Annotated in this window: 216 protein-coding genes and 4 pseudogenes (1 of these 220 cut by a window edge); 119 read left to right on the forward strand and 101 right to left on the reverse strand. The window is 71.5% G+C overall.

Annotated elements, in window-relative coordinates:
• Positions 1-322: 322 nt before the first annotated feature.
• Positions 323-703, forward strand: a complete 381-nt coding sequence (locus ABZT47_RS08500; RefSeq protein ID WP_354838710.1) for an Rv3654c family TadE-like protein — start codon at positions 323-325, stop codon at positions 701-703.
• 144 nt (positions 704-847) lie between these two features.
• Here ABZT47_RS08500 and ABZT47_RS08505 read toward each other — a convergent pair whose 3' ends face one another.
• Positions 848-3190, reverse strand: a complete 2343-nt coding sequence (locus ABZT47_RS08505) for a DEAD/DEAH box helicase (protein WP_354837683.1) — start codon at positions 3188-3190, stop codon at positions 848-850.
• A gap of 155 nt (positions 3191-3345) precedes the next feature.
• On the opposite strand from ABZT47_RS08505, the gene ABZT47_RS08510 reads away from it, so the two are divergent.
• From ABZT47_RS08510 to ABZT47_RS08525, 4 genes are all read left to right on the forward strand, one after another.
• On the forward strand, positions 3346-3696 hold the full coding sequence (locus tag ABZT47_RS08510; RefSeq protein WP_114029683.1) for an STAS domain-containing protein: 351 nt from the start codon (positions 3346-3348) through the stop codon (positions 3694-3696).
• Positions 3697-3698: 2 nt separating this feature from the next.
• Complete coding sequence (locus ABZT47_RS08515; protein ID WP_354837686.1) at positions 3699-4169, forward strand: ATP-binding protein; 471 nt, start codon at positions 3699-3701, stop codon at positions 4167-4169.
• A 998-nt stretch (positions 4170-5167) separates the two neighbouring features.
• Entirely contained in the window at positions 5168-7504 is a 2337-nt protein-coding gene (locus ABZT47_RS08520) for a sodium-translocating pyrophosphatase (protein WP_354837688.1), read from the forward strand.
• A gap of 135 nt (positions 7505-7639) precedes the next feature.
• Complete coding sequence (locus tag ABZT47_RS08525) at positions 7640-8122, forward strand: histidine phosphatase family protein (protein ID WP_354837690.1); 483 nt, start codon at positions 7640-7642, stop codon at positions 8120-8122.
• Between the two features lie 160 nt (positions 8123-8282).
• Here ABZT47_RS08525 and serB read toward each other — a convergent pair whose 3' ends face one another.
• Complete coding sequence (serB, locus tag ABZT47_RS08530; RefSeq protein ID WP_354837692.1) at positions 8283-9509, reverse strand: phosphoserine phosphatase SerB; 1227 nt, start codon at positions 9507-9509, stop codon at positions 8283-8285.
• 106 nt (positions 9510-9615) lie between these two features.
• Between serB and ABZT47_RS08535 the strand changes: the two genes are divergently transcribed.
• Complete coding sequence (locus ABZT47_RS08535) at positions 9616-10704, forward strand: GNAT family N-acyltransferase (protein ID WP_354837694.1); 1089 nt, start codon at positions 9616-9618, stop codon at positions 10702-10704.
• Positions 10701-11579, forward strand: coding sequence for a lysophospholipid acyltransferase family protein (locus ABZT47_RS08540; RefSeq protein WP_354837696.1), 879 nt, complete (start codon positions 10701-10703; stop codon positions 11577-11579). Before ABZT47_RS08535 ends, ABZT47_RS08540 begins: the two co-directional genes overlap by 4 nt.
• A 119-nt stretch (positions 11580-11698) precedes the next feature.
• Here ABZT47_RS08540 and ABZT47_RS08545 read toward each other — a convergent pair whose 3' ends face one another.
• The 3 genes from ABZT47_RS08545 to ABZT47_RS08555 form a co-directional block, all read right to left on the reverse strand.
• Positions 11699-12283 carry a hypothetical protein gene (locus ABZT47_RS08545; RefSeq protein WP_354837698.1) on the reverse strand — a complete coding sequence of 195 codons (585 nt, stop codon included), beginning with the start codon at positions 12281-12283 and terminating at the stop codon, positions 11699-11701.
• 523 nt (positions 12284-12806) lie between these two features.
• Entirely contained in the window at positions 12807-13883 is a 1077-nt protein-coding gene (locus tag ABZT47_RS08550) for an S-adenosylmethionine:tRNA ribosyltransferase-isomerase (protein WP_354837699.1), read from the reverse strand.
• Complete coding sequence (locus tag ABZT47_RS08555) at positions 13880-14608, reverse strand: SDR family NAD(P)-dependent oxidoreductase (protein ID WP_354837701.1); 729 nt, start codon at positions 14606-14608, stop codon at positions 13880-13882. The genes ABZT47_RS08550 and ABZT47_RS08555 overlap by 4 nt, the downstream gene beginning before the upstream one ends.
• Positions 14609-14733: 125 nt before the next feature.
• Here ABZT47_RS08555 and ABZT47_RS08560 point away from each other — a divergent pair, with 125 nt between their 5' ends.
• On the forward strand, positions 14734-15891 hold the full coding sequence (locus tag ABZT47_RS08560; RefSeq protein WP_354837703.1) for a GAF domain-containing sensor histidine kinase: 1158 nt from the start codon (positions 14734-14736) through the stop codon (positions 15889-15891).
• Between the two features lie 61 nt (positions 15892-15952).
• Complete coding sequence (locus ABZT47_RS08565; protein ID WP_354837705.1) at positions 15953-16594, forward strand: response regulator transcription factor; 642 nt, start codon at positions 15953-15955, stop codon at positions 16592-16594.
• 49 nt (positions 16595-16643) lie between these two features.
• Here ABZT47_RS08565 and ABZT47_RS08570 read toward each other — a convergent pair whose 3' ends face one another.
• Positions 16644-17390 carry a hypothetical protein gene (locus ABZT47_RS08570; RefSeq protein ID WP_354837707.1) on the reverse strand — a complete coding sequence of 249 codons (747 nt, stop codon included), beginning with the start codon at positions 17388-17390 and terminating at the stop codon, positions 16644-16646.
• Positions 17391-17523: 133 nt separating this feature from the next.
• Between ABZT47_RS08570 and ABZT47_RS08575 the strand changes: the two genes are divergently transcribed.
• The 4 genes from ABZT47_RS08575 (at position 17524) to ABZT47_RS08590 (ending at position 20762) form a co-directional block, all read left to right on the forward strand.
• Positions 17524-18318 (forward strand): ABC transporter ATP-binding protein, encoded by a 795-nt coding sequence (locus tag ABZT47_RS08575; RefSeq protein WP_354837709.1) that lies wholly within the window; start codon positions 17524-17526, stop codon positions 18316-18318.
• A 243-nt stretch (positions 18319-18561) separates the two neighbouring features.
• Positions 18562-19506, forward strand: a complete 945-nt coding sequence (locus ABZT47_RS08580; RefSeq protein WP_354837711.1) for an SPFH domain-containing protein — start codon at positions 18562-18564, stop codon at positions 19504-19506.
• 242 nt (positions 19507-19748) lie between these two features.
• The gene (locus tag ABZT47_RS08585; protein ID WP_354837713.1) at positions 19749-20504 is read left to right on the forward strand and encodes a sulfite exporter TauE/SafE family protein; all 756 of its coding nucleotides are present in this window, start codon (positions 19749-19751) and stop codon (positions 20502-20504) included.
• A 30-nt stretch (positions 20505-20534) separates the two neighbouring features.
• Positions 20535-20762 carry a hypothetical protein gene (locus ABZT47_RS08590; RefSeq protein WP_354837715.1) on the forward strand — a complete coding sequence of 76 codons (228 nt, stop codon included), beginning with the start codon at positions 20535-20537 and terminating at the stop codon, positions 20760-20762.
• Between the two features lie 24 nt (positions 20763-20786).
• On the opposite strand, the gene ABZT47_RS08595 is transcribed toward ABZT47_RS08590, so the two are convergent.
• From ABZT47_RS08595 to ABZT47_RS08610, 4 genes are all read right to left on the reverse strand, one after another.
• Positions 20787-21731 carry a Rieske (2Fe-2S) protein gene (locus tag ABZT47_RS08595; protein WP_354837717.1) on the reverse strand — a complete coding sequence of 315 codons (945 nt, stop codon included), beginning with the start codon at positions 21729-21731 and terminating at the stop codon, positions 20787-20789.
• Positions 21732-21798: 67 nt separating this feature from the next.
• The gene (locus ABZT47_RS08600) at positions 21799-22410 is read right to left on the reverse strand and encodes an HD domain-containing protein (protein WP_354837719.1); all 612 of its coding nucleotides are present in this window, start codon (positions 22408-22410) and stop codon (positions 21799-21801) included.
• Between the two features lie 61 nt (positions 22411-22471).
• On the reverse strand, positions 22472-24715 hold the full coding sequence (locus ABZT47_RS08605) for a molybdopterin-dependent oxidoreductase (RefSeq protein ID WP_354837721.1): 2244 nt from the start codon (positions 24713-24715) through the stop codon (positions 22472-22474).
• A gap of 62 nt (positions 24716-24777) precedes the next feature.
• Positions 24778-25197, reverse strand: coding sequence for a Fur family transcriptional regulator (locus ABZT47_RS08610; RefSeq protein WP_354837723.1), 420 nt, complete (start codon positions 25195-25197; stop codon positions 24778-24780).
• A gap of 216 nt (positions 25198-25413) precedes the next feature.
• Between ABZT47_RS08610 and ABZT47_RS08615 the strand changes: the two genes are divergently transcribed.
• The 3 genes from ABZT47_RS08615 (at position 25414) to ABZT47_RS08625 (ending at position 28162) form a co-directional block, all read left to right on the forward strand.
• Complete coding sequence (locus ABZT47_RS08615; protein ID WP_354838713.1) at positions 25414-26490, forward strand: CapA family protein; 1077 nt, start codon at positions 25414-25416, stop codon at positions 26488-26490.
• Between the two features lie 69 nt (positions 26491-26559).
• Positions 26560-27441 (forward strand): SDR family NAD(P)-dependent oxidoreductase, encoded by an 882-nt coding sequence (locus tag ABZT47_RS08620; protein ID WP_354837725.1) that lies wholly within the window; start codon positions 26560-26562, stop codon positions 27439-27441.
• A 31-nt stretch (positions 27442-27472) separates the two neighbouring features.
• The gene (locus ABZT47_RS08625; RefSeq protein WP_354837727.1) at positions 27473-28162 is read left to right on the forward strand and encodes a TetR/AcrR family transcriptional regulator; all 690 of its coding nucleotides are present in this window, start codon (positions 27473-27475) and stop codon (positions 28160-28162) included.
• Here the strand turns inward: ABZT47_RS08625 and ABZT47_RS08630 are convergent.
• On the reverse strand, positions 28159-28431 hold the full coding sequence (locus ABZT47_RS08630) for a hypothetical protein (RefSeq protein ID WP_354837729.1): 273 nt from the start codon (positions 28429-28431) through the stop codon (positions 28159-28161). The genes ABZT47_RS08625 and ABZT47_RS08630 overlap by 4 nt on opposite strands.
• 159 nt (positions 28432-28590) lie before the next feature.
• On the opposite strand from ABZT47_RS08630, the gene ABZT47_RS08635 reads away from it, so the two are divergent.
• Positions 28591-29130 carry a tetratricopeptide repeat protein gene (locus ABZT47_RS08635; protein ID WP_354837731.1) on the forward strand — a complete coding sequence of 180 codons (540 nt, stop codon included), beginning with the start codon at positions 28591-28593 and terminating at the stop codon, positions 29128-29130.
• Positions 29131-29330: 200 nt separating this feature from the next.
• Here ABZT47_RS08635 and ABZT47_RS08640 read toward each other — a convergent pair whose 3' ends face one another.
• The 8 genes from ABZT47_RS08640 to ABZT47_RS08675 form a co-directional block, all read right to left on the reverse strand.
• Positions 29331-29930 carry a hypothetical protein gene (locus ABZT47_RS08640; RefSeq protein ID WP_354837733.1) on the reverse strand — a complete coding sequence of 200 codons (600 nt, stop codon included), beginning with the start codon at positions 29928-29930 and terminating at the stop codon, positions 29331-29333.
• 98 nt (positions 29931-30028) lie between these two features.
• The gene (clpB, locus tag ABZT47_RS08645) at positions 30029-32608 is read right to left on the reverse strand and encodes an ATP-dependent chaperone ClpB (protein ID WP_354837735.1); all 2580 of its coding nucleotides are present in this window, start codon (positions 32606-32608) and stop codon (positions 30029-30031) included.
• Between the two features lie 225 nt (positions 32609-32833).
• Entirely contained in the window at positions 32834-33181 is a 348-nt protein-coding gene (locus ABZT47_RS08650) for a helix-turn-helix transcriptional regulator (protein ID WP_354837737.1), read from the reverse strand.
• 21 nt (positions 33182-33202) lie between these two features.
• On the reverse strand, positions 33203-34384 hold the full coding sequence (gene dnaJ / locus ABZT47_RS08655) for a molecular chaperone DnaJ (RefSeq protein WP_354837739.1): 1182 nt from the start codon (positions 34382-34384) through the stop codon (positions 33203-33205).
• Between the two features lie 35 nt (positions 34385-34419).
• A complete protein-coding gene (grpE, locus tag ABZT47_RS08660; RefSeq protein WP_354837741.1) occupies positions 34420-35070 on the reverse strand; it encodes a nucleotide exchange factor GrpE in 651 nt (216 codons plus the stop codon).
• On the reverse strand, positions 35067-36944 hold the full coding sequence (gene dnaK, locus ABZT47_RS08665) for a molecular chaperone DnaK (RefSeq protein WP_354837743.1): 1878 nt from the start codon (positions 36942-36944) through the stop codon (positions 35067-35069). Before dnaK ends, grpE begins: the two co-directional genes overlap by 4 nt.
• 198 nt (positions 36945-37142) lie before the next feature.
• Entirely contained in the window at positions 37143-37604 is a 462-nt protein-coding gene (locus ABZT47_RS08670; RefSeq protein ID WP_354837745.1) for a hypothetical protein, read from the reverse strand.
• A gap of 153 nt (positions 37605-37757) precedes the next feature.
• Positions 37758-39326, reverse strand: coding sequence for an alpha/beta hydrolase (locus ABZT47_RS08675; protein WP_354837747.1), 1569 nt, complete (start codon positions 39324-39326; stop codon positions 37758-37760).
• Between the two features lie 219 nt (positions 39327-39545).
• Here ABZT47_RS08675 and ABZT47_RS08680 point away from each other — a divergent pair, with 219 nt between their 5' ends.
• On the forward strand, positions 39546-40472 hold the full coding sequence (locus ABZT47_RS08680) for a proline dehydrogenase family protein (RefSeq protein WP_354837749.1): 927 nt from the start codon (positions 39546-39548) through the stop codon (positions 40470-40472).
• Positions 40473-40512: 40 nt separating this feature from the next.
• The gene (gene proC, locus ABZT47_RS08685; protein ID WP_354837751.1) at positions 40513-41307 is read left to right on the forward strand and encodes a pyrroline-5-carboxylate reductase; all 795 of its coding nucleotides are present in this window, start codon (positions 40513-40515) and stop codon (positions 41305-41307) included.
• A gap of 126 nt (positions 41308-41433) precedes the next feature.
• On the opposite strand, the gene ABZT47_RS08690 is transcribed toward proC, so the two are convergent.
• Positions 41434-41655: an EF-hand domain-containing protein gene (locus ABZT47_RS08690; protein ID WP_354837753.1), complete on the reverse strand. Its 222-nt coding sequence runs from the start codon at positions 41653-41655 to the stop codon at positions 41434-41436.
• A gap of 189 nt (positions 41656-41844) precedes the next feature.
• Here ABZT47_RS08690 and ABZT47_RS08695 point away from each other — a divergent pair, with 189 nt between their 5' ends.
• From ABZT47_RS08695 to ABZT47_RS08750, 12 genes are all read left to right on the forward strand, one after another.
• Complete coding sequence (locus tag ABZT47_RS08695; protein ID WP_354837755.1) at positions 41845-43074, forward strand: MFS transporter; 1230 nt, start codon at positions 41845-41847, stop codon at positions 43072-43074.
• 197 nt (positions 43075-43271) lie between these two features.
• A complete protein-coding gene (locus tag ABZT47_RS08700; protein ID WP_354837757.1) occupies positions 43272-44687 on the forward strand; it encodes an HlyD family efflux transporter periplasmic adaptor subunit in 1416 nt (471 codons plus the stop codon).
• Positions 44684-45544 carry an ABC transporter ATP-binding protein gene (locus tag ABZT47_RS08705; protein WP_354837759.1) on the forward strand — a complete coding sequence of 287 codons (861 nt, stop codon included), beginning with the start codon at positions 44684-44686 and terminating at the stop codon, positions 45542-45544. Before ABZT47_RS08700 ends, ABZT47_RS08705 begins: the two co-directional genes overlap by 4 nt.
• Entirely contained in the window at positions 45541-46725 is a 1185-nt protein-coding gene (locus tag ABZT47_RS08710; RefSeq protein WP_354837762.1) for an ABC transporter permease, read from the forward strand. Before ABZT47_RS08705 ends, ABZT47_RS08710 begins: the two co-directional genes overlap by 4 nt.
• Before the next feature lie 58 nt (positions 46726-46783).
• A complete protein-coding gene (locus tag ABZT47_RS08715) occupies positions 46784-47947 on the forward strand; it encodes an acetoin utilization protein AcuC (RefSeq protein ID WP_354837764.1) in 1164 nt (387 codons plus the stop codon).
• Between the two features lie 271 nt (positions 47948-48218).
• Positions 48219-49016 carry a phosphatase gene (locus ABZT47_RS08720; protein WP_354837766.1) on the forward strand — a complete coding sequence of 266 codons (798 nt, stop codon included), beginning with the start codon at positions 48219-48221 and terminating at the stop codon, positions 49014-49016.
• 321 nt (positions 49017-49337) lie between these two features.
• Positions 49338-49541, forward strand: coding sequence for a helix-turn-helix domain-containing protein (locus tag ABZT47_RS08725; protein WP_030456159.1), 204 nt, complete (start codon positions 49338-49340; stop codon positions 49539-49541).
• Between the two features lie 336 nt (positions 49542-49877).
• Complete coding sequence (locus ABZT47_RS08730; protein ID WP_018654693.1) at positions 49878-49976, forward strand: AURKAIP1/COX24 domain-containing protein; 99 nt, start codon at positions 49878-49880, stop codon at positions 49974-49976.
• A gap of 112 nt (positions 49977-50088) precedes the next feature.
• Complete coding sequence (locus ABZT47_RS08735) at positions 50089-51129, forward strand: NAD-dependent epimerase/dehydratase family protein (RefSeq protein WP_354837773.1); 1041 nt, start codon at positions 50089-50091, stop codon at positions 51127-51129.
• 62 nt (positions 51130-51191) lie between these two features.
• Positions 51192-52079 carry a lysophospholipid acyltransferase family protein gene (locus tag ABZT47_RS08740; RefSeq protein WP_354838716.1) on the forward strand — a complete coding sequence of 296 codons (888 nt, stop codon included), beginning with the start codon at positions 51192-51194 and terminating at the stop codon, positions 52077-52079.
• Positions 52080-52174: 95 nt separating this feature from the next.
• On the forward strand, positions 52175-52408 hold the full coding sequence (locus ABZT47_RS08745; protein ID WP_354837775.1) for a hypothetical protein: 234 nt from the start codon (positions 52175-52177) through the stop codon (positions 52406-52408).
• Positions 52405-52734, forward strand: a complete 330-nt coding sequence (locus ABZT47_RS08750; RefSeq protein WP_354837777.1) for a hypothetical protein — start codon at positions 52405-52407, stop codon at positions 52732-52734. Before ABZT47_RS08745 ends, ABZT47_RS08750 begins: the two co-directional genes overlap by 4 nt.
• Positions 52735-52795: 61 nt before the next feature.
• Here ABZT47_RS08750 and ABZT47_RS08755 read toward each other — a convergent pair whose 3' ends face one another.
• Positions 52796-53635, reverse strand: a complete 840-nt coding sequence (locus tag ABZT47_RS08755) for an oxidoreductase (RefSeq protein WP_354837779.1) — start codon at positions 53633-53635, stop codon at positions 52796-52798.
• A 140-nt stretch (positions 53636-53775) separates the two neighbouring features.
• Here ABZT47_RS08755 and ABZT47_RS08760 point away from each other — a divergent pair, with 140 nt between their 5' ends.
• Positions 53776-54321, forward strand: coding sequence for a helix-turn-helix domain-containing protein (locus ABZT47_RS08760; RefSeq protein WP_354837781.1), 546 nt, complete (start codon positions 53776-53778; stop codon positions 54319-54321).
• Positions 54322-54432: 111 nt separating this feature from the next.
• On the opposite strand, the gene thyX is transcribed toward ABZT47_RS08760, so the two are convergent.
• The 4 genes from thyX to ABZT47_RS08780 form a co-directional block, all read right to left on the reverse strand.
• On the reverse strand, positions 54433-55218 hold the full coding sequence (gene thyX, locus ABZT47_RS08765; protein WP_354837783.1) for an FAD-dependent thymidylate synthase: 786 nt from the start codon (positions 55216-55218) through the stop codon (positions 54433-54435).
• An 84-nt stretch (positions 55219-55302) separates the two neighbouring features.
• Positions 55303-56169 carry an HAD-IB family hydrolase gene (locus tag ABZT47_RS08770; RefSeq protein ID WP_354837785.1) on the reverse strand — a complete coding sequence of 289 codons (867 nt, stop codon included), beginning with the start codon at positions 56167-56169 and terminating at the stop codon, positions 55303-55305.
• A gap of 131 nt (positions 56170-56300) precedes the next feature.
• Complete coding sequence (locus ABZT47_RS08775) at positions 56301-56894, reverse strand: DUF5667 domain-containing protein (RefSeq protein ID WP_354837787.1); 594 nt, start codon at positions 56892-56894, stop codon at positions 56301-56303.
• Between the two features lie 216 nt (positions 56895-57110).
• On the reverse strand, positions 57111-57710 hold the full coding sequence (locus tag ABZT47_RS08780; protein WP_354837789.1) for a sigma-70 family RNA polymerase sigma factor: 600 nt from the start codon (positions 57708-57710) through the stop codon (positions 57111-57113).
• 230 nt (positions 57711-57940) lie between these two features.
• Here ABZT47_RS08780 and ABZT47_RS08785 point away from each other — a divergent pair, with 230 nt between their 5' ends.
• Entirely contained in the window at positions 57941-59590 is a 1650-nt protein-coding gene (locus ABZT47_RS08785; protein WP_354837791.1) for a hypothetical protein, read from the forward strand.
• Between the two features lie 20 nt (positions 59591-59610).
• Here the strand turns inward: ABZT47_RS08785 and ABZT47_RS08790 are convergent, their stop codons facing one another.
• Positions 59611-59859: a glutaredoxin family protein gene (locus ABZT47_RS08790; protein WP_354837793.1), complete on the reverse strand. Its 249-nt coding sequence runs from the start codon at positions 59857-59859 to the stop codon at positions 59611-59613.
• Between the two features lie 231 nt (positions 59860-60090).
• On the opposite strand from ABZT47_RS08790, the gene ABZT47_RS08795 reads away from it, so the two are divergent.
• The 13 genes from ABZT47_RS08795 (at position 60091) to ccsB (ending at position 74062) form a co-directional block, all read left to right on the forward strand.
• Complete coding sequence (locus ABZT47_RS08795; protein WP_354837795.1) at positions 60091-60798, forward strand: redox-sensing transcriptional repressor Rex; 708 nt, start codon at positions 60091-60093, stop codon at positions 60796-60798.
• The gene (locus ABZT47_RS08800) at positions 60795-62153 is read left to right on the forward strand and encodes a glutamyl-tRNA reductase (RefSeq protein WP_354837797.1); all 1359 of its coding nucleotides are present in this window, start codon (positions 60795-60797) and stop codon (positions 62151-62153) included. The genes ABZT47_RS08795 and ABZT47_RS08800 overlap by 4 nt, the downstream gene beginning before the upstream one ends.
• Positions 62150-63079: a hydroxymethylbilane synthase gene (hemC, locus tag ABZT47_RS08805; protein WP_354837799.1), complete on the forward strand. Its 930-nt coding sequence runs from the start codon at positions 62150-62152 to the stop codon at positions 63077-63079. Before ABZT47_RS08800 ends, hemC begins: the two co-directional genes overlap by 4 nt.
• Positions 63080-63198: 119 nt before the next feature.
• Entirely contained in the window at positions 63199-64731 is a 1533-nt protein-coding gene (locus ABZT47_RS08810; RefSeq protein ID WP_354838719.1) for a uroporphyrinogen-III synthase, read from the forward strand.
• A gap of 94 nt (positions 64732-64825) precedes the next feature.
• Positions 64826-65815 (forward strand): porphobilinogen synthase, encoded by a 990-nt coding sequence (hemB, locus tag ABZT47_RS08815; RefSeq protein WP_354837801.1) that lies wholly within the window; start codon positions 64826-64828, stop codon positions 65813-65815.
• 84 nt (positions 65816-65899) lie between these two features.
• Positions 65900-66553 carry a bifunctional DNA primase/polymerase gene (locus ABZT47_RS08820; protein ID WP_354837803.1) on the forward strand — a complete coding sequence of 218 codons (654 nt, stop codon included), beginning with the start codon at positions 65900-65902 and terminating at the stop codon, positions 66551-66553.
• A gap of 76 nt (positions 66554-66629) precedes the next feature.
• Positions 66630-67931, forward strand: coding sequence for a glutamate-1-semialdehyde 2,1-aminomutase (gene hemL, locus ABZT47_RS08825; RefSeq protein WP_354837805.1), 1302 nt, complete (start codon positions 66630-66632; stop codon positions 67929-67931).
• Between the two features lie 166 nt (positions 67932-68097).
• Positions 68098-69081, forward strand: coding sequence for a LysR family transcriptional regulator (locus ABZT47_RS08830; RefSeq protein ID WP_354837807.1), 984 nt, complete (start codon positions 68098-68100; stop codon positions 69079-69081).
• Positions 69082-69232: 151 nt separating this feature from the next.
• Positions 69233-69874, forward strand: a complete 642-nt coding sequence (locus tag ABZT47_RS08835) for a histidine phosphatase family protein (RefSeq protein WP_354837809.1) — start codon at positions 69233-69235, stop codon at positions 69872-69874.
• Between the two features lie 99 nt (positions 69875-69973).
• Positions 69974-70576, forward strand: coding sequence for a TlpA disulfide reductase family protein (locus tag ABZT47_RS08840; protein ID WP_354837810.1), 603 nt, complete (start codon positions 69974-69976; stop codon positions 70574-70576).
• 63 nt (positions 70577-70639) lie between these two features.
• Positions 70640-71347 carry a cytochrome c biogenesis protein CcdA gene (locus ABZT47_RS08845; protein ID WP_354838722.1) on the forward strand — a complete coding sequence of 236 codons (708 nt, stop codon included), beginning with the start codon at positions 70640-70642 and terminating at the stop codon, positions 71345-71347.
• Positions 71347-73035, forward strand: a complete 1689-nt coding sequence (locus tag ABZT47_RS08850; RefSeq protein ID WP_354837812.1) for a cytochrome c biogenesis protein ResB — start codon at positions 71347-71349, stop codon at positions 73033-73035. Before ABZT47_RS08845 ends, ABZT47_RS08850 begins: the two co-directional genes overlap by 1 nt.
• Positions 73025-74062, forward strand: coding sequence for a c-type cytochrome biogenesis protein CcsB (gene ccsB, locus ABZT47_RS08855; protein WP_354837814.1), 1038 nt, complete (start codon positions 73025-73027; stop codon positions 74060-74062). Before ABZT47_RS08850 ends, ccsB begins: the two co-directional genes overlap by 11 nt.
• Positions 74063-74194: 132 nt before the next feature.
• Here the strand turns inward: ccsB and ABZT47_RS08860 are convergent, their stop codons facing one another.
• The gene (locus tag ABZT47_RS08860; RefSeq protein WP_354837816.1) at positions 74195-74500 is read right to left on the reverse strand and encodes a PLDc N-terminal domain-containing protein; all 306 of its coding nucleotides are present in this window, start codon (positions 74498-74500) and stop codon (positions 74195-74197) included.
• 188 nt (positions 74501-74688) lie between these two features.
• Here ABZT47_RS08860 and ABZT47_RS08865 point away from each other — a divergent pair, with 188 nt between their 5' ends.
• A complete protein-coding gene (locus ABZT47_RS08865) occupies positions 74689-75687 on the forward strand; it encodes a hypothetical protein (protein ID WP_354837818.1) in 999 nt (332 codons plus the stop codon).
• 10 nt (positions 75688-75697) lie between these two features.
• Positions 75698-75946, forward strand: coding sequence for a hypothetical protein (locus tag ABZT47_RS08870; protein ID WP_354837820.1), 249 nt, complete (start codon positions 75698-75700; stop codon positions 75944-75946).
• Positions 75947-76235: 289 nt separating this feature from the next.
• Here the strand turns inward: ABZT47_RS08870 and ABZT47_RS08875 are convergent, their stop codons facing one another.
• Entirely contained in the window at positions 76236-76475 is a 240-nt protein-coding gene (locus ABZT47_RS08875; protein ID WP_189165217.1) for a BldC family transcriptional regulator, read from the reverse strand.
• A 293-nt stretch (positions 76476-76768) separates the two neighbouring features.
• Here ABZT47_RS08875 and ABZT47_RS08880 point away from each other — a divergent pair, with 293 nt between their 5' ends.
• Positions 76769-76969, forward strand: a complete 201-nt coding sequence (locus tag ABZT47_RS08880; RefSeq protein ID WP_354837822.1) for a DUF4229 domain-containing protein — start codon at positions 76769-76771, stop codon at positions 76967-76969.
• On the opposite strand, the gene ABZT47_RS08885 is transcribed toward ABZT47_RS08880, so the two are convergent.
• A complete protein-coding gene (locus tag ABZT47_RS08885; RefSeq protein WP_354837824.1) occupies positions 76966-78249 on the reverse strand; it encodes a delta-60 repeat domain-containing protein in 1284 nt (427 codons plus the stop codon). The two genes, ABZT47_RS08880 and ABZT47_RS08885, sit on opposite strands and share 4 nt — an antisense overlap.
• A gap of 78 nt (positions 78250-78327) precedes the next feature.
• Here ABZT47_RS08885 and ABZT47_RS08890 point away from each other — a divergent pair, with 78 nt between their 5' ends.
• The 17 genes from ABZT47_RS08890 to ABZT47_RS08970 all read left to right on the forward strand — a co-directional run bounded on the left by ABZT47_RS08890 (position 78328) and on the right by ABZT47_RS08970 (position 97039).
• Complete coding sequence (locus tag ABZT47_RS08890; protein WP_354837826.1) at positions 78328-79062, forward strand: demethylmenaquinone methyltransferase; 735 nt, start codon at positions 78328-78330, stop codon at positions 79060-79062.
• A gap of 127 nt (positions 79063-79189) precedes the next feature.
• Entirely contained in the window at positions 79190-80464 is a 1275-nt protein-coding gene (locus tag ABZT47_RS08895; protein ID WP_354837828.1) for a geranylgeranyl reductase family protein, read from the forward strand.
• 92 nt (positions 80465-80556) lie between these two features.
• On the forward strand, positions 80557-80916 hold the full coding sequence (locus tag ABZT47_RS08900; protein ID WP_036325316.1) for an NADH-quinone oxidoreductase subunit A: 360 nt from the start codon (positions 80557-80559) through the stop codon (positions 80914-80916).
• Between the two features lie 39 nt (positions 80917-80955).
• Entirely contained in the window at positions 80956-81507 is a 552-nt protein-coding gene (locus ABZT47_RS08905) for an NADH-quinone oxidoreductase subunit B family protein (protein WP_354837830.1), read from the forward strand.
• A complete protein-coding gene (locus ABZT47_RS08910; RefSeq protein WP_354837832.1) occupies positions 81504-82181 on the forward strand; it encodes an NADH-quinone oxidoreductase subunit C in 678 nt (225 codons plus the stop codon). The genes ABZT47_RS08905 and ABZT47_RS08910 overlap by 4 nt, the downstream gene beginning before the upstream one ends.
• Positions 82178-83530 (forward strand): NADH-quinone oxidoreductase subunit D, encoded by a 1353-nt coding sequence (locus tag ABZT47_RS08915; RefSeq protein ID WP_354837834.1) that lies wholly within the window; start codon positions 82178-82180, stop codon positions 83528-83530. The genes ABZT47_RS08910 and ABZT47_RS08915 overlap by 4 nt, the downstream gene beginning before the upstream one ends.
• The gene (gene nuoE, locus ABZT47_RS08920) at positions 83527-84195 is read left to right on the forward strand and encodes an NADH-quinone oxidoreductase subunit NuoE (RefSeq protein WP_354837836.1); all 669 of its coding nucleotides are present in this window, start codon (positions 83527-83529) and stop codon (positions 84193-84195) included. The genes ABZT47_RS08915 and nuoE overlap by 4 nt, the downstream gene beginning before the upstream one ends.
• Entirely contained in the window at positions 84192-85481 is a 1290-nt protein-coding gene (gene nuoF, locus ABZT47_RS08925; protein WP_354837838.1) for an NADH-quinone oxidoreductase subunit NuoF, read from the forward strand. The genes nuoE and nuoF overlap by 4 nt, the downstream gene beginning before the upstream one ends.
• Positions 85478-87907, forward strand: a complete 2430-nt coding sequence (locus tag ABZT47_RS08930) for an NADH-quinone oxidoreductase subunit G (RefSeq protein ID WP_354837840.1) — start codon at positions 85478-85480, stop codon at positions 87905-87907. Before nuoF ends, ABZT47_RS08930 begins: the two co-directional genes overlap by 4 nt.
• 82 nt (positions 87908-87989) lie before the next feature.
• Positions 87990-89348, forward strand: coding sequence for an NADH-quinone oxidoreductase subunit NuoH (gene nuoH / locus ABZT47_RS08935; protein ID WP_354837842.1), 1359 nt, complete (start codon positions 87990-87992; stop codon positions 89346-89348).
• Positions 89335-89850 (forward strand): NADH-quinone oxidoreductase subunit NuoI, encoded by a 516-nt coding sequence (gene nuoI / locus ABZT47_RS08940; protein WP_354837844.1) that lies wholly within the window; start codon positions 89335-89337, stop codon positions 89848-89850. The genes nuoH and nuoI overlap by 14 nt, the downstream gene beginning before the upstream one ends.
• Positions 89843-90733 (forward strand): NADH-quinone oxidoreductase subunit J, encoded by an 891-nt coding sequence (locus ABZT47_RS08945; RefSeq protein ID WP_354837846.1) that lies wholly within the window; start codon positions 89843-89845, stop codon positions 90731-90733. Before nuoI ends, ABZT47_RS08945 begins: the two co-directional genes overlap by 8 nt.
• Entirely contained in the window at positions 90730-91026 is a 297-nt protein-coding gene (gene nuoK / locus ABZT47_RS08950; protein WP_354837848.1) for an NADH-quinone oxidoreductase subunit NuoK, read from the forward strand. The genes ABZT47_RS08945 and nuoK overlap by 4 nt, the downstream gene beginning before the upstream one ends.
• Positions 91027-91035: 9 nt before the next feature.
• Entirely contained in the window at positions 91036-92946 is a 1911-nt protein-coding gene (nuoL, locus tag ABZT47_RS08955; protein WP_354837850.1) for an NADH-quinone oxidoreductase subunit L, read from the forward strand.
• On the forward strand, positions 92946-94475 hold the full coding sequence (locus ABZT47_RS08960; protein WP_354837852.1) for an NADH-quinone oxidoreductase subunit M: 1530 nt from the start codon (positions 92946-92948) through the stop codon (positions 94473-94475). The genes nuoL and ABZT47_RS08960 overlap by 1 nt, the downstream gene beginning before the upstream one ends.
• A complete protein-coding gene (gene nuoN, locus ABZT47_RS08965) occupies positions 94472-96031 on the forward strand; it encodes an NADH-quinone oxidoreductase subunit NuoN (RefSeq protein WP_354837854.1) in 1560 nt (519 codons plus the stop codon). The genes ABZT47_RS08960 and nuoN overlap by 4 nt, the downstream gene beginning before the upstream one ends.
• A gap of 12 nt (positions 96032-96043) precedes the next feature.
• Positions 96044-97039: a polyprenyl synthetase family protein gene (locus ABZT47_RS08970; RefSeq protein WP_354837856.1), complete on the forward strand. Its 996-nt coding sequence runs from the start codon at positions 96044-96046 to the stop codon at positions 97037-97039.
• 304 nt (positions 97040-97343) lie between these two features.
• Here ABZT47_RS08970 and ABZT47_RS08975 read toward each other — a convergent pair whose 3' ends face one another.
• Both ABZT47_RS08975 and rarD read right to left on the reverse strand, forming a co-directional pair.
• Entirely contained in the window at positions 97344-98198 is an 855-nt protein-coding gene (locus tag ABZT47_RS08975; protein WP_354837858.1) for an LLM class flavin-dependent oxidoreductase, read from the reverse strand.
• Between the two features lie 303 nt (positions 98199-98501).
• The gene (gene rarD, locus ABZT47_RS08980; protein WP_354837859.1) at positions 98502-99419 is read right to left on the reverse strand and encodes an EamA family transporter RarD; all 918 of its coding nucleotides are present in this window, start codon (positions 99417-99419) and stop codon (positions 98502-98504) included.
• 139 nt (positions 99420-99558) lie between these two features.
• On the opposite strand from rarD, the gene msrA reads away from it, so the two are divergent.
• Entirely contained in the window at positions 99559-100221 is a 663-nt protein-coding gene (gene msrA, locus ABZT47_RS08985; RefSeq protein WP_354837860.1) for a peptide-methionine (S)-S-oxide reductase MsrA, read from the forward strand.
• A 246-nt stretch (positions 100222-100467) separates the two neighbouring features.
• Here the strand turns inward: msrA and ABZT47_RS08990 are convergent, their stop codons facing one another.
• Entirely contained in the window at positions 100468-100725 is a 258-nt protein-coding gene (locus ABZT47_RS08990) for a heavy-metal-associated domain-containing protein (protein WP_354837861.1), read from the reverse strand.
• Positions 100722-101201: a nuclear transport factor 2 family protein gene (locus ABZT47_RS08995; RefSeq protein ID WP_354837863.1), complete on the reverse strand. Its 480-nt coding sequence runs from the start codon at positions 101199-101201 to the stop codon at positions 100722-100724. The genes ABZT47_RS08990 and ABZT47_RS08995 overlap by 4 nt, the downstream gene beginning before the upstream one ends.
• Before the next feature lie 86 nt (positions 101202-101287).
• Here ABZT47_RS08995 and ABZT47_RS09000 point away from each other — a divergent pair, with 86 nt between their 5' ends.
• On the forward strand, positions 101288-101875 hold the full coding sequence (locus ABZT47_RS09000) for a TetR/AcrR family transcriptional regulator (protein ID WP_354837865.1): 588 nt from the start codon (positions 101288-101290) through the stop codon (positions 101873-101875).
• A 341-nt stretch (positions 101876-102216) separates the two neighbouring features.
• On the opposite strand, the gene ABZT47_RS09005 is transcribed toward ABZT47_RS09000, so the two are convergent.
• The 3 genes from ABZT47_RS09005 to ABZT47_RS09015 all read right to left on the reverse strand — a co-directional run bounded on the left by ABZT47_RS09005 (position 102217) and on the right by ABZT47_RS09015 (position 104763).
• On the reverse strand, positions 102217-102396 hold the full coding sequence (locus ABZT47_RS09005) for a hypothetical protein (RefSeq protein ID WP_354837867.1): 180 nt from the start codon (positions 102394-102396) through the stop codon (positions 102217-102219).
• A 146-nt stretch (positions 102397-102542) separates the two neighbouring features.
• Positions 102543-103811 (reverse strand): ATP-binding protein, encoded by a 1269-nt coding sequence (locus ABZT47_RS09010; RefSeq protein WP_354837869.1) that lies wholly within the window; start codon positions 103809-103811, stop codon positions 102543-102545.
• A 286-nt stretch (positions 103812-104097) separates the two neighbouring features.
• Positions 104098-104763, reverse strand: coding sequence for a TetR/AcrR family transcriptional regulator (locus ABZT47_RS09015; protein ID WP_354837871.1), 666 nt, complete (start codon positions 104761-104763; stop codon positions 104098-104100).
• Positions 104764-104868: 105 nt separating this feature from the next.
• On the opposite strand from ABZT47_RS09015, the gene ABZT47_RS09020 reads away from it, so the two are divergent.
• Positions 104869-105816: an SDR family NAD(P)-dependent oxidoreductase gene (locus ABZT47_RS09020; RefSeq protein ID WP_354837873.1), complete on the forward strand. Its 948-nt coding sequence runs from the start codon at positions 104869-104871 to the stop codon at positions 105814-105816.
• Here ABZT47_RS09020 and ABZT47_RS09025 read toward each other — a convergent pair.
• Complete coding sequence (locus tag ABZT47_RS09025) at positions 105768-106133, reverse strand: VOC family protein (protein WP_354837875.1); 366 nt, start codon at positions 106131-106133, stop codon at positions 105768-105770. The two genes, ABZT47_RS09020 and ABZT47_RS09025, sit on opposite strands and share 49 nt — an antisense overlap.
• Positions 106134-106536: 403 nt before the next feature.
• Between ABZT47_RS09025 and ABZT47_RS09030 the strand changes: the two genes are divergently transcribed.
• Together ABZT47_RS09030 and ABZT47_RS09035 are read left to right on the forward strand one after the other, a co-directional pair.
• The gene (locus ABZT47_RS09030; RefSeq protein WP_354837877.1) at positions 106537-107457 is read left to right on the forward strand and encodes a Fic family protein; all 921 of its coding nucleotides are present in this window, start codon (positions 106537-106539) and stop codon (positions 107455-107457) included.
• Between the two features lie 402 nt (positions 107458-107859).
• Positions 107860-108664 (forward strand): annotated as a pseudogene (locus ABZT47_RS09035) (IS5 family transposase).
• Between the two features lie 733 nt (positions 108665-109397).
• Here ABZT47_RS09035 and ABZT47_RS09040 read toward each other — a convergent pair.
• Complete coding sequence (locus tag ABZT47_RS09040) at positions 109398-109796, reverse strand: recombinase family protein (RefSeq protein WP_354837879.1); 399 nt, start codon at positions 109794-109796, stop codon at positions 109398-109400.
• A 1021-nt stretch (positions 109797-110817) separates the two neighbouring features.
• Here ABZT47_RS09040 and ABZT47_RS09045 point away from each other — a divergent pair.
• Positions 110818-111630, forward strand: a complete 813-nt coding sequence (locus tag ABZT47_RS09045) for a DUF1206 domain-containing protein (RefSeq protein ID WP_354837881.1) — start codon at positions 110818-110820, stop codon at positions 111628-111630.
• A 38-nt stretch (positions 111631-111668) separates the two neighbouring features.
• Here the strand turns inward: ABZT47_RS09045 and ABZT47_RS09050 are convergent, their stop codons facing one another.
• Entirely contained in the window at positions 111669-112334 is a 666-nt protein-coding gene (locus ABZT47_RS09050) for a response regulator transcription factor (protein WP_354837883.1), read from the reverse strand.
• Positions 112335-112362: 28 nt separating this feature from the next.
• A complete protein-coding gene (locus ABZT47_RS09055) occupies positions 112363-113715 on the reverse strand; it encodes a histidine kinase (RefSeq protein ID WP_354837885.1) in 1353 nt (450 codons plus the stop codon).
• Between the two features lie 233 nt (positions 113716-113948).
• Here ABZT47_RS09055 and ABZT47_RS09060 point away from each other — a divergent pair, with 233 nt between their 5' ends.
• Positions 113949-115043, forward strand: a complete 1095-nt coding sequence (locus tag ABZT47_RS09060; protein ID WP_354837887.1) for a hypothetical protein — start codon at positions 113949-113951, stop codon at positions 115041-115043.
• 120 nt (positions 115044-115163) lie between these two features.
• Here ABZT47_RS09060 and ABZT47_RS09065 read toward each other — a convergent pair whose 3' ends face one another.
• Positions 115164-115916, reverse strand: a complete 753-nt coding sequence (locus ABZT47_RS09065) for an MBL fold metallo-hydrolase (protein WP_354837889.1) — start codon at positions 115914-115916, stop codon at positions 115164-115166.
• Positions 115917-115944: 28 nt separating this feature from the next.
• Here ABZT47_RS09065 and ABZT47_RS09070 point away from each other — a divergent pair, with 28 nt between their 5' ends.
• Complete coding sequence (locus ABZT47_RS09070; RefSeq protein WP_354837891.1) at positions 115945-116370, forward strand: MerR family transcriptional regulator; 426 nt, start codon at positions 115945-115947, stop codon at positions 116368-116370.
• Between the two features lie 265 nt (positions 116371-116635).
• On the opposite strand, the gene ABZT47_RS09075 is transcribed toward ABZT47_RS09070, so the two are convergent.
• The 4 genes from ABZT47_RS09075 to ABZT47_RS09090 all read right to left on the reverse strand — a co-directional run bounded on the left by ABZT47_RS09075 (position 116636) and on the right by ABZT47_RS09090 (position 120838).
• On the reverse strand, positions 116636-117457 hold the full coding sequence (locus ABZT47_RS09075; RefSeq protein WP_354837893.1) for a 5'-nucleotidase: 822 nt from the start codon (positions 117455-117457) through the stop codon (positions 116636-116638).
• Positions 117458-117853: 396 nt separating this feature from the next.
• Positions 117854-118750, reverse strand: coding sequence for a prolipoprotein diacylglyceryl transferase (lgt, locus tag ABZT47_RS09080; RefSeq protein WP_354837895.1), 897 nt, complete (start codon positions 118748-118750; stop codon positions 117854-117856).
• 243 nt (positions 118751-118993) lie between these two features.
• The gene (locus tag ABZT47_RS09085) at positions 118994-119560 is read right to left on the reverse strand and encodes a hypothetical protein (RefSeq protein WP_354837897.1); all 567 of its coding nucleotides are present in this window, start codon (positions 119558-119560) and stop codon (positions 118994-118996) included.
• Positions 119561-119992: 432 nt separating this feature from the next.
• On the reverse strand, positions 119993-120838 hold the full coding sequence (locus ABZT47_RS09090; RefSeq protein ID WP_354837899.1) for a helix-turn-helix domain-containing protein: 846 nt from the start codon (positions 120836-120838) through the stop codon (positions 119993-119995).
• A gap of 160 nt (positions 120839-120998) precedes the next feature.
• Between ABZT47_RS09090 and ABZT47_RS09095 the strand changes: the two genes are divergently transcribed.
• On the forward strand, positions 120999-122009 hold the full coding sequence (locus ABZT47_RS09095; RefSeq protein WP_354837901.1) for an alcohol dehydrogenase catalytic domain-containing protein: 1011 nt from the start codon (positions 120999-121001) through the stop codon (positions 122007-122009).
• 36 nt (positions 122010-122045) lie between these two features.
• On the opposite strand, the gene ABZT47_RS09100 is transcribed toward ABZT47_RS09095, so the two are convergent.
• From ABZT47_RS09100 to ABZT47_RS09110, 3 genes are all read right to left on the reverse strand, one after another.
• On the reverse strand, positions 122046-122669 hold the full coding sequence (locus ABZT47_RS09100; protein ID WP_354837903.1) for a DJ-1/PfpI family protein: 624 nt from the start codon (positions 122667-122669) through the stop codon (positions 122046-122048).
• Positions 122670-122671: 2 nt separating this feature from the next.
• Positions 122672-123640 carry a GlxA family transcriptional regulator gene (locus ABZT47_RS09105; protein WP_354837905.1) on the reverse strand — a complete coding sequence of 323 codons (969 nt, stop codon included), beginning with the start codon at positions 123638-123640 and terminating at the stop codon, positions 122672-122674.
• A 192-nt stretch (positions 123641-123832) separates the two neighbouring features.
• The gene (locus ABZT47_RS09110; RefSeq protein WP_354837907.1) at positions 123833-124441 is read right to left on the reverse strand and encodes a TetR/AcrR family transcriptional regulator; all 609 of its coding nucleotides are present in this window, start codon (positions 124439-124441) and stop codon (positions 123833-123835) included.
• A 193-nt stretch (positions 124442-124634) separates the two neighbouring features.
• On the opposite strand from ABZT47_RS09110, the gene ABZT47_RS09115 reads away from it, so the two are divergent.
• A complete protein-coding gene (locus tag ABZT47_RS09115) occupies positions 124635-125387 on the forward strand; it encodes an SDR family oxidoreductase (RefSeq protein WP_354837909.1) in 753 nt (250 codons plus the stop codon).
• 221 nt (positions 125388-125608) lie between these two features.
• Here ABZT47_RS09115 and ABZT47_RS09120 read toward each other — a convergent pair.
• Positions 125609-126058 (reverse strand): annotated as a pseudogene (locus ABZT47_RS09120) (NAD(P)H-dependent oxidoreductase); the annotation flags it as partial.
• Between the two features lie 52 nt (positions 126059-126110).
• On the opposite strand from ABZT47_RS09120, the gene ABZT47_RS09125 reads away from it, so the two are divergent.
• On the forward strand, positions 126111-126944 hold the full coding sequence (locus ABZT47_RS09125; protein WP_354837911.1) for a helix-turn-helix transcriptional regulator: 834 nt from the start codon (positions 126111-126113) through the stop codon (positions 126942-126944).
• 53 nt (positions 126945-126997) lie between these two features.
• On the opposite strand, the gene ABZT47_RS09130 is transcribed toward ABZT47_RS09125, so the two are convergent.
• A complete protein-coding gene (locus ABZT47_RS09130; RefSeq protein WP_354837913.1) occupies positions 126998-127762 on the reverse strand; it encodes an SDR family NAD(P)-dependent oxidoreductase in 765 nt (254 codons plus the stop codon).
• A gap of 96 nt (positions 127763-127858) precedes the next feature.
• Here ABZT47_RS09130 and ABZT47_RS09135 point away from each other — a divergent pair, with 96 nt between their 5' ends.
• Positions 127859-128455 (forward strand): TetR/AcrR family transcriptional regulator, encoded by a 597-nt coding sequence (locus tag ABZT47_RS09135; RefSeq protein ID WP_354837915.1) that lies wholly within the window; start codon positions 127859-127861, stop codon positions 128453-128455.
• A gap of 35 nt (positions 128456-128490) precedes the next feature.
• On the opposite strand, the gene ABZT47_RS09140 is transcribed toward ABZT47_RS09135, so the two are convergent.
• Positions 128491-129384, reverse strand: coding sequence for a helix-turn-helix transcriptional regulator (locus ABZT47_RS09140; RefSeq protein WP_354837917.1), 894 nt, complete (start codon positions 129382-129384; stop codon positions 128491-128493).
• A 446-nt stretch (positions 129385-129830) separates the two neighbouring features.
• On the opposite strand from ABZT47_RS09140, the gene ABZT47_RS09145 reads away from it, so the two are divergent.
• The gene (locus ABZT47_RS09145) at positions 129831-130073 is read left to right on the forward strand and encodes a hypothetical protein (protein WP_354837919.1); all 243 of its coding nucleotides are present in this window, start codon (positions 129831-129833) and stop codon (positions 130071-130073) included.
• A gap of 261 nt (positions 130074-130334) precedes the next feature.
• Here ABZT47_RS09145 and ABZT47_RS09150 read toward each other — a convergent pair whose 3' ends face one another.
• The 3 genes from ABZT47_RS09150 to ABZT47_RS09160 form a co-directional block, all read right to left on the reverse strand.
• The gene (locus ABZT47_RS09150; protein WP_354837921.1) at positions 130335-131078 is read right to left on the reverse strand and encodes a class I SAM-dependent methyltransferase; all 744 of its coding nucleotides are present in this window, start codon (positions 131076-131078) and stop codon (positions 130335-130337) included.
• A gap of 213 nt (positions 131079-131291) precedes the next feature.
• A complete protein-coding gene (locus ABZT47_RS09155; RefSeq protein WP_354837923.1) occupies positions 131292-131594 on the reverse strand; it encodes a hypothetical protein in 303 nt (100 codons plus the stop codon).
• A 160-nt stretch (positions 131595-131754) separates the two neighbouring features.
• Positions 131755-132747, reverse strand: a complete 993-nt coding sequence (locus ABZT47_RS09160) for an NAD(P)-dependent alcohol dehydrogenase (protein ID WP_354837925.1) — start codon at positions 132745-132747, stop codon at positions 131755-131757.
• Positions 132748-132904: 157 nt separating this feature from the next.
• On the opposite strand from ABZT47_RS09160, the gene ABZT47_RS09165 reads away from it, so the two are divergent.
• Positions 132905-133702 carry a DUF2306 domain-containing protein gene (locus tag ABZT47_RS09165; RefSeq protein WP_354837927.1) on the forward strand — a complete coding sequence of 266 codons (798 nt, stop codon included), beginning with the start codon at positions 132905-132907 and terminating at the stop codon, positions 133700-133702.
• Here ABZT47_RS09165 and ABZT47_RS09170 read toward each other — a convergent pair.
• The 4 genes and pseudogenes from ABZT47_RS09170 to ABZT47_RS09185 all read right to left on the reverse strand — a co-directional run bounded on the left by ABZT47_RS09170 (position 133665) and on the right by ABZT47_RS09185 (position 136186).
• Positions 133665-134354, reverse strand: a complete 690-nt coding sequence (locus ABZT47_RS09170) for a response regulator transcription factor (protein ID WP_354837929.1) — start codon at positions 134352-134354, stop codon at positions 133665-133667. The genes ABZT47_RS09165 and ABZT47_RS09170 overlap by 38 nt on opposite strands.
• Positions 134351-135490, reverse strand: coding sequence for a sensor histidine kinase (locus ABZT47_RS09175; RefSeq protein ID WP_354837931.1), 1140 nt, complete (start codon positions 135488-135490; stop codon positions 134351-134353). Before ABZT47_RS09175 ends, ABZT47_RS09170 begins: the two co-directional genes overlap by 4 nt.
• Before the next feature lie 197 nt (positions 135491-135687).
• Positions 135688-135792, reverse strand: a pseudogene (locus tag ABZT47_RS09180) (DNA-binding response regulator); the annotation flags it as partial.
• Positions 135793-135823: 31 nt separating this feature from the next.
• Positions 135824-136186 (reverse strand): DUF1304 domain-containing protein, encoded by a 363-nt coding sequence (locus ABZT47_RS09185; protein WP_354837933.1) that lies wholly within the window; start codon positions 136184-136186, stop codon positions 135824-135826.
• A gap of 395 nt (positions 136187-136581) precedes the next feature.
• Here ABZT47_RS09185 and ABZT47_RS09190 point away from each other — a divergent pair, with 395 nt between their 5' ends.
• Positions 136582-138588 carry a glycosyl hydrolase family 28-related protein gene (locus ABZT47_RS09190; RefSeq protein WP_354837935.1) on the forward strand — a complete coding sequence of 669 codons (2007 nt, stop codon included), beginning with the start codon at positions 136582-136584 and terminating at the stop codon, positions 138586-138588.
• Between the two features lie 30 nt (positions 138589-138618).
• On the opposite strand, the gene ABZT47_RS09195 is transcribed toward ABZT47_RS09190, so the two are convergent.
• Together ABZT47_RS09195 and ABZT47_RS09200 are read right to left on the reverse strand one after the other, a co-directional pair.
• A complete protein-coding gene (locus ABZT47_RS09195) occupies positions 138619-140418 on the reverse strand; it encodes a glycoside hydrolase family 6 protein (RefSeq protein WP_354837937.1) in 1800 nt (599 codons plus the stop codon).
• Positions 140419-140870: 452 nt separating this feature from the next.
• Positions 140871-141491: a winged helix-turn-helix transcriptional regulator gene (locus ABZT47_RS09200; RefSeq protein ID WP_354837939.1), complete on the reverse strand. Its 621-nt coding sequence runs from the start codon at positions 141489-141491 to the stop codon at positions 140871-140873.
• Positions 141492-141582: 91 nt separating this feature from the next.
• Between ABZT47_RS09200 and ABZT47_RS09205 the strand changes: the two genes are divergently transcribed.
• Together ABZT47_RS09205 and ABZT47_RS09210 are read left to right on the forward strand one after the other, a co-directional pair.
• Positions 141583-142263, forward strand: a complete 681-nt coding sequence (locus tag ABZT47_RS09205) for an SDR family oxidoreductase (protein WP_354837941.1) — start codon at positions 141583-141585, stop codon at positions 142261-142263.
• Between the two features lie 282 nt (positions 142264-142545).
• Positions 142546-143616: a glycerophosphodiester phosphodiesterase family protein gene (locus tag ABZT47_RS09210; protein WP_354837943.1), complete on the forward strand. Its 1071-nt coding sequence runs from the start codon at positions 142546-142548 to the stop codon at positions 143614-143616.
• A 66-nt stretch (positions 143617-143682) separates the two neighbouring features.
• Here the strand turns inward: ABZT47_RS09210 and ABZT47_RS09215 are convergent, their stop codons facing one another.
• Together ABZT47_RS09215 and ABZT47_RS09220 are read right to left on the reverse strand one after the other, a co-directional pair.
• Positions 143683-144012 (reverse strand): hypothetical protein, encoded by a 330-nt coding sequence (locus ABZT47_RS09215; protein WP_354838759.1) that lies wholly within the window; start codon positions 144010-144012, stop codon positions 143683-143685.
• 11 nt (positions 144013-144023) lie between these two features.
• Positions 144024-144332 (reverse strand): annotated as a pseudogene (locus ABZT47_RS09220) (cellulose binding domain-containing protein); the annotation flags it as partial.
• A gap of 22 nt (positions 144333-144354) precedes the next feature.
• On the opposite strand from ABZT47_RS09220, the gene ABZT47_RS09225 reads away from it, so the two are divergent.
• Positions 144355-144654 carry a hypothetical protein gene (locus ABZT47_RS09225; RefSeq protein ID WP_354837945.1) on the forward strand — a complete coding sequence of 100 codons (300 nt, stop codon included), beginning with the start codon at positions 144355-144357 and terminating at the stop codon, positions 144652-144654.
• A 35-nt stretch (positions 144655-144689) separates the two neighbouring features.
• On the opposite strand, the gene ABZT47_RS09230 is transcribed toward ABZT47_RS09225, so the two are convergent.
• Positions 144690-145334 carry an NYN domain-containing protein gene (locus ABZT47_RS09230; RefSeq protein ID WP_354837947.1) on the reverse strand — a complete coding sequence of 215 codons (645 nt, stop codon included), beginning with the start codon at positions 145332-145334 and terminating at the stop codon, positions 144690-144692.
• 327 nt (positions 145335-145661) lie between these two features.
• On the opposite strand from ABZT47_RS09230, the gene ABZT47_RS09235 reads away from it, so the two are divergent.
• A complete protein-coding gene (locus ABZT47_RS09235) occupies positions 145662-146867 on the forward strand; it encodes an FAD-dependent monooxygenase (protein WP_354837949.1) in 1206 nt (401 codons plus the stop codon).
• A gap of 145 nt (positions 146868-147012) precedes the next feature.
• Here ABZT47_RS09235 and ABZT47_RS09240 read toward each other — a convergent pair whose 3' ends face one another.
• The gene (locus ABZT47_RS09240; RefSeq protein WP_354837951.1) at positions 147013-147966 is read right to left on the reverse strand and encodes an SDR family NAD(P)-dependent oxidoreductase; all 954 of its coding nucleotides are present in this window, start codon (positions 147964-147966) and stop codon (positions 147013-147015) included.
• Positions 147967-148194: 228 nt separating this feature from the next.
• Between ABZT47_RS09240 and ABZT47_RS09245 the strand changes: the two genes are divergently transcribed.
• Complete coding sequence (locus tag ABZT47_RS09245; RefSeq protein ID WP_354837953.1) at positions 148195-148773, forward strand: helix-turn-helix domain-containing protein; 579 nt, start codon at positions 148195-148197, stop codon at positions 148771-148773.
• Between the two features lie 81 nt (positions 148774-148854).
• On the opposite strand, the gene ABZT47_RS09250 is transcribed toward ABZT47_RS09245, so the two are convergent.
• Positions 148855-153081 carry a Pls/PosA family non-ribosomal peptide synthetase gene (locus ABZT47_RS09250; protein ID WP_354837955.1) on the reverse strand — a complete coding sequence of 1409 codons (4227 nt, stop codon included), beginning with the start codon at positions 153079-153081 and terminating at the stop codon, positions 148855-148857.
• Between the two features lie 45 nt (positions 153082-153126).
• Positions 153127-154509, reverse strand: coding sequence for a diaminobutyrate--2-oxoglutarate transaminase family protein (locus ABZT47_RS09255; RefSeq protein WP_354837957.1), 1383 nt, complete (start codon positions 154507-154509; stop codon positions 153127-153129).
• A gap of 535 nt (positions 154510-155044) precedes the next feature.
• Between ABZT47_RS09255 and ABZT47_RS09260 the strand changes: the two genes are divergently transcribed.
• Positions 155045-157375 (forward strand): LuxR C-terminal-related transcriptional regulator, encoded by a 2331-nt coding sequence (locus ABZT47_RS09260; protein ID WP_354837959.1) that lies wholly within the window; start codon positions 155045-155047, stop codon positions 157373-157375.
• Positions 157376-157630: 255 nt separating this feature from the next.
• On the opposite strand, the gene ABZT47_RS09265 is transcribed toward ABZT47_RS09260, so the two are convergent.
• Genes ABZT47_RS09265 through ABZT47_RS09275 form a run of 3 tightly spaced genes read right to left on the reverse strand, consistent with a single transcriptional unit; the run spans position 157631 to position 158476 of the window.
• Positions 157631-157795: a hypothetical protein gene (locus tag ABZT47_RS09265; protein WP_354837961.1), complete on the reverse strand. Its 165-nt coding sequence runs from the start codon at positions 157793-157795 to the stop codon at positions 157631-157633.
• On the reverse strand, positions 157788-158282 hold the full coding sequence (locus ABZT47_RS09270; RefSeq protein ID WP_354837963.1) for an ATP-binding protein: 495 nt from the start codon (positions 158280-158282) through the stop codon (positions 157788-157790). Before ABZT47_RS09270 ends, ABZT47_RS09265 begins: the two co-directional genes overlap by 8 nt.
• Positions 158279-158476, reverse strand: coding sequence for a DUF5999 family protein (locus tag ABZT47_RS09275; RefSeq protein ID WP_354837965.1), 198 nt, complete (start codon positions 158474-158476; stop codon positions 158279-158281). Before ABZT47_RS09275 ends, ABZT47_RS09270 begins: the two co-directional genes overlap by 4 nt.
• 318 nt (positions 158477-158794) lie before the next feature.
• Between ABZT47_RS09275 and ABZT47_RS09280 the strand changes: the two genes are divergently transcribed.
• Entirely contained in the window at positions 158795-159673 is an 879-nt protein-coding gene (locus ABZT47_RS09280; protein WP_354837967.1) for a chitosanase, read from the forward strand.
• A gap of 107 nt (positions 159674-159780) precedes the next feature.
• On the opposite strand, the gene ABZT47_RS09285 is transcribed toward ABZT47_RS09280, so the two are convergent.
• Both ABZT47_RS09285 and ABZT47_RS09290 read right to left on the reverse strand, forming a co-directional pair.
• Positions 159781-160149, reverse strand: coding sequence for a DUF742 domain-containing protein (locus tag ABZT47_RS09285; protein WP_354837969.1), 369 nt, complete (start codon positions 160147-160149; stop codon positions 159781-159783).
• Entirely contained in the window at positions 160146-162425 is a 2280-nt protein-coding gene (locus ABZT47_RS09290; protein WP_354837971.1) for a nitrate- and nitrite sensing domain-containing protein, read from the reverse strand. The genes ABZT47_RS09285 and ABZT47_RS09290 overlap by 4 nt, the downstream gene beginning before the upstream one ends.
• 218 nt (positions 162426-162643) lie before the next feature.
• Here ABZT47_RS09290 and ABZT47_RS09295 point away from each other — a divergent pair, with 218 nt between their 5' ends.
• The 3 genes from ABZT47_RS09295 to ABZT47_RS09305 all read left to right on the forward strand — a co-directional run bounded on the left by ABZT47_RS09295 (position 162644) and on the right by ABZT47_RS09305 (position 164636).
• Positions 162644-163591: an EamA family transporter gene (locus ABZT47_RS09295; protein WP_354837973.1), complete on the forward strand. Its 948-nt coding sequence runs from the start codon at positions 162644-162646 to the stop codon at positions 163589-163591.
• Positions 163588-164205: a GntR family transcriptional regulator gene (locus tag ABZT47_RS09300; protein ID WP_354837975.1), complete on the forward strand. Its 618-nt coding sequence runs from the start codon at positions 163588-163590 to the stop codon at positions 164203-164205. Before ABZT47_RS09295 ends, ABZT47_RS09300 begins: the two co-directional genes overlap by 4 nt.
• Positions 164206-164285: 80 nt before the next feature.
• Positions 164286-164636: a hypothetical protein gene (locus tag ABZT47_RS09305; RefSeq protein WP_354837977.1), complete on the forward strand. Its 351-nt coding sequence runs from the start codon at positions 164286-164288 to the stop codon at positions 164634-164636.
• Positions 164637-164710: 74 nt separating this feature from the next.
• Here ABZT47_RS09305 and ABZT47_RS09310 read toward each other — a convergent pair whose 3' ends face one another.
• Positions 164711-165487, reverse strand: coding sequence for a crotonase/enoyl-CoA hydratase family protein (locus ABZT47_RS09310; protein WP_354837979.1), 777 nt, complete (start codon positions 165485-165487; stop codon positions 164711-164713).
• A 255-nt stretch (positions 165488-165742) separates the two neighbouring features.
• On the opposite strand from ABZT47_RS09310, the gene ABZT47_RS09315 reads away from it, so the two are divergent.
• From ABZT47_RS09315 to ABZT47_RS09350, 8 genes are all read left to right on the forward strand, one after another.
• Complete coding sequence (locus ABZT47_RS09315; protein WP_354837981.1) at positions 165743-167209, forward strand: sugar transferase; 1467 nt, start codon at positions 165743-165745, stop codon at positions 167207-167209.
• Complete coding sequence (locus tag ABZT47_RS09320; protein WP_354837983.1) at positions 167209-168276, forward strand: glucose-1-phosphate thymidylyltransferase; 1068 nt, start codon at positions 167209-167211, stop codon at positions 168274-168276. The genes ABZT47_RS09315 and ABZT47_RS09320 overlap by 1 nt, the downstream gene beginning before the upstream one ends.
• Positions 168273-169241 carry a dTDP-glucose 4,6-dehydratase gene (gene rfbB, locus ABZT47_RS09325; protein ID WP_354837985.1) on the forward strand — a complete coding sequence of 323 codons (969 nt, stop codon included), beginning with the start codon at positions 168273-168275 and terminating at the stop codon, positions 169239-169241. The genes ABZT47_RS09320 and rfbB overlap by 4 nt, the downstream gene beginning before the upstream one ends.
• Positions 169214-170110, forward strand: a complete 897-nt coding sequence (gene rfbD, locus ABZT47_RS09330; protein ID WP_354837987.1) for a dTDP-4-dehydrorhamnose reductase — start codon at positions 169214-169216, stop codon at positions 170108-170110. Before rfbB ends, rfbD begins: the two co-directional genes overlap by 28 nt.
• 227 nt (positions 170111-170337) lie before the next feature.
• On the forward strand, positions 170338-171714 hold the full coding sequence (locus tag ABZT47_RS09335) for an MFS transporter (RefSeq protein ID WP_354837988.1): 1377 nt from the start codon (positions 170338-170340) through the stop codon (positions 171712-171714).
• On the forward strand, positions 171711-172655 hold the full coding sequence (locus ABZT47_RS09340) for a glycosyltransferase family 2 protein (RefSeq protein ID WP_354837989.1): 945 nt from the start codon (positions 171711-171713) through the stop codon (positions 172653-172655). The genes ABZT47_RS09335 and ABZT47_RS09340 overlap by 4 nt, the downstream gene beginning before the upstream one ends.
• 99 nt (positions 172656-172754) lie before the next feature.
• Entirely contained in the window at positions 172755-173936 is a 1182-nt protein-coding gene (locus ABZT47_RS09345; protein WP_354837991.1) for a hypothetical protein, read from the forward strand.
• The gene (locus ABZT47_RS09350; RefSeq protein ID WP_354837993.1) at positions 173933-174691 is read left to right on the forward strand and encodes a WecB/TagA/CpsF family glycosyltransferase; all 759 of its coding nucleotides are present in this window, start codon (positions 173933-173935) and stop codon (positions 174689-174691) included. The genes ABZT47_RS09345 and ABZT47_RS09350 overlap by 4 nt, the downstream gene beginning before the upstream one ends.
• Before the next feature lie 403 nt (positions 174692-175094).
• On the opposite strand, the gene ABZT47_RS09355 is transcribed toward ABZT47_RS09350, so the two are convergent.
• Positions 175095-176159 (reverse strand): glycosyltransferase, encoded by a 1065-nt coding sequence (locus tag ABZT47_RS09355; protein WP_354837995.1) that lies wholly within the window; start codon positions 176157-176159, stop codon positions 175095-175097.
• A 35-nt stretch (positions 176160-176194) separates the two neighbouring features.
• Between ABZT47_RS09355 and ABZT47_RS09360 the strand changes: the two genes are divergently transcribed.
• Together ABZT47_RS09360 and ABZT47_RS09365 are read left to right on the forward strand one after the other, a co-directional pair.
• Positions 176195-177046 carry an acyltransferase gene (locus ABZT47_RS09360; protein WP_354837997.1) on the forward strand — a complete coding sequence of 284 codons (852 nt, stop codon included), beginning with the start codon at positions 176195-176197 and terminating at the stop codon, positions 177044-177046.
• Positions 177043-178059 carry a hypothetical protein gene (locus tag ABZT47_RS09365; protein WP_354837999.1) on the forward strand — a complete coding sequence of 339 codons (1017 nt, stop codon included), beginning with the start codon at positions 177043-177045 and terminating at the stop codon, positions 178057-178059. The genes ABZT47_RS09360 and ABZT47_RS09365 overlap by 4 nt, the downstream gene beginning before the upstream one ends.
• 38 nt (positions 178060-178097) lie before the next feature.
• Here the strand turns inward: ABZT47_RS09365 and ABZT47_RS09370 are convergent, their stop codons facing one another.
• Together ABZT47_RS09370 and ABZT47_RS09375 are read right to left on the reverse strand one after the other, a co-directional pair.
• Positions 178098-179042, reverse strand: coding sequence for a hypothetical protein (locus ABZT47_RS09370; RefSeq protein WP_354838001.1), 945 nt, complete (start codon positions 179040-179042; stop codon positions 178098-178100).
• Positions 179043-179116: 74 nt separating this feature from the next.
• Positions 179117-179800, reverse strand: coding sequence for a hypothetical protein (locus ABZT47_RS09375; protein ID WP_354838003.1), 684 nt, complete (start codon positions 179798-179800; stop codon positions 179117-179119).
• A gap of 175 nt (positions 179801-179975) precedes the next feature.
• On the opposite strand from ABZT47_RS09375, the gene ABZT47_RS09380 reads away from it, so the two are divergent.
• Positions 179976-181151: a hypothetical protein gene (locus ABZT47_RS09380; protein WP_354838005.1), complete on the forward strand. Its 1176-nt coding sequence runs from the start codon at positions 179976-179978 to the stop codon at positions 181149-181151.
• Complete coding sequence (locus ABZT47_RS09385; RefSeq protein ID WP_354838007.1) at positions 181148-182512, forward strand: O-antigen ligase family protein; 1365 nt, start codon at positions 181148-181150, stop codon at positions 182510-182512. Before ABZT47_RS09380 ends, ABZT47_RS09385 begins: the two co-directional genes overlap by 4 nt.
• 5 nt (positions 182513-182517) lie before the next feature.
• On the opposite strand, the gene ABZT47_RS09390 is transcribed toward ABZT47_RS09385, so the two are convergent.
• The gene (locus tag ABZT47_RS09390; RefSeq protein ID WP_354838009.1) at positions 182518-182751 is read right to left on the reverse strand and encodes a hypothetical protein; all 234 of its coding nucleotides are present in this window, start codon (positions 182749-182751) and stop codon (positions 182518-182520) included.
• Between the two features lie 62 nt (positions 182752-182813).
• Positions 182814-183617: an alpha/beta hydrolase gene (locus ABZT47_RS09395; RefSeq protein WP_354838011.1), complete on the reverse strand. Its 804-nt coding sequence runs from the start codon at positions 183615-183617 to the stop codon at positions 182814-182816.
• A gap of 87 nt (positions 183618-183704) precedes the next feature.
• Here ABZT47_RS09395 and ABZT47_RS09400 point away from each other — a divergent pair, with 87 nt between their 5' ends.
• Positions 183705-184133 carry a helix-turn-helix domain-containing protein gene (locus ABZT47_RS09400; RefSeq protein ID WP_354838013.1) on the forward strand — a complete coding sequence of 143 codons (429 nt, stop codon included), beginning with the start codon at positions 183705-183707 and terminating at the stop codon, positions 184131-184133.
• A 173-nt stretch (positions 184134-184306) separates the two neighbouring features.
• Here the strand turns inward: ABZT47_RS09400 and ABZT47_RS09405 are convergent, their stop codons facing one another.
• Positions 184307-185290 carry a WYL domain-containing protein gene (locus tag ABZT47_RS09405; protein WP_354838015.1) on the reverse strand — a complete coding sequence of 328 codons (984 nt, stop codon included), beginning with the start codon at positions 185288-185290 and terminating at the stop codon, positions 184307-184309.
• Between the two features lie 45 nt (positions 185291-185335).
• Here ABZT47_RS09405 and ABZT47_RS09410 point away from each other — a divergent pair, with 45 nt between their 5' ends.
• From ABZT47_RS09410 to ABZT47_RS09425, 4 genes are all read left to right on the forward strand, one after another.
• Positions 185336-185809, forward strand: a complete 474-nt coding sequence (locus ABZT47_RS09410) for a hypothetical protein (protein WP_354838017.1) — start codon at positions 185336-185338, stop codon at positions 185807-185809.
• On the forward strand, positions 185806-186258 hold the full coding sequence (locus ABZT47_RS09415) for a hypothetical protein (protein WP_354838019.1): 453 nt from the start codon (positions 185806-185808) through the stop codon (positions 186256-186258). The genes ABZT47_RS09410 and ABZT47_RS09415 overlap by 4 nt, the downstream gene beginning before the upstream one ends.
• A 127-nt stretch (positions 186259-186385) precedes the next feature.
• Positions 186386-187129: a dienelactone hydrolase family protein gene (locus ABZT47_RS09420; RefSeq protein WP_354838021.1), complete on the forward strand. Its 744-nt coding sequence runs from the start codon at positions 186386-186388 to the stop codon at positions 187127-187129.
• A gap of 12 nt (positions 187130-187141) precedes the next feature.
• On the forward strand, positions 187142-187414 hold the full coding sequence (locus ABZT47_RS09425) for a DUF6295 family protein (protein ID WP_354838023.1): 273 nt from the start codon (positions 187142-187144) through the stop codon (positions 187412-187414).
• Positions 187415-187653: 239 nt separating this feature from the next.
• On the opposite strand, the gene ABZT47_RS09430 is transcribed toward ABZT47_RS09425, so the two are convergent.
• The 3 genes from ABZT47_RS09430 to ABZT47_RS09440 all read right to left on the reverse strand — a co-directional run bounded on the left by ABZT47_RS09430 (position 187654) and on the right by ABZT47_RS09440 (position 190756).
• A complete protein-coding gene (locus ABZT47_RS09430; RefSeq protein ID WP_354838025.1) occupies positions 187654-189273 on the reverse strand; it encodes a multicopper oxidase domain-containing protein in 1620 nt (539 codons plus the stop codon).
• The gene (locus tag ABZT47_RS09435; RefSeq protein ID WP_354838027.1) at positions 189266-189703 is read right to left on the reverse strand and encodes a hypothetical protein; all 438 of its coding nucleotides are present in this window, start codon (positions 189701-189703) and stop codon (positions 189266-189268) included. Before ABZT47_RS09435 ends, ABZT47_RS09430 begins: the two co-directional genes overlap by 8 nt.
• A gap of 144 nt (positions 189704-189847) precedes the next feature.
• Positions 189848-190756: a LysR substrate-binding domain-containing protein gene (locus ABZT47_RS09440; RefSeq protein ID WP_354838029.1), complete on the reverse strand. Its 909-nt coding sequence runs from the start codon at positions 190754-190756 to the stop codon at positions 189848-189850.
• A gap of 118 nt (positions 190757-190874) precedes the next feature.
• On the opposite strand from ABZT47_RS09440, the gene ABZT47_RS09445 reads away from it, so the two are divergent.
• Positions 190875-191321 (forward strand): nuclear transport factor 2 family protein, encoded by a 447-nt coding sequence (locus ABZT47_RS09445; protein ID WP_354838031.1) that lies wholly within the window; start codon positions 190875-190877, stop codon positions 191319-191321.
• Positions 191322-191434: 113 nt separating this feature from the next.
• Here ABZT47_RS09445 and ABZT47_RS09450 read toward each other — a convergent pair whose 3' ends face one another.
• A complete protein-coding gene (locus ABZT47_RS09450; protein ID WP_354838033.1) occupies positions 191435-191839 on the reverse strand; it encodes a VOC family protein in 405 nt (134 codons plus the stop codon).
• 108 nt (positions 191840-191947) lie between these two features.
• On the opposite strand from ABZT47_RS09450, the gene ABZT47_RS09455 reads away from it, so the two are divergent.
• Positions 191948-192340, forward strand: coding sequence for a VOC family protein (locus ABZT47_RS09455; RefSeq protein WP_354838035.1), 393 nt, complete (start codon positions 191948-191950; stop codon positions 192338-192340).
• 84 nt (positions 192341-192424) lie between these two features.
• On the opposite strand, the gene ABZT47_RS09460 is transcribed toward ABZT47_RS09455, so the two are convergent.
• The 10 genes from ABZT47_RS09460 to ABZT47_RS09505 form a co-directional block, all read right to left on the reverse strand.
• Positions 192425-193522 (reverse strand): DegT/DnrJ/EryC1/StrS family aminotransferase, encoded by a 1098-nt coding sequence (locus ABZT47_RS09460; RefSeq protein WP_354838037.1) that lies wholly within the window; start codon positions 193520-193522, stop codon positions 192425-192427.
• Complete coding sequence (locus ABZT47_RS09465) at positions 193519-194208, reverse strand: NeuD/PglB/VioB family sugar acetyltransferase (RefSeq protein WP_354838039.1); 690 nt, start codon at positions 194206-194208, stop codon at positions 193519-193521. Before ABZT47_RS09465 ends, ABZT47_RS09460 begins: the two co-directional genes overlap by 4 nt.
• A 70-nt stretch (positions 194209-194278) precedes the next feature.
• A complete protein-coding gene (locus tag ABZT47_RS09470; RefSeq protein WP_354838041.1) occupies positions 194279-195721 on the reverse strand; it encodes an oligosaccharide flippase family protein in 1443 nt (480 codons plus the stop codon).
• On the reverse strand, positions 195718-196929 hold the full coding sequence (locus tag ABZT47_RS09475; RefSeq protein WP_354838043.1) for a glycosyltransferase: 1212 nt from the start codon (positions 196927-196929) through the stop codon (positions 195718-195720). Before ABZT47_RS09475 ends, ABZT47_RS09470 begins: the two co-directional genes overlap by 4 nt.
• Before the next feature lie 115 nt (positions 196930-197044).
• Positions 197045-198166 carry a DegT/DnrJ/EryC1/StrS family aminotransferase gene (locus tag ABZT47_RS09480; RefSeq protein WP_354838045.1) on the reverse strand — a complete coding sequence of 374 codons (1122 nt, stop codon included), beginning with the start codon at positions 198164-198166 and terminating at the stop codon, positions 197045-197047.
• The gene (locus tag ABZT47_RS09485; RefSeq protein WP_354838047.1) at positions 198163-199323 is read right to left on the reverse strand and encodes a glycosyltransferase; all 1161 of its coding nucleotides are present in this window, start codon (positions 199321-199323) and stop codon (positions 198163-198165) included. The genes ABZT47_RS09480 and ABZT47_RS09485 overlap by 4 nt, the downstream gene beginning before the upstream one ends.
• The gene (locus tag ABZT47_RS09490; protein WP_354838049.1) at positions 199320-200303 is read right to left on the reverse strand and encodes an NAD-dependent epimerase/dehydratase family protein; all 984 of its coding nucleotides are present in this window, start codon (positions 200301-200303) and stop codon (positions 199320-199322) included. The genes ABZT47_RS09485 and ABZT47_RS09490 overlap by 4 nt, the downstream gene beginning before the upstream one ends.
• Positions 200300-201337: a Gfo/Idh/MocA family oxidoreductase gene (locus ABZT47_RS09495; RefSeq protein WP_354838051.1), complete on the reverse strand. Its 1038-nt coding sequence runs from the start codon at positions 201335-201337 to the stop codon at positions 200300-200302. The genes ABZT47_RS09490 and ABZT47_RS09495 overlap by 4 nt, the downstream gene beginning before the upstream one ends.
• Before the next feature lie 133 nt (positions 201338-201470).
• Positions 201471-205457, reverse strand: a complete 3987-nt coding sequence (locus ABZT47_RS09500; RefSeq protein ID WP_354838053.1) for a DUF4082 domain-containing protein — start codon at positions 205455-205457, stop codon at positions 201471-201473.
• Positions 205458-205697: 240 nt separating this feature from the next.
• The gene (locus ABZT47_RS09505; RefSeq protein ID WP_354838055.1) at positions 205698-206357 is read right to left on the reverse strand and encodes a class I SAM-dependent methyltransferase; all 660 of its coding nucleotides are present in this window, start codon (positions 206355-206357) and stop codon (positions 205698-205700) included.
• A gap of 173 nt (positions 206358-206530) precedes the next feature.
• Here ABZT47_RS09505 and rfbC point away from each other — a divergent pair, with 173 nt between their 5' ends.
• Positions 206531-207160 carry a dTDP-4-dehydrorhamnose 3,5-epimerase gene (rfbC, locus tag ABZT47_RS09510; RefSeq protein ID WP_354838057.1) on the forward strand — a complete coding sequence of 210 codons (630 nt, stop codon included), beginning with the start codon at positions 206531-206533 and terminating at the stop codon, positions 207158-207160.
• 314 nt (positions 207161-207474) lie between these two features.
• Positions 207475-209184, forward strand: a complete 1710-nt coding sequence (locus ABZT47_RS09515) for a DUF4082 domain-containing protein (RefSeq protein ID WP_354838059.1) — start codon at positions 207475-207477, stop codon at positions 209182-209184.
• Between the two features lie 84 nt (positions 209185-209268).
• Here the strand turns inward: ABZT47_RS09515 and ABZT47_RS09520 are convergent, their stop codons facing one another.
• From ABZT47_RS09520 to ABZT47_RS09535, 4 genes are all read right to left on the reverse strand, one after another.
• A complete protein-coding gene (locus ABZT47_RS09520) occupies positions 209269-210306 on the reverse strand; it encodes a 2-oxoacid:ferredoxin oxidoreductase subunit beta (protein ID WP_354838725.1) in 1038 nt (345 codons plus the stop codon).
• A 31-nt stretch (positions 210307-210337) separates the two neighbouring features.
• Positions 210338-212191 (reverse strand): 2-oxoacid:acceptor oxidoreductase subunit alpha, encoded by a 1854-nt coding sequence (locus tag ABZT47_RS09525; RefSeq protein ID WP_354838061.1) that lies wholly within the window; start codon positions 212189-212191, stop codon positions 210338-210340.
• Between the two features lie 258 nt (positions 212192-212449).
• On the reverse strand, positions 212450-212545 hold the full coding sequence (locus ABZT47_RS09530; protein ID WP_354838729.1) for a putative leader peptide: 96 nt from the start codon (positions 212543-212545) through the stop codon (positions 212450-212452).
• 42 nt (positions 212546-212587) lie between these two features.
• Positions 212588-214102 (reverse strand): polysaccharide deacetylase family protein, encoded by a 1515-nt coding sequence (locus ABZT47_RS09535; protein ID WP_354838063.1) that lies wholly within the window; start codon positions 214100-214102, stop codon positions 212588-212590.
• A gap of 244 nt (positions 214103-214346) precedes the next feature.
• Between ABZT47_RS09535 and ndhC the strand changes: the two genes are divergently transcribed.
• The 4 genes from ndhC (at position 214347) to ABZT47_RS09555 (ending at position 216969) form a co-directional block, all read left to right on the forward strand.
• Positions 214347-214718 carry an NADH-quinone oxidoreductase subunit A gene (ndhC, locus tag ABZT47_RS09540; protein WP_354838065.1) on the forward strand — a complete coding sequence of 124 codons (372 nt, stop codon included), beginning with the start codon at positions 214347-214349 and terminating at the stop codon, positions 214716-214718.
• A gap of 154 nt (positions 214719-214872) precedes the next feature.
• Positions 214873-215340, forward strand: coding sequence for an NADH-quinone oxidoreductase subunit B family protein (locus tag ABZT47_RS09545; protein ID WP_354838732.1), 468 nt, complete (start codon positions 214873-214875; stop codon positions 215338-215340).
• On the forward strand, positions 215337-216020 hold the full coding sequence (locus tag ABZT47_RS09550) for an NADH-quinone oxidoreductase subunit C (RefSeq protein WP_354838067.1): 684 nt from the start codon (positions 215337-215339) through the stop codon (positions 216018-216020). The genes ABZT47_RS09545 and ABZT47_RS09550 overlap by 4 nt, the downstream gene beginning before the upstream one ends.
• Positions 216013-216969: a complex I subunit 1 family protein gene (locus ABZT47_RS09555; RefSeq protein WP_354838069.1), complete on the forward strand. Its 957-nt coding sequence runs from the start codon at positions 216013-216015 to the stop codon at positions 216967-216969. The genes ABZT47_RS09550 and ABZT47_RS09555 overlap by 8 nt, the downstream gene beginning before the upstream one ends.
• A 141-nt stretch (positions 216970-217110) precedes the next feature.
• Here ABZT47_RS09555 and ABZT47_RS09560 read toward each other — a convergent pair whose 3' ends face one another.
• Both ABZT47_RS09560 and ABZT47_RS09565 read right to left on the reverse strand, forming a co-directional pair.
• Complete coding sequence (locus ABZT47_RS09560) at positions 217111-217857, reverse strand: SDR family oxidoreductase (protein WP_354838071.1); 747 nt, start codon at positions 217855-217857, stop codon at positions 217111-217113.
• A 75-nt stretch (positions 217858-217932) separates the two neighbouring features.
• Positions 217933-219132 carry an FAD-dependent monooxygenase gene (locus ABZT47_RS09565; protein ID WP_354838073.1) on the reverse strand — a complete coding sequence of 400 codons (1200 nt, stop codon included), beginning with the start codon at positions 219130-219132 and terminating at the stop codon, positions 217933-217935.
• Positions 219133-219303: 171 nt separating this feature from the next.
• Here ABZT47_RS09565 and ABZT47_RS09570 point away from each other — a divergent pair, with 171 nt between their 5' ends.
• Positions 219304-219903, forward strand: coding sequence for a TetR/AcrR family transcriptional regulator (locus ABZT47_RS09570; RefSeq protein ID WP_354838075.1), 600 nt, complete (start codon positions 219304-219306; stop codon positions 219901-219903).
• 76 nt (positions 219904-219979) lie between these two features.
• Here ABZT47_RS09570 and ABZT47_RS09575 read toward each other — a convergent pair whose 3' ends face one another.
• The 3 genes from ABZT47_RS09575 to ABZT47_RS09585 all read right to left on the reverse strand — a co-directional run bounded on the left by ABZT47_RS09575 (position 219980) and on the right by ABZT47_RS09585 (position 223832).
• A complete protein-coding gene (locus tag ABZT47_RS09575; protein WP_354838077.1) occupies positions 219980-220936 on the reverse strand; it encodes an MBL fold metallo-hydrolase in 957 nt (318 codons plus the stop codon).
• A gap of 89 nt (positions 220937-221025) precedes the next feature.
• Positions 221026-222708: a protein kinase gene (locus ABZT47_RS09580; protein WP_354838079.1), complete on the reverse strand. Its 1683-nt coding sequence runs from the start codon at positions 222706-222708 to the stop codon at positions 221026-221028.
• A 47-nt stretch (positions 222709-222755) separates the two neighbouring features.
• On the reverse strand, positions 222756-223832 hold the full coding sequence (locus ABZT47_RS09585) for a hypothetical protein (RefSeq protein WP_354838081.1): 1077 nt from the start codon (positions 223830-223832) through the stop codon (positions 222756-222758).
• 247 nt (positions 223833-224079) lie between these two features.
• Here ABZT47_RS09585 and ABZT47_RS09590 point away from each other — a divergent pair, with 247 nt between their 5' ends.
• Together ABZT47_RS09590 and ABZT47_RS09595 are read left to right on the forward strand one after the other, a co-directional pair.
• Positions 224080-225213 (forward strand): 4Fe-4S binding protein, encoded by a 1134-nt coding sequence (locus tag ABZT47_RS09590; RefSeq protein ID WP_354838083.1) that lies wholly within the window; start codon positions 224080-224082, stop codon positions 225211-225213.
• A protein-coding gene (locus ABZT47_RS09595; protein WP_354838085.1) for an NADH-quinone oxidoreductase subunit J crosses the window boundary here: on the forward strand, positions 225210-225650 show its 5' portion. The gene runs 99 nt beyond the window's last position; only the first 441 of its 540 coding nucleotides appear in the window; it begins with the start codon at positions 225210-225212; its stop codon lies off the right edge, out of view. Before ABZT47_RS09590 ends, ABZT47_RS09595 begins: the two co-directional genes overlap by 4 nt.

A 225650-nucleotide genomic window follows, 5' to 3' on the forward strand; every position in this document is an offset into this window, starting at 1 on the left:
GTACTGTTCCGGCGGTCGAGGAGCCGATGGAGGGGCCGTCGATGGGGGGTGACGGGCTGTTGGGGGCGGGCTGGGATCACCGAGGGAGGCTCTGGCTCGTGGCGGCTGGCCGAGGTCTGTTCCGGCGGTCGAGGAGCCGATGGAGGGGCCGTCGATGGGGGGTGACGGGCTGTTGGGGGCGGGCTGGGATCACCGAGGGAGGCTCTGGCTCATGGCGGCAGGTCGAGATCTGCTGAGGCGGGTCGAGGGGCTGATGGGGGGAGGCGTCTACGCGAGGGATGGGCCGTGGGGGCAGGTCGAAACGTCGATGGGGCGGGAGTCCATGGTGAGGACGTGGTCGGTCGTCGAGGCGGGGCGAAGGGTGGGGAGCGATCGGGGGGCGGGCACTGTTTGGGTCGTCGCGCTCATGACGTTGATCTGGTTCACCGCGGGCGCGTTGGTGCTGGTAGGGGTCGCGCGCACAGCCCGGCACCATGCTCAGTCGGCCGCCGATCTCAGCGCCCTGGCCGCGGCGCGCCAAGCGATGGCATCGCCGGAGACGGCGTGTCGGCACGCGCGCGATCTCGCCTCGGCCAACGATGCTTCGATCACGAAATGCCATGTTGAGGGAGCCGTGGTCGTCGTGCGGGTCGAGGTCCCATTGCGGCTCCCATGGTTCGGCGATCGCCACGCCTCCGCCGAAGCGCGCGCGGGTCCCAGGTGACCACTCGTACGAAGATCCGCGTCCGTGGACAGCCTCACAGCGGGGGTCATCGGTGGGACCGGAGAGCGAGTAGGTGAACTCCGTCAGGTGGGTGGTGGGGAGTTGGTGGCTTTCGTCGGGGTGGGGGCCGGGCTGGTGAATTCGTCAGGTGGGGGGTGAGGGGGTGGTGGGTTTGGTCAGGAGGGTGGTGAGGAGGCGGATGGCGCCTTGTTTGTCGAGGGGGTCGTTGCCGTTGCCGCATTTGGGGGACTGGATGCAGGACGGGCACCCGCGTTCGCACTCGCAGGAGGCGATGGCCTCGCGGGTGGCCGTGAGCCAGTCGAGGGCGCGGGCGTGGCCGCGCTCGGCGAAGCCGGCTCCGCCCTCGTGGCCGTCGTAGACGAAGACCGTGAGGAGGCCGGTGTCGGGGTGCAGTTCGGTGGAGACCCCGCCGATGTCCCAGCGGTCGCAGGTGGCGAACAGCGGAAGCAGGCCGATGGAGGCGTGCTCGGCTGCGTGCGCCGCGCCGCCGAGGTCGAGGCCCTCGGCGAGCAGCGGTGCCACGGCGGCGTCCGGGAGGGTCCACCACACGGCGCGGGTGCGCAGGGTGCGGGGCGGCAGGTCGAGGGGTTCCTCGCCGAGCACCTCGCCGGTCTTGACGCGGCGCTTGAGGAAGGACACGACCTGCCGGGTGACCTCCACCGTCCCGAAGTGCAGCTCGCCCGGCCCGAAGGCATGCGACCGCAGGGATTCCAGCACGGAGATGTCGGTGACGTCCCGGGCGAAGGTGGAGTAGTCAGGGTCGGACGCCGACACCAGGGCGACGCCCGCGTCCAGGTCGAGTTCCTCCACGAGGTAGGTGTCGCCCTGGTGGATGTGCACGGCGCCGGTGTGGACGGCGGTGTGGGCGGACGGCTCGTCGACGGTGCCGAGCAGCCGCCCCGTGGAGGACTCAACGACCTCGATCGGCGGCCCGCCGGAGCCCCGGATGTCGGCCAGGTTGGCGGCGCGCTCGCGGCGTGTCCAGAACCAGCCCTGGGGGCGGCGCCGGAGCATCCCGCGCTGGACGAGGTCGTCGAGCACCTCTTCCGTGGACGGGCCGAACACCGGCAGGTCCGCCTCGGTCAGCGGGATCTCGGCCGCCGCCGCGCACAGGTGCGGGCCCAGGACGTACGGGTTGTCCGGGTCGAGCACGATGGCCTCGACCGGCCGGCCGAACAGGGCCTGCGGATGGTGGACGAGGTAGGTGTCCAGCGGGTCGTCGCGCGCGATCAGCACGGCGAGGGCGTCCTGGCCGTCGCGGCCCGCGCGTCCGGCCTGCTGCCACAGGGAGGCGCGCGTGCCGGGCCATCCCGCGATGAGGACGGCGTCCAGTCCGGACACATCGATGCCCAGTTCCAGGGCGTTGGTCGTCGCCAGGCCGGTGATCTGGCCGGAGCGCAGCGCCCGTTCCAGAGCGCGCCTGTCCTCGGCGAGGTACCCGGCGCGATAGGCCGCCACCTTGGCGGGCAGCTCGGGCGAGATCTCCTCGAGGTTCTCCCGGGCGATCAGCGAGATCGTCTCGGCGGCGCGTCGCGACCGGACGAAAGCGAGGGTGCGCACGTCGTCGATGACCAGATCGGTGAGCAGGTCGGCGGCCTCGGCCGTCACCGTGCGCCGGACGGGGGCGCCTCCCTCGCCCCGCAGATCCGTCAGAGGCGGCTCCCACAGGGCGAAGGTCGTGGAACCCCGGGGAGAGGCGTCCGTGGTCACCTCGGCCATCTCAAGGCCCGTCAGGCGCATCGCGGCGGCGGCGGGGTCGCTGACCGTGGCGGAGACCAGCATGAATACCGGATGGGAGCCGTATTTTCCGCATATCCGGCGGAGGCGGCGCAAGATCTGGGCCACATGTGATCCGAAGACACCCCGGTACCCATGGCACTCGTCCACGACGACCAGCTTCAGCCGGCGCCAGAAGGACGACCACGCCGAGTGGTGGGGCAGCATCGACCGGTGGAGCATGTCGGGGTTGGTCAGCACGTAGTTCGCATGCTTGCGCACCCATTGACGCTCGTCGGGCGGAGTGTCCCCGTCGTAGGTGGCGGCGCGCACCTGGGCGAGCTTCAGATCGCGCACCGAACGCAACTGGTCGGCGGCCAGTGCCTTGGTCGGCGTCAGGTACAGGACCGAGCCTCCGGACAGGATCTCGGACACGGCCGGCACCAGGTAGGCCAAAGATTTTCCCGACGCGGTGCCTGTCGCGATGATCACGTTTTGGCCACGATGTACCAGCTCAGCGGCGGTGGCCTGGTGCTCCCAGAGACCCTCGACGCCGAGATTTCGAAGACGGCTGACAAGCAGCTCGTCGACCCAGGAAGGCCAGGTCGCCTTACCTGCCTGACGTGCGGCGACGTACTCTACGTGTGTGATGCGTTCACGGCGCGCGGGTACGCCGAGCAGACGAGCAAGGATCGGGTCCGCTCGCCGTGAGGGTGATGTAGTCGGAGTCACTGGTTTCCAGTTTGGCATCTTGGGGGAGAGTCGCCCGGAGTCGTGATTTCGTATAGACACGAAGGCGGGGCGTGGTTGAATGCCGCGCGTCAGGGTATTGCGCGCTGGGACTTGGGGTCCCAGCATGTCAGACCCCTCGTCGTGGACTCAGCAGGCAAGGCGCTGGAGGATCTGTGGATCTGAAGTTGGACCACCACACTGAAGACCGACTCACCATCGTGGAAGTCGAGGGTGAGATCGATGTCTATACCGCGCCGAGGCTGCGTGAGCTGCTGATCGACCTGGTCAACAAGGGCAACTTCCACCTTCTCGTCAACATGGAGAAGGTGGACTTCCTGGACTCCACGGGGCTCGGTGTCCTGGTCGGCGGGCTCAAGCGCGTTCGGGCGCACGACGGCTCCCTGGAGCTCGTCTGTACGCAGGAGCGCATCCTGAAGATCTTCCGGATCACCGGCCTGACCAAGGTCTTCGGGATTTACGCCTCGGTCGAAGAGGCCAAGGAAGCTCACGGCCGAGACAAGTAGTCATGGCCACCGTCGAGCTGACGTTCAGTGCTCTTCCGGCTCACGTGCGCACCGCGCGGCTGGTCGCAACGGCCATCGCGCGGCGCACCGGGGTTGCGGAGGACCTGCTGGACGAGGTGCGGCTCGCTGTGGGTGAGGCCTGCTCACGGGCAGTGGAGGCGCACCGCGTCCACTGCCCGGGCGAGCCCATCCGCATCGAGTTGTGCGACGACTCAGGGCGCTTCGAGGTCACCGTCACAGACTCGGCACCGAGCGACGATCTCGAACAGGCGTACAAGGACGAGGACGAGTTGCCGACGGCCGTCAACGGCACCGAGTTGGCCAGCCTGCTCCCCGCCGACACGCTGATGTCCGGGTTCGGCATCGCCGTCATCGCCGCGCTGGCCGATGACGTCGAGGTGTATCCGAGTGCCAAGGGGCTGCGGATCAGGATGAGCTGGCCCGCCACCGCCGCAGGGTTCGCCACCGCCTGAGAGTGGCCACGGGGGCTGTCTTCCAGCGGGGCCACGGGGTCGTCTTCTCGGTTGTTCCATCTCGTCGGGGTGACCCGGATCGACCTGGTCGATCGCGCTCGCCCCGGCCAGGCATGGTCCGGCCCACCGCCCGGGATCCGTCGATCCTTAGTGCAGGGATCGCGCCGGTCGGTTCCCGGTCGTGCGACCCGAGCCTGGCAGGCGTCGTCCCGACGCGTGGTCGCGCCGCGGGCGTCGTCCGCGCCCTGCTGACCTGGCCGTCCTGACCCTGTCCACCTCCGTAGAGGCGCCCTCTGCCCGGGCATCTTGGCAGAGCGGCGCCGCGCCACCGAGGTCGTCGTGCCGCGCCGGTCGTCGTGCCGCGCCGCGGCGGGCTGCCGCATGAGCGCGAGCCTTACGACGCGCCTCTGGTCAGAACCCTGCTGCGTCGTGGCCGGGCCGCTGTGGAGTGGCCGGCCCGGCGTCAGGGGAGCGGCGTCCTGAGGCCGGCAGAGGAGGACTGCCGACATCTTCGCGTGATCCGTCCTCGTGCCGTCAGCATCCGGCCGTCCTGGTGAGGGCCGAGGTCCGCTGAAGGCCGGGGTGGAGGGCGGTGCCGGCGGAGGGGTGTTCATGGTGGTGCGGGTGAGGGTGTTGGGGCGTCGCCGCACGTCAGCGCGGGTATACGGACATAATAATTAGGCAATGAACGTCTGTCCGTAACCCGGCCGTCGACCGATCTGACACACGGAAAACCGCGTTGTTACTGGGCAAAGCCCCGCACCTTACTGGACTGGGCCCTAATTGGCTGGTGGAAGAGGCTTCATATCTGGCCTGTGCCTGCGTAGACTCCCGGCACCGGCCAAGGTTTTGTCCCCGCAGATCAACGTCGCCCTGCGGGAAGGTCTGCGGACGTTACCGGAAGCGGCACTGCCAATCCAGCTCGGATGCGCGCCGCCCCCCGACTGACTCGCAGCGCGGTCTGGGCATGGACCTACCCGTCTGGCCGAGGAGGACGGATGTCTAGGCTCAATCTCGCCGCTGACGACGCCGCAGCGGTATCTCTTAGCGGTTCCCACCTCACAATCGTGATCGTGGTGGCCGCCGTGGCGCTGCTGGCGCTCGCCGTAGCGGGCGGTCTCGTCCGCGAGGTGCTCGCCGCAGGTCAAGGCACAGAGCGAATGCAGAACATCGCGCGAGCGGTCCAGGAAGGCGCCGCCGCGTATCTAACGCGACAGTTCAGAACGCTTGCACTTTTTGTGGTGCTCATCCCGTTCCTGCTGCTTCTCCTGCCCTCGGAGTCGACCAGCGTCGCCATCGGACGCTCCGTCTTCTTCGTGGTCGGTGCGGCATTCTCCGCGTTGACCGGCTTCATGGGTATGTGGCTGGCTGTGCGGGGCAATGTCCGTGTGGCGGCCGCCGCCCGCGAGGCGGGTGAGAAGCCCGCGATGCGCATCGCGTTCCGTACCGGTGGCGTGGCCGGCATGTTCACCGTCGGGCTCGGCCTGCTGGGCGCCGCGATCGTCGTGTTCATCTACAAGGGCGACGCTCCGAGCGTGCTCGAGGGCTTCGGATTCGGCGCGGCGCTCCTGGCGATGTTCATGCGTGTCGGCGGCGGCATCTTCACCAAGGCGGCCGACGTGGGCGCCGACCTGGTCGGCAAGGTCGAGCAGGGCATCCCCGAGGACGACCCGCGCAACGCCGCCACGATCGCCGACAACGTGGGCGACAACGTCGGCGACTGCGCCGGCATGGCGGCCGACCTGTTCGAGTCCTACGCGGTCATGCTGGTCGCGAGCCTCATCCTGGGCAAGGCGGCCTTCGGCACCGAGGGCCTGGTCTTCCCGCTCATCGTCCCGATGATCGGCGTGCTGACCGCGATCATCGGCATCTTCACCACCGCGCCCCGCAGCGGCGACCGCAACGGCATGGCGGCCATCAACCGCGGCTTCTTCATCTCGGCGGCGATCTCAGCCGTCCTGGTGGCCGTGGCCGCCTACCTCTACCTGCCCGGCTCGTTCTCCCAGCTCACCGACGTCAGCCCGGCGATCGCCGGGCTCAGCTCCGACCCGCGGCTGATCGCCATCGGCGCTGTCCTCATCGGCCTGGTGCTCGCCAGCGCCATCCAGGTGCTCACCGGCTACTTCACCGAGACCAACCGCCGCCCGGTCAGGGAGATCGGCGAGAGCTCGCTCACCGGCCCGGCCACGGTCATCCTGTCCGGCATCTCCGTCGGCCTTGAGTCGGCGGTCTACTCGGCGCTGCTCATCGGCGGCGCGGTGTACGGGGCGTTCCTGCTGGGCTTCGGCAACGTGACCGTGGCGCTGTTCGCGGTGGCCCTGGCCGGCACCGGCCTGCTCACCACCGTCGGCGTCATCGTGTCCATGGACACCTTCGGCCCGGTCTCCGACAACGCGCAGGGCATCGCCGAGATGTCCGGCGACGTCGAGGGCGAGGGCGCCCGCATCCTCACCTCCCTCGACGCGGTGGGCAACACCACCAAGGCGATCACCAAGGGCATCGCGATCGCGACGGCCGTGCTCGCGGCGACCGCGCTGTTCGGCTCGTTCCGCACCGCCGTCGAAAGCCAGCTCGCCGCGGCGAGCGCCGGGGTGAAGGACGCGCTGGGCTCCTTCAGCTCCTTCAGCCTCAGCGTCGACTCGCCGAACGTGCTCGTCGGCCTCATCATCGGCGCCGCGGTCGTGTTCCTGTTCTCCGGCCTGGCGATCAGCGCCGTGGGCCGCGCGGCGGGACGGGTCGTGTTCGAGGTGCGCGAGCAGTTCCGCACCAAGCCGGGCATCATGACCGGTGAAGAACTGCCCGACTACGGCCGCGTCGTGGACATCTGCACCCGCGACTCGCTGCGCGAGCTGGCCACGCCGGGCCTGCTGGCCGTCATGACGCCGATCGCGGTCGGCTTCGCCTTCGGGTACGCGCCCCTCGGCGCCTACCTCGCGGGCGCGATCGCCGCGGGCACGCTGATGGCGGTCTTCCTGGCCAACTCGGGCGGCGCCTGGGACAACGCCAAGAAGCTCGTCGAGGACGGCCACCACGGCGGCAAGGGGTCGCAGGCCCACGAGGCCACCATCATCGGCGACACCGTCGGCGACCCGTTCAAGGACACCGCCGGTCCGGCGATCAACCCGCTGATCAAGGTCATGAACCTCGTGGCCCTGCTCATCGCCCCGGCCGTCGTGACCTACGCCGACAACGCCGTCGTCCGCGTCGGCGTCACGCTGGTCGCGGTCGTGATCGTCGTCGGCGCGATCGTCGTCTCCAAGCGGCGCTCGACGAGCATCGCCCCCACGGGCGGCACCCCGGCCGAGAAGGTCGAGACCGAGAAGGTGTCGAGCTGACGACCAACGGCATCTAGTGCCGCACGGCGCGGCGCCGGCCTGAACGGCCGGCGCCCGCGGGCGGCCAGAGGTGAAAGTGCGGCTACCGTCCGAGGAGGGCGGTAGCCGTACGCGTGTAATGGGATAGTTGGGGGAGTGAACACGCTCATCGTGCTGAGACATGCCAAGGCCGCGCACGTGCCCGGGCTGGCCGACCGCGAGCGTCCCCTCACCGATCGCGGCGAGCGGGACGCCGAGCGGGCCGGTGAGACGCTCAGGCGGCTCGGGCTGAGTCCTGAGCTGGTGCTGTGCTCGCCGTCGATCCGCACCAGGCGCACCGCCGAACTGGCGCTGGCCGGCCTCGCCTCGGACGCCCCCGTCCACGTCGAGACCGAGATCTACGAGGCGTATCCGGACGAACTGCTGGAGCTGATCGGCCGTACGGACGGCGAGGTGTCCACCCTGCTGCTGGTGGGCCACAACCCGGGGGTTCACGAGCTGGTCCTGAACCTCTCGCTGACGCACGACGACGAGGGGTTCCCGCCGGGAGCGTTCGCGGTGCTGGAAACCGGCCCCTGGGCCGACCTGGGGCCCGGAGACGGCCGCGTGGTCGGCCGCTGGACCCCCAAGGGGCACTGAACGCCGCCAGCACGCCGTCCGCTCGAAGCCGGAGGCCGCCGAAGGCCCGCGAGGTGCCATGGGCGTGAGGCCGGGGACGGCCGCGCTAGGGCGCCGATGGGCGTGAGGCCGGGACGGCCGCGGCGGGGTGCCGCAGGCCCGCGAGCCGGGGCCGGGTCCGTCAGGTGGTGGGGGGAGTGGTGAGGCCGTCTTCGGCGTCGGCGGCCTCCACCTCCTCGCGGGAGATGCCGAGCAGGTACAAGATCGCGTCGAGGTACGGGACGTTCACCGCCGCGTCGGCGGCCTGCCGCAGGACCGGCTTGGCGTTGAACGCGATGCCCAGCCCCGCGGCCGCGATCATGTCGAGGTCGTTGGCGCCGTCGCCGATGGCCACGGTCTGGCTGATCGGGATGCGCGCCTGCTGGGCGAACCGCTCGAGGGCCCGCGCCTTGCCGGGACGGTCGACGATCTCGCCGATGACCCGCCCGGTGAGCTTGCCGTCCACGACCTCCAGGGTGTTGGCCGCGGAGTAGTCGATGCCCAGCTCGGTGACCAGCGAGTCGGTGATCTGGGTGAAGCCGCCGCTGACGATCGCGAAGCGGTAGTCCAGCCGCTTCAGGGTGCGCACCAGAGTGCGGGCGCCGGGGGTGAGGACGACCTCCTCGCGGACCCGTTCGAAGACCTCCTCCGGCAGGCCCTCCAGGAGGGCGACGCGTTCGCGCAGTGAGGCGGCGAAGTCGAGCTCACCTCGCATGGCCGCCGTCGTGATCTTCTCGACCTCGTCCATGCACCCGGCGTGCGCGGCCAGCAGTTCGATGACCTCGCCCTGGATGAGCGTGGAGTCGACGTCCATGACGATCAGCCGCTTGGCCCTGCGGTGCAGGCCGGAGCGCTGTACCGCGACGTCGACCTGCTGCAGCACGGCCTCGGCGGTCAGCGCGGTGCGCAGCGCGTCGGGGTCGGCCCCCGAGATCGCCAGCTCGATGCAGGTGACCGGCAGGTGCGCGAGCCGTTCGATGCGGTCGATGTTGGCGCCGGCGGCGGCGATGCGGCCCGCGATGCCCGCCAGGGCCGCCGGCTGCAGCGGGTTGCCCAGGACGGTGACGTGGAGGCGCCCGCGGCGGCGCTTCTCCTTCAGGTCGGTGCCGGTCGTGAGCTCGACCTCCATGCCGAGGTCTTCGGCGACGCGCTCGACGGCGGCCCACATGGCGCCCAGGGTGCCGCCGGTGCCGGTCGGCGGGCCGCCCGCGTAGGCGACCAGGACGCCCAGGATCAGCCGGCCGCGGATCACGACCTGCTCGACGTCGGCGACGGTGACGGGGAAGGAGGCCAGCACGGTGAACAACCGGGAGGTCACTCCGGGTCGGTCGGGGCCGGTCAGCGTGATCAAAAGCGTGCGCTGCTTCATCGCGGACAACGCTACCGACCGCTCAGAGTGCGCGTGCAAGCGGTTCACCATACGGACGGCAGATGGCCATGTCCCCATGTCTTCATGGGTGTGCACAGGAGGAGGCATGCCCATGACCGAGGTGCTCGCCAGTCAGGTCCGTGGCGGAAGCGTCGACGAACCCCTCGTCCGGTCCGATGCGCGGCCCAGTGCCGGGCCGGAGAAATCTCTCGTCCACCCCGGCGCGGCGCCTCCAGGCCCGCGCGCCGGTCAGGAGCAGCCGCTCCTCCACCCGCGTCCCGACCCGGGCTCGGAGCAGGCGAGCCCGCGGGCGCACCTGGAAGGTCCGAGTCCCAGGGCACACCTGGAGGGTTCGAGTGCCAGGGCACACCTGGAGGCGGCGGGCCCCCGTACGCGCCTGGAGGCGGCGAGCTCCCGTGCCCGGCTCGAGGCCGGGCGGATCGTCACAGAGGCCCCGCCCCGGCCGGGGCTCGGCCAGGGGACGCTGACCGACGCGCGCGGTCGCTACACCGTCGAACTGGCCAAGGACGCCGCCGACATGCGGGCGGCTCAGCGGCTGCGCTACGAGGTGTTCGCCGAGGAGATGGGCGCCCACCTCGACTCGCCGATCTCCGGCCTGGACGTGGACCGTCTGGACGCCTACTGCGACCATCTGCTGGTGCGCTCGGGCGACACGGTGGTCGGCACCTACCGCATGCTCGCGCCAGGACGGTCCGACCGGCTGTACTCCGAAGGAGAGTTCGACCTGTCGGCGCTGGCCGGCATCCGTGGCGGCATGGTCGAGGTGGGGCGCACCTGCGTCCACCCCGACCACCGCGGCGGAACGGTGATCGGCCTCATGTGGGCCGGCATCGCCCGGTACATGGTCGCCGGCGGCTACACGTGGCTGGGCGGCTGCTGTTCGGTGCCGCTGGACGACGGGGGCAGGGCGGCCGCGGGCGTGCTGGACGGCATCGGCCTCGGCCCGGAGCGGTACCGCGTGACGCCGCACGACCCCTGGACGGGCGAGGGCGTGGCCAGGCCCGACCGGTTCGTGGTGCCGCCGCTGCTGCGCGGCTATCTGCGGCTCGGGGCGTGGATCTGCGGGATGCCGGCCCACGATCCGATGTTCGGGACGGCCGACTTCTTCGTCCTGCTCTCGCTGGCCAACGTGGACACCCGCTACCTGCGGCACTTCCTCGGAGTGGCGGAATGAGCGGCGGCTGGCTGCCCGTGGCCCCGTGCACGGTGGATTCGTGCGTCGCGGCCCCGACGGAGCTCACCGGGCCGCTGCGGCGCGTGGCGCGCCTGGTGGGGGCGGTCGTGGTCGTGCTGGCCGGCCTTCCCTGCACGTGGGCCGCCCGCGCGCTCGGCGGGTCGCGGGCGGACGCGCTGGCGATGGCCTGGTCCCGTACCTTCCTGCGCGTCCTCGGGCTGCGGCTGGAGGTACGCCAGGGGTTCACCGTGCTGGGCGGCGCGGCGGTGCCGATGCGGGTGGTGGAGGAGGAGCCCGGGAGTGCGGGGGCGCTGCTCGTCGCCAACCACGTCTCCTGGCTGGACCCGCTCGTGGTGGCGGCGACGACCCCGTGCCTGGCGCTGGCCAAGAGCGAGATCGCGGCGTGGCCGTTGATCCGCTCGCTCGTGGCAGGGTCAGGTGCGATCTTCATTCACAGGGAGCGCCTGTCGACGTTGCCCGGAACCGTGCGGGCGATCGCGGACGCACTGCGCGCCGGCCGGTCCGTCGTGGCCTTCCCCGAGGGCACCACCTGGTGCGGCAGGGGCGGGGGGCCGTTCCGCCGCGCGGTCTTCCAGGCGGCGATCGACGCGGGCGCGCCGGTGCGGCCGATCACGCTGCGGTTCCGCGACCGCGCCGGTCATCTGGCGACCGGGCCGTCGTTCGTCGGCGAGGACACCTTGCTGGCCTCGTTGGTCAGGGTGGTGTCGGCCAAGGGGCTCGTCGTCGAGGTGACGAGGTTCCCGCTCATCCCGCACACGAGCGGGGTCGACAGACGCGCCCTCGCCGGCCTGGCTCATGCCACCGTGCTGGGCGACCACCTTCGCCACGACGAACACCTGGCCGTCGCCGCGTAGCCGTATCCGGGTCGCACCGCGCAGGGTCGCGCGCCGCGGTACGGCGCCGTGGCGCTCGTGGACGGGCACGCGGGCCGCGCCGCGCCGGGTCGGCGACCCGGCGCGGGCGGTGCGGGGGATCAGCCGACCTTGGTGGTGGCCTTCTTGGTGAAGTACCAGCTCTTGACGCCGATACGGTCGAGCTCGGCCCGGCTCAGGTCCTCGGCGCCGGTCGGGACGTCGAAGGAGTTGACGCCCAGCTTCGCGGTCACGTTGCCCTTGACGCTCTTCTTCAGCTTGACCTCGATGGTCAGCCAGTCGTGGTCGCCCTTCTCCAGCTCGTAGGGGGACCAGCACCAGAAGCCGTCGGGGTAGAAGTCGCACTCGGTGCCCTTGGGGCCGTCGAAGTACACCGTTCCAGTGCGGCCCTTGGGGAGGGTGCCGCCGAGGAAGTAGGCGTCGGCCACCCAGGGGCCCTTGTTGACCGCCTTGATGGAGTAGACGATCGTCCCGCCGCGCTTGATCTTCTTGGGGCCCTTCACCGTGACGGCGAAGGAGGAGTACGGCTCGGCGGCGCTGGTGCGCGCGGAGGTGTGGGCCGTGGCACCCGAGGCCGTGGTGGCGGACGCGGGGGCGGCGGAGGCCGGGGTGGCGGCGAGCAGCAGGGCGCCCGCGAGCGGGGCGGTCGCGAGCGCGGTCGCGATTTTGCCGAGGGGGTGGCGCATGCACGTCTCCAGAGTCGGGGAGAGGACGGGGACGCGCGGCGCCGTGGGACGGGCGCGCGGTCCCCGATGGACACGCGAACCGTCCCTGCGGGCATGCAGGGCATCCCCGCACGCGAAGGTGGGGATCAGGTCCCCTCGGACGGGAGGCCATCCCGTCGCGGAGCGGAGAGCACGGGTTCGCGGATAGATCAGTGGTTCTATCTTGATCGATTGCCGCGTTCCACTTATATCCGTCTTATTTCGATATGGTCACAAAGGGTGCCATTCACGTAGCTGGGCGCTCTGCGCTGTCCGCCGATGCGATGACGGGAAACCCCTGGTATCGCACACAGGAACACCAGGTATTGAGCACGAGAACATCGGTGCGGGGTGAGGAACGGCCGGCCGGACGAGGCGGAGACACCGGCACGCGGGTAGGTGACCTCCTGAGGCCGCAACGCCGGTTCGGCGCCGGAGGAGGCCGAGGCGCATGCCGTCATGGGCATGCGCCTCCTGCGGGGCCAGAGCGATCTCGCGCATCACCTCAGGGGAACCGACGCGGCGTGATCATGTGGAGATCGCCGAACTCATGCCATAGATAACCCTCGCGCAGTGCCTCCTCGTACGACCGGGCGAGCAGGTCTTCCCCGGCGATGGCCGACAGCATCAGCAGGTGACTGGATCTCGGTTCGTGCAGGCCGGTGATCAGGCCGTCCACCGCCCGCACCCCCGTGGCGGGCGTGACGATGTGCGAGGTCCACCCCTCGGCCGGGCGCACCCCGCCACCCCCCGCGGCCGCCGTCTCGAGTGCTCGCACCACGGTGGTGCCCACCGCGATGACGCGTCCCTCCGCCTGGCCGACCAGGCGGGCGGTCGAGGCCGGGACGGCGAAGCGCTCGGGGTAGGGCGGCTCGTCCTTCTCCGGCGAGGCGACGCCGGTGTGCAGGGTGATGGGAGCGATGACGACGCCCCGGCTGACCAGGGCGGTGACCAGATCGTGGCTGAACGGCCGCCCGGCGCTCGGCATCTCGGCGCTGCCGGGGCGCACCCCGAAGACCGTCTGGTAGTCCGACAGCGGCCAGTCGTGCCCGACGTAGGAGTAGCGGATCGGCACGCCGTGCGCCCCCAGGTAGGCGGGCACGTCGCGGTCCAGCGTCGCCCGCCACAGCCGGGGCGTCTCGCGCTCCAGCAGGCGAAGCGTGGCGCCGCCGGGCAGCGGCAGCCACTCGCCCGGCTCGCCCCCCGCGTACGGGGCGGTCGTGCCCCGTACGCGGCGCCGCAGTTCCACCAGCCACGAGCCGTCCTCGCGCTCGGTGGAGAAGTGGACGGCCAGCCGGTCGAGCCGCACGGCCGCGGGCAGCGTCGCGGAGTCGTTGACCACCAGCACGTCGCCGGGGTCGAGCAGGCCGGGCAGGTCGGTGAAGGAGTGATGGGTGATCGCCCCACCGCCGTTCTCGCCCACCGTACGTGTGGTCGATCCGCCGCCGTTCCTGCCGGTCGTACGGGTGGACGATCCGCCGTCCTTCTCGCTGACCATGAGGCGGACGGCGTCGCGGGCCACCCCCCGGGCCTCCGGCGGCTCGTGCGCCTCGCGCACCGGGGGGAGGTCGAAGGCGATCACCGGATCACCCGTCCGCTGCCCGGCCGCCGCTTGACCAGATCGACCAGGAACGGCGCGACGGCGGCCGGGTCGGCCGCCTGCGCGGCCTCCTCCTCGCCGAGGGCGTCCGCGAGCATGCGCGTGCGCATCTCGCCGGGGTCCACCCACCAGACGGCGATGTCCGGTTCCTCGACGGCGAGCACGCTGGACAGGTGGTCCAGTGCCGCCTTGCTCAGGCCGTACCCGCCCCACCCCTCGTAGGCGCCCACCGCCGCGTCGGAGGAGATGTTGACCACCGCGCCCCTGCGCTCGCGCAGCCCCCGCAAGGTGGCCTGGATCAGGGCGAGGGGCGCGACCACGTTGGCGGCCAGGGCGTCGGCGAGCGCGTCCAGAGGGTAGGCGGCCAGCGGGGGCAGCGGGACGGCCCCGAGTGTGCTCGCGTTGTTGACCAGCAGATCCAGGCCGCCCAGCTCGTGCGCCGCCTCCGCCAGGCGGGCCCGGTGGGCGGGGTCGGTCACGTCGCCCGCGAGCGCGGTGGCGCCGGTCTCCCGGGCGGCCTCGGCGAGGTCGGCGGCGCCGCGGGCGGTGATGACCAGGCGCCACCCCTCGGCGGCCAGGGCGCGGGCCAGGGCCAGTCCGAGCCCCCGCGAGGCCCCGGTGACCAGAGCGGTGCGCGCCGCGGCGGCGGAGTGGGGGGCGGTGGTGGTGGAGGGTGGGAGCGCTGGGGTTCGGGGGTCGTCTGCCATGAGGGCGACGTTAGGAAGCGGAGGGCGCGGCGGGCATCGGCCCGGGGACCGGTCCGCGCGCGGGCACATCGGCCTAGGACCATCGACCGAGCCGCGCGGCCCCCGCGTCCCCTTACAGTGTGGGCGTGACGACGGAACCGGTCATTTCCGGCGGCGGCGCAGGGGGCGAGCGGCGCGACGCCGTACTGCAGGCCGTCAGCTCGGCCGTGCTCGCCGTCACCCGGCACCTGTCGGTGCGCGAGGTGCTCCAGGTGATCGTGCGCTCCGCCCGTGAGCTGTTGAACGCCCGGTACGCCGCGCTCGGCGTGCCCGACGACGACGGTTCGTTCGCCGAGTTCGTCGCCGAGGGCGTCAGCGACAAGCAGTGGGAGGCCATCGGCCCGCTGCCGCGCCAGCACGGCATGCTGGCCGCGATGCTCCGCGAGGCCGAGCCGGTGCGCCTGCCCGACATCCGCGAGGATCCCCGGTTCGAGTGGTGGCCGAGCGCCCACCCGGTGCTCAAGGACTTCATCGGGGTGCCGATCCGCGACGGCGACCAGGTGCTCGGCATCATCTTCCTGTCCAACAAGCGCGCGCCGGGCGGGTTCGACCGGCAGGACGAGGAACTGCTCACGCTCTTCGCCGCGCACGCGGCGATCGCGCTCACCAACGCCCGCCTGTACGAGCGGGGCCGTGAGCTGACGGTGGTGGAGGAGCGCACCCGCATGGCGCACGAGCTGCACGACGCCGTGACCCAGAAGCTGTTCTCGCTGCGGCTCACCGCCCAGGCCGCGGCCTCGCTGGTCAGGGCCGATCCCGAGCGGGCGGCGGCCGAGCTGGACCGGGTGCAGCGGCTGGCCGGGGAGGCGCTCGCGGAGCTGCGGGCGGTGATCGTCGAGCTGCGGCCGGCCGATCTGGACCGCCACGGGCTGGCCGAGACGTTGCGCAAGCACGTGGCCGTGCTCGACCGGCTCCATCCGGTGCGGGTCGCCTTCGCCGCCGACGCGCTCGGCGACCTGCCGCCCGAGACCGAGGTGGCCGTGCTGCGCGTCGCCCAGGAGGCCCTGCACAACGCCCTCCAGCACGCGGAGGCCTCCCAGGTCGAGGTACGCCTGGAGTCCGACGGAACGCGCGTCAGGCTGGCCGTCAGGGACGACGGGCGTGGTCTGCCGGTCGGTTCGCCCCCCTCCCGGGGCCTTGGGCTGGCGTCGATGCGCGACCGGGCCGAGGCGGCCGGGGGGACGCTGACGCTGGAATCACACCCGGACGCCGGCACGACCGTCCGGCTGGAGCTGCCCACGTGAGCAGGGACGGCCGTCCGGCCGCGGCTGTTCGGGTAGGCCGGGACGGGGCGGGAGGACGGCGGTGATCCGCGTGCTCGTCGCCGACGACCATCCCGTCGTGCGCCAGGGCCTGCGCACCTTCCTCGACCTGCAGGAGGATCTGGAGGTCGTCGGGGAGGCCGCGGACGGAGCCGAGGCGGTGGCCATGGCCGGGGCGCTCGACCCCGACGTGGTGCTGCTCGACCTGAGGATGCCCGTGCTGGACGGGCTGGGCGCGCTGCGCGAGATGGCCGCCCTCGGACTCGGGGCACGGGTGATCGTGCTGACGTCGGTGAGCGACGGGCAGGACGTGGCGCCCGCGATGCGGTCGGGCGCCGCGGGATTCCTCTACAAGGACGTCGAGCCGGCGGCCCTCGCGCAGGCCGTCCGCTCGGTGCACGGCGGCCAGGTGGTGCTGGCGCCCGAGGCGGCCGAGGCCGTCCTCTCCCAGCCCCCGGGCGGCAAGGACCACGGCTCCGCCGCCGGGACGGTCGCGGTGCTGACCGACCGGGAACGGGAGGTGCTCGCGCTGATCGCCTCCGGCCGGTCCAACAGGGAGATCGCCCGGCATCTCGTCGTGGCCGAGAAGACCGTCAAGACCCATGTCTCGAACGTCCTCATGAAGCTCGGCGTGCAGGATCGCACGCAGGCGGCGCTCTACGCCGTGCGGCATGGCCTGGCGTGAACGTCACCGACGTGCGAGATCGCACTCAGGCGCCGCTCCGCGCCGCGCGTCATGGCCTGGCTTGAGCGTCCCTCTCGTGCCGGGCCTCGACGATGGCGTTGTGGGCGGCCACCCGGGCACGGCGCACGGCGCGGTCGAGGTCGCGCAGGGCCTGTCCGCGGACGGCGACCTGGCCGGCGGTGAGCCCGCGCTCGTCGGCGAGGCGCAGCACCGAGGCCAGCCGCGCCGTGAGCGCGGCCACCCGGTGGGCGCGGGCCGGGTATCCGGGGGCGAGGCCGTCGTCGGCGCCCCCGATCGACGGCTGGCCCCTGCCGGGCCCGTCGACCCCCGACAGCGCGTCGGTCGCCGAGCGCATGGCGGAGGTGAGGGCGTGCTCGGCCTCGGCCAGGCCGGGGACGTCCGGCGGGGTGGCCTCGGCCTCCAAGGCGGTCCACAGGACGCCGGAGTAGGAGGAGCCGCGGCGGTCGGGCGAGGGGACCAGGCCGAGGCAGCGGTCGCGCAGCACGGCGGTGGCGGCCTGCCCGGCCTCGACGGCGGCCATGGTGAAGGGGAGCGGCCCTGTGAGGCCGAGGGGGTCGCCCGCGACGGGCAACGACAGGCGCAGGGCGCTGACGCCCTCCGCGCGCAGGTCGGCGAGGAACCGGCGAAGGGGGACCTCGGTCACCACGCCGGAGACGACCTGCGGTCCCGCGGCGCGCTCGAGCCGGTCGACGGCCTCATCCAGACCGACATGTCCGGCAAGCCAGGCGTTGCCCCATGCGACCAAGGTGGCGGAGATCGGTGAATCGGGGTGCACCGATCCACGATATGCGCTGATGCTGCAATAGGTTTGGTCCGGAGGGACACTGGGCGGGGCGACCTGTCCGGTGAAGCCGGGGCGGTCCCGATCGAGGGGGCGCTCCGGACGATCATGTCAGGAGGTATCCGGGATGGGTGGTCAGGTGCTTCGGCTCCAGGACGTCGCCGTCCGCAGAGATGGCGCGGCCCTGCTGCGGGGCATCGACTGGACCGTCGAGGAGGACGAGCGCTGGGTGGTCATCGGCCCGAACGGCGCGGGGAAGACGACCCTGCTTCAGGTCGCGGCTTCCCTCCTCTATCCGAGCGAGGGGTCGGTCGAGATCCTGGGCGAGCGGCTGGGCCAGACCGACGTCTTCGACCTGCGCCCGCGCATCGGCCTGGCCAGCGCGGCCCTCGCCGAGCGGGTGCCCGGGGACGAGAAGGTCATCGACCTGGTGCTCACCGCGTCCTACGCCATTCTCGGGCGGTGGAACGAGGAGTACGACTCCGGGGACGTCACCCGCGCCGTCGAGCTCATCGACCAGCTCGGGTGCGCCCATCTGATCAGGAGGAAGTTCGGCACGCTGTCGGAGGGCGAGCGCAAGCGCGTGCAGATCGCCCGTGCTCTCATGCCCGACCCCGAATTGCTGCTGCTCGACGAGCCCGCCGCCGGGCTCGACCTCGGCGGCCGGGAGGACCTCGTGCGCCGGCTGTCGGCGCTGGCCTACGACGCCACCGCCCCGACGATGGTGCTGGTCACCCACCACGTCGAGGAGGTGCCGAGCGGGTTCACCCACGTCCTGCTGCTGCGGCACGGCTCGGTGGTGGCCCAGGGGCCCATCGAGTACGTCATGACCGCCGACAACCTCTCCCGCACCTTCGGCGTGCCGCTGAGCCTCGAGCGCAGCATGGACGGCCGCTGGTACGCCCGCGCCCTCCCGGGGTGATCGGCGAAGCGGCACACGACGGGCCCTCCTGCGGTGATCGGCGAAGCGGCACACGGCGGCCCTACCGGAGTGATCGACGAAGCGGCACAGAGCGGGCCCTTCCGGGCTGAGCGGCGAAAGCGGCGTACGACGGGCGATTTGTGATTGATACCGACCGCTCCGCGCGGTTCACGACCGCGTAAAGGGAAAACCAAATAGCATTCCGGCCGGGGCTCATCGGTTTCTTCGGGTCGGAGTTGGCTCATGACACAGCTCGTCGTCGCCATGATCGTGGTAGCCATCGCGGGGTTCGCGTTGTACCGCACCATCCGCATCGTCCCCCAGGCGCAGGCGTTCATCATCGAGCGGCTGGGGCGCTACCACCGCACCCTCACTCCGGGCCTGAACATCGTCGTGCCGTTCATCGACGGGGTGAAGACCATGGTGGACCTGCGGGAACAGGTGGTCTCCTTCCCCCCGCAGCCGGTGATCACCTCTGACAACCTCGTGGTGTCGATCGACACCGTCATCTACTTCCAGGTGACCGACCCCAAGGCCGCGACCTACGAGATCGCCAACTTCCTCACCGGCGTCGAGCAGCTCACCGTCACCACCTTGCGCAACGTCGTCGGCGGCATGGACCTCGAGCGCACGCTGACCTCCCGTGAGGAGATCAACTCCGAGCTGCGCGGGGTGCTGGACGAGGCCACCGGCAAGTGGGGCATCCGGGTGAACCGCGTGGAGCTCAAGGCCATCGACCCGCCCGCGTCCATCCAGGACTCGATGGAGAAGCAGATGCGGGCCGACCGCGACAAGCGCGCCTCCATCCTGTCCGCCGAGGGCCAGAAGCAGTCGGCGATCCTGACGGCCGAGGGCGAGCGCCAGGCCGCGGTGCTCAAGGCGCGCGGCGAGGCGGAGGCCGCCGTGCTGCGCGCCCAGGCCGACGCCGAGGCCCAGGCCATGCGGGCCAAGGGCCAGGCGGACGCTATCGCCATGGTGTTCCGCGCCATCCACGAGGGCAATCCCGACCAGCGGCTGCTCGCCTACCAGTACCTCCAGACGCTGCCCGAGATCGCCAAGGGCGACGCCAACAAGGTGTGGATCGTGCCGTCCGAGATGGGCAAGGCTCTGGAGGGCCTGGGCAGCCTGTTCGGCCCGGGCAGGGAGGCTCCGTCCGCCAACCGGAACTCGGCCCCCGAGCCCCACTGACCTCGCCGCCCGAGCCGCACTGACCGTCCTCGGCCCGAACCCCACTGACCTCGCCGCCCGAACCCCACTGACCTCGCCGGCCCAGGCGCGTCGACCTCGCCGGCCCTAGCGGCACTGACCGGCGTCGGCCCGCTCCGCGCCGGTGACGCGGCGCTCCGTCCGGGGCGGGCGGTGAGCGGCACGGCGCAGGGTGGGTACGGTTGCCGCCTAACATCGGGCGCAGCCGTACGAAAGGTGGGGTCTTGACTCCGTGGGAGGTCGTCGCGGTCCTGGTGGCCGGGGTCGCGGCGGGAGGCATCAACGCCGTCGTCGGGTCGGGTTCGCTGATCACCTTCCCGACGCTGCTGGCGCTGGGCTATCCGCCGATCGTCGCGAACGTGTCCAACAACGTCGGGCTGGTGGCCGGCGGCGTGACCGGCGTGCTCGGCTACCGGGACGAGCTCAGGGGGCAGCGGCAGCGGCTCCTGCGGCTCGGCGCGGCCTCGGTGCTCGGCTCGCTCGCCGGGGCGCTGCTGCTGCTCCAACTGCCCGCCAGGGCCTTCCAGGTGATCGTCCCCGTGCTCATCGCGCTGGCCTGCGTGCTCGTCGTGGTCCAGCCCAGGCTCAACGCCTGGCTGTCCCAGCGGCAGGGGACCCCGCACCCGCACGGAGGGCCGTGGCTGTGGCTGGGAGTGTTCGGCGCGGGCGTCTACGGCGGGTACTTCGGCGCCGCGCAGGGGGTGGTGCTGATCGGGCTGCTCGGCATCTTCCTGGAGGAGCACCTGCAACGGGTCAACGCGGCCAAGAACATGCTGTCGCTGCTGGTCAACTCCACGGCGGCCGTCGTGTTCGTTCTCATCGCCCCGGTCGACTGGTGGGCGGTGCTGCTGGTGTCGCTGGGCTCCATGCTCGGCGGTTTCCTCGGGGCCAGGGTCGGCCGCCGGCTGCCGGCCCGGGTGCTGCGCGCGGTGATCGTCTGCGTCGGGATCGTCGCGATTATCAAACTGGTGTACGGGTAGCCATTGCCATAAGTGGGTATTTACCTGGTCATGAAGGGTGACCGGGTCGAAATCGTCATAGACGCGGGAGGCAATCCGCGTACCTACGAGATCGTGGCGACGAAGGCCGGCAGACGCGTCGACGTCGCCACCCGCAGAGGGCTCGTGGAGGTCAGCGAGGTGACCAGGAGCGGCACCCCGGTGCGCACCGCCCGCTTCATGGCCAGCCGCATCCTCGCCCTCGTCGAGCACCCGGCCGCCGACGGCGAGAAGGACTGAGCCGGCCGCGCCGGCTCGCGCACCTCAGGTCAGCTCGCGCGGGCGCACCTGGACGACGCCGTCGCCCCGCACGTTGACCTCGAACGACGGCTGGGGCGCGGTCGCCGGGCCGTGTACGACCCCGCCGTCCTCCAGCCGGAACGTGCTGCCGTGCCACGGGCACACGACGCAGGGCTCGTCGCCGTCCATGACCAGCCGCCCCTGGTGGAGCGGCCCGGCGAGGTGCGAGCACCGGTCGGCCAGGACCGTGACGTTGGTCCCGTGGCGCAGCACGAACAGCTGGATGTAACCCAGACGGCGTGACACGGGGCGCCCGTCGGGCAGGTCCCACAGCCGGCACAGGTCGTGCCAGCCCAGCGGCACCAGATGGGTGGTCTGCTCGGCGTGGCTCGGGCCGGCCGCCATGCGGTAGGCCAGGTGCCCGCCGAGGTTGCCGCCGATGCCCGCGGCGCCGAGGCCGGCGAAGGCGAGCGCCCGCGCGGTGCGGTGCCGGCCCGACAGCCGCAGGATCAGCGACCCCGAGTACAGGCCGATGGCGGCCATGTTGACCAGCACGTGGACCAGGCCGACCCGCTGCTGCTCCAGGTGCAGCACCGACCAGTCGGTCAGCCCCGCGGCGGCGGCGGGGATCGCGGCGGCCAGGCCCGTGGCCAGCACGGCCTGCGAGGCGCGGGGGTCCACGTCGATGACGTCGAGCACCGCCGTGGCGGTGAAGCACCCCAGGCTGACGGTGGCCAGCGGAGGGTGGAGAGGATGGCCGGTGGGCACGCCGTGCAGGACGTCCCGCGCCGCGCTTCCCAGCGGCAGTCTGCGCCTGATCAGCTTGGCCAGCGGGACGACGACGCGATCGAGGGCCCGCATGTGCTCGATGCGATCGGTGACCCCCACCGGCAGGGACATCCGCGCCAGCCCCAGGGATCGCCGGAGCGTCCGGCCTCGCGAGTTGATGGACTTCGAAGTTTCCTCCACTTTCGCCCCCTCTCGCCCTTAGGGGGGACCTACCCCCCTTGAGCCGTGGAGAACACCGCGGAGGCGGCTACGCGCGGCCGGGGGCCAGGTGGCCCCGGGCGGCCGACAGCTCGATGATCTCTGTGGCGTAGTCGCCGAGGGCCGGCGAGCCCTCGCGGATGATCTCGACCTTCTCCATCACCTGGTCCACCGTGACGCCGTGGCGCACCCAGCTCCCGCCCTCGTTGTGGTGGTTGGCCATCATCGGGGCGAGCCGGTCGAGCGCCTTGGCGAAGCGCGCCTCCGGCGTGCTCCGGGCCTCGAACTCCTCCCACAGCGCGCGAAGGGTGGCGGTCTGGTCGGCCGGCAGCAACCCGAAGATGCGGTCGGCGGCGGCGCGCTCGGCCTTCTCCTGTACCTCGACCGCCGTCAGGTCGTAGATGAAGGTGTCGCCGGCGTCGATCTCGACGATGTCGTGCACGAGCAGCATGGCGGTGACCCGGCCGAGGTCGGCGCCGGGCGGCGCGTACTCGCCGAAGACCATGGCCAGCATTCCGAGGTACCACGAGTGCTCGGCGTCGTTCTCTCTGCGGGAGCCGTCCATCAAGGTGTTGCGGCGGAGCACGCGCTTCAGTTTGTCGATTTCCACGGCGAAACCGACCTGGGCCAGCAGACGTTCCTTATCGGGCACGGTGGTCACGCGCCACAGCCTATTACCGGGAGCGCCCCGATTCGGCCCGACCCGCGCCGCGCGCCGCGGCTCAGGCGGGCTCCAGAGTGACCGGCACCCCGTTGAACACCGCGTTCCCCGACAGCGGGTCGATGATCGACTCGTCGGTCAGGGCGTTGGCGCTCACGCCGGCGTTCTTGGCCGCGACCAGCTGCGAGGTTCCCGCGTGGCCCCAGCCGTGCGGCAGGCTCACCACCCCGCGCATGATCGTGTCGGTCGGCTCGAGCGGCACGGTGAGCTCGCCCGCCGCCGAGCGGACCACCGCCTGCCCGGACAGGCCCAGCTCGGCGGCGTCGTCCGGGTTGATCTGCAGGGTGCAGCGGTTGGTGCCGCCGACCAGCGGGGCGAGGTTGTGCATCCAGCTGTTGTTGGAGCGCAGGTGCCGCCGGCCGATGAGCACGAAACCCTCGGCCGGCCGGCCGAGCGCCTCGCGCAGCCGCGGGACGTCGGCCAGGATCGCCGGCGGGGCCAGCTCGACCGCGCCGGAGGCGGTGGCGAGGACGCCGGGCAGGCGCGGCGCCAGCGGCCCGAGGTCGATGCCGTGCGGGTGCCGCAGCAGCAGCTCCAGCGACAGGCCGGGCTCCCGCTCCCCGCCGCCTGCTTCGATCACGCCCCGCGCACCGTCCTCCTCGCCGTCGCCGAACGGCTCGCGGCCGCCCCAGTCGCCGTAGGGGCCCAGGCGCAGCATCGCGTCCAGGCGCAGCTCGGCGCCGGTGCCGCCGGTGAGCATGGCGCGCAGCTCGGCGGGGTCACGGCCCTCGACGGGCGAGCCCGCGGCCTCCACCGCCCTGCGGAGCGTCTGGTCCAGGATGAGCTCGTCCAGCGCCGCGGGATCGGCGTCCGCGCCCTGGCCCGCGGCGATCATGGCGAGCCGGGCGAGGATCTCCGCCTCGGAGGGCCGTCCCGGCTCAAGGGGCAGCACCGGCGGGGAGTAGCGCGCGTAGCCGCGCACGGCGAAGTTCAGCAGCAGGAAGTCGTAGTGCCCCGACTGCATGACCCGCGGCGGCGGCAGGATGACGTGGGCGTGGCGGGTCGTCTCGTTGAGGTAGGGGTCGACGCTGACCATGAAGTCCAGGCCGGCCAGCGCCCGGTCGAGCCGCGCCCCGTTCGGCGCCGACAGCACCGGGTTGCCCGCCACCGTGACCAGGGCGCGCACGCGGCCCTCGCCGGGCGTGTCGATCTCGTCGGCCAGCGTCGCCACCGGCAGCTCGCCGTTGGCCTCGGGCAGGCCCCGCACGCGGCTGTGCCAGCGGCCGGTCGCGTACGGCCGGCGGCGGCGCGGCCCCTCGGTCGCCGGGCGGGGGAACATGGCGCCCCCGGGCCGGTCGAGGTTGCCGGTCAGCACGTTCACCGCGTCCACCAGCCACTGGGCGAGCGTGCCGAACTCGACGGTGCACGTGCCGATGCGCCCGTACACGGCGGCGGCCGGCGCGGCGGCGAGCTCGCGCGCCAGCCGGACGATCACCTCCGCCGGCACGCCGCACGCGGTGGCGCACGCCTCGGGGGTGAAGGGCGCCATCGCGGCCTCGAACTCGGCGAGCCCGTTCACCGGGACGCCGACCTGCGCCAAGCCCTCGGCGAAGAGGGTGTGCGCGATGCCGGCCAGCAGGAACGCGTCGGCGCCCGGGCGGACGAACACGTGCTCGTCGGCGAGCGCGGCGGTGCGGGTGCGGCGCGGGTCGACGACCACCAGCCGGCCGCCGCGCCGGCGCAGGGCCTTGAGCCGGCCGGGGAAGTCGGGCGCGGTGCACAGCGAGCCGTTGGACTCCAGCGGGTTGGCGCCCAGCATGAGCAGGTATCCGGTGCGGTCCAGATCGGGTACGGGCACCGTCATCGGGTCGCCGAACATCAGCCCGGCGGAGACGTGCTTGGGCATCTGGTCGGCCGTGCTGGCCGAGTAGACCTGCCGGGTGCCGACGGCGCGGATCAGCGGGGCGGCGTACAGCGCCCCGGCCATGGTGTGGGCGTTGGGGTTGCCGAGGTAGACGGCCCGGGCGGGCCCGGGGACGGCGGCCAGGCCCTGCTCGACGGCCGCGAAGGCCTCCTGCCAGCTCGCCTCGCGCCACTCCGTGCCCGTGCGGATCAGCGGCCGGGTGAGGCGGTCGGGGTCCTCGTCCAGCCGGCCGAGGCTCGCGCCCTTCGGGCAGATGAAGCCTTTGCTGAAGGGGTCGGCGTGGTCGCCGCGCACCCCCGTCACGCGCTCGTCGTCGTCCAGTCCGATGGTGAGGCCGCACACGGCCTCGCACAGTGGGCAGGTGCGGTGTGCGGTGCGCACGATGGGCCTCCTGGGTTCGAGGGCTGAACCCATCATTGCCGTCCTCCGCCGCCGGGGGAAGGTCAGACGCCGCTCCGTGCGAGGCAGTCCGGACAGGCGCCCCAGTAGATGACGTCGGCCTCGTCGACGCGGAAGCCCGCGGCGTCGACGGGGTCCAGGCACGGGGCCTCGCCGGTGGCGCAGTCCACGTCGGTCACCGTGCCGCACATGCGGCAGACGAGGTGGTGGTGGTTGTCGCCGACCCTCGCCTCGTACCGCGCGGGGCTGCCCATGGGCTCGATCTTGTGCAGCAGCCCGGCGCCGTGGAGGGCGTGGAGTCCGTCGTAGATCGCCTGGAGGGAGACGTGGCCGACGCGCGCGCGCACCCGGCGGTAGATGGCGTCCACGTCGAGGTGGTCGCCCTCCCTGACGGTGTGCAGGATCGCGATGCGGGCCGCCGTCACCCGGAGCCCCGCATCGTGTAGCCGCTCGACATCCCCCACGACCTGCACCTTAAGCGGTAAACCTGAATCATTCAAGTAAAGGGACCTTCCCGCTAAGGCGATTTTCGATCGGCCACCCGGGGGGCGGTGTCCAGATCTGGGCGGAGGTGGCATGCTCTTGGAACGATGAGAACCGAGCCCATACACGGCACCCTGTCCGGTTTGCCAGAGATCTCCCCGCGGAGGGCGCGTGTCCGCCGTGCCGCCGCGCTGACCATGGCCGTGGCGATCGCGGCGGTGCCGGTCATGGCATGCTCGGCCGCCGAGTCGTCCTCGCCGCCGTCCAAGAGCACGGACGGCGCCTCATCCGCGCCCGGCGAAGCCACGGGCGACGCGACCGGGAAGCCGCAGGCCGGCGCCCATCGGCGGCCGTTCACCATCTCCTTCGGCGGCGACGTCCACTTCGAGGGCATGCTCCGCAACCGCCTGGCCAACCCCGGCACCGCCCTCGGCCCCATCGCGTCGGTCCTGCGCCGCGCCGACCTGGCGATGGTCAACCTGGAGACCGCCATCACCCAGGGCGGCACCCCGGCGCCGGGCAAGCAGTACACCTTCCGGGCCCCCGCGACGGCGCTCACCGCGCTCAAGGCCGCGGGCGTCGATGTGGCGTCCATGGCCAACAACCACGGCATGGACTACATGGAGGGCGGGCTGCGCGACTCCCTGGCCGCCATCCGCCGCGCCCGCTTCCCGATCGTCGGCATCGGCAAGAACGCCGCCGAGGCCTACCGGCCGTTCCGCAAGGTCGTGAACGGCAACCGGGTGGCGATCATCGGCGCGACCCAGGTGCTCGACAGCCAGTTCGTCCAGGCGTGGACGGCGACCCCGACCAAGGGCGGCCTGGCCTCGGCCAAGGACGAGGCCAGGCTCATCCAGGCCGTCCGGCAGGCGCGCCGCACCGCGGACACCGTCATCGTGCACCTGCACTGGGGGACCGAGCTGCAGAAGTGCCCGAACCAGGCGCAGCTCGCGCTGGCCCCCAAGCTGATCGCCGCCGGCGCCGACGTCATCGTGGGCGGCCACGCGCACATCCTGCTCGGCAGCGGCTACCTGCAGGGACGTTACGTCAACTACGGGATGGGCAACTTCGTCTTCTACAACTCCGGCCCGCAGACGGGAACGACCGGGGTGCTGACCCTCACCATCAACGGGCGCAAGGTGATCAAGGACGGGTGGACGCCGGCGCGGATCAGCGGGGGCGTCCCCGTCCCGCTGACCGGGGCCGCGCGCACCCAGGCCGTCGCCGGGTGGAAGTCCCTGCGAGGGTGCGCGGGGCTGGGCGCCACACCGTGATCCGCCGCGCCGCCCCCGGCCGATCTATATTCGGATGGACGGTCCGATGACGGTGCAGGGGGTGGGCGTATGCGGTTCCCCATCGGGACGCGACCGGCGGCCGTGCGCGAGCTGCGGCGCGCCCGGGCCGAGGGACGCGGGGCCTTCGACGGCCGGCTCGTGGTCGTGACCGGCGCCGGGAGCGGCATCGGCCGAGCCACCGCCCGCGCCTTCGCCGCCCACGGGGCGCAGGTCGTCTGCGCGGACATCGACCTCGCGGCCGTCCGCCGCACGGCGCTGGAGATCGGCCCGCCCGCCCACCCCTGGCGGGTGGACGTCGCCAGCGGCGAGGACATGGAGCGTTTCGCCTCGGCCGTGCGGGAGGAGCACGGCACGCCGGACATCGTGGTGAACAACGCGGGCATCGCCGTCGCCGGGTCCTTCCTGGACCACGAGGTGGCCGACTGGCGGCGCACCATCGACGTCAACCTGTGGGGCGTGGTCCACGGGTGCCGGCTGTTCGGCCGCCAGATGGTCGAGCGCGGACGCGGCGGCCACATCGTCAACGTCGCCTCGCTCGCCGCCTTCGCCCCCTCGCGCCTGCTGCCCGCCTACTCGACCTCCAAGGCGGCGGTGAAGATGCTGAGCGACTGCCTGCGCGCCGAGCTGGCCGGGAGGGGCATCGGCGTGAGCGTGATCTGCCCGGGGTTCACCTCCACGGCGATCGCCGCCAACGCGACCTACCGCGGCGGAGACCGCGCGTTCAGCGAACGGGCGCTGCTGCGGCGCGGCTACCCGCCCGAGCGGGTGGCGGCCCACATCCTGCGCGCCGTTCACCGCAACACGGCCGTGGTCCCGGTGAACGCCGAAGGCAAGATCGGTTATGCCATGTCGCGCATCTCCCCGGGCTTGATGCGGGGAATCGCCCGCCTTATGAATTCCGATTTGGGACGTCTGGCCGGGAAGGACTGACCGCGGCCCCTGAAAGGGGCAAGATGAAACGGTGTCAGCCCCGCCCAGCGACCGCTGCTCCCACGACGACCAGGCGCCGCTGCGCCGAAGACCCTCCCAGCGCCGCAGCGCGCGACGCGTCGAGCGCATGCTCGACGCCTGCGCCGAGTTGCTCGACGAGATCGGCTACGAGGCGCTGTCCACCACCCGCATCGCCGACCGGGCCGATGTGGCCATCGGTTCGATCTACCAGTTCTTCCCCGACAAGCGGGCGATCACCCAGGCGCTGACCCAGCGCAACGTGGAGCTCTTCATCGCCCGGGTCGGCCGGCGCTTCATGACCGAGGACTACACAGGCTGGTGGCACGCGGTGGACGCCATCATCGACGAGTACGTCGACATGAACAGGACCGTTCCTGGCTTCCGCTCACTGCGCTTCGGCGACGCGGTGGACCTCAACCTGTTGGACTCGGTGTCGGAGAACAACACCGTGATCGCCGGCCGGCTGCGGGGCCTGCTGCTCGCGGAGTTCGGCATGGCCGACAGCGAGGAGCTCGACCTGTGGCTGACCGTCGCGGTGGAGTCGGTGGGCGCGGTCCTCGCGCTGGCCTTCCGCCGCGACCCCGACGGCTGGCCCCCGCTCGTCGAGGAGGCCAAGCGGCTGATCCGCGGCTACCTGTCCACCCAGTTGCGCGCGCACGGCGAGGTCCCGGCCGGCCACGAGGGCTCGGCCGCCCGCTAACGGGCCACCGTGCCGGTCCGGCCGGGGGAGGCGGGGGCGCGCGAGGAGGACGTGGTGCCCGCGTCGCCGCTCCCGGCGTCGCACGGCGAGGAGAGCCTGCGGATCAGGTTGCGGGCGGCCTGCACCTCGGCGCGCGTGCGCACCAGTTCCTGGCGTTGCTGGTCGGCGGTCTCGAGGCGGGCGGTGGCGTACCCGAGGGTTCCGGGGACGACGGCGGCGCACAGGGCCGCGCAGGCGAGCGCGAAGGTGGTCTGCCAGGACGGGTCCATCGCAGCTCCTTCGAAAGAGCGGGTGACGTTCCAGGCGTGGCGAATATGCCCTCTCGCTCGCATGACACACGCACAGTAGTCAAACATGCGCAAATCAGGACGTAAGTAATGCCTGCCGTTGTCCACGCACGCTCGAGCGGCGCTCGGTAATCTCGTCTTGTGGCACATGTGACGCGTGAGCAGCTTGATCGACTTCTCGAGCAGGCACTCCTCGACGACGATCACGGGGCGCTGGCGGGGAGGCTCGACGATCTGGCGCGCGGATACGCGTCGGGAGAGGTGTCCCGTGCCGCGATCCTCGTGCTCGCCGCCGAGGAGTGGCGGCAGGCCGGCCAGCCGGCCAGGGCGCTCGAATGCTTCCAGCGGGCGCTGGACGACGGCGGCGAGGTGGGCGTCGACCCCAGGGCCGGCATCGCCGACACCCTGTTCGAGCTCGACCGCCCCGACGAGGCCCGCGAACTGGTCGACTCCATCAAGGCCGGCGGGCAGGTCGACCCGAGCACCGCGCTCAACGTCGCCGAGACCCTGCTGGCCTACGGCGATCCGCGCGCCGCCCACGAGTGGGCGACCGACGGCATCCTGGCCGGCGAGGGCCCCGCGGGCATCCGCGACGCGCTCCTTCGCACCCGCTATCGCATCCGCGTCGATCTCGGCCTGCCCGAGGACGACCTCGACGCCCTGCTCGACGTCTCCCGCTGACCGTCTCCGCCTGACGTCCCTCCGCTGACCGTCTTCCCCTGACCGTCTCCGGCCAGGCCGCGGCGTGAAGGCCGCGCGGGCCGTGACTCCCAGGCGCCACGGCCCGCGCGGTGCGGGTACATCCCTCACGGATGGCTCGCGGGTGAGCGCGCCGCCCGCCGCACGGGGGCGTCTTCGGGCGGCGCGAGCCGGCGTCCGGGTCAGCCGGCGCGCGACTCGTCGAGCGTGGTGTCGACGGTGAGCGTCCTGCCGAGCTCGACGTCCAGCCCGTGCGAGCTGTGCGCGGACACCCGGGCGGGAAGGAGCACCGGCTCGACGGGCATGAGCGGCTCAGGGGCGGTGGGCTCGTCGGCGGCGTACCCGCCGCGGCGCATGGGCAGGTCGCCCGGCCGCGGCAGCCCCGGAACCGAGGCCGCCCACCCGCGGATGGCCCGGTAGACCAGCGCGCTCCTGCCGAAGGGGGACCAGCCGGTGGCGCGGGCGATCGCGGGCAGGTCGTGCAGGCCGATCACCGCGGCGGTGCGGGACGGCAGGCCCCGGCTGCGGCCGATGTGCTCGAAGCCGATGATCAGGTCGTCCCGGTCGTGCCGGGCGGCGAGGGAGGAGACGGCCGCCTGCGGCACGGCCACGGCGTCCACGGCCTCGCATGCCGCGGACGTGGCGCCCTGCGAGCGCAGGACGGCCACGGCGCTCTCCTCGCAGGACGTGGCGGCCGAGGCGCTGCCCGTCCCCAGCAGGCCCGCGCCCGCCGCGACCGCGGCCACCGCGAGGATCCCCCGGATACTGATCGAACTGAGCATGAAGACTCCCTGACTACCTTTTCGTGCTTGGACGAGCACTCAACGTAGCCAGGGAGTCCCCCGCCGGGCGGGTCGTTGACCCGATGCTGGTGGATTCCTTACCGAGACGCCTGCACGGTCAGAGTGTCACCGGCGGCGTCCAGATCGACGATGACCTGGTCCCCGTCGTGGATCTCGCCGGACAGCAGGCTCTTGGCCAGCTTGTCGCCGATCGCCGACTGGACCAGCCGCCGCAGCGGCCGGGCGCCGTACAGCGGGTCGTACCCGGTGAGCGCCAGCCAGTCGCGGGCGGCCGGGGTGACGGTCAGCGTCAGCAGGCGGTCCGACAGACGGCGCGCCAGCCGGGCGACCTGCAGGTCGACGATCTGCGACAGCTCCTCCGAGCCGAGCGCGTCGAACAGGATCACATCGTCCAGCCGGTTGAGGAACTCCGGCTTGAACGAGCCCCGCACCGCCGCCATGACCTTGTCGCGCTTGGCCACGCCGTCGAGCGCCGGGTCGACCAGGTACTGCGAGCCGATGTTGGAGGTCAGGATCAGGATCGTGTTGCGGAAGTCGACCGTGCGTCCCTGGCCGTCGGTCAGCCGCCCGTCGTCGAGCACCTGGAGCAGGATGTCGAAGACCTCGGGGTGGGCCTTCTCGATCTCGTCCAGCAGCACCACCGTGTACGGCCGCCGCCGCACGGCCTCGGTGAGCTGGCCGCCCTCCTCGTAGCCGACGTACCCGGGCGGGGCGCCGACCAGGCGGGCGACGCTGTGCTTCTCGCCGTACTCGCTCATGTCGATGCGGGTCATGGCGCGCTCGTCGTCGAACAGGAACTCCGCCAGCGCCTTGGCCAGCTCGGTCTTGCCCACGCCGGTCGGGCCGAGGAACAGGAACGACCCGGTCGGCCGGTCGGGGTCGGCGACCCCGGCCCGCGCCCGGCGCACGGCGTCCGACACCGCCTGCACGGCCTCACGCTGGCCGACGAGCCTGCGCCCGAGCTCCTCCTCCATGCGCAGCAGCTTGGCGGTCTCGCCCTCCAGCAGGCGCCCGGCGGGGATGCCGGTCCAGGAGGAGATCACCTGCGCGATGTCGTCGGCGCCGACCTCCTCCTTGACCATCGCGTCCTCGGGCTGGGCCAGCACGCCGGCCTCCTCGACCTCCTTCTCCAGGCGCGGCACGTCGCCGTACATCAGCCGGGAGGCCGCCTCGAAGTCGCCGTCGCGCTGGGCGCGCTCGGCGGCCGAGCGGGCCTCGTCGAGCTGCTTCTTCAGCTCGCCGACCCGGTTGAGCCCGGCCTTCTCCTTCTGCCAGCGCACGACCAGGGCGTCGAGCTCCTCCTGGCGGTCGCCGAGCTCCTTGTGCAGCTTGTCCAGGCGCTGGGCGCTCGCCTCGTCGGTCTCCTTGGCGAGGGCCAGCTCCTCCATCTTCAGCCGGTCGACGGCGCGCTGAAGCTCGTCGATCTCCACCGGGCGCGAGTCGATCTCCATGCGCAGGCGGCTGGCGGCCTCGTCGACCAGGTCGATCGCCTTGTCGGGCAGGAAGCGGGCGGTGATGTAGCGGTCGGAGAGCGTGGCCGCGGCCACCAGGGCGCCGTCGGAGATCTGCACCTTGTGGTGGGCCTCGTAGCGGCCCTTGAGCCCGCGCAGGATCGCGATGGTGTCCTCGACCGACGGCTCGCCGACGAAGATCTGCTGGAAGCGGCGCTCCAGCGCCGGGTCCTTCTCGATGCGCTCCCGGTACTCGTCCAGGGTGGTCGCGCCGATCATGCGCAGCTCGCCCCTGGCCAGCATGGGCTTGAGCATGTTGCCGGCGTCCATCGCGCCCTCGGCCGCGCCCGCGCCGACCATCGTGTGCAGCTCGTCGATGAAGGTGACGACCTGGCCGTCGCTCTCCTTGATCTCGGTGAGGACGGCCTTGAGCCGCTCCTCGAACTCGCCCCGGAACTTGGCGCCCGCCACCATCGCGCCGAGGTCCAGGGACACCAGGCGCTTGCCGCGCAGGCTCTCGGGGACGTCTCCGGCGACGATGCGCTGCGCCAGCCCGTCCACGACGGCGGTCTTGCCGACGCCGGGCTCACCGATGAGCACCGGGTTGTTCTTGGTGCGGCGGCTGAGCACCTGCACGACGCGGCGGATCTCGTTGTCCCGGCCGATCACCGGGTCGAGCTTGCCCGCGCGGGCCAGCTCGGTGAGGTCGACGCCGTACTTCTCCAGCGCGCGGTAGGTGTCCTCGGGGCTCTCGCTGGTGACCCGGGCGTGCCCGCGGACCTTCTCGAAGGCCTCCAGCAGGGCGTTCGGCGTGGCGCCCTGCGCCTTGAGCAGCTCGGCGACGCGCCCGCCGTCGGCGGCCAGGCCGACCAGCAGGTGCTCGGTCGACACGTACTCGTCCTCGAGCTGCTTGGCACGGGCCGCGGCCGTGTTCAGCGCCACCAGGAGCTGGCGGGAGGACGACGGCGCGCTCACCGTCGAGCCCTGGGCCTTCGGGATCTGCTCCAGCTCCCGCTCGGCCTCGGTGCGCAGCCGCTTCCAGTCGGCCCCGACGGCCTCCAGCAGGTGGACGGCCGTGCCGTCGGTCTGGGAGAGCAGGGCGGTGAACAGATGGGCCGGAGCGACCTCCGGGTGGCCTTCGGCGGCGGCCCGCCGGACGGCGGCCGACAGGGCGTCCTGGCTCTTACGCGTGAGCTTGTAGTCCATGCCTACCTTGCCTTTCTCGCATGGCGGATCGCCCGGCGCTCGCCGGCCGCGGCGGTGCTGCCTCGCTCCGCGCGGTGCTGCGTCGCTTTGCGCAGTGCTGCGTCGCTTCGCTATATGTGCGCCACCGCCCGGGGCGCCGATACGGTGCCCGTGGGGTGGAGGAGATGTCGTCGCGCGGCCCGGGAGGGTGCTCACCGGGACCGCCGCGGCCGTGCGCTCTCCCGCTCACGCGGGAGGAAGCTGGTACTGGATCAGGGCGCGGATCATCGCCATCTCGCTCCTGAGACGGCCGAGCTCCTCGCGCATGCGGAGGTTCTCGGTCTCCAGGGCGAGGATGCGCTTGATGCCCGCGAGGTTGATGCCCTCCTCCTGGGACAGCCGCTGCACCTCGCGGAGCATCACGATGTCCCGGGTGGAGTACAGGCGGCCCCGCCCCGCCGTCCGGCCGGGACTGACCAGGCCGAGACGGTCGTACTGCCTGAGCGTCTGCGGGTGCAGCCCGGAAAGCTGAGCGGCCACCGAGATGACGTACACCGGAGTGTCGTCGGACAGGTCGAAGTAGTTGGCGTCCATCGGCGTCGCCTCCTTTCTGGGCTACTCGGTTCTCGCCTGTCTGAGCAGCTCGGCGCGGGGGTCCACGCCGTCGGAGACCGCGCGGAACTCCTCCAGCGCGTTTCTCTCCTTGTCGTCGAGGCGCTGGGGCACCACCACTTCGACAGTGGCCAGCAGATCACCCTTGGTGCCGTCCTTGCGGGTGACACCCCGGCCGCGCACGCGGAACGTGCGGCCGTTCGGGGTGCCCTCGGGGATGCGCAGGGTCACCGGCATGCCCTGGAGCACCGGCACCTTGATCTCGGCGCCGAGCGCCGCCTCGGCGAACGTCACCGGGACGGTGATGGTCAGGTTGTCCCCCGACCGGCCGAAGATGGCATGCGGTTTCACGTGAATCTGGACGTACAGATCGCCGGCCGGGCCGCCGTTCTCGCCGGGCGCGCCCTTGCCCTTGAGGCGGATGCGCTGGCCGTCGGCCACCCCGGCGGGGATGCGCGCCTGGAGGGTGCGGGTGCTCTTGCCGCGGCCGCTGCCCTCGCACACGGGGCAGGGGTCGTCGACCAGCAGGCCGCGGCCCTTGCAGTCGCGGCACGGCTCGGAGAAGGCGAAGTTGCCGAGGTTGCGGCTGGCGGCGCCGGTGCCCTCACAGGTCGGGCAGACCCGCGGGGTCGTGCCGGCCTTGGCGCCGGTGCCGGTGCAGGCCGGGCACGCCGAGGAGCTGGTGAGCCGCAGGGCCACCGTGGTGCCGTCCACGGACTCCATGAACGACAGGGTGACCTCGGACTCGATGTCCTGCCCGCGGCGGGGACGGCTCGTGGTGGTGGTGGAGGTGCGCCCGCCACGGTTGAACAGACCGCCGAACAGGTCGCCGATGCGCTCACCCGTGCCGCCGCCCTGCGCCGTGCCTCCGAAGAGGTCGCCGAACTCGAACGGGAACCCGCCGCCGCCGCGGGGGGCGCCGCCCCCCGCGTATCCGCCGAGACCGGACCCGAACAGCGTGCGCGCCTCGTCGTACTCCTTGCGGCGCTTGCTGTCGGACAGGACGTCGTAGGCCTCCGAGACCTGCTTGAACTTGGCCTCGGTCTCGGTGTTGCCCTGGTTGGCGTCCGGGTGGTACTTCCTGGCCAGTCTCCGGTACGCCTTCTTGATCTCTTCGGCGGTGGCGGTCTTCGACACACCAAGGACGGCGTAGTAGTCCTTCTCCAGGTAGTCCTTGGTGCTCATCTATCGCTTCCTTCGTGACCCAAAGGGATGATCGCTCAATTGTCCTCGGACTCGGCCGCCGCCGCGCCCGCTCCGTCCGTTTCGGAGGAGGTGCGCTCGGAGGACTCGGGCTCCTCCGGCTCGGCGACGGCCACCCTCGCCGGGCGCAGGACGCGCTCGCCGATGCGGTAGCCGGGCTGGAGGATCTCCACGCAGGTCGGCTCGGTGACCTCGGCCGAGTAGCTGTGCAGGAGCGCCTCGTGCACGGTCGGGTCGAACGGGTCGCCCTTGGCGCCGTAGGCCGAGAGCCCGAGCTTGCCGACGGCGCTCTCGAGCGCCTCGCTCACCTTGGCGAAGCCGCCGGTGAGCTCGCCGTGGTCGCGGGCCCTGCCGATGTCGTCGAGTACGGGCAGCATCTCGGTGAGCACGCTGGCCACCGCCTGCTCGCGGACCGTCACCCGGTCGCGCTCGACGCGCTTGCGGTAGTTGGAGTACTCGGCCTGGAGCCGCTGGAGGTCGGCCGTGCGCTCGGCGAGCTGCGCGGCCGCGCCCGCGTCCTGCGGGGCCGCCGCCTCGGGCGAGGCGGGGGAGGGCGTGTCGGCCGCCTTCCCCGCCCCCTGGCGCACCTCCCCCGTCTCGGGGTCGATGCGCCGGTTGTCGCGGATCACCAGGCCTTCGTGCTCGCTCCCAGAGTTCGGGGACGTCACGCGGCACCGCCCTCCCGCTTCGGCTCGTCGTCGACGATCTCGGCCTCGACGACGTCGTCGTCGGCCTTGGCGCCGCCGTCGGCGGCACCGGTGGCGCCGGCCCCGGGGGCCCCGCCCTCGGCGCCCTGCGACTGGGCGTAGATCGCCGAACCCATCTTCTGGCTGACGGTGGCGAGCTTCTCTGCGGCGGCGCGGATGGCGGCGGAGTCGCTGCCCTCCAGCGTCTTCTTCAGCTCGCTCAGCGCCTCCTCGACCTCGGTCTTGACCTCGGCCGGGACCTTCTCGTCGTTCTCGCGCAGGAACTTCTCGGTCTGGTAGGCCAGGCCGTCGGCGTTGTTGCGCGTCTCGGCGTCCTCGCGGCGCTTCTTGTCCTCCTCGGCGTAGGACTCGGCCTCGCGCATCATGCGCTCGATGTCGTCCTTCGGCAGCGCCGAGCCGCCGGTGATCGTCATCGACTGCTCCTTGCCGGTGCCGAGGTCCTTGGCGGAGACGTTGACGATGCCGTTGGCGTCGATGTCGAAGGTGACCTCGATCTGCGGGATGCCGCGCGGCGCCGGGGCGATGCCGGTCAGCTCGAAGGTGGCCAGCTTCTTGTTGTAGGCCGCGATCTCGCGCTCACCCTGGAAGACCTGGATCTGCACCGACGGCTGGTTGTCCTCGGCCGTGGTGAAGACCTCCGACCGCTTGGTCGGGATCGTGGTGTTCCGCTCGATGATCTTGGTGAAGATGCCGCCCTTGGTCTCGATGCCCAGGCTCAGCGGGGTCACGTCCAGCAGCAGGACGTCCTTGACCTCGCCCTTGAGCACGCCGGCCTGGAGCGCGGCGCCGATGGCGACGACCTCGTCGGGGTTGACGCCCTTGTTGGGCTCCTTGCCGCCGGTGAGCTCCTTGACCAGGTCGCTGACGGCGGGCATGCGGGTGGAGCCGCCGACGAGCACCACGTGGGCGATGTCGGAGACCTTGATGCCGGCGTCCTTGATGACCTGGTGGAACGGGCCCTTGCAGCGCTCGAGGAGGTCGGCGGTGATGCGCTGGAACTCCGAGCGGGTGAGCTTCTCCTCCAGGTGGAGGGGGCCCTCGGCCGAGGCGGTGATGTAGGGCAGGTTGATCGAGGTCTCGGTCTGCGACGACAGCTCGATCTTGGCCTTCTCGGCGGCCTCGCGCAGGCGCTGGAGCGCCATCTTGTCCTTGGACAGGTCGACGCCGTGGGCGTTCTTGAAGCGGGTCACCAGCTCGTCGACGACGCGCTGGTCCCAGTCGTCGCCGCCCAGGTGGTTGTCACCGCTGGTCGCCTTGACCTCGACGAAGCCGTGGCCGTCCTCCTGGCCGACGTCGAGCAGGGACACGTCGAAGGTGCCGCCGCCGAGGTCGAAGACCAGGATGGTCTGGTCCTTGTCCTTGTCGAGCCCGTACGCCAGAGCGGCGGAGGTGGGCTCGTTGATGATGCGCAGGACGTTGAGGCCCGCGATCGTGCCGGCCTCCTTGGTGGCCTGCCGCTGCGAGTCGTTGAAGTACGCGGGGACGGTGATCACCGCGTCGGTGATCTTCTCGCCGAGGTAGGCCTCGGCGTCCGTCTTGAGCTTCTGCAGGACGAAGGCGCTGATCTGCTGCGGGGAGAACTTCTTGCCGTCGATCTCGACGGACCAGTCGGAGCCCATCTCACGCTTGACCGAGCGGATGGTCCGGTCGACGTTGGTGACGGCCTGCCGCTTGGCCACCTCGCCGACGAGGACCTCTCCGTTCTTGGCGAAGGCCACGACCGACGGAGTCGTGCGCGAGCCCTGCGCGTTGGCGATGACGGTGGGCTCACCGCCCTCGAGGATCGAGACGACGGAGTTGGTCGTCCCAAGGTCGATACCTACCGCACGTGCCATGAGTACGTCCTTGTAGTCAAAGTTGAGTCCGTATGACTCAATCGTAATCCCGCTCGACCCGTTGTCAAGCGAGTTGAGTCTGCTGGGCTCAACCCTACGCGCCCCCTCACCTATTCCGCGCACACGGGGGCTCAGGAACGCGGACTTCTCGGACACGCTCCGGCCCGTCCCCGCCACTTCCAGGTCTCCTGGGAGTGATCAGCCCTTGGCGCCGTCGACGATCTCGCGGTGGCCGAGGGGCTTCTTCAGCTTGACGGTCGTGGATTTCTGGACCGCGATCTCGATGCACGCCGTGTTCTCGGCGCCGCGCGCCTGCCCCTCGTACAGGTTGATCGTCACGCTCTTCGCCGTCTCGCGCACGCCGACCCGGTCGAGCACCGAGCAGGGCTCCACGCCCGACCACCAGATCACGGTGAGCCGGCGTCCGTCCCGGGAGGGGCGCACCTTCTCCCAGCGGACCTTGCGCGGGTGCACCGTCGGTCCCTTGGGGCGCGTAGGGGAGGGCCCGGCCGCCGGGGCGGCCGGCGTGGTCACCTGCGCCGTGCCGGCCGGCGCCGACACGGCGTCGTCGGGGGACCCGCTCGCGCCGGTCGTGGGCGCCGGCGCGCCGCCGCACGCCGCCGCCAGGAACAGCCCCGCCGCCGCCAATGTGGTCCTCATCGTCCGCATACCCCTTCGACGTACTGGATCTCCCCGTGGTTCGGGCCGCGCATGCCCCCGTCTCGACGCGCACGTCGAGGCGGGACGCGAAAGGACCCCCGGCCTGGGTGGCCGGGGGTCCTTCCGTTGGGGGGCTTCTGTGGGGCCGGCGGGTCAGCGCTCGCCGGGGGCCCAGTCGTCGTCGGCGGAGGTCGGCGCGGACCGCAGGGTCGTGGCCGCCGCCGGCGGGACCGGGTCGGGGAACGGCGCGCAGTGCGCGTCGGGGCCGGGCAGGCTCGCCGGCAGCGTGCCGTCGGTCAGGTACGCCTTCCAGATGTCGTCGATGCAGGCGTTGCCCCGGCCGGTGAGGCCGTGGTTGCCGCCGCCGTCCATGACGACCAGGCGCGAGGACGGGAAGCGCTTGTGCATCTCGACGCCGCCCTGGTACGGGGTGGCGGCGTCCTTGGTGTCCTGGAAGAACAGGGCGTTCTTGATGGCGCGGCCGTCGATGCGCGCCGGGTGGCCGCCGCGCACGGGCCACGACTGGCACTGCGCGTTGTACCAGGCGTTGCCCCAGGTCAGGAACGGAGCGGTGCGGTAGGACTCCCACCAGTCGCGGTGCCAGGTGCCCCAGTCGCGCGGCCAGCGGGCGTCGCTGCACTCCACGGCCGAGTAGACGGCGAAGCCGTTGTCGTCGCCGCTGCTGTCGCCGTAGGTGCCGTACGCCGCCACCAGCGGGGCGGTGTCACCGGCCACGTACTTGGACAGGGCGTTGGCCAGCAGCGGCCAGCGGCTCTTGAGGTAGCCGCCCGCGAGGTAGGTGTCGTCGAGCTCGTCCGGGCCGACCCTGCCCTCGGCGGGGGTGGCCTTGAGCTTGGCGCGGGTGGCGTAGAACGCCTTCTCCACGTCGGCGCCGTTCGTGCCGAGGTGGTAGGTGGCGTCGTACTTGGCGATCCAGGCGAAGAAGTCCTTGGCGCGGGCCTCGAAGGCGTGGTTCTGGTCGATGTTGGCGTCGTACCAGACCCGCTCGGGGTTGACGATGCTGTCCAGCACCAGGCGGCGCACCTTGGACGGGAACAGGGTGGCGTAGGTGGCGCCCAGGTAGGTGCCGTAGGAGTAGCCGACGTAGCTGATCTGCTTCTGGCCGAGGGCCTTGCGGATCTCGTCCATGTCCTTGGCGGCGTCCACCGTGGTCATGTGCCTCAGCAGCTCGCCGTGGGCGGCGTCACAGGCCTTGGAGTAGCCCTGCATCCGCTTCACCCACGCGGCCTCCTCGGCGAAGGTGGAGGGGATGTAGTCGGGGCGCACCGGGTCGAAGAAGTGCGGGTCGCAGCTCAGCGCCGGCTCGCTGGCGCCGACGCCCCGCGGGTCGAAGCCGATCAGGTCGTACTGCGCGGCCAGGGCGGCGCCGAGGCGGGTCTGCATCACGACGGGGTAGGCCCGGCCGCTGCCGCCGGGACCGCCGGGGTTGAACAGGATCGCGCCCTGGTAGTGGGCGGTGTCGGTCGCCTTCTTGCGGGTGACGGCGATCTTGACGGTCCTGCTCCACGGGCGGGAGTAGTCGAGCGGCACGGCGACCGTGGCGCACTCGATGCCTTCGGGCAGGTCCGCGCACTGTGCCCACTGGGGGGCGGGAGTCGTGTGGTCGGGCGCCTGCTGCGTCCCGGCCGTCGCGGGAGACGCGATCAGCGCTCCGCTCAGACCCAGGCCGGCTGTGGCCAGCGCTATGAGGATCTTCTTCAACGATCTACCCCTTCGACGCCGGCGGCTCCATCGTTGGAACCGACTTATGGCACCTTCGGGTAGATCATGCGTATAAAACGGTTATAAGACGACGGCTGTTTTCAGTTGGTTGTCAAACCGCAACATGCGGTCGCCTCCGGTGATCGGCGCCTGAACCGCCGTAGGGTGGGGAGGTCTTCCCCCATCAGCCGTCCAGTCGTCGTGCCGGGAAGGGTGCCGATGGTTTTGCGCCAGGTTCTGCTTGCTGCCTCGGGCAGCGACCGCGTGGAGAGCGTCGTCAGGAACGCCGGGGTCGTCCGGGCGCTGACAGGCCGCTACGTGGCCGGGGACGGCCCCGAGGACGCCGCCTCGGTGGCGGCGGGGCTGGTCGCCGACGGCCTGCTGGTGACGCTGGACCATCTGGACGGGCGGGCGCGCGACTCCGGACGGGCCGCCCGCGCGGTCAAAGACCGGCTCACCCTGCTCGACGCGCTCGCCCGCCGCGGCGTCGCCAAGGGCGCCGACCTGTCGCTGCGGCTGTCGTCCCTCGGGCTCGGCCTCGACGACGACCTGGCACGCCGCAACGCCTCGCGGGTCTGCCAGGCCGCTCTCGACGTGGGCGCCACGGTGACGGTCGAGGCCGAGGAGCCGGCGATGGCGGAGGCCGCGCTGCGCGTCCACGCGGCGCTGTTCGACGAGCACCCCGCCACCGGCGTCACCGTCCTTTCGTCCCTGCGCCGCGCCGAGGAGCACTGCAGCGGGCTCGCCGCCGGCCGCGTCCGGCTCCGCCGGGGTCACGCCGACGGCCCCGTCGCCGTCACCCACCGCGACGCCGCCGCCGTCGACCGCTCGTACGTGCGCTGCCTGAAGGCCCTCATGGCCGGCGAGGGCCGGCCGGTGGTCGCCACCCACGACCGGCGGCTCATCGAGATCGCCTCGGCGCTCGCCGTGCTGAACGAGCGCGAGGGCGTCGAGTACGAGATGTCCTACGGCGTGCGGCCGGCCGAGCAGGCGCGGCTCGCCGCCCTCGGCACCCGCGTGCGCGTGCGCGTCCCCTACGGCGCCGACTGGTATCCGCACCTGGCCCGCCATCTGGCCCGCCGCCCGGCGAACCTCGCCCTGCTGGCCCGGTCCCTGGGACGGCAGCGACCGCGCGGGAGTCGGTAGGCTTCGAGCGTTCCCCGACTCCTACACGAGGTGCGCTGAGATGATCGCGATTCTCGGAACCGGCAAGATGGGCGAGGCCCTGCTGTCAGGGTTGCTGCGCGCCGGCGTCAAGCGGGACGAGATCGTGGCGACCGCCCGGCGCGAGGAGCGCGCCCAGGCGTTGCGCGAGCGCCACGGCGTGCGGGTCGTGTCCAACAGCGAGGCCGCCAAGATCGGCGAGACGCTGATCCTGGCGGTCAAGCCGCAGGACATGGCGGCCCTGCTCACCGAGATCGCCCCGCACGTCCCGGCCGGCAAGCTCGTGGTCACGGTGGCGGCCGGCATCACGACCTCCTTCGTCGAGTCGCGCCTCGGCGACGAGGTCCCGGTCGTGCGCGTGATGTCCAACACCCCCGTGCTGGTCGACGAGGCCATGAGCGTCATCTCGGCCGGCGCCCACGCCGCCGAGACGCACCTGCGGCACGCCGAGGACCTGCTGTCGCCGGTCGGCAAGGTGCTGCGCATCCCCGAGTCGCAGCAGGACGCCGCGACCGCGCTGTCCGGCAGCGGCCCGGCCTACTTCTTCTACCTGGTCGAGGCCATGGTGGACGCCGGCATCCTGCTCGGCATGCCCCGGGCGGCGGCGCTGGACATGGTCACCCAGTCGATCGTCGGCGCGGCGATCATGCTGCGCGACTCCGGGGAGCACCCGGTGATTCTGCGCGAGGCGGTCACCTCGCCCGGCGGCACCACCATCGCGGCCATCGCCGAACTCGAGCGCCACAGCGTCCGGGCGGCCTTCCTGGCGGCCATCGAGGCCGCCCGCGACCGCAGCCGCCAGCTCGCGGCCGGCTGACCCCGCCGCGGGCGCCTCGCGCCCCGCCGCCCGCGCGGGCCGCTCGTCCCGGGCCGGTCCTTTTCGGTTCGGCCGCTCACACGCCGGCCGCTCCGGCCCGGTCCTCTCCGGGGCGGATTTCCCGGGTCAGTCGTTCTCGGGGACCAGCCGGAGGAACTCCTCGAAGGAGATGCGGCCGTCGCCGTCGGCGTCCACCTCCCGCTCCAGCGCGCCCAGCGCCTCGGCGGGCAGGTGCGGGAAGTGCTGGAGGTACTCGGCGTCGGTGATGAACCCGTCGCCGTCGCTGTCGATGGACGCGAACCGCTCTTTGAGCCGGGCCCACCGGGGGTCCGCGGGTGTCGCCGTCAAGAGATCTGCCTCCGGGGCGAGAAGTTACCTGGTACGGCGAACACCCTAGTTCCGACATTCCGCCAATACGACTATGGACCACCCGCAAACCGTCGTGAGGCCCCACGGCGGGGGGCGGCGTAACCGTTAGGAAAGTTTGCTAATAGAGTGCCCGTGGCCGGTGGAAGGGGCGGCGGGCATGGGGGCACGATGACGGCGGCTGTGGACGGACGGCCCGCCGGGCCCGCGGTGTGGACGCGCGATTTCCGGCTGTTCTTCACCGCGAGGTCGGTCTCGATGCTGGGCACGGCCATGGTGCCGGTCGCGATGGCGCTCGGCGTCCTGCGGGCCGGGTACGGGGCGAGCGGCATCGGCTACACGCTGGCCGCCTCGACGGTGCCGATGGCCGCGCTGGTGCTGTTCGGCGGGGTCTTCGCCGACCGCTTCACCCCGCGCCGCATGATGGTCGGCGCCGACCTCGCGCGCCTTGTGTCCCAGACCGTCACGGCGGTGCTCTTCCTCACCGGCACCCCCGCGTTGTGGCAGCTCATGGCCATCTCGGCGGTCAACGGCATCGCCGCCGCCATGTTCCAGCCGGGACTGGCGAGCCTGGTGCCGCGCATCGCCAGGGACGTCCAGCGCGCGGTGGCCACCCAGCGCACCTCCGAGTCGCTCATGCTCCTCATCGGCCCCTCGGTCGCCGGCCTGCTGGTCGCCTTCGCGGAGGTCGGCGTGGTCTTCCTGATCGACGCCGCCGGCTTCGGCGTCAGCGCGCTCTGCCTGGCCCTGCTGCGGCTGCGCGGGGCTCCCCCCGCGGCCCGGGAGGGGACGGTGTTCGGCAACCTCAAGGAGGGATGGCGGGAGTTCCGCTCCCGCACATGGATGTGGGGGGTGATCCTCGTCTGGGCGGTGATGGGCATCGCGGTCTTCGGGCCGGTGACCCCGCTCGGCGCCCTTCTCGTGAGCCAGGCCTACGACGCCACCGGCTTCGGCTTCGTCACCTCCGCCTACGGCGCCGGCACCATCATGGGCGGCGTCATCGCCATGCGCCTCAAACCCGCCCGGCCGCTGGCCGCCGGCGCGACGGCGCTGTTCCTGCTCGCCCTCCAGCCCCTGTCGATCACGCTCGGTCTCCCGCTGCCGGTGATGGCCGCCTGCCACCTCCTCGCGGGCACGGGGTCGGCCTTCTGGGGCGTCATGTGGATGACCAGCGTCCAGACGCAGGTGGCGCCGGAGGTGCTGAACCGCGTCCACGCCTACGAGGTGGCCGGCTCGGTCATGGCGATCCCGGTCGGCCAGGCCCTCAGCGGGCCGGCGGCCTCGCTGCTCGGCGCGGGCCAGGTGCTCACGATCTCCTCGGTCGTCGCCGTCTGCGGGTGCGTCCTGCTGCTGTCGGTGCCGGCGATCCGGCGCCTGCGCCGCGTCTCCGAGACCGCCTGAGCGGCCCTCGGAACCGCCTGAGCGCCCCGAGCCGCCCGAGCCGGTCCGCCGGTGCTGTCCGGCCGCCTGAGCGGCAGCGGGGACGCCTCGGCGGTACTCGGGCCCGCATGGCCGGTCCCGGGCCCGCCGATACCGCCCGTCCCGGTGGGCGCGGGGGCCCAAGCCGGGCCGGGGATCTCCCTCCTACGATGGGCCGGGTGACGATCCGTCGCGGTATCCCCCCGCTTTTCATCGGTCTCACCCTGCTCGTGTCGGCCTGCACCCAGGACGAGACGCCCAAGGCGCAGATCGGCGAGGTCCGGCGCGCCCCCGTCAGCGAGGTCGTCGAGGCCCCCGGCACCGTCGGCGCCCGCGCCACGGCCACCCTGCGATCCCCGGCGGCCGGCACGGTCGCGAAGCTGTACGTCCGCGACGGCGACACGGTGGACAAGGGGGAGATCCTCGCCCGCATCAGCTCCCCGCAGGCGAAGGACCAGCTCGACCAGGCGCGCCGCGCCGAACGGCAGGCGTCCAGGCCGGTGCGGCTCGGCGGCGTGGCGCCGGCCCCGAGCATCCGGCTCGCCGGGCCGAACCTCGCCGCCCCCCTCGACCGCGAGGTGGCGCGCGGGTTCGCCAGAGCCCGCGCCGCGGCCGGGAAGATCCAGGACAGGCGGGTGCGCGCGCAGCTCCTGGCCGCCGTCGCCGCCGCCGAGACCCAGCATCGCGCCCAGCGCGCGGCGCTCGACCAGATCACCCAGAGCCTCACCCGGTCGGTCAACCAGACGCTCTCCCAGGTCAGCGGCCAGATCGGTACGGGGCTCGGCGGGCTCGCCGCGTCGATGTCCTCCCTGCAGGCGGCATCCAGGAGCCAGGCGAGGGCCGCGGTGAAGGTGGCGGGCGCGACGGTGAAGGGCCTGACGATCAAGGCGCCCTTCGACGGGGTGGTCACGCTGGGCGGGCCGTCCGGCGGCGGCGCCTCCGGCCTCGGCTCCCTGCTCGGCCAACTCCCGGCGGGCCTGTCCGGCCAGGCCGGAGCCGCCGCGGGCGCGTCCGGCGGCGGCGCGGCGGCCGCGGGCTCCGCGGGCCCGATCGCCGCAGGGGTGCCGGTCGCGGCGGGCGACGCCATCGCCACCGTGACCGACGTCTCGCGGCTGACGCTGTCCGCCGACGTGGACGAGACCGACGTGCTCCTGGTCACCCGCGGCGTGAAGGCGGAAGCCGAACTGGACGCCGTCTCCGGGGCCACCTACCGGGCGAAGGTCGCCGGCGTGGGCGTGACGCCCAAGGAGGGCACCACCGGCGGGGTGAGCTACCCCGTGCGGCTCACCCTCGGCGAGGGCGTCTACGACGACGGCGGGCAGGCGCCGCCCCCCAAACCGGGCATGAGCGCCGTCGTCCGGCTGACCGTGCGCGAGTCGCCCGACGCGGTGGCGGTGCCCGCGGCGAGCGTCGTCACCAGCGGCAGGGACACCGTGGTGTGGGTCGTGCGCGCCGACGGCACGGCGGAGCGCAGGGTGGTCAAGCTGGGCGCCCAGGGCGACGCCCTGGTCGAGGTGGCACGGGGCCTGACGCCGGGGGAGCGGGTCGTCGTCAAGGGCGCCGACACCGTGCGGCAGGACCAGAAGCTCACATGACGGCCGCGGGCCGGCCGCGGCCGGAGGACCGGCAGGCGCGGGACGCCGGAACGCCTGCCCCCGCCTTCGAGGCCGTCGACCTCACCCGCTCCTACAAGCTGGAGGGGGTGTCGGTGGACGCGCTGCGCGGGGTGAGCCTGCGCATCGACCACGGCGAGTTCGTCGCCATCGTCGGCCCGTCCGGATCGGGCAAGTCGACGCTCATGCACCTGCTCGGCTGCCTGGACCGGCCCACCTCGGGCACGTTGCGGGTGGACGGGGTGGAGGTGTCCACGCTGGACGACACCGGGCTCGCCGAGCTGCGCAACCAGGCCGTGGGCTTCGTGTTCCAGTCCTTCCACCTGCTCGGGCGCACCTCCGCGCTGGAGAACGTGGCCCTGCCCCTGGTGTACCGGGGGGTGGGCCGGGCCGAGCGCAGGGAGCGGGCCAGGCGGGCGCTGTCGGCCGTGGGGCTCGCGCACCGCCTGGACCACCGGCCCTCCCAGATGTCCGGCGGCGAGCAGCAGCGGGTGGCCATCGCCCGCGCCCTCGTGGGCGATCCCAAGGTGGTGCTGGCGGACGAGCCGACCGGGAACCTCGACTCCCGCAACGGCCGGGAGGTGATGGGCATCCTGGCCGACCTGAACTCCGAGCGGGGGGTGGCGGTGGTGCTGGTCACCCACGAGCGCGAGGTGGCCGACCTCGCCCGCCGCCGCGTCCACGTCCGCGACGGCGTCATCGAACGCGACGAACGGGACGACCCGGCGGCGCCGCCCGGGCGCGCCGACCGGGACGGGGGGCCGGCTCGCCCTGAGGGCCCGGTTCGCGGGGGCGGCCCGGCCGCCGGGGACGGGCCGGTCCGGGGTGATCGGCCGTGAGGAGCGCCGAGGCGCTGCGCATGGCGCTGGAGGCGCTGCGGGTCAACCGGCTGCGCAGCGCGCTGACGATGTTCGGCGTCGTCATCGGCGTGTCGGCCGTGGTGATCCTGGTCGCCATCGGCACCGGCGCCAAGGAGGCGGTCGAGGGGGAGATCGCCGGGCTCGGCAGCAACATCATCCTCGTCGTGCCCGGCCAGGTGGGGCTCGGCGCGGCCCCCACCCAGAGCCGCCTGGACCTCGCCGACGTCGCCTACGTCCGCCGCGTGGTCGGCGACCCCGGCAAGGTCACCGTCGCGGTCAACTCCGGGGAGTCGGTGCGCGTGGGCCGTACCGAGGTCTTCGCCACCATCACCGGCACCGACGAGAACCTGCCGAACATCTTCGAACGCCCGCTGCGCCGGGGCAGGTACCTCAGCGGGACCGACGTGGACACCCGGCGGCGCGTCGCGGTGCTCGGCTCGGAGGTCGGGGCCAAGCTGTTCGGGGACCTCGACCCGATCGGCCGGCAGGTCACCATCGCCGGCGTGCGCTTCCGCGTCATCGGGCTGTACGAGCCGGTGGGTGCGACCTTCGGCGTGGCGCGTGACCAGGAGGTGCACGTCCCGGTCACCACGGCGCAGCGGCTGATCGGCCTGTCGCGGATCAACGGCATCGCGGTCGGGGCCTCCGGCCCGGACGAGATCGAGCCGCTGCGGCAGCGCGTCCTGCGCGGGCTTGAGGGCCGCTACCCGGGCGAGCGGTTCAGCGCGGTCACCCAGACGCAGCTCCTCGGCACCATCGGCAGCGTGCTCGGCATGCTGACCGGCGTCCTGGCCGCCATCGCCGGCATCTCGCTGCTGGTGGGCGGGGTCGGCGTCTCCAACATCATGCTGGTGAGCGTGCGGGAGCGCACGCGCGAGATCGGCCTGCGCAAGGCGCTCGGCGCCCGGCAGCGCGACGTGCTCGGGCAGTTCCTCATCGAGGCGGTGCTGCTCACCACGATCGGCGGCGTCATCGGCATCCTGATCGGCGTGGGCGGCTCCCTGCTGATCCAGGCGGTCTCGCCGGTGCCGGCCGCGATCACCTGGTGGTCGGTGGCGCTGGCGTTCGGGGTCTCGGCGGGCGTCGGGGTCTTCTTCGGCGTCGCGCCCGCCCGCCGCGCGGCGCGGCTCGACCCGGTCATCGCCCTGCGCGCCGAATGAACCGATCCCTCGTGCGGTACGGTCGTTTCATGGGGTGGCGCGGAGAGCTGGTGATCGAATGAGCCGGTCCGTGCGGGTCGTCTGGGACGACAAGCTGATCTCCTACGACTTCGGGCCCGGGCATCCCCTGGCGCCGATCCGCGTCGAGCTGACGATGGCGCTGGCGCGCGACCTCGGGGTGCTGGACAAGGTCGAGATGGTGGGCTGCGCGCCGGCGACCGACGACGAGCTCGCCCTGGTGCACCGGCGCGACTACATCGAGGCGGTCAAGCGCGTCTCGGCGACCGGGCTGCCCGATCTGTCCTGCGGCCTCGGCACGGTCGACAACCCGGCCTTCGCCGGCGTGCACGAGGCGTCCGCGCTGATCACCGGCGCCTCCATCGAGGCGTGCCGGGCGGTGTGGACGGGAGCGGCCGAGCACGCGCTGAACATCGCCGGCGGGCTCCACCACGCGATGCCGGGCGCGGCCAGCGGCTTCTGCGTCTACAACGACCCGGCGGCGGGCATCGCCTGGATGCTGGAGCAGGGCGCGCGCCGCGTCGCCTACGTCGATGTGGACGTCCACCACGGCGACGGCGTCCAGGCGATCTTCTACGACGATCCGCGGGTGCTGACGATCAGCCTGCACGAGAGCCCGCGCACGCTGTTCCCCGGCACCGGCTTCCCCAGCGAGACCGGCGTCGACGGGACGGCCGTCAACGTCGCGCTCCCGGCCGGGTGCGGCGACGCGGGGTGGCTGCGCGCCTTCCACGCGGTCGTCCCGCCGCTGCTGCGCGAGTTCCAGCCCGACGTGCTGTTCAGCCAGCAGGGGTGCGACGGCCACGCGCTGGACCCGCTGGCTCATTTCATGCTCAGCCTGGACTGCCAGCGGCAGGCGTACGCCGCGCTGCACGCTCTGGCGCACGAGACGGCGGGCGGCCGGTGGGTGGCCACCGGCGGCGGAGGGTACGAGCTGGTCCAGGTGGTGCCGCGCGCGTGGAGCCATCTGATCGCCGAGGCGGCCGGGGAGCCGGTCGACCCGCAGACGGTCACTCCTGAGAGCTGGCGCGAGTACGTCGCGCTGCGCACGGGCGAGGTGCCGCCGCTGCACATGACCGACGGCCGCCGGCCCGACTACCACGACTTCTCGTCGGGGTACGACCCGGCGGACCCGGTGGACCGCGCGATCATGGCGACGCGCAAGGCCGTCTTCCCCCTCCACGGCCTCGATCCGATGCCCTGAGCGCGCCCGGTGGCCCGCCCGCGGAGCCGCAGGCGCAGACTAGGCAGAAGGGGCCGTGCCCGCTCTCCCCGCCACCGGCTCCCGAAGAAAACGGAATTTCGTCATTTGTCAGATGGTTACGATCGTGTGGGACCTGTCGATCGAGCGCTCCTGGCGATCCGCGCGGTGATCCGTCGTTCCACGGGGTGACCCAGCGCCGTGGTCCTGCCTGGTCGAGCCGCCGGCGTGACGCCGTGGACGCCGGCCGGCCGCTGAGCGCACGGAGATGATCATGCAGACCGCGAGCCCACCCACAAGGAGTGAGCTGACCCAGCACCTGGTGGACACGAAGATCGCCGGGAACATCGCGACCAGCCGGGAGAACAACCTCGACCACTACCGCTCCCTCGCCCTCGCTGACCCGTACTACATGTTCGGCCTCACTTTCGACAACGAGTGGACCTACCGGGACGTGCTCGCGCTCATGGCCAAGTCCGCGGGCGTGATCGACGATCCCGAGCACCGGGCGGGCCAGGACGCCATCGACCCCGAGCGCACCATCGACGCCCTCGAAGGGATGGCCGCGCGCATCGCGGCCGCGCTGCGCAAGCCCGACCCGCGCATCATCATCGCCACCGGCCACCCCACCGGGATCATGACGATCCACCTCGCCCTCGCCCGGTTCGCCGCCGCGCGCGGCGCGACGCTGCTCACCCCGGCGGAGGGCCTGATGATCTCCAGCGGCGGCCTGGGCCGCAAGCGCCGCGTCATGTACTTCGACGAGGTGGCCGTGCTGGCCGACGGCGGCGCGCTGGTGCACTCTCACGACCCGGCGCCGATGCAGGCGATGCTCGCCCGGCTCGACGGGGACCGGCCCGATCTGGTGATCGCCGACCACGGGTGGGCGGGCGCGGCCGGCGAGGCGGGGGTCGAGACGGTCGGATTCGCCGACAGCAACGACCCCGGGCTGTTCGTCGGCGAGGCCGAGGGCAAGATCGCCGTCACCGTGCCGCTGGACGACAATGTGTTCCCCCGGCACTACGCTCCGTTGACCTCGTATCTGATCGCACGGGTCGAGAGTGACCTGTGAGGCGATCGGCACCTATTCCGGTCTGGCCCTAACTTCCGTTTCGCGCGTGTATTGGGTCTGGCGCGTCGACCGTTTGCCAACTTTTTTGTGATCCCAAGCGACTCTAATGGGACACGGTTGGACCGAGTGACAGATCGAGATCAGGGCTCGGCCTGGCTGCTGGCCAGCGACTTCTCCCGTTCTGGTGGCAGGAGTCTCCGATCACTGATGGAATAGGGGGTTTGCGCGATCGGAGTCGCGTTCTACGCTGACAGCAGTACACGTGCGTGAGCAATGGCACCAGTGGGGATAACCCGGAAACACGTGCGGAAGAGGCGTCCGATGGGTGCAGGCGAAAGACCTCTCAGCGAGGTGAAGTTCCTGACGGTGGCAGAGGTCGCCACCGTCATGCGGGTGTCCAAGATGACGGTGTACCGGCTGGTTCACTCAGGCGAGTTACCGGCCATCCGGGTCGGGCGATCCTTCAGGGTGCCTGAGCAGGCGGTGCACGACTACCTCAGGGATGCGTTCATCGAAGCGGGTTGAATGGATCAGTGATGACATCACCGGTCGTTCGCCGAACTCGCTGATGTCGAACGCGGGGTCCGCGATGACGCGGACCTGACCGGAAGCGAGGTGGGCGGCCGGCCGCCCGCGTCGTCCGGTCGCCGGTCATTGACGTCCGGCGGCCACGCGGGTTCCCCCCAGGGGGCGATCGACCGCGAATCGCCGGTAGGCTGTTGGATCGGTGTGTGCCTTGGCGAGGCGCCGTCCCGTGGTTCAGGTGTGCCGTGCCTACGGCGCGTCCGAGCCGCGGGTGGTATGCGACCCGCCGTCTCGCGCACATTGATGTTGACCAACCTACCTTCACCTGGGGGTCCCGTGGGCTCTGTGATCAAGAAGCGTCGTAAGCGCATGGCGAAGAAGAAGCACCGCAAGCTTCTCAAGAAGACCCGCATCCAGCGGCGTAACAAGAAGTAGTAGCGCGGACCGACAACGCAGAGCGGCGGGCCGGGCGGGTCGATCTCACCATCGCCATCCCGGTGAGCCCGAGCCGAGCGCGACCACGAGCGAGTGATTCTGCGAGGCGGCGATGACACACACCGTGCTCGTCACGGGAGTCTCCCGGCACATCGGTGCCCGGGTGGCGAGCGTCCTCGCTGCCGACCCGGACATCGACCGGGTCATCGGAGTGGACACCGCGCCGCCGTCCTCGAAATCGCTGGGCGGCGGCGGCGTCGAGCTGGGCCGCACCGAGTTCGTCCGGGTTGATCTGCGCAGCCCGGACATCGCGCGTGTCATCGCGGCCGCGGACATCGACACCGTCGTGCACATGAGCCTGGTGAGCGCCCCGTCGGGCGCCGCCGGCCGCTCGTCGATGAAAGAGCACAACGTCATCGGCACCATGCAGCTGCTCGGCGCATGCCAGCGGTCGGCGACGGTGCGGAAGGTCGTGGTGCGCTCGACCACGGCCGTCTACGGCTCGTCCCCGCACGACCCGGCGGTGTTCACCGAGGACACCGAACCGGTCGACGCCCCGATCCGCGGCTACGCCAAGGACGCCACCGAGGTGGAGTCCTACGTGCGCGGATTCGCCAGGCGGCGGCCCGACGTCTCGGTCTCGACGCTGCGCTTCGCCAACTTCATGGGCCCCGGCGTCGACTCGCCGCTGACCCGCTACTTCGAGCTGCCCGTGCTGCCGACGGTGTTCGGCTTCGACCCGCGCCTGCAGTTCGTCCACGAGGACGACGGCGTCGAGGTGCTGCGGCGCATGGCCCTGGAAGACCACCCCGGCACCTACAACGTCGCCGGTGACGGCATCATGCTCCTGTCACAGTGCGTGCGCAGGAGTGGCCGCCCGGCCCTCCCGGTGCTCTCCACCGCCTTCCGCGTCCTCGGCGACCTGGCGCGCGGCGCCGGGCGCGTCGAGTTCTCCCCCGAACAGCTCGGCCTGATGAGCTACGGGCGCGCTGTGGACGCCGGCCGGCTCGCCGCCGAGCTCGACTGGCGGCCCAAGTTCTCCACCGCGTCGGCGTTCGACGACTTCCTCCACTCGCGTGGCTTGTTTGGCGGTATGCCACTCACTGTGATCGACTGGCTGTCGACAGTGCTGGGTGGGGGTGCGCGACGGTGAAGAAGACAGAGATACCGCATGACTTTCGTGATGAGGAGCCCGGAACAGCCCGGGTCATCCCCATCACCGCGGCGCGGCGCCGGGCCACCGACGGCGGCGCGAGTGCCGTCGAGGACCGCCTGGCCGCCCTGCTGGACTTCCTGCGCAGGCGCGTCGCCGGGGAGTACGAGGTCGACGAGTTCGGGTTCGATCCCGAACTGAACGACAAGGTGCTCCTTGAGCTGATCCGCCCGCTCTACCGCCACTGGTTCCGCGTCGAGACCACCGGCCTGGCCAACGTGCCCGGCGAGGCGGGCGCGCTCGTGGTCGCCAACCACTCGGGCACCGTCCCCGTCGACGCGCTGATGCTCCAGGTCGCGCTGCACGACGAGCACCCCGCGCACCGCGCGCTGCGGCTGCTCGGCGCCGATCTGGTCTACCAGCTCCCCGTCCTCGGCCACCTGTCCCGCAAGTCCGGCCACACGCTCGCCTGCCCCGAGGACGCCGACCGGCTCATGCGCAAGGGCGAGCTGGTCGGGGTGTTCCCCGAAGGCTTCAAGGGCGTCGGCAAGCCGTTCTCCGAGCGGTACAAGCTCCAGCGTTTCGGGCGCGGCGGGTTCGTGGCCTCGGCGATCCGCGCCCAGGTGCCGATCATCCCGTGCGCCATCGTCGGCGCCGAGGAGATCTACCCCAAGATCGGCGACTTCCGTTCGCTCGCCCGGCTGCTCGGCCTGCCCTACATCCCGATCACGCCGCTGTTCCCCTGGCTCGGACCGCTCGGGCTGGTGCCCCTGCCGTCCAAGTGGATGATCCAGTTCGGCGAGCCGGTGCGCACCGACGAGTACGACCCGGAGGAGGCCGAGGACCCGATGCTGGTCTTCAACCTCACCGACCAGGTCCGCGAACTCATCCAGCAGCAACTCAACCACCTACGCCTCCAACGAGGCCACGCCTTCCCCCCGTTCTTCTAGACGGTCCCCTGGCTGGATCGGGGCAGTCCACGGTGAGGTGTTCAACTGCCGAGATTCTTCGGACCGTAAGCATCGCGTAGTCATATTGTCACGGTGTGCTGACGACCTATCAGGAGATCCGCGATCGGATCTACACGCTGACCCGCGACCTCGGCATGCGTGTCGATTGGGCCGAGACGACACCGCTGTTTCGCCTACTCTTGCTCGACGACGACCGTCAGGTCGTCGTGGCTCGCGCGAGCGTGCCGGTGAGGGGCATCACCTCGCGCGCGCTGAACGACCTGCAGGCCGATCTTGAGCATGTCTTCGGAAAGGGCTGGTTGCTTTGACCTCGACCGTCCGCCGGGTGACCTTCCGCGTCAGCCGGGAACGCGCCCTCGATCTTGATGGCGAAGTCTGGTACGCCGGTCCCGTCGATGCCCCGATTCGATCGGGGGTGTCCGCCGAGACTCTCGCGGAGCTGCGAGACGCCGTCGAGGCGATCAAGCACTTCGTCCTGGGCGTCGCCGAGGAGGTCGCCGTCATCGTGGAGTACGTGTACGACCTTCCTGGCGTCTCTCCGGAGGTCTGGCAGGCGCACCGGGAGTTGAGAGACCGGCTGTGCGAGGCAGGGCTGTCGGAGGACGACCGAGCCGAGTTGCTGCTGTCCGCCTGAACCGTCCTTTCGCCGAGCGCTGGAACGCTCTCAGGTGCGGGCCGCTTGGTGGTGGCCGAGGTCAGGGGGTGGGTGGGTAGTCGGTGGAGGTGGTGAGCGGGGCCCACTTACGGGCTTCGGCGGTTCGTTCGTCGGCGGAGCGCAGGGCGGAGGTCAGGGCGTCGGAGCCGAGCAGCAGGCGTCGCGGCGGCTCCTCGGCCTCGACGACGGCGATGATCGCCTGGGCCGCGCGGGCGGGGTCGCCCGGCTCGCTGCCGCCGTAGCGGGCGCGCATGCGCAGCCACTCGCCGATGGTCTGGTCGTAGTCCTCGCCGACGGGGGCCTGCGCGGTGGCGGCGCCGGCGTTCCAGTTCGTGCGGAAGCCGCCGGGCTCGACGATGGTCACCTTGACGCCGAGGGGCGCCACCTCGTTGGCCAGCACCTCCGAGAAGCCCTCGACGCCGAACTTGGCCGTCTGGTAGGCGCTGAGGCCGGGGCTGCCGCCCACGCGTCCGCCGATGGAGGAGATCTGGACGATGTGGCCGGAGCGCCGGCGTCGCATGAACGGCAGCACGGCCCTGGTCACGTTGACCACCCCGAACAGGTTGACCTCGATCTGGGCGCGGAACTCCTCCTCGGGGAACTCCTCGATGGCGGCGCTGGTGGCGTAGCCGGCGTTGTTGACCACGACGTCCAGCGAGCCGAACCGCTCGGCGGCCGCCTCCACCACGGCCCGGACGGCGGCGGGGTCGGTGACGTCCAGCGCGACGGGAAGCAGGCGTCCGTCGTGCCGCCGCGCGAGGTCGCCGAGCGCCTCGGGGGCGCGCGAGGTCGCCACCACCTGGTCGCCGTGCGCGAGCACGGCCTCGACCAGGTCGCGGCCGATGCCGCTCGAACCGCCTGTGACCAGCCAGGTCCTCATGATCCGTTCTCCTTCTGACGTGGGGCGCTGCGTGGTCGCTTCGCCAACTGACACACTAACGTGACAGTAATGCCACTTTATGCCCCATCAACGAGTCGGAGAGAATGTGATGTGCCACACACGGGTAGAGTGGCAGAGTCATGAGAGCTGATGCCGCGCGCAACCTGGACGCGGTCCTGCGCACCGGCGCCCGCCTGCTGGCCGAGGACCCCTCGACCAGCATGGGCACGATCGCCGCCGAGGCCGGGGTCGACCGGCGCACCGTCTACCGGCGCTTCCCCACCCGTGAGGCCCTGCTCGCCGCCGTCTTCCAGGCCAAGCTCGACTCCGCGGAGCGCGTGCTGGACGAGGCCCGGCTGGTGGAGGCCCCGGTGGCGGTGGCGCTGCACCGCTACGTGGAGGGCATCGTCCCGATGAGCCGCGAGTGGCCGGTGGACGTGCGCAAGATGATGCGCGCCGACCCGGCCGCGAGCGTCCGCAGACAGGCGCAGAGCGCGCGGCTCGACAGGTTCCTCCAGCGGGCGGCCGACGAGGGGCTGCTGCGCGGGGACGTGCCGGTCGCCTGGGCCCGCGCCACCCTGGACGACCTCGTCGACGCCGCCGCCCACCGGTTCCCCGAGCTGGAGCCGCCCCGGGCCGCCGATCTCGTCGTGGACACCCTGCTCAACGGCCTCGGCCGGCGATAGGACGGCCGCGGCGTCGAAAGCCGGCGGTGCGGGGGTCCCAAGCCGGCGTGCGGGGATCGAAGGCCGGCGGTCGCAGGAGCCGGACCCGAGGGCCGGGCGGCGTCGCCGAGGTCAGACCTTGCGCCAGCCGGGGGTCCAGACGCCGTTCTCGACGGTGTAGTCGCCGAACAGGGCGGGGGCCTCCTTGGCCATCAGCTCGCCGACCTTGCCGAAGATCAGCCGGATCTCCTCCTCGGCTCCCGCCGCCGTGCGGTTCTCGATGACGTGCCGAAGGGTGCGCACGTTGGCGGTCCACACCATGCCGGTGGCCAGGCCTTCGGGCGCGAAGCGCCGCATGAAGGAGGTCTTGGCCTTCTTCTCGCCGAAGGGCACGCCCTGCTCGTCCAGCCCGAAGTGGCCGGCCATCCAGTGCTGGAACTCCTCCATCCGCCCGAGCAGCTCGCTCGCCCGTTCCATCAACTCCGGATCGGCGAGGGCCCACTGGGGGAACCAGAACGGCAGGTCGTCCAGCCGCACGAAGCGCAGCGACTCCTGCGAGACCGCCGTGCCGGCCCGGTGGCGGACCAGTTCGTGCGTGGCCACCCGGCTGACGTCGTGCAGGACGAACGAGAAGCTCACGTGCTCCAGCACCGAGCCATGGGCGCTGGCCAGGATGTTGCGGAGGTAGTCCTCCTGGTCGGTGCGGATGCGGGTGACGTTGGGGTTCAGCCCCGGCTCCCAGGAGCGGTAGCAGATGCGCCCGGCGAACTCGGCGAGGTTCTGCGCGTCGTCCATCTCGCCGCGGTCGACCCTCTCGAGCCAGTTGTCCCCGCCCACCTCGGCGAGATAGCCGGCGACCTCGTCGTAGTCCAGCCGGGGGCGGGCGATGAGACGGACCTCGGGCTCCACGTGACGCAAGGTGATCCTCCGCGGCGACTTTCCGGAAAACGGCCGCCACGAGTCTGCCATGCCCACTCGCCGGGCCGCCCACGGACGGTCGGCTCAGGCGGAGCGGTAGTGCTTCCTGAGGGCGATGGCGGCGGCGATGCCGCCCGCCACGGCGCCCGCGCCCGCCGCGATGGGAAGCCCGATCATGGTGGCCCTGCGCCCGGTGCGGAAGTCCTTGACCGCCCACTCGTTCTTCCTGGCCTGCTCGAGCAGCAGGCCGTCGGGGTTCACCGCGATCGGGTGGCCGACCAGCCGGAGGAGGGGCAGGTCGTTGGCGGAGTCGCTGTAGGCGGTGCAGCGCGACAGGTCGAGGCCCTCGCGGCGGGCCAGCGCCTTGACCGCCTCGGCCTTGGCGGGGCCGTGCAGCAGGTCGCCCACGAGGCGGCCGGTGTAGACGCCGTTCTCGGTCTCGGCGACCGTGCCGAGCGCGCCGGTCAGCCCGAGGCGCTGGGCGATCACGCGGGACAGCTCGACCGGGGTGGCGGTCACCAGCCAGACGCGCTGGCCGTTGTCCAGGTGGCTCTGCGCGAGCGCGCGGGTGCCTGCCCAGATGCGGTCGGCCATGACCTCGTCGTAGATCTCTTCGCCGAGGCGCACGACGTCGTCCACCTTGAGGCCGACGACGAACGCCAGGGCGGTCTCCTTGGCCCGGGCGATGTGCTCGGGGTTCTCGTTGCCGCGCACCCGGAACAGGGCCTGGCCGAGCGCGAACATCACCAGGTCCTTGGTGGTGAACAGCCCGCGGGAGGCGAGCCCGCGGGCGAAGTGGTAGATCGAGGCGCCGCGCATCATCGTGTTGTCGACGTCGAAGAAGGCCGCGGCGGTGGGGTCGGGCTCGGCGACCGGCGACGACACCGCCGCCGCCGCGGCGACCTCCCCGGCTATCTCGGCCTCGGTGTGCCGTCGCAGTAACCGCCTCATAGCACCTCAGCTTAACGGGGAGGAGGGGGTGGAGTCGGTGTACGTGGCGTTAGCGTGGCGTGACCGTTCGGGCACGCGGCGGCGTCCGAAAGGGCCTGCCGCACCGCCCTTCGTGTGGGTCGCGGGGCCCGTCAGGGGGTCATGTCCTCGATCATGTCGAGGTAGGCGCTGGCCTTCATGCGGTCGTCGCCGCCGAGCTGGGGGATCATCGGCTCGACGACGTCGCGCTGTTCCTTGGTGAAGCGCTTGAGCGCCGGGGCGTGCGTCCCCTGCCGCTTGACGTGCCCGAGCGCCGACAGCGCCGACCGGGTGGTGGAGGTCATCTCGTCCAGGGTGGGACCGATGAGCCGCTCACGCCGGGAGTCGGGGTAGCCGAGCAGCGCGGCGGCCTCGGTGGCGCGGGAGTGGGCGGCCGTCAGCTCGCGCTGGGCGCGTTCGATGTCGTCGGTGGTGAGGCTCAGCACGGTCGCCTCGGCGGCCCGCTTGATCGGGTAGAGGTTGTCGCCGGGCACCGAGGCGTAGGTCTGGACCCCGGTGACCACCATCACGGCGGTCAGGGCGACGATCAGCGCGCCCGGCCGCAGCCGGACGAGGAGCGGGGGGCGGCGACGGCGCCGCCCGGTGTCCGGCTCGAGATCGGGGCCGGTGACCTGGGCGGCCAGGATCTCCTCGCGGAGCCGGGCGCGGAAGTCGGGGCTCGGGCCGTGGGCGGGCTCGGCGCCCATCGCGCGGAGCCGGGCCGCGAAATGGGGTTGAGGGCGCCGACGGCTGCCGGCGGACGAACGCCTGTGCGGCCACCGCGTAGGCCCCCACTTGCCCATGAAAGCTCCCTGCCGCGCCCACTACGATGATCCATAGGTGCTACATGCCCAACGATGCGGGGAGCCATCAGGTTACGGCCGCCCCGCCGGCCGGAGATCCCTCGCGAGGGTCACCCTAGATCAATTGAGATCGTCCGGAAGAGCCCTGGCGAGCGCGCGGACCGCGCGGAACTGCAGGGCCTTGATCGCGCCGCTCTTCTTGCCCATGATCAGCGCCGTCTCGGCCAGCGACATGCCGTGCAGGAAGCGCAGGACCACGCACTCCTGCTGCTCGGGGTTGAGGTCGCGGACGGCCCGCAGGACGCTCTCGCTGACCATGGTCGCCACCACCGCGTTCTCCGGGATGTGCGGCCCGTCCATGGGGGTGTCCAGCACCTCGGCGGTGGACACCTCCATGCGGTAGCGGCCGGACTTGAAATGGTCGGCCACAAGGTTCCTGGCGATGGTCACCAGCCACGCGCCGAAGTCCCTGCCCTGCCAGGTGAAGTCGGCGATGCGCCGCAGGGCCCGCAGGAACGTCTCGCTGGTGATGTCCTCCGCCAGCGCGTGGCCGCCCACCCGGAAGTAGACATAGCGATAGACGAGATCGACGTAGCGGTCGTACAGCGCCGCGAAGGCGTCCGCGTCGCCGGTCTTGGCGCGCAGGACGATCCTGCGCAGTTCGTCGGCGTCCGGGGAGGGACGTTCGCGCTGCTCGGCGGCGGCGCGGGTGGGGTTCACTGTGTCGGCCGATCCTGGTGGGGAAAGCCCGGCGACCGACCATGAGTTCGACATCCGGTATCCCTGGGGAGCAAAGGGAAGGGCGCGTGCGTGCTCGAACACTCTAGAAATCATCGGGAAATTACACAATCCACTTTGCCTCAGTAACTACCACGCGTAACAGGAGTGCTGCGGCACTTCGGACACCGGCTACCGGTTTGGAGGTAATGTCCGGCAGAGTTGGGGCCATCATGGAAGCCGTCGTTGCCGTCACCGCCTTCGCGGGTGCGCTGTTCGCCGCCATCACCACTGGCATCCTGGTCGGACGTCTCAGGGACGACCGGAGCGGCTGGCTCATCGCCTGGACCGTCACCACCTCGGCGCTGTGCCTGGCCCTGGGCGCCGTCGCCATCGGGCACCTGATGAAGTTCGGGCCCGTGACCTTCAGGGTCTACCAGATCACCGGGGCGTTCCTCGCGCCGTTCTGGCTGGCCATAGGCATGATCCAGATGCTCGCCGAGAAGGCCCCCGCGAAGTTCGCCGCCTGGCTTTTCGGCATCGCCTTCACATTGATCACCACGGTCATCCTGATCCTCGACCCGGTGAGCAACCCCGAGAAGTTCACCACGACCCTGCCGCTCGGGGACACCCACTGGACGATCATCCCGACGGCCCTGCTGAACGCCGCCCACGCCATCACCTATCTGATCCTCATCGGCTGCCTGATCCTCGCCGTCCTGCGCTGGCGCGGCGGCGACGACGTGGACGCCGACAACATGCACGCCGGCGTGGTGCTGGCGCCCACGGGCCTCGCCCTGGTGGGCGCCGTGCGCTTCGCGATCCCCGGCGTGTTCGCGGCCCTGGTGACCATCCTCATGGTCGGGGCCGTCTGGTACGCCGTCGCCCGCCCCCTCGCCCCCTACGACGAGGATCGCGACGGCCCTGACGACGACTGGGACGACGCGCGTCCCGCCGCGCGCCGCCGGGCCGCCGAGCCCGAGGCCCCCTACGAGTCGTCGGGGCCGCTGCCGGCGACTCCGGCGATGTCGCCGCCGCGCCGCTCCGGGCTCGGCGACCTGGTGGCCGAGTACCGCGCCAACGACCCGGGCGATGTTGACTACGCGGCCCGCATGCAGCCCTCCGGCGGCTTCGGCGGAGCGGGGGGCCAGGGCGGGCCCGGCGGCCAGGGTGGCTATGGCGGTCCGATGACCGGCGAGTTCATCAACCCCGACGCCCCGGGCGGCGCTCCGGGGCAGGGCGCGCCGGGGCTCGCGGGCCCGTACGGCTCGCCCATGCCGGGAGCGCCGGGCCGCCCGGCGGGCGGCCATCAGGGGCAAGGGGCCGGCGACCCGGCCGGGCAGCACGGGCGGGGGCCCTTCGACCCCGCCGCCGGCCTCGCCGGGCCGAACGGCTCGCACCGCGCCCCCGGGCCGGACGCCGCGATGCCGGCCACCGGCATGCTGTTCAACAGCAACGAGATCAACCAGACCCTCGGCCGGCCGGACATCCCCGTCGCCGGCGGGCGCCGGGGCGAGTCGCCGCTGCCCTCGGGCCCGTCCGTGCGGCCCTCGCCGAGCATCTATGGCCTGCTCACCGTGTTCACGCTGATCGACGGGTCGGGTGAGGCGTTCGACCGGCTGGCGGTGGAGACCGTCGAGGCCGTGCAGCGCAGCGAGCCCGACACGCTGATCTTCGTCTGCCACGCGGTCAAGTCGGCCCCGCTGCAGCGCATCGTGTACGAGCTCTACCGGGACGAGGTGGCCTTCAGCGAGCACCAGCGCCAGGCGCACATGGAGCGCTTCGCCCGCGAGCGGGTGGCCCATGTGCTGGCCGCCAACGTCATCGAGCTCAACGTCAACGCCGCCAAGGTCGTCCCCCTCCCGACCGCCTTCAGGGTCTAGCCGGGCAGGGGGCGGCGGCGTCAGGCGGACAGGGCGGCGCGCAGGCGCGCCTCGTCGACGCGCCAGAAGTCGTGCTGGACGCCGTCGATGAGGGTGACCGGGATCATCTCCCAGTAGGCGGCCTGGTCATCCTCGGAGGCGGTGATGTCGCGCTCCTCCCAGGCGACCCCGAGCTCCGCCGCAACCTTCTCGATGACGGCCCTGGCGTCGTCGCACAGGTGGCAGCCGGGTTTGCCGAGCAGGGTGATCGTGTGGTCGCGCGGAGGCATGGACCCAGCCTAACGGCACCCCCCTCTGTGCGACCGATCACAGTGGCGGGGCCGGATCAGGGACCGCCACCCCTACCTGCGACAGTTGGGACCCGAGAGGAGGCGCTCGCACTTTGTGCATAGCTTCACAAAGGTACTAACCTGGATGCCTGCGCCCTTCTCCTCGACATCCGTCGCAACGCGAGCGCGGCCGGGGCGCACCGGCCGCCCGTCCCCTGGAGCTCCGGTCAAGTGACCCGCCGCCCGTCCCACGCGCGCGAACGTGGCATCCCCGATGCGACCGTCGCGCGGCTGCCGCTCTACCTGCGCGCGTTGAACGGACTCGCGGAACGGGGCACGGCCACCGTAAGCTCGGAAGACCTGGCCGTCGCCGCAGGGGTGAACTCCGCCAAGCTCCGCAAGGACCTGTCGCACCTGGGGTCCTACGGGACGCGCGGCGTCGGCTACGACGTCCAATACCTGATCTACCAGATCTCCCGCGAGCTGGGCCTGACGCAGGACTGGGCCGTGGCCATCGTCGGGGTCGGCAACCTCGGCCGCGCGCTCGCCGCCTATGGGGGGTTCGTCTCCCGGGGGTTCCGGGTGGCCGCGCTGTTCGACGCCGACTCGGCCGTGGTCGGCGAGCAGCTCGTGGGGATGGCCGTGCAGCACATAGACGAGCTGGAAAGCGTGATCGACAAGCGGGGGGTGTCCATCGTGGTCATCGCGACGCCCGCGGCGGCCGCCCAGCAGGTGGCCGACCGGGTCATCGCGGCCGGGATCACGAGTATCTTGAACTTCGCCCCCGTCGTGCTCACCGTGCCTGACGGAGTCGATGTCCGCAAGGTCGACCTCTCGACCGAACTGCAGATTCTTGCGTTCCATGAGCAGCGCAAAGCGGATCGTGAAACAGGGAGCCCCATGATGGCCGAGGACTGGGCCGAGGCGATGGACGCATGAGCCTTCTCGCGGTAGGTCTCAGCCACCGGACGGCGCCGGTAGCGCTGCTCGAACGCGTCTCGGCGTCCGGGGACGCCTTAGTGAAGCTGCTGCACGACATCGCCCGCGACGAGCACGTGTCCGAGGTGATGATCGTCTCCACCTGCAACCGGGTCGAGGTGTACGCCGAGGTCGACCGCTTCCACGGCGGCGTCACCGCGGTCACCGGCATGCTCGGCGCGCACTCCGGCGTCCCCCAGGAGCAGCTCACCCGCCACCTGTACGTCCACTACGAGGACAGGGTGGTCGAGCACCTGTTCACGGTGGCCTGCGGCCTCGACTCCATGGTCGTCGGCGAGGGGCAGATCCTCGGCCAGGTGCGCCAGTCGCTGCGCCTGGCCCAGGAGCAGGGCACCGCGGGCACCATCCTGAACGAGCTGGCCCAGCAGGCGCTGCGCGTCGGCAAGCGCGCCCACACCGAGACCGGCATCGACCGCGCGGGCGCGTCGCTGGTCGGCGTGGGCCTCACTCTGGCCGAGCGGGTCCTCGGCCCCCTCCAGGGCAGGCGGGCGCTGGTGGTGGGCGCGGGCTCGATGAGCGCGCTGTCCACGGCGACCCTCGGCCGGGCCGGCGTGACCGACATCGTGGTGGCCAACCGCACCTTCGAGCGGGCCGCGCGCCTGGCGCAGAGCGTCGGCGGCCGTGCGGTCGAGCTGTCGGACGTCGAGCGCGAGCTCGCCGCCGCCGACCTGGTCATTTCATGCACCGGAGCAGGTAGCGTTGTCATCGACACCGAAATGGTGGCGCGGGTTCCGCGCGGCAAGCCGCTGTTCCTGCTCGACCTCGCGCTTCCACACGACGTGGACCCCGGCGTCCGCACCGTTCCCGGCGTCACGCTGGTCGATCTTGAGTCCATGCAGCAGGCCGGGCTCGGCGACCAGGCCGACGGCGGCGACGGCGTCTCCGAGGGCGTCACCGCGGTCCGGGCGATCGTGGCGGCCGAGGTGTGCGCCTATCTGCGCGCCGAGCGCGCGGCCAAGGTCACCCCGACGGTGGTGGCCCTGCGGTCCAAGGCCGCCGACGTCGTGGAGGCCGAGCTCGGACGCCTGGTCACCCGGGTGCCCGAGATGGACGAGCGGGTGCGCGGCGAGATCGCGCAGACCGTCCGCAGGGTCGTGGACAAACTACTCCACGAGCCGACGGTGCGTGTCAAGCGGTTGGCCGCGTCCCCGGCGGGTGATCATTATGCCGAGGCGCTGCGCGAGCTGTTCGACCTGAACCCGAAGGTACCGGAGGCGGTGACGAGGGCCGACGTGGCCGAGGTGGAGACCGTCGAGACCGGGGTCACCGGTCACGCAGGCGAGGAGGACGCATGAGCGGCGAGGCACTGAAACTCGGCGTCCTGCGCCTGGGCACCCGCAGGAGCCTGATGGCCACGACCCAGTCGGGGCAGGTGGCCGACCGGCTCACCGCGCTGACCGGCCACACCGTCGAGCTGGTCGGCGTCACGACCTTCGGCGACGTCACCAAGACCCAGCTCGCGCAGCTCGGCGGCACCGGCGTGTTCGTCAGCGCCCTGCGCGACAAGCTCATCGCGGGCGACATCGACTTCGCGGTCCACTCCCTCAAGGATCTTCCGACCAAGCCCGACCCGCGCGTGGTCATCGCGGCCATCCCGCCCAGGGATGACCCGCGCGACGCGCTCGTCGGCCCGGCGGGGCTCGCCGACCTCCCGCCCGGCGCCCGCGTGGGCACCGGCTCCCCGCGCCGGGTGGCCCAGCTCCGCCTGCTGCGCCCCGACCTCGACTACGTCCCGATCCGCGGCAACGCCGACACCCGCATCGGCAAGGTCACCTCCGGTGAGCTCAGCGCCGTCGTGCTGGCCGCCGCCGGGCTCGGGCGCATCGGCCGCGAGGCCGAGATCTCCCAGCTTTTCGACGTCGACGAGATGCTTCCCGCGCCGGGCCAGGGGGCCCTCGCGGTGGAGTGCCGCGCCGACGACGCCGCCCTCGTCGAGCTGCTCGCCGTCCTGGACGACCCGCGCACCCGCGCGGCCGTCACCGCCGAGCGCGCCCTGCTGGCCACCCTGGAGGGCGGCTGTCACGCGCCCGTAGGTGCGTACGCGGCCGATGACGGGCACATTCTCAACCTGACCGCCACCGTGGTCGCCATCGATGGCGCCCGGTCGGTGCGCAAGTCCACCGCCGGTGATCCCTCGGCGGCCATGGAGCTCGGTCGCGACCTCGCGGCCGCCATGATCGCAGAGGGAGCCGGCACGTTGATGGGGGAGCGGACCCATTGAGCTCCGGAAGCCAGACCAGCAAGACCACCGAGCACGGCACCGCGGAGGCCACGGGGGCGCCGCGGGCCACGGGCGGCCGTGACGGCGACGCCCGGGGTCGCGCCGGTTTCGTGGCGTTCGTGGGCGCCGGGCCGGGGGACGAGAACCTCCTGACCCTGCGCGGCGCCGACCTGCTGTCGCGGGCCGATGTCGTCGTGCTCGACAAGGAGGCCTACGGCGGCCTGCTGCGCCACTGCCGCGACGACGTCAAGGTCGTTGACGTCTCCGACGACATGGGCGCGGTGTCGCTCAAAGCCGTGCAGGAGGCCAAGGCCGGGTACAACGTCGTGCGGCTTTGCGCCGGCGACCCCGGCTTCTTCTCCTCGGTGTCGGAGGAGGTCGCGGCGTGCGCCAAGGCCGACGTCGAGTTCGAGATCGTGCCGGGCGTGCCGCCCGCGACGGCCGTGCTGACCTACGCGGGCATCGCCCCCGCCGTGGCGGTGCCGGAGTTCCGCGTCGTGGACGCCGCGCGGGTCGACGACTGGTCGGTCCACGCCGCCGCCCCGGGCACCGTGGTGATCTACAACGGCATCGGCGAGGCGGTCCCGATCGCCAAGGCGCTGATAGCAGCGGGCAGGCCCGACGGCACGCCGGTCGCGGTCACCCAGAGCGGCACCACCACCGAGCAGTACACCGTGGTCTCCTCGCTCGGCCGGCTCGCCGCCGACCTCAAGCACGCCGGCATCGCCGAGCCCGCGATCATCGTCGTCGGCGACGCCGTCGCCACCCGCGACCGGCTGTCGTGGTTCGAGAACAAGCCGCTGTTCGGCTGGCGGGTCCTGGTGCCGCGCACCAAGGAGCAGTCCGCCGGGCTGTCGGAGCAGCTCCGCTCGTACGGCGCGGTGCCCGAGGAGGTGCCGACGATCTCCGTGGAGCCGCCGCGCACCCCGCAGCAGATGGACCGCGCCATCAAGGGCCTGGTCACCGGCCGCTACGAGTGGGTCGCCTTCACCTCGGCCAACGCCGTCAAGGCGATCAGGGAGAAGTTCGAGGAGTACGGCCTGGACGCGCGGGCGTTCGCCGGGCTCAAGGTCGCGGCGGTCGGCGAGGCGACCTCAAGGGCGCTGGTGGAGTTCGGCGTCAAGCCCGACCTGGTCCCGGTGGGCGAGCACTCCTCCGAGGGGCTGCTCGCCGAGTGGCCGCCGTACGACTCGATGCTCGACCCGATCAACCGCGTGCTGCTGCCGCGCGCCGACATCGCGACCGAGACGCTCATCGCGGGGCTCACCGAGCTGGGCTGGGAGTGCGACGACGTCACGGCCTACCGCACCGTCCGGGCGGCCCCGCCGCCCGCGCCGATCCGCGAGGCGATCAAGGGCGGCGGCTTCGACGCCGTGCTGTTCACCTCCTCCAGCACCGTGCGCAACCTGGTCGGCATCGCCGGCAAGCCGCACAACGTGACGGTCATCGCGGTCATCGGGCCGCAGACCGCCAAGACCGCCGAGGAGTTCGGCCTGCGCGTGGACATCATGGCCGACAATCCTTCGGCTTCGGCACTGGCGGCAGCCCTGGCCGAGTACGGTGCCAAGCAGCGCCAGGCGGCCCTCGCCGCCGGCGACGTTCCCCGGCGGCCCTCACAGACCCGAAGGGGCGCCCGCCGGAGGGCCAAGTGACCGGCGGCCTGGCCGGGCCGCCGACGTAGCCGAGATCCCCAGGTCAACGCGTGCGCGCGGGTCCCCGAGACCGGCCTGGTGAGTGGGAGATGAGATGACCGACGCGCAGTTCCCCGTCGCGCGGCCCCGCAGGCTGCGCAGCGGCCCGGCGATGCGGCGCATGGTGGCGGGCACCCGGCTGCACCCGGCCGAGCTGGTGCTGCCGATGTTCGTCAAGGAGGGCGTCACCGAGCCGCAGCCGGTCTCGTCGATGCCGGGCGTGGTCCAGCACACCCGCGACTCGCTGCGCAAGGCCGCGCACGAGGCCGCGGAGGCCGGCGTGGGCGGCCTCATCCTGTTCGGCATCCCCGAGGTCAAGGACGCCCGCGGCTCGGCCGGCGACGACCCGGACGGCGTCGTCCAGAAGGCCGTGGCCGACCTGCGCGCCGACCTCGGCGACGCCGTCGTGGTGATGACCGACACCTGCCTGGACGAGTTCACCGACCACGGGCACTGCGGCGTGCTGACCGCCGCGGGCGAGGTCGACAACGACGCGACGCTGGAGCGCTACGCCTCGGTGGCCGTGGCCCAGGCCAGGGCCGGCTCGCAGGTCATCGCGCCGAGCGGCATGATGGACGGCCAGGTGGGCGCCATCCGCGCCGCGCTGGACGCCGACGGCTTCTCGGGCGTGCCGATCCTCGCCTACTCGGCCAAGTACGCCTCGGGCTTCTACGGGCCGTTCAGGGAGGCCGCCGAGTGCGCTCCGCAGTTCGGCGACCGCAACGCCTACCAGCAGGACCCGGCGGGGCCGGTGGGCGAGGCGCTGCGCGAGGTGCGCCTGGACCTCGCCGAGGGCGCCGACGCCGTCATGGTCAAGCCCGCGCTGGCCTACCTGGACATTCTGCGCCAGGTGCGCGACAGCGTGGAGGTGCCCGTCGCCGCCTACCAGGTGAGCGGCGAGTACGCCATGGTGGAGGCCGCGGCGGCCAACGGCTGGATCGACCGCGACCGCATCATCATGGAGTCGCTGATCGCCATCCGGCGCGCCGGGGCGGACATGATCCTCACCTATTGGGCTACCGAAGTGGCCAGGAGACTATCCTGACGGGCCATTTTCCGGGGGTCGGCTCACCTTGGGCGGCCGCCATCGTGCATCATCGGTGAAAGGCAGGGGTGGGGGAGGAACACGATGGTGGGGGTACCGCTGGCGGCTCGTCGGGCGAAAAGGCGAGCGCGATCTCATGCGAAGGCACACGCGATCACCTCGGTGCTCGAGTACGCCGAGATGGGCTGGGCGAGCTGTATGGGCGCCCACCCGCTACGCGAGGGCGCGCGCGCCTGCTCGTGTGACCGGGTCGGCTGTCCCGACCCGGGCGTCCACCCGATCTCCCCGGCCTGGAAGATGATGGCCACCACCGACGCCGCGCTGCTCACCCGATGGTGGGAGCAGAACCCCGAGGCGAACGTGATCCTCCCCACCGGCAGGGTGTTCGACGTCTTCGACGTGCCGGCCACGGCGGGCCAGAGCGCCCTCGCCGCCATGGACGCCGCGAACTTCACCACGGGCCCGGTCGCCGCCAACGGCGACCGGGTCCTTTTCTATGTGGCCACGCGCGGCGCCCCCGAGGACGAGGACGAGTGGTGGTCCTGCCATCTCGACCACACCCCCGAGACGATCGAGGACACTCCGGGCCTGCGCTGGCACTGCCGCGACAGCTACGTCCTGGCCCCGCCGTCGTCGCTGGCCGACGGCTCGCACGCCCGCTGGCTGCGCCCGCCCGACGGGCGGCCTCTGCCCGACCCGCTCCACGTCCTCGACCGGCTGGCCGACGCCGCCGAGTGACCCTCGCAGCGAGCGGCCCTCCCGGCGTCCACGGGGCTCGCCGAGGGCCGGCGCCGCCGGGGACTAACCTGGACGCGTGAGCCGTACGAAGATCTCAGAGGACCTGTTCGAGCGCGCCCGTGCCGTCGTGCCGGGCGGCGTCAACTCTCCGGTGCGCGCCTTCGGCGCCGTCGGCGGCACGCCCCGGTTCATGGAGTCCGGCGAGGGCCCGTACATCGTGGACGCCGACGGCAACCGCTACGTCGACCTGGTGTGCTCCTGGGGCCCGATGATCCTCGGCCACCGGCACCCCGCCGTGGTCGAGGCCCTCGCGCAGGCCCTCACGCGCGGCACGTCCTTCGGCACCGCGACGCGCGGCGAGGTCGAGCTGGCCGAGGAGATCGTCTCCAGGGTCGCGCCGGTCGAGAAGGTCCGCCTGGTCAGCTCCGGCACCGAGGCCACCATGTCGGCGGTGCGGCTGGCGCGCGGGTTCACCGGGCGCTCGCGCGTGGTGAAGTTCGCCGGGTGCTACCACGGCCACGTCGACGCGCTGCTCGCCGCCGCGGGGTCGGGAGTGGTGACCTTCGGCCTGCCCGACACCCCGGGCGTCACGGGCTCCTCCGCCGCCGACACCATCGTCCTGCCCTACAACTCGCCCGAGGCGGTGCGCGAGGCGTTCGCCGCGTACGGCGGCGAGATCGCCTGCGTGATCACCGAGGCGTGCCCGGCGAACATGGGCGTGGTGCCCCCCGCCCCGGGGTTCAACGAGCTGCTCCGCGAGCTGTGCACGGCGAACGGCGCCCTGCTCATCGTGGACGAGGTGCTCACCGGCTTCCGGGTCACCGACGCCGGCTGGTACGGCCTGGCGCCGGTGGAGGCCGACCTGATGACCTTCGGCAAGGTCATGGGCGGCGGCCTGCCGGCGGCGGCGTTCGGCGGGCGCGCCGAGGTCATGAGCCGCCTGGCGCCAGAGGGGCCGGTCTACCAGGCGGGCACCCTGTCGGGTAACCCCCTGGCCTGCGCGGCCGGGCTGGCGACGCTACGGGCCTGCGACGAGGAGGTCTACGACCGCGTCGACGCGGCCGCCCTGATCGTCGGGCGGGCGGCGTCGGACGCGCTGGCCGCCGCCGGGGTGCCGCACCGGCTCCAGCGGGCGGGCAACCTGTTCTCGGTGTTCTTCACCGATGCCCCGGTCACCGACTTCGACGGGGCGCGCACCCAGGACACCGCCGCCTACCGCGCCTTCTTCCACTCCATGCTCGACCAGGGCGTCTACCTGCCGCCGTCGGCGTACGAGGCGTGGTTCCTGTCCGCCGCCCACGACGAGGAGGCCCTGACCCGGGTGGCCGAGGCGCTGCCCGCCGCGGCCAAGGCGGCCGCGGCCGCCTCCGCGGGCTGACCCGGCGGCGCGTTCGCGGAACGACCCGGCGGCGCGTTCGCGAAGCGCCCGGTCACGCCGGGCGCTCCGTCACGCGGAGATCCCGTTGCGCGGAGAGTCCCGTTACGCGGAGCGCCGCGGTTCAGTGTGAGCGCCATTTTCCGGCCGGATGATTTAGCATCGCTTTATGCTCGATCTCCATCGGTTGAAGGCGCTGCACGCGGTGTCGGTGTACGGGTCGGTCGGCGCCGCGGCCGAGGCGTTGATGGTGACGCCTTCGGCCATCTCTCAGCAGATCGCCAAGCTCGAGCGCGAGACCGGGGCCCGGCTCATGGAGCGCAGCGGCCGCGGCGTCAAGCTCACCGACGCCGCCGGGCTGCTCGCCGAGCACGCCGAGCGCATCCTCGCGCTCGTCGAGACCGCCGAGGCCGACTTCGAGGCGCTGCGCGGGGCGGTGGTCGGACGGCTGGTCATGGCCGCCTTCCCGACGGCCGCCCGCGGGCTGCTCCCCGGGGCGCTCAGCGAGCTCAAGCAGCGCCATCCCGACCTGGACCTGGTGCTCCACGAGCGCGAGCCCGAACGGCAGATCCGCGAGGTGTCCCGCGGCGAGCTCGATCTCGCCATCGTGCAGGACTGGCTGAACCGCCCGATGGCGATCCCCGAGGGCCTGTCGCGGGCCTCGCTGCTCGACGACGTGGCCGACGTGGTGCTCCCGGCCTCCCACCCGCTCGCGGGCCGCCGCGAGATCGACCTGGCGGAGCTGCACGGCGAGCGGTGGATCAGCTCCTCACCCGGCACGGTCTGCCACGACTGGCTGGTGTTCACCCTGCGCACGGCGTCGCTGGAGCCGGAGTTCTCCTGCATGGCCGACGAGTACCCGACGCAGACGGCGCTGGTGGCGGCCGGCCACGGTTGCGCCATCGTGCCGCGCCTCGGCCGTGACCACGTCCCGGCGCAGGTCGCCATCGTGCCGATCAGGCCCCGTCCCACCCGGCGCATCTACGCCGTGTGGCGCACGGACGCGGCCCGCCGCCCGGCGATCCGCGCGGCCGTGGAGGTGCTGCGGCAGATGGCCCCCCCGCCGGGGCTGGTGCCGGTCTCCGGCGACTCCGGCCAGGCGGCGGGGCCGTCCCCGGCCGAGGCGGGCGGGCTCCACCCGGCGTCCTCCTGACGGCGGGCGCCCCCGCGGCGCCGGGCCACGCCGGGCCACGCTGCGCCGCGCCGGCCACGCCGGGCCACGCCGGCCACGCCGGCCACGCCGGCCACGCCGGGCTCGGCTCGGCATGGCGCGTTGAGGCCGGACCAGTAGTCTGGTGTCCGTCATGACTGAAAGCACCGTTGTCCACCTGCTCCGGCACGGAGAGGTGCACAATCCCCAGAACCTGCTCTACGGCAGGCTGCCCGGATACCACCTCTCCGAGAACGGCCGCTCCATGGCCGAGCTGGTGGCCAAGGCCCTCGCGGGCCGCGACATCACCGTGCTCTACAGCTCCCCCCTCGAACGGGCGCAGGAGACCGCGACCCCGATCGCGCAGACCCTCGACCTGCCGATCAGGACCGACGAGCGGCTGATCGAGGCCGACAACCTCTTCCAGGGCCACGTCATCGGCGGCATGTTCCGCGCGCCGCGCAATCTGCGGCACATGTGGAACCCGGCCCGCCCGTCCTGGGGCGAGCCGTACGTCGAGATCGTCCGGCGCATGCGCGCGGCCATCGACGCCGCCCGTGCCGAGGGCAGGGGCCACGAGGTGGTGATGGTCAGCCACCAGCTCCCGATCTGGGTGATCCGGCTGGCCGCCGAGGGCCGGCGGCTCTGGCACGACCCGCGCCGCCGCCAGTGCGCCCTGGCGAGCCTGACGAGCTTCACCTTCGAGGGCGACCGGCTGGCGAGCGTGGGCTACAGCGAGCCGGCGGCCTCGCTCGTGAAGCCCTCCGGGTCGCTCGGCGCCCCCAAGCGGCGCTAGCCGGACGTCCGCGCGCCCCGTGCCCCGATTTCGAGGGCGTGCGGTGCGCTGGGTAGGGTTTGAAGCTCTACCTCTTGTAGTACAAGGAGACCCTGCTCCGTGTCCACGGTGTCCACCAGGTCCTCGAGGTCGCGTGCCTTCGTCACCGCGCTGCTGGTCGCGGCGGCGCTGGCGGGATGCGCCGGCGGCCAGGGGTCCTCCTCGCAGCCGCAGTCCGGCGACACGCGCTTCGTCGCCGGCGACGGCAGCATGCGCGTGGTGCCCGCCGCCGAGCGGCAGGCGGCCCCGGCCATCGAGGGCCAGACCCTGGACGGCGCCGCGACCGCGCTCGCCGACCACAAGGGCAAGGTCGTGGTGCTCAACTTCTGGGCCTCCTGGTGCGGGCCCTGCCGCGGCGAGGCCCCGGTCCTGAAGGACGTCGCGGCCAAGACCAAGGCTCGCGGCGTGCAGTTCCTCGGGGTGGACTCCAAGGACGACAAGGCGCAGGCGCTGGCCTTCCAGCGCACCCAGCAGCCCGGCTATCCGAGCCTGTACGACCAGCCGGGCAAGGTCGCGCTGGCCTTCCGCGGCATGGTCAACCCGGCGGCGATCCCCTCCACCCTCGTGCTCGACCGGCAGGGCCGGGTCGCCGCCCGGGCGCTGGGAGAGGTCCGCTACTCCGATCTGATGAACGTGGTGACCAAGGTCAGCGATGAGAAGTAGCCGCCGCGCCGCCGCGCGCCCCGCCCGGCGGGGTGCGCCGTGAGCGGCTTCACGGGCACGGTCATGGCGGGCTCCCTGCTGCTCGCCCTGCCGGTGGCGCTGGTCGCGGGCCTGGTGTCGTTCCTGTCGCCGTGCGTGCTGCCGCTGGTGCCCGGCTACCTGTCCTATGTCACCGGCATGAGCGGCGACCCCCGGCGGGGGCGCATGGTGGCGGGCAGCGCCCTGTTCGTCCTGGGCTTCTCGCTGGTCTTCGTCGCCGGCGGCGCGTTGTTCGGGGGCCTCGGGTCCCTGCTGCTCGGCAACGCCGGTGTGATCACCCGCGTGCTGGGCGCGCTGACGATCGTGCTGGGCCTCGCCTTCCTAGGCCTGCTGCCGGGCCTGCAGCGGGACGTGCGCATCCATCGCTTCCCCGCCGCGGGCATCGCGGGCGCGCCGCTGCTCGGCGTGGTCTTCGGCCTGGGCTGGACGCCGTGCATCGGCCCCACGCTGTCGGCCGTGCTCACCCTCTCCCTCGACCAGGCCAGCGCGGTGCGCGGCGCCGTGCTCGCCTTCGCCTACGCCCTGGGGCTGGGCCTGCCGTTCGTCCTGGCGGCGCTCGCCTACCGCAAGGCCATCCAGACGTTCACGGCGGTGCGCCGCCACTCGCGGCTGATCACCCGGCTCGGCGGCGCCATGCTCGTCGTCGTCGGCGTGCTGCTGGTGACCGGCCTGTGGGGCCAGGTCATCGCCGGTCTGCAGGGTTGGGTCGGCGGATTCGAGCCGGTGATCTGATGACGACGACCGAACAGATCCAGGCCGAGCCGGCCCGCCCGGCGGGGCTCGGACCGGTGGGCTGGCTGCGCTGGGCCTGGCGGCTGCTCACCTCGATGCGCACCGCCCTCATCCTGCTGTTCCTGTTCGCGCTGGCCTCGGTGCCCGGGTCGATCTACCCGCAGCGGTCCATCAGCCCCGACAAGGTCGCGCAGTACTTCAAGGACAGCCCCGGCGCCGCGGCCTGGCTGGACCGGCTGTGGCTGTTCGACGTGTTCACCTCGCCGTGGTTCGCGGCGACGTACCTGCTGCTGTTCATCTCGCTCGCCGGGTGCGTGATCCCGCGGGCGGCGGCCCACCTGCGTGAGCTGCGGCGCGAACCGCCCGCGGCGCCGCGCAACCTGTCCCGGCTCCCCCAGCACGCCTCGTTCGAGGCCGGCGGCGCCACGGTGGAGTCCCTCGCCAGGACGCTGCGCGCCAGGCGTTTCCGCACCGTCACCGGGCCGGGCTGGGTGGCCGCCGAGAAGGGCTACCTGCGCGAGACCGGCAACCTGCTGTTCCACGCGGCGCTGCTGGTCCTGCTGGTCGCGGTCGGCGCGGGCGGCCTGTACGGCTACCGCGGCAACGTGCTGGTGGTCGAGGGCAACGGCTTCGCCAACACCGTGGCCGCCTACGACCGGTACATCCCCGGCCAGCGGGTCTCGCCGGACTCCCTGGAGCCGTTCTCCTTCACGTTGCGCGACTTCCAGGCGACCTACGTCGGCTCGGGCGAACGCCGCGGCCAGCCGCTGGACTTCTCGGCGCGGCTCGCGGTGTCCGACCGCCCGGGCGCGCCCGAGCGGCCCTACGACCTGCGGGTCAACGAGCCGCTGGAGGTCAACGGCACCCAGACCTACCTGCTCGGGCACGGGTACGCCCCGGTGTTCAAGGTGCTCGACGGCAAGGGGCAGGTGGCCTTCGAGGGGCCGGTGCCGTGCCTGACCGCCGACCAGGTGACCTACACCTCCGAGTGCGTGATCAAGGTGCCGGACGCCCTGCCGCAGCAGCTCGGCTTCCTGGTGCGGTTCCTGCCGACGACCGTCCCGGCGCAGGACGGCTCCTGGGTCTCGGTCTTCCCGGGCGCGGCCAACCCGACGGCGCAGGTGTTCGCCTTCTCCGGCGACCTCGGCATGAATTCCGGGCGCCCGCAGTCGGTGTACCAGCTCGACACCAAGAAGCTCAAGCCTCTGGTCATGGGCCTGAAGACCGAGCCCCTCGCGGTCGGCGGCACCCTGCCGCTGCCCGGCGGCGCCGGTTCGATCCAGCTCACCGGCGTGCGCGAGTGGATCAGCCTGCAGGTCGCCTACGACCCCGGACGGCTCCCGGCGCTGCTGGCGGCGGGGCTGGCCGTGCTGGGGCTGGTGCTCTCGCTCACCGTCCGCCGCCGCCGCGTCTGGGCGCGGGTGGGCGAGGCCGGCGACGAGGCCGCCACCGTGGAGGTCGGCGGGCTGACCCGCACCGAGAGCGGCGACGCCGGGTTCGCCGAGGAGTTCGCCGAGATCGTCACGGCCCTGCGGGGCCCACAGGGCGGTGCGGACGACCCGCCGCACGGCCCGCGGACGGAGCGCCCCGCCCCGCCGCGGGAGGCGGGGGACGGCGCCGCCGCGCCGCCGCAAGAAGCCGAGGCCGGCAAGGCCGCCTCGCCGCAAGGAGTCAAGGATGCCCACTGACGTCAACGCGGGGCTCGCCACGCTCAGCGACCAGCTGATCCTGGCCACCGTCCTGCTGTACGTGTTCGCCATGATCGGCTACGCGCTCGACCTCGGCTTCGGCCGCGGCCGTGGCGCCGGGCGGCCGGTCGCCGCCGGGCGTGGCGCGCAGGCCAAGGTCGCCGTCACGGCCGGCGCCGTCCAGACGCTGGACCGTCCCGCGGACGGCGGCACGGACGCCGCGGACGGTTCGGACGCCTCGGAGGCCCCGGACGGCGGCTCAGGCGACCGGCAGGACCGTCCGGCGGGCGGTGCGCCGCCCGCGTGGGCGGCGCGGGCCGCCACCGTCGCGGTCGCGCTGAGCGGCCTCGGCTGGGTCGCGCACCTCGGCGCCATCATCACCCGCGGCCTGGCCGTCGGCCGCTGGCCGTGGGGCAACATGTACGAGTTCGTGGTGGCGATCTGCTTCGCGGCGGTCACCGCGTTCCTGGTCATGCAGGCGCGCCAGCCGGTGCGCTTCCTCGGCGCGTTCGTCTCGCTCGCCGCGGCGCTCGGACTGGGCTTCGCCGTCCGCTACCTGCACGTGCAGGCCGGTCCGGTGGTGCCCGCCCTCAACTCCTACTGGATCGCCATCCACGTCACCGCGGCGATCTGCGCGAGCGGGCTGTTCATCCTCGCGGGCGTCGCGGGCATCCTGTACCTCACGCGCGGGGACGGCCCCTCGCGGCTGCCCGGCCGGGCCGAGCTCGACCGGGTGGCGCACCGCGCCATCGTGATCGCCTTCCCGATCTGGACGTTCGCGGTCATCGCCGGCGCCCTGTGGGCCGACAAGGCGTGGGGGCGTTACTGGGGCTGGGACCCCAAGGAGGTCTGGTCGTTCATCGCCTGGATCGCCTACGCGGCCTACCTGCACGCCCGGGCCACGGCCGGCTGGCGGGGACGGGCCGCGGTGATCATCCAGCTCGTCGCGTTCGGTTGCCTGCTGTTCAATCTGGTGGGCGTGAACATCTTCCTGTCGGGTCTGCACTCCTACGCGCAGGTGCCCTGACCGGCTGAGCCCGCCTGGCCCCTGAGCCTCCCCTGACCGCCTCGCGGCCCCCCTAGGGGGCGCTCTCCCGTGCCGGAAACCGCCGGCACGGGAGCTCTGCGGTCGTCTCTCGAAGGGCCCGCGGGGCGGGTTTCAGTCGTCGTCTCGGCGGAGGCGACGGTCGAGGTCGCGGAGGAAGTCGGGGTCGTCGTCGGGGCCACGGGGCGCGGAGGGGCGAGGGCCGGGACGGCCGGTGCGCTGCCGCTGGACGGCCTGCTGGCTCAGTGGTCGGCCGAGGAGCAGCCACAACACACCGCCCAGGTCGACCAGCAGGACGACGATGAGAACCCACAGGAGCTTGGGCAGGTTCCGCACGTCGCCCTCCGGCGTGGTGATCACGTCGAAGAGGCAGTAAAGCCAGAAGGCTAACAGCGCCAGGCCAAGAAGCACGCTAGGCATGTCCGCAGGGTATGCCATCCCACGGGAGATCGTGTCCAGCTCGGGTTCACGCGGCCGTCGATCGATCGCCATCGGACATTACTGGTGACTCCCGCGCGGCCCCGACGTACGGTGGACCGTGACCACGCTTCGCGGGATGGGAGAGGTGTGCCGATGCTCGCGTTGGCCCGGGCGCCCTGGGCGCGGCTTTGACGGCGTTCCCGGGCGACAAGGGACGCCATCGCCGAGGCCCGCGCTGGCGTCAGCGGGGGTCCTACGCCTTCCGCGGTGAGGCTCCCCGTGAGGGGGCCGCCGAGTCCGCCGACGCCGACCGCGCCGACTCCGCACGCGAGGGACGCTCCGACCGCCGCGAGGGCGGGCGGGCCGAGTCCTTCCGCGAGGGGCGCGGCGACTCCGCCGGCGGGCGCAGGGCCGGGCGCCGCGAGAGCAGGGGTGACTCCTTCTGGGCGGGGGACCGCCCGCCCGTCGACGCCGCGGGGGCCGTCACCGCCCCGGTCGTCGACCGGCCGCAGTACATCTGGCGCGACTTCGAGCTCGACGACGAGCCGCCGCTGGCGCAGCCGAACTCCCCTGACACGCCCGACCGGGGTGACGGGCTCAAGCACTGCGGGCCGCTGGAGCAGATCCTGTACCGCCAGTGGGACGCCGCCGAGGGGCCGCCCTCGGCCGACGTCGTCCGGGCGGTCGACAGCCTGGCCCGGCTCCCCGAGCGGCTGAAAGCCCTTCTGGCGGTCGGACTCGACGGCATCTACGTCGGGCCCGGCGGGGTCCCCGATCTGGACGACATGGGCTATCTGCGGGGCGCGCCGCTGCCGTCGGGGAAGGCGACCTGGGACGTCTGCGCGGGCGCCTACGGCGACCGCAAGATCGTGGTCGGCGACCGGCCGTCGCCGACGCCCGACGTGATGATGCACGAGACCGGCCACGCCCTGGACGACATCGACTCCGCGCCGGGCGAGTGGGTGTCGGACTCGGCGGAGTTCGCCGCCCTGTACGACGAGTGCGCGCCGATGTTCGCCTCGGCGTTCCACAAGCAGCCGGGCGGCCTCGGCCGTAAGGAGTTCTTCGCCGACGCCTTCGCCGCCATCGCCTCCCGGCAGCGGCCGGCGCTGGTGGACATGCTCAACGGAGACACGCGCGCCGCGCTCAATGTCATGCTCTTCTTCAACCGGCGCTACGGAATCTAGGTGGTCCGCCATGTACGTCATCCGGCTCGCCGACGGAACGTTGCGGATACCGCGCAGCCTGACCAGCGACGACGGCCGGCTGATCGGCAATGCCTATGTCGAGCTCGATCCGGGTGACCCCGAGTACGCGCGGTGGCTGCCGGAGTCGATCACCGAGGAGCAGGAGGCCGACCGGCGCAGGCGCTGGCGGGAGGAGAACGACGACCTTGAGCGCGAGTTCCTGGCCTTCAAGGAGTCGCAGGCGGGCTCCGATCGTTGAGCGCGGGCCGCGCGCCTGAATGGCAAGGCGCGGGGCCGCGCCGGCGTGTGGGCGCGAGTCCGGGTGGGAACGCCGTACCGCGCGGAGAACGCCGTCCCTGTGGGAACGGGGTCCGTGCGGAGAACGCCTGGAAGATCGGGCCCGAAATTACAGTAAAGGCACGACCCAAAAAGAACAGTGACCCTGCGGCTTCCGGGGGGGCACGCAGGATCACCGATGGTGCATGGTGAGGCTCGAGTTCACCGTGCCCCGCGACGCGCGCCGGGCCCGGCGGTCTCTCGCCGCCACGTCAAACACGCGGTGAGTCGCCGCTCGGCCGTTCGGCCGTGAGGACTTCCTCGCCACGCAGGAGAGCGTGCACCTCCGACTCGCGGAAACGCCGGTGCCCTCCGGGGGTTCGGATACTGCTGATACGGCCTGCTGCCGCCCAGCGTGTCACCGTTTTTGGATCGACCCGGAAGAGGGCGGCAACCTCTCCGGGGGTCAGCAGGCGCTCGCTGCTACTCTCCACAATCTCTCCCCCTCGCATCCCGCGTCCTGAAGCGGGCGGACAGGTATCCAGTTTGCCGAGCGAAAACTGATATATCCGCGATTTACTTCCAATGATCACGGGTTGTTATCAGCTGACTGCCCGTTTGTTATATGATAGAGCCTCTTTGGGGCGCTCGTGGGTGTTTCTTTACATAAGCGCCGTGATGGGAACACTAGCAGTGCTCGCTCCCGATGCGAAGTGAGCACTGTAAAGCTCCGTGCCCGAAATCGGCTCCCCGTCCAGGGCGGCCGTTGACGGCCCCCACCGGCACGTGACGTAACCTCGACGTCGTGCGACCGTTTCTCGTTTACACCGCGTCACGGCTGGGTCTGTTCGCCGTCACCCTGGGTGTGCTCTACCTGATCGGCCTCCACAACGTCCTGTGGCTCATCGTGATCAGCTTCGTGATCAGCGGCGTGGCCAGCTACGTGCTGCTGTCCAAGCAGCGGGACGCGGTGAGTGAGCAGATCAGCAAGGGCCGCAGGGGCTAAGGGAGCGGAAACATGCCGACTCGGGCATGGTACTCGTGTCCGAGGTGCGTGGTGTCGCTTCCGACCAGAAGGCCGCCTGTGTGCGCGAGGAAGGCCTTGACGCCGATGCCCCGCTCGCGGGTGGGGTTCCAGGCGAGCGCCTTGCCGGTGGCGGGGTCGATCGCCCCGATGCCGGGCCGCGCCACCGCGCCCGGCCCCGCCGAGTCGGAGCCGCGCGGGTTGTTCAGCCAGCGCTGATGGCCGCCCACGTAGACCGCGGCCCCCGTGACGGCCACCGAGTACAGAGAGTCGCCCCCGGTGTGGTTGACCCATGTGGGCCGGACGCCGTCGCCGCGAGAATAGGTCTCGAAGCGCGCCGCGGAATCGCACAGCTTGCGCGAGCCCTTGGCGCCTCCTGTCGTCACGACGACGAAATAGTGCCCGTCAGGTGAGAAATCCAGCCCCCGCACGTAAGAAGGGAACACCTCTTTACACGCGGCCGAGTAGGACTCGGTGTGCCAGTCGGTTACCGACGGCCGCGCGGCGGCGATGTCGATGAGGCCCACCTGCGGGCGGCGCCGCCCGTCCAGGGTCGTGAACGAGCCGTCCACCGCCAGCCGGTCGCGGGCGGCGGCCATCGCGGAGACCTTCACCTCGCCGCCGAGCCCGCCGCCGGGGGTGACGGTGAAGGACGGGTCCACCGCGCCGGTGGCGGGGTCCACCCTGGCCAGGGCCGTGCGCAGGGTGCGCCCGATGCCGGTGAAGTCGCCGCCGACGTACAGCCGGCCGTCGTGGAGGACGAGGCTGGTGACCTCGCCGCCGTTGACCGGGGCCGAGAAGCCTGGCACGGGCGCGCCGTCCGCGACCCTGAGCCGGGCCAGGCCGCGCGCGGGGGCGCCGCCCGCCGAGACGAACGAGCCGCCGGCGTACACCGTGCCGTCGGGGCCGGCGGCCAGCGCGGTCACCGGGCCGTCCACGCGCGGGGCGAAGCCGCGCTCGACCCGCCCGGTGGCGAGGTCGAAGGCGAACAGGTTGCTCCTCGGCAGCCGGCCGGCGGCGCCGGCGTCGCGCACCTGACTGAACGAGCCGCCGACGACCACGGTGCCGCCGACGAGGGCGAAGGCGTTGACGATGCCGTCGAGCACGTGCGGGGTGGAGTTCACCGGGTCGGCCGACACCACGCGCGGCTGGGCCACCCCGCCGGCGGAGGCGGGGGAGCCAGGGGAGATGAGGACGAGGGCCCCGGCGAGCAGCGGGGCGGCGATTGCGGTCGACCTCCGGGTCGACATTCGGGCGGACATCCACCAAGTCCTAGCAGACGCAGCGTGACCGGGTGACTACTTCGGGTGGATGCGTGCATGCCCACTAAGCTTGTCGCCATGACGCGTGCCTCCCTGGACAAACGGCCGCACGAGGTCGCGGCGATGTTCGACCGCACGGCCCGGCGCTACGACCTGGTCAACGACGTGCTGTCCCTCGGGCAGGACCGGCTCTGGCGCAAGGCGACCGCCGCCGCGGTGGACGCCGGCCCCGGCGAGCTCGTCCTCGACCTGGCCGCGGGCACCGGCACCTCGACCGACACCTTCACCGGCCTCGGCGCGCGGGCCATCGCGTGCGACTTCTCCCTCGGCATGCTGCGCACGGGCGCGGCCCGGCACGGCGGCTCCGGCCTGGCCGGCGGCGGGGTGCGCGGCGTGACGTTCATCGGGGGCGACGCGCTGAAACTTCCATTCGCCGACGGCGTCTTCGACGCGGTGACGATCTCCTTCGGCCTGCGCAACGTCAACGACACCGTCGATGCGCTGCGCGAGATGCTGCGGGTGACCCGTCCGGGCGGGCGGCTGGTGGTGTGCGAGTTCTCCCGGCCGACCGTCAAGCCGTTCGAGCTGGTCTACACGCAGTACCTGATGAAACTGTTGCCGCCGGTCGCGCGGGTGGTGAGCTCCAACCCCGACTCCTACGAGTACCTCGCCGAGTCGATCCGCGCCTGGCCCGACCAGCCGGCCCTGGCCCGGCTGGTGGCCGAGGCCGGGTGGCGGGGCGTCCAGTGGCGCAATCTGTCCCTGGGCGTGGTGGCCTTGCACAGGGCGGTTAAGCCGACCGCGGATGAGTAGGTAAGCTCCATCTGACAGCGGGCAGGGAAAAAGGGTTAGACTTCCGCCGACAAGTTTGTGAAGTAGTTCACAAAGGAACGAAGGCCCCGATCCCAAGGCCCTCGACATCCACGACAGGACAGGTCCCGTGAGCGAGTCAGTCCCCGCGGCGGATGCCGACGTCATCGTCGTCGGCGCCGGGCCCGCGGGTTCGACCACGGCCTTCTATCTCGCACAGGCCGGCTTGAACGTGCTGCTGCTCGAGAAGACGCGCTTCCCGCGCGAGAAGGTCTGCGGGGACGGCCTCACCCCACGCGCCGTCAAAGAGCTGATCGACATGGGCGTCGACATCGACGCCCCGGGGTGGATCCGCAACAAGGGGCTGCGCGTCATCGGCGGCGGCCTGCGCCTCGAACTGCCGTGGCCCGAGCTGTCGAGCTATCCCGGCTTCGGCCTCGTGCGCACCCGCATGGACTTCGACGAGATCCTCGCCGGGCACGCCGAGCGCGGCGGCGCCACCGTTCTGCAGGGCGTCAACGTCACCGGGCCCGTCCTGGACGAGCGCAGCGGCCACGTCGTCGGCGTCACCGCCAAGAAGGACGGCGAGCAGGTCACCTACCGCTCGCGCCTGGTCGTCGCGGCCGACGGCAACTCCACGCGGATGTCCCTGGCGATGGGCCTGCACCGGCGCGACGACCGTCCGATGGGCGTCGCCGTGCGCACCTACTTCACCAGCCCGCGCCACGACGACGACTGGCTGGAGTCGTGGCTGGAGCTGTGGGACACCGGCGACGACGGCCAGGCGCGGCTGCTGCCCGGCTACGGCTGGGTGTTCGGCGTCGGCGACGGCACCAGCAACGTCGGGCTCGGCCTGCTCAACACCAGCGAGGCGTTCCAGCACCTGGACTACCGCGACCTGCTGCGCCGCTGGGTGAAGAACATGCCCTCCGAGTGGGGGTTCTCCGAGGAGACCATGACGGGGCCGATCCGCGGCGCCGCTCTGCCGATGGCCTTCAACCGCCAGCCGCACTACACCCGGGGATTGGTCCTGGTCGGCGACGCCGGCGGCATGATCAACCCGTTCAACGGCGAGGGCATCGCCTACGCCATGGAGACCGGGCGCATCGCCGCCGACACGATCGCCACGGCCCTGTCGGGCCTGACCCCCGCGCAGCGGGAGCGGGCGCTGCGCGCCTACCCCGAGACCCTCAAGGACGTCTACGGCGGCTACTTCACCCTGGGACGGCTGTTCGTCGAGGCCATCGGCAAGCCGGGCGTCATGGGGTTCCTCACGCGGCACGGTCTGCCACATCCCACTCTGATGCGAATCGCTCTCAAGCTCCTTGCTAATCTCACGGACCGGCGGGGCGATGCGACAGACCGGGTCATCAACGCCCTGTCCAAGGTCACGCCGCCGGCATGACCCAGCACCCGGAACGAAGATCGATGATCGCCCTGCCTAGACTCGTCAACCGATCGAAGAAAGCCACAGCGCTCAGAGGGGACGCATAAGCGATGGAACTGTACGTGCCGATCCTGGTGCTCGCGGTTCTCGCGGCGGGCTTCGCCGTCTTCTCCGTGGGAATCGCGCCCTTCACCGGCCCCAAGCGCTGGAACCGCGCCAAGCTCGACGCCTACGAATGCGGCATCGAGCCGACCCCGCAGCCCGTGGGCGGCGGCCGGTTCCCCCTGAAGTACATGATCACGGCGATGCTCTTCATCGTGTTCGACATCGAGATCATCTTCCTTTATCCGTGGGCGGTCGCTTTCGACAAGCTCGGGGTCTTCGGGCTGGTCGAGATGGTGCTGTTCATCGTCACCGTGCTGGTCGCCTACGCCTACGTGTGGCGTCGCCGCGGCCTGGACTGGGACTGAGAGGCAGCGTGCCGGAGGCGCGCGAGAGGAAGCACTGAGATGGGTCTCGAAGAGAAACTGCCCAGCGGGTTCATCCTGTCCACCGTGGAGCAGGCGGCCGGATGGGCGCGGAAGAACTCCGTGTGGCCGGCCACGTTCGGCCTGGCCTGCTGCGCCATCGAGCTGATGGCCACCGGCGGCCCCAACCACGACCTCGCCCGGTTCGGCATGGAGCGCGCCTCGGCGTCCCCCCGCCAGGCCGACCTGATGATCGTGGCCGGGCGCCTGTCGCAGAAGATGGCGCCGGTGCTGCGCCAGATCTACGACCAGATGGCCGAGCCCAAGTGGGTCATCGCCATGGGCGTGTGCGCGTCCAGCGGCGGCATGTTCAACAACTACGCGATCGTGCAGGGCGTCGACCACGTCGTGCCGGTGGACATCTACCTGCCCGGCTGCCCGCCGCGCCCCGAGATGCTCATCGACGCGATCGTCAAGCTGCACGACAAGATCCAGAACATGAAGTTCGGCGCCCACCGCGCCAAGCAGATCGACGAGCTGGAACTGCGGGCTCTGCGGTCGCTTCCGCTCATCGATCAGGGGACCTCGAAATGAGCACTGACAACCTTCCCGGAGTGCCCGAGGAGCCGATCGCCCGCCGGGGCATGTTCGGCGCCTCCGACTCCGGTGACACCTCCGGATACGGCCGCCTGGTCGTGCGCCGGGCCCCGCAGCTGTCCAGCGCCCGGCCCTACGGCGGCTACTTCGACGACGTGGCCGACGCGCTCGAGAGCGCGGCGGGGGACGCCTTCGAGGGCATGGTCGAGCGCGTGGTCGTCGACCGCGGCGAGCTGACGATCCACGTGGCGCGCGAGCGGCTGGTGGAGGTCATGCGCCACCTGCGCGACGATCTGGCGCTGCGCTTCGAGCTCTCCCTCGGCGTCTCGGGCGTGCACTATCCCGACGAGACCGGCGCCGAACTGCACGCGGTGTATCACCTGTGCTCGATCACCCACAACCGGCGCATTCGGGTCGAAGCCTCTTGCCCCGACGCAGATCCGCATATTCCGTCCACGGTGTCGCTGTACCCGACGCACGACTGGCACGAACGCGAGACCTACGACTTCTTCGGCATCGTCTTCGACGGCCACCCGGCCCTCACCCGCATCGAGATGCCCGACGACTGGGACGGCCACCCGCAGCGCAAGGACTACCCGCTCGGCGGCATCCCGGTCCAGTACCGCGGCGCCACCATCCCCTCGCCGGACAACAGGAGGTCGTACGCATGACCGCCATCCACGACGGTGAGACCACCCGGGACGAGCAGGACGTCACCGAGGGCCGGGTCTACAACGTCAACGGGCAGGACTGGGACCAGGTGGTCGACGCGGTCGCCGAGTCGTCCGAAGAGCGCCTGGTCATCAACATGGGCCCGCAGCACCCCTCGACCCACGGCGTGCTGCGCCTGGTGCTGACCCTCGACGGCGAGACCGTCACCGAGGCCCGCACGGTGATCGGCTACCTGCACACCGGCATCGAGAAGAACATGGAGTTCCGGACGTGGACCCAGGGGGTCACGTTCGTCACCCGCATGGACTACCTCTCGCCGATCTTCAACGAGACGGCGTACTGCCTGGCGGTCGAGAAGCTTCTCGGCATCTCCGAGCGGGTGCCGCTGCGCGCGCAGACCATCCGGGTCATGATGATGGAGCTCAACCGCATCTCCTCCCACCTGGTGGCCATCGCGACCTTCGGCCTGGAGCTCGGCGCGACCACGCCGATGCTGTTCGGCTTCCGTGAGCGCGAGATGGTGCTCGACCTGTTCGAGTACATCACCGGCCTGCGCATGAACATGGCCTACGTGCGGCCGGGCGGCGTCTCGGTCGACCTGCCCGCCGGCGCCGTCGACAAGATCGGCGAGTTCCTCAAGGTCATGCCGGGCCGCATCAAAGAGATGCGCAAGCTGCTGGACGCCAACCCGGCCTACACCCGGCGCACCAAGGACGTCGCCTACCTCGACCTCACCGGCTGCATGGCCCTGGGCATCACCGGGCCCATGCTCCGGGCGGCGGGCCTGCCGTGGGACCTCCGCAAGTCGCAGCCCTACTGCGGCTACGAGACCTACGACTTCGAGGTCCCCACCGAGACCACCTGCGACGTCTACGGCCGCTACCTGGTGCGCGTGGCCGAGATGGAGGAGTCCCTCAAGATCATCGGTCAGTGCCTCGACCGGCTGTCCGGCTCGGAGCTCAAGGGCAAGCCCGTCATGATCGAGGACAAGAAGATCGGCTGGCCGTCGCAGCTCGCGCTCGGCCCCGACGGCCTCGGCAACTCGCCCGACCACATCGCCCACATCATGAGCAGCTCCATGGAGGCGCTCATCCACCACTTCAAGCTGGTGACCGAGGGCTTCCGGGTCCCGGCGGGACAGGCGTACGTGCCGGTGGAGTCGCCCCGAGGCGAGCTCGGCGCCCACGTCGTGAGCGACGGGGGCACCCGCCCCTATCGCGTACACTTCCGCGACCCTTCGTTCACGAACCTGCAGGCCGTGCCCGCGACCTGCGAGGGCGGCATGGTCGCCGACGTCATCGCCGCGGTCGCCTCGATCGACCCGGTCATGGGAGGTGTGGACCGGTGACGACCTATTCGCCGGAAGTCCGCGAGCGTCTCGAACGCGACGCGAAAGAGATCATCGGACGCTACCCGAAGACCCGCTCGGCGCTGCTGCCGCTGCTGCACCTGGTGCAGGCGGAGGACGGCTACGTCTCCGACGCCGGCCAGGAGTTCTGCGCCGAGATGCTCGGCCTGAGCAAGGCCGAGGTCGTGGGCGTCTCGACCTTCTACACGATGTACAAGCGCAAGCCCGCCGGCGAGTACCACGTGGGCGTCTGCATCAACGCGCTGTGCGCGATCATGGGCGGCGACCAGATCTGGGACGAGCTCAGCGAGCACGTCGGCGTCGGCAACGGCGACACCACCGCCGACGGCAAGGTCTCCCTCGAGCGCATCGAGTGCAACGCGGCCTGCGACTTCGCGCCGGTCATGATGGTCAACTGGGAGTTCTTCGACAACCAGACCCCCGAGACCGCCAAGCGGCTGGTCGACGACCTGCGCGCCGGCAAGGAGGTCACGCCGACCCGCGGCCCGGGCCGCCTGTGCTCGTTCAAGGACGCCTCGCGCGTGCTCGCGGGCCTGCCCGACGGCCAGGCCGGCGACGGCCCCTCGGCCGCCGGCCCCTCGCTCGAGGGCCTGAAGATCGCCAAGGCGAACGGCTGGACGGCACCGAAGGGGGCCTCGGAATGACCACTCTGACTCCGGTCCTCACCGCGAACTGGGATCGGGCGGACTCCTTCACCCTCCAGGGCTACGGCGAGTACTCCGCGGCCAAGAAGGCGCTGGGCATGGAGCCCGACGCCATCATCAAGGCGGTCAAGGACTCCGGCCTGCGCGGCCGGGGCGGCGCCGGCTTCCCGACCGGCATGAAGTGGGGCTTCATCCCGCAGGGCGACGGCAAGGCGCACTACCTGGTGGTCAACGCCGACGAGTCCGAGCCGGGCACCTGCAAGGACATCCCGCTCATGATGGCCAACCCCCACTCGCTGGTCGAGGGCGTCATCATCACCGCCTACGCCATCCGCGCGAACCAGGCCTTCATCTACGTGCGCGGCGAGGTGCTGCACGTCATCCGCCGCGTGCAGGCGGCCGTGCGCGAGGCGTACGAGAAGGGCTACCTCGGCACCGACATCTTCGGCTCCGGCTACGACCTGGAGCTCGTCGTGCACAGCGGAGCGGGCGCCTACATCTGCGGCGAGGAGACCGCCCTGCTCGACTCGCTGGAAGGTTACAGAGGCCAACCCCGTCTCAAGCCCCCCTTCCCCGCGGTCGCGGGTCTTTACGCGTGTCCCACCGTCATCAACAACGTCGAGTCGGTCGCCAGCGTTCCCAGCATCGTCGCCAACGGCGCCGACTGGTTCGCCTCGATGGGCACCGAGAAGTCCAAGGGCTTCGGCATCTTCTCCCTGAGCGGCCACGTCACCCGCCCCGGCCAGTACGAGGCGCCGCTGGGCATCACCCTGCGCGAGCTGCTGGACATGGCGGGCGGCGTCCGGGAGGGCCACCGGCTGAAGTTCTGGACGCCGGGCGGGTCCTCCACGCCGATCTTCACCGACGAGCACCTGGACGTGCCCCTCGACTTCGAGTCGGTCGGCGCCAAGGGGTCCATGCTCGGCACCCGCGCGCTGCAGATCTTCGACGAGACCACCTGCGTGGTCCGCGCCGTGCTGCGCTGGACCGAGTTCTACGCGCACGAGTCCTGCGGCAAGTGCACCCCCTGCCGCGAGGGCACCTACTGGCTCAAGCAGGTGCTCAGGCGGCTGGAGAAGGGCCAGGGCAACGAGGAGGACCTCGGCACGATCACCGACATCGCCGACAACATCCTCGGCCGATCGTTCTGCGCCCTCGGCGACGGCGCGACCAGCCCGATCCACTCGTCGGTGAAGCACTTCCGCGACGAATACCTCAAGCACTTCGAGATCGGCGGATGCCCGTTCGACCGGGCGGCGTCCACCGTGTGGGGGGCCTCCGCATGACCGTTCAGACATCCTCGGCAGGGCCGGTCGAGCAGCCGGTGGACATGCTGACCCTCACCATCGACGGCTTCCAGGTCACCGTCCCGAAGGGCACGCTGATCATCCGGGCGGCCGAGCTGCTGGGCATCCAGATCCCGCGGTTCTGCGACCACCCGCTGCTGGAGCCGGCGGCCAACTGCCGCCAGTGCCTGGTGGACATCACCGACGCCGGCAACGGCCGCGGCTTCCCCAAGCCGCAGCCGTCCTGCGCCATCGAAGTCGCCCAGGGCATGGTCGTGCAGACGCAGCTCACCTCGCCGGTCGCCGAGAAGGCCCAGCGCGGGGTCATGGAGCTGCTGCTCATGAACCACCCGCTCGACTGCCCGGTCTGCGACAAGGGCGGCGAGTGCCCCCTGCAGAACCAGGCCATGTCGAACGGCCAGGGCGAGTCCCGGTTCCACGAGAGCAAGCGCACCTTCGAGAAGCCCATCCCGCTGTCCACCGAGGTGCTGCTCGACCGCGAGCGCTGCGTCCAGTGCGCCCGTTGCATCCGCTTCTCCGATGAGATCGCCGGCGACCCGCTGATCGACTTCTTCGAGCGCGGCGCCGCCGAGCAGGTCGGCGTCGCCAACGGCGAGCCGTTCGAGTCGTACTTCTCCGGCAACACCATCCAGATCTGCCCGGTGGGCGCACTCACCGGCGCCGCCTACCGCTTCCGCGCCCGGCCGTTCGACCTGGTGTCGACCCCGAGCGCCTGCGAGCACTGCGCGAGCGGCTGCGAGCTGCGCACCGACCACCGCCGCGGCCGGGTCACCCGCCGCCTCGCCGTGGACGACCCGCAGGTCAACGAGGAGTGGAACTGCGACAAGGGCCGGTGGGCCTTCTCCTACACCACCGAGCCCGACCGCCTGCAGACGCCGCTGGTCCGCGACGCCGAGGGCTACCTGCGCCCCGCCTCCTGGCCTGAGGCCCTGACCGCCGCCGCCGAGGGCCTGTCCCGGGCGCGCGGCAAGGCCGGCGTGCTGGTCGGCGGCCGGGTGACCGTCGAGGACGCCTACGCCTACGCCAAGTTCGCGCGCGTCGCGCTCGGCACCAACGACGTCGACTTCCGCGCCCGCCCCCTGTCGGAGGAGGAGTCGGAGTTCCTGGCCCACGCGGTGGCGGGCAAGGGCATCGAGGTCTCCTACGCCGACCTGGAGAAGGCCCCGGCCGTCCTGCTCGTCGGGTTCGAGCCCGAGGAGGAGTCGCCGATGGTCTTCCTGCGCCTGCGCAAGGCGTGGCGCAAGCGCGGCGTGAAGGTCTTCTCCGTGGCCCCGTTCGCCACCCCCGGCCTGGCCAAGATGGGCGGCACGCTGGTGCGCACGACGCCCGGCGCCGAGGCCGAGGCCCTGGGCGAGCTGATCTCCGGCGCCTCCGCCGCCGCCGGGGCGCTCAAGCAGCCCGGCACGGTCATCATGGTCGGCGAGCGGCTCGCCACCTCCCGCGGCGCCCTGTCCGCCGTCCTGCGGCTGAGCGCCACCTCCGGCGCCCGGCTCGCCTGGGTGCCCCGCCGGGCCGGTGAGCGCGGCGCCGTCGAGGCCGGCGCGATGCCGAACCTGCTGCCGATCGGCCGCCCGGTCTCCGACGAGGCCGCCCGCGCCGAGATCGCCCGCGCCTGGAACGTCGCCGGCCTGCCCGACGCCCCCGGGCGCGACACCGGCGCCATCCTCGCCGCCGCGCTCACCGGCGAGCTGGACGCGCTGGTCGTCGGCGGCGTGGACCCCTACGACCTGGCCGACCCCGAGGCGACGCTCGCCGCCCTGGAGAACACCCCGTTCGTCGTCTCCCTGGAGATGCGCGCCAGCGCCGTCACCGACCGCGCCGACGTCGTGCTGCCCATCGCGGCCGTCACCGAGAAGAGCGGCACGTTCGTCGACTGGGAGGGCCGCGGCCGCTCCTTCGAGCGGGCCATCGAGGTGCCGGGCGTGATGAGCGACCTGCGCGCCATCGCCGCCCTCGGCGACCACATGGACGTCCACCTGGGCCTGCCCGACGCCGCCGCCGCCCGCCGCGAGCTCGCGGCCATCGGCGCCTGGCGCGGCGTCCGCGTGAGCGCCCCCGCCGTCAGTGGCGGCGCCCACGCCGAGCCGGCCGCGGGCGAGGCCGTCCTGGCCACCTGGCACCTGCTGCTGGACTCCGGCCGCCTGCAGGACGGCGAGCCCTACCTGGCCGGAACGGGCCGGGCCGTCGAGGCGCTGATGTCGGAGACCACGGCCGCCGAGATCGGCGCGCTCGACAGCGGTAAGGTCACGATCACCACGGAGGGCGGCGCCGTCACGCTGCCCGCGCGGGTGGCCGACCTGCCCGACCGCGTCGTGTGGGTGCCGGCCAACTCGGCCGGCTGCTCGGTCACCCGGGACCTGCGCGCCGTGGCCGGTGACATCGTCAAGATCGGGAGTGGCTCATGAGCGGCGCAGCCTGCGCTGTGAGCGAAGTGGCCGGCGGAGCACGCGCCGCCCGCGCAGCGAACGAGGAGTTGGTGAGCGACCAATGACAGGGCCTCTGCTCGTCGCCGATCCGGCCGGGCCCACCCTGGCCGACTTCGGCAAGGATCCCTTGTGGATCTCCATCATCAAGGCCGTCTTCATCTTCGTGTTCCTGATGCTGGGCGTGCTGTTCGGCGTGTGGACCGAGCGCAAGCTCATCTCGCGCATGCAGCACCGCTACGGCCCGAACCGCGCGGGCAAGTTCGGCCTGCTGCAGTCGGTTGCGGACGGCATCAAGATGGGACTCAAGGAGGACATCCTCCCGAGGACCGTCGACAAGCTCGTCTACATCCTCGCCCCGATCATCATCGCGGTGCCGGCCTTCCTGTCGTACTCCATCATCCCGTTCGGGCCGGTGGTGTCGATGTTCGGCGTGCGCACCCCGCTCCAGCTCACCGACCTGCCGGTCGCCGTGCTGCTGGTGCTGGCGATGGCCTCCATCGGCGTCTACGGCATCGTGCTCGCCGGCTGGGGCTCGCGCTCGCCGTACGCGGTGCTGGGCGGCCTGCGCTCGACGGCCCAGGTCATCTCCTACGAGATCGCGATGGGCCTGTCGTTCGTGGCGGTGTTCCTGTTCGCCGGCACGCTGTCCACCTCCGAGATCGTCGGCAAGCAGGCCTCCGGCGGCTCCTGGCACGCCTTCGGGCTCGACATCCCGCTGCCGTCCTGGTACGCCATCCTGCTGATCCCGTCGTTCCTGATCTACGTGATCACGATGCTCGGCGAGACCAACCGCGTGCCGTTCGACCTCCCCGAGGGCGAGGGCGAGCTGGTCGGCGGCTTCCACACCGAGTACTCCTCGTCGCTGAAGTTCGCGATGTTCATGCTCGCCGAGTACGCCAACGTGTTCACCGTGTCGGGCCTGTGCATCACGCTGTTCCTCGGCGGGTGGCGGGCCCCGTGGCCCATCTCGCTGTGGGACGGGGCCAACGTCGGCTGGTGGCCCATGCTGTGGTTCTTCGTCAAGCTCGTGCTGGTGTTCGCGTTCTTCATCTGGGTGCGCGCCTCGCTGCCGCGCATCCGCTACGACCAGCTCATGCACTTCGGCTGGAAGGTCCTGATCCCGCTGAACCTGGCGTGGATCCTGCTGGTGGCCACCGTCCGCGCCCTGCGCGTCGCCGAGGGCCAGCGCAACCTGGTGCTCGTCGTCGTCGCGGTCGTCGTCGTCGGATGCCTGGCCATCTATTTCCGGTTCGACACGGTCAACCAGCGTCGCAGGGAGGCCAAGGCGGCGGAGGTGGAGGCCGAGTTCGAGCAGCTGCGCGCCGAGCCCACCGCCGGCGGGTTCCCGGTGCCGGCCCTCGACCTGCCGCACTACCACGGCGTCAACGGACGCAAGGAGGTCCCCAGTGGGACTAACTGATTTCCTGAACCCCGTGAAGGGGTTCGGCGTCACCTTCCACCACATGTTCAAGAAGCCGGTGACGGTGAACTACCCCGAGGAGAAGAAGCCCACCGCTCCTCGGTTCCACGGCCGTCACCAGCTGAACCGCTGGCCGGACGGGCTGGAGAAGTGCGTCGGGTGCGAGCTGTGCGCCTGGGCCTGTCCCGCCGACGCCATCTTCGTGGAGGGCGCCGACAACACCGACGCGGAGCGTTTCTCGCCGGGCGAGCGGTACGGCAGGACGTACCAGATCAACTATCTGCGGTGCATCCTGTGCGGCCTGTGCATCGAGGCGTGCCCGACACGGGCGCTCACGATGACCAACGAGTACGAGCTCGCGGACTCAAGCCGTGAGAGCCTCATCTACACCAAGGAGATGCTGCTCGCGCCGCTGGGTCCCGGCATGGAGGCGCCCCCGCACCCCATGCGCCTCGGCGACACCGAAGAGGACTACTACCGGTTGGGCCGTAGCAATGGGTGAAACGATCACGTTCTGGGTGCTGGCGGTCGTCTCGGTGGCCGCGGCGTTCGGGCTCGTCTTCAGCCGCAAGGCGGTGTACTCCGCGCTCATGCTGGGCGTGGTCATGCTCTCGCTGGCGGTGCTGTACGCCGTGCAGGACGCCCCGTTCCTCGCCGTGGTGCAGATCATCGTCTACACCGGCGCGGTCATGATGCTGTTCCTGTTCGTGCTGATGCTGGTCGGCGTCGACTCCTCCGACTCGCTGGTCGAGACGATCAAGGGACAGCGCTTCTGGGCGGTCATCGCCGGGCTCGGCTTCGCCGTGCTGCTGGCGGCCGGCATCGGCAACGCCGTGATCGGCGCGCCGACCGGGCTGAGCGCGGCGGTCAGCGCGGACGGCGGCAACGTCCCGACGCTCGCCCGCCTCATCTTCACCCGGTACGTCTTCGCCTTCGAGGTCACCTCCGCGCTGCTCATCACCGCCGCGCTCGGCGCGATGGTGCTGGCGCACCGCGAGCGCAGCGAGCCCAAGCCGACGCAGAAGGACCTGGCGCGCGCCCGCTTCCTCGGCGACCACCCGGCCCCGCTGCCCGGCCCGGGCACCTACGCCCGGCACAACGCGATCGACATGCCCGCCCTGCTGCCCGACGGCACGGTCTCGGAGCTGTCGGTCAACCGGGTCATCGCCCGGCACGACGTCGAGGACGGCCGCCTCCCGGACAACCCGAGACTGGCGGAGGCCATCAGGAGGGTCGCCGAGAGCGGCGTCCGCACCGAGCGGCCGAAGGTCGTCCAGGCGGTCGCCGAGCCGCCCGAGGCGCCGGTCGACGAGCAGGACAAGCCCAAGGCCGCCCAGACGGCCGGCCCGGCCGCCGACCGCCCCGTCGAGGAGGAAGGCAAGTGACCACCCACTACCTGGTGCTGTCCGCGCTGCTGTTCGCCATCGGCGCCGTCGGCGTGCTGGTACGCCGCAACGCCATCGTCGTGTTCATGTGCGTGGAGCTGATGCTCAACGCGTGCAACCTGGCTTTCGTCACCTTCGCCCGGCAGCACGGCAACCTGGAAGGCCAGATCATCGCGTTCTTCGTGATGATCGTGGCCGCCGCCGAGGTCGTCGTCGGTCTCGCGATCATCGTGACGATCTTCCGAACCCGCAGGTCCGCGTCGGTGGACGACGCCAACCTGCTGAAGTACTAAGAGGACGCCGTGGAAACCGCTGCTGAGATCGTCCAGCACTCCGGTGGAGTGATCGGCCTGTCCTGGCTGACGATCGCCCTGCCCCTGCTGGGCGCGGCGATCCTGCTGCTGGGCGGCCGCCGCACCGACCGCTGGGGCCACCTGCTGGGCGTCGTCATGTCGCTGGCGTCGTTCGTGGTGGCCGTGCTCGTCTTCTTCGAACTGCTCGGCTTCGGGGCCGACCAGCGCCGCCGCGTGGTGGAGCTGTACGACTTCCTGCCGGGCGGCTCCATCGACGTCAAGATGGGCCTGCTGCTGGACCCGCTGTCGATCTCGTTCGCCCTGCTGATCACCGGTGTCGGGTCGCTGATCCACATCTACTCGATCGGCTACATGGCGCACGACCCGAACCGGCGGCGGTTCTTCGCCTACCTGAACCTCTTCGTCGCCGCGATGCTGCTGCTGGTGCTGGCCGACAACTACCTCGGCCTGTACGTCGGCTGGGAGGGCGTGGGCCTGGCGTCCTACCTGCTCATCGGCTTCTGGCAGCACAAGCCCTCGGCGGCGGCCGCGGCGAAGAAGGCCTTCATCGTCAACCGCGTCGGCGACATGGGCCTCGCGCTCGGCGTCTTCGTCATCTTCACGACGTTCGGCACCGTGGCCTTCGGCCCGGTCCTGTCCCACGTGCCGCAGGCGTCGCAGGGCACGCTGACCCTCATCGGGCTCGCGCTGCTGCTCGGCGCGTGCGGCAAGTCGGCCCAGCTCCCGCTGCAGTCCTGGCTCCTCGACGCGATGGAGGGCCCGACCCCGGTCTCGGCCCTCATCCACGCGGCCACCATGGTCACCGCCGGCGTCTACCTGGTGGTGCGCTCCGGCCCGATCTACGTGGGAGCCCCGACCGCGGCGCTCGTCGTGACCATCGTCGGCGTCGCCACGCTGCTCGCCGGTGCGATCATCGGTACCGCCAAGGACGACATCAAGAAGGCCCTGGCCGGATCGACGATGTCGCAGATCGGCTACATGATGCTCGCCGCCGGGCTCGGCCCGGTCGGGTACGCCTTCGCCATCGCCCACCTGATCGCCCACGGCTTCTTCAAGGCCTCGATGTTCCTCGGCGCCGGCTCGGTCATGCACGCCATGAACGACGAGGTCGACATGCGCAAGTACGGGGGCCTGGCCGGAAAGATGCGCATCACCTGGGCCACCTTCGGGCTCGGCTACCTGGCGATCATCGGCTTCCCGCTGCTGTCCGGCTACTGGACCAAGGACGGCATCATCGAGACCGCGATGGAGCACAACCCGATCCTCGGCTGGCTCGCCGTGATCGGCGCGGGCATCACCGGCTTCTACATGTCGCGCCTGTTCTTCATGACCTTCCACGGCAAGCCCCGCTGGGAGTCCGGCGCCCACCCGCACGAGTCTCCGGCCGTCATGACCTGGCCGCTGATCCTGCTGTCGATCGGCTCGGTGTTCGGCGGCGCGTTCCTCATCGTGGGCAACCGGTTCATGGAGTTCCTGGCCCCGGCCGTCGGCCGTCCCGAGGAGCTGCCGAGCTTCCACCCGTTCAGCGTCACCGGCCTGGCGACGCTCGCGGTGGTCGCGGTAGGCGTCGCCTACGCCTGGATGCGCTACGGCAGGGCCGAGGTCCCGGCCGTCGCCCCGCGCGGGTCGATCCTCACCGTCTTCGCCCGCCGTGACCTGTACGGCGACGCGATCAACGAGGCGCTGTTCATGCGCCCCGGCCAGTGGCTGACCCGGCTCGCGGTGTTCTTCGACAACCGCGGCGTCGACGGGCTGGTCAACGGGCTGGCGGCGCTCATCGGCGGCACCTCCGGGCGCCTGCGCCGCGTCCAGACCGGCTTCGTCCGGTCGTACGCCTTGTCGATATTCTTCGGTGCCGCCCTCCTGGTCGGCGCATGGTTCGTCGTAGGGAACCTGTGATGCCCTGGCTCTCAATCCTGATGGGCGTGCCCGTGGTGGGCGCGCTGGCGGTGGCGGCGGTGCCCAAGGGCAACGACAAGCTCGCCAAGCAGCTCACGCTCGCGGTCTCGCTCGTCGTGCTGGTGCTCACGCTGGCCATGGCGGCCCAGTTCAAGCCGTCGGGGGCCCGCGACCAGTTCAGCGAGGTCCACTCCTGGATCCCGTCGTTCGGCGTCCACTACGCCGTCGCGGTCGACGGCATCGCGCTGGTGCTCATCGCGCTCGCGGTGGTGCTGGTGCCGATCGTGGTGCTGGCCTCCTGGCACGACGCCGAGCGGCCCGACGCCAAGCGGTCGGTCAAGACCTACTTCGCGCTCATCCTGGTGCTCGAGGCGATGATGATCGGCGTCTTCGCGGCGACCGACGTCTTCCTGTTCTACGTGTTCTTCGAGGCCATGCTGATCCCGATGTACTTCATGATCGGGTCCTACGGCGGGGCGCAGCGGTCCTACGCGGCCGTGAAGTTCCTGCTGTACTCGCTGTTCGGCGGCCTGCTCATGCTGGTGGCCGTGATCGCGCTGTACTCCATCGCGGCCAAGGGCACCTTCCTGCAGCCCGAGCTCATCGGCGTCATCAAGGACCCGACGACGCAGAAGTGGCTGTTCCTCGGCTTCTTCATCGCCTTCGCCGTCAAGGCGCCGCTGTGGCCCTTCCACACCTGGCTGCCCGACGCCGCCGCCCAGGCGCCCGCCGGCGCGGCCGTCCTGCTCGTCGGCGTGCTGGACAAGGTCGGCACCTACGGCATGCTCCGCTTCTGCCTGGAGCTGTTCCCCGACGCCGCCAAGTTCTTCACGCCGCTGGTGATCGCGCTCAGCGTCATCGGCATCGTGTACGGCGCCATCGTGGCCATCGGGCAGACCGACATGAAGCGGCTCATCGCCTACACCTCGATCTCGCACTTCGGCTTCATCACCATGGGCGTGTTCGCGATGACCGCCGACGCCGGCTCGGGCGCCACGCTCTACATGGTCAACCACGGGTTCTCCACCGGCGCGCTGTTCCTGCTCGCGGGCTTCCTGATCAACCGCAGAGGCTCGCAGTACATCGCCGACTACGGAGGCGTCCAGAAGGTCGCCCCCGTGCTGGCGGGCACCTTCCTGGTCGCCGGCCTGTCGTCGCTGTCGCTGCCGGGCCTGTCGACCTTCGTCAGCGAGTTCCTCGTCCTGATCGGCACCTACGAGCGCTTCATCGTGCCGAGCATCATCGCGCTGATCGGCATGGTCCTGGCGGCCATCTACATCCTGTGGATGTACCAGCGCATGATGACCGGGCCGACCGCCGAGTCGGTCAAGGCGCTCCCCGACCTGAACCTCCGCGAGAAGGTCGTCGTGGTCCCGCTCCTCGCGCTGCTCATCGGCTTCGGGTTCTTCCCCGGACCGCTGCTCAACGTGATCAACCCGGCGGTCCACCAGACCCTCACCAGCGTGCAGGCGCCGCAGTTCACCCCCGCCATACCCGCGACCGCTGAGAAGAAGGGGGCAGGCCAGTGAGCTCGCTCGCCGCCGCCGCGATTGAGGCGCCGAAGATCGAATACGGTGAGCTCGCGCCGATGCTCATCGTCTTCGGCGCGGCGATGATCGGTGTCCTGGTCGAGGCGTTCACGCCCCGCTACCTGCGCAAGTCGATCCAGATGCCGATCACCGTCCTGTCCATGGCCGGCGCGTTCGCGCTGACCGTCTGGCAGGCGGTCAAAGGCGTGCGCAACGCCGCCGCCATGGGCGCCATCGCCGTGGACGGGCCGTCCCTGTTCATCTGGGGCGCCATCCTGCTGCTCGCCATCGTCAGCGTCCTGCTGATCAACGACGACGACAACTTCGTCGCCCAGGCCGCGGCCGTGCCCGGCAGCGCCGAGGAGGACCGCGCGATCTCCGAGGGCGGCGCCCACACCGAGATCTACCCGCTGGTGCTCTTCGCCGTCGGCGGCATGATGCTCTTCCCCGCCTCGAACGACCTGCTGATCATGTTCGTGGCCCTTGAGGTCATGTCCCTGCCGCTGTACCTGCTGTGCGGCCTGGCGCGCCGCCGCCGCCTGCTCTCGCAGGAGGCGGCCATGAAGTACTTCCTGCTCGGCGCCTTCTCCTCGGCGTTCTTCCTGTACGGCACCGCGCTGCTGTACGGGTTCGCCGGGTCGGTGGACCTCAAGGCCATCTCCGACGCCCTCGCCACCGTCGGCGGCCAGGACAGCCTGCTGTACATGGGTGCCGCGACGCTCGGCGTCGGCCTGCTGTTCAAGATCGGCGCCGCGCCGTTCCAGGCGTGGAAGCCGGACGTGTACCAGGGCGCGCCCACGCCGATCACCGCGCTGATGGCCTCCGGCACGCTCATCGCCGCGTTCGGCGCGCTGCTGCGGGTGTTCTGGGTCGCGCTGGGCAATCTCGACACCGAGTGGACCCCGGTGCTGTGGGTCATCGCCATCCTGACGATGGTCGTCGGCGCCGTGCTCGCCATCACCCAGACCGACATCAAGCGGATGCTGGCCTACTCGTCGATCGCGCACACCGGCTTCCTGCTCACCGCGGTCGTCGCCACCGGCAAGTCGGCGCAGAACGCCAGCGCCCTGTCGGGCATCCTGTTCTACCTCGTCGCCTACGGCTTCGCCACGGTCGGCGCGTTCGCCGTCGTGACCATGGTGCGCGACCCCGGCGGCGAGGCGGGGCACCTGTCCCGCTGGGCCGGCCTCGGCAAGCGCTCCCCGCTGCTCGCCGGCATCTTCGCGCTCTTCCTGCTGGCCTTCGCCGGCATCCCGCTCACCTCCGGGTTCTTCGGCAAGTACGCCGTGTTCGCCGCCGCGGTCTCGGGCGGAGCAGTTCAGCTCGTCATCGTGGGTGTCGTGACCTCGGCCATGGCCGCGTTCTTCTACGTCCGCGTGATCGTCCTGATGTTCTTCAGCGACCCCTCGCCCGAGGGTCCGACCATCGCGGTGCCGAGCATGGGGACCGCGGCTGTGGTCACGCTCTCGGCGGCGGCTACCGTAGTGCTCGGGGTCTTCCCGCAGCCGGTGCTCGACCTCGCGCACTCGGCCGCGCAGTCGCTGTTCGTTCGTTAGGAGTAATGCTTGATGGCCGCGCCGCCCGTAGTCGACCTGCCATTCATCGACGAGGGGCTGGCAGCGGATGTCGCCAGCGGCCTCGACGCCGTGGAGAAGATGCTCCGCACGTCCGCCGACAGCCAGGACGCCTTCGTCGCGGAGGCGTCCAAGCACCTGATCGAGGCGGGCGGCAAGCGCTTCCGAGCGATGATCGTGCTGCTGGCGTCGCACTTCGGTGACTTCAGAGCCCCCGGTGTGATTCCGGGGGCCGTGGTCATCGAGCTGACCCACCTGGCGACGCTCTACCACGACGACGTCATGGACGAGGCCAGGGTCCGGCGCGGCTCGGCGTCCGCCAACGCCCTGTGGGACAACAAGGTCGCCATCCTCACCGGCGACTACCTGTTCGCCCAGGCGTCGGAGATCCTCGCCGACCTCGGGCCCGAACTGGTCCGCATCCAGGCCCGCACGTTCTCCCGGCTGGTCCGCGGGCAGATCCGCGAGACCATCGGGCCGCGGCCCGGTGTGGACGCAGTCACCCACTACATCGAGGTGCTGGCCGACAAGACCGGCTCGCTCATCGCCACCTCCGGCCGGTTCGGCGCCCTGCTCTCCGGAGCGACCCCCGAGGTCGTCGACCGCCTCACCAGCGCCTGCGAGGCCATCGGCGTGGCCTTCCAACTCCGGGACGACCTGCTCGACGTCGCCTCCACGGCGGGGGAGAGCGGCAAGACCCCCGGCACCGACCTGCGCGAGGGCATCCGCACCCTGCCGGTCCTGTACGTCCTGGCCTCGACCGACTCGCAGGACGCCCGGCTGCGCGAGCTGCTGTCCGGCCCGGTGGCCGAGGACGACGTCGCCGAGGCCGTCGAACTGCTGCGCGCCAACCAGGCCATGGTGCGCGCACGCGCCGAGCTGATGTCCTGGATCGGCCGGGCCCGCGACGACCTGATGACCCTCCCGGACATCCCCGCCCGCGCCGCCCTGCTCTCCCTCTGCGACTACGTCGCCGACCGCTCAGGCTGACCCTTCGCCCGCCTCGGCGGGCGCGCGGGCGCCGTAGCCGTCACCACCTTGGGGGCGTTGCTGCCGACGATGGCCTTCGCCCGCCTCGGCGGGCGCGCGGGCGCGCGGGCGCCGCAGGGTCCGCTAGTGCGGTGACCACCTATCTTCGCCGGGCCGGCTCCACCCGGCGGGTGCTGGATGTGATCGGCGCCGCGTCGGCGGGTCGTGGTACGGCGATGCCGGCGCCGGCCTACGGTGCCCGACCTGGCGAACTTTCGTGGAGAGTGCGCTAGGCCACCCACCAGCCAGGCCGGTCGGGCCTGGCTCAGGTTCCGCTGAGCAGGTCCACGACCGGCGCGAGCTTGTCGGCGTACATGGCGTTCACCGTGATGTAGGAGATCTGGTGGACGTCCCTGCGGCGCAGCAGCCGGTCGGCCATCTGCCGCGGGGAGCCGGAAAGGACGGCGATCGAGTCCTCCGGCAGGTCGGGGCCCATCTTGTCGGCCAGCCACGGCGGCACCTCGTCCCCGACCACGTGCAGCCCGAGGCTGAGCTCCAGGCGGTCGAAGTCGTCACTGGCCTGCCGGACCAGCCGCACGGGCTCGCCGAGCCCGTCCTCGGTGGTCGAGGGCGGCAGCCCCAGGGCGACGGTGTCGGCGTTCCTGGCGGCGAAGCCCAGCATGCGCGCCCCGCCCGCCGCGATCAGCACCCGCGGCCCGGCCCCGCCGGCACCGGCGCGGTCCGCGCCCGCCGACGGCGCCTTCGTGGAGTCGTGCCACGTGCGGACCTGGCGGATGACCTCCTCCAGCTTCCTGATGCGCTGGTCCACCGTGCCGAACGGCACGCCGAGCCGGGCCGCGTCCCGCTCGGCGTCCGGCCGGCCGGCGCCCAGGCCCAGCTCGAACCGGCCGCCGGACAGGAAGCTCAGGCCGTCGACCTCCCACGCGAGCTGCTCGGGCCGCCGGTTGGCGACCGACAGGACGAACGTGCCCAGCCCGATGGTCGACGTCGCCGCCGCGGCCGCGCTGAGCGCGGGCAGGGGCGGCAGGGTGTCCAGCGTGTCCGGCGTGAGGAATGTCGCGTACCCCAGGTCCTCGGCGCGGCGCGCGAGCGCGGTCCATTCATCGGCGCCGCGCGCCGTGGCGGCGACGACGCCGAACCGGAAAAGGCGATCTGCCATCGGGTCCCTCCCTCGGGTCCCGTCGATGCTCTCTCGCGGGAGGAGGGCCCGTCGTCCGCCGGCCGAGGCGTCCGTCGTACCGCCAGGGACGTACCCGCGCCCGGACGGCTACCTCCGGCGATGTAGGAGCCATGGACACGGGCCGGCGGAGCCACTTCGCCCCGCCGGACGTCCTGTCCAGAAAGGCTCCGACGCCCGGTCCTGGGAAGTGCAGATCTTCCGGCGCCCTGTCCCGGGAGTGCCAGACGGTCCGGCGTACAAGCTGGGGGAGTCGAAGGGGCCGACGCCCGGTCCTGGGAAGTGTCAGACGGTCTCCAGCGCCGGGGCGGGGGTGGCGGCGCGGCGGGTCGCATGGGCGTGGCGCAGTCCCTCCCAGCTGAACACCGCCAGCGCCAGCCAGATGATCGCGAATCCGACCCAGCGGCTGGGCGCCATGGTCTCGTGCGCCACCAGGACGCCGCACAGGAACTGCAGGATGGGCGCGATGTACTGCAGAAGCCCGATCACGCTGAGCGGCACCCGGATCGCGGAGGCCGTGAAGCACATCAGCGGAATCGCGGTGACCACGCCGCCGCCGGCCAGCAGCGCGGCGTGGCCGAGGCCCGCGGCGCCGAAGGTGGCCGTCCCCTGCGACTGGAGGAACGCCAGGTAGGCCAGCGCGGGCACCAGCAGCACCAGCGTCTCCACGGTGAGGCTCTCGGCCGCCCCCACGTTCGCCGCCTTCTTGATCAGCCCGTAGGTGCCGAAGCTGACCGCGAGCACCAGGGCGATCCAGGGCGGCCGGCCGTAGTCGACCGCGAGCACGATCACGGCCAGGGCGCCGAGCCCCACGGCCGTCCACTGCCAGGGCCGCAGCCGTTCCCGGAAGACGAGCACTCCGAACAGCACGCTCACCAGAGGGTTGATGAAGTACCCAAGCGCGCTCTCGACCACGTGCCCCGCGTTCACCGCGTAGATGTACACGCCCCAGTTCACCGAGACCGTCACGGCCGCCAGCGTCAGCAGGAGCAGCTTCCTCGGCTGTCTGGCCAGCTCGCGGAACCAGGACCAGTGGCGCCGTACGGCGAGTACGGCGATCACGGCCACCAGCGACCACACCACGCGGTGGGCGAGGATCTCGACGGCACCGGACGGCTTCAACAGGGGCCAGTAAAGGGGGAACAGGCCCCACATCGTGTAGGCGGCTACGCCATACAGGACACCGCGGCGCGAATCAGGCATGTACCCTATCTTCGCTGCTGGCAGCCTTTACCACAAATAAGGATCTCTGAGCCAGATCTTAAGAGATGCTTACGCCAGGAACATTCACCGGTCGCCGGTGGTTGCCTAGTGTGCAAAGAGTGTCCGACGGAGGTGCACGATGGGTTGGCTCTTCGGCAAGAACAAGACTTCGATGGTAACGCCGCAGGAGGCACTCCCCGGCCGCGCCGAGGTGATACCGGTGCCCGCGCGGCACGCGGTCCTCGACGCGCCGCTGGCCCCGCCGTACCCCGACGGGACCGAGATCGCCGAGTTCGGCATGGGCTGCTTCTGGGGCGCCGAGCGCAAGTTCTGGCAGACCCCGGGCGTCGTCTCCACCTCGGTGGGGTACCAGGGCGGCCACACGCCCAACCCGACCTACGAGGAGGTCTGCACGGGCCTCACCGGCCACGCCGAGGTCGTCCGCGTCGTCTTCGACCCGGCCAAGGTCTCCTACGAGGAGCTGCTCAAGGTCTTCTGGGAGGCACACGACCCCACCCAGGGCATGCGCCAGGGCAACGACGTGGGCACGCAGTACCGCTCCGCGATCTACACCCACGGCCCCGCCCAGGAGAAGTCCGCCGAGGCCTCCCGCGACGCCTACCAGCAGGTCCTCACCACCGCCGGCTACGGCGACATCACCACCGAGATCACCCCGGCCCCCACCTTCTACTATGCCGAGGACTATCACCAGCAGTACCTGTATAAGGTGCCAAATGGGTATTGCGGCATAGGCGGCACGGGGGTCTCGTGTCCGATCGGTCTGACCACCGGCGAAGCCTGATCCATCGAACTACGGACCGCACCCATCGGGGTGTGGTCCGCAGTCATGTGTGCGGGTCCGCCCGGAAATGGCCCTCGCTCCGCTCGGACTGTGTCTCTTGGGGCTCCCGCCCCAAACCCCAAGGCAGGGCTCCGCCCCGCACCCGGGGTCTCGTGTCCGCATGGCCGACTACACAGGGTGCGGTCACCACCATCTGTACAAGAACCTAACGGCTACTAAGGCCAAGCTGGGTGACCTCTCCGCGACTCACGGGCGTGAGCCGTCCTGCTGCCTGACCCCGGTGCGGTGATCGCCTGGCGCATCAGCTAGTTCGTAGCTGGCTTCCTCGACTGCAGCGCGTACTTCGGCGATGTCGAGCCTCCGGTCGCTGGTCACCGTGACAGTGTCGCCTTCGATGTCCACCGCCACGGTGGTAACGCCCGAGATGCGTTCGATTTCCTGGGTGACGAAGTCCGCGCAGTGTCCGCAGGCCATCCCGATCACGGTGTAGGTAGTTACGGTCATGACGATATCTGCCTACGGTGGGACGTCTCCGTCGCCGGCTGTCCCGAGCTGACCTGGGTGCCTGCCCCGGCTTCTGCAATGTCCTCGGCCTTGACCGGAACGAACCGGGTGAGCATGTGCGCCTGTCGCATCCGCCCGTCGTCGGCAAACTGCCCGAAGAAGTGCACCTCCATACGGCCTTCCCGCTTCCGGCTCTGGAAGTGCAGGGTGTAGCGGGCGGCGATCCGGTCCCCGTCGGCTATTGCCTCGTGTACCTCCCAGCGAGCACTGGGTTGATGCTTATGTGCCGGACGGGCGTGCGCGATGAGCTTGGTCCGGTCCATCCGGGTGCCGTCGGCGATCTGGACGATGTCTGGTGTGTGGTAGCGGTCGACGATGAGCGCCACGTCCTCGCTGCCGCACACCAGGTCGGTCATGAAGTAGGTAAAGAAGTCGGCTATGAACTGCTTTGGGTTGGTGCGATCGAGCCCGCGCATGTTACCCCCACCAGGCTGCAGTTTCTACGTAACCTTTACGAGCTGTAACATATAAGTCTTCCAAGAAGTTTGGCAAGGTGTAAGAGATGAGTCCGTCGCCGATGCGTAACCGCCGTGCCGATGCCCGCCGCAACAGGCTCGCCATCCTCGATGCGGCGGTCCAACTGCTCGACGCGCAGCCAGATGCCAGCCTCGACACCATCGCCATCGCTGCCGGGATGACCCGACAGACCATCTACGCCCATTTCCCATCGCGGGAGCATCTGATGGCGGCCGTCGTCGACCGGATTACCGAGGATGCCATTGCGGCGATGGACGCGGCTGAGCCGGACATCGGACCCGCAGCGGACGCATTGATGCGCGTACTTCAGGCCGGCGCCCGGACCGCAGAGCGGTATCCCGTCCTTACTAAGCGAATCGGTTCCCTCCCGGTGAGCCCGCAGGTCGACCAGGAGCGCCACTCACCCGTCGCCGATCGGATCAATCGAGTGATCCAGCGCGGCCAGGAGAGCGGAGAGTTCGACAACCGACTCCCGTCCGACTGGCTCGCCGCGGTCATCATCAAGATCGGTCACGCTGCGGGCGAAGAGGTCGACGCCGGTCGGATGTCGCGCTCCGAGGCGGCCAACGCACTGCGCACCGTCATGCTCCGGGTGCTCGCGGCTCCAGCTTGAGGCTGTCGGATATGGCAGGACGGTCAGTGTCAGCAGGCACGCAAAGGCAATGTTGTCGAACCGAACCTCGCGCCCAAGACCAAGCTTCTGGAAGAGCCCGGGAGGTCCAACGGAAACACCGTGGGTCATAGGACGACATTCCCTGTTGCGCCGTCTTTCAGCGTATAGCGGTCGAGCGGCACTACCACGAATCGGATCGGAGAGCAGGTGACAGATCTCTGTCACCGCGAGCGAAGGTACGACGAGTCTGGTCCAGTTCTGTGCGAGGAATCGCACGCAGCGGGCGTGATCCTTGTCTGCTCTGTTGAACGTGGCGGCCAAGGGACCCGTGTCACAGAGGATCACGCGATGATCGCTCCGTCGGACTCCTCGCGGTGAGGATAGGTGAGATACCAGTCATGATGGACGCCAAGGTCTGCCGGCCCTTGAAGAGCACCGACCAGAGCGGCGAGGTGCCGAGGAAGCTGCGGCTCATCGAGAGCGTCCTCGGTGCCGGCGCCGGCATCATCGTCGAAATCCATGGTTCCAGAGTAGGCACGAACCTATCCGAGCCAGAGGCATCTCTCGAGCTGTAGCGTACGCAACTGCCGTCTGCCCCAACGGCCACTGAGGCATCGGCGGGACCGGTGTCAACGCAGGTGACCCTTCGGCGTGGTGCCCGATCGGGTCAGGAGGCTGGGGCCGCTTCCCACAGCGCGGACAGTGGCAGGGCCCGCATTCGGTCCCCGAATGGGAGTGTTTCTTGACCCGCGTAGAGGACGAAGCCGGCGATCAGGCGGTCACCGAGTTTGCGGGCCAGGTGCTGGAGTCCCTTGAAGTCGTCTGCTCGTACGGTTTCGGCCGCCTTGACCTCGATGCCGACGACTTCGCCGGATGCTCGTTCCAGGATGCCGTCGACCTCGACGTTGTCTCGGTCGCGATAGTGGTAGAGGCGTACGGGCTCCTCGGCCCATGTCAGTTGGCGAGCCAGCTCGCCCAGGGCGAAGTTCTCCAGAAGGGGACCCACTGGGGCGGTTATGCCGGTAGTCCGGGCTGGGGTGAGGCCTGCCAGGTGTGCCCCCAGTCCGGAGTCCACGATCAGTAGCTTGGGGGTCGCGACCGCACGTGTCGTGGCATTGGACGACCAGGCCGGTATCCGCCTGATGACATAAACCAGGTCGAGCAGGTCGACGTACCGTTTCACGGTGTTGCGCGGAAGTCCGAGGTCACGACTGATGTTGTCGATCACTGTCAGCCCGCCCATGCGTCCACAGAGAACGTTCAGCAAGCGCCGCATGTCCGCGGGCCGCTCAATATCGGAGACCTGTTTAACGTCCCGGTTGATCAGATCGGAGATGTAGGACTCGAAGAACCGTGCCCTTCTCCGATGTGTAGGACGGTGGACCGCTTCCGGGTATCCGCCCCGTAGTGCGCGGTCAAGGTAATCGGCTCTGCGGAGTCGGGATCTCGGAATCTCGAGGTCAGGTCCCTTCTGGAACGCCGCATCCACGAATCCGTCGGCGCTGCGCTCGATTTCCCCCTGGGAGAGCGGCCAGAGTTCGATCGTCTCGGATCGGCCGGGAAGTGCGTCGGGAAGATCACGTAGGCCAAGTAGCCGGGCCGAGCCTGTCAGCAGGAAGCGTCCTGGGCGAGGGTCGGCGTCCACCTCGCGTTTGATGGAGAGCAGGAGGTCGGGTACGCGCTGGACCTCGTCGATGAGCATGAGCCCGTCATGGTGGACGACTCCGTCAGGGTCCTGTCGTGCCGCAGCGCGCACCGCCGCCTGATCCAGATAAATCTCCCGTGATCCCGGCGTCCTGTGCACGATCGCCTGGGCCAGGGTGCTCTTGCCGACCTGCCTGGCACCATTGATCACTACGACCCGGGTGTCGACCAGTGCCTCCACAGCCATGGCTTCCGCACGCCGGGGGAAGACCGTCAGCTCATCGGTGTCCACTGGCTCAGGATAGGCGGGCTCACCTCTACGTGTGGCAGATTTGCCGCATCTCTCATGGCAGATTCGCCGAGATATTGATGGCCGTTCTGCCGCTCATCTCATGGCAGACCTGCCGATCTCTATAGCAATAGGGCGGCCGTATCCAGTGGTGCGGCAGGGCGGCTCGCTACTGCGGCATCGGCGGCACCGCCGTCAAGCTAGGTGACCCATCCAGGGGGGCGCCTGCCCGACGGGCCTGGTTCCGACCGAGGATCGAGGCTCCAGGACCTGTCCTGTGCAAGGCAGGTCAGCGGCGGGGCAGCACGCCCAGGAGGGTTGCGGTCAGGGCCAGCTCCAAGGAGTCCTTCAGCTCCAAGTGGAAGCGGGCCAGATCGGGCTCGGCCTGGTAGGCCGCCTGCAGGCTGGGTGGGGGTGTGCTGTACGCCGACAGCGCACCGGCCATGACCATGGTTTGCAGGCTGAACAGTGTTGCGTTCTCGCCCAGCTCCGGCAGGTAGTTCTGGATCAGGGCGGACATGGTTGTCAGGCGGTCCAGGGAGGCGCGCTTGTAGCGTGCTACGACCTCGACGGAGACGTTGTGTTCCAGCACGCTGCCCTGGGCGCCGAAGAGGTCGCACAGCACCGCTCGACTGGAGAGTGAGCGGCTGAGGATCTCTGCCACCGCTTCCGCTCGCACCGCCATGGGGAGAATCGCGTCGATGCCAGCGGCCAACTCGCCCGCCAGTTCCGTCAGCCACTCCTGCAGGAATCGGTCCAGCAGTTCCAGCAGCACCGCCTCGCGAGACTCGAAGTAGCGCAGCACGTTCGGCTTCGCCAGGCCGACCCGGCGGCTGAGCTCGTTGAGGGTGACCGCGGTCACGGGCATCTCGTCGAGCATCGCCGACGCCATGTCGAGGATCGCCCGTCGGCGGATCTCCCGCTGCTCTTCGGTTCGCGCCCGCTGGAAAGCCATGGCTGCCAGTCTAATTTAAGTACCTCCGGTACGTTGACAACGTACCGCGAGTATCTTAGCGTTGTCGGCACAAGATACCTTCGGTACGTTACCTAGGAGCCTCGCATGAGCGAGAAGTGGACGACGGCGAACATTCCGGACCAACGTGGGCGGGTGGCCGTGGTGACCGGTGCCAACACCGGGCTGGGGTACGAGACCGCGAAGGCGCTCGCCGAGCATGGGGCGTCCGTGGTGCTCGCCGTGCGCAACGTCGAGAAGGGCGAGCAGGCCGCGGCCCGCATGACCGGCGACGTGACCGTGCAGGCGCTGGACCTGACCTCGCTCGACTCCGTCCGCGCCGCGGCGGCGGCGCTGCAGTCTCGGCTCGACAGGCTCGACCTGCTGATCAACAACGCCGGCGTCATGTACACCCCGAAGCAGACCACCAGGGACCGCTTCGAGATGCAGTTCGGCACCAACCACCTCGGCCACTTCGCGCTCACCGGGCTGCTGCTGGACCTGATGCTGCCGGTGCCCGGCTCGCGCGTGGTCACGGTCGGCAGCACCGGCCACCGCATCCGGGCCGCGATCCACTTCGACGACCTGCAGTGGGAGCGGTCGTACAGCCGGGTCGCCGCCTATGGTCAGTCCAAGCTGGCCAACCTGATGTTCACATACGAGCTGCAGCGCCGGCTCGCCGCGCACGGCACCACCATCGCGGTGGCTGCGCACCCCGGTGTCTCCAGCACCGAGCTCGCCCGCAACACCCCCGCGGCCATCAGGCTTCCGCTCACCTGGCTCGCGCCGCTGATCACCCAGACGCCGGCCATGGGTGCGTTGCCGACCCTGCGCGCCGCCACCGACCCCGCCGTGCTCGGCGGCCAGTACTACGGTCCCGGCGGACGCTTCGAGGTCATGGGCCACCCCGGGCTGGTCACCTCCAGCCCGGAGTCGTACGAGGTAGCCGTCCAGCAGCGGCTGTGGGCCGTCTCCGAAGACCTCACCGGGGTGAAGTTCCCCGTCGTTCAGTGCAAGCAAAACTCGTATCCCTCCGGATCGGCCATCACGATGTAGTCCGCGCTGGGAGGAGGCGCCGGCTCGTCGCGGCGCAAGCGGGTGGCGCCGAAACCGACGAGGCGCTTGCACTCCGCTTCGAGGGCGGCCATCCGCTCGTCGCCTTGCAGGCCGGGTGCGGCGCGTACGCCCAGGTGCAGGCGGTTTTTGGCGGTCTTGCCCTCGGGGGCCTGCTGAAAGAAGATCCGAGGACGTACACCCCCGGGGTTTCTCCAGAGACATCCGAGCAAGACCTCTCGACCGAGCTCGGCCGCGAATTGTTGCCCGAGGAGAATCGCTAGCACCAGCAATATTTGTTCAAGGTGCCGAACGGCCACTGCGGCATCCGCGGCACCGGCGTCAACGCAGGTGACCCTTCGGCCTGGTGCCTGACCGGGCTGACGACCTCTGTGGAGGAGTAGCCGGGATGCTGAGACCTCCGGGTGGTGGTCAGGCCAGCTCGGAGGTCTCGTCGTGGGCGGAGGAGCCCACGGCGTGATGGCGTTGTCAGCCAGGCGCCTGGCCGCCTCGGACGTCTGGCTTTGCCTTGGCCCGGCGCGGCGAGTTGTTCGGTTCGATTGGTTCGGCCGAGGCGAACAACAAGGGCAAATTTGTTCGGTACAGTTACTTTGGCTTAGCCGAACAAAATCACGGGAGGCACCGGTGTCTGGACCGGGGAGGCCGTCCAGGGCGACCGTATATCTGCGCCTTGACGAGGCCGTTCGAGAGCTCCGTGACCGCTTGGGCGGTTTGCCTTCGCCCGCCGAGGCGGAGGACATCTGGTCCGACATCTGGCACCAGGAGGCCCACAACAGTACTGCGATCGAGGGCAACACCCTTGTCCTGCAGGAGGTGGAGAAGCTCCTCGAGGAGGGGCGGGCTGTAGGTGCGAAGCCGCTCAGGGACTACATGGAGGTGAGGGGGTACGGTGATGCAGCGAAGTGGGTGTATGGGCAGGCACTGGAGCCGGGAGACTGGCAGAACGGCGAACTCATCACGCTCCAGGAGATTCGTCAGATCCACCACACCGCCATGTCGCTCGTGTGGGCTGTAGATCCTCACCCGCATGCCACCCCCGCCGAGGGGCCGGGAAACTTCCGACAACACGAGATCGCCAGGTTCCCCGGGGGCATGAAGCCGCCGTCATGGCCGGAAGTGGATCCCCGGATGCAGGACTGGGTGAAGACGGTTGACGGCCTTCGGGACGAGTCCGACGAAGCCCTCCCCGAACGCTTGGCCCGTATTCATAGCCGATTCGAGCAGGTACACCCGTTCCTCGACGGCAACGGACGGACGGGCCGCCTGGTGCTCAACTTGATACTTGGCAGAATCGGATACCCGCCCGCGATCATCTACAAGCGCGATCGCGACAAGTACCTTCAGGCGATGCGCCGAGCTGACAATGACGAGTTCGGCCCGTTGGGCGAACTCATCGCACGCAGTGTGACGACGAATCTGTACCGCTTTGTCATGCCAGCGGTGGCCGGTCCGGTCAAGCTCGTACCACTACCGGCTCTCGCCACGCGAGACGTCACCGAAAACGCACTTCGCGTGGCCGCCGCACGGGGACGACTCCGTGCGGTCAAGGGAGACGACGGCATGTGGCGCAGCAGCAAGAAGTGGGTGCACGACTACCTCAAGTCGAGGCATCGTAGGTCATGACGCATCTGCGGACCAGAAGCTACAACCACTCCTATAGTGCCTCCATCAACGGCTACTTCGGCGGCACCAGTGTCAACGCAGGTGACCCATCCCAGTGGCCGCTTGCCCGACGGGCCTGGTTCCGACCGAGGAGTAGCTTCCGGAGATCTCGCTGTACGGCTCGCGCTCGACTCGCCGGCGTGAGCCGTCCTGCTGCCTGGCCCTGATGCGCTGATCACCTGCCGTGTCGGCGGTCGGGATTTCAGCCGAGCCGGTCACGAGGGGCGGCCGGGTCCGGACGACGACATGAATCTAGAACCTCGCGTGAGCATGGCTCTCCGCCTTAGAGCTCCTAACAGAATGATCTTTGTTGTGGTTTGATCTCTCGCTGCAGCCAAGCGAGAGGGGAAGCAGGTGGCACGGCTGAAGCCGTGGGAGGTCAGCGACGAGCTGTGGGCGGTGATCGAGCCGCTGCTGCCCAAGCACCAGCGTCGGTTCCGGCATCCGGGGCGCAAACGGCTGGATGATCGCCTGGCGTTGCAGGGCATCTTGTTCGTACTGCACACCGGGATCGCCTGGGAGCATCTGCCGCAGGAGCTGGGCTACGGCTCGGGCATGACCTGCTGGCGGCGCCTGGCCGAGTGGAACGCCTCCGGGGTCTGGCAGCGCCTGCACGAGCTGCTGCTGACCGCCTGCGGGCGGCGGACGCGCTCGACCTCTCCCGAGCTGCGGTGGACTCTTCCCAGATCAGGGCGTTAAAAGGGGGCCGCAGACCGGCCCGTCGCCAGTCGATCGCGGACGGGCCGGCAGCAAGCACCATCTGATCATCGACGCCACCGGCATCCCGCTGGCTGTCATCCTCACCGGCGCCAACCGCAACGACGTCACCCAGCTCATCCCGCTCCTGCAGGCCATCCCGAAAGTGCGTGGCAAACGCGGCCGCCCCCGCCGGCGCCCCGACGTTGTACTCGCCGATCGCGGCTACGACCACGACAAGTATCGCCGCCTGGTGCGCAAGCTGCAGATCCGGCCACTCATCGCCCGCCGCGGCACCGCACACGGGTCCGGCCTAGGCAAACACCGCTACGTCGTTGAACAGACCTTCGCCCTACTACACGCCTTCCGACGCCTGCGCATCCGCTGGGAAGTCCGCGCTGACATCCACCAGGCCTTCCTTAGCCTGGCCTGCGCCCTCATCTGCTGGCGACGCCTCACCTCATTGCGTTAGGAGCTCTTAGCCTGAGGTTGTCGAGGCTTCAGGAAAGTCAGGGCTGATGAATGACGCCGGCACGGGGCACATGATCCGACATCAGCGCGAGCGGCTTGGGATGAGCACCACCGGGCTGGCGACGCAGGCCGGCTGCACTACCCGGGCACATCGAGTTGCTTGAGCAGGGCAAGCGGACGCCGTCTCTGCCGCTGCTGCGAGAGATAGCCAAGGTCCTTGGAGTGCGGACGGCGGTCCTGTTGGGGGAGAGCCCTCGCGACGACCACGATCCCGGCCGTCCCCAAGTCGGTGCTATCGAGCGGGCCATCTTCACCTACAAGACCCTGACCCCGGATGCCGAGCCGCCCGACGTCGAGCAGGTGGCCGAACGCATCAGCGCGGCCCGCGACGCCTGGATGAGCTCGCACAACAGATACTCGATTCTCATGCGTGAGGCGCCGCTGCTCATCAGCAGACGCCGAACGGCTGGTCTTGGACAACGACGGCCGGCCCGACGCTCGCCGGGCTGCTTGCCGCGTCGCCGCGGACGCGTACATTCTCGCTCGCGGAGTGCTGAAGCATCTGGGCCGCGTCGATCTGGCGCCAGGGTGGACCGCCGAGCCGAGCGGAGCTTGCCCTGGCCGAGCGCGAGCCGGCACAGCGGCTTCCTACGTCAACGCTTCACCCTGAGAAACACCGCATTAGGAGAGCGGCGCTCCCGTGGTCCGGTGTGCTGGGTGACCTGCGGGGATGCTTAGCATCGGTAGAGCCATGCCTCGACCATCGAACGTATGTCCCACACTTGGAGGTTATCGGAAAGGTTCAGTGCCGAGGTGTCGGATTCGAGGCTAAATCTCGAGTCGTCGGCCAGGTCGATGACGTCTTCGAGTTCGCGGGGGGATCGTGTCAGTCGGTCGACGTGCCAGCAGGCGATGGCGTCGACCGTGCCGGTTTCGATGTCCTCAAGCAGTCTTCGCCACGCGGGGCGGGGACTGCCGGAGTAGGCGCTGACGTCGTTGTCGGAGTAGACGTCCACTACCTGCCAGCCTCGGCGTTCGGTCAGTGTCCGGCAGTCGGCTTCCTGGCGGGCGACGCCGAGTCCAGCGCCCGCACGGTCCTGGCTGATCCCGCAGTAGATCACAGCTTTCCGCATGGGGCACATAGATACACGCTCGTTGGCACCGGCGTGAGCTGCCCCATCGGCCTCACCACCGGCGAGGCTTGATCTCGGAGCCCGATCCCACGAGTGGCGGGTCCTACTCGGAAGTCGCGCCTGATCTTGGAGCCCGCCCCGCCTAGTGGCGGGCTCCGCCGTGGAAATGGCCCTCGCTTCGCTCGGACCGTATTCATTGAGGGCTACGCCCCAAACCTTGAGGTTCCTTCTGAGGTCGCGCTCTTGACCTCACGTGCCCTGCCCCCTTCGCGTTCGGAGAACACCCGTCCTCCGCCGCCGACGGAGGACGGGTATCTCCCGAACAGGGGCGTCCGTGGTGCCCCGATCACGAGGTTGCAGCGGCATCTGCCAGCAGATCTATGGCCCGATGCGCGGCGCTTGCACCGCATTACCTATGTAAGGTGCCGCATGGGTATTGCGGCATAGGCGGCACGGGGTCTCCTGCCCGATCGGTCTGACCACCGGCGAAGCCTGATCCATCGAACTGCGGACCGCACCCATCGGGTGTGGTCCGCAGTCATGTGTGCGGGTCCACACGAAATAGCCCTCGCTTCGCTCGGACTGTGTTTTTGGGGCTCCCGCTCCAAACCCCAAGGCAGGGGCTCCGCCCCCGCACCCAACGCGGGATGTCGTGTCCGCATGACCGACCACACAGGTGCGGTCACCCCCACCTGTACAAGAACCCCAACGGCTACTGCGCCATCGGCGGCACGGGACGTGCCGGTGACCGTCCTCCGTTCGCGCCATGATCGCGAGCATGCCGACCATGCTGGCACGGCTGGTCGCGGGTCTACACGCGAACTGCACGAGGAGGACGAGGGGCGCGGGCGCAGTGGCCGTTCTCGTGGTGGATTGCGCGCTTTCGCGGCGTCTGCACGAATGAGTCGGCCACTAACCGGCACATTGGTTATATGGCGGGAAGTGGGTACGAACATCGCACGTTTGACCGACCCGGTCCAGGTCAGCAGCCAGACCGACCTGCTATCCGAGAGGAACCTCGATGTCGACCGCGAAGCAGGCCGGCCGGCGGCTGGAGGGTGCGGCCCGGCGAATGGCCGACCACCCCGTCCTGCAGAAACTCGCCAAAGTCGGATTTGCCTCCCGCGGCGTCCTGTACGCGATCATCGGGCTGGCCGCTCTCCAGATCGCTTACGGCGGAGGCGGGGAGGCCGACAAGAGTAGTGCGATCCACATCGTGCGCGACGCGCCTCTCGGTGACACTCTGCTCTGGGTCATGGCCGTCGGCCTGGCCGCATTGACGATCTGGCACGTCTCCGAGGCCATCTGGGGTCGGCCCGAGGTCCATTACCGCGTCGAGTCCATCGCCAAGGCCGCCGTCTACATCGCCCTTGTGTTCTCGATGGTGGCCCTGCTCACCCAGAACAAGGCCGCCTCCTCGACCGACAGCCAGTCGCAGGATGCCGCCAAGGCGCTGTTCGACCTGCCCGGTGGCCAGATCCTGGTCGCCCTGATAGCGCTTGCCTTGATCGGCTTCGGCGTGTCCTGGATTCACGAGGGGTGGACCGGGAAGTTCATGCGGGACATGCACGTGGCCGAGCCGCGCGCCCACGCTCTCGTGGTCAACATCGGCAAGGTCGGCTATGTCGCCCGTGGCGTCATCGCTCTCGCCGCCGGCGCGCTGATCGGCCAGGCGGCCCTCACGTACGACCCCGACAAGGCGGTCGGCATCGACGGCGCGCTCAAGTCGCTCGCTGATACCCCGATCGGTCCATGGCTGCTCGTCGTGATCGCCGTCGGCTTGGTGCTGTTCGCCGTTTACTGCTTCGCGGAGGCCCGCTGGCACCGGATGTGAGCCGTACGGCGTGCGAATGTGGTGGCGGGCGAGCGCGGTCACGGGGTGGCGTGGCCGGTGGCCCAGGCCCAGGCGGCGATGCCGACGCGGTTCCGGGCCCCGAGCTTGCGCTGGATGCCGGCGATGTGGTTCTTGACCGTGCCGGGCGAGATGAACAGGACGGTCGCGATCTCGGCGTTGGTGTGACCTTGGGCGACCAGGCGGGTGATCTGGACTTCGCGATCGGTGAGCCGCGTGCGGTCGGCGCGGTCGGACGTGGGCGGCGGTGGCGCGGTGAAGGCGCGCAGGAGCCGTACGGTGATCTGCGGGCTGATGAGGGTGTCACCGGACATGGCCGCGCGGACGGCTTCGGCGAGCAGGGTGGGGCTGGAGCGTTTCAGCAGGAAGCCGCAGGCGCCGTTGCGCAGTGCGGTGTGGACGTAGTCGTCGAGGTCGAAGGTGGTGACGACCACGACACGGATCGGGTCGTCCACCTGTGGCCCGGCGAGCAGGCGGGTCACCTCGAGTCCGTCGACGCGGGGCATCCGGATGTCGGCGAGCACCACGTCCGGGCGCAGATGGCGGGCCTGTTCGACGGCGGTCGCCCCGCAGGCGGCCTCGGCGACGACGGTCATGTCCGGCTGGGCGTCAAGGATGATCCGGGACGCGCTGCGGATGTTCTCCTGGTCGTCGGCGACCAGAACGCGGATCGGCCCGCCGGTCATGCCGTCACCGGCCGGATGTCCCCGCCGGTCATGCTGTCACCGGCCGGATGTCCTCGCCGTGGAGCGAGGCGGCCAGCGGCATGGTGGCGGTGACACGCCATCCGTGCGGAGCATGGGGGCCGGCGGCCAGCTCGCCGCCGAGCGCTTCGACGCGTTCGGTCAGGCCGGCCAGGCCGAACCCGCCGCCGCGGCCCGCGGTGCCGAGCACGTGGGCGGGAAGTGCGGGTCGGGTTCGAGCGTCGTCGGATGGGGATCCGGTTCGGGCGCCGTCGGATGCGGGTCCGGTTCGGGCGCCGTCGGATGCGGGTCCGGTTCGAGCGTCGTCTGTCACGGTGACCTCCAGGGCGCCCCCGGTGAGGTCACCCACGATACGGCGGACGGTGACCTCCACCCGGCTCGCCGTCACCGCGTGGCGGCGCACGTTGGTCAGTGCCTCCACGACGATCCGGTACGCCGTGGCGGCCACTTCCCGGGGCAGGACGCCATCGGGGTCTTCGAGTCGCGCGTCGATGTCGAGGCCCACCACTGCGGTGCCGGAGCCGGAGAACCGATCGGCCAGATCTCGAAGGTCCGCCAGTGCCGGGAGCGGCGTTCTGCCCGCCGACTCCCCGGCCGCGAGATCGTCCGCGTCATGCAGCATCCGCACGGTCCGGTCCATCGATGCCAGCGCCTGGAGCGCGGCCTGCTCGATGCGCTGGAACGCGGCCGCCGCCCGCTGCGGATCCTGTTCGGCGAGGATCCGGCCGGCCTGGGCTTGGGCGAGCATCCCGCTGACGTCATGGGCGACGAAGTCGTGCAGGTCGCGGGCGAGCTGCGTGCGTTGCGCCTGGCGCGCCGCGCGTATCGAGCGGGCGCGATGGTCGTCCAAGGAGCGCAGGTAGAGCCCGACCGTGGCCGCGAGTGCCGCCGACAGCCCCCAGACGGCGAATCCGGCCAGCGCCGCGGTGGTCGCAGGCCCCAGCCCGAACCGCAGCAGCAGGACCGGCGTGGCCGCCCCCGCCAGTCCCGCGGCGATCAGCGCGTGGCGGGCAGGCGCGGTACGCACCACCAGGACGACCAGCACGAGCAGGCTCGCGGACTCGCCGACCATCCAGCCGGTCGCAGAGCTTGCCGCTCGATGTTCACCGCTGAGCAGCAGGACGCCGGCGGTCGCGGCCAGCGACACGATGCCCGCCCCGCCGGTGACCGCCGCGATCCGGCGGCCGTCGTACGGCCAGGCGGAGAGCACCCCGAGCGCGGCCGCCATCGTCAAGGACATCGGCAGCGTGGCCGGCGGGCCGTACGCGGGCGCGGTGACGATTCCGGTCAGCGCCACCAGGACGGCGGCGGCCGCACCGGCCCGCCGGCGCCACCGCGGGGCTCCGCTGAGTCGTGTGCGCATACCCAGAGCCTAGGTACCAAGCCGTTCCCCGGCTTGTGCCGAACGGCACATTGACCCGCCCGAATCCCCCTCGGCCATGCCGTTCGGCACCTGGGCCGACGGCCCATGTCTCCTCGACGCTGAATTCAGGAGCACAGGGCCGTGGACGAGGGTTCGCGCCGCCTGGGATGCCTGCGGGCGCGGGTGCGTCCGGACGTGATTCCGGAACACGATCGTTGGGATGTGATGGGGAGATGCTCCGCTGGTGGAGGTACTGGCCGGCCTGGTCCGGATACGCCGCGGCCGCGTGGTCGCTGTCATATGCGGCGCTCGGGCTCTTCTGGGCGCTGGGCGGCGGCGGTTTTCCGTTCGCGTCCGTCGACGACGAGCATGCGACGGGTTCGATCCTGGAGGGCGGCCAGGTCGGGATCGTCGCTCCGGCCATGGCCGTCATCGGACTGGTCGGCGCGACGGTCGCGCTGGCGATGACCAGGGAATGGGGACGAGGCGGTACCCGTACGGCGCTGGTCGTCTTCGGCTGGGCCCTGGCCGGGACGCTCGCCCTGGTGATCCCTGACTACACCCTGCTCGTGCTGGTGGCCTTCGCCCCGGTGCTGCTGGTGTTCGCCTTCACCGGGGTGCCGGGGCCGCAGGACGGCATCGGGGACATTCTGTACTGGCATCGGGTGAACTTGATCGTCGTCTTCGCCGGTGGCCTGCTGTGGGCCCTGGCGACCCTCGCCTACCAGAGGCGTACCAGGCGGGCGTGCGCGCATTGCGGCCGGCGGGGCGCGGTGACCGGGCGGTGGACCACGCCGGACGCGGCGCGCCGCTGGGGCCGATGGGCGGTCTACGTGGCGTGCGCCGCGCCCGTGCCGTACGAGGTCACCAGAATCGCCTGGTATTTCGGAATCCCGCTCGGCATCCCCGAGGACTTCGCGCGGATGATGCGGGAGACGCCCGGCATGCTGGAGGTGGGACTCGGCTGCGCCATCGCGTCGATCTTCGGATGCGTCCTCACCCACGGGCTCGTCCACCGGTGGGGCGAGGTCTACCCACGCTGGGTCTGGTTCAAGGCGGGCCGGCGAGTGCCGCCGGCGCTCGCCGTGATCCCCGCGTCCGTCATCGCGGTCGTCCTGATACCCGCCGGCCTGATGAACGTCCGGATGGGCGTCGATCTCGCCTCGTGGGGCGCCAACGCGCCGAGCATGCTGTGGATCGTGTGGGGCGCCGCACTCGGCGCCGCCGCCTGCGCCTACGGCCTGCGCCGGCGCGGAACCTGCCGCCACTGCCAGGCGGCCGAGGACGTCGACCGGTGTCTCCGGGAGGGCGATCAGATGCGGCTCTGACGGGCCGCCGCCGGTCGCCACGGTGGCTGGGGGTACTGCTCACCGCCAAGTGGGCGGTCAGCCTGGCCGGGCTGCCGTGGGTCGCCTCCACCGCCGCCGCGGCGGTCGGCAGGAACAGACTCAGCTCGGCGACGCCCAGCGCCGGCCCGTCGGCAGGTTCACCACTCGCAGGTCCGGCCCGGCCAAGGCCATCGCCTCCGAGGCGGTGCCGGTGGTGCGGAACAGCACCGAGAGCGGATCACGCCCGTGTGCGTCATGCACCGGGATCAGGACCTCCGCGCCGACCGCGCATGCCCCGGCCACCGCCTGGGCTGGGCCCATCACCAGGCGCGGCCCGAACAGCGGTCGCAGGCCGTTCACCGGGAGCAGTGCCACGTCCACCGGAGGATGCTCGGTTCGGTACCGCTCCAGCGGCGCCACCTCGGCGATCTCTCCGCCGAAGAACACGCGCGTACCGGCCGTGCTGAACACGTAGGCGTTGTTGGGCCACACCAGAGTCCGCCCAGCGGGAACGACCTGCATCGACACCCCGGATGCGATCTCACGTACCTGCCCCCAGCGAACGTGCTCGGCATGCCGGAACCCCAGAGCTCTGGCCCGGCGCGCCATACGCGAGGTGGGCACGTACACCGGTGTGGAGGTCTTGCTCGGGAGCATGCGTAGCGCACGGAGATCCCAGTGGTCGGCGGCCAGGTTGGTGACGACGACGGCGGCCAGCGGCGGCAGATCGGTGATGCGCAACCCGAGCGGCTCGCCCCGGCGCAGGAACCATCGATCGATGAACCACGGGTCGGTGAGCACCGCGTGGCCGTCCAGTTCGAGAAGTACGCACGAGTTGACCACTCGCGTCACCGCGAAGGATTGCTTGATCATGCGGTGAACGGTGCCGCTTAATGTACACATGAAGTCAAGCGGGGACCTGACCATCGGTGAGTTGGCGGAACGCTTCGGACTGGCCACACACGTGCTGCGGTACTGGGAGAGCAGGGGCCTGATCGAGCCCGCGCGGCGTGTGGGCGGGCAACGTCGCTACGGACAGGACGCTCTGGTGCGGGTGACGCTGATCCAGATGGCGAAGGAGGCGGGTCTGGGATTGCGAGAGCTGAACACTTTGCTTTCCACACCGGATCCCATGGATCACCGAGAGCTCTTGCGCGACCATGTCACCCGACTGGAGCAGCGCATCACGCGGGCACGCGCGGCCAAGGACCTGATCGAGCACGCCCTCGCCTGCCCTCGCAGCTTCGCCGACTGCGAGCACGCCCGTGAGCAGATCGCGGCTCGTATCCCGCCCGGCCACGCGCACTGTGGCCCCGACACGTATTGATGCCTGGAGCGAAGTGTCACCGCACGCTCCAGGCAGGGGCTCCGGCTCTGCAAGTCGGGTACATCAGGCATCGTCCATCGGACGAGGTGGTGCGGCTTGCGCTGCCTGGGCCGTCGAGTCGCCGCTCGACGGCCCAGGGTCGACTCAGGTCAGGCTTGCTCCTCAGGGCCGGGAAAAGCGAACGCCTCCAGGTCCTCGGTCGGCCAGAGCCGGTTCGCGTGAACTGCTCGTGGGCGAGGGTGGACTCCATCCGTTCACGTGGTGCTCAGCGGACGGTGACCCGGTCGCCGGCCGGTGCGTTGACCGGTGAGTTCTTCACCAGATAGGTGGCCAGGGCCCCTCTGTCGTCCGGGCCACCGCGATAGACGCTGGTGACTCCGGGCCATCGGGGGAAACCTTCGTAGCCGCCCACCAGGACGTAGTTGGCCGCGATTCTGATGACCTGGTCGTCGGTCACCGGGACGCCGTTCAACGTCATCTCGGTGACAGCGCCGCCCTCCAACGTGTAGCGGAGCGAGGACGACGGCGTGAGCACCCAGCCCTCCGCGTTCGGGTGGGCGAGGACGGACTTCAGCGCGGCGCCGGTGACCTCCCACACGTCCACCGCGAACCCGGCAGGAAGCGTCGCGAACACCTCCTCGTAGGTGACCGGGCCCGCGTCGAGGTCCAGGTGGAATCCGTACCTGCTGACCAGGGCGGCCTCAGCGCCCGACCGGGCCTGGACGGCGTCGAGGTCGGCATCGGCGACCAGTTCGGCCAACGGGCCGCCGCTGGGCGTGCGAACGATGGGCTCGGAGGTCTCGCCGAAGGTGTCGTCCGCGTCGGGCATGCCGCACTTGAAGTAGTAGAGCGTGTTCGACGTGAGACCGTCGGGTTGCCGGAGTTCGATCTGGACCGACGTCTGACCTGATGTCGGTGTCTCGGCGTCCCATTCCCAGTCGAGCGTCGCGAGCAGGGCTGTGAAGCTGCCGTTGTGCTTGGCGGGGGATTTGAGGCCTTTCCATTGCTCGGTGCCGACGATGCGGTATTGGATGAGTTGCAGGCCCGGAGGGAGTCCTTCGAAGGTTCCGTAGACATTGAAGGTCACGGGGCACTTCGTCGCAGTGGTCCGCTCGAATGAGAGAGTGAGTTTCTGTACGGGATTGCCGGCCGATGCGAGTGGGGTGGAAGCCGTACCTGAAAAGGGACGCTGGGATGCGGCTTGCGCGGAGGGGACGAAAGCGCCGGATGCCAGGATCGCGACGCTCGCCAGCCCTCCGATACGACGCCCAGCCCTACTGGGTAATCCCACGGTCTTCCCATCTGTCGATGACGACAAGGACGAGCGGAGACTAGCCACACCGACCGACAATCACGCGCGCCGAATGAGGGGAACGTTCACGGGAGAACCGGCCGCGGCTCCCGGCGCTCCGGCCAAGTGCGTCGCACCGTTCCCGTATCTCGCCGCGACGGCATTCGGAAGGCTTGCGGCATGCCGGTCGGGTCAGGTGCTCTCGACGGGATCGGAGGTGTGCCCGCCGTTCTCCTCGGGCGAGGCCGTGTGTCGCGCGGCCGGTACCACGATCTCTTCGGTGTCCTTGTCACGCGTCACCCAGAGATGGACGAGCGCGCCGACGAACAGCACTATCGAGGTCCACTGGTTGATCCGCAGCCCCAGGAACGTGACCGCGTGGTCCACTCCGCCCACCGGGTCGATGCGCAGCCCTTCGATCCAGAACCGCCCGAAGGTGTACCCGGCGACGTAGAGGGCGAACAGGCGGCCGTGGCGCAGCGTGAACCGCCTGCCGGCCATGATCAGTGCGAAACCGAGCGCCGCGTCCCACAGCGACTCGTACAGGAACGTCGGATGGTAGAGCACGCCTGGCTCGCCGCCGTGCGCCTGGTCGATCTCCAGGCCCCACGGCAACGTGGTCGGACCGCCGTACAGCTCCTGGTTGAACCAGTTGCCCCAGCGGGCGATCGCCTGCCCGAACGCGATGGTGGGCGCGACCGTGTCGGCCACGGCGCCCAGAGACAGCCCCCGGCGGCGGCAGGCCAGCCACATGCCCACGCCTCCCAGGGCGACCGCGCCCCAGATGCTGAGCCCGCCCTCCCAGATGAACAGCACCCGGTAGGGCTCCTTGATCGCGCGCGGGCCGAAATAGGTCTGCCAGTCGGTGATGACGTGGTAGAGGCGAGCGCCGATCAGTCCGAAGATCACCGCGGGGAGCGCGAGGTCACTGATCGTGCCCTTCTCGCCGCCGCGGGCGCGCCAGCGGCGCTCGCTGAGCCAGATGCCGAAGAGGATCGCCACGACGAAGCTCAATGCGTAGGCCCGGATCGGGATGAATCCGAGATACCAGACCCCCTCGGAAGGGCTCGGAATCGAGGCAAGGGGCATGCCGGTGAGGCTAGTGAACCTGAGGCCGCTTGGCCGCCTTCGTGACCTGATCGCAAACTTCTACGGCGTGACGGCGCCGCTGGTCATGCGCGAGCCGCGCGGGTCACGGCCCGGCCCGGACTCACCAGGTTCAGGCGGTGCGGGTCGTTGACGGGCACGCCGCCGGCCCCCGACCGTGAGCGCGGCGGCGGTGAACGCCGCCGCGACGCCTCGCGACGTTGGACGGGCCGGACGGCTCGTCGATCAGTAGGCGCACTGCACCACGACGTCGTCGAGATCGACCTGGGCGGCGTGCCAGTACGGCTGCCGCTGCACTACGGCGAACCGCAGGACGACGTCGGAGCGCTGGGCCGTCCAGCTCACCGTCTGCTGTTCCCAGCCGTGGATCCAGTCCTGGGTGATCGACTTCAGTGCGATGTACGTCCACGTGTCAGGATCGATCACCTCAAGGTTGAACTGGGCCCATTCTCCCCACAGTTCCGTCCAGACGCCGGCGGTGCAGCGTGCGCCCGGGTGGACCGTCACCGGTGTGAGGTTGATGGTCCGCCCGAGCGCGCACCAGTCGCCGCCGGTGTAGGCCATCATGCTGGCCCACCCGCTGCCGGTACGCGGCGTGCTCGACGAGCCGCCGAACGACGGGCCGCCGCATCCGCCGTTCACGGTGAACGTCCATCGAGACGCCGGATTCGTCGACGGCTCGAACCCGTCGGTGAGCTGCCAGACCCCCGCGGACGCGGGCCCGGCGGGCACGAGAACCGCTGCGACGGCGATGACCGCCGCCATCAACGCGCGCGACAGTGCTGAGCGCATGAATGAACTCCCACGTCTCGAGTCGGAACCAGGAAAGCAAGGTGAATGGTCCGCGTCGAGAGGGCGCCACTCGCGACGACATTGTCATTCTGGCGGCTGTCGCGGGAGTGTCAATGAAGGGGCGGCCAGATCTTCGTGGGGTGCGAAATCGGCCACGCGGGCGGCCGGTCGCCGAAAGGCGGATCCGAAACATTCACGGCGGTTTTCCGGCGGATGACGTACCCGCTCCGGTGAGCACGGTGGAAGTGCGTGTCACCGCGAGCGAGAAATTTCTATGACAAGCCCCGCTGCGATGTGGCGATATTCGTCAGTGCGAGGCCCGGCGCGGCGTACCCGGCGGACGGCACCGGGACGTGGCGCCTGAAATGGCGGGCCGGGTGCGCCTGGTCATGGAATCCGACCTCGACGGCCACTTCGGCCGATGGTTCGCCTTTATCCGTGAGGTCGATCGGCCGGTGGCGTCCATCGGAGCAGACGTTCCAGAGCCTTTTCGGAGGCCGACCCCGGCTCGGTGGTGTAGATGTAGAGGATCTGATCGTCGGTACCGGAGACGGGGAAGGCCTCGTACGCGACCGTCAGTTCACCGACCAGCGGGTGCCGGTACCGCTTGTGCCCGCGCCGATGCTGCACCACGTCGTGTGCCGACCACCATGTGGCGAACTCCGGCGCGGCCGCCGACAGTTCCTCGATCAACGCCGCGAGCCGGGGGTCGTGTGGGAACAGGCCGACCTGCCGGCGCAGTGACGCGACGTTGTCCCGGGCGACCTCCTCCCACTCGACGTACCGTTCGCGGGCGAGCGGGTCGAGGAACACCCAGCGCGCGTGGTTGCGTTCGTCCGGGGGGCGCGCGTCGAAGTCGACCATGAGCCTGCGCGCGCCTTCGTTGGTGCCGACGATCGCCAGGCAGCGTCCCAGGATGAACGCCGGCGTGCGGATCGAGTCGAGCACCCATCGCATCGCGGGACGCGGCTCCGGCGATTCGACCAGACCTGTCCGGTCGTCCGGACCTCGGACGAGGTTCACCATGTGTGCGTACTCGTCGTCACTGAGGCGAAGTGTGCGGCCGACGCCCGCGAGGATGTGGTCCGACGGCGAGACGCGGCCCTGCTCGAAGCGGATGTAGTAGTCGACGCTCACGCCGACGAGGTGGGCGACCTCCTCCCGCCGGAGTCCTTCGACGCGCCGTGCGGTGACGCCTTCGGAGATCCCCGCCTCCTGCGGGGTCACCCGTGCTCGCCGGGCGCGGAGGAACTCGCGCAACGGTTCGTTCGTAGGCACCTCGTCATTATCCAGGAGCCGAAGGGGGGTCTCCCCGACCCCCTGTTGCCGGGACCGACCGTTCCGCGAAGCCTTCCTGAGCAGGCCGCCGGCTGGTCGACTGGGCGCCGGGTCACGCACGAGCCATAGGAAGGGGCCGGACATGCCGACCATGCCGACCATGAAGGCCGCAGTCGTCGGCGAGGTGAACGCTCCGTGGGTGCTGCAGGACGTTCCGATGCCGGAGGCCAGGTCGCATCAGGTGCTCGTGAAGATCCACGCGTGCGGGGTGTGCTACACCGACGCTCTGCTCGCGCAGGGTGTCCTGTCGCTCCGGCCCTTCCCGATGGTGCTCGGGCACGAGGGCGTCGGCGAGGTGGTCGCCGTCGGTGAAGGTGTGACGTCGCGGGTCGTGGGTGATCGCGTCGGCCTGCCGATCACCCAGAGGCCGTGCGGCAGGTGCGCGTTCTGCCGGGAGCGCCATCCCGACAGCTTCGTCACGGCGAACAACTGTGTCGCTCCGGTGCTGACCGGGGTGAACGTGGACGGTGGGCAGGCGGAGTACATCGCCGTCGACGCCGAAGGGACCGTGCTCCTGCCCGATGGGCTCTCGTACGAGTCGGCGGCGCCGACGGTGTGCGCCGGCTACACGGTGTGGGCCGCGCTCCGCCGTGCCGATGCCAAGCCGGGCGCGCGAGTCGCCGTGCTGGGCATCGGAGGGGTCGGGCATCTCGGGATCCAGTTCGCGAAGGCCGCCGGGTACCACGTCATCGCGATGACCCGCTCTGCCGACAAGCACGAACTGGCCCGGCGGCTCGGCGCCGACGACGTCGTGTCCGACGGTGCGGGTTTGAAAGCCGCGGGAGGCGCCGATGTACTCCTGCACACCGCTCCGACGCACGGTCCCGCGGTCGACGCGCTCAAGGGGTTGCGTCCGTGGGGCAAGCTCGTGCTCATGGGGATCTCGGCCGAGGCCACCTTTCCCCTTCCGGCTCTCGCCGTCACGAGCCACGCTTTCGAGATCGTCGGCTCGGCGCACAACGGGCCGGAATACCTCGCCGAGGCGCTGCGGATGGTCGCCCGCGGTCGGGTCACACCGATGATCGAGATCTTCCCGAAGGAGAGGGTGGGGGAGGCCTACGAACGCCTCCTCAAGGGCCGGTTGAGGTTCCGCGCCGTCGTCACGTACTGACGCCGCCGTGAGCGGGCCGCCTGGGCTGCGGCGGTTTCAGGCCGGACGTAGGTAGGAGCGCATCAGAGCGGTGATCTCCTCGGGAGCGGTTCGGGGTGTTCCGGCGTTGAAAGGTGGCCGCGGGGCGTACTCCAGGCCGAGTTGGATCGCCATGGCCACCTCCTCGCCCGCCAGCAAGGACGCCAGGTAGAGGGCCATGTCGATGCCCGCCATCACGCCGCCCGACGTTATGATCTTGCCTGCCCTGACGAAGCGTTCGTCGACCGGCTGCGCCCCGAAGCCGGCGAGCAGGTCGTAGGCCACCCAGTGCGTGGTCGCCTTCACTCCCTCCAGCAGGCCCGCCGCGCCGAGGGTGAGCGAGCCCACGCATACCGAGGTGGTCCACGTCGTGGTGGGATGCGCCGTCCTGACGTAGTCGATCAGTTCGTGGTCCGCCGTGCTGCGCTTCACGTCCTTGGTGCCGGGCACCACCAGGACGTCCGGTCTCGGCACGTCGGCGAAGGAAGCGGCGGCGGTGAGGGTGACCTCCGCGTCGGCGATGACGCCCGGCCGCTCGGCCACGAAGGTGACCGTCGCGCCAGGGACGTTCCGCAGCACGAAGTACGGCCCCAGCGCGTCCATGGCGTCGAAACCCTCGTACAGGGGGATGGCGATATGCATGGTCAGCTCTCCTTGTGGCGGAATCTGCGCCGGTACTCGCCAGGCGAGATCTTGAGGTGGCGGTGGAAGACGCGGTAGAGGGTCTCGGAGGTGCCCAGCCCGACCCTGGCGGCGATGCGGTCGAGCGGTTCATCGGTGATTTCGAGCAGTCGCCTGGCCGCCGCCGTTCTGGCCTGCTCGACGTACCGCGCGGGTGACACGCCGACCTCGGCCCGGAACACGCGGGAGAAATGGCGGACGCTCGTGTTCACCCGTCCTGCCAGGACCTCGAGCGACAGGTCGGCGTTGAGGTTCTCCTCGATCCAACCCTGGAGGTCGCGCAGGGGCTCCCGCTTGGGCGTCCGCGCGCTCAGCGGCGTGCTGAACTGGCTCTGCCCGCCCGGCCGCTGCAGGTACACCACCAGCCAGCGCGAGATCTCCCTGGCCAGCTCGTGCCCATGGTCGTGGGCGACGAGCGCGAGCGCGAGATCGATGCCCGAGGTGACCCCCGCCGAGGTCCACACGTTCCCGTCGCGTACGTAGATGCGGTCGGCGTCCACCCGCACGTCCGGATGCTCGCGTGCCAGCAGGTCTCCCACCGCCCAGTGGGTGGTCGCCCGCCGCCCTTTCAGCAGGCCGGCCTCGGCAAGCAGCAGCGTGCCCGAGCAGATGGACCCCACGCGAGCGGATCGCGCGGCGAGCCGCCGGATCTGGGGGACCAGCGCCGCCGTCCCGGCGATCGCCATGCGGCCGGGGAGACCGCCGACGACCAGCAGCGTGTCGATGGGGCCGGACACCTCGCGCAGCGGCGGATCAGCGGTCACCGTGACGCCGGACAAGGAGCGCACGGCTCCCGCGCGGGCGGCGGTGACCTCCACCCGATAGTCGGCGTCCGGATCGAGCAGGCCGGCCGCGGAGAAGACGTCGGCCGGCCCGGCGAGATCGAGCAGTTGGAAGTCGTCGAACAGCACGATCACCACGCGATGGGCCATGTCGCCATGTTCGTCCACCCGTAAGGATGGCCACAAGGACACATACCTTGCAGATCCGGCCATGGCGGGATGCGCTCATCCATGAGCACCTGGCTCGCCGCGTCCACGGTGGCGCCCTGAAGTGGTGCTCCGAGGGCCGGGGCTCCGCCTCGGCGCCTCCGGTGCGCTGCGGGACGGCTTCGACGCGTCGACTCAGTGGGAGGGGGCCGTCTTGGGGGTGGGGAGCAGGGACAGGGCGGTTTCGGCGATCCGCGGGAGGGAGGCGGGCGAGCCGCCGGCCTTGCCGAGGGCTTCGATGCCGCGCAGGACGGCGAGCAGGAGGGCCGCGAGCCGGGCCGGGTCGGCGTCCGGGCTGATCTCGCCGGCCCGCTGCGCCGCCGCGACGCAGGCGGTGAGCATCTCCTCGATGGCGTCGAAGGTGCGGCGGGCGATCGCCGTGATCTGCGGATCGTGTTCGGACAGCTCCGCGGTGCCCTTGGCCAGCAGACAGCCGCGCAGGCAGGTGTCGGCGGCGGTCTCGTCGGCGATGGCCATGATCTGGGCCCGAAGTCGCGCGAAGGCGCCCTCGTCCGGGCCGTCGAGTTCGCGCCGCAGGACCTCGATCAGTCCGGTGCAGTAGTCGTCGAAGACGCGCTGGAACAGTTTGCGCTTGTCGCCGAAGGCGCCGTAGAAGCTTCCCTTGCCGAGGCCGGTGGCGGTGAGGATGTCCTCCACGCTGGTCGCCGCGTACCCGGCCGACCAGAACCGGTCTCTGGCGATGCGCAGCACCTGGTTCTCGTCGAAGCTCCGAGGTCTCGCCATGCTCCGCAGCCTATCGGTTCTTGACGGTATCGTCCAGAACGGGCTACGTTGTGGACGGCTCCGTCAAGAACTTGGCGCCGGGCGACCTCGCAGGCCGATCGGGCCTGATCCGACGCCGGTCGCGTCGGACGGCGCCCCGACCGCGGCCCGTGCGGTGCGAATCACCACCATCACGCCTTCGAAAGGACATGACATGCTTCCCATGGACGGAAAGACGGCTCTGGTCACCGGAGCCTCCAGCGGTATCGGCAGGGCGATCGCCCGGCGGTTCGCCGACGACGGCGCCCGCGTCTACCTGACCGGCCGGCGTAAGGAAGAACTGCGGGACGCGGCGGCGGAGATGGGCCCCGGCGTCGTCGCCGTGCCGTGTGACGTCTCCCAGGCCGCCGACCTCGACCGCGTCATGGACGTCGTCCGCGGTGACGGCCGGCGGCTGGACGTGGTGGTCGCCAACGCCGGCCTCGGCTCCCTGGTAGGCCTGACGGAGGTCACCGAGGAGGACTTCGACCACGTCTTCGGCGTGAACACCAAGGGCACCCTGCTGACCGTGCAGAAGTCGCTGCCGTTGCTGGCGGAGACCGCGTCGGTGATCCTGCTCGGCTCGACCACCATCCATCAGGGCGTCGAGGGCATGGGCCTGTACGCGGCGTCGAAGGCCGCCATCCGCAGCCTGGGCCGCACCTTCGCCGCCGAACTGGCGCCCCGGGGCGTACGGGTCAACGTCATCACGCCCGGCCCCGTCGTCACTCCCGCCCTCGTCGGGCTGGCGAAGGAGGCAGGAGTCAGCACGGAGGAGTTCCACGGAGGGCTCGCGGCGCAGACGCCGCTCAAGCGGCTGGGCCGCCCCGAGGAGATCGCCGCGCTGGCCGCCTTCCTCGCCGGACCGGAGAGCTCGTTCGTCACCGGCGCCGAGTACGCCGCCGACGGCGGCCAGATCCAGGTCTGAGCCCGCTCGCCCGCACGTTCATGACGGGTAGGGGACGGCGGCACGGGCCGAGTGAAGGGCGCGCGCCCACCAGGCCAGTTGATCGAGCAACGTCTTGGCGTACCCGGGGGCTGCGGGGTCGAGCGGACGACCGTCCTGCCAGGCCGTGAAGTACTGGGGAAGGCGAGGCCGTCGCGGATCGTCACCGCGTGCAACTCGGTCAGCACGTTCGAAAGGTGCAGCACGGCGTGCCTCCCGCCCGCCGCGCCGCCGTAGCTGACAAAGGCGACGGGCTTGGCCGTCCACTGGGTGAAGTGCCAGTCGATGGCCGCCTTCAGCGACGCGGGATAGCTGTGGTTGTACTCCGGCGTCACCACGACGAACGCGTCGGCCGACTCCAGTGCCGAGGTCAGCGACGCCATCCCGGCCGGACGGGGGTAGCTCTCGCCGGCGTACTTCGGCGGCTCCGCGGGCAGGGTCAGCGGGATCTCGGCCTCGGCCAGATCGACGACCTCCACATCGAACCCGCCGTGCGTGCGGGCCTGGTCGGCGACCCACGAGGCCACCACCGGACCGAACCGGCCCTCCCGCACGCTTCCAACGATGATCACCAGTGTGCGCCTGTCATCCATGTCCACCATGGTCGGCCGCCCCGCCGGCCACGGCCAGACCGTGCCCAGGCTGGCCCTCATGGGGCCATCCTGAGCACTCGGCGTTCCGATCACCGCGTCGTAGGCTCAGGGCGTGGGCACGCCGTTGGGGGACTTCATCCGGACAAAGCGCGACAGCATCCAGCCGGACTCGCTGGGGCTGCCGGATCGCGGGCGCCGGCGGTCGCCCGGGCTGCGACGCTCCGATCTGGCGGCGCGGGCCGGCGTCAGCGTCGAATACCTGACCCGCATCGAGCAGGGGCGAGATCGCAATCCCTCGGTGGCGGTGGTGAACGCGCTCGCCGACGCGCTCAGCCTCGATCCTTCGGAGCGCAACCACCTGCGCTACCTGACGAAGATCAGTGGCGGTGCGTGTTCCGCCCATACCCGGCTCGCGCCACCGCGCCGCGACGTCCGGCCGGCTGTGCTGGAGACGCTCCGCCTGCTCGAACCGGGCATCGCGGTGGTGACGAACCGGCTGGGCGACGTGCTCGCCCACACCAGCGGCTTCGAGATGGTGATGGGCGGCATCGGCTTGCTCGACGCCGAGGAGCCGAACCTCACCCGCTTCGTCTTCCTGCACCCCGGCGCCCGGACGTTCTTCGCCGACTGGGACGAAGTCGCGGACGAGCGCGCCTTCGACCTGTGGCTCGCACCGTCCATCGAGAACTCCGAGTGGCTCGCCGCGGAACTCGCCCCTGTCGCCGGTCCTGACTTCACCCGGCGCCTGCACCGTCACGTGGTGCCGCGACGCGGAGTCCTTCGGCTCAACCACCCCTTGGGATACCAACTCCGGCTGCTCCGCGAGACGCTCGACCTCTCCTCGGACGCGCAACAACTGGTCGTCCTGCTCCCCGCTGATGAGAGGACGGCCGAGGACATCGGCCGGCTCCGCGGGCCCTCCGGCCGGCTGCGGGCGGTCCCGTGACCCGTCACGGCCATCGCCGGGACGGCCGGCGGTGAGCGGCGTGGACGGGGGTCTTACCAGGTCTGGTCCGCCGCGCGGACGAGCATCTCGTTGACGGCGACGCGCCTGTCGCGGGTGACCATGTAGGACACGGCGTCGGCGATGTCCTGCGGGCTCAGCTTCTCCATGCCCCCGAGCTGCCGGGCGACCGCTTCGCGTACGCCGTCGCGCAGGTGGGTGGCCAGTTCGGTGTCGACGGTGCCGGGCTCCACCACGCCGACGCGCACCCGCTTCGGCTGCAACTCCTGCCGCAGCGATTCGGAGAACGCGGTCACGCCGAACTTGGTCAGGCTGTAGACCGCGGTTCCTGCGCGGGCGACCCGGCCCGCCGTGGAGCTGATCGTGACCAGGTCGGCGACCTGGCGAGGGGAGTCCTGCGCGGCGTCGATCAGATGCGGGAGCGCGGTGCGCGTCACGTGCAGCAGGCCCTCGACGTTGACCGCGAGCATCCGGTCCCACTCCTGCGCGGGCGCCTTCGCGACGGGGCCGGTGAGCATGACGCCCGCGTTGTTGACCACCGTGTCGAGCCGGCCGAGTTCGGCGACGACGCGCTCGACCGCCGCCTCCGCCTGCCGCCGGTCGGTGATGTCCGACTCCAGGACGAGCGTCGTCGTGCCGTCGGCCCGCAGTTCGTCCGCGAGCGCGCGGAGCCGGTCGCCGCGTCGCGCCAGCACGGCGACAGAGGCGCCGCCGGCGGCCAGGGTGCGAGCCGTCGCGGCGCCGATTCCGCTGCTCGCGCCGGTGACGAGGGCGACCGTGCCCTTCAGTGGTGCCGTCATGGTCCGTCCTTCGGTAGGATCTTAAGCGGAGCACCGTCCGCATAGCGGCCTCACCATATGCGGAGCATGCTCCGCTTGCAAGCGTGGGAGGGGTCGGTGACGGAGAAGACGGCCAGGCGCATGCGCGCCGACGCGCAGGTCAACCAGGACCGGGTGCTGGCGGCCGCCACCCGGGCGTTCGCCCGCGACGGCGCGGACGCCTCGCTCAGGGAGATCGCGAAGGACGCGGGCGTGGGCATCGGCACGCTCTATCGGCGCTTCGCCACCCGCGAGGACCTGGTCTGGGCCGTCTACCGCGGTGAGGTGGACCGCATCTGCGACACCGTGCCCGACCTGCTCGCAGGGCACCCACCTGTCACGGCGTTGCGTGCCTGGATGGAGGCCTTCCTCGGCTTCCTCGCCGAGAAGCGCGGCATGGCGGACGCGCTCAAGGCCGCGCTCGGCACCGACGAGGACCAGCGGCTGGAGACCCGCGGCCTGATCACCGGTGCGCTCGCGAACCTGCTCGCGGCCGGTGTCGCCGCCGGACGCCTCCGGCCGGACGTCGCCGCGCTGGACGTGATGATGGCACTCGGCGGGATCTCGCTCATCGCCGGCGAGCCGGAGCAGCACGACCAGGCCGCCCGCCTGCTCGACCTCCTCATGGCCGGTCTGCGGCCCGGTTCGGAAGGGGACGGGAAGCAGGTCCGCTGAACCGGCACGGCATGGCTCCCGCCGCGGACGAGGCGTTACCGGGCCGGTTCCGCGGGTTCCTCGGAGAGCGCGGCGTACGGGTCACGGTCCTCGCCGGCCGCTGTGATCACTTTCAGGAGGCGTAATCGCTCCTCATGCCCGGCTTCGGGGGTGAAGACGATCAGCAGCGGTCCGGGCGGGGGCTGCAGCGGGTAGGCGTCCCATTCGACGGCGATGTCCCCGACGCGCGGGTTCGGGAAGGTCTTGGCGCCGTGGACGGCCTCCCTGACGTCGTGCCGTTCCCACAGCCGGCGGAACTCGGGGCTGCTGACGCTCAGTTCGGTCACGACCTCGACCGCCCGCGGGTGATCGGGGTCGGCGGAGACGGCGGCGCGCAGTATGCCGATGTAGTCCAACGCCATGGCCTCCCATTCCGGGCACCCGAGCTGGAGATGCTCATGGAACAGGGAGAGGAGCACGTTGCGCCGGTCCGGTGGGAACGCGCGGGGGTCGCCCAGCAGCGCCGCGGCCAGGTCGTTCCACGCGAGCATGTCCAGGTGCCGGGTGGCGACGAACGCCGGCAGGTCTATCGCCGCCAGCAGCAGCCTGGTGTTCCTCGGCACCCGGTCCGCCGCACGACGGGCCGGCGGCCGGGGCCTGCGCGCGAGCTGCGCCAGCCTCATCAGGTGACGTCGGTCCACCTCGTCCAGATCGAGCGCGTCGGCGATCGCGTTCAGCACCGCGTCGGAGGGGCGCGCGCTCCTGCCCTGTTCCAGGCGCTGGTAGTAGTCGGTGCTGAGCCCGGCCAGAGCCGCGACCTCTTCCCGGCGGAGTCCTTCGACCTTCCGTCTCGGACCGGGCTCCAGCCCGAGGTCCTGCGGGGTCGTCCTCTCGCGCCGCGAGCGCAGGAACATGCCGAGCTCCCTGGCCGCTGACCGCTCGTCGCCCATGTTTGAAGTTTGCATTACCGTCGCGTCGCGATGGAGGGCTTCGTCGCGATCAAGATGCCGGAACGTTCACCGTCCGATGCCCGCCCCTGGCGGACGCGGTGATGAACCCGTGGAACACCTCGGCTCGGGTACGCGCGGCCGGCCCCCGCCATCTCTGCAAGTTTCACAGGGATGCCCGCCGCGCACCGCCCCCGGCCACCCCGCCGGCCGACGGCTCAGGGACGCGGTCAGGAGCCATCGGCATCGCTTACCTGGGGATTCCCCGAACCACCGCAGGAGCCTTCCGCCGCGCATAGCGCAGGATCGCCGCTTGTCGGTGGCCCTGCCAAACCGTGGTTCACAAGATCCAGGGAGCCCTCTATGGCGGGCCTTACAGTCGGCGGTACGAGATCAACTCGCCGCGGGCCCCGGACCGCGTCCAACACCCGATCGATGGGAGTCGAGTTGTGAACCTGAGAACACGCGTCACCGTCGTCGTGGCCGCAGCCGCCGCAGGCGCCGGCCTGCTCTCCGCCCCGGCGCACGCGGCCACGCTGATCAGCACCTTCGCCAACTCCGAGGCCGGCGGGATCTTCTGCCACGCGGTGGAGAACTACTTCGAGCAGAAGAAGGCCCAGGAGGAAGGGCACTCCGGCGACTGGTACTACTGCGAGCAGACGCCCACCAACTGGAACCTCTACCAACGCTGAGTCCACCCGGTACCTTCCGGCGGATCGGTGGTGACGTCGACACGGCAGCGGCGTCGGCCGTCTCTCAGGCCCTGATCCGGCGGCGAGGCCGACCCGCCAGGCCGCGGGCCGTGTCCCCGCAGGGACGCGGCCCGGGCGTACCACGTCGCCCCTCCTCGCGGTGCCGGCCTGGTCCGGGTCGCGGCCGGCCTGGGGCGGGTCGCGAAGCCGTTCGGCGCGCCGGCGTGAGCGGTCGCCGGCCGGAGGCCGCCCAGCGGATGGTCAGCCTGTTCGCTGGAGGAGAAGGGTGACGAAGCCGAGGATTCCGCGGTAGCCGTGCAGCCACATGTCGCGGTGCTCCAGGGCGGTCGCGCGAACCGCTTCGGCGTCCGGGCCGGGGTTCTCGTTGGCCCAGCGCAGCAGCGTCCCCGTCCAGGACCACTCGTAGTCATCCCATTCAGACAGATCACTGGTGTAGCCGTAGACGGTGTCGAAACCGGCGGCCTCGGCGGCGGCGACGGTACCTGGCAGGTCCAGCCACTCCGACGGCTCGGCGCCCAGCCGGGTGAGCGCCTCGGGCGTCGGCTCCCGCTCCCAGAACGCCTCGCCGACCAGCGCCAGGCCGTTCGGCCTCAGGTAGCGCCGCACGTGGCCGACGGTGGGCTTGAGCCCGCCGAACGCGTGCGTCGCTCCCACGCAGATCACCAGGTCGTACCGCTCGGCCACGGGGAAGTCGGCGGCCGGCCGCTCGTGGAGCCGGATGCGCTCCCAGACGCCCTGCATCTCCGCGTGCTCCTCGGCCGCCTTGATCGCGTCGGCGGAGATGTCGACGCCGTCGGCGGTCGCGTCCTCGTAGAGCGCCAGCGCCCGCAGCGTCCAGGCCGCCTCCCCGCAGCCGAGGTCGAGGATCCGCGCCCCCTCGGGCAGCCGGGCCCGGCGCAGCAGCCGGGTCACGTGGGCGCCCGAGACCGGCGCGGCGATGGGATGGTCCCGATGGGCGAGACGGCTGATCATCTGGCGTTCCATGGGACCAATCTGTCCTATCCCCCGCACGCCGCACCAGCCGTATCCCGCACCATCGCGACCGCCGGGCGCGAGTCGCCCGGCTCACCTGCCTTGCGCGGAGGAGAAAGGTGGCCGGTGACGCTCCCCGGCCACCTCGTCTCCTGTGACGTTCGAAGGTCGCCCCGTCTCCCGGGAGGCCGGGCGGTCACACCGGCGTCCCGCGAGGCTCGGCGGTCACTCCAGGGTCGGAGGGGTGTCTTCGCCGGTCAGGTGGGGAGACTGCTGGGCGAAGGTGATCACGAGGTACCGGCCGTTGGCGTAGCTGACCACGGGGCGCTGGAGCATCTCGCCCACTCTGCGGGCGACCGCCTGGAACAGCTCCACCATCTCCTCGGTGTCGGCGCTCACCCTGAACCGTCCGTGCGCGAGGAGTTGTTCGGCGACGTAGGGGGCGAAGTTCGCCTCGCCGCGAGCTCTTTCGTCCGCGTCGAGAGGCGTGCGCCGGACCGCGGGCCGCGTGCCGAGGGGATGGGCCATCGCTGATCTCCTTCTGGTCGCCGTCGCTCCAGCATGCCAGAGGGGAACGGACATGACCCCCCGTTCCCGGACGGTCTGCCGCCGCTCGCCGGCGGTGACGAGCTCCCGGTTCTCCGCCGATCGTGCTCCTCGGTAGCGGCGGGGCAGCGGCGTCGCGGAGTCAGGCGCCGACGGTGATGACGATCTTGCCGGTGGCGTGGCCTTCCTCGGCGTAGGCGATGGCGTCGGGGATCTGCTCGAACGGGTAGCGGCGGTCGATGACCGGGGTGAGGCTCCCGGCCTCGATGAGCTCGGTCAGGGTCAGAAGCCTGCTGCGGATGTCCGGGCACCCGACGACGTCGGCCAGGACGACGCGCTGGGGGACGAACGGGCCGAGCGCCAGCGTCGCGAACGCGTGGCCGGCCGGTTGCAGCCACCGGCCCGCCGGCCCCCCGACGACGACGTGGGTCCCCCCGTGCGTCAGCACCCGGCGGCAGGCCGGCGCCGAGCGGCCTCCCGCGTTGTCGAGCAGCAGGTCGTAGCGCTGCCCGCTCCGCGTGAAGTCCTGCCGGGTGTAGTCGATCACCTCCTGCGCGCCGATCGAGCGGACCAGATCGGCGTTGCGCGGGCCGCAGACGCCGGTGACCTTCGCGCCGAACGCCTGGGCGAGCTGCACCGCGAAGGTGCCGACGCCTCCGGAGGCGCCGTTGACGAGCACCTTGTGCCCGGACTCGATCCGTCCGGCGTCGCGCAGGCCGAGCAGGGCGGTGCAGGCGGCCATCGGCACCGCCGCCGCCTGCTCGAAGGACAGGCCGTGCGGCTTGGGCGCCAGCTCGTCCTCCCGGACGCACACGTACTCGGCGAAGCCGCCCCGCCTGGGCATCCCGTACACCTCGTCGCCGGGGCGGAACTTCGTCACGTTCGCGCCGACCGCTTCGACCTGCCCCGCGATGTCGGCGCCCAAGATGTCGATCTTCGGGCCGCGCGGTCCGAGGGTGCCGCCCATCAGGCGCGCGACGTACGGCTGGCCTCTCATGTGGTGCCAGTCGTAGGGCTGGACCGAGGTGGCGCGCACCCGGACCAGCACTTCGCCGTCGCCGGGCACGGGCCTGTCCACATCGGTGAGGCGCAGGTCGCCGGGGGAGCCGTACGAGCGCAGGACGAAGGCCTTCATCACATTCTCCTCATCCACGAAGGGGCAGGATCAATGTAAGAAGCGGGATCAGCGGGCTCATCAGCCGAAAGTACGCCCGTTCGATGGACGAACGGCCGGGAGGAGTCGGACCGGTCCGCCGATGAACCGCCATCACTCCCACCGGCACCATCGGCTCATGACCCACGAGAGTCCGACGGTGCGCCCCCCGTTCCCGCAGTCGCCGCCGAGCCGCAGGCCGGTGGCCGGCCGGAGCGGCCCGGCGACCTCCGCCTCCGCCTCCGCCACCGCCACCGCCAACGCCTCCCGCCCGAGGGCGCGGTGGCTCCTCCCCGTCTCTCTGCTCCTGCTCAGCGCGGTTCCGGTGATCGCCGGCGCCGTCCGCATGACCGAGCTGACCGGCGGCGCGGCGGTCACACCGCAGAACGCGCGCTTCTTCGCGGCGCCCGTGCCGGTCATGCTGCACATCGTCGGCGTCACCCTGTACAGCGTCCTCGGCGCCTTCCAGTTCGCCCCCGGATTCCGGCGGCGGCGGCCGCGGTGGCATCGCGCCGCCGGGCGGCTGCTGGTCGTCTGCGGGCTGGTCGCGGCGGCCTCCGGCCTGTGGATGACCCTGTTCTACCCGCGGCCCGAGGGGGACGGCGATCTGCTGGCCGTCTTCCGCGTCGTGTTCGGGACGGCCATGCTCGGCTCCATCGTCCTGGGGTTCGCCGCGATCCGGCGGCGCGACTTCGCCGGGCACCGCGCCTGGATGATCCGCGGCTACGCGATCGGCATGGGCGCGGGAACGCAGGCCGTGACCCAGCTGCCCTACATCCTGGTCGCCGGCATGCCGGCGGAGCTTCCGCGGGCGCTGCTGCTGGGCGCCGCCTGGGTGCTCAACCTCGCCGTGGCCGAATGGGTGATCCGCGGAAGGCCGGCCGGGCTCCGGCGGAGGTCTAGCGCCGTCCTCGCGGACCGTCCCGCCGGCCGGTGAAGGGCACGCGGTTGGTCTCATAGGCCCACATGGCGATCTCGACGCGGTTCCGGGCGCCGAGCTTGGCCATCAGGCTGGCGATGTGGGACTTGACGGTGCTGAGCGAGATGTGGAGCTGGTCGGCGATCTCGGTGTTGGTCAGTCCGCTCGCCACGGTGACCAGGATCTGCTCCTCCCGGTCGGTGAGCGTCTCGATGGGCCGCACCGGCGGTGAGGCCGGCCCGGTGCGGGCGAAGGTCTCCAGCAGCCGCGCGGTGATGCTCGGCGCGATGAGCGCGTCCCCGGCGGCCGCGGCGTGGACGGCCTGCGCGAGCAGCTCCGCCCCGGCGTTCTTCAGCAGGAAGCCCCGGGCGCCGGCCCGCAGAGCGGCGTAGACGTACTCGTCGAGGTCGAACGTGGTGATGACGACGACGGCGAGGGGGTCCTGGACGCCAGGGCCGGCGAGCAGGCGCGTGGCCTCGATGCCGTCGAGGCCGGGCATGCGGATGTCGAACAGGCACACGTCGGGGCGCAGACGCCGCGCGAGCTCGACGGCCCGCCGCCCGTCGGCGGCCTGGCCGGCGACCTCGATGCCCGGCTGGGCGTCCAAAATCATCGCGAGCCCGGTGCGGACGATCTCCTGGTCGTCGGCGACGAGCACCCGGACGGTCACGCCGCCGACCCCTTGCGCGGCAGTGTGGCCTCCACCGTCCAGCCGCCCTCGGGATCGGGGCCGGCCACGCAGGCGCCGCCGAGCAGGTCGGCGCGCTCGATCATGCCGATGAGCCCGTACCCGGGCGAGCCGGAGGGGCGTATCAGGCCGGTGTCCCCGTCATCGTGCACGCGCAGGCGGACCGTCGTGTCGTCGGCGGTGACGCGGACCTGCACGTGGGTGGCGTTACGCGCGTGCCGCAGGGCGTTGGTGACCGACTCCTGGGCGAGACGGTAGATCGCGGCTCCCACCGACGGGGGGACGTCGTCGAGGTCGCCCGCCATCTCGACGTCGACGGACGGGCCATTGCCGCCCGGGTCCGCGAGCTCATGGAGATCGGTGACGCGCCGGCCGGGGGCCAGGTCGGCGGGCCGGTCACGGCGCAGGACGCGCACCATGGCGCGCATCTCGTCGAGGGCGCGCGCCGCCTCGGCCTCGATCACCTGCAGCGCCTCGGTCGCGGCGCCCGGGCGGGAGGCCGACGTGGCCAGGCCCGCCTGCGCGCGGATGGCCATCGCCGAGACGTGATGGGCGACGGTGTCGTGCAGGTCGCGGGCCAGTTGCTCGCGTTCGAGGAGTTTGACCTGGTCCAGCTCGCGCATCCTCGCCGTGGTCCGGTAGCGGAACGTGCCGCCCAGGGCGGTGGCCGCGCACATGACGGCGAGCGCGCCCACCGCGTCGCCCGACGCCATGCGGTGGGTCGCGAGCGCGATGGCGATCGATGCCAGCATGACCAGCGTCCCGATCACGGCCTCGCGGCCGGAGCCCCACCGGAACAGCGCGTACACCACGCACAGCAGGTAGGCCAGGGTGTAGGTCTCCGGGGCCTCGCCGCCGGTGAACAGCGGGGCCACGTTCGTGGTGCCGAACACAATGACGATCATCAGGAGTGGCCGGGTGCGGCGCCACAGCAGCGTGGGCACCAGCCCCAGGGTGACGGCCACCGAGACGGCCCGCCACGGCAGGTCGGGCCGCACGACTCCTTCGAGCACCGCAAGCGGCACGAGCACGCCCACCAGCGCCCAGTCACGCCACACCCGTCGCGGCGGATCCGGGGCGCGGGGTTCGTCCCACACCGAGCGAAGGAGGGCGCGCACGAAGTCATCGTACGAGAGCCGGTGCCCCTGGGGACCGGCCCGGCAGGAGAACCTGCGCACCTTTCCCCGACGCCCCGCCGTGCGCGGCCGGCGGCCTACGTTCCGGAGGTCGCCGGGGCGACGGCGTACGTTCCCGAGGGCGCCGGGGCGGCGTGCGTTCCGGAGGGCGCCAAGGTGCCGGGGGCCGCCGTACGGGGTCAGCCGGTGATGAGGCCGGCGTCGTGGGCGAGGATGGCGGCCTGGACGCGGTTGCGCAGGTCGAGCCCGGTGAAGATGGCGCTGACGTGGCCCCGGGACGTTTCGGCTGAGGCCCGGCGGCCCGCGCCGGGCGGCTCAGTGGGCGAGCAGCACCAGGACCAGGCCGGCCAGCGCGGGAACGGTCTGCACGAACAGGATCCTCCGGCTCGCGGTGGCCGCGCCGTAGGCTCCGGCCACGGCGACGCAGACCAGGAAGAACACCTTGGCCTGGAAGCCGGCAGGGTCGGCGGCGACCAGGCCCCAGATCAGCCCCGCGGCGAGGAAGCCGTTGTAGAGGCCCTGGTTGGCGGCCAGCGTCCTGCTGCGCTCGGCGAACTCGCGGTCCATGCCGAACGCCTTCAGCGCGCGGGGAGTCGTCCAGAGGAACATCTCCAGCACGAGGATGTAGACGTGCAGCAGCGCCACCGCCGCCACCACGATGTCCGCGAGCACCTTCACCTGATCTCCTCGTGCGTCCGTCCGGCTTGGCGACTTCTCAGCGCGTCCGGCCCTGTGAATTGAAGCACAGGGCCGGAGGCGGGGTCAGGCCGCGGTGATCAGCGGCTCCGGGCGCGCCGGCGGGCTGGGGAGGCTCCGCGGCGGGGCCCCGGCTTGCGGCAACGCTCGCAAGAAATCCGTAGATTTCTGCAGCGAGACGGCAGGATTACGAAAGTAATTCACAGGGCCTTGTGGCGTAAGGGGTTGGGGACCTACTGTCACCTCACCCTCAGGGGCGCTCGTTGGAGCGTTCTGGAGGGCGCTCACCCCCCGAGAGAAACGAGCATGCGATGGTGCGCAGCATCACCGGATCCGTGACGAGGTCGTCCGGCGGGCCACCGCGAAGGGCCGAGAGGATGGTCGCGGCGGCGACCGCGGCCGGGGTCGCCCTCAGCGTCGCGCTCGGCGGCGGCTCAGCCCTCGCCGACACGCGCGCCACGGCCGTCCCGGCCCCCGCCGTGACCCGTGCCGCGCTCGACCCCGCGCTCGTCGCGGGCCGCGGCGCCGATGTCCGGTTCGCCGAGCAGGAGGCCGAGAACGCCGCGACGAACGGCACGCTCATCGGCCCCGACCGCACCGCCTACACGCTGCCCGCCGAGGCGTCCGGCCGTAAGGCGGTCAGGCTGACCCCCGGACGGTACGTCGAGTTCACGCTGCCGGCCGCCGCCAACGCCATCACCGTGCGCTACAGCATTCCCGACGCGCCGGCGGGCGGCGGCATCACCGCGCCGCTGGACGTCACGGTGAACGGCGGGGCCAAGAAGACCATGATGCTCACCTCGCAGTACTCCTGGCTCTACAACCAGTACCCCTTCAGCAACGACCCCGGCGCCGACCTGCTGCACCCCGACTGGTGGATCACCGAGTGCGGCTGCGTGCCCGCCGCCACCACGCCCGCGCCCGCCATCGCCAAGCCGTTCCGCCCGAGCCACTTCTACGACGAGCAGCGGCTCCTGCTGGGCAGGACCTACAAGGCGGGCGACAAGGTGCGGCTCACCGCCCCCGCCGGCGGCGCCGCCGCGTGGACGGTGATCGACCTGCTGGACTCCGAGCTGGTGGGAGCGCCGCACGTCCGGCTCGTCGCGGCGAACGTGCTGGCCTTCGGCGCCGACCCGCTCGGCCACCGCGACTCCGCGGGCGCGTTCGACAAGGCGATCGCCTTCGCCAGGCGCAACCACCTCAAGGTCTACATCCCGCCGGGCACCTACCAGGTGAACCGCCACATCGTCGTCGACGAGGTGACGATCGAGGGCGCCGGGAGCTGGTACACGATCATCAAGGGCCACGAGGTCGCCCTGAGCACGCCGGCCCCGGACGGGTCGGTGCACACCGGCGTCGGCTTCTACGGCAAGGACGCCTCGGCCGGCGGCAGCAGGAACGTCCACCTGTCCGGCTTCGCCATCGAGGGTGACGTGCGCGAGCGCGTCGACACCGACCAGGTGAACGGCGTCGGCGGCGCGCTGAGCGACTCCACCGTCGAGGGCCTGCACATCCGGCACACCAAGGTCGGCATGTGGTTCGACGGGCCGATGAAGAACCTGCGGATCACGGGCAACGTCATCGTCGACCAGATCGCCGACGGGCTGAACTTCCACACCGGCGTCACCGACTCGCTCGCGGCGCACAACTTCGTCCGCAACTCCGGGGACGACGCCCTGGCCATGTGGTCGGAGAAGACCGCGAACGCCCGCAACACCTTCGACCACAACACCGTGCAGACCCCGGTGCTGGCCAACGGCATCGCCGTCTACGGCGGGACCGACACCACGATCTCCGGCAACCTGGTCGCCGACCCGATCAGGGAGGGCAGCGCGATCCAGGTGGGGTCGCGGTTCGGCGCCGAGCCGTTCGCCGGGCGCCTGAAGGTCACCGACAACACCACGGTCAGGGCCGGCACCTACGAGCTCAACTGGAACATCGGCCTGGGCGCCATCTGGTTCTACGCCCTGGAGAGGAGCATCGACGCCGACATCCAGGTGACCGGGGACCACTTCCTCGACAACACCTACAACGCGATCATGCTGGTGAGCGAGTGGTCGGTGAAGGACCTGTACTCCATCGACAACGTGCGCTTCAAGGACATCAGGGTGGACGGCACCGGCACCTCGGTGATCAGCGCCCGCGTGAAGGGCTCGGCGTCGTTCGAGAACGTGGACGCGCGCAACGTCGGCGCGGTCGGCGTCAACAACTGCGGCTCGTTCGGGTTCCCCGCCACCGGCTCGGAGTTCTCGCTGACCGACCTCGGCGGCAACGACGGCGGCGGCACCACCGGCCCCTGGCTGGCCCCCTGGGAGCTGCCCAACACCATCACCTGCGACGACCGTCCCCCGGTCGTGGCGCCACCGGCCCCTTCCCCCTGGTGACCTGGGCCGGCGGCGCGGGCGCCTGAGGGGTCACAGGGCCGGGAAGGCGTTGCCCACCAGCATCATGAACTGGTCGTGGTGCCAGTCGCCGGCGGCCGGCGCGTTCGGCAGGGCGTTGGTGGGCGCGGTCCGGAAGTACCGGTTCATGGCGGTGGGGTCGCACATCGGGTCGACCAGCCGATCGGTGTCCGGCGGCAGCACCGGGCCGCCGGCGCCGTCGGACTCGCCCGGCGGCTTGATCCACAGGTAGGCGTCGACGCCGGGCAGCGGGGCGGCCGCCGGCCGGGCCCCGAGCCCCGCGCCCTTCTGGTTGCAGGGGCTGGCCCGGTACGGGCGCCGGTCCAGGCGGCTCTGGTCCACGTAGGTGTTCACGTCGCCCGAGACGCTCACCGAGGTCGGCCGGGCCGCCCCGCCCCAGCCGTTGCGCGAGGTGTCGATCACGATGCCGATGGAGCCGGGGAAGCCCCTGGTGACGAGGGCCTGGCGCATCGCCGTGGCGTAGTCCCGCTCGTCGATGTAGGGGTTCCAGTCGATGAACCGGCTGGTCCTGATGGAGACGCCGTTGATGGTCAGCGACGAGTCGGGCAGGTAGGTCTCCTCGGTGGGGATGTAGTCGGCGACGTTGGTCGCGATGCCGTCCACGCCGTCGACTCCGGCCGCCGACCCCTGCACGGTCGAGGTGATCAGGTCGGCCAGCGGCTGGAACTCGTCGTCCCAGCCCACCAGGCCGGAGTGGGCGGCGTCGAGGTAGGTGTAGACGTTGGGCAGCGGCGCGAGCCTGTCCAGGGCGTACCTGATGCCGGTCTGGTAGACCCCCGACTGCCCGGCGGCCGTGCAGCCGACGGTGTGCCTGCCGGTGACCAGGTCGGCCAGCGAGCGCGGCTCGACGATCGCGGCGATGCGCAGCGCACGGTACTTCGGCTTGCCGACGATGCCGGCGATGGCGTCGACGAACTCGGTCTTGTACCGGTTCAGCCCGTCCTCGGCGGCGTGCAGCTCGGCGGGCGACACCAGGGACCAGCAGTTCTTGTCCGGCAGGTCGTACAGCACGACGGTGATGTAGCCGGCCTTCTGCGCCAGCGCCGCGTCCAGGTGGTCCTCCAGGCTCCTGGTGACTCCGGCCCCGCCGGTGACCTTGGTGATGCGGTCGAGCCAGACCGCGGTGGGGGTCGTCTTCAGCCCGCGGATCCGCTCGGCGGCCGTCCCGCCCGCGGCGGCGGCCGACCTCTCGACGTTGGCCGTCCAGTCCGCGTTGACGTACCCGGTGACGCCCGCGAACGGGTTGTCCACCGGGACGTCGGGCGTCGGCGTCGGCGTTGGGGTGGGCGTCGGTGTGGGGGTGGGCGTGGGCGTTGGGGTGGGCGTCGGGCTCGGTGACGGTGACGGTGACGGTGACGGGCTGGGGCTCGGGACCAGGATGACCTTGCACGGCACGCCGTTGACGGCGAAGTCCGTCGGCGGCGGATTGTCCCCGGTCCAGGACCCGTTGAAGCCGATGGTGAAGCTCGGCCCGCTCCACGACCGCCCCTGCGCGGTGACCCGGGCGCCCGACTGGCTCCACTGGGCCGACCAGCCCTGCGTGATCCGCTGGGAGCCGGGGAAGGTGAAGGTCAGCGTCCAGTTCGTGACCGGCTCGCCGTTCCTCACGGTGATGCCCGCCGTGAAGCCGCCCGACCCCGTGCCCCACTGGACCGTTGTGTAGGTGACCTCGCACGTGAGAGCGGCGCCGGACGCCGTGATCGTGCCGGTCACGAGCCCCGCCGCGGCCAGGGCGGCGGCCATGATCGTCGTCACGATGGTGCGCCGTGATCGGCCCTTGCCCAGTCCCATGAAAGATCAACTCCATGAAAGCGGCCGGGCGGATCGCGCCGTCTCGTCGCGACGGCCGCCGGTCTCCATCCCGATCTGGTACGAGGCGGTGGCGCTCGCGGGTCCGGAGCCTGCCCGTTCGGAGCCTGCCCGTTCGGTGCCCGCTGTTCGGTGCCTGCCTAGAGGTCTACAACAGCGGCGGCGGATCCGCCGTCACGGGCCCGCGGCGGCGGGGCGGCCGGCGGGGCACGGGCGTGCCGGTGGCCCGGGCACCTCGGGAAACGCGGCCGGGCGGACCATGGCGGGACGCGCGACGCGGTGAAAGATTCAGCCGGCTCGGAACGCCGCCGGCTCAGGTGTTTCTGAACGCCGCCGCCTCGGCCGGCTCCGGACGCGGCCGCGTCGGCCGCCTCGGGACGCGGCCGGCTTCGGCCGCCTGGGGACGCCGCCGCGTCGGCGGGCTCGCCGCCGGGTCAGGCAGGCGCGGTCTCGGGCTCGGCGGCCGTGTTCTCGGTCGTGGCGGGTTCGCCCTCGGATGCGGCGGGTTCGCTCTCGGACGGGGCGGCTTCGCCCTCGGACGGGGCGGGTTCGCTCTTGGACAAGGCGGGTTCGCTCCCGTGCGCGGCGGTTTTGGTTCCGGGACGGGTCCAGACGAAGACGACCTCCTCCAGTGGCACCGCGTTGCCGGTCTCGTTCACGAACGCCACGGCGAGGTGCTCGCCGGTCTCGCGGCTGCGGCGCTCCACGGACGGGCCGGCCTCGTGCGGGCGATGGAGGTCCCCCCACTGCTGAAGCGAGCCGAGGACGACGCGCAGGTCTTCTCCCGCAGGCGTCAGGTGGTAGCCGTTGCGCGCGCGCTTGCCGGGCTCGCTGTAGGGGCGCCGCTCCATGATGCCGGCCTCGACCAGGCGGGCGAGCCGGTCGGTGAGCAGGTCGGTGGAGATGCCGAGACGGGTCTGGAAGTCGACGAAGCGCGTGCCGCCGCTGAAGGCCTCACGCAGTACCAGCACCGTCCACGGGTCGCCGATCACCTCGAGGCTGCGCTGGATCGAGCACTCGGTGTCCAGCATGGCGCGGCGTGTCGTCCTTCTCACCACCCAAGGATACCCCCTAGCTTGCTTTTTCCAAGTGAGATAGCTAGCTTGGTTTAACGAAGCCAGATGGACCTAGAGGAGAGCGACGACAATGAACATCGAGAACGCCGTGGCCGTGGTGACCGGCGGCAACCGCGGGCTCGGCCGCGCCTTCGTCGCGCGGCTGATCGAGCGCGGCGCCAAGGTGTACGCGGCGGCCCGCGACCCCCAGAAGGTCGACGTGCCCGGGGCGGTGCCGCTGCGGCTGGACATCACGGACCCCGAGTCGGTGGCGCGGGCCGCCGGGATCGCCGCCGACGCGACCCTGCTCATCAACAACGCGGGGGTCTCGACACACGCCTCCCTGATCGACGGCGACCTCGGCGACATCGAGCTGGAGATGCGCACCCACTTCTTCGGCACGCTCGGCGTGACGCGCGCCTTCGTGCCGGTCATCGAGGCCAACGGCGGCGGCGCCATCCTCAACGTGCTGTCGGTGCTGTCATGGGTGCACCTGCCGCAGTACGGCGGCTACAGCGCGGCCAAGGCCGCCGAGTGGGCGCAGACCAACGCGGTCCGCCAGGAGCTCGCCCCCAGGGGCATCAAGGTGTCGGCCCTGCACGTCGGTTACATGGACACCGACATGGCCGCCTACGTCGCTCCGGAGAACAAGATCGACCCCGTGCTGGTGGCCGAGGCCGGCCTGGACGGCATCGCCGCCGGCACGCCGGAGATCATCGCCGACGAGTTCAGCCGCGGCGTCAAGCAGAACCTCTCCGCGGCCATCGTCTGACCAGGTCTGAACATACGCCTGGACAGTGGGCGCCGGCCGTCCCTTTCTCGTCGTCGAGGCGGTCGCGCGCCGCGGCCGTCTTCCATGAGCGCCACTTCCTCCCCGTTCAGCCTTCGTCGGGTGTTTCCCCGGAGGCCATGCGTGATCGGCAGGTTGGACGAGTGGCACCGTCGAGGCCCTTCCCGCTTACGCGGGATCGGGCGTCGCGGGCCACCGTCGTGACCGTCGCCGTGCCGCCCGATCAGGGGGAAGCGGCTCCCGCATGGAACGAGATACACACTGATGACCGGTTTTCGCTCGGCCGCCGCTGCCGCCGTCCTGGCCGGGGCCGCCGCCCTCGCCTTCCCCGGCGCCGCGATGGCGGACCCCGGCGTGTCCGCCGCGCACCACAAGAGCTTCGACCTCCAGGCGCACCGGGGCGGGCTCGGACTGGTGGTGGAGAGCACCCTGGACTCCTTCGCCAACGGCCTGCGCGTGGGCGTCAGCACCCTTGAGCTGGACATCCAGATCACCGAGGACGGCAAGGCCGTCGTCACCCACGACCGCAAGGTGGACGGCCGCAAGTGCCAGGACACCGGCCCGGTGTCCCCCGGCGACCCCGAGTACCCCTACGTCGGCAAGTACATCAACACCCTCAGCCTGGCCCAGGTGCGGAGCCTGGACTGCGGCTCCAAGCCGCTCGCCGAGTTCCCCGGCCAGCGCCCCGCGCCCGGCGCGCGGATGCCGCTGCTGAGCGAGGTGTTCGACCTGGTCAAGCGCTTCCACGCCAACGACGTGATGCTGAACGTTGAGACCAAGGTCGAGGCCGGCGCGCCGGAGCAGACCGCGCCGCGCGAGCAGTTCGTCCAGGTCGCCGCCCAGGAGATCCGCCGGGCGCACATGCTCCGCCAGGTCACCATCCAGAGCTTCGACTGGGGCTCGCTGATGCGCATGCGCGAGGTGGAGCCGCGGCTGCCGCTCGTGGCGCTCACCGACTATACCTTCCTGCAGACCGGGCAGCCGGGAGCCTCCCCCTGGCTCGGCGGCATCGACGTGGACGACTTCGGCGGCGACCCGCTGAAGGCGATCAAGTCGTTCGGCGCCGACGCGTTCTCGCCGGTGCACGGGTTCCCGCAGAACGGCAAGGTGACCGACCCCGGGTACCGGCCCTACGTCACCGAGGCGATGGTGGAGGAGGCCCACGGTCTCGGGCTGAAGGTGATCCCCTGGACCGTCGACGACGAGCCCACGATGAACAAACTCATCGACGACGGCGTCGACGGCCTCATCACCGACTACCCCGACCGCCTTCGCACGGTGCTCGACGCCCGCGGCTTCAAGCTCCCCAAGCGGTACTCCGGCCCGCGCGCCTGACCCGCGCCCGCCACGCCCTGCCGCCGCACGCCCCGGCCCGTCGAAAGGGGCCGGGGCGCCGGGCGCTCAGTTCGCGGGGAGAGCGGGCGTCGGGGTGGGCATCTCGTTGTCCCACTCGGTGGCCTGCCACAGCACGGCACTGCTGCCGGTGATCTGGCTGCTGCGCGAGTCGAAGGTGGCCGTGCCGTTCTCCACGTCGGCGTCCTCGGCCGCGGTCACCGTGATCAACTGCGGGACGTTCCAGTTGGCCGGGGTGAAGGTGATCGACGAGGACTGGCTGAGGTCGGTGTCGCCGTACACCCGCGCGGTGCCGACGGTGACGTTGCCCGGAGGCTGCCGCCCGACGGCCCCCAGGCGTTGCTCTTCGCCGTGACGTTGGATCCGGACTGGCTCCACTGGGCCAGGAAGCCCGACGTGATCCACTGTGAGCCGGGGAAGGAGAAGTTCAGCGTCCAGCCGGGGGCGACCGGCTCGCTGTTGCGGATGTCGAGCATGGCGAGGAAGCCGCCCGATCCGGTGCCCCACTGGTTGACGGTGTAGGTCACCTCGCATGCCGGCGCGGCCTTGGCCGCGGTCACCGTCCCGAGGACCAGCCCCGCCGTGGCGAGCGCCGTCGCCGTCGCCACCGCCCCGAAGCCGCTCGCTGCTCGGCCTGGGCCGAATCCCATAGATCGCTCCATGCCGTAGAAGGGATCTTGCCGGGAAAGTGCTGCCATCGGCCGGCACCGTCCCGCTTACATGAGTGGCGCTCTGCTTCAAGATTCGGCGAGTGATCGCCGAGGTGTACAGCCGATTTCCCTGCGGCCGGCCGACCTCGCCGAGGGCTGCGCGGGGGCGGCCCTGCTGGCCGGCGCGGGGGAGCGGGCGGCCTTCCTGCTCGGCGTCGGAGTGGCCCTGCGCGGCACGGCGGTCGCCGGTGACGCCGACGTGGCCCAGGTCGCCGCCGGCGTCACCGACCTGATCGGCCCCGACGCCTTCGCCACCCACTTCGCCACAGCCGCCGCCCTCCCCCGCCCCCAAGCCGCCCAAGCCCTCTGATCGAAGCGCGGCCCCCGAGCCCGACTCGATTTCCGTCACTCACTCCACTTCGCTGGGCGTTGAAAGAGTCGCCCATCTTGACCAACAACAGCCTCGGGGAGCAGCGAGGCTTGAAGGTGCTTCTCGGGTATCGCGAACGACATCACCCGTCCTGAGAAGTCGTGCTTCGGGCCAACGCGGCCCGGCGGGCATGCGATCATGACTGGCCGCTTGGGGGCCAGCCGAAGCGAGGCATCAATCGCGGGGCGAAAGTCCGTGTCGGTCGACATGAGCAGCGACATGTCACCGTAGGAGGACGCCGCATCCATGGTCATGGCCACGGCGAGCGCAACATCCGTCAACTTCTCCTCGTACGTATGGAACGTCTGCAAAGGATCACATGCGCAGGTCCATCGAGAGCCGCAGTCCCTGCACCGCGCGGTCTTCTTCTTGAAGTGACCGCGGACGATTTCCACCTCTGGACAGTGCGCGGCCAGAGCGGCAAGGTAGGTCTCCTGCCTCAGGGCGGCATCGGGTTCACCCTTGACGATCGCTGTGAAGTACCTGACCTTCAGCACCACGTCATCCCGCCGGATCTCCCACACCAACTCGACGAGGTCCAGCCACAGGTACGCGCGGCCGTACTTACTCTTCAGCCCGTGGTACAGGTTGAAGCCGTCGACGTAGGCGACCACATCCATCAGCAGACACCTCCAACGTTGGCCGGCCTCGCCGATGCTAGCTACAGTGGAGGTACACGAAGTTGGTTACGGCCAACTGGGCGGCCCCGCAAGGGGCCGCATTTTTTTGTGGCCGCGGCACCATTCGCCCGTTCCATGCCGGTTAGGGGCGATGACGCCATGGCCGCCGCCGAACTGCGCACTTCCACACCGCCCCTACCGCCAGAGAGCGTCCTTTGACGCCCTGGTGACCTTCACCGACGGCTGGCGGCGGCGACACCAAGGCGACGGACACAGACGCGGGGGAGTGTCGGTGGGGTGTCGGTGGGGGGCGGGAGGGTCGGGGGCATGGAGAACACGAACATTTTGATCTCGGGGGCGGGCATCGGCGGGCCGGCGCTGGCGTGGTGGCTGCGCCGCTACGGGTTCGGCGTGACCGTCGTGGAGAAGGCTCCGGGCCCGCGCCCGGGCGGGCAGGCGATCGACTTCAAGGGCGAGGACCAACTGTCGGTGCTGCGGCGGATGGGCATCCTCGCCGAGGTGCGGCGCAGGCAGACCGGCGGCGCCGACGTGCGGATCGTGGACGCGGACGGCCGGTCGATCGCCGTGATGCCGGGCGAGTTCACCGGCGGCGACGTGGAGATCCGGCGCGGCGACCTGTCGGAGATCCTGTACGACGAGAGCGTGGCCGCGGGCTGCGCGTACGTGTTCGGCGACTCGATCACCTCGCTGACCGAGGCGGCGGACGGCGTCTATGTGACCTTCGAGCGCGGCGCCCCCCGCACGTTCGACCTGGTGGTGGGCGCGGACGGCATCCACTCCAACGTCCGTCGGCTGGTCTTCGGCCCGGAACGCGACTTCGTGAGGTTCCTCGGCTACTACTACGCCCTGGCCGAGCTTCCGCCGGGCGGATCGGACGGCGACGGGGACGGGACGGGGGTGATGTACAACGAGCCGGGGCGGATGGTCTCCGTCGGTGGCCCCAAGGCGCCCGCGTTCTTCGTCTTCGCCTCGCAGGAGCTCGCGTACGACCGGTACGACACCGAGGAGATGAAGCGCCTGGTCATCGACGCCTACGCGGGGATGGGGTGGCGCACGCCGGAGATCATGGAGCGGGTGCGGAGTGCGAAGGACCTGCACCTCGACACGATCAGCCGGGTCCGGACCGGCCGGTACGCGCGAGGTCGCGTGGCGCTGCTTGGGGACGCCGTCTCCGGCAACACGCTGGGCGGGTTCGGCACCGGCGTGGCGGTGGTCGGCGCGTACGTGCTGGCCGGTGAGCTGGCGCTGGCCGGTGGCGACCACCACGCCGCATTCCGGCGGTACGAGGAGGTGATGAGCCCGTACGCGAAGGTCGCGCGCAGCGGCGGCAACGCCGGCGGCTTCCTGGCCCCGGCTTCGCGCGCGGGGATCTGGATGCGCGACCAGGTCTTCCGGCGGAGTCTCCTGCTGAAGATGATGATCAAGGTGACCGACATGTTCGCCACGAACATCAGCCTTCCCGACTATCCGGCTCCGGTGGACCGTGGTCGCCGCGCCGCCGAGCCCCGCTGACGGCCCGGCGGGCGCCGCGCTCTGGTGGGCACGGCGTCCGCCGGGTGCTCGGCACGGGATGGGTGGCCCCGTGGAGACGCGGCCGGAACGGGTCCGGCAGGAGAGGTCGGCTCTGATGCCCCGATCAGGCGACCCGGTGGTCACATCAGGCGGAGAGGGTCTCCTCGGTGACCTTCCAGAGGCGGGTGGCGGCCTCGGAGTCGAGGGCGTAGGCCGCCACGCCGGTGCGGGTGCCCGGCTCGTGCGGACCGGCCTCATTGCAGTCCTCGAAGTACCGCCCGCCGACGCCCTCCACCAGCGGGGAGGCGGCGAGCAGCACCGAGGTGGCGGCGCCCTGCTCGGGGGTCTTCCAGTCGGGGGTGGACGCGCCGCCCGCGCTCATCTGGGCGCGCAGCCGGTCCAGCTCCTCCATGGTGACGTGCCTTTGCAGGTTGGTCCGGATGCCGCCCGGGTGCAGGGCGTTGACGGTGATGCCGTCGTCCGCCCACCGCGTGGCCGCCTCGACCGCGAACAGCACGTTCGCCGTCTTGGACTGGCCGTACGCGGTCCACGGGTCGTACGGGCGCTCCCGGAAGTGGATGTCCTCGAAGACGACCGGGGAGCGCAGGTGGGCGGCGGAGCTGACGGACACGACGCGCGCGCCGCCGGCGGCGGCCAGCGCGTGGTGCAGGCCGGTGGCGAGCGCGAAGTGGCCGAAGTGGTTGGTGGCGAACTGCAGCTCCCAGCCCTCGGGCGTCCGGGTCTCGGGGGCGGCCATGACTCCGGCGTTGTTGACCAGGATGTGCAGCGGCCCGTCCCACGCGGACACGAAGCCGGCGATCGAGGCGCGGTCGGTGAGGTCCAGCGGCGCGACGCCGACCCGCTCGGCGCCGGTCGTGGCGGTGATGTCCTCGGCGGTGCGCCGGCCGGCGTCCAGGTCGCGGACGGCCAGGGTGACCTCCGCGCCGGCGCCGGCGAGCGCGCGGGCGGTCTCGATGCCGATGCCGGAGGCCCCGCCGGTCACGATGGCGCGTCGGCCGGTGAGGTCGACGCCGTCCACGACCTCGGCGGCGGTGGACGCGGCGTTGAACGGCGTGGTGATGCGTGGTGTCGCGGTCATGGTGATGCCTTGCCTGTTCTCACTCGGCGGTCGCGGTCGGAGGTCCAGGCGGTACGCTGAAACCGGAGGATCCTCCAGTAAGTGGCACTCTAATCGGAGTTTCCTCCGGTTAGCAAATCCCGTCCCGTGATGGAATGGTCGGCGAAGGTCCCGCCGGTCGGGCGGACGCCGAGCCGCCGGCGAGGGCGCTCGACGAGAGGTCCCCGCGGGGATGAGGAGGAATACGTCGTGTCGGTCACCGGTCCGCGGCCCCTGCGCGCGGACGCCCAGCGCAACCGCGACCGCCTGCTGTCCGCCGCAGTGCGCGCGTTCGCCCACGACGGGCCGGACGTGACGCTCGACGCGATCGCCAAGGACGCGGGCGTCGGCATCGGCACCCTCTACCGTCACTTCCCGACCCGCGAGGCGCTGGTCGAGGCGGCCTACCGCAACGAGCTGGCCCGGCTGTGCGACGCGGTGCCCGGGCTCCTCGCCGCCCTGCCGCCGGCCGGGGCGATGCGCGACTGGATGGACCGCTTCCTCGACTACATGACGACCAAGCGCGGCATGGCCGAGGCGCTACGGGCGGTCATCGCCTCCGGCGGCGACCCGTACGCGCACAGCCGCGACCGGCTCGTCGGCGCCGTCGAAGCGCTGCTGCGCGCCGGGGCCGAGGCGGGCACGCTGCGCGGCGATGTCGCGCCCGCCGACGTGCTGACCGCCCTGAGCGGCGTGACCCTCGCCGCCGGCGCCCCCGCGCAGCGCGACCAGGCCGGTCGTCTGCTCGACCTCCTCCTGGACGCCCTGCGCTTCGGCGCCGCCGCCTGAACCGCCGCGAGGCGGGCCGGCGCCGGGCCGCCGAGCACGGCGAGCGCGCGCAGACCGGTCACGCCGCCGGCGGGATCCCGCTCACCGTGGCACGGCCCTGACGGTCGCGGCGGCGCTGAGCTGGGTGGCGGGGTTGCCCCGCCAGTGGGAGCCCGCGCCGACCTCCTCGCCCTTCATCAGGAAGGAGTCGGGGTCGAGCGTGGCGTCCTCGCCCATGCGCACGCCGTAGTGGACCAGGGCGTTGGTGCCGATGCTGCACCGGGCGCCGATGGCGATGCGGTCGGACTTGAAGGTGCCGTCCTCCAGCGAGTGGGCCTGGATGAGGCTCTTCTGGGCCAGCGTGCAATCGTCGCCGACGGCGACCAGCGTCCGCTCCGGTATGTAGCAGCCGTCGTCGAAGATCCTGCGCCCGACGCGCACGCCGACCAGCCGCCAGGCGAGGTTCTTGTACGGGGTGCCGTTGAGCAGGTCCAGGTAGAGCGGGTTGGTGAGCTTCCACATGCGCTCGTGCCACCAGTAGTAGGGCTGGTAGATCGAGCAGAAGCGCGGGCGCAGCGTCCGGAAGCCGGTGGCCAGGCGTTCGACCAGCGCGAAGTAGGCGATGGTGAAGACCACGCCGCCCCCGAGGGCGGCCGCGATCGCCGCCGGGCCCGCCGTCTCGTACAGGCGGGCGGCGGCCATGGCCAGCAGGAGCAGGCCGAGGACGTGCAGCCACCGGGTGAGCAGGTGCAACGCGATGGTCACCGTGTTGTGCCGGTTCTTGGCGGCCAGGCGGCGGCGCAGCTCGTCGCCGGTCTTCAGGTCGTCGAAGCGGCTGTCGCGCTGCACCGAGCGCGGGATCTCGAAGCAGGGCGAGCCGAGCAGGCCGACGTCCTGCCGCAGCGGCCCGTCGATGGGCAGCATGACCTTGGTCGCCAGCAGGCAGTTGTCGCCGGCGCGGCTCTGGGCGGGGTAGGCGATGTCGTTGCCGACGAAGGTGTGCGCCCCGATCACCGCGCGCGACAGCCGGAACGTCCCGGCGGAGAAGTCGGCGTTGACGATCGACAGCCCGTCCGACACCATCGTGGCGCTCCCGATCGTGGCCAGGTACGGCGACTCGTGCTTGTGCTGCAGGCCGAAGTTGGACCCGGTCTGCTCGACCTTGGACAGGTCGTACCCAAGGACGCGCACGTAGGGGACGATCCAGGAGCTGTCGCCGAACAGGTGTGTGAAGACCTGCGCGTTGGTGACCCGCGAGATCACCCGGTGCGCCCAGTAGTGGAAGCCGTAGAGCGGGTAGACCCGGCCTTCCCGCAGGGTCCGGTGCAGCAGGCGGGGCACGGTGTCCAGGAAGGCGAGCGCGGCGATCAGCCCGCCGAAGTAGATCGCCGCTGAGGCGGCCAGCGCGTCCCGGTAGGGGGCCCACGCGGTCAGATCCCTGGGGTGTGCGGTGTCGGCCCACCCGGACAGGACCGGGAACCGGGTGCCCAGCCAGTACAGGCCGCCGATGCCCAGCGGCATCCACACGGCCAGCAGGGTCAGCAGTTGCATGGCGCCGAAGCGGGTCCTGCGCCACCGGCCGGCGTCCGCCGGTTCCAGGGCCAGGTGGTCGGGGGCGCCCGGCTGGGCGGGCGAGCCGTGCCAGCGCTCGCCGTCCGGCACCGACTGCGACGACTGGAGCGAGGAGGAGTGGCCGAGCTGGGCCCGGTCGCCGATGGAGGCGCCGATGTCGACCACCGTCTGCTCGCCGACGAACGCGCCCTCGCCGATGGTGACCGGCCCGATCTCGATCATGCCGGCGCGGGCCCGGTAACAGGTGAAGAAGGAGTCCTTGCGGACCACCGTGCCGCGGCCGATGGTCAGCAGGTCGGTGCAGACGGGGACGTTCCTGGACAGGATCAGCGTGCCGGGGCCGATCCGCGCGCCGAGCGCCCGCAGGTAGAGCACGTACAGCGGGGAGCCGGGGAACATCGCGAGCGGGCTGCTGCGCACCAGCGTCTTCACCGCCCAGAACCGCAGGTAGGCAAGGCTCCAGACCCGGATCGCCCCGGGCTTCCAGCGGCCGGCGAGCGCCCACTTGGCCGCGATCGGCGCCGCGCACAGGGTCAGCAGAACACCCGCGCCGCACACCACCGACCGCGCGTAGATCTCGGCCGCGCCGGTGGCGCCGGCGATCCAGTGGTAGCAGCGGGCCAGCAGCAACGCGCCGAGACAGGAGTAGCCGAGGAACAGCAGCGCCTGCGCCAGCCCGCACAGCAGGTACGCGGCGGTGCCGGCCCGGGCGGGGGCCCGGGTCGCCGGTACGGCGGGAGCGCCGGAGGCGGCCACCGGCGCGACGCCATCGAGGGTGCCGTCGAAGGTCTCGTCAGGGGCGCCGTCGCGGGCGCCGTCCAGGGCGGCGTCGAGGGCCGCCGCCAGGTCGCGGACGGTGGGGCACAGGTAGACGTCCTTGATCGACACCGGGGGCAGGTCGCCGCGTTCCCGCACCCGGGCGCAGAACCGCGTCATCAGCAGCGAGTTGGCGCCCAGCTCGTCGAAGAAGTGGCTGTCGACCGACACCTGCTCCACGCCGACCACGCCGGCCAGCACGTCGGCGAGCGTGCGTTCGGCGGCGGTCGCCGGGTGCACGCGGGGCCGCGCCGTGGACAGGGCGCGGGGGCCGGTGGGGGGCGGCAGGTTCCTGCGGTCGGCCTTGGTGCTCAGCAGCATCGGGATGCCGGGCAGCGGCTCCAGGTAGGCCGGGATCATGTACCCGGGCAGGCGTCCGCGCAGCTCGCGGTAGACGCGCTCGGGGTCCACCTCGGGCGCGTCGCCGCGGGAGCTGTAGTAGGCGACCAGCTCCACCACCCCCGGCTCCGGCTCGTGGGTGTCCACGACGGCCTGGGCGACGCCGGGCACCTGGAGCAGCACCGACTCGATCTCCGACAGCTCGACCCGGTAGCCGTTGATCTGCACCTGGGTGTCGATGCGGCCGTGGTACTCGATCTCGCCGTCGGCGTTGATCCGCCCGAGGTCCCCGGTCCGGTAGATGCGGCCGGAGGGGTTGTCGGGGATGCCGAGGAAGTCGGGGATGAACGCCCGCTCGGTCAGGTCGTCGCGGTTGACGTACCCGCGGGCCAGCCCGACGCCGGCGATGCCGATCTCGCCCAGCTCACCGGGAGGCAGCGCCCGGGGCCCTGCCGGGTCGAGGACGGCGACCGCGTAGGTCGGCAGCGGGACGCCCAGCGTCACCGGCCGCGCGGGGTCGAGCACCGCCCAGGTGGCGGTGACGGTGGCCTCGGTCGGGCCGTAGACGTTCAGGAACCGGCGGCCGGGACGGTGCCAGCGGCGCACCAGGTCGGCCGGGCACGCCTCTCCCGAGACCAGCAGGAACCGCAGGCCGGGCAGGTCCTCCTCCAGGGTGGCCAGCAGGGTCGGCACGCAGCACAGCGCGGTGACCCGCCGGGCGCGCAGGAAGTCGGCCAGGTCGCGGCCGAGCAGCGTCGCCCCCGGCGGCCGGGGCACGAGCGTCGCCGCCGACAGCAGGGGCACCCAGATCTCTTCCACCGAGAAGTCGAAGGCAATGGTCATGCCCTGGTACACCCGCTCGCCCGGCGCGATGCCGTAGGCGTCGACGGCGACGCGGACGAAGTTGCAGATGGAGGTGTGCTCGACGGCCACGCCCTTCGGCCGGCCCGTGGAGCCGGAGGTGTAGACGATGTAGCACAGCTCGCCGGCCGGTTGCCCGTGCTCATCGTGCTCATCGTGCTCACTGTGCTCACGGCGCTCGCCGTGCTCGCCGCACTCGTCGCGGGTGAGCCGGCGGCCGTCCTCGGCCTCGATCAGCGGCTCGGCCTCGTCCAGGCACAGGATGGGGGCGCCGGCGTGCTCGACCCGGTCGCGCAGGTGCGTCAGGGTCAGCACGGCGCGCACGCCGGCGTCCTGGACGATGTAGGCGATGCGGTCGGCGGGGAAGCCCGGGTCCAGCGGCACGTACGTCGCGCCGATCTTCGAGACGGCGAGCATGCCGGCGTAGGACCACACGGCCTGGTCGAAGACCAGCGCGACGCGGTCGCCGGGGCGCGTGCCCCGTCCCAGCAGGTGGCGGGCGAGCCGGTTGGCCCGCGCGTCCAGCTCCTCGTAGGTGAGCGTGACCTCTCCGGCGTCCACCGCCCGCCGGTCCTGCTCGCCCGCGGTGCGCAGCCGGTCGCACAGGTCCTCGAACAGGTGGTGCAGCCGCTCGCCGTCCCACCGCCTGGACGTGTACGGGCCGCTCGCGCCGACGAGCACGTGCCCGGGCGGCGGCCGGTCGGCGCGCCGGGCGTCCTGTACCTCGGCCTGTCTGGTCATGCTGCCTCCATCAACCTCCCGCGGACCCCCCGTGGCGACCGGCCGTCAGGCCGGCACCGGGCAGCACGCGGCGATGGCCTCGACGAGGATGGAGCACCCGGTCTCGACGACGTCGGCGGTCACGTTCAGGGGAGGCAGGATCCGCACGACGCAGTCGGCGCGCCCGCCGACCTCGATGATCAGCCCCCGGCGCAGCGCGACCTCCTGGACGCGGTGCGCCAGGTCGGTGGCCGGGGCGCCGTCGCGAGGGTCGGCCAGCTCGACGCCCCACATCAGGCCGACGCCGCGCACCTCGCGGACCCACGGGCCGACGGTCAGCGGGGCCAGCCGCCGGGCGATCTGCTCGCCCCGCCGCCGGACGTTGCCCAGGACGTCGTCGCGGCGCATGACGCGGACGGCCTCCGCCCCGGCGGCGAACGCGAGCTGGTTGCCGCGGAAGGTGCCGATGTGCGCTCCCGGCGCCCACACGTCCAGCCGCCGGTCGTACAGGATGATCGCGACGGGCAGGCCCATGCCGCTCAGGCCCTTGGAGGCGACGATCACGTCCGGTTCGATGTCGTACCGCTCGAAGGCGAACCAGGTGCCCGTGCGCCCGCAGCCGGTCTGCACCTCGTCCACGATGAGGGGGATGTCCAGCTCGCGGGTCAGCTCGCGCACCCGGCGGACGAACGCCCGGCGGGCGGGGATGACGCCTCCCTCACCCTGGACGATCTCCAGGATGACCGCGGCGGGCAGCGGGACGCCGCCGTTCCCGTCGCGCAGCGATCGTTCGAGCTGCCCGGCGCAGTTGGTGTCGCAGGTGCTCGGGACCAGGCCGAGGGGGCAGCGCGCGCAGTAGGAGTAGGGGGAGAAGTGGACGCCGGGCACGCCGTTGGCCACCGGCTGCTTCTGCCGCACCAGGCCGGTGAGCGCCATGGCCGCGTGGCCGCTGCCGTGGAAGCCGCCCTGGAACGCCACGACGTCCCCACGGCCGGTGGCGATCTTGCACAGCTTGACCGCGGCGTCGACGGCGTCGCCGCCGGTGGGCCCGCAGAAGTGGACCTTCATGCGGTCGCGCATCCCGGCGGGGAGCATGGAAAGCTGCGCCTCGGTGAAGGCGTCCTTGGCGGGGGTGGGGAAGTCCAGGCCGTGGGTGAGCCGGGTGAGCTGGGCCGTGGCGGCGCGCACCAGTTCGGGATGGTTGTGCCCGAGGGAGAGCACGCCCGCGCCGGTCAGGAAGTCGATGAAGACGTTGCCGTCCAGGTCGCGCACGAAGCTGCCGGACGCCTCCGCGATGGCGATGGGCAGGCGGCGCGGGTAGGTGCGCGCGTTCGACTCGCGGACGGCCTGCCGGCCGAGCAGTTCGGCGGAACGGGGACCGGGCAGGTCGCACTCCACATAGGGGTGGGGAAGAATATCGGATTTGGCGCTGGGATCGGCCAGACTCATCGGGCTCTCCTCTCAAGGCCGCCGACGTGCTGGTTCCTTTCAACGCGGGCCGACGTGTTCGCTTCTCCTGTTCTGCTGCTTTCCGGCCGGCTTCGCATATGTAGTGGCTTGGTCCGGTATCGACGGTCGAAGAGGCCCTTCGCCAGTCCTGGCCTCAGGTACACGGTTACGATTCCACCGGGCCTACCTGCACAAACTCCTCAATCCACCTCGCATTACGGCAAGTGCCGCATTCGGCGTCCCGTGTGCGGATGCCTCTTTTCCGGCGTTCTCCCGGCCGGGCGGAAAAGGGCGCCGGCCGCCTGCGGAATGCGCTCCCCATCAAAGTTTTGCGGGCACCTGACGTTATCCGGGCGATACGGCGGTGCGCGGGCGACCCTCGGAGGGTAGGGGTCGATGATGCCGACTTGCGGAGCAAAGTGCGCTTTCCGGGGTCGGCCTGGTGGGTGAGGAAATGGTACCGAGTTCCGCGAACCGTCGGCCGGCACAAGGGCTGCCCGCCGACGCCACGAGCTTCGTCGGACGTCGGCAGGAGATGGCCGAGGTCAAGACGCTGCTGTCCAGGTCCCGGCTGGTAACCCTCACCGGGTTCGGCGGGGTCGGCAAGACGAGGCTGGCCGCACGGGCCGCCCAGGACGTGCAACGGGCCTTCGCCGACGGTGTCTGGTTCGTCGACCTGTCCGCCGTGGACGATCCTGACCTGCTCGTTCCGACCCTGCTGGAGGTCCTGCAGATCGAGGAGCGGTCCAGCCGTCCTTCGATGGCGGCGCTCGCCGATCACTTGGCCGACAAGAAGGCCCTGCTCATCCTGGACAACTGCGAGCACATGCTGCACGACTGCGCGATGCTCGCCGATGACCTCCTGGCCGTCGCGGACGGGTTGCGGATCATCGTCACGAGCAGGGAGCCGCTGCGCATCCACGGCGAGCGCACCCTCGTCGTGCGCCCTCTCCCCGTCCCCGACGGCGGCGGGGTGAACCTGTCGACGCAGGCGCTCGCCGAAGTGGACGCGGTGCGCCTGTTCGTGGAGCGCGCCGACGCGGTGCTGCCCGGCTTCTCGGTCACCGACGACAACCGCGATGCCGTGGAGCAGATCTGCCGGCGCCTGGACGGCATCCCCCTGGCCATCGAGCTGGCGGCGGTACGGCTGCGCGCGCTGTCGGTCCAGCAGCTCCTCGACCGGCTGGAGGACCGGTTCAGGATGCTGACGACCGGGTCACGGACGGCCGCCCCGCGCCAGCGGACGCTGCGCGGCCTGGTCGACTGGAGCTACGGGCTGTGCACCGAGCCCGAGCGGCTCCTGTGGGCCCGCGCGTCGGTGTTCTCCGGCGGTCTGGACCTGGAGGCGGCCGAGGCGGTCTGCTCCGGCGACGGCATCGCCCGCGAGGACGTCGTGGACGTGATCAGCGGCCTGGTGGACAAGTCCGTGCTGGTCCGTGAGGAGCACTCCGTGGGCGTGCGCTACCGGCTGCTGGACACCGTCCGCCAGTACGGCAGGGACAGGCTGGCCGAGTCCGGTGGGCAGGCGGCGCTGCGGCGCAGGCACCGCGAGTTCTACCGCGCGCTGGCGCGGCAGGCGCAGGCGCTGGTCTTCACCAGCGCCCAGCTCCACTGGCAGCGCAGGCTCCGGCTGGAGCACCCCAACCTGAGGGTGGCCCTGCACGCCTGCTTCGACGACGGCGACGCCGAGGACGGCCTGCGCATGGCCACGGACCTGCTCTACCACTGGAAGACCATGTACCTGGTCGGGGAGGGACGCCGCTGGCTGGAGGACGGCCTGGCCAAGGTCACCGCGCCGTGCGAGTCACGGGCCTGGGCGCTGTGCTGCGCGAGCTGGATGGCGATCATGATGGGCCACGACCAGGCGGCGGCCGTGATGGCCGACGAGGCGCGGGAACTGGGGGAGACGCTGGAGCTGCCCTCCTTGATCGCCTACGCCTCCCTGTTCTCGGGCATGGCGGCCGTCTACCGCGGCGAGATCGAGGGGGCGCTCGAGCTCTACGAGCGGTCGCTCGCCGGACATCGCGCCGCGGGGGACGAGCGGGGTCAGGTGCTGACCCTGACCAGGCTCTGCCTCACCTACGGGCGCAAGAGGGACGTGGAGAGCGCGGCCGCGGCCGGCGAGGAGGCGATCCGCATCTGCGACGCCCGCGGCGAGGGCTGGCACCGCGCCTATGCCGTCATGGCCCTCGGCGTGCTGGCCTGGCGCGAGGGCGACATGGCGCGCGCCGTCGCCCTGGAGAAGGAGAGCCTCCGGTCCAACGGCACGCTGGACGACCGGCTCGGCGTGGGGATCAACCTGGACGTGCTCGCCTGGGTCTCCGCCGCCGAACACGACTACGAGCGGGCGGCCCGGCTGATCGGCGCGCTGTGGAACATCTGGCAGACGGCCGGCAGGCCGCTGTTGCAGTTCGGCCACCTGCTCGTCTACCACGAGGAGTGTGAGGCGAGCATCCTCCAGGCGCTCGGCGAGCCCGCCTTCCGGTCGGCGCTGGGCCAGGGCGCGCGGCTGTCGTTCGACGAGGCGCTCGCCTACGCCATGGAGGAGAGCACGCCCGCCGTCCCGAGCGCGCGGCCCGCCGCCACCTCCTCGCCGCTGACCCGCAGGGAGATGGAGATCGCCCGGCTGGTCGCCAAGGGACTGAGCAACAAGGGCATCGCCACGACGCTGGTCATCGCGCAGCGCACGGCCGAGGGGCACATCGAGCACATCCTGAGCAAACTCGGCTTCCACTCACGCGCGCAGATCGCCGTGTGGGTGGCCGAGCAGGATCGGCGCGCGGCGGCGCAGGACAGCCACGGCCTCTCATCGGCCATGGCGTCGCCGGACGGCCGGGCGGCCGGCGGGGCCAGGCGCCGGCACTGACGGCGGACCGCCCGGCGGCCGAACCGCCGGGGGGCGAAACCGCCGGGGAGCGAAACCGCCGGGAGCGAAACCGCGGGGAGCGAAAGCGCCGGAGGGCGAACCGCCCGGGGCGAGATCGGCCGGGGGCCGACGAGCCGGGCCTGCCGTCGGGACGCCGGGACGCCGGGGCCGGCGGGTGCGGGCCCCGCCGGCCGCCCCGGCGTCACCGGGGGAGGGGGCGGGCCCGGAGGGCGGCCCGGGAGGCTCGTCGCGCCGTCAGTACGGGAGCATCCTGCGCCCGGACGGCGTGCGCAGGTCCTGGACCTCCTCGGCCAGGCGGCGCCGCGCCCGGCGCACCTGGAAGCGGCGCGGCCGGTACGCCTGCCCGTCGGCGGGGACCGCGGGGGGATCGGTCCGGCCGCGGCGCGGATCGTCAGTCATCGTCCCCGTTCCCCTCGGCGCCGGCCGGCGTGCCCGCGGGCTCGCAGGCCAGTTCGAACCAGACGACCTTTCCGGTGGACAGCGGGTGGCTGCCCCAAGATGTGGAAAGCGCTTGCATCAGATACATGCCGCGTCCGCCCTCATCCCCCTCGTGGACCTCCCGGACCTGCGGAAGGGCGGGGTTGGTGTCCTGGACCTCGCAGCGCAGGGTCCCGTCGTCCATGGCGAGCGACATGACCGCACCCCACGAATGGCGCATGGCGTTGGTGACCACCTCGCTGACCAGCAGTTCCACCACGTCGGACTGTGCCGCGAGCCCCCAGTCGGACAGCTTGCCGCGCACCCGCCTGCGGGTCTTCGGCACGGTGGTCGGCTCGGGGACCAGCACCCATGACGCGCGCTTGCCGCTCTCGCGCGCCGGCCAGAGATGGACGGCGGCTCGGGCGTACCTGTGGGAGGACGCCCCGGGCGTGTAGGTCGTGGTCATGCGGCACATCCATAGGCGAAGCGGTGGACGGGAGGGACGCTGCGGCCGTCGGGGAGCAGCTCACCCGTGTCGTCGAAGACGACCACACCGTTGCAGAGCAACCCCCACCCCTGTTCCGGGTGGAACGCCACGAGGCAGGCCGCTTCGTGATCGACAGCGTTGGCCGGCGGGCACTGCGGTTCGTGTTGACACATGGCTGGCACCTGAATCCGATGTGATCTCTCGTTGGTGGGCTGTGGTCTTCACCGACATGTCGAGCATCGCCCAACGGGCACATACCTAGTAACGGGACAACTACCCCCATTGATACCCATTCGACGCAAACGGGTACTCATTCTTTACCTTGGCGGGTGTCTGGCCTGACCGGCGGAGACGAACCCGGCCCGGGCGATCTACCTCACCATCGGCCGCCGCGCTCCTCGCGCGGACCTTCTCGCGGAATCCGTTGACACGCCTTCGCGGATAGTGCTTCCATTCGTTAGTAAAGTTTCCTAACGAGTAGAGGAGGCCAGATGCCGATCCCCCCGGCTCTACGGCACTTGCGCGCGCGCGTCCTGGTGGCGCCGGCGCTGGCCGTGGCACTGATCCCGGCCTGCGGCGCGGGCGGGAACGCGGCCGTCGCGGCCACCGCCGGCCACGCGGCGACGGCGGCGGGCAAAGCGCAGGTGAAGGCCGCGGCGGTCGACCTCACCGACCCGCACAAGAAGGACATCGCCATGCAACTGGTGTCGAGCGCGGAGAACTCCTCGCTCGACTGGCGCGCCCAGTACGGCTACATCGAGGACATCGACGACGGGCGCGGCTACACCGCCGGCATCATCGGGTTCTGCTCCGGCACCGGGGACATGCTGGAGCTCGTCGAGCTCTACACCCAGCGCAAGCCGGGCAACGTCCTGGCCAAGTACCTGCCCGCGCTGCGCTCGGTCGACGGCACCGACTCCCACAAGGGACTCGACCCGAACTTCACCAAGGACTGGAAGACCGCGGCCAAGGACACCGCCTTCCAGACCGCCCAGAACGACGAGCGTGACCGGGTGTACTTCAACCCGGCGGTCAAGCAGGCGAAGGCGGACGGCCTGCGCGCCCTCGGCCAGTTCATCTACTACGACGCCATCGTCATGCACGGCCCCGGCAACGACTCGGTCAGCTTCGGCGGCATCCGCAAGACCGCCCTGAAGAAGGCCAAGCCGCCGGCGCAGGGCGGCGAGGAGAAGACCTACCTCAACGCCTTCCTCGACGCCCGCAAGGCGGCCATGAAGACCGAGGAGGCCCACAGCGACACCAGCAGGGTGGACACCGAGCAGCGGGTCTTCCTCAAGGCGGGCAACCTCGACCTCGACCCCCCGCTGTCCTGGAAGGTCTACGGCGACAGCTACCACATCGCCTCCTAGGCCGCCCCGGCGGACGAACGCGGCGGGCCCCCACCGGAAAGACCGGTGGGGGCCCGTGTCGCGTGTGAGGCGGCCTCAGCGGGCCGGCGGGCGCGTGCCGGGGGAGCTCACAGGGCTCGCAGACCCTGGATCACCTCGCGCAGCAGGCGCTCCTCGGGCAGCTGCGACACCGTCGCCGGCGGCCGGACGGAGACGAGCTGGTGGTCGCGCAGGTCGCCGAGCAGGACGCGGGTGACCCCGAGCGACAGGCCGCTCTCGGAGGCCAGGTCGACCACGGACATGGGCTGGGCGCACATGCGCAGGATCAGCAGGTGCTCGGGGCTGAGCCCCGGATGCGGCCGGCCACCCGGCTCGGCCCTGACGATCGCGACCATGTCGAAGGCGGGGCCCGTGGGCCGGGTGCGGCCCCGGGTGACGGTGTAAGGACGGATGAGGGGACCGGCGTCCTGGTCCAGCCAGCGTTCTCCCTCGCTCATGACGCGTTCCCCTCACCCTCGTGCGCCCGCTCCCAGCCCGCCCGGAATGAAGAGAACATGTCGGGAGAGGGCTGCAGCGGTTCGGCGTCGGCGCGATCTTCCCGCGGGCCGCCCGCCTGCTCCGGCGCCCGGCCGGACGCCGGAGCCGCCTCGCGGAGCTGAGGCGCCAGGCTGGCCTGGCGCACCCGGTGCGGCAGGCCGGTGGCACGGCGGCGTCCCTTGCCGTCGTCGCCGGCGCCGTTCGCCCCGTTGGTCCTGTTGGCCTTGCTGCTCCCGTTCGCCTGGTGGGCGCCGCCCGCCTCGGCGGTGGAGCGGTTCGCCGCGGAGGGCTGGCCGTTGCCGGCGCCCAGCGCCGCGGTGAGGCTCCGGCCGGCGCCGAACCATCCCTCCTGCCCGGTGAGGTCCCGCACCGAGTACGGCTCGGGGGACGGCTCGCTGGGCATCACAAGGTTCTCGGGCACCAGCACGATCGCCGTGGTGCCCCCGTAGGGCGAGGGCCGCAGCGAGACGCGGATCTCGCGCCGGGCCGCGAGCCGGCCGACGACGAACAGGCCGAGCCGGTCGCTGTCGGCCAGGTCGAACTCCGGCGGGTCGGCCAGCCGCTGGTTGATCTGTTCCAGCTCTTCGGGGCTGAGGCCGAGGCCCCGGTCCTCGATCTCGATCGCGAAGCCCCGGGCGACCATCTCGCCGCGGACCTCGACGTGGGTCTGCGGCGGCGAGAACATCGTCGCGTTCTCCACCAGCTCGGCGAGCAGGTGGATGACGTCGGTGGCGGCCGTCCCGGCCAGCGACATGCTCTCCGGCATGGTCACGTGCACGCGCAGGTAGTCCTCGACCTCCTCCACGGCGGCGCGGACGACGTCGTACAGCGGGATCGGGTTGCGCCATCCGCGTCCGGGAACGGCGCCGGACAGGATGATCAAGCCCTCGGCGTGCCGCCGCATGCGGGTGGTGAGGTGGTCGATGCCGAACAGCTCGTCGAGCAGTTCCGGCTCGGTGACCTTGCGCTCGATGGCGTCCAGCATGGTCAGCTGGCGGTGCAGCAGCGACTGGTTGCGGCGGGCCAGGTTGAGGAAGACCTTGCCGACGCCCTTGCGGATCTCGGCCTGACCCACGGCCGCCTCGATGGCGGTGGTCTGCACCGAGGTGAACGCCGCGCCGACGTTGGCGATCTCCTCGGTCGGCCCGGCGGCGATGGGCGGGGTCTCGGCGGCCACGTCGACGTCCTCGCCCTGGCGAAGCCGCTGGACCACCCGGGGCAGGCGCTGGCCGGCCAGCTCGAGCGCGGCGCGCTGCAGTTCGATCAGCTCGCCGGTGATGCGCCGGCCGAACCGGACCGAGACGTACAGCGAGACGCCCACGGCGATGATGCCCAGCACCAGGGTGAGGACGATGCGCCACAGGATCACGCCGGCGAGCGGGACGGCGCGGTCGGCGATCCGCTGCGACACGATCGCGTTCTGCCGGTCGAAGGCCTGCGTCAGCGACAGGATGTTGGGTCCCCAGCTGCCCGAGCCGCCGGGCAGCCTCCTGCCGGGCTGCACGTCCTGGGTTACCTGGTCCTCCACGGAGGCGAACCGGGTGTAGGTCGGGGAGTTCTGCAGTACCAGGTACGGCTGGCGCAGGTCGGGGTCCAGGAGCTGGAAGCCCATGTCGTAGACCATCCTGCGCTTGGTCACCATCGTGGTGAACACCGTGCGCTCGTCGCTGGTCATCGAGCCCGCGCGCACGACGCCGGCGAGCAGGGCGGCCTGCTCGCTCATCAGGTCGCGGCTGCGGTCGATCAGCGTGACGGCCCTGGTCGGCGGGCCGATCTCCAGGTCGCCGGCGAACTTCAGGCTGTCGTAGACGCGGCCGACGGCGTCGGAGATCAGGCGGTAGGCGTCCAGGGTCAGCAGCCGGCTGAAGCTGCGCGAGTCCACCCGCGCCCGGATGTCCGGCAGGCGGTGGGTGGTCTCGATCAGCTCGGTCACCCGCTGGTACATCTGCGGGCTCGACTCCTGCTCGGCGGCGCTGTCCAGGACGGCCTTCTCCAGGGCGGCCCGCGCCTGGTCGGTCCTGACGCGTTGCGCCTCGAGATCGCTGCGGTCGGTGGCGGCGCCCGAGCTGAGGTAGATGACCGACTGGTAGCGCTCTTCCTGGATCTGCGAGGCGACGTTTCCGGTGGGGACGACCAGCGTCTCGTAGATCGTCCGGACCCGGAGAAGATCGAGACCGCTCTGGACGGTGATCATCGCCGAGTACGCCCAGATCCCCAGCAGGGACAGCAACGGCACCAGTACCAGGGTCAGGATCTTAACTTTGATGGACCTTTTACGCCCGCCCATGTGACCTCGCAGGGGAACCGCATCGTTACACGCGGGTTATTGGTGGCGAAACAGTATCAACGTGGGTCAGGGGGAGGTAGGGCCCTTGAGTAACTAAACGGGGGTGTTTCGGAGTAGTAACCATCCCATACTGGTCAACTTCGTCTGGTTGTCAGACAATATTTCCCATGCACCACCACCCCTCCTCGAACCTCGCCGGAACGGCCGCCGTGGTGGCCGCCGCCGTCCTGTGGGGCACCGCCGGGACGGCGGGCGCCCTCGCGGCCGGCGGCACGGCCGACCCCGTGACGCTGGCCGCCGCCCGCCTGGTCATCGGCGGCGCGGTCCTCGCGACGGCGGCCGGGCCGGCCGCCTGGCGCCTGCTGACCGGCGGGCGGCGCCGCGTGCTGCCGCTGATCGCCGCCGCGCTCGCCGTGGCGGCCTACCAGCTCTGCTACTTCGCCGCCGTCGGGCGCACCGGGGTCGCCGTCGGGACCGTGGTGGCGATCGGCAGCGGTCCGGCCTTCACCGGGGTGCTGTCCTGGCTGCAGGACGGCGCGCGCCCCGGCCGGCGCTGGACGGCCGCGACCGCCGCCGCCGTCGCCGGGTGCGCCGCCCTGGTCCTTGGAGGGCGGGCGGTCGGCGTCGATCCGGCCGGCGTCCTGCTCGCCCTCCTGGGCGGCCTGCTCTACGGCTTCTACGCCGTGACCGCCGCCCGGTCCATCACCGCGGGCGCGGCCTCCGGCGCGGTCATGGGCGTGATGTTCGGCGGCGCGGCGGTGGTCATGCTGCCGATGCTGCTCTGGGGCGGCACGCCCCTGCCGGCCGATCCGCGCGGGCTGCTCACCGCCCTGTACCTCGGCTGCGCCACCACCGCACTGTCCTATTACCTCTACGGGCGCGGGCTGCGCACCACGCCGGTGGCCAGAGCGGCCACCCTGGCCCTCACCGAACCCGCCGTGGCGGCCCTGCTCGGCGTGGCCGTCCTGCACGAACGGCTCACCGCCGTCTCCTGGGCGGGGCTGGCCCTGCTCGGCGCCGGCCTGGTCGTGGTGGCACTTCCCGCGCGGACCGGCGCCCCGGAGGCGGGGCCGCGGGCAGGCCCCCGCGGCGAGCGGGCACAATCGTCGACGTGAAGCTGCGCCCGGTCTCCACAGTCGACGCCCTCGCCGCCGCCCTGCGCCGGCGCGTGCTCTCCGGTGAGATCCCCCCAGGCACCGCGCTGCCCGAGCAGGAGCTCGGGACGCTCTACGGCGTGGCGCGTCCCACCGTCCGCGAGGCCCTGGCACTGCTCGTCCACGAGGGCCTGCTGCGGCGCGAGCGCAACCGCAGCGCCTACGTCCCGGAGGTGACCAGCACCGACCTAGACGACCTGATGTACGTCCGCCGGCCGCTGGAGGACCTCATGGCGGTCAGGCTGGCCGGCCGGCGGGTGCCCCGCGCGGACTCCGCGCTCACCCGGATGGCCGCCCTGGAGCGGGACGCCCCGTGGGCCGACGTCGTGGCCGAGCACATGACGCTGCACGAGGAACTGATCGTCGCCGTGGGCAGCCCCCGGCTGCAGCGCCTCTACGGGGTCCTGGCCGCCGAGACCAGGCTCGGCCTGGTGCGGCTGCGCACCGTCTACCCCGACCGGGCGACGCTGGTCGCCGAGCACCGGCACCTGCTGGACGCCATCGCGCGGGGCCCGGCGGAGGCCGCCCGGGCGGCCGTGGCCGCCCATCTGGACCACACTTGGGGCGATGAATGACGGTCCGCGCGGGTGGTGAAATGGCGCTGATGAGCGGCTTCCCTTGCATGGAGTGCTCGTAAGTCGTCACAATCGCGCCCATGCACGGCAACTCTGTGCCGGATACCTATGTCTACGTCACCGAAGAGGGCGTCACACGTCACTACGCCGATGGCAGCGTGGAAGCCCTCGCGTGGGAGGACGTCGTCGAGGTCCGGGTCGGCGGGGTCACGGAATCCGACATCCTGATCGTCCTGCTCGACCGCGACGGGCAAGGATGCGTGGTGCCGCGCTCGGCGACCGACGCCACCTTCCTGGCGCGGCTGCGCTATCTGCCGGACTTCGACCTCGAGCGGCTGAGCGAGGCGTTCACGGCCGCCACGCCGACCTACGTGGTCGTGTGGCGCAGCCCCGACCCGCCCGCCCCCCTGCCCGACCTCGAATACGACTGACCCGGTACCAAGGGGTGCCGGGTCGTCCGCGTGAGCCCCGGCGGACGGCCGCGCGGTGGTGCGGGCCGTCCGGTTCACGGGCCGGCGTCCGGTGGCCGGCTTCCGTGCCGGCCCGCGCCCGACCTGAAGCGGCCGACGTTCTCGGCGACCGCTCCGCGCAGCGAGAGCAGACCGTGGCGGTACTCGTTGCGCAGGGCCTCCTCCTCGTCCAGCCCCTCCTGCTCCAGGGCAGAGAGCCGGTCCTGTCGCATGCACTCCTGGGGCTGCCCGGCGAGCTGGAGCGCCAGCTCCTCGGCGTGCGCCCGCGCCGTCCCGGGCGGGACCACCCGGTCGGCCAGGCCGATGCGCAGGGCCTCCGCGGCGTCCACCGGGCGTCCGGTGAGGATCATGTCCATCGCCCGGCCCGCCCCGATCAGCCGCGGCAGCCGCACGGTGCCGCCGTCGACCAGGGGAACGCCCCAGCGGCGGCAGTACACCCCGAAGGTCGCGTCCTCGGCGGCCACCCGCAGGTCGCACCAGATCGCCAGCTCCAGCCCGCCGGCCACCGCGTACCCCTCGACGGCCGCGACCACCGGCTTGGACAGGCGCATGCGCGTCGGGCCCATCGGGCCGTCCCCGTCCGGCTCGACGCGGTTGCCGCGCTCGGTGCCGATCGCGTGCAGGTCGGCGCCGGAGCAGAAGGTGCCCCCCTCGCCCCACAGCACCGCGACGGCCGCGTCGGAGGCCTCGAAGGCGCGGAAGGCGTCGGCGAGCGCGGCGGCGGCCGGCCCGTCCACCGCGTTGCGGACCTGCGGGCGTGACAGGACGACGGTCGTGACCGGGCCGGACCGCTCCAGGCGAATACCAGACATGTGCCGAATCTAGCGAGGCCGGGGCCGCCTACACGGTTTTGGACCGTTCCGTCAAGCGACCTCGGTCCGGAGTTTGAGGCCGATTGTGGCCATTGCACGGCTATTTCGCGCCGATGTAACGATCTTTAGTATGTGAACGGGTACCCGCGCTCGCGATGTTTGAGCCACGTGTCAACCAAAGGGACGCAATGGCCGTCTGGTATCTGCACGGTCCGGCAGCAGCCACGGTCTGGCGTGAGCAGGGTAGGGGTGGGCATGAGGGTGGGGCTGGAGGAGCGTGACGCCGCGCTCCTTGAAGTAGGCCCGCTGACGGCGTCCAGCATCTGGACGCGCTCCTATATGCGGGCTCTACTGGCGGGCGATCTGGCGTGTGCCTTGATCGCCTGTGAGGCGGTCATGGGATTCAGGCTCTGGGTGGGCGCCTTCATCCCGTGGTCGGAGTTGTTGTTCGGTTTCGGCCTCGCGCTGGTGGCCTGGCCCGGCGCCATGGTGCTGGCCGGGGTGTACCGCGAGAAGAGTCACGGCGAGGGCAGCGAGGAGTTCCGCGCGGTCTTCGAGGGCGGGGTGGGGCTTACGGCGGCCGTGGCGATCGCCGCGTACGCCACCCAGACGATGATCGCCCGAAGCTATGTCATGGCGATGCTGCCGCTGGCGACGGCGCTCACGCTGGTGTTCCGCTACCGCATGCGCAAGCGGCTGCACCGCCGGCGCGCCGAGGGCGAGTACCTCCGGCGCGTCGTCGCCGTCGGGCACAGGACGGCCGTGCTCGACCTGGTCATGCAGTTCCGGCGCCAGCCGTACCACGGCATGCGCGTCGTCGCGGCGTGCCTGCCGCCGGGGCAGTACCCCGGCAACGGGCTCGACGTCGACGGCGTCCCGGTCTACGGCGACTTCGCCGACGTCGCCATCGTGGCCGACAAGGTGTCCGCGGACGCGGTCGCCGTGCTGGCCTGCCCCGAGCTGGACGGCGCCGCGCTGCGCCGGCTGGCCTGGAGCATCGAGAGCAAGGGCACCGAGCTGTTCGTCGCCCCCGCCCTCATGGACGTCGCCGGTCCGCGCACGAGCATCCGGCCGGTCGCCGGCATGCCCCTGCTGCACGTCGAGCACCCCGAGTTCGACGGGACGCGCCAGATCGTCAAGAGCCTGTTCGACCGGCTGCTGGCGACGGCGGCGCTGACCGTCCTGGCGCTGCCCATGCTGGTGATCGCGCTTCTCGTGCGCACCACCAGCCCGGGGCCCGCCCTGTTCAGGCAGACCCGGGTGGGTCGTGCCGGGCGGGAGTTCCAGGTCTTCAAGTTCCGCACCATGGTGCGGAACGCCGAGAAGCTCAAGCTGGAGCTCCTGGATGACAACGAGTTTGACGGCGTGTTGTTCAAGATGCGGAACGATCCAAGGATCACCCGCGTCGGCGGCTTCCTGCGCCGGTACTCGCTGGACGAGCTGCCGCAACTGCTGAACGTCCTGCGCGGCGAGATGTCGCTCGTCGGCCCGCGCCCGCCGCTTCCCGACGAGGTCGCCCAGTACGGCACCGACGTGCGCCGGCGCCTGGTCGTCAAGCCGGGCATGACGGGCCTGTGGCAGGTCAGCGGCCGGTCCGACCTGTCCTGGGAGGAGTCGGTCCGCCTCGACCTGCGCTACGTCGAGAACTGGTCGCTCATCCTGGACCTGCAGATCCTGTGGAAGACCTGGTCGGCCGTCACCCGCGGCGGAGGGGCGTACTAGTGAAGGCGCTCGTGCTCGCCGGCGGGTCAGGCACCCGCCTCCGGCCGATCACCCACACCTCGGCCAAGCAGCTCGTGCCGGTGGCCAACAAGCCCGTGCTGTTCTACGGGCTGGAGGCCATCGCCGCGGCGGGCATCCGCGAGGTCGGCATGGTGGTCGGCGACACCCACAAGGAGATCGAGGCCGCCGTCGGCGACGGGTCGGCCTTCGGCCTGGAGGTCACCTACCTGCGCCAGCAGGCCCCCCTCGGCCTCGCCCACGCGGTGCTCATCGCCCGCGAGTACCTGGGCGAGGAGGACTTCGTCATGTACCTCGGCGACAACTTCATCGTCGGCGGCATCGAGCCCCTGGTGCGGCGGTTCGCCGGAGAGCGGCCCGACGCCCAGATCATGCTGACCCGCGTGCCCGACCCCCGGCAGTTCGGCGTCGCCCAGCTCGACGCCGGCGGCCGGGTGGTCGGCCTGGAGGAGAAGCCCGACGACCCCAAGAGCGACCTGGCCCTGGTCGGCGTCTATCTGTTCAGTCCCGCGGTGCACGAGGCCGTCGCGGCGCTCAAGCCGTCCTGGCGCGGCGAGCTGGAGATCACCGAGGCGATCCAGTGGCTCATCGACGCCGGCCGTCCGGTCGCCTCCACCGTGATCTCCGGCTACTGGAAGGACACCGGCAACGTCGCCGACATGCTGGAGGTCAACCGGCTCGTGCTGGAGGAGCTGGACCGGCGGCTGGACGGCGAGGTCGACGACGACAGCGAGCTCATCGGGCGGGTCGTGGTCGAGGCGGGAGCGCGGGTCACCCGTTCCCGCGTCGTCGGACCGGTGATCATCGGGGCCGGCGCGGTCGTGCGCGACTCCTACGTCGGGCCGTTCACCTCCGTGGCGGAGAACTGCCGGCTCGTGGACAGCGAAATCGAGTACTCGATCGTGCTGAGGCGCGCGTCCATTCAGGGGGTGCGCCGCATCGAGGCGTCCCTGATCGGGCACGACGTCGAGGTCACGCCCGCTCCCAACACGCCCAGAGCCCATCGGCTGGTGCTCGGAGATCACAGCAAGGTGCAGATCAGCTCATGAGGGTTCTGGTAACCGGCGGGGCCGGTTTCATCGGGTCGCACTATGTCCGCACGCTGCTCGGCGGCGGCTACCCCGCGTTCGCGGGAGCGCAGGTCACCGTGCTCGACCTGCTCACCTACGCGGGCAACCTCGCCAACCTCGCCCCCGTCGAGGGAGGCTACGCCTTCGTGCGCGGCGACATCTGCGACGCCGGATTGCTCGCCGAGGTCGTCCCCGGTCACGACGTGGTGGTCAACTTCGCCGCCGAGTCGCACGTCGACCGGTCCATCGAGGGGCCGGGCGCGTTCGTGCGCACCAACGTCCTCGGCACCCAGACGCTGCTCCAGGCGTGCCTCGACGCCGGGGTGCCCAAGGTCGTCCAGGTGTCCACCGACGAGGTGTACGGCTCGATCGACGAGGGCTCCTGGGCGGAGGACGCCCCGCTGGCGCCGCGCTCGCCGTACTCCGCGGCCAAGGCCGGCGGCGACCTGATGGCCCGCGCCTACGCCGTCACCCACGGGCTGCCGGTGTCGATCACGCGCTGCGGCAACAACTACGGGCCCTACCAGTTCCCCGAGAAGGTCGTCCCGCTCTTCGTCACCAACCTGCTCGAAGGCCGCAAGGTCCCGCTTTACGGGGACGGCGGCAACGTGCGCGACTGGGTGCACGTGGACGACCACTGCCGCGGCATCCAGCTCGTCGCCGAGCGGGGGGAGCCGGGCGAGGTCTACCACATCGCGGGCACGGCGGAGCTGAGCAACCTCGAGCTCACCCGGCGCATCCTCGCCGAGCTGGACGCCGATTGGAGCTCGGTCGAGCCCGTCCCCGACCGCAAGGGCCACGACCGCCGCTACTCCCTGGACGACGCCAGGCTGCGCGGCATGGGGTACGCCCCGCGCACCGGCTTCGACGAGGGCATCGCCGCCACCGTCGGCTGGTACGCCGACAACCCGTCCTGGTGGAAGCCACTGAAGGGCGCTCGGTGAAGCGGCTGCTGGTCACCGGCGCCAAGGGCATGCTCGGCGGCGCCGTGGTGGCCGAGGCCGAACGCGCCTCCGAGGCGCCCGACGTGCTGGCCTGCGGGCGCGACCGCCTCGACCTGCGCTACCCCGACGGCGTGCGGCAACTGCTGCGCGAGGAGCGCCCGGACGTCGTGGTCAACTGCGCCGGCTGGACCGCCGTGGACGACGCCGAGACGCACGAGATCGACGCGCTCGTCGTCAACGGCAGCGGCGTGCGCGCCCTCGCCCTCGGCTGCGAAGAGATCGGCGCCCGGCTGCTGCACATCTCCACCGACTACGTCTTCGACGGGACGGCCCGCACGCCCTACCCGGAGGACGCGCCGACCCGGCCGATCAACGCCTACGGGCGGGGCAAGCTGGCCGGCGAGGCCGTCGTCCTCGGCCTGCTGCCGCGGACGGGTTACGTCGTGCGCACCGGATGGCTGTACGGCGCGGGCGGGCGCAACTTCGTCCAGACGATGATCGCCCTGGAGCGGTCGCGGGACACCGTCAACGTGGTCGACGACCAGCGCGGGCAGCCGACGTGGACCGGCGACCTGGCCGCGCGCCTGCTGTCGCTGGCCCGCTCCGACGCGCCGCCCGGCGTCTACCACGGCACCAGCGGCGGCCAGACGACCTGGTTCGAGCTGGCCCGCGAGGTCTTCACCCTGCTCGGAGCCGACCCGTCCCGGGTGCGGCCCGTCTCCAGCGCGGCCTTCCCCTCGCCGACCGCCCGTCCCGCCTACAGCGTGCTGGGCCACGACCGCTGGGCCGTCGCCGGCATGCGGCCCCTGCGCCACTGGCGCGAGGCGCTGCACGACGCCTGGCCCTCGCTGGTCGGAGGCCCGGTCTGATGTACCTGTCGGAGACCCGCCGGTCGGACGCCTCCAAGGCCGCCGGCGGCGCGCCCACCCGTGCGGGTGGCGCTGCCGACGGCGCCTCTACCCGTGCGGACGGCACGGAGGGCGCGGACGGCGCGGACGGCACCGCTGCCCGTGCGGACGGCGCGAGACCTTCCGGTGCGGGCGCCGGTGGGGCCGGGGCCGCTGGGACGGGCGCGAGGGGTCCGCGGGCGGGCGGCATGCTCGCCGGGAACGTGGTCGCGCTGGGCACGGTCAGCCTGTTCACCGACATCTCCTCGGAGATGGTCACCGCCGTCCTGCCGCTCTACCTCATCTACCAGCTCGCGCTCAGCCCGATGCAGTTCGGCCTGCTCGACGGCGTCTACACCGGCGCGACGGCCGTGCTGCGGCTGGCCGGCGGGCACGTCGCCGACCGTTTCCGCCGCCGCAAGCTCGTCGCGGGCGCGGGATACGCGCTGTCGGCGGTGTGCAAGCTCGGCTACCTGCTGGCCGGGCGGTCCGTGCCGCTGATCGGCCTGGTCATCGGGCTGGACCGCGCGGGCAAGGGCCTGCGCACGGCGCCCAGGGACGCGATGATCTCGCTGAGCGTCCCGCCCGAGGCGCAGGGCCGCGCCTTCGGCCTGCACCGCGCCATGGACACCGCCGGCGCGCTCATCGGCCCGCTCGCCGCCTTCGGGGTGGTGGCCGCCGTCGGCGCCGCCTCCGGCTACGACGCGGTCTTCGTGGTCAGCGGCTGCGTCGCCGCGATCGGCGTGCTGGTCCTGGCCCTTTTCGTCCGCGAGCCGGGCGCATTCGTCCGCGAGCCGGGCGCCGCGGGGATGTCCGGCCCCGCGACGCCCGGCTCCGTGGCATCACCGCGGGCGGTCGCCGAGCCGCACGTGGACGTTCCGACCGGCGCGGCACCCGCGACGGGATCGGAGACGGCGCGGCCGGACGCCCCCCAGGCGGGCCAGGCGCTCCCGAAGGGGCAGGCTGTCCCGGCGGAGCAGGCGGCGCGCGGGCGGCGGCGGGGAGTGTCGTTGCGCGGGGCCGCCGTGCTGATGCGCGAGCGGCCGTTCCGTCGGGTGCTGGTGGCCATGACGCCCCTGTCACTCGCGACGATCAGCGACTCCTTCCTCTACCTGCTGCTCCAGCGCAGGCTGGACATCGACGCCGGATGGCTGCCGCTGCTGCCGGTCGGGGTCGCCGCCGCGTACCTGCTGGCGGCGGTGCCGTTCGGGCGGCTCGCCGACCGCGCCGGCCGCTCCACGGTCGTGATCGGCGGCTACGTGGCCCTGCTGGCGTGCTACGTGCTCCTGCTGCTCCCGCCCGGCCCGGCCGTCCTGGTCGCGGCGCTGGTGCTGCGCGGGCTGTCGTACGCGGCGACCGACGGCGTGGTCAGCGCGCTGGCCGGCCCGCTGCTGCCGGAGGAGCGGCGGGCCACCGGCCTGGCCGTCGTCCAGACCGCCCAGGCGCTCGGCGCGATGGCCGCCTCGTGGGCCTTCGGCCTGTTGTGGACCGCCCAGGGACCGCGGGCCGCGGTCGTGGCGATGGCGGCGGGCCTCGGCCTGGCCCTGGCCGTCGCCGTCCCGATGCTCAGGAAGGCGCGCGGATGAACCTGTCTGTGATCATCGTGACCTATCGCAGCGCCGGCTACATCGCCCGCTGCCTCGCGGCCGTGGAGCGCGCGATCAAGGCGCTCGACGCCGAGGTCATCGTCGTGGACAACAACTCTCCCGACGACACCGTGGAGGTCGCCAGGGCCGCCGCTCCGTGGGCGACCATCCTGGACCGCAAGGAGAACGGCGGCTTCGCCGAGGGCTGCGTCGCCGGGGCGCGGGCCGCGCGCGGCGCCCACGTCGTCTTCGTCAACCCCGACGCCGAGGTCCAGCCGGACACCTTCACCGCCCTGCTCGACTGCGCGGCCCGCAACCCCAGGGCCGGCATCGTCGGCGGGCGCTGCGTCACCGAGACCGGCGAGAACGACCCGCGCTCGTGGTGGGGCCGTCCGACGCCCTGGTCGGTGTTCTGCTTCGCCACCGGCCTTTCCACCGTCTTCCCGGGCCGCGCCCTGTTCGACCCGGAGTCGCCGACGATGTGGAGCGGCGAGCGGCACGTGCCGATCGTCACCGGCGCGATGATGCTGGTCGACCGGCGGGTGTGGGACGAGGTGGGCGGGTTCGACACCCGCATCTTCATGTACGGCGAGGACGCCGACCTGTGCCTGCGGGCCAGGGCCGCCGGATACCGGCCCATGGTCACCGACCGGGCCGTGTTCGTGCACCCGGGCGGCATGTCGTCCTCCAGCATCGGCAAGCTGGTGCTGCTGTTCACCGGCAAGGCCACCGTGGTCCGCCGGCACTTCCCGCGCGGGCTGCGCCGGGCGGGGGTGTCCATGCTGCTGTTCGGGGTCTGGCTGCGGGCGGCGCTGAGCCGCGGGGTGGCCCCGCCGGACATGCGGCGGCAGGGACGTCCCACCGCGCAGCGCGGCGACTGGGCCGAGTTGTGGACGGTCCGAAACCGGTGGCGCGGCGGCTGGGATTCCGCTAAATCGTGAAGTGTCATTATCAATGGGAATTTGTCGTGCCCGTTGGGTTTCGCTGGGCCGTTAATCAATTCCCTTCGTGAAATTCGAGTCAGAGATGTGGGGTGAGTGATGACTCGCCATGAGGGCCGCCTCGGCGCGCTCGCCGCGGTCGACGCGCCCGCGGCCGAGCTCGCCGACCGCATGGTCGGCCTGTCGGTCCGCGGGCTTCCTCCGGGCTACGCCGACGGCATGTTCGTCTTCACCAGGCGCGGCAGGCGCGGGGATGACGGACGCTGGACGGCGGTGCCCGAGGGACGCAGCGTGCGCTACAGCGCGATCGTCGCCCTTGGCGCCGCCGCGCTTCCCGAGGACCGGCAGCGGGACGCCCTCGCCGGCGACACCGTCCACGACCTGGTCGGCAACCTGCTCAAGGAGCTGCCCGCCGTCGCCAACCTCGGCGACGCCGCCCTCATCGCGTGGGCGGCGGCCGAGAGCGGCCACCCCGACCTCGACGCGGGCCTGCGCCGGCTCGCCGAGCTGGAAGGCGCCGTGCGCCCCGGCGACCCGGTCTACACCGTGGAGGTCTCCTGGGCGCTGGCCGCCCTGGTCGCCGCCCACCGCGTCGCCGGCTCCGGCGACGGCCTTTCCGGGCGGCTGGACCACGCCCGCGAGCGGCTGCTCACCGGCCTGCGCGGCGACCGGCTCTACCGGCACGTCCTCGGCCCCGCCTCCTGGTACCGCGCCCACGTCGGATGCTTCGCCGACCAGGTGTACCCCCTGCAGGCCCTCGCGCGCCTGCACGCGCACACCGGGGACGGCGACGCGCTCAAGGCCGCCGAGCAGATCGCCGCGGGCATCTGCGCCGCCCAGGGCCCGGAGGGCCAATGGTGGTGGCACTACGACGCCCGCACCGGCGGGGTGGTCGAGGGATACCCCGTCTACAGCGTCCACCAGCTCTCCATGGCCCCGATGGCGCTGCTCGACCTGGCCGACGCCGGAGGCACCTCCTACCTGAAGGAGATCGCGCTCGGGCTGCACTGGATGACGTCCCGGCCCGAGATCGACGACGAGCTGATCATCGAGGAGCTCGACCTGACGTGGCGCAAGGCCGCCCGGGACGACCCCAAGAAGATCGTGCGCGGCGTGCGCGCGGTGGCGACCGCGATCAACCAGGGTTCGCGCATCGGCGTGCTCGACCGCATCTACCCGCCGCTCGCCGTCGACCGCGAGTGCCGCCCCTACGAACTGGGATGGCTGCTGTACGCGTGGCTGTTCTCGCTGCCCCGCGACACGCCGGGGAAGCAGGGGTGAGCGCCGCGCCGCCGCGCCGGGCCCTGCTCGGGCTCTCCCTGGACGCCCTCACCATGGAGCAGACCGTCGCCCGGTGCGTCCAGGCCGTCGAGAACCGCGAGAACCTCACGATCGGGGTCGTCAACGCGGCCAAGGCCGTCAACATGAGCCACGACCCCGCGCTGCGCGACTCGGTGACCTCCTGCGACCTCGTCGTCGCCGACGGCCAGGCCGTCGTGTGGGCCTCCCGGCTGCTCGGCCATCCCCTCCCCGAGCGGGTGGCCGGCATCGACCTGTTCACCGCCCTGATGGAGGAGGGCGCCCGGCGCTCCTACCGGGCCTACTTCCTCGGTGCCCGCCCCGAGGTGCTCGAACGGGTGGTCGCGGAGGTGCGCCGCCGCTACCCCGGCCTCACGGTCGCCGGGGCCCGCGACGGCTACTTCACCGACGAGGAGGCGCCCGAAGTGGCCGCGCGCATCGGCGAGGCCAAGCCCGACCTGCTGTTCCTCGGCATGACCTCCCCGAAGAAGGAGATCTTCCTCGCGCGCTTCGCCGACGACATCCGCGCCGGCGTCAACCACGGCGTGGGCGGGTCCTTCGACGTCCTCGCCGGCAAGGTGCGCCGCGCCCCCGTCCTGTGGCAGCGCCTCGGCGCCGAGTGGCTCTACCGCTTCCTGCAGGAACCCCTCCGCCTCGGCCCCCGCTACCTGTCCACCAACACCCGCTTCGCCTGGATGGTGGCAAAGGAGTACCTCCACGCCCGCAACCACCCATGACCACCCCCGCCCATCCCAAAAGCGCGCACAGCCCCGTCCCCAAACGGTGCCTTCGGCGCTGTTCTTCCAGGCGGCGCTCCCCGCCCGGCCTACTCGACGTCACGCAGGTGTCCCTGGTCGCCCGGCCTGCTCGCCGTCGCGCTGGTGTCCCTTGTCGTCGGCGGGCCGCTCTCCCGCGCACGGGTGTCTTCATCCTCGACGGCCGGACCCGCTGTGGGACGGGTGTCCTTCGCGCTCGGCGGTCGGACGGCCGTCGGGCGGGTGCGCTTCGCCTTCGGCGCGCGGAGTGGTTTCGTTCCCACCGCTTTGCTGTGCTCTTCGGCGCCGGGGCGGTGGGAAGGTGGACGGTGAGGTCGGCGCCGTTGTGCGGCGGGCGGCCTGGGGGACGGCGGTGAGCGCTTCGTCAGGTTCTGCTGCTCTCGTCGCGCAGCCACGTCGTGTAGTCCTTGGCCCGTACGGCGCGGCGGGCCCGGGCGCGCGCGACGAGCGTGACGGCCAGGAACACTGCGAGATGTGGCAGGAGCCACGGCGCGCGGCCGGCGATGGCCAGCAGGTCGCGAAGACCCGTGCGGGCCTCCTGGCCGGACATGGGGCCCTGCTGGATCTCCGCCACCACGGTGACGGCCCGTACCCGGCGCCGCAGCAGGTCGCCGAGCGTGCGCGGCGGGTGGATGACCGCGTGCGCGTGCCGCACCACGCGCCGTTCGGCCGGCTCGAAGGCGAGCGAGGCCGCCAGGTCGTCGCCCATGACGGGCGGCAGGTCCATGAGGCGGCGGTTGCCCTCCTCCGACACCGCGATGACGCCTCGGCCGAACAGCCCCTCGCGGACGGCCGGCAGGCGGCTCCAGACGGCGTAGTAGGCCCGCACGGGCCACGGCCGGTCACTCAGCACCAGCGCCCGCTCAGGAGCCGCCGCGAGCGCCTTTGGAGCGGTCCCACGCGACGGCGCGGCGAAGCTCCGCCCGTGCTCCGAACCATCGCCCGCGCGGTCGCCTCGTGCGTGGTCGGTACCACCGTCTGCGCCGCCGCCCCGCGTAACGTCCGCGCTACCGTGAGCCCCGCCGCCCCGCGCGACGTCCGCGCTGCCGGGCGTCCCGGTCTTGTGAGCGTCGTCCGCGCTGTCGTGCGCCATGCCGTCCCGTGCGTCCGCCGTGCCGTCGAGCAGGGCGTCGCGGAGGGCGCGGAGGTCGGCGGTGCCCATCTCGATGTCGGCGTCCACGTACACGCGGGGATGCGCGGCCGCGGCCTCGTCGCCGAGGCGCAGCGCCTCTCGCTTGGACGGCACCGGCGTCTCGACCACGCGGACCCCGAAACCGCGCGCCACGGACGCGGTGTCGTCGTCGCACCCGTTGGCCACGACCACCACGTCGAACTCGTCCTTGGACGCCTCCGCCAGAAGGCGGGAAAGCAGCCGGCCGATGACCCGCGCCTCGTTGTGGGCGGGGATGATGACGCTCGCGCTTGGCATAGTTCCGAAGTATCCACCCCTAACGGGAGTCTCCGATGACCGAACCGCGAATAGCGGCCACCGCCGATGTCGATCCGAGCGCCACGATCGGCATCGGGACCGTGATCTGGCACCTCGCCCAGGTGCGCGAGCACGCCGCGCTGGGGGAGGGGTGCATCCTGGGCCGCGGCGCGTACGTCGGGCCGGGCGTCCGCATCGGCGACCGGGTCAAGCTGCAGAACTACTCGCTGGTGTACGAGCCGGCGGTGCTGGAGGACGGGGTGTTCGTCGGCCCGGCCGCCGTGCTCACCAACGACGTCTACCCGCGCTCGACCGACATCGACGGCACGCTGAAGCGCGACGGCGACTGGAGCGCGGAGGGCGTGGTCGTGCGCCGGGGCGCCTCGGTCGGCGCGCGCGCGGTGATCCTGGCCGGGCGCACCGTCGGCCGGTACGCGCTGGTGGCCGCCGGCGCCGTGGTGATCAGGGACGTCCCGGACTTCGCGCTCGTGGCCGGCACCCCGGCCCGCCGCGTCGGCTGGGTCGGCCGCGCCGGCGTCACCCTGCGCGAGGAGTCCCCGGGCCGCTGGCGGTGCCCCCGCACCGGCGAGACCTACATCGAGGCCGATGGCCTGCTCGCCGGCCCGGAGTCCCCCGCGCCCCCGTCCCCGGAGCGCGAGAACCGATCTCACACGGCGCCCGGCGACCCGTCCCAGATGGTGCTCGGCAACTCGTCCCAGGCAGCGCCCGGCGACCCGTCCGAGACGGTGCTCGGCAACTCGTCCCAGGTGGCGCCCGGCGACCCGTCCCAGGTGGCGTCCGGGGAGCCGTTCGAGGCGGTGCCCGGCGGCCCGTTCCAGGCGGCGCCCGGCGACCCGTCCCAGGTGGCGCCCGGTGGGACGTCGTGAAGGTGGGGAGCCTGTCGGGGCGGGCGCGGGTCGCGATCCTGGTGGTGGCGGTCCTGCTGGCCGGCGCGGTCGGCACCGTCTACGTGCTGCGGGCCAGGTCGCAGGCGGCCCGTCCCGCGCCGGCCGCGGCGCCGGCCGCCCGTCCCGCGCCCAGTGCCACCGCACTGGACGCGGGCGACCTGCTGGCGGTGCGCGCGGGCCCCGCGGCCGACAGCGGCGAGGTCTTCGCGATCGAGCGGGGCGACGGCGGCGAGCAGCGTCCCACCGGCCTGCACTGCAAGCGCTTCTACGCGGCGGCCGGCACGGCGCTGTGCCTGCGCGTCAGCACCGGCCTGGTGACCCGGTCGGAGGCCATCGTGCTCGACCGCGGACTGCGCGAGCTGCGCAAGGTGCCGCTGTCCGGCATCCCGAGCCGGGCGCGGGTGTCGGCGAGTGGGCGCATGGCGGCCTGGACGTTCTTCGTGGCGGGCGACTCCTACCTGAGCGTCGGCTTCTCCACCCGCGCCGGCATCCTGGACACCCGCACGGGCACGCTCGTCAAGAGCCTGGAGGACTTCACGCTCGTCAAGGACGGCCGCGTGCACAGCGCGGCCGACCTGAACTACTGGGGTGTGACGTTCGCGGCCGACGACAACCGCTTCTACGCGACGGTGTCGAGCGCGGGCAAGACCTACCTGGTGCAGGGCGACTTCGCCGCGCGCCGCATGCGGGTGCTGCGGGAGAACGCCGAGTGCCCCTCGCTCTCCCCGGACGGCACCCGCGTGGCGTACAAGAAGCGCGTCGGCGACGCGACCGACCCGTGGCGGCTGTACACGCTGGACCTGCGCTCGGGCCGGGAGACGGCGCTCGCGGAGACGGCGAACGTGGACGACCAGGCGGCCTGGCTCGACGACCGCACCGTCATGTACGGCCGGCTGCGCGGCGACAGCTCCGACGTCTGGCAGGTCCCGGCCGACGGATCGGGCACGTCCCGGCTCCTGCTCAAGGACGCCTACTCGCCCGCCGCCATGTGACCCGACCCCGGTCAAGCCGCCATGTGACCCGCCCCCGGTCAAGGGGTGACGGGCTCGCGGGTGTCCTCCCAGGTGTTGCGCTTGAACTCGTTGCCCTTGCCCTTGGCGTTGAAGTACGTCACCGGCCCCCAGTAGCCGCCCTTGGGGAACAGGCGGCGGGTGAAGACGTTGCCGACGATGCGGATGCCGGTGGCCTTGCCGAACTTGCCCTCGCCGCCGTAGATGGCGTACCCGCCGCCGCCCAGCAGGTTGTGCTCGATGAGCACGTCGTGCGCCCGGCTGAAGTCCTGATAGATCGAGATGGCCGAGGTCTGCGAGATCTGGTTGAGGATGGTGTTGTGGCGGATGGTCAGGGTCAGCCCCTTCTGCGGTGACCCGTTGACCTGCGGGCCGGTCACGTGGTCGCCGGGGTACTCCTTGAAGTCGTGCATGTAGGAGTCCTCGATCAGCCCGTGGTCGGTGCCCACGGAGTTGGACACGGTGTGGATGTTCGCCCGCCGGACGGTGATGTCGCCGCCCTGGTTGAGCACGCCCCACTGCGCCTTGACGACCCCGTTCCCCGAGATCTCGCAGTCTTCGATCACCGCGCCGGACGCCCCCGCCGCCTGGATGACCGACCAGTCGCCCTCGCCGACCACCCGCACGTTCCGCACGGTCACGTTGGCGGCCTTGATGTTGAGCTTGCCGTGCACCTCCAGGTTCTCCACCACGGCGCCGGGCTTGAGCACCGTGACCTCGCCTACCTTCTTCAGCGGGGTGCCCGGCCGCACGCCGGTGGTCGCCGCCGAGGGGAAGCCGTCGCCCGCGGGCGACGGGCGCGTGCCGGGTGAAGGCGGGGTTGGGGTGCCGGGCTGGCGGGTCTGTCCCGGGACCGGCTCGCGCCCGTCGTCGGCCGAGCCGCTGCCGCAGCCCGCGGCGGCCGTGCCGGTGAGCGCGAGCGAGACGGCGAGCAGGGTCAACCGGCGCGACAGCGGAGAGAACACCGAGGAACTCCAGGTGGTAGGTCTGCGGAACGCTCCACAACGGGTTCGCCGGAAGCGCGCTGTGCTGTTTCCGATCAGATCTGGATGGTCGTGCTCGCCCCGACGCGCGGCGGTCGCGAGCGCCTCGGCGGGAGCGGCGCGACCGGCGGCGGCCCGGGCCGGTGCCGGTCGGCGCTCCTGTCACGCGTGGCGAACAGGACGGCCACCGACGAAAGGAGCGTGAGCAGCACGATGCCGGCCATGGCGCGGCTTCTCTGCAGGGACTGCCGCTCGGGCCCCATGATGTCGCCGATCGGCTGCCACTTGATCATCACCTGGCCGCTGGCCCCCGCGGACGTCTGCAGGCGCTGGAGCTTCTGCGTGAGCAGCTTGAGCGCCAGGTTGAGCGTGTCGATCGACTGCTTGGGGTCGTCCGACAGGGCTTGCAGGCTCGCGTACGGCTGGCCGTACACGGGAAGCTCCTCGTTGCCCCAGTGGGCCACCTCGTAATGGAAGGCCGCCGTGCCCCCCATGGCACGCAGGCGCTCCTTGGTGCTCGGGTTGTCGAAGAACCGCGCCGTGGCGAGCGCCATGTAGATGTGATTGTCGGTGAAGTGGTCGTACACCTCTCCCTGGAAGTGGGAGGTCTTGGTGATGAACGCGACCGTTACCGAACTCTGGTAAAGAGGTGACCGATAACGGACCCACATCACCGCGCAGGCGGCGACCAGGAAGATCAGCGCCAGGCAGCAGCACCGCGCAACCACTCGCCTTCGCACCGACACATCGTGGCACAGGCGTACGGAGTTTGGGACGGGCCTGGTAAAGAAAGCACTCAGAGGAAACACTTGAAGGCGAATGACAACGCGCCGAGGTGTTCGGGCGTCCTATCTTCGGCGGCTCGGCGGGGTGGGAATGACAGACATGGCCGGCCGGCAGGGGTGAAGGGACACTATGGACCTGCTTGATTCGCTGCGCGCGCTGCTGCGGCGATGGCCCGTGACGGTCGCGTTGCTGGCGGTGACCATCATCGCGACGGTCGGGGCGCTGATGGCCATCCCCTGGCAGTACGAGTCCAAGGCCACCGTGGTCTTCCTGTCGTCCAGGAAGGGGTCGCAGCCGGTCGGCGGCAACCCCTGGCTCGCGTTCGACGCCTCGCTGACGATCACCGCCGAGGTGATCTCGCGGGGCATGAGCGACGAGCGCACTCTGACGATGCTCAAGGACGAGGGCAAGACGGCCGAGTTCACCGTGGGGCTCGCCCAGGACTCGCGCGGCCCGCTGCTCGACATCACGGCCACCGGCCCCGACCCGAAGGTCGCCCAGGCGACGATGGAGACGCTCGCCACTCTGAGCCAGCAGCGCCTGACCGAGATGCAGCAGAAGTCCGCCATCCTCCCGGACGCCACCATCCGGGCCGAGCTGGTCACCTCCAGCGACAAGGCCGAACTGACCCCCGAGAAGAAGATCCGCCTCCTGGTGATCATCTTCGCGGGCGGCATGCTCGTGACCATCGGCGTCCCGCTGTTCCTGGAGTCGCTCGCGCAGAAGCGCCGCCGGCTCGCCCAGCCCGACCACGGGGGCACCAGAGTGGGCCAGCCGCCCGCCGGGCCCTCCCACCCCCAACGCGTCCCGCGCTCCGCCGGCGGCGGCGCCTCGCCGCGTCCGGCGGGCGGCGCCCCCCGCGGCCGGCCGTCCGCCCGGTCGCCGCGGCCCTTCGACCCGCCCGAGCCGACGCTCTACGACCGGCGCATCGCCTCTTCACCGTCCTCCCCCTCGTCCTCCTCGGCGCCGTCCAAGCACACGCCCCCGCCCGAGCCGCGCGACCCGTGGGCCGGGCAGCAGGAGATCGAGGAGGGCTACACCGCCCCCATGCCGACGGTCAAGCCGCAGGACGACCTGTACGTGTGGACCGACGACAAGGAGCGCCCGCGCCGCGGCTCGGGCTCCGGTGCGAGCGGTTCGCCGGGCAACGGCTCGCGGCCGGGCGCGGCGTCGCGGTCCTCCTCCGGCGCCGAGTCCTCCTCCTCGGCGGCGCGCAAGAGGCCCGGCTCCCACTCGCGTTCCGCTCCCGACGACGCCGACGACGAGCCGTACGTCGTGTTCGACCCGACCAGGCCGGGGCGGTGACCAGCACCTCCGAGGCCGCCGCACCCGTCCACCATCCCGCGGGCAGGCCGGTACGCAGGACCAGGCTGCAGAAGACCCGCGTCGACCCGGTGACGATCATCACCTTCTTCCTGATCGTCCTGTTCGTGATGCCGGCCCGCTACGTGGTCGGCCCGCTGGGCGGCGCGGGCTCGCCGTCGTCCATGGTGGCCGTGCTGCTGCTGGTGTGGTACCTGCTGTCCACGCTGTCGCCGCGCTGGACGCCCATCCGGGGCAGGCAGCCGCTGCGCCCGGTCATCGTCTTCATGGCGCTGTCGGTGCTGGCGAGCTATGTCGCCGCGGCGACCCGGCCGCTGTCGGGCGACGAGGTGAACGCCGCCGACCTCGGCCTGGTGCTGGTCGCCGGGTGGGCGGGCATCGCCCTGGTCACCGCCGACGGCATCAGCACCATGGACCGCCTGGAGACCCTGCGCCACCGCATCGTGATGGGGGCGTCGTTCCCGGCGTTCGTCGCGATGATCCAGTTCTTCACCGGCATCGAGGTCACCCAGTACCTCGCCCTGCCCGGCCTGGTGGAGAAGGGGTCGGCCGTGCTGTTCGAGCGCGAGGGCTTCTTCCGTCCTGCCGGCACCGCCACCCACCCGATCGAACTGGGCGTGGTGCTGGCCGCCGTCCTGCCGCTCGCGCTGCATGGAGCGATCTACTGCCGCATCCCCGAACAACGGCGCAAGCGATGGATGATGGTGGCCCTCATCGCGGGGGCGCTGCCGATGAGCGTCTCGCGCTCGGCGATCCTCGGCCTGTTCGTCGTCATGGTGGTGCTGCTGCCCACCTGGCCGTCGGAGTGGCGGCTGCGCGCGATCCTCATCTTCGGCGCCGCCGCCATCGTGATGCGCGTGCTCATCCCGGGGCTCATCGGCACCGTTTTGAACCTCGTCTCGGTCATCGGGTCGGACGAGAACTCCACCACGCGCACCGGCGACTACGACGCGGTGGTGGAGGCGGTGACCCAACGGCCCCTGTTCGGCCAGGGGTTCGCAACCTACCTGCCGCGCATCTACCGCGTGATCGACAACCAGTACCTGATGTCGTCGCTGGAGACCGGCCTTGTCGGGCTGGCCGCGCTGATCATCTTCCTGCTCACCGGCTGGATCCTCGCCCGGCAGGCCCGCAAGGCCGCCGCCGACCCCGAGACCCGCCACCTCGCCCAGTGCTTCGCGGCCTCCGTGGCCGTCGCCATCTTCGGGTTCGGCACCTTCGACGCCTTCAGCTTCCCGATGATCACGAACGTGATGTTCCTCCTCGTCGGCTGCTGCGGCGCCCTCTGGCGCCTCCAAACCCAGGCCTCCCCTTCCCGCCTCCACCACGACCCCGACGCGTAGAGCGGTCATCGGGGGGCGGCCGGGCCGGTCCTCGCCTCGTCGTGGCTCGGCTCGGCGCCCCCGGTGGATGGTGGTGAGACCGAGTGATCGGGGTCCGATCCGCGCGCGTTCGGGGCGACGGGCTTGTCGTTGGTCCACCCGGGCTTGAACCTCTCGACGCCGGACCTGCCGAGCACCGGCTCGCCGCCGTACGTGAGGTCGGTGTACCGGGCCGGAAGCGTCATGGCCGTGGTGTCCACGAGGACCTGCTATTTGAGCACCGAGCCCTCGCGCGCGGAGACGTGCAGGGCTGGCTTTCCATTCAATGACGCATCGCGGCGATGTGATCGGGAGAATTCAGAACCTCCCGGAGGCGTGCCGCGAAGGCCTTCGGGTGGAAGACGCCGCCATTGTGGCCGCCCGGGAACTTCTCGCACGGGAGGCCGAGCGCCTCCGCGAGCAAGCGGGTGCAGCGGTACGGCATGATCGGCCCCGAGCTCTCGCCCACGGCGAGGACGACCCGGGTGCCGGCCGATCTGAGCGCGTCCAGGGCGAGGCGGTGCCTGCGCACCGCAGGGGCGTCGTGGGTCAGGAAGAACGTCAGGTTGGCCACTCTTTCTCGCCCCGGAGGCCTGAGCGGGGCATCCTCCTCGCGGTCGGCCGGATCGATGCCCGCTACGACCAGGAATTTCTGGAGCGCCGCCAGTGCCCCTTCCCTCTCGAATGTGCGCTCCACCTCCCGTTGGGCTTGATCGGCCTCGGCGCGCTCCGCGTCCGGCAGGACCTGGGTGGCGGGCGGCTCGTGGGCGACCAGAACGCTCACCTGCTCGGGGTGGCGCGCGACCAGTTCCAGGGCGATCAACGCGCCGATGCTGCTGCCGTAGACGAGGGCGGGTCCGACGGTGAGCGCGGCCAGCAGGTGGTGTGCGTCGTCGGCGTGCGTGGTGATCGTCGGCGGCCGCGCGGGGTCGTCGAGGGTGCTGCCGGACAGGCCGCGACGGTCGTAGGTGAGGACCGTGTAGCGGTCGGTGAGCCCGTCGGCGAGGGCCTGGCTCGCGTCGGCGTCGCCGTCGCCTCCGGCGATCAGCAGCAGCAGCGGGCCGGTGCCGCGAAGCCGGTACCTCAACGTGGCTCCCGGCACCGCGAGAATCTCATCACTATTTAGATGCATCATAATCTAGATGTATCATGCGTGTGGTGCATTATGGAAGGCATGAACGGGCTCGAGTTGCTACTCCTGGGACACAAACTGATCGAGATCGGTGCGGAGGCGATCCCCAGGTCCGGCTTTCACGCGTTGACGACCAGCGCCCGCACGATCCTCGTCAACGTCTTCGAGCGTCCGGGAAGCTCGATCAAGGACATCACCGAGCGCACCGGGTTCCCGCAGAGCCTGGTGTCGGCGACGGTGGCCAGGTTCCGCGACGACGGGGTGATGGTGACCGAGCCCGACCCCGCCGACCGGCGCCGCACGCTGGTGAGCCCGGCGCCGGGCAAGCGTGAGATGGGACAGCGGATCGCGAGCATGACGACCGTCGATGACGTGCTGGCGGCGCGCCTGGGCATCCCCCGCGATGAGGTGGCGGACATCGTCGCCCAGCTCGAATCGCTCGCCCGGCGGCTCTCCGACGCGAGACCATGACCTCGCGATCTCCCCGCCCCGTCGACCAGTGCCGCCTCTCCCGTTCACCCCACCCTCCCCACGCGACGCGAGGCCACCGCGAAGAGCGCGCGAACGAAGACCACGCTCCGTGCCCGGCGTGGCACCGCCGGCCGAGATCGCTCGTCGGCGCGCCTCGCGATGGCCGGCGGGGGTCAGTTCTGGGGGCGGGGGTACAGGGTGGCGAGGCTGTGGGCGGTTCGGGCGATTCTGTGGCGTAGTTCTGGTGGATCGAGGACGACGACTTCGGCGCCCAGTTGGAGGAACTGGCCGTGGGCGTGGGTGAGGGACTCGATGGGGACGGTGGCGGTGACCCAGCCGCGGTCGTCGGGCGGGCCGGCCGTGTCCGCCACGGCGGCGGTCACGGCGGAGGTCATCACCTCGGCGAGCCGCTCTCGTCCGGCCGGTGAGAGCCGGATGACGGCGTGGCCCTGGACGAGCCGCGTGCGGAAGTCGGCGAGGTGGTCGCGCCAGTAGCCGCCGAGGTCGAAGCCGGCCGGGCGGGTGAAGGTCTCCTGCGACACCCGCAGGCTCAGGATCTGGCTGACCCGGTAGGTACGCAGCGTGCCGTCGCACCGGGCGACCAGGTACCACTTGCCGGCCTTGAGCACCAGCCCGTACGGCTCCAGCGTCCGCTCGACCTCCGTGGGCTCGGCCCAGCGGTGGTAGAGCACGGTGACGACCCGCCTGTTCCACACGGCGTCCGCGACCTGCGGGAGGTGGGGCACCTGGTCGCCGTCGTAGTACCAGCCGGGCGCGTCGAACAGCAGGTGCTCGCGCAGGCGGCGCGCGCTGGAGCGCAGGTCGGCGGGCAGCGCGGCCTCGATCTTGCGCTCCGCGGCGGCGGCCAGCGCGCCGAGGCCGAGTTCGGCGGCCGGTCCGGGCAGGCCGGCCAGGAACAGCGCCTCGGCCTCCTGGCCGGTCAGCCCGGTCAGGCGGGTGCGGAAGCCGTCCAGCAGCCGGTAGCCGCCCTTGTGCCCGGCCTCGCCGTACAGGGGGATGCCGGCGGTGTGCAGCGACTCCACGTCGCGGTAGATGGTGCGGACGCTGACCTCCAGCTCCTGCGCCAGTTCCTGGGCGGTCAGGCGGCCGCGCGACTGGAGCAGCAGCAGGACGGACAGAAGCCGGGAAGCTCGCATATCTGCTGACAATACGTGTCAGTGGAGGGGGAATACCGTGCGGCCATGCCGTTCATCGAGAAGCACATGCGGCCGCTCGCCCCCATCACGGTCGGCGGCCGTCCGTACAAGCGATATCACGTCGACCGGGCCGACCGGCCGATCGAGCCGGAGGTGGAGAAGGCCGCCTACGAGTTCCTGCCCACCCTGGTGCCCGCGCCCGCTTCCGACGCGCCAGCCGGCTGGATCGTCCTCCACAGGGGCGGGGACACCGGCGCCTACCTGTGCGTCTACACCTGGGTGTGGGACAACGTGGTCGACGCGCGGACCGCCGCCGCGGGCCAGCCGGCCGTGGACTGTCCCGACGAGGATCCCACGCACTTCGTGTCCGAGGACCGGCCCTGGGTCGGCTGTGTGTGGGAGCTGCCCGCTCTGGAGCACGAGCGGTCCTCGTGGGTGCGGCACATGTTCGTCAACGACACCCCCGATCTCGACGGCTATCTCGCCGACACGCGCACGGAAGGCATGGTGGGACTGTGAACGACTTCGACTTCTACGTCGGGACCTGGGAGGTCGCCAACCGGCGGCTGCTGAAGCGCAACGCCGGGTGCACCGAGTGGGAGGAGTTCTCCGGCGTCTCGGTGGCGCACGGCTTCTGGGGCGGGGCCGGGAACTTCGACGAGATCACCTTCCCGGACAAGGACTTCAACGGCGTGACGGTCCGCGTCCGCAACCCCGCGACCGGCGAGTGGTCGCTGTACTGGGGCAACAGCACGCGCGGCCTGGACCCGGTCCCGGTCGTCGGCCGGTTCGTGGACGGGATCGGCGCGTTCTACGCCGACGACACCGACGACGGGCAGCCGATCAGGGTGCGGTACACCTGGTCGGACATCACGCCCACGACGTGCCGGTGGGAGCAGGCGTTCTCCTACGACGACGAACGCACGTGGGAGACCAACTGGATCATGGAGTCGACCAAGGTGTCCTGACCACGCGCCGCGGGAGCCGGTGAGCCGGCCCGGCTCCCGCGCCCGCCCGGCGGGCCCCGGGGCGCTCAGGGAAACGCCATCTTCTTCTGGTAGTTGAATAAGGGACCAGAAAGAGGAGGCAAGTCTGATGAGCGACGCGATATGGGCCGGCACGGTGGGCTTCACAGGACACGAGCAGGCCGAACTGGAGGCCTACCTCGCCCGGCCGCTCGGTGACCGGCCCCGGGGCGGGGTGGTCGTGATCCACCACATGCCCGGCTACGACGAGGGCACCAAGGAGATCGTCCGCAGGTTCGCCGCCGGCGGATACGCGGCGGTGTGCCCGAATTTGTACTCACGGGAGGGCGCCGGCGTCAGCCCTGACGACCAGGCCGCCGCCGCGCGGGCCAAGGGCGGCGTGCCGGACGAGCAGCTCGTCGGCGACGTCGCCGGGGCCGCGGCGTACCTCAACTCCCTCGACCACGCCAACGGCAAGATCGGCGTGATCGGGTACTGCTCGGGCGGCCGCCAGTCGTTCCTGGCCGCCTGCTCCCTCCCGATCGACGCCGCCGTCGACTGCTACGGCGCGTTCGTGGCCGCCGACCCGCCCGCGGACTTCCCGCTCAAGGCGCGCTCGCTGCTGTCCAGGGCCGCCGACCTCTCGTGCCCGCTGCTGGGGTTGTTCGGCGAGCAGGACTCCTACCCCGCGCCCTCCGAGGTCGGTGTGATCGAGGCCGAGCTGGACAAGCTGGGCAAGGAGCACGAGTTCCACATCTTCCCCGACGCCGGGCACGGGTTCTTCTCCACCGACCGTGCCGCCTACCGCCCCGTCGCCGCGGTCGAGGGCTGGAAGAAGATCTTCGCCTTCTACGGCCGTCACCTCGCCGCCTGACAGGAGCCCGCCATGTGCACCTACCTCACCGAGAACTTCGAGCTCGACGGCGCGGGCAAGGGCGCCACCGGCTGGTTCACCGTCAGCCAGGGCGCGGTCTACGTCGACCACCCCTACCACGCCACCCACGAGCACACCGTGAACATCGACTTCACCAATCCCTCGGAGGGCCCGTCGGCTCGGGTGGCCGTCGAGCTCACCGAGGAGTCGGCGCTGGCCCTGGTGGAGGCCATCCACAAGACCCTGGCCGCCGCCCCGCCCGGCCTCGCCTCCACGAAGCGATAGAACCGACCTCCGCCGAGCGACAGAACCGACCTCCGCCGAGCACTGGAACCCACCTGCGCCGGAGCGCTGGAATCGGTCCTCGCCGGGCTCTGGAATCGGCCGCCGCCGGGCTCCGGAGCCCGGCCCCGTGGGGCTCTGGAGCCCGCGGTGATCCCCCGAAGGCGCCGGCCGACGGCCGCGCCTGCCCGTCGGCCGTCGCGCTGATCAGGGGTGCTCTCGACGAGGACGCCGTCGTTCTCCTAGATGATCTCGAGGTTGGCCATCATCCCCATGTCCTCGTGCTCGGCGTTGTGGCAGTGGAACAGGTAGCGGCCGCGGTAGCCGTCGAAACGGGTGATGATCTCCACCGCTTCGCCCGGCCGTAGGGAGACGGTGTCCTTCAGGCCCGCGTCGTGTGGCAGCGGCGCGCGGCCGCCGCGCGACAGCATCCGGAAGCCGACCAGATGCAAGTGGACGGGATGGTGGACGTCGGCGACCAGCCGCCACACTTCGACGTCGCCGAGACGGACGGTGACATCGGTGCGGGCGGGGTCGAACGGCAGGCCGCCGATCAGCCATCCGTGATCGCCGTCCATCCGCCCGGTGCGGAAGGAGAAGTCGCGCACCCTGACGGCGTCCGACCGTCGCCAGGCCGGCAGATCGTCCGAGAGGGTGCGGGGGATGCGACTGTCGTCGGTGGCGTGGCGTGCGACCTGGAAGGCCATCACGTCGCGGGTGCGGCCCACGCCGAGCCGGTTGAGGAGTCGGACGCGGCCGCCGGCCGGGACACCGGAGAAGTCGATGATCACGTCGTAGCGTTCGGCGGGTGCGATCGGCAGCAGTCGGTGGGTGACCGGCGCTGCGAGCAGTCCCTGGTCGGCGCCGATCTGGACGAGGTCGAGCCTGCGACCGTCATCGGCGACCGCTTCGAGTTCGTAGTGCCGGGCGTTGGAGGCGTTGAGGACGCGTAGCCGGTGGCGGGCCGTGTCCACCTCGTGTACGGGCCACGGGGCGCCGTTCACCAGGATCACGTCGCCGAGGACGCCCGCGAGATAGGGTTCGCGCACGCCCGGCCGCTCCCGCAAGGTGGGGTCGAGGGCGGGATAGGCGAGGCCGCCGTCGGCGCCGAACGCACGATCGGTGATCATGAGAGGCAGCTCGCGGCGCCCCGCGGGCAGGCCGAGATCGTCTTCCGCGTCGTCGCGGACGATGTGCAGACCGGCCAGGCCCCGCCAGATCGCGGGGGCGGTGAAGCCCATCCGGTGGTCGTGGTACCACAGCAGCGTCGGCCGCTGGTCCAGCGGGAAGTAGTGGTCCCGCGTCAGATGGGTCACCACGGCCCGCGGATCGTCCATGCCGTGCCCGGAGCCATGCCCGGCGGGCATGGCGGCGTCGTGCCGGCCTTCGGGCAGGACGAGGTCGGTCGGGTACCCATCGGAGGCCGCCGGCGTGTGTCCGCCGTGCAGGTGCATGACAGTGGGCACGGGCAGTTCGTTGCGGTGCGTCACGGTGATGGGCCGGCCGCGGCGCGACTCGATCGTCGGCCCGGGGAAGGCGCCCTCATACGTCCACAGCGGCGTCTTGACGCCGGGCAGGATCTCCGCACTCGCTTCGCGCTGGGTGATCTCGTAGCGGTCGGCGCCACCCGAGGTGCTGACCGGCGCCAGCACGGCGGGGAGCGGCAGTGGCACCTGGAACGCGGGCGGCAGCGGCACAGCGCTGCGCAACTCGGCACCGGTGATCGACGGGCGGCGGGCCAGCGCGGCCGCGGTCGACAGCCCGGTGACCGCCACCAGCCCGAGCGCCCCGCCGATGCTCAGCGCCCGGCGTCTGGACAGGCCCTGGGCACGGCCGGACCGGTCCTCGTCGTGCTCACGCATCGCGGGCCTCCCCCCGCGCACGCGGACACCGCGGCAGGGGCAGGCGCCAGACCGCGATGAACTGCACGACGAGCGCGGCGACGATCATCACCCCCAGCGGGATGTGCAGCCATAACGCGCCGTCCACGCCGGCGAAGTACTGCACCGTCTCGGCCGCCACCACCGCCACCGTGGGCAGGAACGGCCAGGCCTGACGCAGCCGGACCCATACGATGATCGCCAGGATCACCTGCAGGTAACCGATGGAGGTGACCACGTCGGCGCCGACCGCGTGTAGGCGCAGGCTGTCGAAGTCACCGGTCAGATACACCCCGGCGAACACCGGCTGGCCGGCGACCGCCGCCACGTGCGCGGTGACAACGGCCCGGAGAATCCACCCGGCCGGCATTGTCCGGGGCGCGGCAGCGGACCCCAGGCTGCTGGTGACCATGAGGGATCCTCCTCACTGTGATCTCCCTATATGAACGAACCCCGACGCTATGGCCTGGTGGTTATCCTGTCCAAGATTAATATTGCTATGGAGTTATGACCGTGGACGCATGATGGACCTCGAGTTCGTGCTGAGCGGTTCGTGTCAGCGCTTCTCCTGGAGTTCGCCGACGCCCCAGTCCCAGTTGGTGATCGTGGTGCGCATCAGTCGGGCGGCGGTGGACAGGTGGCTGCCGGCCCCCCAGTAGAGGGTGACCGTACGACGGCAGTCGGGGCTGTCGACGCCGATCCACGCGGCGGGCGGATGCGCGGCGCTGCCACCGGCCGAGCGGCGGGCGACGGAGGGGACCAGACCAATGCCGAGTCCCGCGACGATCAGGTCCGCGATGGCGCTGTGCTCGTCGGTCTCGCAGACGATCTTCGGGGTGAGGTCTCGTGCGGCGAAGAGCCGATCGAGCAGTCCGCGTAGCCAGTGCCCTTTGCGGGCGGTGATGAAGGGCTGGTCGGCGAGCTCGTCGATGCTCACGGACGTACGGCCCGCCAGCGGGTGATCGAGTGGCGTGCCCACCCCGACCGCCTCGTCGAACAGCCGCACGGACTCAAGGCCGTCGGCATGGATCGGCTGCGAGGCGACACACAGATCGACTTCTTGGGCCCGCAGGTGGCGGGCCATGTCATCGGCTGGTGACCAGTGGAGCTCGATCTCGATGGCGGGATGGGCTCGCTTGTAGGCCGCCAGTGGCCCGGTCAGCGTGAGGAAGGTCTCCGACGCCAGCCTCACGGTGCCCAAGCCCTCGCCGGCGGCCTCGGCGACGGCGCGTCGTCCCGCGTCGAGCTCTCCGAGGGCGCGTTCGACGTGATCGCGGAAGAGCCTGCCCGTGTCGTTCAGCCGGAGTCGGCCGCTGCGATCGAACAGCGGTATGCCCAGTTCGCTCTCCAGCCGGGCGATCGTACGGCTCAGCGACGGCTGGGCGATGTGAAGCTCGTCGGCTGCCCGGCTGAGGTGCTCCAGCCGCGCCACCACCAGGAACTGCTTGAGCGAGTTCAGTTCCATCTTGCCTCCGTATGCATAACGCCATAACAATATTGATCTTAGTCAAGATAACCTGTAAGCCATAGAGTCGCGTGTGCCAGAAGGCAGGATTCTCCCCGAAGGAAAGGTGCGGGTAGCGATGTCTACGCAACGCGAGGTAGACGAAGCCGAGATTCGCCGGCAGGTCCACAAGATCGTCGAGGGGCTCCGAGCCAAGGATCTCGAGGGCCTGAAGCGGCCTTACGCCAAGGACGTCGTGTCCTTCGACGTCGAGCCGCCGCTCCAGCATGTGGGGCTGGAGGCGAAACTCAAGAACTGGGCGAACGTGTTCCTGGTCTTCGAGAGTGTGACTTACGAGGTTCGCGACCTGACGCTCGCCGTGGGCGATGACGTGGCGTTCGGGCACGCCTTCGCTCGCCTCAGCGGCACGCTGAAGGACGGGGCGGCGACGAGCGGCATGTGGGTCAGGGTCACGTACGGCTTCCGGAAGATCGACGGTGACTGGCTGATCGCACACGACCAGGTCTCGGTGCCGATCGACATCCAGAGTGGCAGAGCAGTGCTCGACCTCGAGCCGTCACCGTGACCACGGGCGGGCCGGTCCACGAGGTCGGACGTAGCGTCACCGCACTCTCCTCCGCCGCGATCCGCTCGAGCGTCTCCCCGGCCTCGCCTCCGCGAAGCGCTGGAACCGGTCCGTCAGGGCGGCGGCGTCCAGGTGGAGGGCCGCAGGCAGAACTCGTTGCCCTCCGGGTCGGCCAGGGTGACCCAGTCGCCGCGGGTGTGAAGCACGCGGGCGCCGAGGGCGGTCAGCCGCCGCACCTCGGCGTCCAGGTCGTCGCACGCCAGGTCGAGGTGGAGGCGGTTCTTGACCGTCTTGGGCTCGGGAACGAGCACGAAGAAGAAGCGCGGCCCGCCCCCCGGGCCCGGCTCCATCAGCACCGTCGGGTCATCCTCCGGGGACATGATCCCCTTGTTCCTCAGCCGTTCCAGCTCGGCCTCGTCGTAGGAGGCCACCGCGTACCCGTCTAGGACGGCCGTCCAGAAGCGCGCGACCGAGGCCGGGTGGCGGCAGTCGACGACGATGTCCTCGATCCACGCCATGGCCCCATCCTGCCCGCCGCGCGCCGCCCCTGACAGCCGCCGGAGGGCGTCGGCGCCGTCCCCCTTCGCCTGGTGGCGGCCTTCGGCGTGATCGTAGGATGGGCGGCCATGAGCGTTCGCGAGCTTCGCCTGGTCGTCACCGCCGAGGACTACGAGGAGGCGCTGCGGTTCTACCGCGACGTGCTGGGCCTGCCCGAGCTCGCCGATTTCTCCTCGCCGGACGGCAGGGTGCGGCTGCTGGACGCGGGACGGGCGACCCTGGAGATCATCGACTCCCGGCAGGCGGAGTTCATCGACCGCGTGGAGGTCGGGCATCGGGTCGCCGGGCCGATCAGGGTCGCCTTCGAGGTGGCGGACGCGGCCGGCGCCGCCGCCGAGCTCGCCGGCGCCGGAGCCGAGATCCTCGCACCGCCCACGCGTACGCCGTGGAACTCGCTGAACGCCCGGCTGCGGGCCCCCGCCGGGCTGCAGCTCACCTTGTTCGAGGAGCTCGGCGACTGATCGCCACCGGGCCGGGCGCCGCGAGCTCGCCTGATCGCGAACGGCCGGGCGCCGCGAGGTTGCCTGATCGCGCCCGGCCGGGCGTCACAGTTGCCGCAGGACCTTGTCCAGGGCCTCGGCGACGCGCTCCTGCTGGTCGGCGGTCAGGTGGGGGTGCATGGGCAGCGACAGGATCTCGGCGGCGGCCTTCTCGGCGATCGGGAAGTCGCCCGGGCCGTGGCCGAGATCACTGAAGGCGGGCTGCAGGTGCACGGGCACCGGGTAGTGGATCTGGGCCTGCACCCCGGCCTCCTGGAGCCCGGCGAGCACCCGGTCGCGCTCGGGCACGCGGATCACGTACAGGTGCCACACGTGCACGTTGCCCGGGGCGGTGCGCGGCACCCGCACGCCGTCGATGCCGGACAGCAGGTCCGCGTACCGGTCGGCGGCGGCGCGGCGCAGCTCGTTCCACCGGGCCAGGCGCGCGAGCTTGGCCCGCAGCACGACCGCCTGGAGGGTGTCCAGGCGCGAGTTGAAGCCGAGCGTCTCGTGCCGGTACTTCACCTCGCTGCCGTGGTTGGCGAGCAGGCGGACCGCGCGGGCCGTCTCGGCCGAGGAGGCCAGCACCGCCCCGGCCTCGCCGTACGCGCCGAGGTTCTTGCCCGCGTAGAAGCTGGTCGCGGCCAGGCCGACCGGGGGACGCCCGGCCTGCTCGGAGCCCTGAGACTGCGCGGCGTCCTCCACCACCGCGAGCCCGTGGCGCGCGGCCAGCTCGTGGACGGCCGCCATCGGCGCCTGCTGGCCGTACAGATGGACCGGCAGCACCGCCGCCGTGCCGGTCCCGGCGGCCGTGGCGGCCGACGCCGGGTCCAGCAGCAGGAACTCCTCGTCGCAGTCGGCCAGCACCGGCCGCAGGCCGGCCCGGACGACGGCCTCGGCCGTGGCGACGAAGGTGTTGGCGGGCAGCACGGCCCCGGCGCCGGGCGGCAGGTCACTCGCGCGCAGCGCCAGCTCGACGGCGTCGGTGCCGTTGCCCACGCCCACGCAGTGCGGCACGCCGGAGAAGGCGGCGTACTCCTGCTCGAACGCCGCGACGTCCGGGCCCTGCACGAACGCCGTGGTCGCGAGCACCCGGTCGAAGCCCTGGCGCACCTCCTCGGCCACCTCGGCGTGGGCCGCGCGCAGATCGACGAACGGGATCATGTCAGTGCTCCAGGAGAGGGAAAGGGAGGGACGGGGACGGTGGAGGGGCGCAAGTAGCGGGCCGGCACGCCGGCCCAGACCTCGCGGGCGGGGACGTCGCGGGTCACGACCGACCCCATGCCGACCAGGGCGTAGGGCCCGATCGTCAAGGTCTCCCGGACCAGCGCGCCCGAGCCGACGTAGGCGCCGGCGCCGACGCGGACGGCGCCGGCCAGCCGCGCGCCGGCGGCGAGCGTGGCGAAGTCCTCCACCACGTCGTCGTGCGTCAAGGTCACGTGCGGCATCACGCTGACGTGCGCTCCCAGCGTGACGGCGGCGGTCAGCACGGTCTGCGCCAGCACGACAGTTCCCGGGCCGATGGTGGAGGTGCGGGACACGCTCGCCGCGGGATGGACGAGCGTGGCGTACCGGGCGGGCGGCAGGCCGAGACGGGCGACGATGCGGGCCCGGCTGGTGTGGTCGCGGGGGCTTCCGGTGCAGACCACGACCTGGGCGCCCTCCCGCTTCACCGCCAGGTCGGAGCCGCCGAGCACCGGCACCCCGTCCACGACGGCGCCGTGCTTGGCCGGGTCGTCGTCCAGGTGCCCGAGCAGCTCCCACGTCGGGGAGACGTCGTTGACGGCGTGGACGAGCTGCGCGGTCTCGCGGGCGAACCCTCCGGCGCCCACGATCAGCAGCGGCGTCACGCGGCCTCCCGGGGACGCGCCGCCGGCAGGGAAGGGAGTGTCATGCGGTCTCCTTGGTCGCGATACGGGCTCACGCGGCCCGCTTGAGGTCGGCGAGCACCCGGCGCCTGCGGTAGCCGTACAGGCCGACGACGAGCACGCCCGCCGTGCCGGACGCCGCGAGGACGCCGAAATCGGGGACGATGACCCGCCCGGCGCCCACGGCGAAGGCGCCGACGGCGAGCGCCGCCAGCACGGCGGGCCACAGGCTGCGCGCCAGGTCCGCCGCCCGGACGCCGGCCCGGCCGAGCATCCACAGGTAGGCGGGCAGCACCACCAGGCCGGCCACGGCGACCAGCGCGACGGCGGCCCCGCGCAGCCCGCCCTGGGTGACGCCGAGCCACATCGCGGGCACCAGCACGGCCAGCCACAGCCCCTGGACGGCGAGCACGGCGCGCGAGCGTTCCAGGACGACCAGGTAGTCGTAGACCAGCTCGAAGAAGATCCGCAGCCCGGCGAGCACGCCGAGCCCGGCGAGCGCGACGGCGGCCGGCCCCCACTGGTCCCCGTACACGAACCGGATGATCGCGGGAGCCGCGCCGCTCAGCAGCAGGCACATGGGCAGCGTCAGCCCGACCAGCAGGGCGGCGACCGTGACGAACGAGCGGCTCAGCGTGGGCCGGTCGTGCTGGAGCCGGGCGAACGCGGCGGGCGCGACCGCGCGCACCGGCTGGGAGAACACCGCGACCGGCCACCCGGACAGGTTGATCGCGAGCACGTAGAAGCCGAGCGCGGTGGAGCCGAGCACGTGGCCGACGACGATCTGGTCGGCGTAGCCCACCGCGAAGACCAGCAGGGACGCACCGGCCAGCGGCAGTCCGAACCGGACGAGCCGGCGGGCCACCTCACGGTCGAAGCCGAACCGCAGCCGCTGGGGCGCGAAGGAGACCAGCAGGGCGCCGCCCGCGAGCGAGCCGCAGACCCGGCCGACCGCCAGGCTCATCGCCCCCCAGCCGAGCAGGGCGAGCGCGAGGGAGATCAGCGCGCCGAGCCAGTTGTCCACCTGGTCGGCGATCATCTTGCGCCCCTGCATGAACTCGCGCTGCATCAGCGCCGCCGAGGTGGACACCAGCCCGTTGGTGACGACGCTGAGGGCCAGCACCCGCACCGGGCCGGTGGCGGCCGGGTTGCCCATCACCGCGGCGAACGCGGGCGCCGCCGCGACGAACGCGCCGCAGACGAGCACGCTGAACCCGGCCGACATCGTCGCCACGGTCGGGACGATGGACCGCGGGTCGCCCGGCCAGCGGACGATGGCGAGGCTCACGCCGAGCTCGTTGATGCTCAGCATGGCGAGCAACGCGACCAGCGCGACCGCGAACGTGCCGAACTCGGCCGGCCCGAGCACCCGGGCCAGCGTGATGCCGATGGCCAGCGTCCCGAGCCGCGCCGCGATCGTGCTGAGCAGGCTCCAGCCCAGCGCCCTGCCCGCCCGGCTGCCGAGCGACGGCGCGTCGACCTCCGGGGCGGTCACGGCCTGCTCCGGGCGACGGCGTTGAAGTCGTCGCGGGCCTCGGTGCCGCGCAGGCGGGCGTAGCGGCGGCGCAGCTTGTGGCCCAGCACGCCGGCGGCGGTGCCGACGGCGTCCAGCGCGGCCGGGCGCTCGGTGACCGCCTGCTCGTAGATCTCCATCTGGACGCGCGCCGCGCGCTCCAGGCTGAAGCGTTCCACGACCAGGCGCCTGCCGTACTCGCCCAGCTCGTGCCGCAGGCCGGGGCCGGCGTGCAGGCGGCGCAGGATGGCCTCCAGGCGTGGCGCGCCCTCCTCGCGGCCCGCGCCGAGGCCGTACCACCCCTGGCCGAGGAAGGTCTTCTCGCTCTCGGGGGTGAGCAGCTCGAAGAACCCCAGCTCGCCCTGAACGATGAGCGGCTTGGCGAAGGCCAGCGAGCGCAGCGCCGAGCCGCCCATGGCCAGGCACACCTCCGCCGCCGCGTACGCGGGGCGGGGGTCGAGGAGCTGGCCGGTCAGGACGACGGCGCGGCGGTCGGCGGCGGCGTTGGCGGCGGCGGCGCGCTCCTCCACCTCGGCCCTGGCGGGACCGTCGCCGACGATGACGAGCCGCAGGTCCAGCTCGGCGGCGAGCCGGCCGACGACGTCGATCGCGGTGAGCAGGCCCTCGAGTTTCAGCTCGGCGACCAGGCGTCCCACGACCACGATGTCCAGCGGCCCCTCCGGCAGGTCGAAGGCGCGGCGGAACTCCGCCGCCGGGTGCCCGGGGGCGTTGGCGTGCACGTCGACCGGCGGCTCGATGAGGTGGACGTGGCGGCGTCCGGGCGCGGCCCGCTCCTGGATCTCCCGGGTGCCGACCACCAGCGGCAGCGAGGGCGGCAGGAACGGGGCGACCGACATCGACATGATCGTGCAGACCGCCGCGGAGGGGCCGCGCAGGCTCGCGTAGAACGCCTCGACGCCCGGCGGCCACTCGTAGCCGTGGATCACGTGGATGCCGCGCCGGACGGCCAGGTCGCGCAGCATCCGCGCGGTCGCGGGGGAGGGCCTGCGCCGTCCGGGGTCCAGCGGCAGGTGCGGCAGGCCCGCGTCGGCGAGGTGGGCGACCAGCGGGCCGGGTTCGCCGATCACGCTGACCTCGTGGCCCAGCCTCTGGACGGCGGCGGCGAGCTCGACGGCGTTGAGCTGGCTGCCGCCGACCTCCATGGCGTGCGGGTACACCAGAATGCGCACGGTCAGGTCTCCATGGGGTGGGAGGTCACCGGGTCGGTCTCCTCGAAGGTGGCGGTACGCGGGACGCCCCCAGGGGAGGCCCCCTGGACGGGAGGGCTCCCCTGGGGGCGAGAGGTCAGGTTCGCGCGGCGGCGTGCAGGGCCTCGACGACCTGGTCCTGCTCGGCCTCGGTCATGGCGTGGAACAGCGGGAGGATCAGCGAGTTGGCGGTGAGCCACTCGGTGTGCGGCAGCTCGGCGGCCGGGACGTCCGCGTAGGCGGGTTCCAGGTGGGCGGCCATGATGCCGCGCCGGGCGGAGACGCCCCGTTCGGCGAGGAAGCCCAGCAGGTCGTTCCTGCTCATCGGGAAGCCGGCCGGCAGGGCGATCCAGAACGACTGGTAGTTGGTGCGGCCGTGGTCGGTGTCGCCGGCGGTGGTGAGGCCGGGGATGCCGGCCAGCAGCTCCTGGTAGCGGCCCGCCAGCGCCCGCCGGCGCGCGACGAGCTCGGGGAGCCTGCGCAGCTGCACCAGGCCGACCGCCGCCTGCAGGTCGGTCATCCGGTAGTTGAAGCCGACCTCGGTGTACTCCTCAGGCGCGGTGGAGCCGCTGGCGTGCCGGTCGGCCGCGCTGACGCTCATGCCGTGCTCGCGCAGCCGCCGCGCGCGGGCGGACCACTCGGGGTCGTCGGTGGTCAGCATCCCGCCCTCGCCGGTGGTGAGCAGCTTGCGGGGGTGGAAGGACCAGGCGGCGACGCTCGCGCCGGCGCCGACCGGCCGGTCGCGGTAGAACGACCCGGCGGCGCAGGCGGCGTCCTCGATGAGTGCGAGCCCTTCGTGCACCAGGCGGATGTCGTCGACGTCGGCCGGCACGCCGCCCTGGTGCACGATGATCACCGCGCGGGTGCGGGGGGTGCGGGCGGCGTCGATGGTCTTGGCGGTGAGGTTGCCGGTCGCCGGGTCGATGTCGGCGAACACCGGAGTGGCCCCGACGTACCGCACGACGTTGGCCGTCGCGATGAACGACAGCGAGGGGACGACCACCTCGTCCCCGGGGCCGACGCCCGCGAGCACCAGGGCCAGGTGCAGCGCGGTGGTGCACGAGGAGGCCGCCACCCCGTGCCCGGCCTCGACGCTCGCGGCGAACGCGCGCTCGAACTCGGCCACCCTCGGCCCCTGCGCGACCCAGCCGGAGGCGATGACCTCGCCGACGGCGGCTTGCTCCTCCGGGCCGAACCACGGCCGCATCACCGGGATCATCGCCCGGCCACCTCCCTGATCTCAAGGCCGAGAAGATCCGCCAGCAGGCGGACCCTCTGGTTCCAGTCGTGCCGTGCCGCGAACGCCCGCCGCGCCTCGGCGAGCGCGGGCGTGCGGGGGGTGCCGAGCTCGGCCGTCACGGCGGCGGCGAAGTCCGCCGGGGTCCGCGCGACCGCGATCAGCGGCCCGGCCGAGAGCCAGGCGGTGGCGGGCAGGTCGGTCGAGACCGCGGCCCGGCCCGCCGCCAGGTACTCCAGCGTCTTCAGCGGGAAGCTCGCCCGGTTGAAGGCGCTGTCGGCGTAGGGCGTGAGGCCGACGTCCATGACCCGCAGGTAGGACGGCAGTTCCTCGTACGGCTTGCGTCCCACCCAGTGCACGTTGGGGCGGGCGAGCAGCCGCGGCCACCGCTCGGGCTCGTAGTCGCCGGACCGGGGGCCGACCAGCACCAGCGGCGCCCCGGTGGCCGCGACGGCCTCCAGCAGGGCGATGTCGATGCGGGCGTTGATGTGCCCGACGAACCCGGCGGCCGGCGTCGCGGCCAGCTCGGCCGGCAGGTCCGCGGGCAGAGCGGCCTGGTCGATGTCCCGGTAGGCCGACACGTCGCACCCGTTCGGCACCAGTGCCGCCGTGCGCCCCTCCCGGCCGAGCCGCTCCACCAGGTCGGGAGAGACGACGGCGACCGCGTCCGCCCGCGAGGTCATCCGCCGCTCGGCCGCCGACAGCCGGGCGGCCGACATCCGGATCAGCGAGGCGCCCGCCACCAGGTCGTCGGTGAGGTACCGCACCGTGCGCGCCCGCGGCGCGAGGTCCAGCAGGTCGGTCGTCCCGGCCACGACCACCGCCGTCACGGCGCCGCCCACCCTGCGGGCGGCGGCGCGCACGGCACGGCGGGCCATCGTCGCGGTGATCCGCTCGACGCCCCTGCGGTAGGCCGCGGGCGGCGCGACCGGGCTGAGCCGCCACAGGCCGGCGTGGACGCTCCGCAGCACGTGCCCGGCCTGCCCGGTCTCGGGGTCGCGGAGCCCGGAACGGACCGGCCGCGGCGGGTCGACGTACAGCACGTCGGTGAACGCGCTCAGCCGGTCGGCCATGTGCCGGTCGGTGCCGCTCACCCCGTCGTACCGGGTGCCCGCGCCGTAGACCAGCAGGTCGCTCACCGGGCCTTCTCGGCGCGCCACCAGGCGACCAGCCGGCGCAGGCCCTCTTCGAGGTCCACCTCGGCCTTCCAGCCGAGCCGCTCGGCCGCCGCGCCGACGTCGGCCAGGCGCCGGGTGACGCCGTTGACGGCGCGGGCCGGGCCGAACTCCAGCCCGAGGTCGCTCGCGTCCATGACGGCCATCAGCGCCTCGGCGAGCCCGCGCAGGCTGGTCTCGGTGGCGCTGGCGATGTTGAAGACCTCGTCGGTGACCTCGCCCGACGCGGCGAGCAGGTTGGCGCGGGCGATGTCCTCGGTGTAGACGAAGTCCATGGTGGCCAGGCCGTCGCCGAGGATCAGCGGCGGCCGGCCGGCCTCGATGCGCTCCATCCAGCGGATCAGCACCTCGGTGTAGAGCCCGTGGATGTCCATGCGGGGGCCGTAGACGTTGAAGTACCGCAGGGCCACGTAGTCCAGGCCGCGCATCGCGTGGAAGCTGCGCAGCAGCCCCTCGTTGAAGGTCTTGGCCGCGCCGTACAGGGTGTCGTTGGCGTAGGGGTGGTGGTCCTCGCGGGTCGGGAACTCGGTGGCCAGGCCGTACACCGAGGCCGAGGAGGAGGCGACGACCTTGCGCACGCCGGCGTCGGCGGCGGCCTCGACGACCTCGTAGGTGCCGTCCACCAGCACCTGCAGGGCCAGGCGCGGCTCCTCGGCGCACTGGGTGATGCGGATGGCGGCCAGGTGGAACACCACGTCCATGCCCTCGGTGAGCGAGCGCACGAGCGCGGTGTCGCGGATGTCCCCCTCGACGACGCGCAGCCGGCGGGAGTCTCCGGCCGCGGCCTCGGCGGCGGCCAGGTTGGCGCGGCGCCCGCGGACGAAGTTGTCCAGCACGACCACCTCGCCGGCGCCGGCGGCGAGGAGCTGGTCCACGACGGTCGAGCCGATCGTGCCCGCGCCCCCGGTCACCAGGCAGCGGCTGTTCTCAAGTGCCGAGATCATCGAGTGGTTCCCCCAAGGTCGATTCGTCTGCCGTCATTTTGGATGCTTCGCCCCGCCGCTTCCAGGAGCGCGAGCACGCGCAGTCCCGACCTGCCGTCGGTGAGCGGGGCCCGGCCCTCGGCGATGGACGCCGCGAACTCCGCCATCACCCCGCGCAGCGCCTCGCGCTCGGGCAGGGCGGGTACGACGACGTCACCGGTGCGATAGGAGATCAGGGCCGCCCGGCGCTCGTCCTCGCCCGCCGCGGCCAGGTCCACCCCCCGGTCGTACACCGACAGGCGCTGGGCGGGGTTGACGTCGTCCCACACGATGGTGCGGCGCGAGCCGCCGATCACGGTGGTGCGGATCTTGGTGGGGCTGAGCCAGTTGACGTGGACGTGGGCGATGGCCCCCGACGACAGCCACAGGGTCAGGTACGCCAGGCACGGCCGGCCCGCCCCGATCGGGTCGGAGGTGTGCGCCGCCACCGCGACCGGGGCCACGCCCTCGGGGAGCACGAAGTCCAGGATGGACAGGTCGTGCGGCGCCAGGTCCCACAGCACGTCCACGTCCGGCTGCACCAGGCCGAGGTTGATGCGCACCGAGTCGACGAACTGCACCTCGCCCAGCTCGCCGGAGGCAACCAGGTCGCGGATGCGGCGCACCACGGGCGTGTAGCAGAAGGTGTGGTCGAGCATGAGCACCCGCCCCCGCTCCTCGGCCAGGGCCACCAGTTCGGCGCCCTCCTCGTAGGTCGGCGTCAGGGGCTTTTCGACCAAGACGTGCTTGCCGGCCTCCAGGGCGGCGCGCACCAGGTCGAAGTGCGTGCGCGCCGGGGTGGCGATGGCCACGGCCCGCACGTCCGGGTCCTTGAGCACCTGCTCGACCGAGGAGGTGGGCCGCACGGTGGTGTAGCGGCCGAGCACCGCCCTGGCGCGGTCCTCGTCCAGGTCGCACAGCCACTCAAGGCGCAGCTCCGGGGTCGCCATCGCGTTGCGCACCAGGTTGGGGCCCCAGTAGCCCGCACCGATCACGGCAAGGCCGATCGACGTCAAGGCGGCTCTCCTGTCCTGTAGGTCGGGGATCGGGTGGTGTGTCGGTCTTCGGTGACGCGGGTGGTGCGGGCCGGATGCGGTCCGGTCGCCGGCGGGGTCCCGCCGCCGATCGAACCGCACCCGGATGACGGGACTAACTCGACGGGGTGAACAGCACGTCCACCCAGTAGTTGGCCCCGTTGAAGCTGGCCGACGGGAACCCCGAGTCGGTCCCGTACCGGTAGACGCCGTTGCCGCCCGCGGGTCCGCCGTTGGCCGCCGCGGTCAGCGGGGAGTTGGCGTACGGCCCGGCGTTGAAGTACGCGCCGTCGCCCGCGTAGTGCCCGTTCGGCGCGTGGTAGCTGGCGACGTACACCTGCCCGGCCACGACGTCCACCGGGGTGGCGAACTGGAGGGTCTGCCAGCCCGAGGCCGACTCGTTGACGAAGGTGCCGGTGGCCAGCGGGGTGCCGGTGGCGCTCCACAGGTTGCCGACGTGGGCGCCGGTGTTGCCGGCCCCCTTGTAGAAGCGGACGCCGGTGACCTGGCCGTCCATCTCGGCGGTGAACTTCACCCCGACCTCGACGGCGTCCGCGTCGGCGTTCGACGGGTTGGCCGGGACGGCGTTGCTCGCCCAGATCGAGCACGGGCAGCTCGCCGGGCCGCCGGTGGTGAACGACCACGACGTCGTGGTCATGGAGTTGTCGGCGTCGTCGAGGGCGCCGCTCACCGTGACCGTGTACGTCGTGCTCTGCGCCAGCGGGGAGTCGGGGGTGAAGGTGAGCAGCGTGCGCGCCTCGTTCAGCGACCGCGTGCCGGCGACCGCCTGGTTGGCGGCGTTCTTCACCGTGATCGTGGCGGTGTTCTCCTTGATCGGCTCACTGAACGTCGCGGTCACCGCCGTGCCGGTGGCCACGCCCGTGCCGCCGTGGTCGGGCGACTTGAGCGTGATGTAGGGCGCGGCGGTGTCGGCGAGCCGGGTGAAGATGACGTCCACCCAGTAGTTGGTCGCCCCCCACGACTGGTCGGGGTAGGACCGCGTGCCGTACTTGTAGACGCCGTTGCCGCCGCTGGTGCCGCTCGCGAGCGCGCGCAGCGGAATCGCGGTCACCGCCGAGGCCAGCCCGTTGCCCGTCCCCGAGTAGTGGCCGTTCGGCGCGTGGTAGGAGGCGACGTAGGTGGTGTCCTTGGTCACCGGCCACGGCGTGCCGAAGTACACCTCCTGCCAGCCCTGCGTCGACTCGTCGGTGAAGGTCGCCGTGGTCAGCTCCGCGCCGGTCGAGGACCACAGGGTGCCGGTGTGGGTGCCGGTGTTGCCCGCGCCCTTGTAGAACCGGATGCCCTCGATGAAGCCGTCGGTCGCCGGCTGGAACTTCACGCCCACCTCGACCGAGCCGGAGTCGTTGACGCTCGGGGTGTCGGGCACGGTGACGTCCGGCCAGATGGTGCACGGGCACAGCCCGGCCGTCCAGGTCTTCGCCGTGGTGAAGGCGAAGGTGTACGGCTGGGTCATGGTGTTGTTCGCGTCGTCCTTGGCGCCGGACACCGCGACCGTGAACCGCTCGCCGGGCGCCAGCGGCGCCGACGGCACGAAGGTCAGCGACTTGCGGGAGGCGTCCAGCGACACGGCGCCGGCGACGGTCGCCTGCGTGGCGTCCTTCACCGTGAACGTCGCGGTGCCCGCCTGCACCGGCTCGCCGAAGGTGACCTTCGGCTGCACGCCGGTCGGCACGCTGGACGAGCCGGGCACCGGCACGGCGGAGGTGACCGCCGGCGGGTAGACGTCGTTGACGGTGAACACGACGTCCACGTAGTAGTTGCCGCCGTTGAAGGTCTGGTTGGGGAAGCCCGCCCCCGCCCGGTAGACGCCGTTGCCCGCCGTGCCGGTGGCGGCCGGCGCGGTCAGCGGCGCGTTGGTCAGCGGCTGGTAGCGGAAGAAGTTCGCGTCGGCGGCGTAGTGGCCGTTCGGCGCGTAGTACGAGGCCACGTACTCGGTGCCGGCGGTGACGAACACCGGCGAGGCGAAGTTGAGCTTCTGCCAGCCGGTCGAGGTCTCGCCGGAGAAGGTGCCGGTGGCCAGCGGGTTGCCCGCGGTGTCCCACAGGGTGCCGGTGTGGGTGCCGGTGTTGCCGGAGCCCTTGTAGAACTTCACGCCGGTCAGGTAGCCGTTCACCGCCGGCTTGAAGCGCACGCCGAGCTCCAGCGCGCTGCCGTCGTTCTCGGCCGGGTTCGCGGGCTGGGTGGAGGAGGTGAACAGGCTGCACGGGCAGTCGACGGTGACGTTGCGGGAGGCCTGCGCGCCGATGTTGCCGCTGTCGTCGGCGGCGCGCGCCTTGATGGTCGTCGCGCCGACTCCGGTGACCTTCCACGTGTAGGTCCACGTGCCTCGCCCGGTGGCCGGGTGCCAGGTGGCGCCGCCGTCGGTGGAGACCTCCACGGCGCCGACCTGGCCGCCGACGTCGGAGGCGGTGCCGCTGACGGTGACGGTCGAGCCGTTGTTCACCGTCACCCCGGCGGCCGGGGCGCTGATGGCGGCCGACGGCGCGGTGGTGTCGGTGGACTTGACCGCGGTGCTCAGCCCGGAGGTGAGCGACTTGGGCTGCACCCCCATGTCGGCGAACAGGTTGACCGTCGCCTGCTTGATGTTGAGGTTGCTGTAGTCGTTGTCGTCGTAGCTGTCGTGCTCGCCGTCCAGGCCCCACGACCACTGCACCGTCCCGGCGCCGAACACCAGGGCGCCGCTCGGGGCGCGGTAGAACGTGATGCGGTGGGTGGCGCTCTTCTGCGCGACGTTGGTGCCGTAGTCGATGAGCACCTGCTCGGCGGTCGCGGTCGTGCTCGACATGGGCACCAGGCCGGCGGGCCGCGAGCCGTTGTCGAGGTCCTCGTCCCACTCGTACCCGACGACGCCCGGGATGTTCACCGAGCCGGTGATCTGGCCGCCGACCCCGGTGCCGCGCCAGAAGCGCATCTTGCCGTCGGCCACCGGCACGGTCAGCGGGATGCCCTCGCAGCCGTTGTCGGAGGTCGTGCAGTTGACGGTGAACAGCGTGCCGGTCAGCGCGTTCTCGGGCCTGCCGCCGTCGGCCGGCGGGCTGAACCGCGGGTCGCGCCAGGTGCCCGTCCAGACGTTCGCCGTCGGGTCGATCTTGGCGTTGGCGTGGGTCTCCTTGTAGGAGACCAGCGTGCGGTAGGAGTTCTCCCAGCGGGTCTTCCAGTAGACCTCGTTGCCGCTGAAGAAGGCGAGGTTCACGCCGTTGTCACGGGCGTTCTCGAAGGCCGCGCGCTCTTCGCCCGACCAGTACTCGTCGTGGCCCACCGACAGCACCGACTTGTGGGTGAGCAGCGTGGCGGGGCTGCGCGCGGCGTCCAGCGACGACATGTACGACACGTTGTAGCCGTTGGCCTCCAGCCAGCGCACCATCGGGTACTCGTTGGCGAAGACGAAGTCGCGGCCCCAGGGCGTGGACTCACGGGTGTTGAACGGGCGGTTGTAGCTGACCTTGACCGCCCGGCCCGGCGCGATGACGCTGTCGCCCCGGTAGAGGCTGTTGAGCACCTTGTTCGGGTTGTCCTCGGTGGCGGTGATGTCGCCCCAGGAGTTGTAGGCCTGCCAGGTGCTGTCGGAGGTGCGGAACAACACGTCGGAGGTGCTCGCGTCGTCTCGGACCACGAAGACGATGTGGGTGTCGTCGTTGGTGTCGGTACGGATCACGTGGGCGAAGTAGATGCCCGAGACGGACGTGGTGGGAACGGTCCAGCTCGCCGCCGTGCCCCAGCCACAGGCGACCTCGCCGGTGGTGGTGTTCTCGGGGCAGTGCGGCTGGTTGCGGGAGACCGAGGTGGTGGCGGGCACGGTGATGACCTTGCGCGCGCCTTTGCCCTGGTAGTACCCCATGCGGTAGATGTCCACCTGCAGGTTCAGCGCGGTGGACCGGATCTTGAAGTTGATGGTCTGGCCGACGTTGACGCTCATCTGGTCGCCGTAGCCCTCGACCGTCCCGTGCGGATTGGTGTCCCACTCCGACCGGTCGCTGCCTGTGATCTCGTTCTCACAGGTGATCTTGTTGCCGCCCGCGTCGCAGGGACCCATCGCCTGCGCCGGCGCGGCGGGGGTCGACAGGAGTGCGGCGAGAGTCAACGCCGCTGCTGCGAAAGCCGACCTGTGTCGGCGCGCGGCACTGCGCGATTTCATGAAGCTCCCACGTGATTTCGAAAAGGGTCGCTTGCCCCGGTGGTGCTCACGCTGTGGAGCGTGGTCCCGACGAGAACGACGTCCGGGCGTGTGGACCGGTTTACGCGGTGCCGCCAACCGCGGTCACATGCGTCCCATCCGTAACACGAGGGCACTGACGCGCGTGCCGCGCCCGCCCGGCCGGGGTCAGCGGGCCTGGACCGCGATGACCGACTTGACCAGACCGCCGAGCCGCTCGAACCGGATCTGGGAGGAGGGGAAGTAGTGCCGCATCTCGGTGATGCTGAGCAGCTCGACCTCCATCACGATGTTGCGCGCCGCCTCGCGGTCGGAGGTGGGCGTGTGCACCAGCGGCCAGCGGCGCAGCAGGGACGTGCGCACGGCGATGGGGAGGTACTGGAAGCCGGGGAACAGGAAGTGCGGCTCCACGGGGAAGTAGCGGTAGGGGGTCTGCACCCAGTGGCGTCCGGCGAGGCGGTGCACGGAGTCGGCGAACATCTGGCGGCGGAGGTGCCCGCCGACGTGCTCGATGACGGCGTTGGAGAACACCAGGTCGTACTTGGTGTCCAGGATGGCGGCCGGCAGCTCGCAGGCGTCGGCCACGTCGGCCCTCAGCCAGCCGGGAAGCTCCGTCGGGGGCTTCTCGAGGTTCACGACGTGCACGTGGGCCGGACGCACCGGCGCGCGCAGCCAGGCGCCGGCCGTGCCGCCGAGGTCGATGACCGACATTTCCGACAGGTCGGGGAAGCTCTGCGCGAACCAGTTCCATCGACGGGCCCGCGCCTTGGCGCCGAGCGAGTCGGGGGCGTCGACGAAACGGCTGCGCAGCGCGTTCAGACGGCTCATGGTCTCTCCTTGGCGAGGAGTGCGATGGGGGGTGTGGAGCTGGCTGCCATTGGCTCCGCTGGTTGGGCACGTTCCAACGGAACCGCCCAACTATCGCACGACCCGGTCCGGACGCAGCACGCGCCGCCGTCATTCGATAGCGCACTGAGATCGGAGCTGTCACGCTTGGCCTCGTGGAACGATTGAAGATCGAAGACACCTACCTGCTGACCCCCGCCGTCCACGAGGACGACAGAGGGGCCTTCCTCGAGTGGTACCGCGCGGACCGGCTGTCGGACCTCGCCGGCCATGACCTGAGGCTGGCGCAGGCCAACTGCTCGGTCTCCCGGCGCGGCGTGCTGCGCGGCGTGCACTTCGCGGACGTGCCGCCGGGGCAGGCCAAGTACGTCACGTGCGTCAGCGGCAGCGTCCTGGACGTGACCGTGGACATCCGGGTCGGCTCGCCCACCTTCGGCATGTGGCAGGCCGTGGAGCTCGACGACCGCACCCGGCGCGGCGTCTACATCGGCGAGGGGGTGGGGCACGCCTTCATGGCGCTGAGCGACCGGGCGACCGTCGTCTACATGTGCTCCGAGCCCTACAACCCCGCCGGGGAGCACGGCCTGCACCCGCTGGACCCCGACCTCGGCATCGAGTGGCCCGCCGATGTCGAGCCGCTGCTGTCGGCCAAGGACGCCGCCGCGCCCACGCTGGCCGAGGCGCGCGACAAGGGGATGCTGCCGCTGTACGAGGACTGCCTCGCGCACTACGCCGGCCTGCGCGCGGCCCGCGGGGCCGGAGCCGGAGTGGCGCACACGCAGTGATCATGAGGTGACGGGCGGTTTTGGGTGTGATGAATCCGGCGATTGTGGCATCGAAATCCCGGTTCTCATGCTGATTTAGCGCTATTGCCGGGATAAAAGGCGGGATCTGGTTGTCTCGTCGTTTCCCAACCGCAACAATGGCCTCGACTTGAACATGATCGGAGTCCGGCGTCCGCGAGCGCCGGAGGTGGAGGCTCGGGCCAGTGAGCGATTCCCGGCACGCGGACGGACGGCGCCCCCGGCGCCCCCGGCGCCGCGCGGCGTCCGCCGAGACGAGATCGACCGGGTCACGCCGTTTCCCCGTCACGGGATGGGTGACCCTGCTGGCCGGGGCGGCGGTGCTCGGGGCCACCGTGACCGTGGTGGTCGTCAACCGTGAGACCACCGCGCCGCCGGTCGCCGCCGCCCCCGTCGCGGCGGAGGTGACGCTGGAGACCAGCCTGTGGAAGTCGCGCAAGGTGAAGGCCGCCGTCCAGGACGAGCACACCCCGCTCGAACTCGGCACCCGCTTCAAGGCCGCCCGCGACGGCGAGGTCGCCGGCATGCGGTTCTACAAGCCGGCCGCCGAGCGCGGCACGCACCGCGGCAGCCTGTGGGGCTCCGACAGGAAGCTGCTGGCCAAGGTGAGCTTCACCGGCGAGACCAAGAGCGGCTGGCAGCAGGCGATGTTCGACCGGCCCGTGCCGATCGTCGCGGGCCGCGTCTACACGGTGTCGTACCACACGACCAACGGCGGGTACGTCGCCTCGCCCGGCGTGTTCGACGAACCGGTCGTCTCCGGGCCGCTGACCGCGCAGGCGGGGGTGTTCGCCCCCTCCGCCAAGGCGGCCTTCCCCTCGCGCGTGCACCACAGGCGGGTGAGCTACTGGGTCGACGTCATCTTCCGGCACCGGGAGCGCCACTACCCGCGGCCCTCCGACTCCCCGGCGCCGGGCGACCCGAGCGTCTCGCCGACCTCCTCGCCCGAGGGCTCGGCGAGCCCGACCGTCAGCGAGGGGCCGACCGGCGGGGTCACCACCACTCCCACGGCCGACGGGTCCCCGAGCCCCTCGTCCAGCCCGACGCGCAGCCACACCTCCGACGCCTCGGAGTCGCCGACCGCGAGCGGCACGCCGAAGCCGTCCGTCAGCCCGACGCCCAAGGCCTCCCCGAGCGCCACCCCGAGGCCGTCGCTGACCCCGGACCCGACCAGGCAGCCCACCAGAGAGCCGTCCGCCACCCCCAAGCCGACCCAGACCACCACCCCGCCGCCCGCCGGCGGCTTCCCCGGGGCCGGTGACACCGGCGTGCCGTCCGGCGTGAGCCTCAAGGACAGCAAGTCGATCACGGTCACCAAGGACGGCACGGTGATCGACGGCATGGAGGTCAAGGGCGAGATCAACGTCGAGGCCGACGATGTGACGATCCGCAACACCCGGGTCGCCGCGGCGCCCGGCGACTGGGGCATCATCCAGCGCAGCGGGCACAGCGGGCTCACCGTCGAGGACACCGAGGTGTTCGGCGACGGCAAGCAGCGCACCCAGTTCGGCATCCTCAACCAGGGCGGCGACCTGACCGTGCGCCGGGTGGACATCCACACCATCAGCAACGGCATCCTGACCGAGCAGGGCCTGATCGAGGACTCCTACATCCACGATCCGAAGTACTACTCCGGCGACCACACCGACATGATCATGTGCACCAGCGGGCCGCCGTCCGGGGCCAAGCTGGTGATCCGCGGCAACACGGTGGTCAACACGCTGGAGCAGACCGGCGCGGTCGCGCTCTTCCAGGACTTCGGCGTGGTCCGCAACGTGACCGTCGAGGGCAACTTCCTGGCCGGCGGCGGCTACACCGTCTACGGCGGCGCCGGCAGCAAGGGCACCTCGTCCAACATCAAGGTCGTCGGCAACGTCTTCAGCAAGGACGTGTGGGCCAAGGGCGGCTACAACGGCCCGGTGGCCTACTGGGACAAGGACGGCTCCGGCAACGAGTGGAAGAACAACGTCTGGGAGGACGGCAAGACCGTCCCCGAGGGCGGCTGACCCGGCCCCGGGCCCATCCCGGAGAACGCCGGAGGCCCTCCACGCCGTGGCGTGGAGGGCCTCCTTCGTGTCATGCGCCCCTGGTCAGCCGACGCGCCAGGTGTCGCCGCCGCGCAGCAGGTCGCCCAGCCGGCCGGCGCCCTGGTCGGAGACGGCCTCGTGAAGCTGCCTGCTCATCAGCGTGTCGTACGCCGGGCGGTCGACCGAGCGGAAGATGCCGATCGGCACGTGCTCGAACGCCGGCTCGTCCAGCCGGGACAGCGCGAAGGCGACCGAGGGGTCGGGGTCGTGCGCGTCGTGCACCACGATCTCGTCCTCGGGCACGCCGGCCCGGTCGACGACCGCGAGGCGCCCGTCCGGGCCGCGGCGCACGGCCTTGGAGCCCGAGACGATCGGCTGCCCGTGCTCCAGGCGCAGCGTGATGTCGTCGCGCACCTCGGGGTCCTTGAGCGCCTCGAACGCGTTGTCGTTGAAGATGTTGCAGTTCTGGTAGATCTCGACCAGGCTCGTGCCGCGGTGCGCCGCCGCCTCGCGCAGCACCGAGGTGAGGTGCTTGCGGTCGGAGTCCAGGGTGCGCGCCACGAAGCTGGCCTCCGCGCCGAGGGCGAGCGAGATCGGGTTGAACGGCTTGTCCAGCGAGCCCATCGGCGTCGACTTGGTGATCTTGCCGACCTCGGAGGTCGGCGAGTACTGCCCCTTGGTCAACCCGTAGATGCGGTTGTTGAACAGCAGGATGTTCAGGTTGACGTTGCGGCGCAGCGCGTGGATCAGGTGGTTGCCGCCGATCGACAGCGCGTCGCCGTCTCCGGTGATCACCCAGACCGACAGGTCGGGGCGGGAGGCGGCCAGACCGGTCGCGATCGCCGGCGCCCGGCCGTGGATCGAGTGGAACCCGTAGGTGTTCAGGTAGTACGGGAAGCGGGAGGAGCAGCCGATGCCCGAGACGAACACGATGTTCTCGCGCTTGAGCCCGAGCTCGGGCAGGAAGCCCTGGACGGCCGAGAGGATGGCGTAGTCACCGCAGCCCGGGCACCAGCGCACCTCCTGGTCGCTCTTGAAGTCCTTCAGGGTCTGCTTCTCGGTGGCCCGGGGGATTAGGGTGAGCCCGGTGCCACGGCCGATCGGTTCCGCGGTGTGCCCGTTCGTCGCGATGTCACTCACTGTCGATCACGTCCTGGATCACTCCGGCCAGCTCCTCGGCCTTGAAGGGAAGACCGCGCACGCGGTTGTAACTGATGATGTCCACCAGGAACCGCGCCCGCAGCAACAGGGCGAGCTGGCCGAGGTTGATCTCGGGCAGCAGCACCTTGTCGTAGGAGCGCAGCACCTCGCCGGTGTTGGCGGGGAGCGGGTTCAGGTGGCGGAAGTGGGCCTGCGCGATCTTCCCGCCGGACGCGCGGGCCCGCCGCACGGCCGCGGCGATCGGCCCGTAGGTCGAGCCCCAGCCGATGACCAGCACGCGGGCGTCGCCGTCGGGGTCGTCCACCTCGAGCGGCGGGATGTCCTGCGCGATGCCGTCGATCTTGCCCTGGCGCAGCCGGACCATGAGGTCGTGGTTGTGCGGGTCGTAGGAGATGTCGCCGGTGCCGTCGGCCTTCTCGATGCCGCCGATGCGGTGCTCCAGGCCAGGGGTGCCGGGGACGGCCCAGGGACGCGCCAGCGTCTGCGGGTCGCGCTTGAACGGCAGGTAGGTCTCGCCGTCCTCGCCGTTCGGCTCCACGGTGAACTCGACCGACAGGTCGGGCAGCTCGTCCACCTCGGGCAGCCGCCACGGCTCCGAGCCGTTGGCCAGGTAGCCGTCGGACAGCAGCATGACGGGCGTGCGGTACTTCACGGCGATGCGCGCCGCCTCGATCGCCGCGTCGAAGCAGTCGGACGGGGTGGCGGGCGCCACGATGGGCACCGGCGACTCGCCGTTGCGGCCGTACATCGCCATGAGCAGGTCGGTCTGCTCGGTCTTGGTCGGCATGCCCGTCGAGGGGCCGGCCCGCTGGACGTCCACCACGATCAGCGGCAGCTCGGTGGTGACGGCCAGGCCCACGGTCTCGGCCTTCAGCGCCACGCCCGGGCCGGAGGTCGTCGTGACGCCGAGCGCGCCGCCGAACGCGGCGCCGAGCGCCGCGCCGACGCCCGCGATCTCGTCCTCCGCCTGGAAGGTGCGGATGCCGAACCGCTTGTGCTTGGACAGCTCGTGCAGGATGTCGGAGGCCGGCGTGATCGGGTAGGACCCGAGGAACAGCGGCAGCTTCGACTGCACCGAGGCCGCGATCAGGCCGTAGGCCAGCGCCTGGTTGCCCGAGATGTTGCGGTACAGGCCCGGGGCCAGCGTGGCCGGCTTGATCTCGTAGGACACCGAGAACGACTCGGTGGTCTCGCCGAAGTTCCACCCCGCCTGGAAGGCCGCGATGTTGGCCTTGGCGATGTCGGGCTTCTTGGCGAACTTGCGCTCCAGGAACTTGATCGTCCCCTCGGTGGGCCGGTGGTACAGCCACGACAGCAGGCCGAGGGCGAACATGTTCTTGGCCCGCTCGGCGTCCTTCTTGGAGATGTCGAAGCCCTCGAGCGCCTTGACGGTCAGCGAGGTCAGCGGCACGGCGTGCACGCGCCACTCGCCGAGCGAGCCGTTGTCCACCGGGCTCTCGGCGTAGCCGACCTTCTGCAGGTTGCGCTTGGTGAACTCGTCGGTGTTGACGATGAGGTCGGCGCCGCGGGGCAGGTCGCCGATGTTGGCCTTGAGCGCCGCGGGGTTCATGGCGACCAGGACGTTGGGGGCGTCGCCGGGCGTCAGGATGTCGTGGTCGGCGAAGTGGAGCTGGAAGCTCGACACGCCGGGGAGGGTGCCTGCGGGGGCGCGGATCTCGGCGGGGAAGTTGGGCAGGGTGGAAAGGTCGTTCCCGAACTGCGCGGTCTCCGCCGTGAAACGATCACCGGTCAGCTGCATGCCGTCGCCGGAGTCGCCCGCGAAGCGAATGATCACGCGGTCGAGTTGCTGAACCTGCTTGGTCACAGCTCGGTCCTCCTCGACGCGCCTGGGCGCCGTCGCTCGTGGCACGTATTCATTTCCATGCTAGATCCCTTGGGGCTGCGCGGGCTTCTTTACGCATGCGCGTCGATCAGGGGTGTGACCGTGGGTCCCCTGGTGACGGCAACGATCTTTCGGGCGTGCCGGAGCAGGTCTGACATCGGGGGCGATGGCAGGCGCCCGGCACCGTGGGCCGGGTGGCTCAGATCGACACGGGGGCGGTGACCACCGCGGGGGGCGTGGTCACGACCGGAGGCGGTTCCTCGTACACAGCCCCGCGGCAAGCCTGCAAAGATCAACGTGCAAGCGGGAGTAGAGCACGTATCCGGTCACGCTCACCAACTATATGTCCCTTCACCCGATGACTCCGAGTGCCTCGCCTCATGGAGTGATTCCAGAGGCGGCGCCGTCGGTGTCCGGGACGGTCGCGGGGGCCTCCTGGCGCCGCGTCCGCGCACGTCGCGGCGGTGGGTCGGCGCCGGCGTACACCTGCCCCGGTCCCATATGGCGCGAGCCGTACAGCTCGGGTACGGTCACGAAGGCGTACCCCTTCTTCTCCAGCCCCGTCAGCACCAGTGGCAGCGCCTGTGCGGTGGCCGCGCCGGCCTCGTGCATGAGGATGATCGAACCGGGCCTGGCGCCGTCGACCGCCCGCCGTGCGACGGCCCGCGGGTCGGGGTCCCTGGCGTCGGCGGTGTCCACGCTCCATCCGACGATTGAAAGGTTCAGCGCGCGCGCCGCGGCGGCCACCTTGGCGTCGGTGTCGCCGTACGGCGCCCGCATCAGCCGGGGCGCGCGGCCGGTGGCGATGCCGGCCGCGATCTGCGTGCGGTCCAGTTCGTCGGAGATCCGGTGGACGTCCATCGTGGTCAGGTCGCGGTGCGTCCAGGAATGGTTGGCGATCAGGTCCCCGGCGGCGGCGATCCGGCGCAGCAGGTCGGGCCGCGCCTCGGCGTTGGGGCCCAGGGCGAAGAAGGTGGCGCGCGCGCCGTAGCGGGCCAGGATGGACAGCAGCGGGCCGGTCCGCGGGCCAGGTCCGTCGTCGAAGGTCAGCGCCACGCACTTGGTGACCGAGCAGTCGGACCCGCCGCCGGCGCCGCTGGCGCCGCCTCCGCCGCCTCCGCCGCCGTTGCCGGCGTCGTCGTCCCCGGGGGAGGGCGAGTACTCCGGCGGGGGTGAGGCGGCCAGGGTCGGCGGCGTGGCCGCGTCCACCGCCTTCATGACGCGGCGCCCGAGGTCCGACAGCAGGGCGGCGGCCTCGTGCCCGGGCACGGCGACCGCGATGCGCCCCATCCGCGCCGGGGCCACCCGGCCGTCGTCGAACTCGGCCACCAGGTCGCCGTGCGGGTTGAAGTTGAGCGAGTCGAACAGCGTGCGGTCGGGCCGGACCGCGCCCGCGGTGATCCCCGGGCCGAACGTGCCGAGGCGGGCGCGGACGACCGTGGCGAGCGTGTCCAGCGCCTTGGCGTCCTTGACCAGGTCGGCCGAGTCGTGGACGCGCCCGTCCGCGCCGTCGTACCAGTAGGTGGCCAGCGAGGTGCGCCAGGTCCCGCCGGTGAAGGTCCCGGTGCGCAGGCGCACGCCGAACACCCCGCCGGAGGCCGCCGTCACCTGCCAGCCGATGTTGAGCTCGGACGGCCCGGCCGCGCCCCGGCGGGCGCCGGGACTCGCGGAGAAACGGCGGACGGCCGCCGCGGTCACCTGCCGGAGCCGCTCGCCGAGGGCGGGGGCCGAGGCCGGCGCGGGGTACCCGGCGAAGACGCGGCGGCCCGCCGAGTCGTCGGAGGTGGTGTGGACGGCCAGTTCGGGGATGGAGGCGGGGTCGACGAAGTTGATCGTCGTGGGCTGCGCGGGCACGGTGGCGGGCAGGTCGGGCGAGGAAAGGGGCATTGCCATCCCGCATCCGGCGGTGATCGCGATGACGGCCGCGACACCTCCGGCAAGGGGCAAACGGGACATGACTGCCACACTAGGCACCCTTAGATACCCATTTACTGGGATTTTAGGTGATGAGAGACTGGGTTTTGACCGCGACGGGTAGTGGACGGGTGACGGACAGCTATTCCCTGTCCGATGCTGGAGGTCTCGCGACGTCAGGCCGTGGGCACGCGCTCCGCGGGCGGGCGAAGGAGGAGGCGGAGTGGGCGGATATTTCGGCTCTTATGCCGTTGTGGCGCTGCTGATGGCGATCGGCGTCGCCGTGTTCGCCGGCGGCCTTCTGGTCAACCGGCTGCTGCGGCCCGACCGTCCCACGCCCGACAAGCTCACGACCTACGAATGCGGCGTGGACCCCGTGGGCGAGGGCTGGGCGCAGTCACAGGTCCGGTACTACGTCTTCACCTACCTCTACGTCGTGTTCGCGGTGGACGCCGTCTTCCTGTTCCCGTGGGCGACGGTCTTCGCCGCACCCGGGTTCGGCATGGCCACGCTGGTCGAGATGTTCGTCTTCCTGGCCTTCATCGGCATCGGCATCCTGTACGCCTGGCGCAAGCGCGTGCTCGCCTGGACCTGACGGGCCGCGCCCTCGCCCGCGACGGCGGGACGCTCCCGTCCGCAGGTGGGGGGCACTCGCACGGAGGTGCCGGAAAGGAGACAATGCCCTCATGGCAGCCAGCGATCTCCCGATGCCGACCGTCGGGCCGGTGTCCCGGCTCGCCCCGAAACCGATGCGCTTCATCCTCAACTGGGGCAGGCGCTACTCCCTGTGGGTGTTCAACTTCGGGCTGGCCTGTTGCGCGATCGAGTTCATCGCCACCTCGATGAGCCGCCACGACTTCATCAGGTTCGGCGTGATCCCCTTCGCCAACGGGCCCAGGCAGGCCGACCTCATGATCGTCTCGGGCACCGTCTCGGACAAGATGGCCCCGGCCGTCCGGCGTCTCTACGAGCAGATGCCCGACCCCAAGTACGTGATCTCCTTCGGCGCCTGCTCCAACTCCGGCGGCCCCTACTGGGACTCCTACTGCGTGACCAAGGGCGTCGACCAGATCATCCCGGTCGACGTCTACGTCCCCGGCTGCCCGCCCCGCCCGGAGGCCCTGCTGCACGGCATCATGCGCCTCCAGGAGAAGATCGCCGCCGAGTCCCTCGGCGACCGCTACGCCGCCGCCCCCGAGCAGGGCGGCACGGTGTGAGGGCGGCCATCGAGGAGCGCTACGGCGACCGCGCCGAGCTCTCCGACGCCTTCGGGCAGCTCACCGTGGACGTCGCCCCCGGCGACTGGGTCGACCTGCTCACCTTCGCCCGCGACGGCCTCGGGTGCGCGTTCTTCGACTGGCTGACCGGCGTGGAGGAACCGCCGGACGCCTTCTCGGTCGTCGCCCACCTGTTCGACCCCGTCGAGCACGCCCACCTACTGGCCAGGACCCGCGTGCCGCGCGCCGACCCGCGGCTGCCCAGCGTCACCGGCGTGTACCGCGGCGCCGACTGGCACGAGCGCGAGACCTTCGAGATGTTCGGGGTGATCTTCGAGGGACACCCCAACCTGGTGCCGCTGCTGCTGCCCGACGGCTTCGAGGGGCACCCGCTGCGCAAGGACTTCATCCTCGCCGCCCGCGTCGCCAAGCCGTGGCCGGGCGCCAAGGAGCCCGGCGAGTCCGGCGCGGGCTCGCCGAGCCGCCGCAAGACCCTGCCGCCCGGCGTCCCCGCCGACTGGGGGCCGAACGCCTCCGCGCCCCCGCCGGTGCGGGGCCCGCGCGCCGTCCGCGAAACGCCGCCCCGGCGGCCCCCGGCGGGGGCTGAACGCACTGAACGGCCCGGGCCCGAAGCAGGCCCGGCCGCCGGCTCGCAGGGACGGGAGGACGGCGATGGCTGAGGTGCTGGACGTCGCGCTGCGCCTCGCGGTGATCGTCATCGCCTTCCTGACGCTGCCGCTGATCGTCGGCCAGACCGAGCACAAGGCCATGGCCCACATGCAGTCACGCCTCGGCCCCATGTACGCGGGCGGCTTCCACGGCTGGGCCCAGCTCATCGCCGACGGGGTGAAGTTCGCCCAGAAGGAGGACGTCATCCCGGCGGCGGCCGACCGGTGGGTGTTCTCCATCGCCCCGGCGGTGGCGCTGGTGCCCTACCTGGTGGTGATGGCCGTCATCCCCGTCGGCCCCGGCCTGTTCGGCGCCGACCTGGACGTCGGGGTGTTCTTCGTGCTCGCCGTGATGGGCGTCGGCGTGCTCGGCTCGATCATGGCGGGGTGGTCGTCGGCCAACAAGTACTCCGCGCTCGGCGGCATGCGGGCGGCGGCCCAGCTCATGTCCTACGAGCTGCCGCTGGTGCTCGCGGCCTCCTCGGCGGCGATGGCGGCGGGCACGCTGTCGCTGCCCGGCATCGTGGAGGCCTGGCGCTGGTGGTGGCTGCCGTGGCAGCTCATCGGCGCGGTGGTGTTCTTCGTGGCCGGCCTCGCCGAGCTGCGCAGGCCCCCGTTCGACATGCCGATCGCCGACTCGGAGATCATCATGGGCCCGATGACCGAGTACACCGGCATCCGCTTCGCGTTGTTCCTGCTGTCGGAGTACGTCGGCATCGTGGTGTTGTCGGCGTTGACGGCCGTGCTGTTCCTCGGCGGCTGGCAGGGGCCGCTGCTGCCAGGCCCGGTCTGGACGCTGATCAAGATCTTCGCGCTGGCGTTCGTGGTGATCTGGGTGCGCGTCAGCTTCCCCCGCTTCCGCGCCGACCAGCTCCAGAAGCTCGCCTGGATCGGCCTGGTCCCCCTCGCCCTGCTCCAACTGGCCCTCACCGGTGTGGTGAAGGTCCTTTTCCTCAGTTGAACGCCCGCGCCGCCACTCGCCGGCACACTGCTCCGCGCGCCCTGGGTGGGCCTTTCTCCCGGCGCCGGGTCGGCGGGAGGGGGACGGCGAGTCCGGCGCCGCCGTGCGGCGGGCGACCCGGGTGAACGTGCCCGGTGGCTGCTAGCGGCCGAAGACGGTGCCGCCGTTGATGTGCAGGATCTGGCCGGTGACGTATCCGGCCTCCGGAGAGGCGAGGTACCTGATGGCGGCCGCCACCTCGGCGGGCGTGCCCGGCTTGCCGACCAGGGTCTGGTCGACGCGCGACCGGACGAACTCCGGCGTCGCGCGGTCGCCGAAGAACTCGGTGTCGGCGACGTACCCGGGGGCGACCGCGTTCACGGTGATCCCCTCGGCCCCGAGGCGCTGCGCCAGCTCGTAGGTGTAGGCGTGCAGGGACGCCTTGGCGCCGCCGTAGGACCCCGGGCCGCGGACGGCGGCGATCGAGGACAGGTGGACGACGCGCCCGCCCGGCCGCCGCAGGTACGGCAGCAGGCCCTCGGTGAGCAGGACCGCCGTCAGCACGTTGGCCTCGAAGTTGCGGCGGTAGCCCTCGGCGATGCCGGCCAGCGTGCCGTCGTCGGAGGCGGCGACGTTCCCGCCCGCGTTGGTGACCACCACGTCGACCGGGCCCTGCATGGCGATCGCCTCGGCGGCCTCCTGCGCCTGCGCCGGATCGGACAGGTCGGTGGCCCGCCAGCTCACCAGGTCGGCGTCGTAGGCGGTGTTCAGCCTGGCCGCCGCCTCCTTCAGCACCTCGCCGCGCCGGCCCAGGATGACCACCTGGGCTCCCTCCGCGGCGAAGACGTCCGCCGTGGCCAGGCCGATGCCGGTGCCTCCTCCGGAGACCACCACACGTCGCTGTTCCATTTTGTCCCTCTTTTGTGCGTTTGTGGCGCTATTAGATCATTCATTCCGCTCTGCGCCGCTCCTGGAGTCGCCGCCTCAGTAGTCCTTCAGGGAGATGGCGTTCGCGGCCTTGTGGATCGGCTCCAGGATCTTAGCGATGACGCGGTCCTTGCCCGGCATGTAGGGCATGATGCGCAGCATCGCCATCTGGAAGCGGATCAGCCCCCTGCTGCCGAGCACCATGTGCTTGACGTTCTGCGGCCCGAGCTTCTGGTTCTCCTCCACGAAGTGCCGCATCTCCTTCTCGTAGAGGTCGAACGCGGCCCCGTGGTCGCCGCCCGCGGCGGCCAGCTCGCCCGCCAGGACGTACGCGCCGACGAGGGCGAGGCTGGTGCCCTGGCCGGAGGCCGGGGAGGCGCAGTATCCGGCGTCGCCGAGCAGGACCACGCGGCCCTTCGACCAGCGGTCCATGCGCACCTGGCTGACCGAGTCGAAGTAGAAGTCCGGCGCGGAGCTCATCGCCGCGAGCAGCCGGGGCACCTCCCAGGTGTCGGTGGCGTAGGCGGCGGCCAGGAGGCTCTGCTGGCGCTCGCGGTCGCGGCGGTCGTACTCGAGCGGGCCGGAGGCGAACAGGAACATGGCCTTGGCGCCGGTGTCCTTGGCGGTGCTGTACATCAGCGCGGTGCGGCCGGGGGAGACGTAGGTGACCTCCTCGCGGTCGAGGTCGAGGTGGTTGCCGACGCTGAAGATCGAGACGTGGTAGCCCAGGTCGTGGACGTAGTCCTCCTCGGGGCCGAAGACCAGGCGGCGGGTGACCGAGCGCAGGCCGTCGGCGCCCACCACCAGGTCGAACTCGCGGGTCTCGCCGCTGTCGAAGGTGACGCGCACCCCGCCCGCGGCGTCGGCGACGGCGGCGATCGAGCTGTCGAACAGGTACTCGACGTCGTCCTTGGTCAGGTCGTACAGGGTGCGGTTGAGGTCGCCGCGCAGGAGCTCGGCGTCCTCGCCGGTCCGGCCGCCGAAGTCGTCGCCCTCCATGCTCGCCACCCGTCGCCCCGCGGCGTTCACGAACGACCCCTGCCGGACGTCGGTGCGCTCGCGGCGGATCTGGTCGAGCACGCCCATGCGCCGGACGACCTCCACCGCGGCGCCGCGGATGTCGACCTTGTAGCCGCCGTCCCGTAGTGCGGGGGCCCGCTCGACGACGGTGGGCGCGAAGCCGTGGCGGCGCAGCCAGTAGGCCAGCGCGGTGCCGGCGACGCCCGCGCCGGAGATCAGGACGGTGCGGTTCTTCATGGGGGGCTCCATCGGCTCGGCCGCTCCCGCTCGGCGCGGGCCTCGGCGTTCGTCCGCCGGTCCCTCAGCGGGCCCGGCGTGTTGTTCCGCTCGAACAGTACATCTGTATCAGTCAACTGTGCAATACATTTGTACGAGACGAATGTATGAGACGCGTGTAGACTCCGAGCCATGGGCAATCGAGAAGACCTGCTGGCGGGCGCCAAGCGCTGCCTGTACGAGAAGGGGTACGCGCGCACGACGGCGCGCGACATCGCGGCCGCGTCGGGAGTGGTGAGCCTCGCGGCGATCGGCTACCACTACGGGTCGAAGGAGGCGCTGCTCAACGCGGCCCTGCTCCAGGCGCTCGAAGAGTGGGGCGAAGATCTCGGCCGCATCCTGTCGGCGCAGGTGGACCCGGCCGCGACCCCGCGGCAGCGGTTCGAGGCGGCCTGGACGGCCGTGGTCAGGTCCTTCGAGGAGAACCGGCCGCTGTGGGCCGTCCAGTTCGAACTGGTCGCCCACATGGACAAGACCCCGGAGCTGCGCCAGGCGTTCGCCGAGTCCGGGCGGCAGGCGCGCCTCGGCCTGGCGGAGCTGATCGGCGACCTCGGCGTGGGCGCGGACGAGCACACCGCCGAGAAGATCGGCGCGCTCTACCAGGTCATGCTCAGCGGCCTGGCGGCGCAGTGGCTGGTGGACCCGCGGGCGGTCCCGACGGGAAGCGACCTGGTCGAGGTGCTCCAGCTCCTCGCCGGCGGCCTGCACCCCGCCACGGGCACGACCGGCTGAGCCCGTCGTGCCCCGGACACGGAGTCATGCCGCGCTGCGCGCGCCGCCGCCGGATCTGCAAGGGTGTCGCGCCCGATCAGACGCAGGTCGGCAGAGGGCCGCCGTGGAAGGCGATGGCGTCGCCGAACGCCAGTAGTAGGTCCAGCTCGCCGCCTCCGGCCGCGTCCAGGTAGGCGCGGTGCAGGTTGAGCACCAGGCGCTCGGAGTCCGCCCACCCGGCGAACTCGCCGAGGTCGCACCGCTTGGCGGCCTCCAGCGGCGTCAGCCCGTCCCTGCGCCCGCGCTCGGCGGTGTCCAGCACCAGGCGGTAGTACCGTTCGTGGGCCGCCAGCACCTCCGGCAGCGCCCGCGCGTCCACCAGCGGGCCGTGCCCGGGGACGACATGGTCGGGCCGGAAGGCCGCCATCCAGTCCAGCGACCGCAGCGCCCCCTCGACCGACCCCATGAACACCAGCGGCGTGAGTCCGTGGAAGACCAGGTCCCCGGAGAACAGCACCCGCTCCTCCGGCAGCCAGGCGACCACGTCGCCGGTGGTGTGCGCGGGGTATCCGGGGTGGCGCAGCTCCACCCGGCGCTCGCCGGTGAACACCGTCAGCTCCGAGCGCAGCGTGATGGACGGCAACCGGCGCCGCACGCCGCCCCAGTCGGGCACCGGCGCCCAGACCGGCGGGCACCCGTCGATGATCGGGTCCACCCGGAGCCCTTCGCGCATCGCCTCGTGCCCCACGATGACGGTGGAATCGGGCAGCAGGCTGTTGCCGTAGGCGTGGTCGCCGTGCTGGTGGGTGTTGACGGCGACGCGCACCGCGGCGTCGCCGGTGGCCCCGCGCACGGCGTCCAGCAGGCGGCGGGTACGCCGCTCGGTGGCGCAGGTGTCGATCAGGACGACGCCGTCGTCGCCCGTCACCACTCCGGCGTTGTTCAGCCACCACGTCCCGTCCGGCTGGACCCAGGCCAGCACGCCGGGGACCACCTCGTGCAGGGCGGCGGCGTCGGGCGTCGCATCGACGGGCTGCTGGGAGATGACCCTCACACCTCTTCCGGTAGGCGGAACACGACGAACAGCGCGAACGGCAATCTACCTCCTGCGCCGGCGTCGTCCCTCAGCCGGCCCTCCGCAGGTCACTGCACGATCGCGAGCATCACGTCCGAGGCGCTGGGACGGTTCTCCGGCCGCTTGTCCAGGCAGGTGCCGACCACCCGGGCGAGCGCCTCCGGCAGCGCGGACAGGTCGGGCTGCTTGGTGAAGATGCGGTGGAACACCGCCGCGATGTTGTCCTCGCCGAAGGCCGGGCGGCCGGTCGCGGCGAACACCATCGTGGCGGCCCAGCTGAAGATGTCCGACTCCGGCCCGACGCGCTCGCCCGAGACCTGCTCCGGCGACATGTACGCCGGGGTGCCCAGCACCCCGCTGCCGGTCGCGGTGGCGTTGTCCAGCACGCGGGCGATGCCGAAGTCGACCACGCGCGGGCCGTCCGCGCCGATCAGGACGTTGCTCGGCTTGAAGTCGCGGTGCACGATGCCGGCCCGGTGGATCGCGGCGAGCGCGCCGGCCGTCCCCAGCGCCAGGCGCACCAGGCCGTCGTGGCCGCGCGGGCCGCGGTCGCGGACCAGCTGCTCGAGCGACGCGCCCTCGACGTACTCGCTGACGATGAACAGCCGCTCGTCGGCGACGTCGGCGTCGATGACCCGGGCCGTCGAGAACGGCGCCACGCGGCGGGCCGCCTCCACCTCGCGCAGGAAACGCTGCTGCGCGCCGTTCTCGGCGGCCAGCCGGGCGTGCAGGATCTTGATGGCCACCCGGGTGCCGTCGGGCGTCTCGCCCAGGTACACCGAGCCCTGTCCGCCCTGCCCGAGGCTGCCGATCAGGCGGTAGCGGCCGATGCGGTCGGGCTCACCGGCGGGCAGCGGGCCGGGCGCCTGGGTGGGGATCGTCGAGACGTCCCGCGAGCCGGACGGGCCGGGGGCCGTGACCCGGGCCGCCACGGGCGCGTTCACGGCCGAGGGGGGTACGGAGGACGGGGTGTCCTGAGGCCGCCCGTCCAGCGGATACCGCCCCTGGTCCTGCGGCGCCAGGTTCTGCGGCGCTCGGTCCTGCGACCCCCAGTTTTGCGACCCCCGGTCGTGCGTTCCCTGGTTCTGTGGCGTCCGGTCCGCCGGTCCCTGGTGTTGCTGCGTCAGGAAGCGCGTCCGGTCCTGCGGCGGCCGCTGCGGCTGGTCCTGCGGCCGCTGGTGCTGGGACCACGGGGGGCGGGAGTCCTGGCCCGGACCCGGATGACGCGGGGGGACGGCGCCGGGGTGGTAGGGGGGCTCGGGCCGCCGCTGGGCGTGGGGCCGGCTCTGAGCGTGGTTCTGGCCGGGACGCTGGTGGGGGGCGTGGTTCTGCTGCGGGTAGGGCCCCGAGGCGGGGCGCTGCGGGTAGGGCCCCTGCGCGTACGCGGGGTGGTGGTCCCGGCGCGGCGGCGGGTAGGGCGCGGCGGCGGCGACCCCGGGGGCGAACACCGTGGTGCGGATGGCCAGTGAGTGGATGGGCCCGCCGATCCAGTTCGTGAACAGCCCGACGACGATGAGCAGGCCCGCCCAGTCGGGGTAGTTGTCGACGCTGTCATAGGCGACGATGAGCACGAACATCACGAAGAGGCTGAGGAAGTACAGCATCGCCGCCACCGCGATCATCGGGGCGCGCTTGCGGTAGGCCGCGTACGCGATGGTGAAGGGCGTCGCGAATCCGCAGGTGAACACCGGAGCCAGAGCCCATACGAAGCTGATCGCGGTGGTGGACTGCGAGGGCCTGCCTGGGTGCATATCGCGAAGATTACGGGGATAGACGGGCTTGTGCAGGTTTTTGCCGGTCAGGGCAGGTAGATGGTCATCTCCAGGAGTTCGGCGGTGAGACGGGGCGGCAGGTCGACGGCGATGGACATGTCCTCGGCCGAGATGAACCCGCCGACGTTCGCCCGCACCTCGGCCACCCGCTCGGCGAGCTCGGGCGTCATGCCCGGCAGGCCGGCGATCACGTTCACGGGCGCGTGGTTGACGTCGACCAGCCCGCCGTCGTCGTACTGCCGGGGCAGGTCGGGACGCCCGATGCGCAGCTCACGGGCCAGCGACGGGTCGCGCTCCACCAGCTCGCGGGCCTGCTGGCGCAGTTCGCGGCGGTGCTGGGCGAAGGCCACGGCATGGTCGTTGGGCGTCTCCGTGCGTTCGAAGACCTTCCTGCGGATGACCAGCGAGTGGATCGTGCCGCCGAGCCAGCTGCCGGTCGAGCCGATGACCGCGAGGGCCTCCGCGAAGTCGGAGCCGTTGTCCGCCAGCCCGACCACGAAGGCGACCATGCCGATGGCGTAGATCGCCGCGGACAGCGCCAGCATCGTGCTGCGCAGCTTCGCCGCCGCGTACGCCATGGTGAACGGCGTGGCGGCGCCGCAGGTCAGCAGCGGCGCGAGGGCCCACAGGACGCTCGCGGCGCCGTTGCCCGACGGCGCCGGCGGCGGGACGCGGGGCGGGAACGGCGGCTGGTAGGGGTGGCCGTGCGGGCCGGCGGGCCCCGGAGCGCCGTACGGGCCGGGGGGCGCCGGGCGGGAGTAGGGGGCCAGCCCGTGCTGGTCGAGATGAGGCGGAAAGAACGGGTCTGCGGCCGGCCGGGGGTTCGGCGGGGCGTACGGGGGACGTCCTTGCTCGGGCCGGGGACGCCGACCCTGCGCGGGCCCCTGCCCTTGCGCGGGCCCGTGCCTCTGCGTGGGCTCTTGCCTCTGCGTGGGGTCTTGCGCGGGGCGCGGCCGGCCCTGGCCGGGCCACGGCTGCCCCTGCTCCTGGTGCGCCCGTCCCTGCTCGTGGTGCGGCCGTCCCTGCTCCGGCAACGGCCGCGCCGCCTGGCGGGGCCGTGGGGCCGTGGGGCCGTTCGGGTCCAGCTGGTGGGGACGTGGCACCGTCGGCCCATTCTGATCACCAGGCTGGGGGGAAGAGCCTCCCGGTGGCCCCGATCCTGGGCCCCCGTGGCCGTTGGTGGGGTGCATACCGCGAACAATACGGCCTCCGGTAGGCTCCCGCATCGGCCACAAGGACCACATGCCCAGGCCGATTAGTCCCCCAAAATCGTGATGATTGTGGAAAACCCGGAGATGGCCGGGGCTCGTGCATTCACGGGGACGCCTATGTGCGCCATGATGTTGAACCGTGGCTCGTATACCAGGAGAAGGGCTGGCGAAGGGTCTGGCCGTCACCTTCCGCCACATGCTGAACAGGGCGGACACGCGGCAGTACCCGGAAGTGCAGCCTGATCTGCCCGCCCGCAGCCGCGGGGTCATCGCCCTGGTCGAGGAGAACTGCACGGTCTGCATGCTGTGCGCCAGGGAGTGCCCCGACTGGTGCATCTACATCGACTCCCACAAGGAGACCGCGCCGGCCCCCGAGGGGGGACGCCCGCGAGCCCACAACGTGCTCGACCGCTTCGCGATCGACTTTTCCCTGTGCATGTACTGCGGCATCTGCATCGAGGTGTGCCCGTTCGACGCCCTGTTCTGGTCGCCCGAGTTCGAGTACGCGGAGTACGACATCCGCAACCTCCTCCACGAGAAGGACAGGCTTGGCGAGTGGGCGCAGACGGTGCCGATCCCGCCTGCGCACGAGCCGAACGCCGAGCCTCCCAAAGAGATCGCCGCCGCCGAACGCGCCGCCTCCCGCCCCGCCCCCAACCGCCCCAGCACCGCCTCCGGCCCCGCCCCCGACCGTCCCGGCCCCGCCTCCGGCCCCGCGCAGCCCTCGGCCGGTGCCGCCGCCCCGTCCGAGACCTCTTCCGGCTCCCCGTCCGCGGCCCCGTCCAGCCCCGCTGCCGCCGCATCCGGGGTTCGGCCCGCGGCCGCCTCCGAGGCTCAGCCTGGAGTCGCGGCCGGACCGGGGGCCACGGCGGGCGGGGCGTCGCCGGGACGTACGGCGCACGCCGCCGTCCGCGCGATCAGGCCCCCGGGCGCGCTCCCCAAGAAGCCCGCCGCCCCACCCCCCGCCGCCCCACCGCCTGCAGCCCCGCCCGCCGCACCCTCACCCCCTGCGGCCCCACCCCCCTCCGCCGGGGAAGAGGCCGCGGAGCCCACGAGTCCGGAGACCGGCTCGGAGCCCGCACCGCGGACCGGCCAAGAGCCGGGACGGAGACCGGAGGCGGCGCCGCACACAAGGGAGCGCCCGGAGGAGTCCGAGGCGCGACCAGAGCCCGGGCCGTCCGAAGGGCGGCCGGAGCCAGGGGCGTCCGAGGCGCGACCGGAGCCAGGGCCGTCCGACGGGCGGCCGGAGACGGGGACGGTGGGGGAGTCGTGAGCTTCGCGCCGCCCGGCCTGTGGCCCCCCACGGGGCAGGAGATCGTCTTCCTTCTGCTCGGCGTGGTGGCGGCCGGGGCGGCGCTGCTCGTCGTCACCACGCGCCAGATCGTGCACGCCGCCCTGTGGCTAGTCGTCTCCTTCGGCGCGCTCGCCGGGTGCTACCTGGTGCTCACCGCCGAGTTCGTGGCCTGGGTGCAGGTGCTCATCTACGTCGGCGCGGTCGTCGTGCTGCTCCTGTTCGGCGTCATGCTGACCCGCGCGCCGATCGGCCCGTCCACCGACCTGGACTCGGGGAACAAGACGGTGGCCGCGGTGGTCGCCGTGGCGACGGCCGCCGTCCTGGTCACCACCGTGATCGACGGCTTCCGCACCGCCTACGCCCCGCTGGAGCCGGGCGAGGGCGCCGCGAAGCCACTGGGGGCGAGCATCTTCCGC

Origin of the sequence: Sphaerisporangium sp. NPDC005289 (assembly GCF_040607455.1) — a bacterium.
GTDB lineage: Bacteria > Actinomycetota > Actinomycetes > Streptosporangiales > Streptosporangiaceae > Sphaerisporangium > Sphaerisporangium rhizosphaerae.

Excerpts from the sequence above, each read along its gene's own strand:
- ABZT47_RS09260 (WP_354837959.1), top strand. The coding sequence starts at position 155,045 with ATGGCCGAGGTCAAGACGCTGCTGTCCAGGTCCCGGCTGGTAACCCTC.
- ABZT47_RS09015 (WP_354837871.1), bottom strand. The coding sequence starts at position 104,763 with ATGGCTTTCCAGCGGGCGCGAACCGAAGAGCAGCGGGAGATCCGCCGA.
- ABZT47_RS09115 (WP_354837909.1), top strand. The coding sequence starts at position 124,635 with ATGCTTCCCATGGACGGAAAGACGGCTCTGGTCACCGGAGCCTCCAGC.
- ABZT47_RS08755 (WP_354837779.1), bottom strand. The coding sequence starts at position 53,635 with ATGAGGACCTGGCTGGTCACAGGCGGTTCGAGCGGCATCGGCCGCGAC.
- ABZT47_RS09130 (WP_354837913.1), bottom strand. The coding sequence starts at position 127,762 with ATGACGGCACCACTGAAGGGCACGGTCGCCCTCGTCACCGGCGCGAGC.
- ABZT47_RS09265 (WP_354837961.1), bottom strand. The coding sequence starts at position 157,795 with ATGACTGACGATCCGCGCCGCGGCCGGACCGATCCCCCCGCGGTCCCC.
- ABZT47_RS09270 (WP_354837963.1), bottom strand. The coding sequence starts at position 158,282 with ATGACCACGACCTACACGCCCGGGGCGTCCTCCCACAGGTACGCCCGA.
- ABZT47_RS09195 (WP_354837937.1), bottom strand. The coding sequence starts at position 140,418 with ATGGGACTGGGCAAGGGCCGATCACGGCGCACCATCGTGACGACGATC.
- ABZT47_RS08760 (WP_354837781.1), top strand. The coding sequence starts at position 53,776 with ATGAGAGCTGATGCCGCGCGCAACCTGGACGCGGTCCTGCGCACCGGC.
- ABZT47_RS09460 (WP_354838037.1), bottom strand. The coding sequence starts at position 193,522 with ATGATCCCGTTCGTCGATCTGCGCGCGGCCCACGCCGAGGTGGCCGAG.
- ABZT47_RS09225 (WP_354837945.1), top strand. The coding sequence starts at position 144,355 with ATGAGTGGCGCTCTGCTTCAAGATTCGGCGAGTGATCGCCGAGGTGTA.
- ABZT47_RS08995 (WP_354837863.1), bottom strand. The coding sequence starts at position 101,201 with ATGCGCGGGCTCGATCGCACCAACCCAAAGCAGTTCATAGCCGACTTC.
- ABZT47_RS09305 (WP_354837977.1), top strand. The coding sequence starts at position 164,286 with ATGCACGGCAACTCTGTGCCGGATACCTATGTCTACGTCACCGAAGAG.
- serB (WP_354837692.1), bottom strand. The coding sequence starts at position 9,509 with ATGAAGCAGCGCACGCTTTTGATCACGCTGACCGGCCCCGACCGACCC.
- ABZT47_RS08575 (WP_354837709.1), top strand. The coding sequence starts at position 17,524 with ATGGGTGGTCAGGTGCTTCGGCTCCAGGACGTCGCCGTCCGCAGAGAT.
- ABZT47_RS09545 (WP_354838732.1), top strand. The coding sequence starts at position 214,873 with ATGCGCTTCATCCTCAACTGGGGCAGGCGCTACTCCCTGTGGGTGTTC.
- ABZT47_RS09400 (WP_354838013.1), top strand. The coding sequence starts at position 183,705 with ATGAACGGGCTCGAGTTGCTACTCCTGGGACACAAACTGATCGAGATC.
- ABZT47_RS09275 (WP_354837965.1), bottom strand. The coding sequence starts at position 158,476 with ATGTGTCAACACGAACCGCAGTGCCCGCCGGCCAACGCTGTCGATCAC.
- ABZT47_RS08735 (WP_354837773.1), top strand. The coding sequence starts at position 50,089 with ATGACACACACCGTGCTCGTCACGGGAGTCTCCCGGCACATCGGTGCC.
- ABZT47_RS08830 (WP_354837807.1), top strand. The coding sequence starts at position 68,098 with ATGCTCGATCTCCATCGGTTGAAGGCGCTGCACGCGGTGTCGGTGTAC.
- ABZT47_RS08800 (WP_354837797.1), top strand. The coding sequence starts at position 60,795 with ATGAGCCTTCTCGCGGTAGGTCTCAGCCACCGGACGGCGCCGGTAGCG.
- ABZT47_RS09340 (WP_354837989.1), top strand. The coding sequence starts at position 171,711 with ATGAACCTGTCTGTGATCATCGTGACCTATCGCAGCGCCGGCTACATC.
- ABZT47_RS09255 (WP_354837957.1), bottom strand. The coding sequence starts at position 154,509 with ATGAGTCTGGCCGATCCCAGCGCCAAATCCGATATTCTTCCCCACCCC.
- ABZT47_RS08905 (WP_354837830.1), top strand. The coding sequence starts at position 80,956 with ATGGGTCTCGAAGAGAAACTGCCCAGCGGGTTCATCCTGTCCACCGTG.
- ABZT47_RS09450 (WP_354838033.1), bottom strand. The coding sequence starts at position 191,839 with ATGGCGTGGATCGAGGACATCGTCGTCGACTGCCGCCACCCGGCCTCG.
- ABZT47_RS08520 (WP_354837688.1), top strand. The coding sequence starts at position 5,168 with ATGTCTAGGCTCAATCTCGCCGCTGACGACGCCGCAGCGGTATCTCTT.
- ABZT47_RS08845 (WP_354838722.1), top strand. The coding sequence starts at position 70,640 with ATGGCGGGCTCCCTGCTGCTCGCCCTGCCGGTGGCGCTGGTCGCGGGC.
- ABZT47_RS09065 (WP_354837889.1), bottom strand. The coding sequence starts at position 115,916 with ATGATCAAGCAATCCTTCGCGGTGACGCGAGTGGTCAACTCGTGCGTA.
- ABZT47_RS09410 (WP_354838017.1), top strand. The coding sequence starts at position 185,336 with ATGCCGTTCATCGAGAAGCACATGCGGCCGCTCGCCCCCATCACGGTC.
- ABZT47_RS09110 (WP_354837907.1), bottom strand. The coding sequence starts at position 124,441 with ATGGCGAGACCTCGGAGCTTCGACGAGAACCAGGTGCTGCGCATCGCC.
- ABZT47_RS08820 (WP_354837803.1), top strand. The coding sequence starts at position 65,900 with ATGGTGGGGGTACCGCTGGCGGCTCGTCGGGCGAAAAGGCGAGCGCGA.
- ABZT47_RS09045 (WP_354837881.1), top strand. The coding sequence starts at position 110,818 with ATGTCGACCGCGAAGCAGGCCGGCCGGCGGCTGGAGGGTGCGGCCCGG.
- ABZT47_RS09140 (WP_354837917.1), bottom strand. The coding sequence starts at position 129,384 with ATGGGCGACGAGCGGTCAGCGGCCAGGGAGCTCGGCATGTTCCTGCGC.
- ABZT47_RS09560 (WP_354838071.1), bottom strand. The coding sequence starts at position 217,857 with ATGGAACAGCGACGTGTGGTGGTCTCCGGAGGAGGCACCGGCATCGGC.
- ABZT47_RS08860 (WP_354837816.1), bottom strand. The coding sequence starts at position 74,500 with ATGCCTAGCGTGCTTCTTGGCCTGGCGCTGTTAGCCTTCTGGCTTTAC.
- ABZT47_RS09285 (WP_354837969.1), bottom strand. The coding sequence starts at position 160,149 with ATGAGCGAGGGAGAACGCTGGCTGGACCAGGACGCCGGTCCCCTCATC.
- ABZT47_RS09070 (WP_354837891.1), top strand. The coding sequence starts at position 115,945 with ATGAAGTCAAGCGGGGACCTGACCATCGGTGAGTTGGCGGAACGCTTC.
- ABZT47_RS09310 (WP_354837979.1), bottom strand. The coding sequence starts at position 165,487 with ATGTCTGGTATTCGCCTGGAGCGGTCCGGCCCGGTCACGACCGTCGTC.
- dnaJ (WP_354837739.1), bottom strand. The coding sequence starts at position 34,384 with ATGAGCACCAAGGACTACCTGGAGAAGGACTACTACGCCGTCCTTGGT.
- ABZT47_RS08590 (WP_354837715.1), top strand. The coding sequence starts at position 20,535 with ATGAAGGGTGACCGGGTCGAAATCGTCATAGACGCGGGAGGCAATCCG.
- ABZT47_RS08790 (WP_354837793.1), bottom strand. The coding sequence starts at position 59,859 with ATGCCTCCGCGCGACCACACGATCACCCTGCTCGGCAAACCCGGCTGC.
- ABZT47_RS09435 (WP_354838027.1), bottom strand. The coding sequence starts at position 189,703 with ATGGTCACCAGCAGCCTGGGGTCCGCTGCCGCGCCCCGGACAATGCCG.
- ABZT47_RS08945 (WP_354837846.1), top strand. The coding sequence starts at position 89,843 with ATGGGTGAAACGATCACGTTCTGGGTGCTGGCGGTCGTCTCGGTGGCC.
- ABZT47_RS09455 (WP_354838035.1), top strand. The coding sequence starts at position 191,948 with ATGAGCGTTCGCGAGCTTCGCCTGGTCGTCACCGCCGAGGACTACGAG.
- ABZT47_RS08890 (WP_354837826.1), top strand. The coding sequence starts at position 78,328 with ATGACGCGTGCCTCCCTGGACAAACGGCCGCACGAGGTCGCGGCGATG.
- ABZT47_RS09555 (WP_354838069.1), top strand. The coding sequence starts at position 216,013 with ATGGCTGAGGTGCTGGACGTCGCGCTGCGCCTCGCGGTGATCGTCATC.
- ABZT47_RS08705 (WP_354837759.1), top strand. The coding sequence starts at position 44,684 with ATGACGGCCGCGGGCCGGCCGCGGCCGGAGGACCGGCAGGCGCGGGAC.
- ABZT47_RS08515 (WP_354837686.1), top strand. The coding sequence starts at position 3,699 with ATGGCCACCGTCGAGCTGACGTTCAGTGCTCTTCCGGCTCACGTGCGC.
- ABZT47_RS09230 (WP_354837947.1), bottom strand. The coding sequence starts at position 145,334 with ATGGATGTGGTCGCCTACGTCGACGGCTTCAACCTGTACCACGGGCTG.
- ccsB (WP_354837814.1), top strand. The coding sequence starts at position 73,025 with ATGCCCACTGACGTCAACGCGGGGCTCGCCACGCTCAGCGACCAGCTG.
- ABZT47_RS09000 (WP_354837865.1), top strand. The coding sequence starts at position 101,288 with ATGAGTCCGTCGCCGATGCGTAACCGCCGTGCCGATGCCCGCCGCAAC.
- ABZT47_RS08535 (WP_354837694.1), top strand. The coding sequence starts at position 9,616 with ATGCCCATGACCGAGGTGCTCGCCAGTCAGGTCCGTGGCGGAAGCGTC.
- ABZT47_RS09085 (WP_354837897.1), bottom strand. The coding sequence starts at position 119,560 with ATGCGCTCAGCACTGTCGCGCGCGTTGATGGCGGCGGTCATCGCCGTC.
- ABZT47_RS09315 (WP_354837981.1), top strand. The coding sequence starts at position 165,743 with ATGAGGGTGGGGCTGGAGGAGCGTGACGCCGCGCTCCTTGAAGTAGGC.
- ABZT47_RS09040 (WP_354837879.1), bottom strand. The coding sequence starts at position 109,796 with ATGCGGAAAGCTGTGATCTACTGCGGGATCAGCCAGGACCGTGCGGGC.
- ABZT47_RS08835 (WP_354837809.1), top strand. The coding sequence starts at position 69,233 with ATGACTGAAAGCACCGTTGTCCACCTGCTCCGGCACGGAGAGGTGCAC.
- ABZT47_RS09405 (WP_354838015.1), bottom strand. The coding sequence starts at position 185,290 with ATGCGAGCTTCCCGGCTTCTGTCCGTCCTGCTGCTGCTCCAGTCGCGC.
- ABZT47_RS09580 (WP_354838079.1), bottom strand. The coding sequence starts at position 222,708 with ATGCACCCAGGCAGGCCCTCGCAGTCCACCACCGCGATCAGCTTCGTA.
- ABZT47_RS08975 (WP_354837858.1), bottom strand. The coding sequence starts at position 98,198 with ATGGCAGATCGCCTTTTCCGGTTCGGCGTCGTCGCCGCCACGGCGCGC.
- ABZT47_RS08725 (WP_030456159.1), top strand. The coding sequence starts at position 49,338 with ATGGGTGCAGGCGAAAGACCTCTCAGCGAGGTGAAGTTCCTGACGGTG.
- ABZT47_RS09095 (WP_354837901.1), top strand. The coding sequence starts at position 120,999 with ATGAAGGCCGCAGTCGTCGGCGAGGTGAACGCTCCGTGGGTGCTGCAG.
- ABZT47_RS09105 (WP_354837905.1), bottom strand. The coding sequence starts at position 123,640 with ATGGCCCATCGCGTGGTGATCGTGCTGTTCGACGACTTCCAACTGCTC.
- ABZT47_RS09505 (WP_354838055.1), bottom strand. The coding sequence starts at position 206,357 with ATGAGCCGTCTGAACGCGCTGCGCAGCCGTTTCGTCGACGCCCCCGAC.
- ABZT47_RS08580 (WP_354837711.1), top strand. The coding sequence starts at position 18,562 with ATGACACAGCTCGTCGTCGCCATGATCGTGGTAGCCATCGCGGGGTTC.
- ABZT47_RS09165 (WP_354837927.1), top strand. The coding sequence starts at position 132,905 with ATGACCCACGAGAGTCCGACGGTGCGCCCCCCGTTCCCGCAGTCGCCG.
- rarD (WP_354837859.1), bottom strand. The coding sequence starts at position 99,419 with ATGCCTGATTCGCGCCGCGGTGTCCTGTATGGCGTAGCCGCCTACACG.
- ABZT47_RS08670 (WP_354837745.1), bottom strand. The coding sequence starts at position 37,604 with ATGAGGACCACATTGGCGGCGGCGGGGCTGTTCCTGGCGGCGGCGTGC.
- ABZT47_RS08500 (WP_354838710.1), top strand. The coding sequence starts at position 323 with ATGGTGAGGACGTGGTCGGTCGTCGAGGCGGGGCGAAGGGTGGGGAGC.
- ABZT47_RS08505 (WP_354837683.1), bottom strand. The coding sequence starts at position 3,190 with ATGCCAAACTGGAAACCAGTGACTCCGACTACATCACCCTCACGGCGA.
- ABZT47_RS08720 (WP_354837766.1), top strand. The coding sequence starts at position 48,219 with ATGCAGACCGCGAGCCCACCCACAAGGAGTGAGCTGACCCAGCACCTG.
- ABZT47_RS09570 (WP_354838075.1), top strand. The coding sequence starts at position 219,304 with ATGGGCAATCGAGAAGACCTGCTGGCGGGCGCCAAGCGCTGCCTGTAC.
- rfbB (WP_354837985.1), top strand. The coding sequence starts at position 168,273 with ATGAGGGTTCTGGTAACCGGCGGGGCCGGTTTCATCGGGTCGCACTAT.
- ABZT47_RS08650 (WP_354837737.1), bottom strand. The coding sequence starts at position 33,181 with ATGGACGCCAACTACTTCGACCTGTCCGACGACACTCCGGTGTACGTC.
- ABZT47_RS09295 (WP_354837973.1), top strand. The coding sequence starts at position 162,644 with ATGCACCACCACCCCTCCTCGAACCTCGCCGGAACGGCCGCCGTGGTG.
- ABZT47_RS09440 (WP_354838029.1), bottom strand. The coding sequence starts at position 190,756 with ATGGAACTGAACTCGCTCAAGCAGTTCCTGGTGGTGGCGCGGCTGGAG.
- ABZT47_RS08785 (WP_354837791.1), top strand. The coding sequence starts at position 57,941 with ATGGAAGCCGTCGTTGCCGTCACCGCCTTCGCGGGTGCGCTGTTCGCC.
- ABZT47_RS09050 (WP_354837883.1), bottom strand. The coding sequence starts at position 112,334 with ATGACCGGCGGGCCGATCCGCGTTCTGGTCGCCGACGACCAGGAGAAC.
- ABZT47_RS08630 (WP_354837729.1), bottom strand. The coding sequence starts at position 28,431 with ATGGACCCGTCCTGGCAGACCACCTTCGCGCTCGCCTGCGCGGCCCTG.
- ABZT47_RS09280 (WP_354837967.1), top strand. The coding sequence starts at position 158,795 with ATGCCGATCCCCCCGGCTCTACGGCACTTGCGCGCGCGCGTCCTGGTG.
- ABZT47_RS08990 (WP_354837861.1), bottom strand. The coding sequence starts at position 100,725 with ATGACCGTAACTACCTACACCGTGATCGGGATGGCCTGCGGACACTGC.
- hemB (WP_354837801.1), top strand. The coding sequence starts at position 64,826 with ATGACCGACGCGCAGTTCCCCGTCGCGCGGCCCCGCAGGCTGCGCAGC.
- ABZT47_RS09425 (WP_354838023.1), top strand. The coding sequence starts at position 187,142 with ATGTGCACCTACCTCACCGAGAACTTCGAGCTCGACGGCGCGGGCAAG.
- ABZT47_RS08970 (WP_354837856.1), top strand. The coding sequence starts at position 96,044 with ATGGCCGCGCCGCCCGTAGTCGACCTGCCATTCATCGACGAGGGGCTG.
- nuoF (WP_354837838.1), top strand. The coding sequence starts at position 84,192 with ATGACCACTCTGACTCCGGTCCTCACCGCGAACTGGGATCGGGCGGAC.
- ABZT47_RS08555 (WP_354837701.1), bottom strand. The coding sequence starts at position 14,608 with ATGGCAGACGACCCCCGAACCCCAGCGCTCCCACCCTCCACCACCACC.
- ABZT47_RS08540 (WP_354837696.1), top strand. The coding sequence starts at position 10,701 with ATGAGCGGCGGCTGGCTGCCCGTGGCCCCGTGCACGGTGGATTCGTGC.
- ABZT47_RS09345 (WP_354837991.1), top strand. The coding sequence starts at position 172,755 with ATGACTCGCCATGAGGGCCGCCTCGGCGCGCTCGCCGCGGTCGACGCG.
- ABZT47_RS09565 (WP_354838073.1), bottom strand. The coding sequence starts at position 219,132 with ATGAAGAACCGCACCGTCCTGATCTCCGGCGCGGGCGTCGCCGGCACC.
- ABZT47_RS09100 (WP_354837903.1), bottom strand. The coding sequence starts at position 122,669 with ATGCATATCGCCATCCCCCTGTACGAGGGTTTCGACGCCATGGACGCG.
- ABZT47_RS09055 (WP_354837885.1), bottom strand. The coding sequence starts at position 113,715 with ATGCGCACACGACTCAGCGGAGCCCCGCGGTGGCGCCGGCGGGCCGGT.
- ABZT47_RS08915 (WP_354837834.1), top strand. The coding sequence starts at position 82,178 with ATGACCGCCATCCACGACGGTGAGACCACCCGGGACGAGCAGGACGTC.
- ABZT47_RS09190 (WP_354837935.1), top strand. The coding sequence starts at position 136,582 with ATGGTCGCGGCGGCGACCGCGGCCGGGGTCGCCCTCAGCGTCGCGCTC.
- ABZT47_RS09250 (WP_354837955.1), bottom strand. The coding sequence starts at position 153,081 with ATGACCAGACAGGCCGAGGTACAGGACGCCCGGCGCGCCGACCGGCCG.
- ABZT47_RS08640 (WP_354837733.1), bottom strand. The coding sequence starts at position 29,930 with ATGCTCAGTTCGATCAGTATCCGGGGGATCCTCGCGGTGGCCGCGGTC.
- ABZT47_RS09420 (WP_354838021.1), top strand. The coding sequence starts at position 186,386 with ATGAGCGACGCGATATGGGCCGGCACGGTGGGCTTCACAGGACACGAG.
- ABZT47_RS09210 (WP_354837943.1), top strand. The coding sequence starts at position 142,546 with ATGACCGGTTTTCGCTCGGCCGCCGCTGCCGCCGTCCTGGCCGGGGCC.
- ABZT47_RS08960 (WP_354837852.1), top strand. The coding sequence starts at position 92,946 with ATGCCCTGGCTCTCAATCCTGATGGGCGTGCCCGTGGTGGGCGCGCTG.
- ABZT47_RS09150 (WP_354837921.1), bottom strand. The coding sequence starts at position 131,078 with ATGGAACGCCAGATGATCAGCCGTCTCGCCCATCGGGACCATCCCATC.
- ABZT47_RS08680 (WP_354837749.1), top strand. The coding sequence starts at position 39,546 with ATGGTTTTGCGCCAGGTTCTGCTTGCTGCCTCGGGCAGCGACCGCGTG.
- lgt (WP_354837895.1), bottom strand. The coding sequence starts at position 118,750 with ATGCCCCTTGCCTCGATTCCGAGCCCTTCCGAGGGGGTCTGGTATCTC.
- dnaK (WP_354837743.1), bottom strand. The coding sequence starts at position 36,944 with ATGGCACGTGCGGTAGGTATCGACCTTGGGACGACCAACTCCGTCGTC.
- ABZT47_RS08545 (WP_354837698.1), bottom strand. The coding sequence starts at position 12,283 with ATGCGCCACCCCCTCGGCAAAATCGCGACCGCGCTCGCGACCGCCCCG.
- ABZT47_RS09155 (WP_354837923.1), bottom strand. The coding sequence starts at position 131,594 with ATGGCCCATCCCCTCGGCACGCGGCCCGCGGTCCGGCGCACGCCTCTC.
- hemC (WP_354837799.1), top strand. The coding sequence starts at position 62,150 with ATGAGCGGCGAGGCACTGAAACTCGGCGTCCTGCGCCTGGGCACCCGC.
- ABZT47_RS08885 (WP_354837824.1), bottom strand. The coding sequence starts at position 78,249 with ATGTCCGCCCGAATGTCGACCCGGAGGTCGACCGCAATCGCCGCCCCG.
- ABZT47_RS08770 (WP_354837785.1), bottom strand. The coding sequence starts at position 56,169 with ATGAGGCGGTTACTGCGACGGCACACCGAGGCCGAGATAGCCGGGGAG.
- proC (WP_354837751.1), top strand. The coding sequence starts at position 40,513 with ATGATCGCGATTCTCGGAACCGGCAAGATGGGCGAGGCCCTGCTGTCA.
- ABZT47_RS09380 (WP_354838005.1), top strand. The coding sequence starts at position 179,976 with ATGGACCTGCTTGATTCGCTGCGCGCGCTGCTGCGGCGATGGCCCGTG.
- ABZT47_RS09355 (WP_354837995.1), bottom strand. The coding sequence starts at position 176,159 with ATGCCAAGCGCGAGCGTCATCATCCCCGCCCACAACGAGGCGCGGGTC.
- ABZT47_RS08875 (WP_189165217.1), bottom strand. The coding sequence starts at position 76,475 with ATGCGAGGGGGAGAGATTGTGGAGAGTAGCAGCGAGCGCCTGCTGACC.
- ABZT47_RS09445 (WP_354838031.1), top strand. The coding sequence starts at position 190,875 with ATGTCTACGCAACGCGAGGTAGACGAAGCCGAGATTCGCCGGCAGGTC.
- ABZT47_RS09490 (WP_354838049.1), bottom strand. The coding sequence starts at position 200,303 with ATGATCTCGGCACTTGAGAACAGCCGCTGCCTGGTGACCGGGGGCGCG.
- nuoH (WP_354837842.1), top strand. The coding sequence starts at position 87,990 with ATGACAGGGCCTCTGCTCGTCGCCGATCCGGCCGGGCCCACCCTGGCC.
- clpB (WP_354837735.1), bottom strand. The coding sequence starts at position 32,608 with ATGGACTACAAGCTCACGCGTAAGAGCCAGGACGCCCTGTCGGCCGCC.
- ABZT47_RS08910 (WP_354837832.1), top strand. The coding sequence starts at position 81,504 with ATGAGCACTGACAACCTTCCCGGAGTGCCCGAGGAGCCGATCGCCCGC.
- ABZT47_RS09160 (WP_354837925.1), bottom strand. The coding sequence starts at position 132,747 with ATGAAGGCCTTCGTCCTGCGCTCGTACGGCTCCCCCGGCGACCTGCGC.
- ABZT47_RS08620 (WP_354837725.1), top strand. The coding sequence starts at position 26,560 with ATGCGGTTCCCCATCGGGACGCGACCGGCGGCCGTGCGCGAGCTGCGG.
- msrA (WP_354837860.1), top strand. The coding sequence starts at position 99,559 with ATGGGTTGGCTCTTCGGCAAGAACAAGACTTCGATGGTAACGCCGCAG.
- ABZT47_RS08715 (WP_354837764.1), top strand. The coding sequence starts at position 46,784 with ATGAGCCGGTCCGTGCGGGTCGTCTGGGACGACAAGCTGATCTCCTAC.
- ABZT47_RS09240 (WP_354837951.1), bottom strand. The coding sequence starts at position 147,966 with ATGACCGCGACACCACGCATCACCACGCCGTTCAACGCCGCGTCCACC.
- ABZT47_RS09060 (WP_354837887.1), top strand. The coding sequence starts at position 113,949 with ATGCTCCGCTGGTGGAGGTACTGGCCGGCCTGGTCCGGATACGCCGCG.
- ABZT47_RS09235 (WP_354837949.1), top strand. The coding sequence starts at position 145,662 with ATGGAGAACACGAACATTTTGATCTCGGGGGCGGGCATCGGCGGGCCG.
- ABZT47_RS09430 (WP_354838025.1), bottom strand. The coding sequence starts at position 189,273 with ATGCGTGAGCACGACGAGGACCGGTCCGGCCGTGCCCAGGGCCTGTCC.
- ABZT47_RS08900 (WP_036325316.1), top strand. The coding sequence starts at position 80,557 with ATGGAACTGTACGTGCCGATCCTGGTGCTCGCGGTTCTCGCGGCGGGC.
- ABZT47_RS08850 (WP_354837812.1), top strand. The coding sequence starts at position 71,347 with ATGACGACGACCGAACAGATCCAGGCCGAGCCGGCCCGCCCGGCGGGG.
- ABZT47_RS08930 (WP_354837840.1), top strand. The coding sequence starts at position 85,478 with ATGACCGTTCAGACATCCTCGGCAGGGCCGGTCGAGCAGCCGGTGGAC.
- ABZT47_RS08695 (WP_354837755.1), top strand. The coding sequence starts at position 41,845 with ATGACGGCGGCTGTGGACGGACGGCCCGCCGGGCCCGCGGTGTGGACG.
- ABZT47_RS08870 (WP_354837820.1), top strand. The coding sequence starts at position 75,698 with ATGTACGTCATCCGGCTCGCCGACGGAACGTTGCGGATACCGCGCAGC.
- ABZT47_RS09535 (WP_354838063.1), bottom strand. The coding sequence starts at position 214,102 with ATGGCAATGCCCCTTTCCTCGCCCGACCTGCCCGCCACCGTGCCCGCG.
- ABZT47_RS09205 (WP_354837941.1), top strand. The coding sequence starts at position 141,583 with ATGAACATCGAGAACGCCGTGGCCGTGGTGACCGGCGGCAACCGCGGG.
- ABZT47_RS09360 (WP_354837997.1), top strand. The coding sequence starts at position 176,195 with ATGACCGAACCGCGAATAGCGGCCACCGCCGATGTCGATCCGAGCGCC.
- ABZT47_RS08775 (WP_354837787.1), bottom strand. The coding sequence starts at position 56,894 with ATGGGCGCCGAGCCCGCCCACGGCCCGAGCCCCGACTTCCGCGCCCGG.
- ABZT47_RS09335 (WP_354837988.1), top strand. The coding sequence starts at position 170,338 with ATGCTCGCCGGGAACGTGGTCGCGCTGGGCACGGTCAGCCTGTTCACC.
- ABZT47_RS09020 (WP_354837873.1), top strand. The coding sequence starts at position 104,869 with ATGAGCGAGAAGTGGACGACGGCGAACATTCCGGACCAACGTGGGCGG.
- ABZT47_RS09005 (WP_354837867.1), bottom strand. The coding sequence starts at position 102,396 with ATGGATTTCGACGATGATGCCGGCGCCGGCACCGAGGACGCTCTCGAT.
- ABZT47_RS08615 (WP_354838713.1), top strand. The coding sequence starts at position 25,414 with ATGGCCGTGGCGATCGCGGCGGTGCCGGTCATGGCATGCTCGGCCGCC.
- ABZT47_RS09480 (WP_354838045.1), bottom strand. The coding sequence starts at position 198,166 with ATGATCCCGGTGATGCGGCCGTGGTTCGGCCCGGAGGAGCAAGCCGCC.